This is a genomic window from Fibrella rubiginis (assembly GCF_017353185.1).
Lineage (GTDB): Bacteria > Bacteroidota > Bacteroidia > Cytophagales > Spirosomataceae > Fibrella > Fibrella rubiginis.
On sequence record NZ_JAFMYV010000013.1, the window covers coordinates 1 to 195,834 of the forward strand.

Sequence of the window (195,834 nt, forward strand, 5' to 3'; positions counted from 1 at the left end):
GATGTTGATGCTTAGTACGGAATCAACCCCCTTCTGCTGTAATGCCTGTAAAGGAATCGACGGCGAGACCAGCGATTGGGAAACCGAAATACCACTAACTGGGCGTTTGAGGTGATCGCCGTGGATGTTGTCGAGGTTCGACCAACTGAAATACAGGCCACCGACTGCCCAGAGCAGAAACTGAACGCCGATGAATAGTCCCAGGTATCGGTGGATCTTACGAATGCGAAGGTGCCAAGTACGTTTCATTTTCAGTTACTTAGCTTCATCTGAATGGTTGTGTTCGTGGCGATTGCCATCCGCAGTGCCTTCATCGTGCTGTTCGAGGTAAGCCCCGCGTGGCCCAATGCCATAGAGGTACGTCAATGCTCCGCCCTGATGCCCGGCTAGCCCTACGGCAATACCCGCCCCGACAAGTACAATTGCCGTGACGCCTTCCAGCCACTTCAGCGGTCGCCAGAGCGTTGCGCCTTTCAGCAACGTACCGGCCAGCCCCAACCAGAGGGTATAATCAGCGTAGGTCTCATGGGTTTCCAGAGCTACCTGAGCGGCATCGCTTAGCCCATCGGTATGGGGATGCACCAACGTACCGGCTATATAAGCCCCTACCGTTCCACCAAGTGCAATCAGAAGGGTTAACCAGTTCAGCGGACTGGACGGGTTGATCAGGGCAACCAATTGCAACAGCGCAGCCAATAGTAACAGGATGATGGGTGCATGAACAACCATTGGGTGATAGGTTGGGTAGTCCGCTACCGGGGCAGTCATGGGAGCCATAACCTGACTTTCGTCCCTGGTCATACTATGGTCAGCCGCACTTGCGTAAGTCATTGGCTGGGCAGAGATCATAACCGAATCGTGACGAACCGAGTCCGTCGGCGCTTTCTTCTTTTTGTGGCCACCATGCCCAAAACTGATCTGGACCGACGCAACCAGCAGGATCAGCACCCAAACGATATGTCGTTGGTTCATAATTGTTTATCTATCAGACAATTAGCCCTCACAGAAGGGGCCTTGCCATCCAACTTATTGCTTATGCGTGTGTCCAGCCTGAAAGCAGTGTAATGCACAGGCCGTCCCTTTGTAGCTGTCATGCACATTGCCAATTCTATTGCCCTTCGCGTCGAAAATGTCGCAGGTGTTGTCGGCGTTGTCTTTGACGGTATACATTAGGTCTCCGTTGACATCCATATAGGTATCGTTGTTCTTCCCGACGCGGCCCATCTTTTTGCCCGTTTGGGCATCAACTAAATTGCCCTGCCCGTCTACAAAAGCGATTTTCTTCCCTTTAGCGTCCATGATCATTTGATCTTTGGAAACCGTACCAATCGCCGTGCCGGTGGCATCGTTGATGTGTCCACTAGCGTTGATACGTATAGGGGTTTTGTAATTAGCTGACTGGGCCAATAGTAATGAGGGCGTTCCCAGCCACAAGGCGAACAGAGCAAAAAACAACAGGTTGGTTTTCATAGTGTTAATCGTTAACTCATTGGCAATTATCTCTTTTCCCACTCAGCAATAAGCTGGTTGTTCAGCGTTACGTAGTCAGTAAACTTCTCTTGTTGCGCTACTGCTGCCGAATGGCGAGCGGCTGCAATGGCCCCCTTGTAGTCGCCTGAGCGGGCCAGAAGCTTGGCTTGCAGGTGCAGGTAATTGAAGGCCGGTTTCAGGGCTACGGCCTTTGTCGCCCAGCCTAACGCTTGTTTCGTGTCCTTCTCATTGTCGAAGTAGTACAGGGCTGCCTGGTAATACAGGCCGGGTTTGTCTTCTTTTTTGCCGTTGATCCGTTCCAGGATCTCCGCCGTGATCCGCTCGTCGGCATTGCTGACGATGGGAAAATGCACCGACGTGTTAGCCCAGTTGAGGTAAATCATCCCCCGATTGCGGACCATATCCTGCACCTCAATCGTGAAGGATTCGTAGAAACGAGCTGATGAGTCGGGTTTCACCGTGAAGCGCAGGACATCATTTTTCTCGTCGTATCCATCCAATCCGTGGCCGCCCACATGCCTGTTCAGGATGATGGTCCACGCGCTTTGGGTCGGAATCGTAAAGAGAGAATAGCTGCCTGCGGAAAGCGGTTTGCCACCCAATACCACCGGGTCAGTAGTCTTGAGAATGGTTGCGTCCGAGGCTCCTGTACGCCAGAGTTTACCGAAGGGAACCAGCCCGCCAAAGACAGTACGGCCCTTTACCGCCGGGCGAGAGTAGGTGATCGTCAAGTCGGTGAACCCAATTTTCTGCTGGATGGTAGCGGGTGGGCTGGGTTCGGGCAGACTTAACTGCGCCTTAACAGGCCAGGAAAGAAGGAGTAAACCCAGTCCCAATGCCAGTCGGCCCAGTGCGTTTAGTTGCATAATCATAGTCTGATGCACTTATTGTTTGAGAACAATGCCATTTGGTTTCTTGCCCACAGCGATGTCTTTGGTCTTCGTGCGATTTTTGACATCAACGACCGATACGGTAGCTGCCCCCTGATTAGTGACGTAGGCCGTCAGGCCATCCTTGGCGAAAGCGATAGCGTGGGCATCTAAGCCCGTCTGTATTTCGCTCATCTTCATCCAGACGTTGTTCATGCGCTCGAAAATGACAACCTTATTCCCCGTGCCGGCTTGGCTGACCCATAGTTCATTGCGTACACTGTTGTACGCTGCATAGCCGGGCGTGAAACCCAGCGGCACCGTTTCCACGACCGATAGTGTCGCCACGTCAATCACGCTTATACTTTTTCCCTTCTCATTATCCACGTACATGTTGCCGTCGGAACCTGGCCACGCGCCCACCGGATCATCGCCCACCGGGATGGTCTTAACGACAGACTTGTCGCTTACCCGTATCACCGTAACCGTGTTGCTCATGCCGTTGGCGACAAAAGCGTATTGGCCGTTGGTGGCCATGGTCACCTCTGCCGGTTCCATACCGACGGCTATCGTCTTTTTCAGGGTCATTGTGCTTGCCTCATACACCAGCACTTTACCTACGTCGTCCATCTGAGAGGTCCACAACTCAGTGCCATCGGGGGAGAACACGGCATTGTGGTTCATCACCGGTGTTTGCTGATTCTGAGTCGTGGCTCCCGTTTTGGCATCCAATACGACGACCCGACCAGCCATACCCGTCGTACCGCCCGTATGCCCAGCACTTAGGTCCATACCCGGTACGCCTACGCTCAACTTGCTGCCGTCCGGTGAGAGATAGATATGATGTGGCCACATAATCATTCCCGGCATGGACATGCCACTCATGTTCATTCCCGGCATGGACGCATCACCAAACGAAATGGTCTCCTTCACTTGCTGGGTAGCCAGATCGATGACGGATACGCTGTTGCCTTCTGCATTGACGACATATGCGGCCGGATATATAATGTTAAGTGCGGGTTGCATATCATTCATGTGGTTCATGTTCATGCATCCTGACAGGAAAAAAAGGGGCAGCATAGCCGCCCAGGGCAACCGGTTTTTCATGGTCGAAGGGGGTTTGTTAACTAAAATATAGTGGGTGTCACTTGACCAGATAGGCCAGTGGGTAACAGTAGACTAAAAGGCTGTGAAACAGACAGCACGTCGTCAAGGAGATAAACGCCGATTGCCCGCTACCGGGACAATAGCATCCCAGTCAGCGAGTAAGTACGTTACCTGTCAGCCTAAATAAGCCAGATACAGTTGGCTATCAGCCGAAAACGTCCGGTTCGCGGAAGCGAGGGCTGAGAAAAGGGAAGAAGTGGCTCCGTCGAAGGGGACGGCAGCAGCGCGGCCAGCAAAAGCTGAAACTGCGGATTGGAAATAAATTCGGCAGGTTGAGGAGCTGAGACGGCATGTCCATCAACTACAAAACGGCTGACATCTAAATGCTCGTAGGTAAGATTTGTCTTGCAGCAGGGCGTCCGCTTGACCCCTGCTGCCTCTGAAACGGGCTGTGGCGTGTCGTACAACGTACACGTCTTTTTACAGCCTTCTTGAGCCATGAGGAGCGTTTTGGAATGCCCCCGCATCTGACACCAATGTTCCACCATACCCACGCCAACGCTACCCATCAGGACCCAGAGGGCCATCAGACAGCAGAATACACGGGTATAAAGTGGCGTTTTCACAATCGATTTTTTTACACCAACAAAGGTACAAGCCCTTTTGTGTTGACGAATTACAGGATTCAGCCCCTCAGTTATAAAATTTTTAGTAGTTGCTTCTAATTCTCAAGTCGAAAATTTAACCTGCTTGTTTGGTTATGCCCATCGGTGGCTCACCGCCGTTTCGGAAACGGAATTGGGGCAGCTAAACCGACGCGCTCAACCGGACTAAACCCACCTGTTTTGGTAAACTTCATGGTGTGGCTGAAATTCCGCATGGAGTCAGATGGGTCAATCGTCATCATGTTGATGCCGTCGAGCGTAGAACGGGGCATGGCAACTGACAGGATAACTTGCTTCTCGACAAAACCCGTTGCCGTGTTTAAGTTTCTGACGAGGGCGTGAACGACCACTTGGCTAACGGGTAAGTGGGCCTGTACTTCACGGCATATCCGCAGCAGGCAACTACAGACATAGTCTTGATACAATTCGTTGAATTTACTGGCCGATAAGGGTTTACGGGAAAGCTTTCCGCTGGCTAATTGGGACACGGTAAAATCAGGGACCACATCGGTAGCATTCACAAGCAGATCCACTTCAATGTGGTCACTGGTAAATGTAAACTCCAGTCGGCTCCCTAACTCGGCGATGTCCTCAAATGGTGCAAATGCCTCAATAACCTGCCCATACACGTCACTGTTCTTTGCCAGCACCTGACGGGCCAACTCCTGGCGATCCTGCCACTCTTCGTGCTGGCGGTTGTATTCGCCCTGCTTATCCCTGAACAATTGGTCGTCCTGCTGTTTAGCCTGGCCAATAGCTTCTTGCAATCGCTGACTCTTTTTGGGTCCCGACCTGAATAACTTATCCAGAAAAGAAGGCTGATATATATCAAACTTCGCCTGCGCAATACGTTCCTGTTCGTCGGTACGTACCGGCATTATGGGCGGGGCTTCCTGTTGCATAGCGGCCCAATCCACTACGTCGCTGCAATCGCAATGCACGGTTTTGAGCACGCTGACATATTCGTTGTATTCGGCAACTGCCTGAGCGGCATCGACGATGGCCTGGTGTTTCTGAAATTCTTTGTACTGTCGGGCGGCCAAGCGGGCGCGTCGCTGTTGACTACGCTCTACGCGCCGGGCCGTTGTGGTGATAACACGGACTGCTCCTCGTAAACTCATTTCGGTTCAGGTATGATTCGTTGACTGACTCTGAGTGGTATGTTACAGTTCCTGCTCCTCGACTTCCAGTTCGACGGCTTCGTTTTCTAATTGGAATTTCTCCCACTCAGCCCGGTCGAGGGTGTTATTGGCCAGTGCTTTTTCGACCGCCAGACTCTCGCGGTATTGTCGCGCTTCGGAGGCAATGGTCCACTTAGTGTCAATACCCAGTCGTTCGATCTCCGTTTTGATGTCGGCCAACTCAACCCGGAAAAACTCCTTGCGTGGGTTGACCTTGTTCACCTGATTATTCAGGAAATGCCGGTGTAGACTTCGTTCCAGCGCGGGGGCATCGTCGCTGAATAATAGCGCGTGAACGTCGAACTCGAAGGGCACGGACGCATCGCCCAGTTCGCGCACCCGGTCAAGTGGTTCAAGCCGACGGGTCATGCCAATCTTATAGACCTGTTCACCGAACGAGCCGATGTTGGAGATGATATAGACGTGACCCGATTTGGTCTGTTGAGCCATCGACAAGGCCCGCTGATTTTTCTCCTGGGCCGCCTGTAGTTTAGCGGTCAATTCCAGTAGTTGGGCTTCGAAAGCGGTACGTTGTTCCTCTGAGGCTTTCGCTGCCTGCTGCTGCACTTTGTCAATAGCTTTCTGAATGGTCTCTTCCTGTTTGGCGGCATCGCGTTGCGCTTTTTCGTACTCACGACGGGCCTTCTCTTCTTCCCGGATCTGCTCCCGGATGAGTCGTTGTTCGTCGCGCTCTTTCAGCTTCAACTCGTGGGCAACCACCGCCCAACGCAGTTCTTCCAGCCGAGCCTGCAAATATTCGGGCGTGATCCGAGCATCCTTGAAAGGTTTACCCAGGTTATTGACCAGCGCGTAGGCATCGTTGATCTGCTGCGCCAACGTACCGTAATTATCGTGTTTCACGTTCGCCAGGATCGAATCAACTTTGCCGTTGAAGGCATCGGTAACGAAGTTTTCAGCACTCGTTTTCCGTACCGCTTCTACGTAGTCGCATCGGGCAGCAGCCCGCGTTGTCATCAGCAGACGGGTACGTTCGCGAGCTTTTTTCAACTCCACGCCAGCTTCCGTAAAACCAAACGCATCGGCCAACTCGTCCAGCAGGGTAAACGACGGCACCAAGTACTGGTCTCCATAGCCGTTGATGACATTCTTCAGGGCCTGAATGGTACGTTCCAGATCAGCCGCGTTACGGGTAGCAGCCAGGGCTTCACCGGCAATCTCCTCCGCCCGCACGTTGGCATTGCTTACAATCCGATTGGCTTCTTTAGTGGCGTTGAGCAGCACGGTTTCGGCCTGTGTCTGGAGAGCACGGGCTTTGAAACCCGCCTGTTCACGGATGTCTTTTGCCTGCGAACGGGCCTGCCGCAGCTCCTCATCTGCCAGTACCCTTAACCGTTCGGCTTCCTGCTGTGCTTCCGCCAAGACGCGGTTTGCTTCGCGCTCGGCATTCTGGCGTATCTCATCGGCATACTGTTGCGCATCAACGATAGGCCGGTACTGGCTCAGTAAATCAAGTTCCTGCTGAAGCTGGGTTTCACGGCTTGCAGCGGCCTGTTTCGCCTGATCGACTTCCTGTTCTTTCGCCTTCAACTTCTTTCGTTGAGTGAATAGCAGGATCAAGGCAACAAGCAGTAGAGCGGATAGAAGTACGGACATGAAAGAGAATTATAAGTCTTGACGTATCTATTTATACAGTAGAGCAAGACTACTAAAAAGTTACGTTATCGCCTAGATCGTCGTAAAAATTTCCCGCAGTTCACCTGAAAACGCCCAGAAATACCCCCGCCCGCCAGTCCCGATGTAAGTTAGCTTACAGAGCGAAACTCATAGGTAAAGTCGGCGTGGTAAAGGAACGTCAGGTATTGCTGCTGTTCGTCGACGCTGAACCCGCCCAGATCGTCGCCTGCTTCGGTGATGATGCTTACACCACCGCCTTCGTAACACTCATACACTACGGCACGGCATCCGGCTGGACTGTCTAAGAAAGTGGCCTGGGTTTGCACTACGTCACCCACGGTGAACAGCGGCTTCCTCTGTTGCATTTGTACAGGTACGCGTGTACGTACCGTGGTTTCAGCAGCTACCGGATTCAGCAACTGTTCAGCCTCTTCGAGTAAACCCCAGCCCATTAACTCGTCCTCTTCGGCCTCGTAATCGGCGGCACGGGCTAGGTCTGCCCGATGATCGATCAGGAAATCAGCAATGTCAATCGTTCGCTCGAAGCCCTCTTTCTGCGGTTGCCACTTGGCCACAAACGCCCACTTGAAATCTTGATACAGCACTTCGGCTACGTAGCGATTCTGGAAGATGTGCAGGCAAATTGCCAGAGCCGCCTGCGCCGGTCCCGACCCACCGTATCCCCAATTAAGGCCTGATGGCGAATGGTTCCGTACTGTCAGGCTCTCGGCCAGCAATACCTCCTGCCCATCCACGAACAGGCGGCATTGCTCATCCTCACCTCGTTCAGCATCACCAGCGTGATACGTACCCCGGATATGGAAGGTCGTTTTAGTGAGTTGAAAAAGCGGCTTTGTCATACGGCTGGTCCCTCCCACTCGGTTCCTTTGTAGTATTCATCCAGGGCAAGCATTTTCATCGAGTCTCGCTCCGCGTCTGATCGCGCCCGAAACCGTTCCGGGTCGTCAATGCCTTCAGCAATCACCACGTTCACTACGTCGCCTACACTATCGCGTATCTCATAAACCGACACAGACTCCTGATCTATAAAAACTAACTGCACGTCGTCGTGCTCCCTCCCATCCACACGCTTGTTGCAAGGGTTATTAATGTGCTCTTCCATAGCTGAATAGATAAATAATTGGATAGTCAAATATACAACTATTCCGTTAGATATCTCTTCACTGAATGGAATTTACAACGTTGGTCGAGGTTGTCGTACTTTGGGGTTCTGAACGGTCTTGGTTTGGTCGGTAATCGATCGCTGTTCAGTATGCGCCTGTTCTGACCTGGCAGGATTCGTCGTTGCATCGGATTGCTTCACTGGATTATCGATGTTCATCGGAGTACCCGGCATCAAACCGTGCCGCTTTTCCATCGCCCGACAAAAACGACCGATCTCTCGATAGTTAAAGCTTGTTTTGGCCGTGTTTTTACCGTCCAGATCAACCCGGCTGGCTACGATGTGAAAATGCTCGTGGTCACAGTCCCGGTGCCGAAACGCGACCATCGGGTTGTTCTCCATGCCAAACGTTCGGGCGAACGACTGGCAGATACGGAGCATCACCTCGGCGGGCAGGCATTCGCCAATTGGAAATGAAAAACTCTGGTGCCAGACGGGTTTGCGGATGCGGTCGTTCAGGGCGGCTACCGACTTCATGCTGTCAGCCATATCCTCTATGTTTAGCCGCTGCTTCACGTCTTGTCGAAGCCGTTGGTCCGTTACAACCGATACGCCGACGTGTTGCGCGTACAGCAACTCACCGCGCAGGCGGGTCCGGTCGAGGCTCCGGTTGGTACGGGTTTCGTAATAGCAATATTGAATGGCACCCAGGAAGCTGGAGCCAAAGCGGGCTACTTTGCCAATCATAATCGTTTGTCGGTTTAGTAACCGGCCCGAATGCTCTGCAATATCTTTGTTAGATCAGGCATCTTGACCGCAGTATCATCGGCGTGTTGCAGTGCGTCGATGAGCGCATCCAACTGTTGGATCGTACCCCAATCGGTCTTGTTGTCAGCGCAGAATCGTTTCACCTCGCCAATGACTTCGCCGACACCATACATCATCTCTCGGATGTCCTGTGCGTAAAGTGCATCCGACTCGGCCCGTTGGCTGAGATACAACAGGGCGGTTGTGAGCCGGTCCAGTTTAGCCAGTTCTGCCATCACCTCAACCGGTAGCTTCCGAAAGCGGGGGAGCCGGTGCAGATTGTCCAATGCACCCGACCGTAGCAGTTGCGACACGCTGATGCCTACTTGCTGACTAATCGCTTTCAACTTCTTTTTTTCGGCTTCACTCAACCGAACGTAAACGCCCGTCGAGCGTTTTTGCGGCTCTTTTTCTGACTTCTTACCCAATTGGTCAGTAGTCGATTTTGTGGTTCCCTCCCTCATTTTGTATATACAAAAACATAGCTTGCTGCACACCAAAGAGCCGGTTGCCTGATGCAACTTAGGTTCGGCAGGTACGTCGGTAGTGCAAATTGCGCGGGTTGCCTTGGTTGCTTGAGTTGCATCAAGCAACTGTGTTGTATGAGTTGTCCATTGCTATCTATTCAACTCAGTTGCTTATGGTGCAACGGGCAATTAAGTTGTAAAACTATATTTTATTATCTATTTTTGTTTAATTAATTATCTATTATACTTATGAGTGGAAAGATCATTACTATACATACATCGAAGGGTGGCATGGGAAAATCCACGCTGACAGTGGTTATGGCCTCTTATCTGGCTTATGCAGCCGGGAAACGGGTTGTCGTATTCGATTGCGATCCACCCCAACATTCGGTCGTTGATTTGCGGGAAGACGAACAGGCGGGGCAGGCCATGCTGGCTCAGGCGTTTGATGGATTGACCGATGCTGAATTGGCCGCGAAAGGTCAGCCCTATACCAGTGTCAACGATCAAGCGGCTTTCGAGCGATACCGGTACAACCGGCAACAGGGCATCAGTGCCTATTACCCCATTCACCCCCTCCCCTTCCAGGCTCTGAGCGAACTGGATATGGACCGGGTACGTGCCGATTTCGACTACATTTTCCTCGATATGGGCGGGCAGTTCAACGCTGGTATTCTTCGCGCCCTGGCTGAAACCGACGTATTGCTGGTTCCTTTCACCACGCAGCAGGTTGACGTGGCGGCCTCCATTCAGTACGTCGGAGCCATTCTAGACCGGGTCATGCGTAGCCAGCTACCTGACTATTTGACTATCCGCTGCTTCTGGAACAAGTACAAGTTCACCTTTGCCCGCCGGGCAGACGTACTGGAGACGTATTTCGCTAACCTCTTCCGCAACGACTCACTCCCGATCAGTTTTCTGGAGACTCGCCTGAACGATGCCGATGCCGGATTCGACCGGGCGAAGATGCTAACGACGGTGTCGTCGCCGGTGGTGCTGCCTGCGGGCCGGTACGTTCGGCGCAAGGACGACGGCAGCAGCCGACCGCCCAAACCCGCTGAGTGGCGCGAGGCACAGTACTTACAGGACATCGTTAGCCTGGTCGCCGAGGTAAATGCACTTTTCCCTGAACTGACTAAATCCACTCGCTAATGGATCTCGACAAATACCGACGTACCCCGGCTACCCCCACTGATCCGGCCCCAACGCTTGGCAGTTCAGGCGAAACGTTACGGCAGAAAGCCAATCGGTATCACGACTTTGTTGCCGACAACGTACCCACTGAGTCAGTCCCGACCACTGAGACAACAGCGTCGACCTCTTCGGCTGACCAAGTATCGAAAACAGAGATTGATGCTGGTGAGTCATCAAGTACGAAAGGCAATAAATATAAGTCGAATAAACGCCCTTTGCCCGCGCCAAAACGGCTTACCAATCAAGAACCCGCTTCCCTGTCTGGCGTTAAGATTGTCTTTATCGACGAGGCCATGCGGAAGCAGTATATTCAGATAGCGGGCTATGTTATGCTAAACTACGGCGTGAAGCTGACCATGACGGCTTACTTCTGCTTCCTGCACGAACAGGCCGTCGCGCAGCAGTCCGACCAAACCTTCCTGAACGCCCTAGCTCAGTTTACCCAACCCCGTCCCTAAGTCTATGTTCCTACTGATTTCCACCGGTACGTTTCTCGCCTTGGCTACGCTCGCCCTGATCGTATGGGCGGGGTTAGTACTGGTCTTTACGGGTCGTTCCAAAGCGAAAAAACATACCCGTCCCGCGCCCGCTATCCAATCGTTTTTCCAGCCAATTGCCGGAAAGATTGCGGTGGACGTACCCTTCCCGATGGCTTCGTATGACCGCACGGAGCTAATACCGTTGCGCCCTAAAGCCTCAACCAGTACGGCTGAGCCTACTTTAGCCCCAGAAACCCCCACAGCTTCAGCCTCTTCATCAGAGTCTATACCACCGGTATTGGACGATCCGGCTTTTGCACCCGCAGACCCAGATGAAGAGACGACATCGGATGCAGCACCCGACACAGCATCGGTATTGGAAACCACGAACGTACTCACGTACTCCACCGACACGATCAACCCCTCCCCTACCGGTTTCCGGCTCTCGCTCGACCGGCAGTTGTTGAGCCGACTGCTCAGTGATGATTCGCTCTGCCAAGAGTTCGAAGCCGTTCGCGCCCTGACCCTCGACCGACAACGCGACACGGGCCGCTCTTACGCCAGCCTATTCCGCGAAGCCGTAGCCGACAAGCCCGCCGACGTGCAGGCGATGCTCCTCAATTTGCTCGACGAGGAAGAAGCCAACGACTACGATTACGCAACGTCCGATTATGCTTAAGTGCGCTTTGACCGCCCAATCTGATTTATTTATTGCCTTTCCTGCTCACCCCTTGATTCGTGCGCGAACCGGGCAGGGTCTTTTGGGGCGCAACCGGCCACGCAGTGGTGAGGGCGCGACCCGAAAGATGCTGCCCCGCGCACCCGGCGGGGCTGGCCCGAAGGGCGTTCCCCGCCGTACCCCTTGATTATTTATGAGCTATTTAGCTATTTGCATATACATCAATCACTAATTCTATTACTCATGGTCAAGGAGTATATCTACGTAACTACAAATCCTATTCATAATGTTGAGCTGGTTAAGGTTGGGCGCAGCAACTCGCCGAAAGATCGCGTAAAAACCCTCTCTAATGGTCAACCGAGTAAGCATGTGCTGGAATGGTACATGGAAGTACCAGATTCACATGCTGCTGAGAAAATCGCGCACATGGTATTAAAGCCGTATAAGTATAAAAACGAGTACTTTAAAATTGGTTTTAACGAAGCCGTAGTCATAATCAAAGAAAAAGTTTGTCATGCCCTCGACCTAAATCAACCGGCCTGCTTTGAAGGCAGGAAACTTCGCGCTGCTACTGCCGCTACGCTGCCAACAGCTTCAGCAACAACGGAAACGACTACAAATCAATCAGAAAAAAAAATAGCGAAAGATCAAAAAGCATCGTTAGTAGCCACTGATGTTTCAGCGCAGCTAACTCAGACCGAACGGCTGAGTCAGTTTGTTCATGAGGTACACACGAAGTGGCGCAAAGCAAACCGAAGTCTGGCCGGTTTATTTTCTAAACAGGTTGGTGATGAAGGTGAAACCTACATCAAGCGTACGCTTGAAAGCAAACACGGTTATTCAGTTGTGTTTACACCTGCTAGCCAAACCCCGGTTGACGTAATTGGCATAAAGTGGTGTGGCTATTTCTGGCACCTGGTAATGATTCAGGTTAAGATGTCAACGACAAAAACTGCCTATGAACTTAGTGGTAAGGAAACCCAAGCAATCCGAGATTTCGGACGTTTCTTGAAAGAAGAGTACCTAGCTTCTGAGTTATATAGAGACTACGCCGATAAACCGATTGCCTTCTCTGTCGGACTGGCAAATGTCAAAAATCATAGACCTGCACAGCCCCGGTGTACCTTGAACAGTTCCTACTTCATCAACTGGTACTGGAGCAAGCTGCCCCGCGAAAAGTTAGCCCGAATACAGGAACTGGTTGAGGAAGCTCATTCGCTAAAATGATCTTCCCCACTCATGGTCGTTAACTGGAAGCAGTGCCAAACCTACGAGGAAGCCCGGCACTTCCGAAACTGCATTTACCTGCACGAATGGGGCGGCAAACCGTTTTACTGGGGCAAAATCCACAATATCTTCTTTGGTGGGCATATGCGAACCCGTGAAGGCTTTCGGGCGAGTGGTCGATACAATGCTGGGTACAAACATTGGATAGAGGGCTGTTTGAGACACGGAGCCTCATTGTACCTTGGTCAGATCACCACTGATGATGTCTTTACAATTGATGAGGTTGAAAATCATTTGATTGCTGCCTTTCCAAGCGAGATGAATGTCAAGCACATCGTTGGCGGACGAGAAATTGTACTTGTGCATGTTGGCGACGTACCTGTCTGCATTCTTGAGAAAATGGAAGAGGCTCGGTAAGCATTGCGTGAGCTACCCCTTTGATTTTTTTCACCTGCGCCGATGCCTTCAAGCATCGGCGCAGGTGAGCGGGTCAGGCTACCAACTCGGCGACTTCGGTTTCTATGGGTTCGCCCTCCGTTTCCATTTTCCGTTTCAGGTCGGCGACTTCGGTTTCTAAGCGGTGCAACTCGGTTTCCTGCCGGAAAGGTTGAGCGAGTTTGCGGCTAAACTCCTGCTCGATGAGCCGGGCGCGTTCCAGTTCGCGGATGAGTTGGGCGGGGGCTTCACAAGCGCGGGCAACGGCGGCTTTCAGCGAGGAAAACAACCCGTTGGCCGACCCGACCACGCCCGACACTTCCCGGCCCCACTGATAGCGTACTACCGCCTGACCGGGCAAAAAGTCGCCAATCAATTCCTGTGATCGCTCCCCAGTCAGAGTCAGCGGCAAGCCATTAACTAGTATTGTTCTGGATTCCTGCGCCCGGCGTTTTGCCAATCCCTTAACCTGCTCAATCAGGTGTTGCACTGGTTCACCCCATTTTTCGGTATAAGTCGTGCCGTTTACCGTCACGTTCGTTACGGCGTAGAGCTGGCCGAAATGTGTTTGTAAGGTCGCCGTTTCCTGCTCCAACTTGGCCAACGTTGGGCCTTGCTGTCGGATGAACCGTTGGGCATTCTCGACCTGCCATTGGGCATCCATTACCCCGCGTTGCCAGTTTTTACGGGCCTGCATTACCCGCGATAGTTCAAGCTGCTTTGTCGTGTACAATAGGGCGTGTTGAGAGCCTGACAGCGTCGCCATCATTTGGTCGAACGACATAGCGGCAAAATCATCGTCCGCGCTGATGTCGGCCATTTGGTCGTCGGCAATATGACCTTTCAAGACCTGGTTGATAAACTTTTGCTTGATGGCTAACCGCCCGTAAGCCGTAGCGTCGAGCGTCCGGTCAACGCCGTAGGTCAACACCTCTACCGGCAAGTTCCAAACGGCATGTAAGTTGCCCTGCCGAATCAGCCGCCCATTCCGTTGCTCAAAATCAGTCGGTCTATTCGGCGCGTCTAGGTGGTGAACGGCCACCAAGCGTTCCTGCACGTTTACGCCCACGCCCGCCCGCTCCGACGTACCCAGCAAGATACGTACCTCGCCCGTGCGAACTTTGGCAAACAGCGGTTCGCGCTTGTCGGCCTCGGCGGGAACAATGGCAATTTCAGTTTCTGGTATACCCTGCGCGATCAGCTTGGCCCTTATATCCTCAAACAAGTTGAATCGTTGCACGGTCTGCGTGGCTCCTTCCTCGTCAAACCACCCGCGAACCGATGGACTTTGGTAGTTGTCGGCAAAGACCAACTGCGTTCCCAGGTACGTAGCGGATTTTTGATAGAGCCGCAACACTTCCGTTACCAACTGGTTACACTTCGACCCGGTTTCGTCGGGATTCTCAGCATCCAATAGCCGTAAATCAATGGTGGCTTTGCGGGCCTGCCCGAAGCACACCAACGGAATGTGTGAGTTATCACGCTTCTCGGCCCCGCTCAGGTTCTCAAACCAACGTAGCGTTTGCTTGATGCGGTCCAACTCGTCGGCTACGCCCTCGGTCTGTGGCAGAATAATGCGCGTATGCTGCCCGTCTTTCAGTACCGGTAACGTACTGTCGCGCTGAAACTCGATCACGTCTTCGTTCAGCACCACGTCAACGTGAGCGCGGTACAACTCCGATAATTGCTGCACGTTAACAAACTTCGCAAACCGCTCTACCGCCTTAAAGTTGCCCGTTGCGGTCAGTTCAAACGACTGAATCACGGTGCCGAACGCTCCGGCGAACTGGTCAAATGTGGACAGCATAGCCTTGTTCAGCCGGTCAGGGGCAATAAACCGTAAAGTCGTCCACGCTTCGGCCATTGTGTTGCTGATGGGCGTACCCGTCGCCAACACAACCCGGCCCCGCCGTGCCTGCACCGTGCGGCACTTAAACAACGCGCTTAGTGCATCCTCCGAACCCGCCGTATCAATCCCTTTGACGTTCTGTCGGGCCGTGAAAAAACCAAGCCGTTTGTAGCGGTGGGCCTCGTCCAAAAACAGCGCGTCGATGCCTAATTGGTCAAACGTCAGCATCTCGTCTTTTTTGCGGTCGGCCTGCCGGATGCGTCGGTTTGCCAGTCGTAGTTTTAATTCGTTCAACCGCTTTACACTCATAGGCCGGTCGCGTCCCTGCCGGGCTGCTGCGGCTATGGTGTAGGCCACCCGGTCAATTTCTTCCTGAATAAACGCTTCCTCACTGGCGGGGTCGTCGGGTATCAGTTTCAGGAAACTTTGCGGAATCAGCACCCCGTCAAAATTGTTCGTCGCAATTCGCTGTAAGAATCGTTTGCGGTTACTGGCTTCTAAGTCGGCGGGCTGCGGTACGTAGATGATGGCCGATGGATAGAGCGTCCGCCACGCACGGGCAAAGTCGTTGAGGGTTGAATTTTGCACCACAATCATAGGCTTGTGGGCTACGCCTAACCGCTTCAATTCCATAGCCGCCGAAATCATGGTAAACGACTTACCCGACCCGACGACGTGCGCCAACAAGGTATCCTGCTCCTTAATTCGCTCCACGCCCCGAAACTGGTGCAAGCGTAACTGAATCGCGGGCGACGCGCCGGGGTACTGTTTTAGGGCGGGTTCGCGGTACATTTTGTGTACGTAGCTGTTGTAAAGCTCATTGTACACGGGTTCGATGGCCGCGCTGTGGTGGTCCCGTACAAAGTCAATAAACAAATCGTTTAGAGCCTCCTGCGCTTGTACCGCCTGGCTGGTGGCTTCAATATCCTTTACCGTTTTTTCCTTACCCTCTGGGTCAATAATCGTTTTGGTAACGACAACGGTACGTCCCTGTAAAGCCGCTTCGATGAGTTGAATAGCCGTTCGGCGCGACGTACCCAACGAGCGATTTTGCACCGATGAAACGTTCCCCGCTCCCGTTACTTCATACTGCCCTACTCGCTGATTATACCCGACCGTTACGCTGCTGGTCTGCACGGTTTGGCCGATAAATTGTTCAATGATGTACGTAGGAATCCAGGCCGACCCCAACCGAAACTGAATAAGCGGGGCGGGTATGGTAGCCGGTACTACGGCGGCTAACGCCCTAACATTCACGGCGTACCGGGCATCTGTGTTGGCAGCTTCGGTAGCCTGCGCTAACTTTTTTCGCACGTTACCCGACAGGTACGTATCGCGGTCGTCCAACTGCCCCGAAACCGGATTTGGGTACGCTAATTCACTCGTTACCAGTTCGCTCTTGACTGCATCGACGGGTTTTTGCATCCACCGGCTGATCTGCCCCACATCGACCCGGCCCGTTAAGGCAATAGATAAGCGTAACGCATCGGTCAACGTTTCCACCCGTTCGGGGCAATGGGTGGCGGGGTGTACGCACTGCCGGAAAATATCGGCTTTGTTAATAATATGGCCCTTCTCGGTACGGCTCACCACTTCCAACGCCTGAACGGTAGCAAATTGCGGGTCGTATTCCTCCAGGAACGTAACGGCCCGGTTCCGGTTGAGCGTTCCGAAATAGCGCGTGAACAGTGAATAGGCGTGGTTTAACTCCATCCGTAACTCGTCGGTGATGGCCTCTCCCCTACCCTCCTGCTCGGCGCGTCGCAATTCCGTAAAGGCTTTCTTTACCCGCTCGTATTGAGCAACAACGAGCGTTTGGCTATAGCGTTTGCCCCGAATCGTTACCGATTCCGTAAACCGCGCTGATTGGGTGGCTGGCCGGGCTGCGGTCCGTGGGCCTTCTTCGTAAACGTTGGCTGGTAGTTCAGAAATGGCCGCGCTTAGTAACTGCGGCAACTGGTCGGGGTTTGGCTGGTGTAAGGTCGGCTGATCGGCCCGGTACAAGCCGCCTTTACCTACCTCATCGGCAAAGTGCATGGTTCCCAGCATCATAGCCGCCCGGCTATGGTAATACTCATTAACCGCCAATGTTCTTGCCGACTCTAATTCATTGCCTTTCGCGTCCGTTAATTCGGCGCGTATGGTGATTGTCCGCTCAAACGCATTGGCCGCAAAGGGTCGCGCACTGCCCGACCGCTTCCGCAAAAACAGTACGTCGGTCGTTACCTGCGTTCCGGCGTTGGCTTCAAATGCATTCGACGGTAGCCGGATGGCTCCCAATAGTTCTGCCTCGGCTTCGTTCGTCAGGAATTGGCGAAACTCTGTACCGGCTGCATCAAGCGTACCCGCCGACGTAATCAGGGCCACAATGCCGCCCGGCTTAACCAACTGCACCGACCGCCCAATGAAATAATTATGAATGGCAAATTGGTTTAGTTCGGGGTGGTTGCGGTCGTACACCGTGTAACTGCCAAAGGGTACGTTACCAATTACCAGGTCAAAGCTACCGGCTTCAAACCCGGTCTGCTCCAGACCGCAAACGTGGGTGTCAACCTCCGGGTACAGCGTTTGCAGCAACTGCCCCGATAGGCTATCTTTTTCCACCGCTACCCACGCCGACCGTACGCGCAACGTTGGGGGCATCAGTCCGATAAAATAGCCAATCCCTGCGGCTGGCTCCAAGATGCGACCGCCCGTAAACCCGAACTGCTCAACGGCCTGCCACATGGCCGTTACCACTTGGGGGGCCGTATAAAAAGCATTCAACGTGGAGGCTTCGGCGGCTGTCTGCTCGGCGGGGGTTAGCAGGTCGCTCAATCGCTGCCGGGTACGTCCGTATTGGCTCCCCCACCGGCTTACGGCATCATCGACAAAAACCGTTTTGTCCGTCTGGCCCCGCTGCCACGTCTCGAACGCATCCGCTTTCCAAATGGATGATAGACCGCCCCAACCCGTATATAAAGACAAAATTTCTTGCTCGGCTGGTGTTGCGGGTCGTTGGACTTGCTGTAGTTGTTTGAGTGTTTCCAGCGCGGCAAGATTAGTCTGTAGTTTGGCCGTGTTGCCAATTGGTATGACAAACGAATCTGCATTCAGCGTAAAGCCGGTTTGCTGCTCCGTTGCAGGTACGTCTATTGGCTCAATGGCTGGCGGCTGGCTGGTCCGTGTCGATGGGGCTGGTTTGGGGCGGGTAGGTGGTACTAAGCCGGGCTGACCAAACAGCGCGTATTGATTGGCAATTAGGACAACAGGCCGAACGGTGGCCGTGCGGGTGCGTGGCGTTGGGTAATGGGTCATAATTAGCTGACTAGTTTAACACTATAAAGATAGTCAAATATTCAGCTATTTAAATATCTATATAGCTACTACTCAGGCTTTTACAACCCGCTTGATTCAGACCACTTTTACCAATTACCCCTTGATTCTTTTTAGCTCAGCGTATTTCGATTTCGGTGCTATATACCCGAAACTCGACTTCATGATTGGTTAGCGTAACAAACCGGTACGGCGTGTCTGTTTGTGGGCTTGCTCTTGATACCTGTGAATCACTTATAGCCCAGCCCTCCTGCCCTACCGGCAGTGTTGGCCCTACTCGTTGTGTCAACTTGACCCGCTGCCAACCTTCATCTGGTGGTGTATATAGCTGTCTATCCATGTAGCAAACTAGCTGAATAGCCCACAACGGACTATTCTTTGTAAAAAGTGAAATAGCTGAATAGTTTTTTATTCAGCTATTTCACTAATCGACTATACATATACTCGATTAGGTACGACGTTGTCAACTATCGCGTTCCTGTATCTTGGCGTGCTCGCTGCCGCAGTTGCCCAAGACGAGGGCTGAAACGATGACTTCGCCAGGAGAGCCAACAACCGTTTGTATCGTTCACGTCCCTGTTCTATAAACGCATTACCCATTGCGTCGGCGGTTGGTTCAAAATAAAATACCTGAAACGGAGCCGTTTTCTGCACACCAAGCAAGACGAACCGTTTAGCATTAAGTCCGTCCAGATAGAAGGCCGTTTGCCGGTCGTATTGATACAATTCGCAGCATTCTAAAAACTGCTGGTACGTGCGGGCGCGGGTCGTTTTGATGTCTACTATCAGGCCGTGCCGTAGCCGAAGATCTGTTTGACATTTGCAGAGCAACCCGGTTTCCGGGTCGCGGAACAGGTGCGGCTGTTCTTTCTGACCCCATTGCAACGCCCACCGGCCAAAGCGGGTGGCTCGCACAGCCGTAGCCATTTTGGTTAATCGCTCCCGGTCAATGTCAGCGGGAATTGGTCGCCCGCAACGCGGTTCCAAAACCAATTGATGAAATGCCGATCCCTCAGCATAGGCAGCGACGGGGGTTTTATTAGGCGTTGCCGTAAGAAACCGCTCAAACTCGGTTAAGTCTGAATTAGAGATAGCGGGATAGGCACGATAAGTTGCGGGCTGAAATAGCATGATAGACGGATAGCTAATTAAGGAGATAAAAAATTATTTGGGTAGCCGACTATTTAAATAGTCGGCTACCCAAATAAAAAACTATACGGTTATTACCTCGGCCTCTTGTACAGCCTGTTCAGTAGACTCACCAACAGGCAGCGCGATTGAGTCTGTAGCTGGCAGGGCGAAAGTTTCGGAGAAGCTGAGGTAGTTGGCCGTTTGCTTCAACGTATCGCGCCGGTAGATCGGACAATCAGCCGCGTACTCGGCCAATGCCTGCACCGTTTGCGGATCGGCGAGGGTGTAGCTGAATCGCCCGATGAACCATGATTTCGTCGGGTCATTTTTGCTCGTCACTTTTTCCGGGCGAACCGTCAGCACCACATCACAGAGCGTTTTTGGCTCGTTACCTTCGTAAAGAAGCTTTTTAAAGATGCCACGCAACTCGGCAAGCGTGGTGCCATTGAACATGATGCTTGATACGCAGTTGAGCGCGTCGATAAAGAACAGTTCTGCCCAGGGTTCGCGGGTGCGATTGAATAGTCCGTCCTCAAACACACGGAACACAAACGGCTGAAACGAAAACTCTTTTACTGCTTTGCCATTACTATCCAGTACAACCGTGTCACCGTCGATATTGAACTGCCCGGTTTGGGAGTTGTAGCGGTACTGTTTTGGGTCGCCCTCGATGTAGCGGAAGCGGTTAGCAATGATAACTTCACCTTGCGTGTTGGTAATTTCATGCTGGTACGATTTCATAATCGGTATAGCGAAAAAAGGAGTTAACTAGTCTGGGCTTCACCGGCCAGACGTTCCGGTTTCAACACTATAAAGATAGCTGTATATTTGGCTATTTTCAAGACAACCAATTGATAATCAGTGTTTTGTGAACCCAATCTGATTCTGCTCCTTTTGAGATACCCCTTGATTCCTAGCGAACTATTCTATTATAAAAAATACTATATAGGTGAATAGTTAGCTATCTTTTTATTCAACTAATCAGTTCTTACTACGCTTGGGTGAAGCCAGTAATTCCTGTTCGCGTTGTTGCAGCAAGTAGCGTTGACGGCGGGTATCGAGTATGCCTTCGAGTCGGTTCAGTTCATGTTGAAAGGAAGGCGATTCGGCAAGCGTATCAGCCTCGGCAAGCAACTTCCGCAAAATCGGTGAACCATCCAGGGTTGCCTTGGCCGCTACGTAGCGATGTTGCCAGTAGCCAGCGGCAAACCTATCCCGCTCGTGAGCGGCCTGTAACCAACCATAGAACAGACCACCCATAGCCAGTCCGGCCAACACCACTCCAGCAGTCAGATAGCGTACCAGTCGAAGCAACGACTGCCCAGGCTGCTCGACCTTAACCAGCTTGGGGACGAGTTTCTCCAAACAAGCTTCCACGGTCGGGATGAGCTGATCCGAGAGCTGCGGAAGCCAATTGGTGAGCCGTTGCACTAATTCGGTACGTTGCTGCTCACCGGCATCTTGCAGGGCAGAAACCAGCGCGCCAATCAAGTGGGGATCGAAAAGCGGAGCATCCGGGGTGGTGGCCAATTCGGGTTGAGGGGGCACGGGTAGGAGAGGAGTTGACGGTTGGGGCGATTGCTTCCAGTAGGGATTAGTTGGGTAGGTCTGACCAGAGTTTGGCTGGGTAGGCAGCGGTCGTTGCTGACCGATCATGTCCTGTTCGGGGTGAGTAGGAGAGGGGGCTGGATTCATGGACAAAAATTTCCCTGCCGACCCGTTTCACCGGTCGGCAGGGGAGAATACAGTTAGAGTGTGGTTCGATAGGCCCGGACGGCTTCAGCAGCCGGTTCTGCCGTTGTTTGCTTCGCGGTCTGCTCTGATTTCAACTCAGTATGGGGCCGGATCGTAGGCGGTGCGCCGACTTTTAGCGGACTGGAATCCGGCAGCGGTTCACCCTGCCGATTCTGGAGTACGTCGTTAAGATCTTTCTGCTGCCGGGTGGGGCGTACCACCTGGTACAATGCCTGACCCTGCCGTTGATTGATTTCATCCGATAACATCGTCAGGGCCTTAACAAGTAAACGACCATCGTTGGGGAAGTGAATACGGGTGCGAGTCACGGCCTGATTTTGTTGTGAATCGAGCAACGTCTCGCGCTGAAACTCCTGCACCTTATTCTCTTTATCATTCGCGTCGCCATTGTAATGAAACTGCTTCGTGAAGCGGTTCATCTCGTCGAGAAATCGCCCTAAAAACGCTTCATTACGCTGTTGAGCCTCGCCGGGTCCGGTTGTGCCGGGCGTGAGGGGTTGGCGGAGTTCAAGGTCAAGCTTGTTGACACCCGAATACAGGTCTTTCTCGAGCTTGGCATCTTTGTGCAGTTGCAGTCGGTTGTCAAACTCATTCCCGGAGATCATGGCTCGCTCCCGCGCGAACCGGAATTCATTACCCACCTTGCCGGTCATGTACTCCGACTGTGCCAGCTTCGATATGTCGTTAGGCAAGGGCACACCGAAAGCTTTGGCATACGTAAAGGCCGGAATCACCGACTGCACCATCTCGACCGACACCTTCACATAATCGTTGGGCATGATTTCCTTAAAACGAGCCTGGTGGTTAATCGCCAGTTTATGACCTTCCGACAACGTACCGTCAGCAACATCGAACCGTTTCAGTACGTCGCTAAACGTTTTGACTTCCGGGTCGAAGGCAAATTTTGGCCCCAGTACGTTCGCCAGTGGGTTAGGAGGGAGGTTTGGTCCCGAATAGGCAATCTCCGGTTTAACGCGCAGGGCCGGATCAGCCGCCGGATGAGTCAGGCCGAGGTAGTTGATAGCAAACCGCAGGCCGGCATTATCCCCATCCTGCGCGATGACAAACTGGGCTTCCGGGTTGCGGTCGAGTACCTTTTGGATGAACCCCATCTGTCGGCTTCCTGGTTGGCCACCCGTTGCCATGTAGAACCGTCGTTCGCCTTCCGCTTCGGGATTCAGTTGTTTGAACGATAGCGCGTCGATGGCTGATTCGGCCACCAAAATTCGTTGCGCCTGCACTTCCTTAAAGGCGTTTCGGGCCGACTCAATTGGTAATTGAACCTGCCGGGCAACGCCTTCTTCCACGAAATCGAATGAGATCGTATCAGCGCGGGGTCGGTGAACCGTACCGATGGTCCCGACAGGTAAGTCATTGCGGCCATGCATGGCCAAGGGCATGGTTAATTCGTAAAACCGGTTCGAATGCCACATGGCCTCACCCCGCTCGCCCGATGGAAACGACTTAAATCGCTCATTACGAATATCCATCGATACCAGATGCCCGTCCTGCGCGTACATGGGGAAGGCCGTGTTGTGATAGGTCGCGCCTTTGTCGGAGGTATACGAGATGTTCTTGATGCGACCGTCAAACTCCGGCGAAAACAGTACGTCATTGTGCAGTGACCGCCCTTCGAGGTAGCGCGTATCGGTCAGGGGTGCAATGGTGTATCGACTGTGCAGGTCTTTCTCGCGGAGTTTGGTGTCGATGAGCGCGTCTTTCACTTGCTTCAGCGGGGCCGTAACGGTTTTTTGCAGCGTGTAGTCGGCTGAAGCCATAATGCGATCAACAGCTTTGAACACGTTGCGGTAGATACCGTTCTCGACCCGTTCCAGAAACTTGATCACGTCGCCCCGCCAGCCGCGCTGATCGTTCATGTCCACGAACATCTTCTGACCGTACTTGTCGCCGGTGTACACGGCCAGTCGTTCCTTCGCGTTCTTCTCGCCCCGTTCGTAGATAAGCCACTCGTCGCTCGGTTTCGATTTCTTGGTGTCGAGTTGAAACCCGTAGTCTTGCAATACTACCTCCAGATCAAGATCGCGCTTAATGGCCTCGAAATCACGCACCAGCTTTTCGGTACGTGGTTTGGTGGTGGTATCACCCTCTGTCGTTTTCGCGTCAGTGGGCTGATTGGGTTTGGTGGCTTTGGAAACCTCGGTTTCCTCCTTCATACCGGTTGACGCAGTACGTTGAGTGCCGTTGGGCGACAAGTCAATTCGCCTGTCGTCGGCGTATTTCTCCAGCGTCTGGACATTCCACGCCTTATGATAAGCCGTCGACTCGCGGACATTCTGGTAGAGGTCCGGCACGGCCAACTGACGATAGGCGACGGACCCATCCAATTTGCCCCGGTTGGTGATTAGCGCGGCCCGGTTCGTTTGGGCGCGGGTGAACAAGTCGCCAAAGTCATTGGCCTGGAAGCCATTGATGGCCGGGTACAGGCCCACCCGTTGTGGGCCATCACCGAGGGTAAGCATCTTTTTCGGTTGCGGATTGTCAGTCAGGTCAGGGTTCGTCCGGGTCAGGACGCGGGGGCCGTACATCGCCTGGATGGCTGTATCGAGTCGTTCGAAATTGGCGCGGGTCGGCTCGATCCAGAGTTGCACATTCCCAATGGCACGGGCCGGGTCGATGGCATTCATAGCGTAGTCGCCAAACGCCAGGTAACGTACCCCCGCTTTGTTGAGGTGGCGCAGAATGGCCAACTGCTCACGGGTAGCGCGGTTTTGGGCTTTCTGTTTCATACGTTGCGCTGGGTTAGTTCGGTTGGTCAGGTACGTTCAACTCGAAGCCGCCGAGGGTCGGTTCGTGTATCCGGTGGAGATCCCCGGCCAAGACGGTTAGATCATGCTGAAGTTCTGTGAAGGCCAAAAACAAGCGTTCCCGCTCGTCGGGGGTGAGTACCTGCCAGAGATCAGGGTCGTTGACGGCGGCATTGAGTACGGTTATGGGTGGGTCGCCGGGTTCTTCGCCGTCACCAATGAAAAGGGGCTGAATCGCCTGGTGAATGCGGTCGCGGCCCCATTGTTCTTCAAGGGAAGTCAGATAAAGCATACGTCAGAATTAAAGCGTTGGCTTGGGGACTACGGCCAGTTCGTCGACTGGCCTGTTGTGCTGGACAGGGTCAATCCCACGGGCTGAATGATCGGCTGCAGCGGGCAACAACGTCAGCGATAGGGTAGGAGAGTGGGTCTCCGCTGATACAGTTTGTTGAATCAAGACCGGGCTGATCGAATGCACTATCTGCTGGTGAATGTCTGTCAACATCGGGTGCCAGATCATTGCGCTGGCCTGTACAACTCCGGTAGTTTGGTTCACAGGACTTTCAAATGAAGGTCTGAATAGGTGTATAAGTCGGTTAGCCTGTGCATCACTGAGTTCAATCGGTTCTCCGTTGCTCTTATTCATTGCTTTTGTTTAATATTTTATCTAAAACTAGGTAATATTTTAAATATCCAATTGATACACGGCTTATTTTTGTCTTGTGGAAGCGAACGCATATAATGATAGTACACCCTCTATTTTGGCTAAACTGGCTGGTACTGAGCTGTTGCTTAGAAGTTACCCCCTCACTAAAGGCAAGAGATCAGAGTCAAGATTCAATAGCTCAACGATGCCCGATAGCTGGACGAACAGAGAGATTTGACGCTGTACCAATTTCGAGTGACCCATTCAGCCGGGCGTGGATAGCCACGGCATTACCAGACCAGATTACAGCTCAGTTCGTCGCGCTGTTCTGGCAATCGCCTGCATTGGCGCAAACTATCCCCTGCCTGCCACCCCTCGGCGACTGGTCGGGCAACTACATCTCATCAGGGTTTGGCTGGCGAAACCATCCGATGCTTCGCACCGTCCGACACCATGACGGTATCGACATTGCCGGTCCGCATCAGTACGTGCGTGCAGCCGCAATGGGTCAAGTGAGTACGGTCGGCTACAGCAAAACCTTGGGCCACTTCGTCTGCATCGACCACCTGAACTCGTATCGTACCGTCTATGGCCACCTTTCGCTGACGTTGGTGCGGGTAGGCCAGACATTGCAAATTGGTGAAACGCTGGGTATCACGGGTCAGTCGGGCCGGGCCACGGGCGTGCATCTCCATTACAGCATTACGAAACAGAACGTACCTGTCGATCCGGTGCCATACCTCACGCTGGCAATGGATGTGGTACGTACCTATCAGCAACAGGCCCGCCGACAGACCGGGTCTAATCCTTAACTTATTTTATTACTATGCCGGAAATGACCAGCAAAGAACGCGAGGGCCATACCCAGACCGTTGAGTTATTTATTATCGCTGCCGTAGGGATGCTATTGCTCCATTGCCTGTGGTTTTGTCATGAGCTTATTGAGCCGGCTATTTGGCTACGTAGCTATCTATATAGTTTTTTATCCACGCTTAACAATCGGCTGGGCCTGTTCCGAAATCCGTTCACTAGTAAAGCGTTTGTGCTGTTGTTGCTCTTCCTGTACGCCATCGGCTCGAAAGGCAAGATTGATCCGGGCATTGGGCGGCATCAGGTACTGCGGCACACGGGCGCAGGCCTGCTGCTGTTTCTGGGTTCGATACCGCTGTTGTATGCTAAAGCACTCGTGGCTCCACTGGCAGTCGATATACTGTATATTGGCCTAACGGTAGGCGGTACCATGCAATTAATCAAAGGAGGGCAGTACCTGTCGCGCATCCTCTTTACGCGGTCGCCGAACGATATTTTCAACGATACCAACGAAGAGTTTCCGCAGAACGAAACCTTCGTGCAGAATGAGTTCTCGATCCATTTTCAAACGCAGTATTTCTTCAAAGGCCAATGGCGGCAGGGGCTGATTAATATCGTGAATCCATTCCGCTCCAACATGGTGCTGGGTTTGCAGGGGTCGGGGAAAACCTTTGCCGTGCTGATTCAGGCACTTTGGCAAAGTCTTTACAAAGGCTATACGGCTTACGTCTATGATTTCAAATTTCCTGACCTGACGGAAGAAGCCTACAACGCCTATCGCAAGACCCTGGCCGAGAACACCTACGCCTGGACACCCGCCGATCAATTGGCCGAGCGCAAACGAAACCGACAACCGCTGATTCCAAAGTTCTACGTCCTGAATTTCGACGACATCGAGTTTTCGCACCGCTGCAACCCCATCCACGCCGACGGTATGACCGACGTGATGGATGCCTATGAAGCCGCCCAAACAGTGATGCTCAACTTGAACAAAACCTGGGCGCAGAAACAGGGGGAATTCTTCCCGGAGTCGGCGATCAATTTTCTAACATCGGTATTCTGGTACCTGCGGACGGTCAGCCTGAAGTATCGTGCGCTATTGGAAGCAGAACGGGCCAAACCCGAATCGGCGCAAGACCCGGATCGGCTGGCGGCTTACCAGAGGTTGGCCAACTGCTGCACCTTCCCGCATACGCTGGAATTCACGAACCGACGCTACGACGAAACGTTCGCCTTGATGGAACGATACCCCGAAGTAGAAATCTACGTGCGGCCCTTCATCGATGCCCGCGACGGTGGGGCGATGGAGCAGTTGGAAGGGCAAATCTCGTCGGTACGTATCCCGATGGCTCGGCTCTCCTCCCCAACGTTATACTGGGTCATGACAGGCCACGATTTCTCGCTCGACATCAACAATCCCAATGATCCTAAAATCCTGTGCACCGGTAACAACCCTGACCGGACAGCCATTTACGGGACGGCCTTCTCGCTCTACACGGCCCGGCTGATGAAATCGGTAAATCGGAAAGGCCGACTTAAATCGGCCCTGTTCTGGGACGAGCTACCAACGATGTTCCTCAAAGGTCTCGATATGCTGATCGCAACGGCCCGCTCGAATAAGGTCGCCACTTGGTTGGGTATTCAAGATTTCGAGCAGCTCACGCGGGACTACGGCGAGAAAGAAGCAAAGGTGATTATGAACCTCGGAGCCAACGTGTTTTCAGGTACGGTGGTCTATGAGACCGCCGAGAAACTGTCGCGCCGATTCGGCAAAACGAACCAGGCCAAAGAGTCGATTACCTACTCAAAGAACGACACCACAATCAACGTATCGCAGCAACTAACCGAGATGATTCCAGCGGCTAAAATCTCCCGGCTCAAACAGGGGGAGTTCGTCGGGCAATTCGTTGATAACTTCGGCGAAGAACTGGACCTGAAAACCTTTAAGTGCCTGATCAGTGTAGACAGTGAGCAGCTAAAAAAGCCTCACAAATTGCCCCCCATGCTCGACCTTGACGGCATCATTCGTGACGTATACGGTGGTAATCCAGGTACGTTAACGCCTACCGAACGACAGCACTACAAAACCCAGTTGCTTCAGGATAACTACCGGCGGGTAAAAGAAGACATTCAGCTACTGGTCGATTATGAGGTGGCTGAGTTTGGGATTGTGTTTAAGGAGAGAAAAGCAACGTAGTCTGCTCGGTAAGCTTACCTATTTAACTTATAGTTTAGTTGCAAAAGAGTGCTACAGTAACCTGAACGGGATGAGCAGCAGGAGGGGAGTTTAGTCGCTGTTCTATATGCCTTATCATGTCGTTCGTACCTTGACGGTACCCGTACTGTTGTCCCCATATAAACCCAGTCGCAGTTCATAAAGCAATCAGCACGATCATAAGTAGGAGTCGTCTACGTGCGTAGTTTGGTATCTTTTCAGGCATCATAGTTATTTTAAAAAAGTGAGCCCTTCGTAAGAAAGTCCCGACGTTGGTTCATAAACACTCTTATGTTGTATGGTCATTTCAAATAATAAATTGGTTCTTCGCACTTTGTGTAAAGCTTACAAAAATACCCCTTTGTTCCTTTCTGACTGCCTTTAAGGGCAGTCAGCTTACTTGTTACAAAACGTAGTTTGCTGCGATAGCGTGGAATGCCTTCTCATCGAGGGCGTAGCGGGCGGGTAAGTTCAGCCCGGTGTTGCCATTGAATAGGGCGTGGTTCACTCCGTTGTACAATAGCCAGGCATTTGGCCCCGTACCCAAAACGCTTTCTTCAATAGCCATGCGCTCCATTGCAGCATCAACCAGCTTTTGCGAGATACCCACTTTACGAACTAGTTTAGCGGCTTCTTGTCGGTCGGTTACGGCTGTGTCATGCATTAGTTTAAAGACCTCGTGCGTGGGGCTGGGAGCCTGCTGTGCGTACTGCATAAAATTGCGCAGGAAATTGACAAGGAACGCCTTAAACTGATTAAGGTTAATACCTCGGTGCGTAAAGATGTGCTGATAGGCCCGGAGCGTTTCCGCGCTTTCGTACACCCATTCCAGCCCCTTCACCTTAGCTTTCTCCGGTGTTTGACCCGTTACGAGCCAATCGAGGTACTGGTCAAGGCTAATAAATTCATCCGCCCAACCCATCATGCCGTTAGAGCAAATTTGCCGGTAGTAAGCAACGCGTACTTTTTGCTGTCGTACCCGCTTCATCTCTGTACCCTGGATGGTGAACTGCGACTTACCCGTGTACGAATTAGTAAACGTTAATTGCCGCTGAATGATGTCGTTGGGGCCAACGGTCGTTTCGTCGGGCAGTAGTACGTTGATAGCGTATTCGCCGTTTCGGCTATAGCGGATATGAACCGGCTGCTCTATTCCGGCCACCTCCGTTACAGCATCGCGGATAATGGTATTCGGAACGAGCGAGTACCGGGGCGACTGCGCGGCAAAAACCTGCCGTTCCTCGTTTGGCATTGTGCCGACTATGAAGTGTTGCCGGTCGGTCGGAACCATCCGGTAGGGTTCGGGCAGCACGTCGCGGGCGGGAACGGACTTAACCGGGAAACAGATGGTATCCCATGACGTAGTGGTAAGCAGTTGGTTGTTAACATTGGCCTTTTTCATGGCGATCAGCAAGTAAAGAGTTTGAAAATCCGGCCTGTCTTTCAGGCCTTTTGCTGATATAAAAATAGCTAATTCAATAGATCATAACTAATTGAAAAACAGGTATATATGTCTTTATAGCCCACTACTGTTCACTGATTTTTCCAATACCCCTTGATTATTTTCAGCGCACGAATACCCCTTTTGCAAAAGGGGTATTCGTATTAAAGGTATTTTTGCTAACTGTCGATCAGAATCGTTATGGAATCGCCCCAATCTGTGTTTTTTATCGAAGGCCAAGCGGACCCGGAGAAGCACCTGCAACAAACCGTCCAGCTCATGATCGACGCGGAAGCCTGGATCAGCATCACGCTGAAGCAACACCCTATCAAAGGGCTTGAAGTGGACGTTAAATCGGCCAACCTAAGTGGCGAGCAACTGAACCAGATACTACAATTTGCGGTCAGTGCTACCAGCGGCCCGCCGACACCTCAGAATTAGCCAATTAACTATCCTGTTTACAGCTCAGGCATACACGCGAGCCAATGAGAGCCGTAAACCCGTCATGCGCTCAATAGTGGCGTGTAGGTCACTGGCTTCGACCTGCTCCATGACGACTTCTGTGATCGTCTGCTTTGTTTCAGTCGAAAATGTTAATTGATATAGATCTTCGCCGATGTCGTAACGTACCTGAACAGAGTTGAACTTAGAATTGGCTATGCGCCATTGCAGTACGTTCGATGCGTTGTCAAACGTGATGTTTTTGGCTCCCATCATAAAGAAGGCCATTCGACCAATCTGGTCGTAGAGGGTTTGCAGATAAGGGTTCATCGTCTTTGCCATTGCGGTACTTTATATTGGGTTATACACTGTTAGTTCTGGTCATAGGTACGTTGCATACAAGCCATTCGCCGGGATAAATACAGTTGAAACAGGGTAGCTTCAATAGCCTTGCCCACGAGCCAATGGGCAACGTCGGGCGAACACATTTGAGTCGGGTTTTCCAAATCAGCTTCAGCGATGCTCTCCCATATCGGGAAATCATCGGCGGGGTTACTAAACACAAATCCGTGCTGCCGGGCAGTGGCGCCAAGGTCGCGGTTAATTCGGCTGTCGATGGCTAACCGGATGCGGGCGGGGCTGATAAAGCAATGCATAAAAGGCCGTTGAGTCAGCGTATTATCTATTGCCTCGCGCTGAACTCAATATAAATTTACAGCCTAATATTATATTTTAAAATACTGATAGTCAGTGTTTTATGCTTTCAAATCCTCTTGATTACTACGTAGCTTGCTTTTCGATTCCCCTTGATTTATACATAAAAAAACCCGCTTACGGGCGGGTGAAACAACCAATTGCAATTTGTATTATTCAGTCATAGGCTGCGGTTTGGGTTCAACATCTTTAGCGGCTTGCTGCTGTTCAATCCAAGCGCGCTTGTAAACCGCGTAACATAGACTGAATACCTGTTCTGGGGGAAGCTCAAGAAACATAGCCAGTTCGTCAACTTCGTTGATGGTGATGTTGCGAAGATTGTTTTGCCTGGTTTTGTACCAGTTGTTGTACGACATCTTCATCACCTCGGCAATTTTTGCCTGTTTTATGCCTCGGAAATCAATGAGGCCAACGATGTCTTCGTACAGTAATTTGGGTTTCTCTTCCATTTTTTGCTGAGATAATAGCGTCAAGACATATGATGAATTCGGATGTATTGACGCTGTAATTTCAGCAAAAAATGGAATATCTCCTAACAACACTGTAAATTTTATTGACTTTTTGTTTAATTTTTTATCTGACTGTTTTCGACTACTGGGAAACCGTATTTCCGTAGCAGGTCGCAGAATCCCTTTGTGTAGGACAGTTTCCCCCCATTAACCGCCTGCACCATAGTCATCAGATCGACAATGGTGTCCGCACTTGCGCAGTAACCAGCCAAGTCTGCATTGAAGGCGTGAATGACCTTGCCCAGATCTGGCTGATCGAAATAGACAATCGGAGCAAACCAGCTATGCTTTTCCCGCATGATCCGAATCTCGATCAACTCTTCGTGCGAAAGCTGACTACTATCGAAGAGAACAATCAAGCGACTTCGACATAATGTAGAACGTAACGTAGCGGCTTGTCGAAACGCTGGCCAATCGGCTGCTATTTTGATAAGACACCCTGCCCGCTTCTCGGTTAAAGTGGTGGGAGATCTCTCGATTTGACGTTGTTGGATGGAAGGCCCTACAAACCAGATTTCTTTTGATGAAATTGAAAAGAGCGTACACATACGGCGGATATGTGGCGATTTAAAGGACTTCTGGGTCCAGCCACATATCAAAAAAAGAGGTTGAAGCGGATGGCTCCAACCTCTTTTCGATCAACCTAAATCCATATTCGGCCAATCCATAAAGGGGCATTTATGTTCGGTGAACTACGTTGGCAAACGTAACATCTGACTGCTTTGCCTGGCTTGCTCAGAAGCGTACCGCCTAGCTAAAAAGTGGTACACTACACCTTCACTCAACCGCTGATCGCTGCTGAAAAACCGATTGAAATGCATATGCAACAGTGACGCGATGAAATCTACTTCAGGTAGTTGCGCGGTCGATTCTGCGGCACGTACCGCTCGTAGTTGGCCAATGAGGTGATTCATTTCCGAAGGCATGACCTGCAATCGTGTTCTGTATGCTTCTTCGCGACACAAACAGCGCGTATGCCACACCCGATACTGTTCGTTCAGTTGTTTTCTCATCGCAGGGTTGTGGCCGTGTTCGGCAAGGAACCGTTCTTGAAGGGTGTTCATCAACCTTTCTTTCTGCATGAGTGTAAAGCCAAACCCACCCAGCATCTGATCGGCCTGCTGACAGGCTACCCACCAATGCTCGTCCTCCTCCAGCTCATCTCGCCGGATGATCCAGTCAATAATCCATTGGCTATCAAGGCCAAATAGCTGTTCGCACTGTTCGATGGTTGTTGTTCCGTACCGCTCTACTTCCCGTTCATACGTATCAATCTGCACCGATTGAACCCGGTCCTGATCGATCCATCCTTGCAGACTTGCCATTAAGGTGGCCAATACTCGGGCATTCGTTTCAGGCTGGCCAAAAAACCGAAGTCGGAGGTGTGGTTCCGGGTCGTAGTAACGAACGAAAAACCATTGTTGAATATGCCCCTGCCCAATGGCTTCGTCCGTGAACGGAGCTATGACACTCGTCAATAGTTCGTCAGCCGTTTGCTCTCCCACGTACACTTTTACATACAACCACTCACTGCCTGGTAGAAACGTGCGCTGGACAGTTTGGGTAGGCTCAGTAAACGGTGATTGTCGATGGGGGAGGGGAGCAGCGGTTTGCTTGAACGGTATCACCAGCTCCCCCGTAAACCGCCCGCCTTCGCCCATCAGCCAGCATGCTTCCGGCGTGGCCAGCCACTCTACAAGACGTACCGTTTTGCGTTTTCGCAATTCCGTAAACAGAATTTGCCGGCACGGTGCTACGGTCAAGTCGAGCAATAATTCGTTGTCAGCTTCTGCCAGAGCAACGTACCGGGGTAGCGTCAACGATTGTTGTACTTGATCGACCATCGCGTTGGCAGAAACCCAGTTTGTTTGCCAGTTGAGTTGCCATTGAGCACGGGCCACAACGATGTTCTGGTACGTTAGCCGGGGTAGGGCCGGTTGATCAGCCAGCGCTCCCCACGACCAACGCAGATGCAGTGACTCATCCTGATGGCTCAGATCGCTCAGGAAACGGTAGATGTCGTCGGAACCGAGATAGTTGTGAGCCGTCGTGTTGCGGGGTAACACGCGTTTGTCGTGTTTCTTAGACCACAGTTCAACAGTTTTGCCGTCAGGCACCCGAATCCACAAATCCGACAACGATAGTATATGGTCGTCACCGACCCCGCCAGGCGTTAGATACGGGATTTCATACGCCCGCAGGCTTGGCCGACACACCACATTGCCAACCCGGCCCGTGGGCAAATGCACGATTTCCGCCAGTAAACAATCCGGGTATTGTTTGGCTTCCCAATTGGTTAGTTCCTGCACCTGTCGTGTTAGCGCATCATCCAGCGTGCTAAAACGAGTCATCAGTGAAGCGGCAGTCGGGCCGGTCGCGCTTTTCAAGACAAATTGAAACTGACCGTTGTCGATAGCTTCAGTATCCACTCCGAGCAAATCACCCAGAACGGCCCAGCTTCGTGCCGTTGTCGACCCAGGCGTTTGCTCTTTTGCTAATTGGGTTAGTTCGGCATCCGTGATCGTCTGCGCTAGTTGCCCGGTTTGGAGAAAGTCCGTCAGTTTTGCTAGTCGGAAGGCATCAAGCCGATCAGAGACGGGCCTTTTTGGGGTGCTTGCCGGGATAGTAAGTTGCTGAAGTAAGGCTGAATGCCCTGATGCACCCGCCAATCCCTTCGGACCGTATCCGATCCCAGATTCGTGGTCCAAGGCCACCAGCAACGGTTTGGGTTCACTACCGTACCGGACAAAGAAACGCCGGGCAAACGTACCTAATGCTTCCGGTACGTAGTGTGTTCGAAGCGGCATCAGCCGGGTAAGCTGCTGGTTAATTTTCTCAACTACTGGTTCATCGACGGTAACGGTTGCCGATAGACGTATCATATCCGTTTGCAGCACGTCGCCGGGCAGATCGTCTTCGCCCAACATGGCCCGCATCTGTTTGTCAAGGTTTACCAGTTCGGCTACCGACAAGTCAGGCTGACACAACCTACCCTGTAACGTGGTTAATGACTGGACAACGGAACTGGCAGCAGGAATTGACCGCAGCCGTTTCAGTACTTGCTCGAACGCAAGTGGCCCTGTTACACCCGGCTCCAGCTCAGTGATGAGTACGTGTTCGTTGATCAACGCATCGACGTACGTAGCGGCCTCCTCTTCGGTGTCATCTGTGCATTGCTGAACCATCTCGATCAATGCCCGAGCCGTTACGCCCTTGGGTATCTGCTTTACGTGGTTCAGCAGGGCCTCAAGCAGTTCGTCACGCTCAACGGAATTGATATAGAAAGAACGTTGCCCGTCGATTAGTCGATAGGCGGAGTACCGGTATTGCCCCCCCAGTTGATACAGGCTATTATTGAGACAATATCGAAGCTCACTCTGTATTGCCCGATGCTGCTCCAATGACGCTATCAGCCTAGTCAGCCAGGCCATATCGGGCCGGGTACGTAGCGTACTATTGCCTGATACAAGGACACCTGAAGTCTGGTCAGAAAGGAAAATGGAACTCACTCCAGCGAACAATCCAAATGGCGTACATCGGCTGCTCATGCGAACAACGTACCGCCACAAAGCCAACCGGGCCGCTTCAGAGGGGATACATCCTGGATTATTCCGCCAATCCTGCCATACCTGATGCAAAGCTGGCGATGCTATGTACAGGGCTTTTTCTGCCAGTGGCTGTTCCAACCACCAACGGAGAGCATCGTCGCCGAAATCAGCCAGGTGTTCCCACTGGGTGATCAGTTGATCAATCGAAAATAACGGAGAGCGCAGCAGTGCGAACCGGTAAGGCTGTGGCAAAGCGTTCATTCAGATAAAGCGCAAAGCAAAAGGCCGTCAGCTTGAGAGTTGACGGCCTTCGCAATTAGAGGGTGAAGATGATGGTTAGATCAATCGTCGTTGGGTACTTAATTGGCCGGGGGTTCGTTTGCGGCATTCGTGAGCCAATTGATTTACTCTTCAGGCGGTTTGCTTTGTTAGCAGTCATTGCATTAATGATTAATTGATGAAACAGATTTATTAAAAAAACAGGTACTCGCTTCGTTAAAGACCACTCCGAATCATACTGCCGACAACACCCCGGTACGTCGAGCCAACCCGAACGGTGTGGCCGTTTTGCATTTCAATCTGCTTACCGTTGGTTTGGCGAATTTTGGCCGTGTTGACAATGAAGGACCGATTCACCCGGACGAATAGAGGAGTGGGTAATAGTTTTTCCAATGCCGATACTCGCTGATGGCTTACCACCACCTGCTCAGGCAGTTGAATTTTTACGTAGTCGCTCATGGCTTCGATCAGGATAATGTCTTGACACGAAACATTAATGAGTTTGTTGCCGTCTTTCACCGATAATTGCCCTGTTGGGCTAACTGTTGGGTAGGCCAAAGAGGGTGCAGCCGGAAGTTCATCCGCAGCCTGCATTCGCTCCTGTACTTTCGTGATCGCTCGCACGAATCGACTGAATGTGATGGGTTTCAGGAGAAAATCCACCACATTATTTTCGAATCCTTCAAAAGCAAATTCCTGATAACCAGAGGTTACTACTACCCAAGGGGCTTTACCAGGTAAGCTTTTCAGCAACTCGTAGCCGTTCATGCGCGGCAGGTTTATGTCCAGTAATAGCAAATCGGGTTTTAGGTTTGTGTATAACTCAATAGCTTGAAGCGCGTTACCGGCAACCCCTACTACATCCAGCATAGGAAGTTGGGCCGTGTGGTCGAGGATGAGTTCCTGTGCCAGCGGTTCGTCGTCAACAAGAAGACATCGTATGGGCTTTGTCATGGTACATTGTGGTGTCTTTATTCCCCTTGAGTGGGATCGCTAACCGGACCGCAAACTGATCGGGTTGTTCAGCCAAGACGAGTTCGTAAGTATGTTGAGGGAACAGTAACGCCAGCCGCCGTTTGACATTTTGCAGACCAATCCCTCCATCTGGTGTCGTTTGCTTTGGGGTATCCGTTCGGTTGTTGACAACGGTCAGGGTTAGCCAACCCGACTCGTTAAGTTCTGTTGTCAGCGCGATCCGAACCCATCCATCACTGTAAACAGCGTTCAGGCCGTGTTTAAATGCATTCTCGATAAACGTTACCAGTAGCAGGGGAGGGATCTTCCAGTTGGCCATCTCAGGCTCTATCGCTGGTAATTGACACGTAATCACACCGGGCTTATTATGGCGGATACGTTCCATATCGATGTACCCGTAGATGAACTCCAACTCGTCAGTTAGGGGTACAAAATCTTGTCCTGTTCGGTACAAAGTGTAACGCATCAACGTCGAGAGATTTGCCAATGTATCGGCAGCTCGGTTGTCTTTTCGGTAGATGAGCGCGTAGATGTTGTTAAAGGCATTCAACAGAAAATGCGGGTTGATCTGTTGTCGTAGAAACAGCAGGTCTTTCATCACATTCTCTTTCTCTAAGGCCAGATTATCTACTTCCAGGCGACGACGTTCCTGTTCGATGGCCAGCCGGGCCTGATTTCGAGCGTATCCATCCCGCACTGCTTTGATCAATAGTGGAGAGATTACATAGGAGATAAACTGCCCGTATATGAAAAAGAGAATAACCGGGTTAAACAGATAGGCGTACCAGGGTGCGGTCATAAATAGCTCAACCCGCCGTTCGAGGTACATAGGTAATGCGGTAAAGTGTGTTTGCGCATAGCTTAACAGCACGTATGTATTGATGCACAAACACCCGTAGTACAGTAACAGCACCCCGATCAAACGCACCCCTCGCTTCCAGGTTGGTACCGACTCGTAGAGGACATAAGGCATCGCACAGTAGCCAAGTGCAGCAAACGACAGCACTGTCGTCAGAAACTGATGCGTGTTGACAATGTGTAGCAACGTGGAATTGGGCTTATCTTGAAAGGCGCGCACAAACTGACTGTACGTGACGGCGAACATGATTCCCCAATACACTATGTGGCAGACAATACGACCCCAAGTAACAGGACGTTGAAAAGGCATGACAATCCCACTGTCGTTCTGAAGCGAAGACATAGACGGTTACAGAAAATGAGATTATTGCTTAATTAGCCCTCTTTACCTTGAGGAGATCGACGAGTAATGTAGCCTTGGCTCCAATCTCCATATTTTTCCGACCAGGAGAAGCGGTAGCGCGAACCAGTACCTGCTTCACATTCTGACCCTTATCAGGCGTTGCTTGGCTGTAAATGCTCCAAATGCGGTTTGGTCCTTCAATCCAGCTTGCTGAACTTTCTGCGCCTTCTATCGGAAAGGCTTCTTGTAGGTCGAGACGATGCCCAACATACGTGTATCCGTTAGGAATTGTTACCGTCTTTTCAACAATTACGGTTGGCCGTCCGTCCTTGTTTTCAGCGTAAATCGGGACAGTAATGGTTGAATCAGGCAGTGGGTGTCCTGATGGGAATTGACCCGGATAGGTACTAAATGGATATGTACTTAAAACGGTGGAAGCATAGATACCTGCTGCCACCACCAGTTCATAAACTGACGAAAGCATAACTCAATATTACGGGTTATTAATTGTCTATTAATTAGGTAGATTCGATAGTTTAACGTCAATTGAGCGTCAAATAGTGCGAATAATATTTAATTTTTTATCTGTTTTTAGATATTTCTGACTATCAGTGTGTTAGGCTCACTGGTTTTTGTTAGTCAAACAACGTCGGCGTATTGGTAGGAATTGATGTCGTCGCCGGTGAGGCAATACCTTTTTCAAACGCTTCAAGAGAGTCCTCTGGCCTTGGTCGGGCATACAGTTGCTGCTTACCTGCCTGACTAACAATCGAAAAATTATTCAGGAAGTTTTCGATCTCCTTATGCTGATGCGGGTGTTCCCGATGAATCTCCCGAACATCAATGAAAATGATGTTGTACCGGGGTTGCGTAATGACTCCCTGCTTGTCCCGTTGCGGATTTAGTAGATGCTGCTGCCCGTTTTCATATTCTTGCTCCCCATTGGGTGATCGGTACTTATAATTCAGAGTTACGTAGTGATAATCACGTTGGTAGTTCGATACGGCTAAGTCATACTCATCAAGGTGCTCAAGTACCTGTTGCCAAGTTTGAATTTCTTGCTGCATAAATCCAACCTGTCCTTTTCCGTCCGACAATGCGGCCCCTGACAACTGATCGACTTTGTCTAACAGAATCTCTCGTTTGACGATGAGTTCATTGATGTAGTTCGTAATCCGAACGATCTTGTCCTCTCTGGGTAAATCAGCGTTTTTTAATACCCAATACCGATGCTTTTTGAAAAACGTCAATCGGACAGCCGGCTTATCAAAATTCACTAACTTGATGGTTCGGCAATCAAAGTCTGCATAGTCAGCAAAGAGTGACTGGAGCCGCCCATCAACAAAATGGATAATACCGGTTCCATTCCATTCGCCTTCAATGTCCCACTCGTTACGATCAGGATGCAACTTATCAACGGCGTTCATCAGACGAGTCAGTCCCCGCAGTTTCAGAGCGTAATCTTCAGGGGTATAGCTTTTGCGTTTGCGGGATGCCTTCTCCATTGTGAATGAATTTTAGCAAATATAATAAAAATAGTCTAAGTTTCCTTTAAAAGGAAACTTAGTACTCCCTTTGCCAATCTATCCGTTGATTTTCTACTATTTTTTGATCGCTGATTTTAGCGTAACCTCTCGATGCCGCCTTCAAAATCAAAAGTTGTTTATTTTTTATTGTTCTGAGATTGATAATAGTAGGTGTGGATAAACGATTGCTAAACGGTTGATTATCAATAATCAGCAATGTGGATAAGTACCCCTTCGGCAATAGATCAGAGTAGTTAGGCAATGGTTCAGAGTAGTTAGGCAATAAAAAAGAGTTAACATTTAGGCTTAAAGGCAAGGCATTAGAGTAGCACAGGCAATAAGTTAGAGTAAGATGGGCAATGAATTAGAGTAGTTAGGCAATAGATTAGAGTAAATCATACAGTTGTTCGCCATCTCAAGGTGGATTATGAAGTCAGGCAATAAAAAAACGGCAAAAACCTTTAAAAATTTAAATATTGTGAATTAACCTTAATATATTGATAATCAGTACATTATAAATTTAAAGGCAAGAAATTTAAGTCATAAATGGTGCTCTACAAAAGTAAATTGAGCAAACATTGTCCTGGTGGCTTTGCTTTTAACTGACGAAACTAGGTACTTTAAGTGCATGAACGATGAACTGGTGATTCGTGAACCGCTCACGCTGCTATTGGGTCGGTCTGAGTTTTCTCTGTATGAGCGACGTCTTTACTGGAATATTCTGAAGGCACTTAAGGGTGAGCAGACATTTGATGTCAAGTCATACCGGGTTGAGGATCGTCAGTTCCGCATTCACTACTCAGACGTGTTTATCGGCGAAAATTCGCACGCTCAAACCAACGTCATTCTGAAAATCTTAGACAAGGTCACTTCGCGGAAAATCAAGATATTTGACCAAGACAAGGGTAAATACACCTTCATCGTACCCATTCCCTATATTCACTACGAAGCGAACAAAGGATATTTCGATATCAATATCAACTCGGTTGTGCTCCCGTTTTTTATTGACTTGAGTAAAGGTTACTCGCAATACGAGTTGAGTGCGGCTGTATCGTTAAGTAGTGAATATTCACAAGTTCTGTTTCCACGGCTCACTCGTTTTATCGATACTGGTTTGTGGCGCGTTGATGTAACAGAGCTGCGCGAGACCATGAATGCTCAGAAGTACGTCCGTTACTCTAACTTTAAGCAGATGGTCCTGTCGAACGCTGTAGCGGAGATCAATCGGAAAACGTATCTGGATGTTCAGATCGTTGAACAGAAGGAGGGAAGGTCGGTCAAGTGGATTAACTTCATTATACGCCGTCAGGGTAACGCTAACCCTAAAGCCCGATACTACGCGTTGGTCAATAACGACTTGCAGAAAGCCAGCGAACTTTCCCTCGCCGAAAAGCAGAAGAAAGCCGCCGAGTTTTTGTACAACTATCAATTTACTGACAGCCAGAAGAAAACGATCGTACAAAACGAGCAGTACCTCAACGAGTTTTTGCGATTAGACAGCATGGTTACGCATGGGGCGGTCACGGTAGCCACGACACCCACCCGGTACATTGCGGGTATTCTTTTCAGGGATAAATCTGGCCCAAAATCTAAAAAACGGCCAAGTCAGACTGATCCAGGCATTTTTTCAAAGTAGTCGCGCTCCGTTTTTTTCTTAATGTAGAATTGGGTCGTCTCAAAGAGTTCATGACGCAGATGCCGCTGCACCCAAACCGGTTCCACACCTTTGTCGATTAACAGTTGACCCGCCGTATGGCGCAGGCTGTGCGCAGACATGCCTTTCCGCTTCAAGTCAAGGGCTTTAAAGTACTTATCAACCCGGTAGCGAATCTGGGCTGTTTCCAAATCGGGGAAAAGGGCAGCCGAGGCAGAAGCCGTCAGAGGAATGCCTTCCCCTGATTGGATATATTGCCGAAGGATAGCCGAGCAGCTATCAAAAAGCTTGATAGCTTTTTTGGTGCTCTTACCTTTCCCACGCACCTGTAGTAATCCCTTGCTAAACTCAACATCACCCAGCGTCAGGCGAGTTACTTCGACGGTACGTAGGCCCTCTATTACCAACAGGGCCACGATGGCTTTGTCAGTCAGGTCGTTAATGCTGACCAGCAAGGCATCACGCTCGGCTTCATCGAGACTGTCCTTGTAAAAACCGCGTTCGATGGTCAGTCCCCGAATTAGGGCCACGTCGCGCAGGCCGTCTGCCTGCTCATCACTTAATCCAAGTCGAGTCCGGTGTTTGATGACCCATTCGGTTAACTGCTTGATGGTCGACAAATAAAAATTGACGGTAAACGCCGAGAGACCGCGTTGCTTTAAGTCATTGACGTACTGCCCAATCGTTTGTGCGCAGTACGTGGCGTGCCGACCAGCTTCTTGCTCCTCGAAAATATAGGTAAAGAACGCATTGAGGGCTTGAGTATAGTTTTCTTTCGATTTATCACCCCGGAGGTGTGTGGCATCGGCCAGATAACCTAGGATCAACTCGTTGGCTGCCGGCGGCACTCGTCGATGTTTGGGAGGATCAGCTACGACCGTTGGACAACCCTGCGTTTGATAGAAGAGGATAAACTTCTTAACCGGCGAAACCTGATTGCCTGCTTTGCCACCTGCATAGATACGTAGGCTGCCGCCGTCGAGCGGCAGTTTGTTCTCTAAGCAATACAGTACGAACTGTCGCGCCAACCGAGGGTAGTTACCCGGTTTTTCCAACCAGGCCGTAAACTGGTTGATAAGCTGGCTCACCGTAACTCGCGCATGACCAGCCGGTCCGGCGACGATGGCCGTAGCGGGGGGATTCGTGGTTGCCGGTAGTGATCGTGCCATTGTCTGTATTAGTCCGGGATGCTCATTGCATCAACACGCTGAACTGGATAATGCCCTTTTTGGCGTGGTACAAGGTGAATGAAGCGAGATGTCGCATCCTGAATTACCTCATCCTTTCCAAACAGTAGAGCCACCTGATATCCGGTAATGTTCATCTGAACTGGCTTCCCCGGTTGTAGGGCCGTTACCAAACCCTTCTGCGTAATCGCTGGAGACAGGCTGAAATCATCTTTGTTGAGAAAAGCAGTCAGCCAATTATGTAACTCGTTCACCGACCGACACATGTCGGGGTTGATGAGCACGTCGGGCCGTTCGGTTTTGATAAAGCCAATGGTGTACATAGTGGTTTGTTTAAGAAACGGATACCTTCTGTTGCCACATTTGCGCCACGCCTACCTGGGTCTCCAAGCGGTGGCCCAAAGCGTCGACTTCAGCCACTGACGTATACTGCTGCATCTGCTGCTCACAAACTTGCCGTAACTGATCAGCCCAGGGTATGGAATGCCGTTGCAACCCATAAAACTCATTCGTCCCGTGCTGGGCCAGAATCAGGTTTAACATGGCCTTCCCAGACAAAAACCAGGCCTGCCTAATGGTGGCATCTACGCGCCAGGCGTTGTAAGGACAATCAAACGTCATCCGGCTCAACGGAAAATGGACCAATAGGTAAGGCAGGGCGTTGCGGTGAAACAGTCCAAGTTGAGCAGATTCCCGCTGCCACATCAATCGGTCGGCCTTGGCCTGCGATGAATACAGGATGATGTCCAAAAAATACGTATTTGTCAGAATCACCGGGCTGTCGGGGGCAATGCTCGGAGGTGCCGGAAAAGGTAACGGCTCGCCAACGATATAGGTGGTAATGTCGCTCAATTGAGAAGTTAGTTAGGCACGGCTGTCGCGGTTTAACAGTTGACTGATCACTGCTTCAGCCTCCGATTCTGGCAAAGAAAGAAGATAATCACCCCAGTTCGCTGTGTTACCAAATCGGAGGGCAAAGTTCTGTGGTACCGACGGCAAGGTAACATCTAACGAGGGCTGTAAACTGATACCGTGATTTTCGAAATACAGCACCAATTCGTGAAGTTGACGTACCAATAGGGGCGGTGGCCCCACTAGGGCATACCGACCATCTCGCTGGCATTCCCACAAGTAGGTAGCGTCCTCATAATGGACAATTTCCCAGTGGTGAAGCAGATAAAGTTGCCGGTAATGGGGCAAATTCAGATAGAACCGGCCAAACGCCCGTTCCTTGCTGTACCAATGCGCGCGGAAATGTTTTCGGAGTTGCTGCTCAGACGCTTCGTCAGGGTCTGTTGATACACAGGCCAACTCGGCAAAACCGTCTTCCAGCGGTAGTTGTTCAAGTTGCCGGTAACAACGGATGAAATGCAGCACGGTCTCAATTGGGATCAAGGTCGGTATGTTAGTCATGATCGTCGGAAGCTTCAGGATGCTGGTCTTTCAGAAGCTGGCTCAATCGTTCTTTCCAACCCATCGCTTGGTCGATGTTGCGATAGGCTTCCTCTCCGTACCGCTGCATGGCGTAGTCCAGCAAGAATGCCTGCGTTTCTAACTCAAACTTATCAGTCCATGTAGCCCAAAACTGTTCAATCGTCAGTCCGTCCTGATCGCCGTTCCAATAGTACGTCCAGGCATGGTCGAAGGAGCGATTCCGCCGTAAGTAAGCCACATCCTCCCGGCTGTAATTATGCACCAGCTTGTTGAGCGCATTAATCGTGGTCAGTTCCAGACGGTAGGTTCCAACTAATTTATCTGTTGCCATTGTTCGGGTTTAATAAAGCTAACCTACGTAGAATTCCAAATGATCCCAAGGGTGTATCAAAAAAAAGGTTGACAGGGGCATCATTTCGATTTATCTTGTATCAAAAAAAGGATGCATAACCCCGATGCCGGACTGTATCAAGCCTGGTTGCAGGTAGGGCTCAACCGGCAGGAGCAGTTGATTCACATCAGCGAGTCGCCACGCGGGGAGGCTTGTGCGTTGGTGTGTCCTCATTGTCATGGGCCTTTAACGGCCAAAAAAGGCCGCATCAAGGTGCATCACTACGCGCACCTGGCGAATAGTTGTCGGCCCCTGATCCCCCACTTCGATTTCTGGGCAACGAACGTCGATGAGACGAGTTGGCCGCTGGACGAGTTTGCCCAGCGTCATGCCCAGCAGCTTTTGGCTGAACAACAACGGCTGAACGAACAACTCACGAAACTCCAAACCAACTGGCAGACCATTAAAATCTTAATGACTGAGCTGCTCAATATCCTTGACGATGTATCACAGCCTTACAAAACCGGAACCCGACCCGCGAACCGGCAGGTTAATCAGGAGGTACTGACCGACGTACAGGCGTTTTTGGAAAGTTCTTCTTCTGACCGGGGACCGGTACCCGCCCTGCACAAGGTGCGCCACAGCCAGTTTAGTAGCTATTGGAATTTGGATCTGAAGCCCAAGAAATGGGGAAGTGTTTCAGAATGGGGCTATTCAGTTTCTCCGGGTCAGCTCTGGCAGGAAGAGCTATCTGGTACGGCATACCTGATCCCGTCGAAGCTGCGTAAACACTACGATGCCCTGATCAGGTATCACCGCACGTACAATGAACTAGCCGATTTGACGACAGAGCATGATGCGTTTGAGCGAACGCTGACGCGGTTCGTTACCTTCAACTTCTATTTCCTACGCATTGACCTGCCTTCAGGTACGTTGTACAAGTCCGGCGTAACGAGTCGTCCGTTACCAGAGCGAACAGCCGAGATTGAGCGCGACCTGCGCCCTTTGGGGCCGGTCACTATTGTGCCGTTGGCCCTTGTTAAGCAGGTCGGGTATCTGGAAGCCTATTTTAAGCGAAAGTATGTATCCTACCAGCATCCGTTGAACACAGCAAGCGGTCCGCTAACGGAATATTTTGACTTACCACCGGATGAGGTAGGGGCGATTGTAACTGCCTTGCAATCGTTGATGCAAGACAACGCTACTCCAGCCGAACCAACGACTCGATCCGAACGAGTACGGGCGGGCATGCGCCGGGCAAAAGCGTCGGGCAAAACGTTGGGGCGACCCAAAGCACCCGAACGTACCGGTGCCTTTTTGCAGAAAGCAAAATCGCAACTTATCGTGCAACTTTTACGGGCTGGTCATTCGCTGCGCGAGATCGAACGACAAACCAGTTTTTCGATAAACACCATTCGCAAAGTCAACGAGACACTGAAACCACCAACGTATCATTTAGCCGACTTAATACGCGCGAAGCGAGCCAAACGAGGTGTCAGTGCGGTGGCGGATGAAGTAAACAGCCATGTTCTCAACGGAGTAGCGAAACCCAGTACAATCCTTAGTGCTGAAAATGGCTACCAACCGACTCCTGATCTGCTAATGGCTTTGTGTCAATGGCTTCAGGTAGATGCATCACAGCTCAAACCATTCAGGAAACGGGTGGTGGCCAAACGATCTGTTTAAGCGAAACCTAAACTAACTGTCGAGACATGTAATTTGGTACAACTCTTGCGCAAACACCCGCATACCCGGATAATTCTGGCGGAACTCGCGAGAAGTGCAGCCGTGCTTGCTGCGGAACACACGATTGAAATACGAAATACTGTTAAACCCGCATATGTAGGCTACCTCTGTGATGGTATAGGTCATATTAATTAGCAAGCGTGAGACTTGCTCCAGACGGATTTCATCCAAGCCTTTGATATTGGTACGTAGCTGGCAGTTTATTCAATGCCATATTCTTGACCAGAAGTGAGCCGTAACCAACACTCTTAGATTGAGCGTTGTGTTGCGGCTCATCCACCGGATTGCTTATACCTTATTTGTTGGGTAAGACAACATCTTTCGCCCGCTCTGCCGGACTGACGCGCAACTGCTCAATCTTGCCCCCTACGACCCGGCCTTCAACGACTGTTTGGTAGGGGGCGTGCAGTTTGAACGTGACGTTCCAGTTGCGGGGCCAGGCGGGTAGCAGTCGGATAGTTCTGCCGTCGGTCTGCATCAGCATCTCCTGCAAGCCGATCATGCCCGACCCACCCCAGTTATGATCGGGTGTCCAGTCGAAGCCCGGCCCCCAGAAAGCAGGGAAACGCCGCCCCGAATTTTGCAGTTTGAGCGTCGTCAGCCGGGCGGCCTCGTCGGTCAGGCCGAGCCGAGCACAGAAGATGTTGTCCTGCTTCCAGCCTATATAATCCTTGACTTTGGCGGCTTCGGTATCGTACCGCCACGTATTCAAAGCCAAATCAAAGTCGGGTTTGCCCAGCCCGTAGAGGTTGTAGGGAAATAGGGGGTATAACTGCGGAATCTCCGTGTTGTTGATTCGATCCCACGTCACGGCGGGGGCAATGGTTGCGCGGCCTTGCATCACCCGCGTCGGGATGGGCGGGATACGGGTAAGCATGGCCTGAAAGCGTGTTCGCTTGTCGGCGGGCAAGTACCGGTTGGGCAATTCTAGTAGCCGGGTCAGCACCGCCCGAAGGCCCGCCACCGTCGTAACGGCGTTGTAGGCCGTTTTGTAGGTCTCGGCGGCACTGCCCGGATAAAGCACCAGGTGGCCCTGCTCATCGAGGGGTTTGGGACTACGTCGAAGCTGTTCCTGCTGGTAGTGTTCATCGAAAAACGTCAGGCTGCTTTCAATCAGAGGCATGTACGTACTGACATCCTGCCCGGTGAATCGCTCTGCGTCGAGAATCATCAGGCAAAACTCCAGCACCGTGTCCCAGGTGTAGGCCACCCAGTTATTGTATTCAACTCCTTTATCATACGTACCTGACCGTGTGGTGTTGAAAATGTGCTGATTCGCCAAGTATTCGAACGCTTGGGGCAACCCGAAGTTTTCAAGTTGCTCGGTGAAGCAGGCCCCGCCGTGTCCCCAGTAAAAGCGGCTTCGCCGTTCGGCATTGGGTAATGCCTGCCGGTAGAACTTAAACTGCGACTTCATCAGGTCCACATCCCCACTTTTCAGCAGGGGCCAGTATATCAGCCGCTGGTTCTGGGCCGTGAACGTACCACCACCCCACAGCCGAAAATCGGGCGAAAAGGCCAGATCAGGATTCACAAACACCGGGTCGTAGGTAAACAGGCCCCCGTTGAACTTGGTGGGGTACGTGCCGAAGGCGTTGCAGCCGAGCAGGTAGCGAAACAACTGGTAGTTGCGGCCCACCTGCCAGGGGGCCGCGCTGCTGTCGGGCTGGTCGGGCTGGATGTAGATGTAGCTGCGTTCCCAGAACTGCCCCCACCACTGTCGGCTACGTACCTGAGCGGTGTTGAGAGCTTCGTCGGCCTCGCTGATGGCCCCATCAAGAGCCTGCTGCCAGGCCCCAACGCTGGCCGATTGTGCCTGATGCAGCACCAGCGTAACCTGAGCGGTACGGACCGGCTTGCGGCTCTTCAGGCTCCAGGCGGTGAACGGGGTGTTCTGGTACGTACCCTGTGTTATTCCGGCGGGTTGCATACCTGTACCCCGCAGTTCACCCCCGAAGGTCAGATTACGCAGGGGGTTCCACAGGCTGTCTTTTACCGAGGCCATGCCCTGCTGACGCACTGTGTAATCAAACACGGTCGAATCCTGGTTACGGTGGTAAAAGCGAACGCTCTTATCCGTAAACGCGACCTCATCGCGTCGTTGTACCACCGGCAGATTGGGCAGCGTTTTGTAAGACGTTGTTGTCCCTTCTTTGGTCGTTAACAGGCGGTCCTGGATACGCCAGTTCTCATAACTGACCTGCGCGGTTACCGGATGAGGGCTGCTCAAATCAACACGCACGACGGGCCGGAACACGTCTACCCAAACGTTGATACGTACCTGTCGTGTCCCCCGCCCGCCCGTCACGCTCACGTATCCCTCCCGAAGGTGCAGTTCCTGCCGGAACGTGGTTGAACTACTAAACGGATTTGGGCTGAGTGTCAGCCGTAGCCGCCCCAGTTTAAGCATGGCGTTGTTTTCATCGAACGTACCGCTCCGCGACACGTATAGCAACAGATCGCCCCCTTCCACCCAGACGTTGAGGCCCACATCCCCTCCGCCACAGGGCATCGACTCCCCGGAATGGCGGCTGGGTGTCGTCCAAACAACGTTATAATCGCGTAGAGGTTGGGCCTGAGCTGTCCAGAACACGGTTAAAAACGGCATTCCTGCTAACAAAAACAGATAGCGATCAATCAGAGAATAGTTGAGCATGGCATAGCGCATAGTTTCATAAAATTATACTGATAAATCAACTCGGTTTTAGCCTTCTCGCATCCGGTCAGTCATCGGTCACACCATTCATAATCGATTTTGGACGTCGCCACGTTCCTAAATTTTAACCAGGCGGAGAGGTAGCCCCATTTTTTGTGAAATAAGCAATGAGTATTGCAATTGACGCGCTACTCTCTGTCGCCCATAATTTCCTTTACCACCCGAAACACTGTGGTAGATGACTCCTCAATAGCCGGGCTGCGGTGGTCGTACTGGTCAAACACCCGCTCGGCGCGAGTAATGGCTTGATCGATGCGTCGGCGACGGGTTTGCGGGTCAATGGCCAGCATCAGATCGAAAAAGTCGGTGCTGATACGTTTGCTTTTACGGCCCTCATACTGCACACCATACGGTGCCAGGCACTCATTGAGTCGAGCATCATACTGTTGGCGGTGCATAGCTCCGCCTTGATGGTCTAAGAAATGGAGTAGCAGCCAGTATTCAAACGATTGATTGGAATAGGCCACCCGTCCGTCACCAAACAGATGTTGAGCTAGCCGCACCGCTTCGTTAAAATCTTCAGCATCAAAGTCGTCTCTGTCGAAAACGCACCAGACTTGATCGTACTCGCTGCCCTTCAGCCGTTCTTCATCCCGCACCTGTTCGGCCCGACGTACCAGTGACAATGTGTTATATCCGGTGCCCACAGTACGTACCTGCACATTGGGCATCTGGAATTGCCGGAAGTAGCTTACTTCCGTGTTGACACCTTCCGTCACGACTAACAACCGAATGAACTCCGTAGCCGTTGGCTCCGCCCGATCAATAGCGAGGGCAGCGGCTCGTTTTGCCCGTTTAGCAGCCCGTTTTTCGTCGCGTTCCTCAGCCTCGCGGATGCTTTTCTGCCTACTCTTCATTGGCGACAGGTTGCAGCGTTTGACTCACGGTTTCGTCATAGTCGTTCAGATACGGCACCGCCCCGAAGCGGCCTTGCAGGTACTTCTCGCGGTAGTCGTCACCTTTGCGGACGGTGTCGGTTTTGAAATCCGACAGCGCATAAAGCGACGAAGCCCCGTAACGGTCTTTGCTGACAAACCAGATCTGATCACGCCGGAGCAAGGGTTGAGTCGGGCCACGTTCGGCTAGTCCACCCCCACTAAGCAGGTTGCTGTCATGAGTGTTGAAAATCAACTGGGCGTTGTGCGGGTTGGTCTCCGGCGAATGAAACAGCCCGACGATCTTACGGACCAGGTTGGGGTGTAGCTTCGATTCCAGTTCATCTACCACCAACGTATCGCCTTGTTGCAGCGTCTCCAGAATGGGGCCGGAAAGGGCGAAGTATTTCTGCGTACCCGACGACTCATCGTCCATATCGAACTCGACCGTACCCAACGGGTTGCCGTCGGAGTCGTAGCGTCGGTGCAGGGTTTTGGTACCGCCCAGAATAACCCCGTCTTTTTCCGTCAGGGCTTCGGCCAGACGTTCGCGCAGGCCCGACGGCAGGTTGCCCGGCAGGTCGCTTTCGTGCTCGATGGGCTGTACGCGCACGTCGGCGATACCCAGATCAGCCCCGGCCAGGAAATTCATGACCGCCGATTTGCCCTCAGTGTGCATGACGCGACTGACAGTAAAGCCTTCGTACCCTTCTTCCTGCAAGCCCGAAATGACGTTCAACTTGGCCAGCCAAGCAAACACGCGCCTGGCAAGCGGATCATTGAACTGAGCCGCTACCGACAGCATCAGCGCGTTGGGCCGAATCATGTCGTCTTTGGCCAGCCTCAGGCCCGTTTTGAACTGCCGGGGATTGATGACGTCGAACGTTTGCTCGTCGCGGTAGAACACTTCAATCTCTTTGGTCTTTGGGCGGTGATAGAGCCACTCCGACACCACTTTCTCGGTCGTCACCTCGAAGCCATACCGGAACAATTCATCCTCGTGCAGAAACACCAGCTCAAACTCCGACGGGGCTTGCTCCGCGTCCGGGTTGAGCCGAAACGGGACCGTCGGAATTTTGTCGTTCAACTGCGTACCGCCCGACGAGCGAAGCATGAAGTGCCGCATGAAGCTCACTGCCTCAACCAACTTGCTTTTGCCGGAGGCATTGGCCCCGTAAATCGCTACGCTTTTCAGCAGCCGGAACGGTCCGCTGTCCCGGTCGAGGGCAGGTACGTTCAGCCAATGCGTTTCCGTAGCCGGGTCTTTGTCGTAACGAGAAGCCACCAGCGACAGCTTGGCTTCATCGCGAAAGGACTTATAGTTCTTAACCGAGAATTGAACGAGCATGATAAAATACAGACGACTTTTGCACAAATAACGCAAAAACTATTTTTATTATTCCAATATAGTATTCATCACGCTGACGGTTGTGGCTAAAATTGCTACTTTTGATTTTCCGTTTTACGTATTCGTATGCCCACGCTGAACTGGATTGGCAAAGACAAAGTCATCAATCACCACCTCGACGTACCGTTTCGGACGCTCGACGCGCAGTACACTTTTCAGGCCGGGCCACGTCAGGCCAAAGAGTCTGCGGCTACGGCTCTTTCCGACAACCTAATTATTCACGGCGACAACCTCGAAGCCCTAAAAGCCCTGCTACCACGCTACGAAGGGCAGGTGAGGTGCATCTATATCGACCCGCCTTATAACACGGGCAATGAGGGCTGGGTCTACAACGACAATGTCAACGATCCCAAAATTAAACGGTGGCTGAACAGCGTCGTCGGTAAAGAAGGCGAAGACCTCAGCCGCCACGACAAATGGCTATGTATGATGTACCCCCGGCTGAAGCTATTGCACAAGTTGCTGGCTGAAGATGGGGTTATTTTCATCTCGATTGATGATAATGAAGTTCAGAATCTTCGACCTATTTTGGATGAAATCTTCGGAGGACAGAATCGTATAGAACAGTTCATTTGGAAGAAAAGCTACGGTGGAGGGGCCAAAGAACGGTATGCCGTCACTGTGCACGAGTACGTACTGATGTATGCTAAAAGCAAAGACAAAATCAGTGAATTGACTCTCCCTCCTGATCCTGACGCAGAGGCCCGGTACTACAAACTGACGCACGAAAAATTAGCAATAAGGGGACCATTCCGTATAAAGCCACTTGAAGCGACAAAAAGTATGGATCGCCGAGAGAACTTGATCTATCCAATTCCTGCTCCCGACGGAACAGAAGTATGGCCCAAGCGGCAATGGTGGTGGGCCAAAGAGCGAGCTTATTCGGCAGTTGAGAATAATGATTTGTATTTTATTAAAGCTAAAGACGGTGCGTGGTCAATATCTTATAAGCAGTATCTCCGTGATGATACTGGTGAGGAACGACGTAGTAAGCCGTTTTCAATAATTGACGGCATTTATAATCAGGTAGGCAGTGCTGCTTTGAGAGAATTGTTTGCTGACCGAGGTCAAAACGTTTTCCAGTTTCCCAAACCTGTCGAGCTGATCGAAAAGTTACTATCCATGTTACAACTTTCTGCTGACGCGATCATTCTTGACTCGTTTGCGGGTTCCGGCACTACGGCACATGCGGTCGAGAACCTAAACCGGCAGGATGGTGGAAAGCGCAAGTTTATCTTAGTGGAGATGGAAGACTACGCCGAAACGATTACGGCAGAGCGAGTAAAACGGGTGATGAAAAGTAACTTTACCCCCCCCCCCCTTACAGTTACAAATAACTGACAATCAAGCGCATAACGGTAACTTTACGTACTATACATTAGGCGAACGGCTGTTCGACGACGAGGGCAATTTGAACCCGGTGGTGAGCATCGACAAGATTCGGGAATACATCTGGTTTACCGAAACCCGGACCACGTACCCCAACGCCCAGCTCACTCCTTCGGCGGAGTCCGAAACCGGTACATACCACTTAGGTACGTATGGTGGCACGGCCTATTATTTCTGCTACGTACCCGACGAACAGACAACACTCGATTTTACCCTGCTGGGCCACGTTCAGGAGCAGGCGGAGCAGTACATCATCTACGCTGATGTCTGCACGTTGCCGGACACCTTTTTGCAGCAACACCACATCATCTTCAAAAAGATTCCGCGCGACATCGCCCGCCTGTAACCACCAACGTTATGGAACTCAAACCGTATCAACAGCAGGTTATTGCCGACCTCAGCCTGTTCCTGGACTACCTGATCCGGGTACCCGACATCCGCCATTCGTTTCAGGACTACTGGACCGACCGGGGTTTTCGACCGATGACGGGCCATACTATTGAACCCTACAAAAACAACGTTCGCGACGCGAAGGGCCTGCCCGTTCCGCACTTGTGCGTGAAGGTGCCCACGGCGGGTGGCAAAACATTTATAGCCTGCAACGCCCTGCAACCCATTTTTGGACTCATCTCGCCCAACGACGGGCCGCCCGACGTACCTAAAGCCATTGTCTGGTTGGTGCCGTCGATTTCTATTCTCGACCAGACCATCAAGAACCTGCGCGATTCGAACCACCCGTACCGGCAGAAACTAAACGCGCATTTCAACCACCGCGTCGAAGTATTCGACAAGGCCGCTTTGCTGGCCGGATCGGGGTTCAACGCGACCGCGGTGCAGGGTCAACTGAGCATCATCGTGATGAGCTTCGATTCGCTCCGGGCCAGGAATAAGGAGGACCGTAAACTGTTTCAGGAAAACGGCAACAACCTCAGTTTCGTGGCCGGTTCTGCCGCAGCAAACCGGGAGCAGCCCGACCACATACTAGAAGGCACGGACGAAACAGCGGTGATCAACGTCATCCGGTCGTTGCAGCCGGTGTTAGTGGTCGATGAAAGCCACAACGCCGAAAGCGAGTTGAGCGTGGAGATGCTGGCCAACCTGAATCCCAGTTTTATTCTGGATCTAACGGCCACCCCGCGCCGAAACAGCAACATCATCAGCTTTGTAGATGCACTCGCTCTCAAGGGCGAAAACATGGTGAAACTGCCGGTGATTGTCTATAACCAGAAAGACAAAACCGATGTCATCAACGCGGCTCTGGAACTACAGCGCAAACTGGAGCTTCAGGCACGAGCCGAGCAGAAGCAAGTGGGTGGGCGGCTAATCCGTCCCATCGTGCTGTTTCAGGCACAATCGCAAACAGCAGCAGATAATCACACCTTTCAGCGGATCAAGGACATTCTGGTCAAAGCGGGCATCCCCTCAGCTCAGATAAAAATCAAAACCGCATCTGTTGACGAATTGAAGGGGGTTGACCTGATGGCCGATGACTGCCCCGTGCGCTACATCATCACCGTCAATGCGCTTAAGGAAGGCTGGGACTGTCCCTATGCCTATATCCTGGCTTCGCTTGCCGACCGTTCCTCGGCGGTGGATGTTGAGCAGATTCTGGGGCGGGTGCTGCGTCAGCCATACGTCCGGCAGCACCAATCGCCCCTGTTAAACCTGAGCTACGTACTGACGGCCTCCTCCAAGTTTCGCGAAACGTTGCAGCACGTCGTTAACGGACTAAACAAAGCCGGCTTCAGTAGCAAAGATTACCGGGTTGTCTCCGATGAAGTAAAGCCAAGCACGGCACCTATGCCGGACGTACCTAATCCGTTGGCGGCTCTGTTCGACCCCAAGCCAAACAATCCAGCTACGGACCAGCCTGCACCAACGGCCACCGAAGACATCGACCCCGACCAAATAACGTACCCACCCCAAACCGCAACCCGTGAGGCAACAACGGATACAGCATCTGCTGATTCGGCTCACCCACTAACCGGGAGCGGTGCCGGTGATACGTCCGACATGCCGACTGGCGTAGTCGATTCACCCGTTATACAAGACATTCAACGACAGGCTGAGGAAGAAGCTAAAGCCTTTGAGCAACAGCTTGCGGATATGAGAGATAACGGGCAAAAAGCCGACGACGCGCAGCAGTCGGTGGGCCGATACGCCATGCGCGATCACTTCAGCGAACAGGCCAAAGCGATACGGCTGCCTCAGTTTTATATGCGGGTACCAACGGGTCTGTTCAGCACCGACGGCGAAGAGCGGTTAGACCGGACGCACCTGCTGGGCGGGTTTCCGCTGGGCAAACAAAGCACCGACATCAAATTCGACAACGTACAGGCCGACCTCTACAAAGTTGATCTGGAGCAAACCGAAAAAGGTCAGTACACCCCCGCCATCGCCCGGATCGACGGGAAGACCAAGGAAGCCCTGCTGAGTAACATACTGGCACAGCAAAGCCGCGACACACAACTCAACAGTATGACGGGTCGCCTGATGCGCTTACTCGGCGACTTCCGGCCCATCTCCGATGCCGACGTGCGTAAGTACGTTAAGCGTATCCTCGACGAGATGGGCGAAGAGCAGTTCCGCGACCTGATTGCTCACGAACACACCTACGCCGAACGGATCAAACGCCATATCACGACGCTAACCACTGATTTTGCTGCTGAACGGTTCCGCAAGCTACTCGACACCGACGAGGTGTTTGTAAAACCGGCCTACTCTTTGCCCGCCACCAAAGCCCCGAAAGAAACGGCCAAGGATATCACCAAGTCGCTTTACAGCAAGGAGGAGCGCATGAATGGTTTCGAGGAGCGGGTTATTCTGGAGGTGGCAAATTTAGAAAACGTCGCCTTCTGGACGCGCAACGGCGAGCGGGGCCGGGGCTTCTGGCTCAACGGCTACCTCAATCACTACCCCGACTTCATCGTCGTCACCAAACGTGGCAAGATCGTCTTGCTGGAAACCAAAGGCGACGACCGCGACAACTCCGACAGCGAAGCCAAGCGTAAGCTGGGTGATTATTGGCGGCAGAAAGCTGGCGAAACGTACCGCTACTTTATGGTCTTCGAGAAAAAAGAGTTCGAGGGTACGTACACGCTGGACGAGTTTTTAGGCGTGATGCGGGCATTGTAAACCTTTTAGGTATATTGGCGTATCATTAACAAATTAGTTTTTAATGGCAATTACCTTAAACGTTGCTCCCATCAGTTTTAACGATGCGAGTATTGATATTGAAGAATTTCGGTATTCAGAGGACAGATTTAATCAGTTGCATAATGAGTATCGCAAAACACACCTTATTCAACGTATCGAGGACCGAATACAGGCTATTCCTATTCGCAAAGATGCTAAGACCGCAGGGGGTCGCAAAGGCAGTCTAATACTTTCCGAAAATTTAAATGTTGTGGCTTCGTTAGCGAATGAGGCTTTATATCGTCGATTGCTTGAGCGTTCTTGCTGGATAACGGGAAAAAAGCCTATTACCTATTTGGTGAGTGGTCGAAATTTAATTGAAGACTGTTTACCAGAAGGAACTTCTCTTAGAAAGGGATTGAGTATGTTTGCTCGTTGGGAAATAGACTTTCGTATTCAAAATCCTACTGGTGAAAACCCATACGTTGCTTTAAGCATCAATGTTGGTACAGCCCCTCGTATTTCATATAGTTGTGATAAGCTACTCCAATTTGGCGTTCCGCTAACTGGTTATTATGTAGGTCGAGCTAATTTGGGACGCAATCCCGAATTGAAGCCTCGTTTTACAACCGTCGGAAAAGTAACAGGGATCGAAGACGGTGATTTGTTACAACTAGATGATCTTCGTCCAGGAGAAGATTCACCTTCACTAGCATCAAAACTATATCTTGAGCCGAGAGAGGATGTATTAGCTCACTGTATTAAACATATTTACGGAGAACACGCATTAGGAATTCTTGAAAGGCTTGATAAGCGTGTTTCTGCTTTTCATACAGGCCCAGAAAAACTCAAACGTCTTGCAAGTGCACTTGAGTCTTTTCAAGCATTTTCTTTAGAATTGATCGAAGGAATTCCTTTCACAATCGATCAGTTTTTAACAAATGACATTAATAATGACGATTTGACAACTATAGGCATAGCAGATAAACCTACGTTTGTATTTGCCTACGGCGGTCAAAAAGTCAGTTTGTATAATGATAATGGTTTACAAAAATATGGGCCCTATTCCCGCGAAGGATTTTCACCTTCTCGTCCCCGCATTTGCGTTATCTGCCAGGCTTCCAAAAAGGGGCAGGTGGAGCAAATAGTTAAAAAATTTCTTGACGGTATTCCTCCTGTCGAATACGCAGCAGGCAGGTCGTTTGAATATACTGGCTTAAAAGCTAAATACCATTTATTGGGTTGCCACATTGAATTTTTCACGACAACAGATGACTCTGTTGAAGCTTACAATCGAACTACCAGTGACGCTTTGAGAGTACATGGTACAGGACAAGGTGCTTGGAACTTAGCATTGATCCAGATTGATCGGTCATTCCGTGATCGGACCGATCACAACAATCCATATCTGACTACAAAAGCTCGATTGATTGGTCAGCAGGTTCCTGTACAAGAATTTACGCTTGAAGCCCTTGGATTACCAGACAAGCGAGTGGTTTGGACCTTAAACAATATGAGTTTAGCTACTTATGCTAAACTGAACGGCGTTCCTTGGCTTTTGAAAGCTGATCGCCCTATTGCTCACGAGGTTGTTTTCGGCATTGGTTCCGCTACAATAAAGGAGGGTCGATATGGTGGGGGAGAAAGGATGATTGGTGTAACAACTGTTTTCACCGGCGACGGCAATTATTTCGTCTCAAACGTTTCATCTGCTGTACCTGAAGAAGATTACTTTGAAACGCTTCTTGATAGTTTACGAACAACTATGCAGAACGTTAAACATGACTTAAACTGGCAACCACGAGACACCGTCCGGCTAATATTCCATGCTTTTAAAGTATTTAAGAATGCGGAGGCTGAAGCTGTTAAGCAGGTTATGAGTGAATTAGGTGATTATAACGTTGAATTTGCCTTCGTACATGTAGCTCAAGACCACCCATTCTTACTTTTTGATAAATCAAAAAAAGATGGAATTGGCTATTATAAAAAAGGCAGATTGTCGCCGGAACGCGGTCAGTATGTTCAACTCACAAGAAGAATCATGCTTGTTATGCTTACTGGAGGGGCTGAACTCAAGCAACCAACTGATGGTTTACCAACTCCTGTTCAACTTATTTTACACAAAGATTCCACTTTTAAAGACCTAACTTATTTGGCCAAACAAGTGGTAAATTTCGCGGCTCATTCGTGGCGAAGTTTTCAACCAGCTCCAATGCCAGTAACTGTTTTCTATTCTCAATTAGTAGCTCAAATGCTTGGACAGCTTTCGAGTGTTCCGCAGTGGAACCCTGATGCTATATTGAATCGAATCGGTACAACTCGCTGGTTTTTATGAGCCCGAATAATAACCCTTTCCTAAACGACATACGTCGAACGTTGCTTACTGAAATAACTAAAGTAGATAATAGTTGTCTAGAGGCCACTTTTATCGCTTGGGTATGTCCAACGTTAAGAAACACAGTAAACGCTCAATTACCTGCTGATTGGTCGTCCTTGGATTACCATCATGTGGCACAGCTTGGGTTTATGGCTCAAATGTACCCCGATGTCTTGTCAGATCGGTACAATGATTTAGCAGGTGGCCTCACAAGAATGTTAGGGCGTACCTCGATAGTAATGGGTGGTTCTCGCGCTCCGTTCGCTACGGACGTTATAGCTTTAATTGGTTTAGCTACTGGTGCGAAAGTAATTGGTGGTAGTGTTCTGGCTAGTATGACGGAATGGCTTATCAGTTTCATTCAAGATACTTGTAAAGACTTAGTTAGCTGGAAACGTTGTATAGCATGTGCAACTGTTCAGATGCTTTCACCAAACCATGTATGTTCAATAATTCCAATTGGAGATAACTCAGTGGTTGGTATTGCCTTAAATCAAATTGGGATGGGGCAGATTTTTGAGGAAATAGATGATCAAACTATCTATAATAACTTACTCAAAGATGTTATTGAAGAAACGGAGCAAGATCCTTGTTTGGCAGCATTACGATACAGAGCTTTATATTATATTTTAGATTCCTCTCCAACTATTTCACTAAATAAACCGTCTGTCGCCGATTTAATACATTTTCTCGAGCGTATTCCTGCTGCTTTCAGACGCTGGACATGGGAAGAAAAACCGAAGACCTCTACTAGTACAATTCAAAATTGGGACATCCAAAACGAATATCACGTTCAGAATCTCCTTTATTTATTACTATCACCAGTTTTTAGAGATTTAGAGGATGAGTTTTATTTAGAACCTATTGGACAAAAGAATGCTCGTGCCGATCTGGGCATTCCTTCCTTATCACTAATTATTGAAGTAAAGTTCTTAAGAAGTACAGTTAGGTTTGCGGATATGATAGAGGAGATTGCGGCTGATAATAGTTTGTACTTTGCATCTAATAGCGAGTACGTAAACCGCTATCAACATCTGTTAGCATTCGTGTGGGATGACTCACGTCGGGATATCGAACATGATGTTTTTAAACGTGGTGTTAGCCGCCTAAATCGTGTTGTTGGCTCAATCGTCATATCACGCCCCGGCAATATGCAACAGCGGCCTTGAATGCATTTTTCAAAATTCTTCAACATTGTACAAATTAGTCTTTGTACGAAACGTTGAAAATAATATTTTCCGCAGTCCGAATGGTATAGATGTCTTATTCGATTGATATGGGTGGAGGTCAGGAAATCAGAATCTGGTTAAACGCTACAGTTCGATAAGCTCTCCGAAGGGATGCGGTATCTGTTGTCGGCAATGGTGTGAAGACGGTAAATTTGATAGTTTTGCAACTGTATCATTCAAAACTTATGAACGAGAATCCACCGAACCATGCCACCAATGAGGAGCTTAAAAGACAGAATGCGGCATTGATGCAAAAACTTCATGTTGCTAATCAGCAGGTTACCGTTCAGCAGAACGATAGCCAGGAAAAGCTGCTTAAAATGGGGTCCGAACTGTTAGACACGTACCTCAAAAATAAAGCTAATACAGAGCGTTTCCTTGCTGAGAAACAGGCGGAGTATCAGTACAAAGAACTAGAAACGGTTGAGCGGCTCGATTTCAGAGATAAAATTTATAAAGGGCTAATGCTCGTTTTTCTGATTGCCTCTTTACTCGGCTCCACTCAGAGCCTGTTTAAAAATGTTTAAGCATGCGGTTGATATTGGACAAATAAACGAACGACTCGTGGGAACTGACCCCACACTCATAGTCTTTGCTTAATCGCCGGGACCAATTCATCCAAGCAAAAGTCCGCTCTACCTTCCACCGCATGGGCACGACTTGAAAACCAGCTAACTCGCTCACCTTAACTACCTCCAGGATTAGCCCATATGACTTTTTGAGCCAACTAGCTAACTTCTTGCCGTAGGCACTATCGGCTAAGATCTTACTCATCCGCTCATAGCCCAGGTTCGATAAGCGGGTTAGTACCGCCCTGGCCGCTGGACTATCATGCTGATTGGCGGCATGAACAACGACTACTAAAACTAAGCCTAAGGTATCGACAATGATGTGCCTCTTACGCCCGTTAACCTTTTTATACCCGTCATAGCCTTTGGCTACGACACCCCACTCACTGCACTTAATACTCTGTGAATCAATCACACCGACGCTGGGTGAAGCGGGCCGTTTTGCTTTTCGTCGCCTACGTTCGACTAATGCTTTGTTGAGCCCTTCCCAAGTCCCATCGTTGCGCCACTTCCAGAAGTAGTAGTAGCACAAGGGCCAGGGTGGCAAATCGTTAGGCATCTGTCGCCATTGGCAACCGGTTTTGGTCAAGTATAACAACGCATTGAGAATCGCACGAAGTGAATACTTGCGTTTGCGCTTGTCAGCCAGGATTTCTTCAATAACTTGCCAAGCAGAATCAGTCAGGTCTGTGGGGTACATCTTTGCCGGGCCGATTTCTATGGTTTACGCAAGTGGTGACACATAATTTTTGTCATATTTTTCGCCCCGTGCCACCACCGCGTAAACCCGATGGATGAGTTTGTTGCGAACCGCGTTGAGAACGAGCATTTTGTTCTTACCCTCCTTGACTTTGCGCTGGTAATAATCCTGCAACTCACCCTTCGCTCGGATGGCCGACATAGCACCCAGGTGAAACAACGATTTAAGCCGCTTACGAGCATGTTGACTCACACTAGGGCGGCCCCGGACGCTGCTACCCGACTGGTAGTTAAAGGGGGCTACCCCGGCATGGCAGGCCATCTTTTTAGGGTCGGTAATTGTCTTCATTTCATTGGTGGCAATAACGACCTCAGTAGCCGTAGTCGTGCCGATGCCCGGAACTGACATCACCAACTCAAAGAGTTGGCACAACCGCGGATCGGCTTCGATAAGCGCATCAATAGCTTTGTCGACTGCCTTCCGATCTTTCTCCAGAGCGGCCAGAGAGGCTTGACAACTTTTATTGAGCTGCTTGTGTAGAGTGGGATCAATGAAGCCTTGGTGTTCAGCCAATGGACCGGCGAGTTGATTATAGACGTTGATAAGTCGCTGACGAGCAGCACTTAAGAGAGCCAGTTTTTGAACCACCTGACGAGGTGGCTCCCACAGGCGAAGCTGATCACGAAAGCGGAAGCCATACTCAGCAATCCGCTGGGCATCAATCGAGTCGGTCTTGCCCCGTTGCAGGCCACCCGCTTTTTTGATTTGCAGACTGCTCTCTAACCAAATGGGGAAGTGAAGTTTATGAAGAAAATCAAGTAGATGAGCATTATAAATGCCCGTATGTTCCATGCAGAATATCGCTTGCTGGGGGTTCCAGTCAGGTAGGGTTTTCAAGAGCCGCAGGGCGGTTTTGATGCCCGCAATGGTGTTAGGTGTGCTGGTTTGGCGAACCATTTTCTTGCCGTCATAGACGGCCCAATCCAAAGTAGCCTTAGCGATGTCAATGCCAACGAAATAGCGAATGTCCATGACGAGTGTTAATTTAGGGTGTATAAAACGACTTGCCTTGCTGTTCAATACCTTGCTAACGGGCCTGGAGTCCCACATTTCTATTCGAACCTTTGCAAGTCAGAACAGAGTGGGTCCTAAATCGGCCCATAGGTCGCGAGCCTTGCCGAGCGATAGGGTAGCCCACTCTGTTTTATCATATCCGAAAGCCCCCTAATCATGGAATCTTACCGGCCCTCAAACCTAAAGGCCGGAGCGGTCGGATTAACCCACAAGATAGGCTGATTCTACTTTTTTAGGCCCATAAGCCCATTTTTAAACAGGCTCTCAATTTGGAGTATTTGACAAATTGGCTCCAATAATCAGCCTTCTGATCGGGTTATTATTCAAAAGCAGCTTAATCTCTGAATTTTTTACCGCAACTAAGAAGCGGTCGGGTGACATTGAGGAAGAATAAATTTATGTCAATGAAATTCAATGTATTGAAAAGTAAAAAGCTGTTACAAAGGGCCGTGAACTTGCCCAATCGAATTATTGATGACGAGGATTTCTCACATAGTGAAGTGATGGATCGACAGTTAGCCGAAGGGCAATATGAGCGAAAACGTGTAAGCTTGTTATACGAGGTTCAAGAGTTAATGCTTGAAACACGCAGCTTTATAAAAGCTGTCTACGGTATTGATAGTGAATACTTTAGATGGATTCACAAAATAGGATTCACTTCGGAAAACAAAGGGTTTGTGATGAATACGTTCAATGTAAATCACAATAAATACTGGCAAGAAGGGAAAAGAGAAATTATTTCATTGTTGAGTAACATCGTTTCGGAAGAAGAAGCCAAAGCAGAACAGGAAATTCATAATAAAAAGGACGTTCCATATTTTTGACTTTGCCTGTTTGCCTTGTTGTTTCTCGGTTTGGTTACCGTTGTTTGGCAACTACCATCCTCATTATACGAGCAGTTTATTTCTGCCGATAAAATCAGTCAGGCCAGAGCGGTCTTATCAATTTGCATTGGCTGTTTATCGCTGATTGTTGTGAAGCCCGATAGTTGGAAAGAGTTGTTTGCTGCCTTTGTAGCATCTGCTTTAATTTTTATATCTCTCCCGAAGTGAGTTCAATAAGTCGATCCACTTGGTCAGCACGGAGATATTGCAATAAAGTCTCTCTTGAAGCCTTCAATACAGCTTCAGTTGAAAATAAATTTGCTTCATAAAGCCGCAAGTAATCACCCCGGTTAAGACGGATAGGCAGTGACAATAAACCAAGAGCAGCTTTGGGTAGTCCCGTTTCCAGTTGTTTGAGCAAGATGTCAACATCCTGCGCCATCTCATCAGGCATCGGAATCAGCATAATATTGGCGATCTCGTAAGCTGCCCGAAGGTAGAGCCGTGTCCGGTCCGCAATACCCCGAACGTCTCCAGCTCCAATGTTGCCGGCATATGGTGTAACCGAGTAATGGCTTTCTATTTGCGCGATAGGGTGCCCGTTTATCCAAACCCACAAGATGGCCGCTCGTTTACAACGTCCGTTATAATCGGGTGCATCTTTGGCACCCCACTGAAGGGCTTGTACTACTGGACGACCGTAGCGCCTATCAACTTCGACAGCCCAAGTTCCTTCCTTTGTTGCTTTCTTCGCGATAGGCGTATAGCCCCCAACCTCTTCCAGCACTTGTAGATGTGCTATCAACGTCTCGGCTGTGAGGCCCCCCGAAATACGTTTTAGAAGCATCACCAACTTTAAAGCAGTTGAAAAGGCAAGGTTAGATCGACCGCAAGCTTTGCCTAACAAGCTCAATCGAAGCATACCCAGCTCTTCTTCAATGAACCCGTAGGCTTCCATTTGATGTAGCACAACCGACAGGCGAGTTTGTATCTCGTCCTGCCAATTCAATCGTTGCCGACCAGCCAGATAACCACCGTATGTCCTCGACAAAAGCCGAATAATTTGATCCTTAGGAATTTCTTTTACTTGTGACAGCAGACGCAGTATCCAAGTGTCGGTCTGCTCAGGTTCGAACGACGAACGAATTGGTTCGGGTTGTCCTCTGACATAGCGATTAAATAGGCGTTGCCGCTCATCAGGAGTTTCGGCCAACATAATGCTGCGACCCTGCTCGGACAATCCCAACCGACCAGCCCGACCAGCCATGTTCTTATATTCAGCGACGGTAAAAGATTGCCGCGTCTCTCCGTAAAAGAAGTTCTCAACAATTATGACCGTCGATGCCGGCGTGTTAATACCAGCAGCTACCGTCGTCGTTGCGACTAACACTCGAACCGGACTGTTAGTCGCTCTAAATGTCTGCTCAACAACGGTACGTTCCTGACGGTTGAGGTCCGAGTTGTGAAAAGCGGTGCCCCCCACCAAAGCCTTTTTTAAGTCGGAAGAGGCAGATGACGGGTCCGAGTCAACCAGTTTGGACAACGCATCGTTAGCAGGCGGTAAACCCAGGGCGTTAGCCAGATAAATAGAACAGCCTACCGTCGAGCCTTTTTGATTTCTAAAGATCAGTATCTGTTCCTGACGAGCCACCAAATCGCTGACTAATGGCACAATTACATCCTGACTCCCCGGTTTATCCTTCCGCCGAACGATTCGGTATGCAGGTAGCAATTGCTCGGCCCGTTCCTGACCGGTTAGGTCTATATACTGAAACACCCCCGACCGGTCAAGTACGCCCTCAATTAATGGGATGGGTCTTTTCTTAGTAAATAGAAGTTGACAATCGAGCCATTCATTGAAATAATTAATGCTGCCAATTACTGCGGATAGCGTTACGATTTGGCAATCAACGCCTTGCTCCCTTGCTGTCAGCAGATTCGTTAAAATCAACTCGACCGTGATACCCCGGTTCGTATCAGTGATAAATTGTGCCTCGTCTAACACAATCAATCCTATCTTACTAAGCAACGCTGGGACGCCGACGGAGAGATTGAGGAACATTTCATACGTAAGCAGGGCTATGTCATATTTGCCCTTGATGAACGAAGTGGTATCATCGGTGTAATCGCCTGTACACCGAATGACTCGTTGGTTTAGTAGGGTGCCATAGAAGTCGGAAAAGTCATCAAATTTCTCACCGACGATGGCTCGGTAGGGTAAAAGGAACACGGCTTTACGCCCTTGAGTAATGGCTTTTGCGGCTGCCATTTCGCCAACAAACGTCTTGCCGGAACTGGTAGGAGCTACAATTACGGCTGATTTACCATCCAAGATGCGTAGTTCATTGACCGCTTCTAACTGTAGCTCATTCAACCCGTTCGGAAACCGATTGGTCCATTGCTCAAGCAAGGGCAGAGACAAGCCAAAGTTAGCTAGTTGACTGATCGTCGCACTTACCTTTACGTTGTTTGTTTCGGGAAACGCCCGTAAGTAAGTCGGGCCTGGCACTAAGGGGGGAAAGTTTAACCCTCCTTCAATGAGGTTGAAATAAATAGGGGTCTGTTCCCACCCGTATTGAGATGTTACAGCGCGTACTCGTTTAGCCGAATCATCCATCAACTGCCCGATACTAATTCCTTCGGCAGAATTGATAAACGTTTGTAGAAGGGCATGAGTGAATAAACCGTGTCCTTTCCATTCATAAGCTGGCTGATCATCTTTTGATGCAGCTATGATAACGCGCCCTTTACCTTGCAGGTCAGCGACTGTCGTCAAATTGCTCCGAGGAACTGGCAGATCAGCAAGCACACGGGCGGTCGCCCCTCCGCTAAAACAACAGTCCAGAATAACAATAACAATTCGGGCTTTTGAGTCAGCCAGATGGGTTGCCAACTCATCCATTGGAATGGTTGACGTGTCGATGGTTGCGACATCGGCATCATGTGGTACCAACTGATGAGCTTCTGTTCCATGTCCAGCGAAATAGAACAGTGCAACATCGTCCATTTCCGCTGCCACCAATGTTTCGTTTAGTGCCTGACGAATATTAGCTGTAGTGGCCTCCTCGTTTATCAACAGTTTGGCCTCAAGAGCAGGCATGGAGTCGACAAAGAGCGAATACATGGCTGTTGCATCTCTTGTGGCTCCAGCAAGGTCACTTATGAATGAACTGGCGTGCTTATCAACGCCAATGAACGTAGCCCGAAAAGTCATGGTGTGGTAAATACAGGTGGATCGTTACTGTAAGTCAGCCTTTCGCTTAAAAGCTCCGATAGGCAATGATCGAGGGACTTCGGCCCGATCCTGTTCCGACATTAGTCCGCTACGATGACTTCCGTTTCTTCAGATACTGTGAGATAGCCTCCCACACAACCTCGCGTATGTCGACTTCATCGTCAAGGGCGATCTGCTTTATGGCCTTAGACATGTTCCTGGGTACTTTAACATTCAATTGGACTAATTCATCGTCTTTGTTGATTGCCCATTTGGTCGCAGGCTTGTCCACCTCAGAGACCGGATTCACTTCCTGAATGGGTGCCATTGACGGCTCGTTCTTCAATTTATCGGCCAATCGGGCTTTTCGTTCTGCAAGGGTCTCTGCCATGTTGGTGTTCGTTTACAGTTGGTCGATGATCTCTTCGGCCAGGTCAGCCATTTCTTCGTGTGCTTTGGTATCTTCTAGCTGTACGATGCCACCGGCCACCACGGACCGGATGTAGCTCACCCGTTCGTGAATTCGTGTGTTTAGGGTCGGTATAGGGTACGCATCAAGAATCTCTTTAATTTCTCGGTTCATCGACGTACGCGGTTTCACCATATTCAGCACAATCCCAGCTTTTAGATCGGCCCGTTCCTGCTGACTCTGCTTAAGCATAGCCATTGTTGCTTTCAGGGCCATTGCATCCAGGTAGCTTACTTTAGTGGGTACGAGCACGAAGTCCGAGATAGAAAACAGGTCATTCAGTCGGTTGGTCAGGTACGGGGGCGTATCAATGATGATAATATCCAGTTCCGGGTACGTTCCCTCCTGCAAAGCTTCGTAGCTCACCAGCGTAATACCGTCCAGCAACGTATCAAGGCCCTGCACACTGCCCTGCAAGTCGGTATCAACTATACCTACGCGTTTGATGTCTTTTAGATAGAAAGCCAGATTCAGCGCGAGTGTCGTTTTACCGACACCCCCTTTCTGGTGAGCCACAGTAATAATCTTCATGATCGGCGGTCAGCTTACAGGTTTTGCTTAGGCAAGTAGCAAAATTTATCTATCTAAAAAAATAGTCAACTATTTATAAACTAATTAACTATAAAACTATTTAAATAACCAATTGATTATTAATGAAGTTTTCAAGCTTTACCCGTACACACCGACTACGAATAATTCAGTTTGTCAGCGAGACAGTACGTTCAAATGTGAAGATGCCGACAATCTGTTGCGTGGTCGAAAAAATGTCTGAGGCTTTAACCACTGTTATCTGACCACTACGCGGAGTGCCATTCACAAACTGATATAACGTAATGGGAAAGGTGTATGTCACCTGGCGCGCACCACTGGTTCCGGCAATTGTCCTGTTGACTACCGTGACGGCATTGTAATCAGTAAGGATGTCTTTTTTAATGGTGAAATACCCGCCGTTCGTCGTGCCGGTCGCGGTATAATTAACGGCGTAGGTACCCAAATCGAGAGCGGTATACGTACCCGCCGTACCCTGTCCCGACAGCACGAAGCAGACAGAATCTTCTTTCGCCACCGTCTCTACTTTGTACCCCTGTCCTTTTATCTGCCCGCGCTCCTCAGTGTAGCCATTTGCTAGGGCAAGCTTAATGCAGATGTACGTACCACTGAGCCGAACTGACGATTTGCTCGATTGCTCGTTCTGTTGCTCAAGGGATAAAGGCACTTCCTGTTGGCTACCCGAACAACCAATTAAAACGTAAAAACTAATGACACCGATAAGAAAGACGAGTACGGTTTTCTCAACTATAGTAAACATAGCGATCAAAAAGGATAAAACGTATAGCAAAGATATGGGTACCTAATCACTCAGAAAAGCAACGCCTATATGGTCACCTGCACGTTCTAAAATGTAGTCAATGAGTTGATAAACCAACTCATTGGTTATCAGTATACATCTAACTTCATCAAAATAATTCAATAATTTTTTACCTATTAATATTTAATATTTTAAACATTTGTGGCATCTTTGCATTGTCATCTGGCCGGAGACGTAACGCTTTATTCCAACTTTTCTATGAAACGAGTGTACACCGTCGGGCGAGGGCTGTTGCTGCTTGCGCTGACAAATGGCATGGCGGTTGCCCAAAATGTCGATCAAACTAAAGGCATAGGTGCCGGAGTACAGGTACTTACCCAAACAACCAAAGATTTACAAGATTACTTCCGGCCCATGACGACAGTGATGTACGTCATAGCCGCTATCGTCGGCATCTTCGGGGCGTTCCGCATCTACTCGAAGATGCAGGCGGGCGATCAAGACGTGCAGAAATCGGCGGTTAACTGGGGCGGTTCAGTGCTCTTCTTGCTGGCTTTTGCAGCCATTCTGGAAGCCGTCTTTTTCCAGACACCTTAACCAGCACCCACTAATGTTCCCGGTGAAAACTTTGCTCATTATGGGCTGTCTGTTAGTCGCGCTAACAGCAACCGCGCAGAACGTTGACCTGAGTGGCAACCCCGCTGCTTCAGTCGGCATTGATGGTCAGTTTACGAATCCGATCTTGAGTCGGTTGCCGACCTTTTTAAAGTTTGTCTGGGCAGTATGTGGCCTCAGTGCCTTAATCGGCGGGCTACGTATCTATGCCCGCGTACAGGCCGGAACGGGTGAATTTGCTGTGGAAACCTGGCGATTAGCCTCAGCCGTCATCGGTTTGGCGATCATTGCCTCGTTCCTGCAAGGCTGGGTGAGCTACCGAATGCCCGCCGTAACAGCGGCCCGGTTTGGATCAGACAGGCTCATCTACCGGGGCAGTGAGGATGAATCCGAAATCGCTGACTCGTCGCCCGGCGATGTGGCCGCTACGCCGTATCGACCCGGCACGGATGCCCGCGTCGATTCAATTCGGAACTACTACCGCACGGCATCTGACTCTCTGCGTCAACACACCCGACTGACTCGATGATTCTGCTCTATGACGAATTTCAGGCTTACGGGCAGGTCAAATCAATTGGGTTGTGGCTGTGCGCGTTCGGGGCTATCGTGGCTGGTTTCCGCATCTATCAGCAGTGGAACCGGGGTGAAGAGGTAGAAGGGCCAGTTGTGCTATGGCTCACAGGCATTGCGTTCTGCGGGGGCATGGTGTTTCTGGTTGATCGCTTCATTCTGAGCGGGGCCTTTTCCTCTTCGTTCGGGGGCAGCGACTACCTCGCCCAAACCTACACGCAGTCGATGGCAGTCGAGAGTAGCCGGGCTGCGCTGCTACTGGGCATCGTAATGGCCATTATCGGGTTGATTCGGGTTTTTCAGAAGTTCCGCCGGGGTGACGACGATCTCTACGACTTTCTCTTCAAGTGGTTTGGCTCGCTGGCCTTCCTGTTTTTGATGAGTACAATAATTTCCGCGATGCTATGAAATCCTTTCCCATCCACCGGGGAGCCGACAACGAAATCGAATTTCGGGGCCTCCGGGGCCAATACTTCTACTACGCAGCCGGTGGGCTGATTGCGTCGGTCTTTGCTACGTTGCTGGGGTACGTACTGGGCGCGCCCATCCTACTGGCTATTCTGCTACTGGTCGTTGGTGCCGGTGGTACGTTGGGCTGGTGCTACACCCGCAACACCCGGTACGGACGCTGGGGGTCTGTCAAGCAGCAGGTACGTCAGCTAAAACCCTCGTTCGTGTGTCAGTACCAGTCGTTTAACCGGCTATTGCCTGTTCGGGCAGTCGCTAATCGCAAAGTCCGATGAAAAAGTCTAAAACGCTGGCTGATTTGTTTCCAATTCTCTGCATTGATGAGACCACGCATTGTGTCGTCTCTAAAAACGCCGATATCACGGCTGCGTTCGAGGTGCAGGCCCCTGAGATTTTTGCGGTGTCCGACGGGGAGTACGATACGTTGCATGACATCCTGATCCGGGCGACTAAGGTGTTGCCGACGGGCTACATGGTGCATAAACAAGACTTCTTTATCGAAGACGTATATACACCCCAGTTCGGTAGTGAATTTCTGAGAACCTCAAATTATGTAGCGTGGGAAAACGAGCGGCATTTTGCTGACCGCCCCTACCTGCGGCACCGGTGCTATCTGTACGTAACGCGCCCGGCATCGCCCCCGCTTAAACGGACAAGCAGTCAGTCGTCACTGCTGAAACGGCATCTGGTGCCCAAAGAGTTATTAGACTCACGTACCTGGGCGGAGTTTGTTGATGTGGTTAATCAGTTTGCGGCCATTTACAAGGATTCAGGAAAAATCAAACTGCACCGGCTGGGGCCGGACGAGCTGCTCGACAATGGCGAGCAAACGGGGCTGTATCAACGGTACTTCTCGCTTTCGCTCGACGATCTAACGCTGCATGACGTGGAGTTAACCGATAGTCTGAAAGTGGCCGGTCAGCAGACCTATACCTATGCCATTTCAGAACTGGGTGATTTTCCGAACGAGGTCTATAACTCAGCCCGGCTGGAGCAGTTCTCCACCGACAGCAGTCACTTCCCCATTTCGACGGGGTCGGCCCTGGGTATGTTGTTGCCCTTCAATCACATCTACAATCAGGTGTTGTTGATCGACGATGGCGATGCGCTGACGAATCAGTTGGTGCGGGAAGTGAAACGACATCATTCGTTCGCGGCCTGGTCGAAGGAGAACGAGGTCAGTATCCGCTCCAAAGACGCGTTCATGGAAGAGGTCAAAGACCGAAACCGGCGGGTGGTGCGGGCGCATTACAACGTACTGGTTTTTCACCGCGACCCCGACGTTGCCGATACGTACCGGTCGCAAGCAGCAGCAGCCATTTCCAAGCTGGGCTTCAAGCCGAAGTTGGCCAGTCACGATGCCGAAACGTTGTTCTGGTCGTGCATACCGGGTAACATCGCCGAAATTGGGGCCGATAACCTGGCCACCTGTTTTCTGGAAGAAGCCACCGCCCTTTGGAATACGGAGACCAATTACCGAGACGGTTTTTTCTGCAAAAATGGCCTGCTGTTAACCGACCGCTTTGGTCGGCCCTGCATGGTGGACCCCTTCTTCGAGCCGATGCAGCGCGGTATTATCGCTAACCGGAATTTCATGGTTGTGGGACCATCGGGGTCGGGTAAGTCGTTCACCATGAACAACATGGTTTACTACCTACTCAGTCACGGTATTCACGTGAGCTTGGTTGATGTAGGAGGCTCCTACAAACGGTTGTGCTCGCTGATGGGGGGCCGCTACATTACCTACGAGCCGGACAACCCGATTGAATTTAACCCGTTTTACAGTGCCGACCTCGACCCCGACGAAGAAACTAAAGATGCCCTGGCGAACCTGCTGATGGCCCTCTGGAAAAAAGATGGGGAGCCAACGTCCAAAGCCGAGGAGGTGACGGTGGCCAACATCGTACACGAGTACTACGGGGCCATGCGCCGGGCGCGTCAGACCGGGGACGAGTCATTCCCCTGTTTCGACAGCTTCTATGAGTTCACCCGTGATACGTACCCCGCTATTTTCGAGCGGAACATGGGGTCGGAGAAGGAGTTCAACCTGAATAACTTCCTGTACGTACTGCGTCCCTTTCATGCCGACAATCAGTACGGGTATCTGCTCAATTCGCGCCGGAACATCGATCTGATGGAGTTGCCGTTCGTGATCTACGAATTGGATAATATCAAGGACCACCCGGTGCTGTTTCCGATCACGACGATCATGATTATGAATACGTACGTGCGGAAGCTGTTCAGCGTGAAGGGTGTATTGAAGATGCTTATTATCGAAGAAGCCTGGAAGGCACTGGCGAAGGAGAACTTTGCTCAGTTTCTGAAATGGTGTTCCAAAACGGTGCGAAAACACTGGGGATCGTTGGGCGTAGTGACGCAGGAGGTGGACGATCTGGTGGGTAACGCGATTGTGAAAGACGCGATCATCAACAACTCGCCCATCAAATTTCTGCTTGATCAGCACAACTACGAAAAGCGATTTGCCGAAGTGATGCAGACGTTGTCGCTGTCGGAAAAGCAGGCCAACATCATCCTGAGTATAAACAAAGGCAAAGACCCTAACCGGCCACCCTACAATGACCTCGCGTTGCTCTTGGGCGATTATTGCAAGGTCTACGGTGTGGAGGTGAGCCGCACGGCCTATGGTACGTTTACAACCGAACGGCAGGAAGTGGAAGCCATTAACGACCTCGCTAAAGCACATTACGGCAATGAATTAGAGTCGGCGGTGAAAGGCTGGGCGCGGGGCGAACGGGCCGGGGGCTACCTACCAGTCAACTCGGCAGGCGTACCGCTGCTTCATCCAAACGGTCAGCCGCCAAAAGCATTGAATGGCAGCAGCCAAACGTAACGCCAATCAGACAATCCATTTCGTTTATGAAAACCATACGTTTACTCTGGGTGGTCTGGCTACTGCTGTGCCTGTTGCTGGTCACCCCCACCCTGCAAGCTCAGTTTGTGGTCTCCGACCCGATCCACACGGCGGTATCGAACCTGATGCAGTTGATTCAAAAACCGTCGTTCAAAACGATGGTCGATGCCGTCGAAAAGCTCAAAAAAGTGAAGGGAGCTGTGCAGAGCTATCACCGGGGGCAGCAGTTGATTCAGACCGTGCAGCAGACCACGCGCACGCTGCAAAGCATCTCGACGGTCATCAGCAAAGACGGCCACATTTACCCAGCGGAATATTCGCTCATCGCCGACGATCTGAGCGCGATGGGCACTCACGCCAACGACATCCTGAAAGATATGCGGCAGGGTACGTCGCAGAACCTCTTCGAGATAAACGATCAGGGCCGGATCGAGTGGATTTTCCGGGCCTACGAGAGTGCGAAGAAGTTTCAAGGGCTGGTCAACAACTACTACTACAAAGTGCGGGCTATGTCGTTGCGCCGGGTACGGTCGCAAAAAGACTGGATGATGACCAGCCGCCTGTACGCCATCGCCGAGCCGACGCTGAACAAAACCGGTAGCTACCAAGAAGTGCAGTTCATGCTGGGCGAAAAAGGCTACGACGATGATTACACCGACCGCACGAAGTCGGCCCTCGACGAAGAAACCATTGCCCGGCAACAACGGGAAAAGCAGGCCGAAATCGACCGGAAAACCGCCCTGATGCAGGAATGCCAGGACCGGCTACAGATTGCCGATTTGCAGGGGGAGCAACAGGCATACGCCGAGATGAAGTTCATCTACCCGCCTTACTTCGACCCGGAGAAAAAGGGCAAGCCCAACGGGTACGTAGACCCCTACGACGGCCATATCATTTCGGACGAAGAGTTTGGCATCTTGGTACGCATCCGGGGCCGACAGATTGCCACCGAAAAGCGGTCAGCTATTCAGCGTGAATGCCAGGAGAAGATGAGCAGTAGTGGAGGCTAAACGTCTGATACAGAACCGTAATACGTACCAATCCGCTTACATCTTATGCTTTTCGACGCTTACAAAACCTTGCTGGGCCTCTACGCCGACATGACGGCCTCCACGATGGACATCACCGCCCTGATCGAGTCGAAGATTCGGGCCGTTGCCGGCATTGGGGCATTGGTGTACATCTTCTCCCGGCTGATTCCCGACGTGATGCAGAACGGCACGATTAACTTTTTCCCGTACCTGCGTCCATTCATGCTGATGGTGCTGATCGGCCTGTCACCCCGCATTTGCAACGGCATCGACAAGCTGGGGGAAAGCATCCGCACGGCGGTCGAGCGGCAGAACGGTACGTTGTACGAGAAGATTGCCGAACAGACCAAGCTGCTCCAACAAACAGTCGATGCCAAGTGGCAGGAGATTGGTGAGCACCCCGAATTGTTCCGGCAGGTTGACCCCAACTTTGACCCGGATGCGTTCGGCTCCAGCCTGAAACTGAGCTTCGCCGAATATTCCGAGAAGTTCAAGTACGAATTGCTCTCCTACACGCAGGACATTTTGCTGGCTCTGATGCAACTGGCCGAGTGTATTCTGTTTCTGATCTCATTCACGTACCGCCTGATACTGCGGATGGGTGCGCCGATTGCCATTGCGTTGGCCGTGTTCCCCGGCATGACGGGCAACATTGCCGAGTGGTTTGGCAAGTACATCAACTACACGCTACTGCCTGCGGTCGCGGCTGTGTACTCGTCTATCGCTTTCAAGGTCACGCTCAAATACCTCAGCTACTACGACCCCAAGACGATTGTGCTTGGCAATGCGGGCGGGGCCGAAGCCCACACGCCTGAATACATGGGACTGGCCTTTATCGGCATCTTGGTCATGTGCCTGATTGGCTACTGCCAGGTGCCGTCGATGACCAACATGCTGGTGACGGTTGGGGGCGTGGGGGCAATGGTACAGGGAGCGACCCGAATGGCCCGGTCGGGGGCAGGTACGGTAGCGGCTCCCGTTACCAAACCGCTTAGAGCTGCCGGGCATTCGGTGGCGGCACGGGTTGGCGGAGGTATCACCAACGTAGCCCGATTAGGCGGCAATGTAGCCGGTGGGGTGGCGAAAGCACCCTTCACGATGGCTGCTCATGTGGCAGGCGGGGCGGCACGGGGTGCACGGGCCGGGGCCTCGTCGGGTGGCAACGTCCTAAGCCGGGGCGTAAAGGGGGTAGCCGGGGGGATTGTCGGGGCTGTCATTGGTAGCGGAGCGGGGGCCGTCGCTGCTGCCGAAGGAGCTACGCGCGGGGCGTACCGAAAGACTTTTCCCAACAAGAAAAATCAACTCTAATCTATTGCCTTTACGACTCTGATCTATTGCTTTTCACGTCATGAACTCGATTAATTATCATCATAACCACTTGTTAAACAGCCATAAACAACTTGTGTGGCTAACCGTCAGCGGTATGACCCTTTGTGCGTTGACCGTACTGACCTGCATTGTCTGGAGCTTTGGTCGGTATCGGCAGGCTACGCGAAACACCTTCGTCTTTCATGACAAAGGAGCGGCTATTTCTATCTATGACCAGCGAAGTAATCCGCTGTTAGTCAAATCAGTAGCGAGTAACCCTTACCAACGTACCCGATGAAACAGCTTTTGCAACTGGAAAAAGACTTTCAGCGGGGCCGCTGGCTGCTGGTGGCCGCGTTTGGCTTCAGCCTGATTATCTCGCTTACGGCGGTGGTGCTGGCTTTCAAATACAGCAATGAGTTCAGCAAGCGCATTTACCTCGTGAATCGGGGCGAAGCCATTCAGGTAACGTGCGGCAATGTAACGGACAACCGCCCGGCAGAACTGCGGCATCACGTTGGTCGTTTCCACGAGTTATTCTTCACCGTGTCGCCCGACCCGAAATCCATCGACGACAACATCCGACGGGCGATGTTCCTCTGTGACGAATCGGCTAAACGACTCTACAACAACCTGTCGGAGCAGAATTTTTACCGCGATATGGTGCAGGGTAACGTCACGCAACGGGTGCAGATCGACTCAGTCGTAGCCGACCTACGGCACTACCCCTACCGGGCAGTCACCTACGCCCGGCTCGTACAAGAACGGGCAACGGCTATCGTCCACCGTAACCTGGTCACGGAAACCACTCTGGTCGACGTGAACCGTTCGGATAATTCGCCCAATGGTCTGCTGATGCGGAATTTTCATATTCTATCATCCCGCGTTACGCAGGAATACAGCAAATAAGATGTTTCGCTTCCATTCCCGTCGATCAACAGACACGAACAACGACGAGCCGATAGTCGAAGGGCATCCGGCCTTCCGGCTGGGTACGATCCTTGGCGGTTGGCTAACGGCTCGTGAACAACGCCTGGCTAACTGGCTCAATCAGGCGCAACACCGGATCAGCTTTCAGTTACGAAATGCCCTCTTAGGACTGATTGGCCTGTTTTTTTTACTCTATTTCATTGCCTTACTAACCTAATCATGGAGTACAATCAACCCGAACAAGACCCTTTATTTGATACAACGTCGGACCAAACACCTGCGCCGGGCAACGAAACCCTGCAAAAAGGCAAGCTGGGCCGCAAACAGATTTTCCTGCTGTTGGGTGGCTTTGTGTTTCTCCTGGGGGTTGCCATCTTCGGTTTTCTGGGCGGGTTCATCCAATCCGATTCGCCTACTGAATCGAGTATTCCCAACGATGCCGGAGCCTCGTCGCTGGCTCCGCCCGAAGCCCGCCCGCATGGCCTTGACTACCGCGAAAAGTACGATAAGTACGGCTTTGACGGAGCTTCGCTTAGTCCCACTACATCGGGGGCGATGGACCGGCAGGCCGCAGCAGGTACTCAACTGCTCACGGGGAAAGACCCTTCGGCCTTGCGCGGATCAAATGAGTCCCTGAGCGAGTCGGACTTACAGGTAATGAGTCGGAAAAACGGCCCAACTACCGCGCCCTATCAAACGGCCACTGAGCGTAAAACACTGCGACAGCGGCAATTAAACCGACAATTTGGTCATCAGCAAGCCGAGCGGGAGGCTATTTACCGAACCATGCACCGTTCGCCTAAAGGAAAAGAACAGGTAGCCGAAGAACGGATTGCCCGGCGCGAACGCGATCTTGATCGGCAGACTGCCGACGCGCTGCTTAAGCAAATGGAAACGGCTAATCAGCGGTTTGCCGGTACGTCGGCAGGCGGTCAGGGAGCCGCATCAGGTACGTCGCTCAACATGAATGAGTACCAGCAGTTGAAGCAACTGCATAACGGCGAGTTGCCCCCCTCCTACCGAGCCTACTTCAAACGGGAAATTGAAGCCGAAAATGGGGCAAAAACAGGCGAACGTGATGCTTCTGTTGCCAACCCCCTAAGCGACGAAGCTGACTTACCAGCGCGAAAGGCAATAAATTTAAGTAACGTTGGCTTTTACGGACTGAGTAGCCAAACCCGTACAGATCCCGTTCCTAAAGCTGGCTCTGGTCAATCCATTCCGGCAGTCATCCACGGTGACGGTGAGGCCATAACAGTACAACAGGGCAGTTCTGTCAAGATCCGGCTCCTCAACGAAACGCCCCTGCGGATGGCTGGCAAGTGGGTAACACTACCCGCTCATACGCTCTTGACGGGTACGTGTTCCATTGGGCAGGACCGGCTCAATATCACCGTTACGAGTCTACGAATAGGGTCGGAGATTTATCCGATTGGCCTCAACGTCTTCGATTTAGACGGTCGAGCCGGGTTGTCGGTACCTAACCTGTCTCAAAAGAATCAACTCGCACAGGGCGCGGCCCGTTCGGCGGGTCAGGCGGTATCGTCACCGTATTATTTCGTGCCACAGGGGTCATTCGGGCAGCAGGTGGGTAGCCAGATGGCCATGCAGGTCACGAACACGGCCTTCCAGGGTATCCGCTCACTGCTACAGACTAAACTGAACGCGGTTAAAGTGACCGTCAAGCCCAACTACCGGGTTTTCCTCCGCCCCGAAGGAGCCAATTCAATGGCAACTGAATAACAAGTTTTCTTTCAACTTACATGACACGCTTTATCCTACTCTATTTTCTTGCCTTTAGCGCGTGGACGGCCCACGCCCAGTCCGTGAAAGCCACGAAGGCGACGCGGGCATTCTCATCTTTGGGTAAACCGGTACGTACTAAAACGCCCCTGTATGCGGCTATTCAGCCGTTGGCCGTGAAGGGAATTTCCTCGTCCGTTCCCAGCATCCCTTCGGCAGTGACTACGCCAATGGTGGTTCAGACATCGTCAAAACAACGCGATGAGAAAACGCTTAATCCAGCCAATCCAACCGTCAACGTTGCGAATCCGGCACTGGTGGGGTCCATCCGTACTAAACCGTACCTACTCCCCATTGATCGGGCTGCGGTCAAAGGGTCGTATCCGTTGGGCATTTCGGATCGAAAGACAACCCACATCATCTTTCCGGCCCGAATTCAGGAGTTTGATGCTGGTACGGATTACGTATTAGCTCAGATCCCCGAAACAGTAAGGAACGTACTACGCATCAAAGCCAATCCGAAGGCAACCGCTTTTTGCCGGGCCGATTCAGGCCGCGAAACAAACATGACGGTGATGACGGAGGATGGTGGTTTTTATTCGTTTCTGGTTCGCTATCAGGACGAGCCGGAGGTGCTGAACATCAACATGGCCAACAACCTGTCGGCGGACGAATATACCAGCCGGACGCTGGGCATCAATCGGGCCACCACCATTACTCTGACCGCTTCGGCAACAGCGACCAACGGAACTCCACCGGTGAGCGACTTACTCTACCAGTGTCAGCGTATCGCGGATCGCAAGGCATTCATTCGCAACATTGGTGCCTCGACCATGCGAATCAGCAACCTACTGACGGGCATCTATGTAGCTGACAAGGTGATGTATATGCAGTTCACCATTCGCAACGACAGTCAGATTGACTACGAGGTCGATTTCGTTAAGTTTTACGTCCGTGACAAGGACGTACTCAAGCGTATGGCTGCGCAGGAGGTCGAGCTAAAACCTCACGCCCACTATCCCGAATCGTTTACGCTGCTTCGCGCCAAAGCGGAACGTACCGTCGTGTACGCACTGCCGCTAACAACGATTACCGAAGACAAAATCATCGACGTGGAGCTGTACGAGAAAAACGGCGGGCGGCACATGCGCTATCAGATTGAAGCGGACGTAGTACTGTTAGCCAAACCCCTGTAAATCATGCGCCGTATTTTGTTTTTTCTATTAGTGAGTTTTCCATCGCTATTGCCCGCGCTCGCTCAGGTACATTTAAAAGGGCAACGGTTTGTCGAGGTACAAGCGGGCCTGACGGATGATTTCCACCTGACCAAAAACCAACTGGGCATCAACGCCCTAATCAGTACGGGTCGGTACAACCGACAGTACAACGCCTGGAAACTGACCGTAAGCTACGTACACAAACAAGACGCCCTTGCTGATACGGGCGGTAACCAAACGCTACGTCAATTCAGCGTTGGTTGGGGTTATGAGTTTAACCTGTGGCGAAATGCAACACGCACCCGATTTATCCGGGGGGTAGTGCAGCCGGCAGTTTTCTACGAGACGGTCAGCAATCCGCAGAAGACCCTTTCTGATACACTTCAATCGACTACAGGCACGTCCCGATTCCTGTTGGGGGGCGACGTTGGCTTAGAGTTGGAGTGGTCGCCAATCGTATTCAGCGTTCGGCAACGCTGGCAACCCAAGTCAACCGTTCAGCCGTTTCATACCCTGTTCTCGGTTGGGTGGCGGTTTCATCAATGACAAGCTGGTCTATTCACCAGTACACAAACCTGCTTTTGACTACCTGTTGCATAAAGGTTTGCCGTACCTTTGCGTTCGTGAAGTGGATGACGATCATTTTAGCCCTCTACGTACTTGGCCTTTCTGTGTGGCCCTGTGCGGATGCAGCCCTGCCGGCAAATCGGCAAGAGCAGGGAGCTGTCCTGATCGCAGCATCAGCCCCTGTGCATGACAACCATGATGCCTGCACACCCTTCTGCACCTGTGCCTGTTGTACGGCTACGATTAGTATCACTCCGCACTTTAGTTACAGCGTAATGCCAATGGTTGAGCTTGTACCGATAGCGACAGCCATTTTCCAGTATGTCCCCCTCCACTGGGCATCTCCGCTCTCTGCCATCTGGCAACCCCCTCAACTTCGGGCCTGAACACCCTCGCCGGTCGCGTTGGCTGCTAGTGCTACGTCCTCTCGGACGGTAGTAAGGCTGTCTATACGCGTCCGGCATTTTCTCATTGTCCATTTGTTCAGACCCGATCATGCTGGATCGTATCATTCATTTTTCAATTCAGAACAAGCTCATCATTGGTCTCTTTACGCTGGCCCTGGTGATCTGGGGCAGCTACTCACTGAGTCGGCTACCCATCGATGCTCTGCCCGACATCACTAACAATCAGGTGCAGGTCATTACCCAAAGCCCGGCCCTGTCGGCCCCCGACGTGGAACGGCTTATTAGCTTTCCCATCGAGCAGACGATGGCCACTCTGCCGGACTTAGTCGAGGTACGTTCCATATCCCGCTTTGGCCTGTCAGTCGTCACCATCGTCCTTCAGGATAACGTTGACATCTATTTGGCCCGTCAGCAGGTTTTCGAACGGCTTCAACAGGCTCGATCTCAAATTCCTGCTGATGCGGGCAATCCCGAACTTGCCCCGGTCACGACGGGTCTTGGCGAAATATATCAATACGTTTTAAGGGCCAAACCCGGCTACGAAAAACGCTACCCGGCGATGGAGCTGCGCTCGATTCAGGACTGGATTGTTCGGCGGCAACTGCTGGGCACCAAGGGCGTGGCCGATGTGAACAGCTTCGGCGGTTTTCTCAAGCAGTATGAAGTAGCCGTCGATCCTCAACGGCTACGGGCCTCTGGGGTAACGATGGACGATCTGTTCACGGCACTTCAAAAGAACAATCGGAATACCGGCGGAGCCTACATCGACCGTCGGCCCAATGCCTATTTTATTCGCTCGGAAGGGCTGATTAGTACCATGGCGGACATTGGCAAAATCATGGTGCGTCGGAACCCCAACGGCACACCCGTACTAGTACGTGATGTTGCTCAGGTGGGGCTGGGGTCGGCGGTTCGCTACGGGGCGATGACCCGCAACGGCGAGGGCGAAGTGGTTGGGGCCATTGTATTGATGCTCAAAGGTGCCAATTCCTCCCAGGTAATCGGTAACGTCAAGCAGCGCATCGAGCAAATCAAGAAGTCGCTGCCCGAAGGCGTAGAAATTCACGCTTTCCTTGACCGCACCAAACTTGTTAACCGCGCCATTGGCACGGTGCAAAAGAACCTCATCGAGGGGGCACTTATCGTCATTTTCGTACTGGTGCTGCTATTGGGTAACTGGCGGGCGGGCTTGGTGGTGGCCTCGGTGATTCCGCTGGCCATGCTTTTTGCCGTATCGCTGATGAATCTGTTCGGCGTGTCGGGCAACCTGATGAGCCTGGGGGCCATCGACTTCGGGTTGATCGTCGACGGGGCGGTCATTATCGTGGAAGCAACCCTGCACCACATAGCCCTGAAGAACTACCGACATAGTCTTTCCCAGGCCCAAATGGACGAGGAGGTGTACGAGTCGGCCAGTCGCATCCGTTCGTCGGCGGCTTTCGGCGAAATCATCATCCTGATCGTGTATCTGCCCATTCTGGCCTTAGAAGGTGTGGAAGGCAAGATGTTTCGACCGATGGCCCAAACGGTCGCGTTTGCCATTCTGGGGGCGTTCATCCTCTCGCTGACCTACGTACCGATGGCCTCGGCCCTGCTGCTGAGCAAGAAACCGGTCAAGGAGGGAACGCGTACCATCTCCGACCGCATCATGGGGGTTTTCCACCGACTTTATGACCCGGCTATCCGCTGGACACTGGGCCATAGAGGGCTGGTGGTTGGTTTATCCGTTGGCCTGTTTGCCGTCGCGCTGTTCATCTTCAGTCGATTGGGCGGAGAGTTCATCCCGCAGTTGGACGAGGGAGATTTTGCCGTCGAAACCCGGCTGATGACCGGGGCCTCATTAGGTCAGACTATTGATGCTTCGCTTCAGGCAGGAAACATACTGAAAGAAAACTTCCCTGAAGTGGTTGAGGTCATTGGCAAGGTCGGCGCAGGAGAAATTCCAACTGACCCTATGCCAATAGAAGCCATTGACGTCATGGTGATCCTCAAAGACCGAAGTGAGTGGACCTCAGCTAGCAGCCGAGAGGAACTGGCGGAGAAGATGCAGGAGAAGTTGAACCAGATTCCGGGGGTAAGTTTTGGTTTTCTGCAACCGATCCAGATGCGCTTCAGCGAGTTGATATCCGGCGTGAAGCAGGACATTGCCATCAAGCTCTATGGCGAAGACCTCAATGTCTTAGCCGATTACGCGGCCCGCATTGGTCGAGTAGTTAGTGCGGTGCCTGGAGCCGAAGACCTCTACGTGGAGCAGGTGTCTGGACTATCCCAGATCGTTGTCAACTACGACCGCGATGCACTGGCCCGATTTGGTCTTTCCATCGAGGATGCCAACCGATATCTACAGGCCGCGTTTGCTGGCTCGTCGGCGGGGTTAGTGTATGAGGGCGAACGGCGGTATGATTTGGTGGTGCGCCTACAGCAGCAGAGCCGTCAACGGCTCGAAGACGTACAGAATCTGTTGGTGACGACGGTAGACGGTCAAGCTGTCCCGTTGGGTCAACTTGCGTATGTCTCGTTTCAGAATAGCGTCAACCAGATTCAACGCGAAGATGCCAAACGGCGCATCATCGTGGCCTTCAATGTCAGGGGCCGCGACGTGGAGAGCGTCGTCAACGAACTGCAACGCAAGCTGGATGCTCAGATTAAGCTGCCAGTCGGGTATTACGTTACTTACGGGGGGCAGTTTCAGAATCTTCAGGAAGCTAAAGACCGGCTCAGTATCGCCGTGCCGGTGGCGTTGGGGCTGATTTTCCTCCTGCTCTTCTTCACGTTCGGTTCGGTGCGGCAAAGCCTGCTCATCTTCTCCGCCATTCCGCTATCGGCTATCGGGGGCGTGATCGCGCTCTGGCTCCGCGATATGCCGTTTAGTATCTCGGCGGGGGTAGGCTTTATCGCCCTCTTTGGGGTGGCGGTGTTGAACGGCATCGTACTGATTGGTGAGTTTAACCACCTCAAGGCTGAGTCGGAGTTGGACCTGCGTGACCGAATTTTGCAGGGCACGGCCACCCGGCTACGCCCCGTGATGATGACCGCCCTGGTGGCCTCACTCGGCTTTTTGCCGATGGCTTTGGCAACCACCGCCGGTGCGGAGGTGCAACGTCCTTTAGCAACTGTCGTGATCGGCGGGTTGGTATCAGCTACGCTCCTAACCTTGCTGGTATTGCCGTGTCTGTACTGGTGGGAGCAAACTGGTTTCGGGAAACGCAAAGTTGGCAGGACACCCGCTATGGCGAGTAAACTAGTTAGTTTACTGTTGATCGGAACGCTGATTGTGGTGGAAATAAATACGGCGAAAGCGCAGATACCCCAATTAGCTACAAGCCCTCTAACGCTCGACGCGGCTTTACAACAGGCTATCGCCAACAACGGTACAAGTCGCATCAGTACGCTGGGCGTTGCGCAGCAGCAAACCGGTCGCCGGGCGGCCCGCGAAATCGGGGCTACCAGTTTCGGATGGACCGGTGGGCAGTACAACAGCATCAACTTCGACAACAACTTTACCGTTACTCAAACCCTGCCGAATCCAAAACTGGTGCGCCAACTAGGCCGACTCGCCGATGCGAACGTCACGGGCGCGGAAGCACAGGGGCGGCTCACGCAGAACGGCTTACGAGCGCAGGTGAAAGCGGCCTACTTCGATTTATTGTACCTGGCCGAACGACGGCGGTTGCTGTGGGCGCAGGACAGCCTGCTGGTAGCATTTCGGTCGGCTACGGAGCTGCGGCAACGTACCGGTGAAGGCACGGCGGTGGAAGTTGCCACGGCGACCAACCAGCTGGGCGAGATTCGTAATGCACTGGCGCAAACCGAAGCCGACCGACAAATTGCCCTGAGTCGGCTACAAACGTTGCTCAACACCGACGGCCCCGTCAGTTTATCCGACTCAACGCTCACGCGCCGGACGTTACCCGCCCTGACCGACTCGGCTACGCTGGCTCAAACGCCCGAACTGACTTTGTTGCGGCAGCAGATCGACATAGCGGCCCGCCAAACCGATGTCGAGCAGGCCCGGCTGCTTCCCTCCTTCTCAGTGGGTTATTTCAATCAGTCGCTCATCGGTACGTACCTGGTTGGTCAGCAGGAGGTGTACTATGGAGGAGGTCGGCGATTCCAAGGGTTGACGGCGGGCGTAGCTATTCCAATCTTCCGAAAACCGCAGCAGGCTCGCGTGGAAGCCGCCCGGCTGGGGCAGCAGGTCGGCGAAGCCACACTGGCTCTGACCCAACGCAATTTGCAGGGTGAGCTAAGGGCCACCATCCAGGAAATTTGGAAGCTGCAAAGTTCGCTCACGTACTATGAACAAACGGGATTGCCAACCGCCCGGCTGCTGGCCGACAAAGCCGGTGTGGCCTTTCGGGCGGGTGAAATTGGCTACCTCCAGTATTCGCAGGCCATCACGCAGGCTTATCAAACGCGCGCCAGTTACGTCGACGTACTGGGGGCGTACAATCAAACTGTCATTCGCTTAGAACAACTGCTGGGCTTACCCTAAGACAACCGCTTCGGCGTTCCAATCATGAAACGAATTTTGTATAGTATCAGCCTGTTGTGGCTGCTTACCGGGTGCGGTGATACCGCCCAAAAAGAAAGTGAGACAACGGCGGAGGCAAAATCGGCGGCTGAAAAAGCCCATGAAGAAGCCCCAACAGACATCGTGGAACTGACCGATGATCAGATCCGCATCGGGGCTATCAGCACAGGCCAGATCGAGTACCGCAACCTGGGTCAGCTTCTACAAGTCAATGGCCGATTGGCCGCTCCCGCCCAGAGCCAGGTAGCCATTACCGCCCTGCAAGGAGGTTTTGTGCGGAGCCTACCGCTATTACCCGGTCAACCGGTTCGCAAAGGGCAGGTGCTGGCTCGCATCGAGAACCCAGACCTAGTGCAGTTTCAGCAGGACTACGCTGAAAACCATAGCCGCCTGACGTACCTGGATGCCGAGTACGCCCGCCAAAAAGAACTGAGTGAGCAAAACGTGAGTGCGCTGAAAGTGTTTCAGCAAACAGCCTCGGAGCGCAATCAGGTACGTTCCCGCCTGGGTGGCCTGGCGCAGCGGTTGCGGCTGGTAGGGTTATCGCCCCAAGCCGCGTTGGATGGTAAATTTAGTGCTACCTACGTCGTCATAGCACCGGTATCGGGCATCGTGACCGACGTACCTGCCACAGTAGGCCAGTATGTGCAGCCCGCCGATATCATGGCCCGGCTTACCAGTAGTCAGGGTCTGTACGCTGAATTAACGGTATTTGAAAAAGACTTGCCCCAGCTACGGGAGGGCCAGCGGGTTAGCCTCCGGCTCAACAACGAAGGTGGTCGGGAGCGGAGTGGGCGCATCACTTACATCAACCGAACCATCGAAGCCGACCGGTCAGTCCGGGTCGTGGCCCGGCTCGATCAGCCGGATACTCGTTTGGCTCCTAATACCTTTTTGAAAGCTACCTTGGATCTAGGCGACAGCCGGGTAACGGCCCTGCCCGAAGGGGCCATTGTATCGGCAGAAGGCAAGGATTACATTTTCATTGCCACCGACAAACGGGCATCCGAACGCCACGACGGTTCGGCGACTCAGCACAAGGAAGGTCAAATGGAGCAGCACGGTACAACATTTAAGCAAATTCCGGTGCGCCGGGGCGTGACAGAAGGCGGCTATTCGCAGGTGACACTACCCGGCACGCTCGATTTGAGCAAGGTAAAGGTGGTGGTGAAAGGCGCGTTTGCTGTCCTCTCGCAACTCCAGGCCGCCGGTGGCGAAGAGGAAGGTCACGGCCATTAAGTGCTTTTATTTAATCAATATGAATTAGACATGACCCCCTTATTCCAGCAAATCATCACCTATGCGCTGCTACCGACCGTTGCCCTGACCGGTGGGGGGGTGGTTGCTCTGTTCATTCGCTTTAGCGCGCAGGTACGTTCGGCTATCCTGCACTTTGCGGCAGGTGTCGTTTTTTCAGTGGTGGCGGTCGAAATCCTGCCCGATGTGGTGCGGTTGCATGACCCTCTACTGACGGCCGTTGGCTTTGGCGCAGGTATTGGTCTCATGCTACTGATTCGGCGATTGGCCCAATCGCCGAAAGAAGCCCCAACTAAGTTGGAAGCGGCAACGGGGCATACAAATTCAACAGATAAGCAGTCAGGCGAAGCCACGCCGGATATGGTATCGCCGGGTGCTTTCTCAATAGCGTTTCTGCTGGCAATTGGCATAGATATCCTCATTGACGGACTACTGCTCGGTATTGGCTTCGCAGCCGGGGCCAAAGAAGGTATTTTGTTGGCATTTGCACTGGCGGTCGAGGTGCTTTCGCTGGGACTAGCCACGGCTACTTCCTTATCCGGGGACGGCGTACCACGTTCCCGAATCGTTTGGCTGTTGTTGGGTTTGTCACTTTTATTCTTCATTAGCACGGTAGTTGGAGCGACGTTACTTTACAACCTGCCTGAAACGGGCTTAGATGTGGTGCTGTCGTTCGGGCTAGCTGCCCTCTTGTTTTTAGTCACGGAAGAACTGCTGGTTGAGGCCCATGAAACGGACGAAAAACCGTGGATGACCGCTACGTTTTTCGCTGGATTTCTTTTGTTTCTAATTCTGGGCATGGTAGCCTAATCCCAGTTTCTAACGCGACATCTAATGAGCCACAAAAAAGCTTATAAACCCAGATTAACCGCCTTATCCCGGTCGCTGATTGCCCTTGCCGTTGGTGGTTCAGTGTGGCTACTGACAGCAGGTCGGTTGGGTTGGCAAACACGATTGCTGTTGGGATGGGTAGCCTACGCGGTGACCGTGCTGGTATTGATCTGGCTGATTATTATGCGGGCTGATGCCAAAGAGACGGCTCAGCGGGAAGACGAAAGCCGACCGGCTATTTTTCTTTTCACGGTTGGTGGGGCTTTGGTAAGCCTGGTGGCCGTAATCATTCTATTGGGCACAGTCAAGGGCTTGTCGTCCTCCGAAGCCACGCGACACGTAATCCTGTCGGGAATAACCGTGGTTAGTTCGTGGGTATTGACGCACAGCATCTTTACGCTGCACTATGCCCGTTTATACTATGATCCTGACAAGACGGAACGAGTTGGTGGTCTGGACTTTCCGGGAGATGAACCACCCGATTACCTTGATTTTGCCTACTACTCGTTTGTGATCGGCATGACGTTTCAGGTATCGGACGTAGCCATTACGGCCAAACCAATTCGGCGGCTGACCCTGTTGCATAGCGTTCTGTCTTTTGCCTTCAACACGCTCATTATCGCGTTGACAATCAATACGCTGTCCGGTCTGTTATGACGTACAACCCAACTAAACGATGGATGCGATCTTTATCGGAAGCCTGACACTAAGCCTGTTGCACGCCCTAATACCCAGCCATTGGCTGCCCTTCGTAACTATCGGGCAAACCGAGCGGTGGAGTCTGCGGCAGACGCTCACCGTCACGGCTATTGCGGGACTGGCTCATACCGTCAGTACCACCCTGCTGGGCGTACTGGTGAGTCTGGCGGGGTGGCAACTGGCCGAGAATTATCACGACCTGTCGGAGCGGGCTATTCCACTGCTTCTGTTGGCGTTAGGTATCTGGTATTTGATGCAACACCTGCGGCACCGGCATGTTCACGATCACATTGATGCTGGGTCGGTCCGTAAGCACCGTTCCTTCTCAGCCCTGCTGTTGTCGCTGGTACTGGCGATGTTTCTGTCACCCTGTCTGGAGATCGAAACCTACTTCCTCAGCGCAGGTGCGAAGGGCTGGGCAGCGGTGTGGCTGGTGGCCCTCATCTATAACACCATCACGCTATCGGGAATGCTCCTGATGGTCATGCTCGGACGACGGGGTTTGCAGCAAGTCAACGCGCACTGGCCTGGCGCGGCCCGGTTCGAGCACAACGAGAACCTGATTACCGGCCTGACCCTAGTCGGGCTGGCACTAGTCAATTTTTTCATCGAATTCTGACCAATAACATGGCACAAAATCATAACGATCCGGCGTTTCGGCGCGACCACGATGCCGATGGGCATGACCACGATCACGACCACGACGATGTGGAGCTGATCGAGGAGGGCACTACCCCGGCTGCGGATGCTGCTCCGGCAAAAAAAGGCCCAGAACAAACCTGGCGCACCTATGCCCCGGCTATTAGTAGTTTGGTGTTGCTGCTGAGCGGTATCGCCCTGGATAAGTACGCTACCGGTTGGTTCAAAGACCCTGTACGGCTTATCTGGTACATTGTAGCGTATCTGCCCGTTGGCTGGCCGGTGCTACGTAGGGCGTGGAGCAGCAGTATCCGGGGTGATGTCTTCACCGAATTTTTCCTGATGAGCGTAGCCACCCTCGGCGCGTTTGCCATTCGCGAATACCCAGAAGGGGTAGCCGTAATGCTGTTTTACACCATCGGCGAGTTGTTTCAGGATGCCGCCGTGCTGCGGGCGCGTCGGTCGATCAAGGCCCTGCTCGACGTGCGGCCCGATGAAGTGACGGTGCTCAAAGAGGGGAAAGCGCAGGTAGTGAAGGCTGCGACCGTAGCGGTGGGGGATGTCGTACAGATCAAGCCGGGCGAGAAGGTCGGGCTGGACGGAACCATGCGTTCCAGTGCCGGTACGTTCGATACGGCAGCCCTAACGGGTGAAAGCGTTCCGCGCACTATCGAAAAAGGAGAAGCCGTTTTGGCCGGCATGATTAACCGCCAATCGCTGATCGAGATGGACGTAACGACTCCTTATCAAGACTCCAAGCTGTCCCGTATTCTAAAGTTAGTGCAGCAGGCAACGGGTCGCAAAGCCCAGACGCAGGAATTCATTGCCCGCTTCGCTAAAGTTTACACGCCCATTATCTGTTTACTAGCGGTATTAATCACCGTCGTACCCTATTTCTTCGTGGCCGATTACCGCTTTGCCGACTGGCTCTACCGGGGTTTGGTGTTTTTGGTCATTGGTTGCCCCTGTGCATTGGTTATCTCTATACCGCTCGGCTACTTCGGCGGTATCGGAGCCGGGTCGCGGCAAGGTATACTATTCAAAGGCTCGGTATTTTTAGACCTGATGACCCAGCTTAAAACGGTCGTTATGGATAAAACGGGTACGTTGACCAAAGGAGTGTTCAAGGTACAGGAAGTGAAGGCAGTGGGCATAGAGTCAGTCCAATTGGCTCGGCTGACGGCGGCTTTGGAAAGTAAATCGACCCACCCGGTAGCCACCGCAATTTTAGACTATGTAGAAACTGGATACGATGCGGTGTCAGTTGATGAGGTTGAAGAAATAGCCGGTCATGGGCTGAAAGGCCGGGTTGACGGTAAAGAGATGTTGGCCGGTAACGCCAAGCTGCTTCGGAAGTTCAACGTAGCGTTCGACGAGGCCCTAACCAAGATTCCCTACACCATCGTGATGACGGCCATCGATGGCCAATTTGCGGGCTACTTCACCATTGCCGACGAAGCCAAGCCCGATGCCATAAAGGCAGTAGCTCGCCTGAAAGCCGAAGGCATCCGCACCGTGATGCTGTCGGGTGATAAAAGCGCAGTAGTCGAAGCGGTCGCTAAACAAGTGGGGGTAGACGAATGGCACGGCGATCTGTTGCCCGAAGATAAAGTAACGCAGGTCGAGCGGCTCAAAGCCGAATTGGCCGGTAATACAAAGGCAAAGCTGGCGTTCGTGGGTGACGGCGTGAACGACGCACCGGTGGTGGCCTTGGCCGACGTAGGCATGGCGATGGGGGGCTTAGGCTCCGATGCGACCATCGAAACCGCCGATGTAATTATTCAAAACGACGAGCCGTCCAAGATTGCCACCGCTATTGAGATTGGCCGGGCCACACGGCGAATTGTGTGGCAAAACATTACCCTCTCGCTGGTAGTAAAAGGCATCGTACTGGTATTGGGGGCTGGTGGCCTGGCCACGATGTGGGAAGCAGTCTTCGCCGATGTGGGTGTGGCAATGCTGGCTATTTTGAACGCCGTGCGGGTGCAAAATCTCAAGTTCAATTGATAAACGTGTCGCGTTCCATCGTCACTACTAAGAAAGGCTGATGACGATGGAACGCGGCAGGATACAGATGCCTCCGCGTTTTGCTTACTCAACTCAGCCGGTGTTCTTTTCGCTGAAACGATGTGAATGCGACAAGAACAATCAACAAACCAAACAGAATCAGCGATGATCCTTGGGTACCAAAACCAAGACCCCCTTTGTCAGTCGATTTAGTGAGCAGGTCACCAAAGGTGGCCCCAAACGGACGAGTCAGCACGAAGGCAATCCAGAACAGTACAACTGAAGAAATTCGGCTGAAATAGTGCGCCAGAATAACCAAACCGATTAACGAGCCAATCAGCAGCGCACCACCGCCGAAGCCCAATCCCGAATCATCAGCCAGGTAATCACCCAAGGCTGTTCCCAGCGTATTGGAAACGAGAATAGCGGTCCAGTAAAAACTTTCGGGTCGGGCTGTTTTGATGTCTGTCACCGACAAACTTTTCTCCGACCGATACCACACCGCCAGAACAACTCCCAGCAGTACCACCAAAATGGCCGAGCCGGTTGCATAGCCAAGCCCAAGCGTTCGGTCCATATAGTCCGACATCGTTGTCCCGGCGGTGCTAGTCGCTAAAATAACCGACCAGTAAAGGGCAGGTACGTAGCGTTTGGCGCGGAGTTGTAGCAGTAGAACAACCACAAAAAAACCAATCAGTATTAGCGAACTAAGGCCGTAGCCTACGTTCAGCGTCTGCGCCAATAGGTCACCTGCCGTTTCACCCAGCGTAGTGGCGCAGATTTTCATGACCCAGAACAGCAGGGTGATTTCAGGTACTTTTTTCATGATGGATGGATTACGCGCCTATGGAACAAAGCCCGAAGCGCAGTGGGAAGAACTAACAGCAGCAGGGGTAATCCGGCAACGAAGCCGCCAATTACCGCGACTGCCAGCGGCTGTTGCATTTGCGCCCCCAGCCCAAAACCCAGTGCCAGGGGCATCAGGGCAAGAATGGCCCCGATGGCCGTCATTAGTTTGGGGCGTAGCCGCAGGGCAATGGCATAGTTGACCGACTCGTCCACATCACCGGTTCGGGCCAGCGTGTGTTCAAACTGATTGACCGTGAAAATGGCGTTCTCAGCGATGATACCCACAATCATGATGATACCCGTATAGCTGCTCACGTTCAGCGGGATGCCGGTTAGGTACAGTGCAGTAATACAACCGGTGATGCCCAGCAGCGAGAGCAGTAACTCCAGCACCGATAGCCACCAGTCTTTGAATAGGAACATCAGCACGGCCAATACCAATAACGAGGCCAGTGTCAGAATGAGCAGTAATTCACCAAACGACTGTTGTTGCTGCGCGTACGCTCCGCCGTAGCCAACCGTGTAGCCCTGGGGTAGAGGCAACTTTTGAGCAAACTGCGTTTGTATATCGCGGATTGTGCTGCCTAAGTCCCGCCCGTTCAGCCGGGCAGTCAGCACCACGGAGGATTTAAGATCTTCACGTCGTTGCTCAATCTCTCCGCCCAGCACCGTTACCCGGCAGAAGAAGGATAGCGGTCGGGTGGTGCCGTCAGGTAGGAAGATCAGTACGTTCCTTAGCTTATCTAAATCGTTTTGGTCAAAGTTGGCAAAGCGCAACACCATCCGGCGCATCTGCTCGCCATCCTGAAACGAGCCGACTTGAATCCCCGCCGTGAGGGCCGCCTGCGCGGGCGAGGGTACGGGCTGTGCCGCGTTGGGGCCGAGGGATACGCCCCCCGTGTAGGCCGTAAGTTGAGTCTGAAAGTCGATCAAGCCAATCTTGTACTGACTCAACTTAGCCTGATCCGGCTCGAAAACCAGCGACGGCCCCGCTTCAACCAACCCGTCGTTTACGTCGACCACCCCCGGTATCGTCTCCAGAATGCCCGATGCCTGTTTGGAAAGCGTTTGTAACAGGATGTAATTATCACCGAACAGCTTGATCTCGATTGGCTGGGGGGTACTCATGAGATCACCTAACAGATCGGCGATACGCTGACCGAACGAAATACTCAGCACCGGTTGAGCGGCATTGATACGTGTCCGCAGATCGTCAATGACTTCGACGGTCGTTTTGGTTCGGTTTGTTTTTAGCTGAATCGAATAGTCGCCGAAATTGGGCGGCACCCCCCGGAACCCCATGCTGATGCCCGTTCGTCGGGAATAGGTCGCCACGTTGGAATCGGCCACAATAATCTTTTCCGCTTGGCGCAGAATCCGATCCGTTTCCTGGATAGACGTACCCGGTGGCGTGAAGTAATCCAGCACGATAGTCCCCTCGTCGAGGTCGGGCAGAAAGCCAGTTTCTAAACGACCGTATGAGAACCATGCTCCAAAACCCAGCAGCCCCACTAAAAGTAATGACACAACCGGCTTGGTGAAGAGCTGCGTTAACCAGTGCAGCCGACGTACCTGAGCGAATTCATCGACAGCATGAGCGTTCTTGGAAGCTTTGAAACCAATTAATAGGTGCAGTACCGGCAGTAACAGCCACGTTACTAAAAAAGAACAGACCATCGTGATCTGCATGGTATCGGATAGCTCCCGAAAGAAGCTACCAGCCAGCCCGCTCATCAGTCGAAATGGAAAGTGAATGACGATGGTAGAAAGCGAGGAGCCAACCATCGCCGGAAACAGGTTATGAATGGCCTCCTGCACCACGGCAAACCGGTTTTTCTCCGGTTCCTCTTCATGGACGCGGTAGATCTGTTCGATGATAACGATGGCATCGTCGATGATCAGCCCGATAGAAGCAGCAATTGCCCCCAACGACATAATATTAATGCTAATGCCCACCACGTAAAGCACTAAAATCGTAAAGGCCAGCGTAACGGGAATCGTCAGCAACACCACCGTGGAAGCCCGCCACGACCGTAGAAAGACGATTATGACCAAGATAGCCAGCAGCAACCCTTCGTAAATGGTCTTGATGACACTGTGAACGCTATCGCCCACGAACGCCGACTGGTCATAGTAGGGTTTGAGCCGCATACCACGGGGCAGGATCTTACGAACCTCAACCGCTTTGGCCTCAGCGTTTTTAGCAAAGTCAATCAGGTTCACGCCCGGCTGTTTGACCAAATCGATTTGCACCGCTTGGTGACCATTGGCGTTGATCACTAAAAATTCCTGTTGCTGTTCCTGCACCTCAACACGGGCAACTTCGCCGAGCGTTACCATCCGGGTACCGTCGTTTTTGACAATCAACGCATTCAGTGCGTCCACGTCGAGCACTCGTGTGTCGGTCAGCGTCAGATAAAGCCGTCGGTAGTTGGCTACGTAGCCGTTGGACAGTACGTTGTTGTTGGCATTGATAGAGGCTATCAGAGCCGAGATGGGCAAGTTCACCGAAGCCAGTTTCACCGCATCGGGTATGACCACAATCTCTTTGGCCTTTCCACCCCGCACCACGACGTTAGCGATACCAGGCACCTGCGAAAACAGAGGACGTACCAGCAAGTTGGCACGATCTCGCAACGCAACTAATCCGTGCTGGTCGCTTTCCAACGTATAGCCATAGACCGGAAACAGCGACTGGTTCATGGCCTCAATGGAGAGGTTCACGCCCGGCGGCAGGAAGTTGCGAATCTCATTGATCCGGCTCTCGACCTGCGTCTTCTGGGTGTAAATATCCTGCCCCCACTTGAAAAACACGTCGATGGTGCAGCTACCCCGGCTAGTGCTGGACTTAACAATCGTTACGCCATTGACTTTCTTAACCGCGCTCTCCAGCGGCTTGGTGACGGTAATCATCATCCGGTCGATGGGCTGCTGGCCGTTGTCGACAATGATAGATACACGCGGGAACAACACTTCGGGAAACAGATTAGTCTGCATCCGGGTATAGGCGTAAATACCGGCGATCAGCAGCAACACACCCGTGAACAGAATGGGGCGACTAAACACCTCAAAATAAGAACGACGAACCGGTTCATCCATCGGCGTAGTCGTATCGGTAGCTGGTGTCTGGTTGTTCATCGCTTTGCCGGAGTTACCAGTACACGGGCTGTGTCGGGCAGGCCGTAATTGCCTTCGGTGACGATGCGGTCACCAATTCCGAAGAGGGGGGAACGTACCTCAACCGCCGTGGTCGTTCGTTCACCAAGCTGGACGGGTACTTTGATCGCCGTGCTATCATTCAGCAGCCGCATAACCCAGAAGTGTTGGAGCATCTCGTCGCTGAGTATGGCAGCTTTGGGCAGCAACTGGGCCTGAGCGTTGGCCTGGCTGGTCACGTCAACCTGTACGGTTAGGTTTTCGGGGAGTGGAATGGGGCGAGTAATGCGCGCTAATACACTCTGAGTTTGAGCCAGCGCGTTGACCGTCGTTAAGGGGGTGGTGAACGTAGCAGTCAGGGCGCGGCCATCGGGCAAACGTACCCGGCAGGTTCGACCGGGCCGGGCCAGAGCCTCATATTCGTAAGGCACGTTGACCTGCACGGCCAAGGCACTATTTTCTGCGATGGTGCAAAGCTGGGTGCCCTCCAGCACGTAGTCGCCCGTTTGCTGCTTATCGAACGTACTGATCACGCCCCCCGACGAGGCCCGCACCGTGACTAAGCCAATAATGGCTGTATCGCCCGAAATAGCCAATTTTCCTAGGGCGCGTCGCTCCTTAGTTTCTAATTGGTAGAGCGGCTGGCCGGCACGTACCTGTGCGCCCAGGCTAACGTACACTTTTGTGACGAAGGCGGCCACGGGTGCCGTAATGGCATTTCGGCGCAGATACAGCGTCGTCCCGAACAGCGTCAGGCTATTGCTGATGCCGCCCCGACCAACGGCCTGCACGGTAACGGGCGTTCGGGCGGTGCGGGTTTGCTGCTGGGACGCATCGGTAGCCTGCGGCTTGTTGCAGGCAAACAAGCCCATCAGCAGCAGCACGCCTGTAGATAGCTGAAGACTAAGCCGTTCACTACCAGTTATAATAATTGTACGCATTGACAAGCAGTTGACGATTCGATTGAATCAGTAAGGCATCGCGCCGAACGGCGACCATGTTTTTCAGAACGGTGATGTAATTGATAATGGAAAGCTGACCCTGTAGCAGTTCGCGCCGGTAAGAAGCCAGCACGGCTTCGTAGCCCGCTATCTGCTGCCGGAACACGGCGAGTCGTTCGTCAAGTCCTCTCAACTCACCCCGTATCCGCTCCCGACGCACCGCATTCTGCGTGTCGATGAACCGGCGGTAGTTGCCCAGGCTCTGTTGTAGGATACTGGTGCGTTGCGCGTTGATACGCTTCTGGTGCCCGTCGAAGAGTGTCCAGACCAGGGAAACGCCCGCACTAAACCCAAAGCGACGGGGGATGTCGGGGATGTAGGACGTATTTAGCCCGGCGTTACCGAACGCAATCCATTGAGGTCGGTAACGCAAATCGAAAATGGTTTGCTGGGCAGTTAGGGCTACGCTATCCAAAGCGTATCGTTGCGTGAATCCAGAGGGTACTGAGCCGATGTCGGGAGCTATGACCAAGTACAGTGGAGCCAAATTGACTAACGTGGTATCGGCGATGCCGCTTAACGCATTCAACTCGAGTACATCCCGTCGGTAGGCCGTTTGGTAGCCAACGCGCAGATTCTGCTGGGTTTGGGCTTCGATGTCAACCAGCGTTAGGTCCGATTGCTTGAGCAGCGAAGACTCGACAAACTTCTGGACAATCTGCCGCTGTTCGCGTAGCACCCGCAACAGGCTATCGGTATACTGCACCTGCAAGCGGTCCTGCAAACACAGAATGTACTGATCGGTAACAATCTTTTCAACGTCGTGCTGACCCAGCCGGATCACCGTCTGACCAACCTGAGAAGCCAGCACAAACGGCGCGGCAAATGCTTTTGCCCGAAATAAATTAGAAATGGGTTGCGTGGCTGAAACCAGTCCCTGATACAAGCCACCGTTGGACACCGCCAAATCGTACCCGAAGTAGTTGGTTGCTCCCGACGAATTAAGTTCTGGATGAAAGCCGCCTTTATCGGTTGAGAAGATCGGAGAGAACTGTGCGTTGCCCGTCACCTGCACCAGCGGTTTTGTGTAGAATGCCTGAAGACGCTGAGCCTCCAGCGCATTAGCCTGCAGCTGGTTTTGGTTATCACGAACAAGTGGACTGGTTTGACGGGCATTTTCCAGATAATAGTCTAATGTCCGTTGGGGCTGGCCGGATTGAGCCAATACGCCGACTGCCGAAACCAGATACAGTCCAGTCAACAACAGCACTACCCTCAGCTTGCTGTCCTCTGGTTGTTTCGTTTGCATACGCTGTCCATCAGTGATTCTCTTGATGCCCTGATAAAAAAGCACCACGCCCAAATCCAATTCGGTTTGGGTAATGCAAACGTCGTGGTCAATCTTGAAGTAAATCTGTACCTGGTACTGATGCTGTTTATGAAGCGTTAGCGCAAACGAATCAGCTTCTGATAGACCGATTGATCCTTACTGCACGGAATCTATTGCTTCAGATTTGCCTCAGAATCTCCCTGTACGTTTGATGTAATTTTCAGCCGCACTCGCTTCGCTTTTGGAAAAATTCGATTCGATCAGGCAACGGCGGATATCAAAATCTCCGTATGGCTTTTTGTATACCTCTGATCCGTCAGCACGAATACACAGTCAGCAAAACCGCCCAGCCGGGGGCAGAAGTAGAGCGGTTAATTGAATTAACAGTCAACGTTTTAAAACAAAATCGTTATGAAAAACACAATGCTGGCAGCAATCATGGTTGCTGCTCTTTTCGCCGGAAATGCCCAGGCCCAGAGTGGCAAAGCACACAAAAAAGAGGCTGTCACTGAAGCCAAAGCCACCGTAGCCAGTGATAAGGCTACGCTGAAGGAGTTAAAGTCGGATCGCAAGGATGACAAACTGCGTGGAGACCGACAGGCGTTGAAAGCAGATCGGAAACGCACGTTCAAGGCCGACAAAAAGCTGCTGAAAGACGAGGTTAAAAAAGACGCGGCTGTCGTCAAAAAGAAGCTGTAGTTATCTATTCCCGAACGGGCCGGCATAGAAACCGGCCCGTTTTTCATTCACCTACATGCATCGGCAATTCACACCTGTTGGTAGCCCAATACCAGACAAGATTCGTATTCTATGCGCCTTTTATTCATCGTGCAGGGCGAAGGTCGAGGTCATTTGACACAGGCTATTTCGCTGGCGCAATTGCTTCAGGAAGCTGGTCATGAGGTTATAGGTGCCTGGGTCAACGTGGCAACAGGACGGCCCGTGCCACCCTTTTTCGTCGAGCAGTTCACCGCCCCGATCATCTCCCTGCCCGGACCGGCACTTGTTTATGATCCGCAAACCAACGCCCTCGATCTGAAAACGACCATACGGGGTATTATTCGACAACTGCCAACGTTCCGTCAAAGTGTTCGTCAACTCAGAATGGCTATCCTGACCGAGAAGCCGGATATTGTCGTCAACTTTTTTGAACTACTTGGTGGCCTCACTTATGGGCTGTACCGGCCCTCCACGCCAATGGTCTGCGTAGGGCATCAATGCCTGGCGTTTCACGATTCGTTCACGTTTCCAAAAGGCAGTTGGTTCGACAAACTGTTATTCAAAGCATTGGTCCGTCTGAACAGTTGGGGCGCAACCGAGCTTTTCGGCCTGTCGTTCGACCAGCAAACCGACGTACCCAGACGTCGGTTGCGTGTAATGCCTCTCCTGCTGCGACGAGAGCTTACCGCCTGCCGTATCCAAGATGACAGAACGGACTGCTGCCCCTACGTACTGGCTTACACCACGCAACCCGGCTTGGTGAGCGAGGTGCTGGAAGCACACCGACAATGCCCGGAGATGGTTGTCCATTACTTCAACGCCACGACGCAGGAAACCCAAGAGCAGGTGGACAACCACCTCTTTTTTCACCGCATCGACGGCATTCGCTACCTGAAGTACATGCAGCACTGCGAAGCAGTAGTAACTACAGCCGGATTTGAATCCGTTTGTGAAGCCCTTTACTTAGGCAAGCCCGTGCTGATGATGCCGCAACCTAATCACTACGAACAGGCTTGCAACGCACTCGACGGGCAGCGGGTAGGCGCGGGGTTGGCGGCAAATCGCTTTGACCTGCGTCGACTGCTGACGTACCTGCCCACGCATGACCACTCGGTGAGCAATCGGTTTAAGAACTGGTATGCCAGTGGCGAATGGCGTTTCGTGATTGCCCTACAACGTCTTATTCCGCCGACCAACTCGGCCACCTGAGCCAACAGGTGCTAGAACCGACACAACTCAACTGATCTATGAAAACATCCCTCCTGTCGTGGTTATGTCTGCTCGGTGCTGCTTTTTGTGAGATGGCCTGGACGTACTCGCTGAAATACATTGATCTGCCTGCTCTTAAAACACTCCGGTGGGCAACCCTGTACCGCTCCGACGGCGGCATGGCAGTGCTATGGCCCTGGATTGCCTACGTCGTGTTTGGTGTCGTTAACTCGGTATTGCTGGCTATTGCCATGCGAACCATCCCAACGGCGACGGCTTTTGCCGTATGGATGGCTACGTCGCTCATCATCCTCAAAGCAACGGATGTGCTGTGGCTAAAGGCAGACTGGTCATTTACCGAATTGTTTTTCGGGTTGGTTATCATCGTTGGTATTGTTGGCCTGAAATGGGCCGGGTCAACTCAATGAGCTAACCCCTATGAACAATACCTGATCTAGAAACCTACCTAACTCACTAAAAATCAAACTTTTCTAATTTTCCCCCACGAAAGACATAAGCCTCATAACTGTGTCGATCAATGCCATATACTTCTTCGAGGAACACTTTATCTATCCCTCGACTAAGTGCATTCACGTGAGCCTGCTTATCGGGCGGCAGTTCGGAGAGTTTAATGCTACGCTCAAACTCGAATCCCTCATCGTATTCAAACTCCAGAGCGAATAATTGTTTACGCCATTGAAGTTGAGTTTCAAGACCATCAGAGAAAGGCGCGTAATCAATGTCAACACCGTTCTTGTTGACAACCTGCGCCGATGCTTCGGTAAACAAACTGAGTCCCGACACGACCATAGCGGCATAGCCGACCCGACGGAAGAGACTCTCACTCAGCCGGGGGAGCAGCCACTTCATGCCCCAGGAAGACACAAAAGCGGCTACGGCAATCACGGCACCAAACGTCAACGCTTTGCCCGTCAACAGGCCAAACGAAGCGTACAACGCTAATTTTACTATGTGCAGTAAGACTTCGTTCGCGGCCCGTGTGGCGACAATCTCTTCCTTCTGTAACCCGTAGCGCAGGTAAAACCGATTGAATAATAGACCAACGGCTCCCGTTAACCCGGAAACGAAACCCGCAGCAGTCCCGATGATTGCCAGGTACCCTTTGGGAAGCGGATGCGTAGTCTCCAGTTCGGCGGTTGAGCGAAATATCAAGGGTAGGTTAGCCATCAGGAACAAACCCATCAGCAGTTCGAGGTACAAGGGATTGATATAGCTAAGTAGCCGGGCACCCAACCACACGGCGGGTAGGGCCGGTGGCACAAACCAGATCACGACATCCCACCGGATACGCGGCCAAAAAGCGACAATCCGGGAGGCCGAGCTGGAAACTGTGCCGATTGACAGGGCAGCCGGTACCTGTGCACCCGGTACGATAGAGCCTAAAACGGGTAATAGTAAAAGACCGGCCCCTCCGCCACAAACAGCACTAAGCGAGAAGGCCAACAGGGCGCAGCCAAATAATAATAGACCGGATATAACCATGCATGTTTGTTTAAAGGGGTCCTTTATCGGTCAGGCTGGATGAGTGGACCGTTGCCATTCGGTTAACACGATGCCGACAATCAGCCAGCAAACGCCCAGTAAGTAACCGCCCATCACGTCACTCAAAAAATGAACCCCTAAGTATATCCGACTAAACCCGACCATTAGAATTAAACTAACGGCTGTTACTCCTGTTCCAGTCTTCCATCTAACGGATCGTTGCCCACGAATCAGCCAGTACGCCAGCAAACCATACAAGATCATTGCCGTTGCGGAATGACCACTGGGGAATGAATAACCCGTCTCAGGGTAGTAAGCCACCTGTAAGGGGCGTTCCCGTACGAAAGTACGTTTACCGACCTGCACAAAAGTGGCTACCCCACCGATTAGTGCCCAGAGAATAAAAACATTCCGTCGTTTGTGCTGACGGAGTAACAGAATCGATCCTAACACAGCAAACCCAATCGTTGCCGGTAAAGAACCGAGCCAGGTGACTCCGTAAAAAAAAGTACTCAAATTCGTGGCACGGGCCTGGAAAAGCGTTTTAGTAAACCATAAATCTATCTGAACCATTGGCTCGGTATTAACAATATTCTCGGCCACTTCGGATAAGATCATCACGTTGACCAATAGCAAACCAGCCAGGACTGTAAGGGGTAAACCACTAAACTGATCAGTCGTCAGTCGGGCAGCCAGCCAGCGGACAGCAGCAGGATACCGACTGGCTAACCGGCCAAACCGGTCGTGCAACCGTTGGATAATTTGATAGGTCGTCATCACTGTTTCAAATACTGCTTTGCTTCGCTACTCAGAATTGGGTATTCAGCCAAGTCAAGGACTTTTTTATAAAATACCCGTGCCTGCTTGGGTTGATTCGTCTGAGCCGCTACCCGCGCCCGCACGGCGTAGGCCCATGCCTGATAAGCCTCATCTTTAGGTGGTCTCTGTAATACAGTCTGAGCCAGTGCATCCGCTTCTTTTAGGGAACCCTGCGCCAGTTTGAGCCGTGCAGTCAACAACTGGCCTAACTGCTGGTAAAAGGCGAATCGACTGGTCAACAAGCTATCGATTAGGGGAGCCGCTTGCGCCAACCGCCCGGCATGAAGTAGTACCTCGGCGTAACGACCGGCAAAAAAGAGATTATCCGGGTACTGTTTAACTAACTGCGCCAGGTAAGGCAAGGCTTCGGGGGCGCGGTTTTCATAATCAGCCAGAATGTGGGTCAGATAGAGCGTGGCTTCTACCTGTGAAAACAATGATTGGCGCGATGCTACGCCCAATTGGGCCAATCCGTTCTTCTTGTCACCAGATTGCATGAACCAAACCATAGGCTTATAGACGGGATGTAGCTCCGGATATTCTTCGCGGTAATAATCATATAGTCCCGACGACAAGCTGAAGTCAGGGTACTGCTGCCGGTAAGCCCGTCCTTTCTGAAGATAGCTATACGCTTTTTTAGCGTATCCTACTGATTTGAGCGTTTGGTGATCAAAATACGCCATACGCGTTAACATGGCCTCCGTAGTGAAATAAGTGAATATCAATTCAGGGTCGTTAGGATGCCTGTCGAGTTGCGTTTGCGTTTCGTCAGCCGTTTTTTCGAGCAGGTTCACCAACTGCCCCCGTAACCGGTCGTCGGTGCGGGCGGGGAACCATTGCCAGTGCAGCCGAACGGCCCGAAGCAAATCCACGGCGGGATGATGGGCCGTTTGCCGATCCAACTGATTGATTAGCCCGTCTGCCTTACCCGTATTGTTATTATAAATTGCCTGTAGAGTTTGCCGAACCAGCGTTTGTTGGTCCGCCATAGTACCGGTACTTACTGAGCGTATAAACTACCCGTCCATAGCAAACATCCCCCTAAAATGGCAAGTCGACATTTATCAATTACCGCAAATAGCGTCATAACGTTGGTAGAAAAAAACCGGTGCTAACCGGTCAGCACTTAATTGGTCAAGGCATGTCTATTTCGACGCCGGGTCAGTTTTCGTTTGACCCAGGGATACACGTGGTAGGCAGCTTCGGCAGATAATAAGCCAATACCGGCTCCAACCAGTACATCCGAAATCCAATGTTTATCATTCACCATGCGGAGGTACCCCGTCGAACCGGCCATTGCGTACCCGGCTATCGGAATGAGCACGTTGGTCTGTCCAAACTCATGGTCGAGTATGCCCGCCCCGGCAAACGCAAACGACGTATGGCCCGAAGGGAACGACTGGTTGTTGGAGCCGTCGGGCCGAACGTAGCCGGTGGTGCGTTTTAGCCCGAATGTTACAGCCCCCGCAATGGCATTAGCCGTTAACCACAAACCCGCCCGGTCGAACGGGGTAGAGCGGCCTTTGACACCCGCAGCCGTCAGCCCGGCCAGTAACGCGCTGGGACCATACGCCAGATAATCGTCGAGGTGGGTACGATAGCCATTAATATGGTCCTGAATTTCGCCCCGTACCCGAAACCGATTGAACGGGTGGTTATCCGAAAGCGTATACAGGCCCGTGCCGATGAAAACCGAGGGAACAACTAAGCGGGTAACGGACAGCCGGGGCGGGTGATCCGGCAACCTGTTTGGCAGTGAATCGGACTGAGCTGAACTCTGGAGTGTCCAGCCGGTGAAAACGAGTAACCACAGTAATAGTGGGTACCAGCGTTGCCCTGACTTATCCCTTAGCGAAAAATTCATAGCGTTGAACAGATAGAAAAGCAGGCAAGGATAGGCCGTGATTCTGTAGGAAAGTTGAACCGGTGGGCTTATTCATGGTACACAAACCGCACAGAGTCCGAAATGGCATACGCGCCAAAGACACCAATTGCCCCCGCCCCAAACTGGCCGGGCTTGCTTATATACACAGGTTCAACAAAGGGGTTAAACTGCGCCAGTTTCTGGCGGTCAAGATTGTCGTAAAACTGGAAGGTGTTGCGATCAACAGTCAGGAGCTTAATGTAGGCCTCCTGTCCCCGCTTGTGTTTGAAGGCTGGTTCTACCGCAATTTGCTGCCGGGTGCCATCCGTATTGCGGTCCTCATATACCGAACGGCCTACTTCCTGCACGTACGTAGTTTTACCAATCGAGCAAGGACTAATCACCGTTTCGGCCCGGATGACGGTGTCAGGAATGACTCGGTTCATTTGATACCGGTAATAGTCGCCCACGCCGACTGGATCGGTAAAAGTGACCAGTACGCCCTCATGTTCGCCATACACATCGCGGTATGAGGATGTATAGCCAATACTGTCGATAGTTGCTTTACGTTGATTCGTCGAAGCTGATGCAGTAAATGTCTGCCCATTGACTTGTACCGTCAGCGTATAAGCCTGTCCCGGCCGCACGAGCCGCTGTCCTTTAAAATAATAGTCATATTCACAACGAACCGCGTTGAAGGTAGAATCTAAACGGAGAGTTTCGCGGTTTTCTCCATCAATGAGGATAACGGTAGCGGTGCGAATCACCAATTGATTGCTTGATACACTCGCATCGAAATAAGGAACTGTCCGAAAGACGTAAGCCGTAGCAATCTGTCCCGGTGTAATCAGACTCTGGATGCTAACTACACCATCGTAAGCCACCGGAGCCACCGTGATAACGCGGTCACAGCCGGCCAGCAGGGCCAGACAGGTAAGCAATAAGGAAAGTTGGATCGATTTCATCTCAGAATTTAAAATTATAGCTAACGCCGGGGATGATAGGCAGCAACGACACCTGCCGCGCCTGCGGCTGTTTGGTGGTTGGGTCGGTGGTCAGATAGATGAAATATGGATTGAGCCGACTGTACACATTGTAGATACTAAATACCCACTCCGACTCATACGCCCTTTTCCATAAATGGCGTTTTTTGCGGTAAATCGCGCTTACGTCGAGCCGGTTGTAGGCCCGGAAGCGGGTATTATTGCGGCTTGTATAATCGTAGTATGTACCATCGTATAGACTTCCATCGCTATATACCGGCACCCGCCCTGCAGGCAGCGTATAAGCCCCACCGCTATTAAAGACAAAGTTGGCCGACAAGACCCAGCGGGGACTCAGTTCATACGTACCGACTACCGACAATACATGCCGACGGTCGTAGGTGAACGGAAATAGTTGCCCGTAGTTGAGGTCAGCAAATGTCTGCGTGGTCTTCGAGAGGGTGTAGGCCAACCAGCCGGTTAGCCGTCCTGTGTTCTTGCGGACAAACGCTTCCAGGCCATATGATTCGCCCCGGCCAAAGGTAAGTTGCGTATCAATGTTTGTATCGAAAAGCAGTTGCGTCCCCTGTTTGAAAAGTACCTGATTCTGCATGGTTTTGTAGTAGGCTTCCAGACTTAGTTCATAGCGGTTACCTTCAACGCTACGAAACAAACCCAGAGCTACCTGTCGGCTAAATTGGGGCTTCACGACGGGGCTGCTGCTCACCCAAATGTCGGTGGGCAGCGAAGCCGTGCTATTAGGTACCAGATGCAGAAACTGGTTCATCTCCGTATAGGCAGCCTTCATCGATAGTTGGGGTGAGAAAGCATATTTAGCGGTCAGGCGAGGTTCGAGCCGGGCATAAGTGGTGCCACCTGCCGAATAAACCGGTACGCGCAAACCAACGCTTACGGCTACCTTGTCGGACAGCCGCCACTCATCATTGACGAAAAAAGCCGATTCCTGTGCGTAGTTGTAGCGTAGGCTGTCGGGTTGTAACGTCAGTGAATTACCCTTCCTGGGCACTTTGGCTGAATACGATGAGGGAGCAAACCGGTGTTCGGTCCACTGAAGGCCCGCTTTAATCTGATGAGTGGGTGAAGGATACCATTCCAGTGTCGACTTGGCCGACCAATCTCGAATACCCGTGTAAAGCAGTGCGTAATAGTTACCCTGCGTGGTGGATAACGACAGGTGGTAGTCGTTGTAGAGCAGAGACGTATTGATGAATATCTTCTGACCCAGCAGGTGATTCCAGCGGAAGGTGGCTGTGCGGTTGCCGAAGCCGATACCATAATTGAGACTACTGGCCCCGGTGAAGGCAGCCCGGTCTTGTCCGTTGAACAGGCTGACGAATAGATGATCGCGCTTACTAAGCTCGTAATTAAGTTTGGCGTTTAGATCGGAAAGAGAATAGTTGGTACTATTGCCCCCGCTTTGAAACGGTTTGAGCAGCAGATCTAAATAACTGCGCCGGGCGGACACGATAAACGAGGATTTACCCCGTTGCAGCGGACCTTCGAGGGTCAGGTTAGATGAAATTAAGCCGATTCCTCCTTCCCCGCTGAATTTATAGCGGTTTCCTTCGCGCATGGTGATATCGAGCACCGACGAAAGCCGCCCTCCGTACTGAGCCGGGAAACCACCCTTAATGAGGTTGACACTGTTGAGCGCGTTGACGTTGAACGTACTGAACAGGCCGAATAAGTGGTTGGGGTTGTAAACGGTGGCCTCGTCAAGCAGCACTAAATTCTGGTCGATGTTGCCCCCGCGCACGAAGAAACCCGTTGTTCCTTCGTTCCCCGACTGAACCCCCGGCAGAAACTGGATGACCTTCAGCACATCGCGTTCCCCGGCAATCATGGGCAGGGTACGAATCTGCTTCATGGATACGTTGATGGCCGACAGTTGAGGGCGTTGCACATGATCGTCACTGGCCGTCGCCTGCACCATCACTTCATTCAACTGTTGGTTCTCGGCTGTTAACGCAAGGGTAAGGTTCTGAGTCGTCTGAGCGGTTAGCTTCTCGACGCGGGTTGTGTAGCCGATAAAGCTGGCCTGAACCCGAATGGTGTCGGCAGTCTGGGGTAAGCTGAGCGAATAGTACCCATAAGCGTTGGCCTGTACGCCGACCTTTTGCAGCGGGGCATACACAGTAGCACCAATCAGCGCTTCGCCGGTTCGGGCATCGCGAACGTACCCGCTTACAGTAATACGCGACTGGGCCAACAGCAGCGAAGGCAGCAGCCAGAGGCTTAAAAATAGACAACGCATGAGCGATTAGTTCAAGTGGACAGCACCAAAAACAATGAGCGTTGGGGCGTAGTTGGTCGGTGGCAACTTCTCGGCTAACTGGGTGGGGAGTGGACCATAATAGGCCTCATTGTCGTAAACTTCCGGCAACCGAAGTATGACGTGAATGAGCAGGTCAAATACATCGGTCAGATGCTGAGTAGTATCAGGAGGAAACGACAGGCCTGTAATCAGAGAAATATCGACCAGCACTAATTCAATCTGCCAATCGGTTAGGCCAAGATCCCGACGAAAGTCGCTGAAGATGTTGACTTGCCAGGGCGCAAGTCCTGTTTTTTTGTGCAGGATGCGCCGTAAGGTTTGGATGCTGAATGTCATGGCCGATCTACACGTAGCGTGAGGAAAATAGCAGGAACCAATCCGTCGAGAGCGAATCGGTTCCTGAATCTGGTTAGAACGTCAATACGGCTCCAAGCCCAACACCCCGGCGGCTGGGTACGAACCGTAAGGTTGTAGCGGCCCGACCGTTATAGCGATCAGCCGCCCGGCGGAACTGTACCCCTGCCCGGTGGTTTAGCCAAAGTGACGTAGCACCCAGTAATACCCCGCTCCCCGTTAGGACAGCACCGACCAGGACCGCATCATCATGTCCATCACTGCTATTCTCGCCCGAGGTGTTTGTATCGGTCGGGTCATTATCCCGGCCTTGGTACGCGTTGCCCATGCCGTCATGACCACCTCCGCCTTCACCGGCAATCAGTAGCCCCACACCCGTTCCAATCAAAGCCACAGCAGGAATAGCCGTGACGACTGACCAGGTACGTAGTGAACAACCTTTTTCAAAGCTTGTGATCGCGTCAGGCTGGTTGTACAGTAAAGACTTGACCTCTGAGTTACCCAGTCGCTGTCCGTTAGCCGCGTAAAAGTGGCTAAACAAACCACTCTTATACCGCAATCCCTCAGTGCCTATAGGTATCGGCTCAGTTGCCATCGAAGCCGCATCTGGCTTGAACATGTGTGACGGTTTGGTCAACAATAGCCCACTGTTAGTGCCAAATGAATCTTTACTGCCATTGGCATACTTGATAAGCAGTACGTCGCGGAGCGGAGCCGTATAAACAGGGCCTTCGGGATTAGAAGACTTACGGTATTTTAAATCCGTTTGATTAACTTCCATCACTTTGGCTGAAATTTCCTCGCCATTTCGGAGAACGATATTGTCTTGGGCGTAAACAAATGTGGCCGTCAGGAAGGTGGCCACCAGGGTGGTAAGTACACGCATGGATTTATTAATTAAATGCTCGTAATTGATTAACAGAATGGCATACGGCATTGTGGACCTACGCCGTTGCCTGAGCGGGATCTCAAAAATTTATTTTTTTTGGAGGCAACGGCGACTGACAATAGTTCCGTAGGATACTACGGTACGTAATCCCTGTGATGCCTGTGATTTTTCGACGAAGTAAAAACCTCGCTTTGCCCGACATTCTTGACGGTTGTCGTCGCGAAAAACCGGCGGCTCAAAAGCAGTTGTTTGAGGCCTACTACAGCTTCGGCGTAAGTATTTGTCTTCGTTACGCCAGCAGTCGGGAAGAGGCCGAGGAGATGTTTGACGATGGCTTTCTGCGAGTGCTCAACAAGATATTATATTACGACCCGGAGCAGCCGTTTGATGCCTGGTTTCGGACAGTCATGGTGCATTCGGCTATTGACCACTACCGGCGCAACAAATCCCCACTAACCTATACGGACATCGACGAAGCTTATGACGTGGGGGAAGCTGACAACTTACTCGAACAGTTGGCCGCCGACGAAATTATGGCTGTGGTTCAGCAGTTACCGCCAGCTTACCGTACCGTTTTTTCATTGCACGTAGTGGATGGGTATTCCCATCCCGAAATCGCCCAGATGCTGGGTATCCACGAAGGTACATCGCGCTCAAATCTGGCTAAAGCGCGCCAGAAACTACAGGAATTGCTTATGGATTGGACCACTACACGCTCAGTAAACCGACGAAACTATGTCTAACGAACGTTTCGACCGACTGATAAAACAAAACCTGGAATCGGTCAGGCCAGGCTATCAACCGAGTGCCTGGACTCGTTTTCGGAAACGCCTGCCTTTGGGCTTTTGGGCTAGCCTGTTACCCTACGGGGGCTGGCTACTCAGTGCTCTGATGCTGACAGGCTGGATGACTACGTTGTACACACTGCATACGAATCAGCAGGTGATTAAACGGCTGACCAAAACGCTGACTGTACGAACAGACCCGGTTAAAATGAACCCGGCTCCTCCAGTACCGACCGTATCAACCCATCGGATTGATACGGTGTACGTTGTACAGCGCACGGTGGTCGAGCATCGATACATACATGAACGGGAAGCTAACATACGGACTAGCAGTAACCAGCTAATCAGTCAGGCACGTCCCACCAACGAACCGGCAAATCGTCGCTTAAGTCGGTCTGAACGGCAAGGTGATAGCACACGGTTAGGCGGAACTCCAGGAGAGTCAAAATCTCTGGTAGCTCCACGTCCAACGGCCAGCAATACGCACAAACCGGATCAACTAAGCCGGAATAATACCAGCGGGCACAGGCCAGATAAGCCAAGCCCAAGCGACGTAGTCACGAGTAATCAGATGCGTCAAATTACACCATCGCCCACAAAGGGGACCGTAGCTGATTCGGTGAACCGAGTTAGTACCGAAGCCACAGCGGCCATTCCGATTGATTCAAACCAGGTCCTAAAAGACAGGCCCACGTTGACCAAAGTCGATTCGGCAACGCAGAAACCGGCCAAACCCGAAGTCATCCCTTTGGCAGCACAACCGGCCAAGCAAAGCCGTCCTCCGTTCCGGCTGTCGTCGTTACAGCCGCGTGTTGGCGTTGAGACGGGAGCCACCTTAGACGGCGTGGGCGTTGGGCCAGCCATTGAGTTCTTCCCGACGGAAAACCTTGGCATATCTATAGGTGTGCAGGCTTCGCAGTTACAGCTCGAAGAGCACAAAGAATTAAGGGATTTCAATGCGGCAACGGGGGCAGAGTTTGTTGAGAAGTACCGCGCCTTCTTGCCCGCCCAGTATGATCAGATAAAGGATATATCAGTACGTACCTCATTGGTTAGTCTGCCCGTGAGTTTGAAATACTACGTACCCCTGCGTCGAAACTGGTCGCTGCTTTTTCAGACTGGAACCAGTTTCGACGTAGCCGCTTATCAGCAGGTGCGGTACGAAAGTTATTATCAGGGAAACGAGCAGTTCCATTCGTTTGAGATGGATGCCCAGCCACGCTTCTTCCACAACTTCATGTTTGGGGCTGGGGTGCAGTATCGTCGTCCGCGCATCTCGGCTCAATTAAGCCCCTATTACCTCTACGATTTCAGAAGCATCGCTAACACACCGGCGGGCAACAACGTAGGCATCAAAGCATCGGTCTGGCTGGATTTGTTTAAGTGAACGGTTTAAGACTAATCTGTATGCGTGGTCGGAGTAGCATTTTTGGCTGGCTGATACTGGTTGGTTTGGTAACCACTACCTGCCGATCTCCATCTGCTGAACTGGCAACACCTGCCTTACCTATACGGGTGCTGCCCAACAGTGTAACTTTTTTCGCACTTGCCGACTGGGGCGTGGGTGGCTTGTTTCACCAACAGGCCGTCGCTGACCAATTGAACCAGTACGCGGGTAGTTTGTCGCCTTCATTTCTTGTCTTAGCCGGGGACAATTTCTATACGAATGGAGTACAGAGCGTTAATGATCCTAAATGGCAATTGAGCTTTGAGCAGGTCTATTCTGGTAGCCGTCTGCCCCAAGCGTTCGAGATTGCCTTGGGTAATCATGACTATCAGGGTAACGTTCAGGCTCAGCTTGATTATGCATTGAAACATCCGCGCTGGCAGTTGCCGGCACGTTATTACACAAAGGTTTTTGTTAGCAACGGCGTAACTGTCCGCCTACTAATTCTCGACACCAGCCCTTTTATCAACGCGTATCGTCAGACTCCGACGGCTTATCCAGATATTCTACAAAATACAGATCGTCAACTACAGTGGGCCGACAGCGTGCTAACCCATTCCACCGAAATGTGTACCATTGTGGTTGGTCACCATCCTATTTATTCAGCAGGTGCCGACCATGGCGATCAGCCCGAGCTGATCAACCAGCTTTTACCTTTGCTTCAGAAACATAAAGTGCCCCTTTACCTGAGTGGTCACTCTCATACATTGCAACATTTATCGAATGGCGGAGTGACTGACTTCGTAATTTCGGGGGGCGGAGGTGCGCCATTGGGAAGTATAGCAGATTCATCACGTTGTGCTTTCAGCCGGGCCAGCGGTGGGTTTGCCGTTATTTCTGCTAATACCGATAGTCTGCAAGTATCTTTTGTCAATCAAGGTGGTCACCTGTTGTATCAGTTTAGAAAATCTTTACCTCACTGATACAGTTTTTCAAAGCAATAAGCACTGGCATTCATTCCAAGAAACAGTCGGTTCGACGGGTGAAAGAAGGCATTCGGCCTGGTTGATTTAATCATTCAACCTATAGCCTGTTACGTTTGTGCATAGATGCCAGATTTGCTTCAGATTTCGACAGAACCTTTGTGGCATCTTGGTGGTCAACCTGTTTGATCTCGCCTGCCCATATGCTATTTTGATGAATACTCGTTTTTTACTTCTACTCAACGTATTTGTTGTATCGCTCTGTCCGGCCTGGGCGCAGCTAACCGGACAAGTGCTTGATGCCAGCACACAGCAACCCATGCCCTTTGCTTCTGTTGCGGTCTGGCAAAAAACCGGCCGGGATAGTACGCTGCTGGGTGGTAGTCAGACCGATACGTCGGGCCGTTTCGTAGTGACCAACCTGCCCGCTTCGCCCGTATGGGCCAACATTTCATTCGTAGGCTACCAGGCCATTCACCAGCGGGTAGTACTATCGGGTACACCGGGTCGGGCCGATTTGGGTATGGTTACTCTTCGCGCTGATGCTCATCTGTTGAATGAGGTGAAAGTGATGGGCGAGAAAGCCGGCCTGACCATGAACGCCGAAAAGCGGGTGTTCAACGTTGGCAAGAACCTCACCAGCTTAGGCGGAACCGCCGAGTCGCTGCTACGTAACGTTCCCTCAATCAATCTGGATGAGGGCGGCAATCCCAGCCTGCGCGGCCTGGCCACAACCATCTACGTCAACGGCAAACCTACTCAATTAACTCTTGCCCAGATTCCGGCCAATCAGATTGAGTCGGTGGAGTTGATTACGAATCCTTCCGCCCGGTACGATGCCTCTACGTCGGGCGGGATCGTCAACCTTATTTTGAAGAAAAACCGTGAGCCGGGGTACAACGGAATGGTCAGTGTCGGGATTGGCAACAACCACCGGTACGATGCTACGGCTAACATCGACTGGCACGAAGGCAAGTGGAACGTGACGGCCCTTTACAGTCTGAACGCTACGCAGAATCCCCTGACCGGCTATGTGAACCGCGTCAATCGGCTGGCTGGTTCGGGAGTACCAACCAGTCATTTCGACCAGAATACGCTGATCAACCTGAACAACCAGTTCCAGAACAGCCGCGTGGCGATAGACTATGCCGCCGACAAACGGAACGTTTTTTCGCTGGCTGGTACGTTGGCGGGCGGGGCATTCAACACCGTCTCGGCCCAGCAGTACACCTACCGGGATGCGGCTGGCAACCGCACCGGCTACGGGAGTCGTGACCTTGACCCACAGAACAATTTTACGAACCTGGGGGCCGAGTTTGACTGGAAGCACAGCTTTGCCCGCAAAGGACAAGAGCTTACCCTCATGACCTCGTTGACTCGAAACCGGGTATCGAACGCGGCCAATTGGCTGACGACTTCCTACAACGCGGATGGCACGAGTCAGCCTACGTACCCTGAACGAGACCGCATCGACGGACGTACCATCGGGAATCAATACCTGGTTCAGTTGGATTACGTCCATCCAGTGAGCGACTCGGCCAAGTGGGAGTTTGGGGTACGTAGCTTCACCTACAATCGTGATACCCAGTACTTTTTCAATCAGTTGCTTGATGGCAACAGTACGTATGCCCTCTTGCCTACCTACTCCCAGAACGCCGATATCCGTGAGATTGTCAATGCCGCCTATGCTCTCTATACCCGAACGCTTCGGAGTGGCATCAACATTCAGGCGGGTCTGCGGCTGGAACATTCGAGTCTGCACGGCCTTTCGCGTTTTGATGGTACTCGCTTTGGTTACGATTACCCATCCCGAACGGGGCAAAATTTCTTTCAGTCATTTTTTCCTTCCTTCTCAGCGACCAAAAAACTCAATGAGACTTCCGAATTGGGCCTGAGTCTCAGTCGTAAGGTAGGTCGTCCCAACTTCCGACACGTATTCATTGGTATCCAGGCTAATGATCGGCAGAACATTACCATTGGTAATCCAGCCGTGCGGCCTGAGTTTGTCAATACCGCCGAACTGACCTACACGCACACGAAGGGGCCACTGCAATGGCTGGCCACGGCTTACTACATCTACGAAGATCACACCATTAAGCCATTTACGCAGCCCTCAGCGACTGATTCAACGATCCTGGTTACGACGTTCATCAACGTAAAAGCCGATATTCAATACGGTCTTGACCAAACGCTCAAGCTCGATCTGGGTCGTCGGTTGAGCCTGATTGGTAACGTGAATCTGCGCAACTTCACTATTCAGTCGGAGACACTCCAGAATCAATTGTGGGTCTATAATGCCAAGCTGAATCTGACGTACCGGTTCCCCGCCAACATCACGGCGCAGGTAGGTGCTTTTCGCGACAGCCGGGGTGTGTCGCTACAGGGCTATCGGCAGGCGGTCAACTCGATGGACGCGGCCCTGCGCAAGAGCTTTATGCAAAACCGGGCCAGCGTAGTCTTCACCGTCAACGACGTGTTTAATTCACGCCGGTTTATTACTACCTACGAACAGCCGACCATCTTCCAATCGTCGATGAACCGACGCGAAGTGCGGTTCTACAAAGTGACGCTCCAGATGCCGTTGGGCCGACCGGGCGCAACCTCCCGGCGCAATGGGCGCAAACTCGAACGCCCCGACGTTGATTTTAGCAACTAAACGGCACCCCATTGCTCAAGCGGGGCTGTCTTCACCATCCGGCAAATGCCGGATGGTGAAGACAGCCCCCGTTTTTTTGGTGTCAGTTTTATCCTTGATGAAGGCAGCGGTTGAGGGCATTTTGCCCGTATGCAATTGGGAAGGCAAACACGCTTGAGGCCCTGGCTCAAGTTCAGATTGCCCACAGAAACGCCTTCCACCTTTGCGGAGGCCAAGCCCCAATTCAATGCAATCGCTGATCCGCTATTTTGCCAACGTACCTGATGTACACCGAGTGCTGTTGCTGACTGTATCCATCGCCTTCTTCTGGTGGTTAGAACATGCCAAATCGCTCGTAGCGACTGGCCGTTCCTGGCACCATGCCCTAACCAACGCTACGTTTGTTTTCACCGGGGCTGTCGTCCAGCTTTTCTTTGGCTATGCGCTGCTAAATACGCTTAACTGGACAGCCCATCACCATTGGGGCCTGGTACGTCTCCTACCGGTAGACCAACACCCTGTGTTGGATTTCGCGCTGTCATTTCTGCTGCTTGATCTGCTGGAATACGTCTACCACGTATTCATGCACCGGTACAGCTACCTATGGCGGTTTCACGCCGTTCACCACGCCGACCCGGCAATAGACGTATCGACGGTCCTGCGGGAGCACCCCGGTGAAACGGCCATCCGGCTTGCCTTCCTGACGGTTTGGGTGTTCATCAGTGGCATTACGTTTTGGGCACTTATGGCTCGGCAGTTTATTCAAATCGTCTCGAACGTAGCGGCTCATGCACACCTTCGCTTGCCCGAACAGCTCGACCGAGTACTAAGCTGGGTGCTGGTGACGCCCAACATGCATCACGTGCATCATCACGAAAAGCAGCCCTACACCGATAGCAACTACGGCGATGTACTGAGCATCTGGGACCGATTGTTCGGCACCTTCCGCCGGATGCGGGCCGAACAGATTGTGTTTGGGCTGGATACCGTCAACGAGCCAGTGGAGGGCGTATCCTTCGGTCACCTGCTCATGCAGCCTTTTCAAGGACGACCTACGCCAAAGTTACCCGCCAACATACCCATTTCACAGCCTGCTTCGGCACATTCGATGGCCGGTACAACCAACATTGACGCATGAAAAACATCCTTTGGTGCTGCCTGATAAGCTGGATCTTCTGGCCGGGTTTTACCTGGGCGCAGACAACTGCACCCAGCGCGCCTACCCTGTCGGTACGCATCACTGAAGCCGGAACGGGCAAGCCGGTCTCCTTCGTCAGCGGCTATCTGAAACGCGGACGCAACGGCAATACCGCCGACGAAAACGGGCTACTATCTCTGTCTATCAAGCAACTACCCGACACGTTGCTGCTTTCTGAAGTAGGGTATGAACCGGTTACGGTACCAATTGCTACCCAGCCTACTGATACCCTGATTATCAACATGCGGACAGTAACGGGTCAGTTAGATGAGGTGGTGGTAACGGGTTACCGCGATCCGGGTAAAGCTTTGATGAAGAAGGTTATTGCTAACAAGCGAACCAACGACCCACAACGGCTGACCCGCTGGACGCGCAACAATTACCTCCGCACGGAGGTGGATATAGAAAACCTGTCGGCGAATCAGAAGCGTAAGCTGCTCACCACCATGCTGAAGGTGTATCAGCAGTTTCAAAATGATTCGTCGGCACGTACCTCGCTTCCCATCTTTTTCCGCGAACAGTACCGGAAAGAATACCACATCCGCTCTCCCCAAAGCGATGCAGCCTATCTGGTTTCTGAGCAAAATCTGGGGCTGCAAACGGATGAGATAGGGCAACGACTTGACCGATTCAATGAACCGCTTAATCCATACGACGGTATTATTCCGATCCAGAAAACGTCCTTTGTTGGACCCGCGTCGGATATTGGTCTCGCCGTGTATCAGTTCGATAAACCCGACACGCTGATTGATGCCGGGAAATATAGCTACCGATTAACCTTTCGGCCCCGCAGCACCACCGAGAATGGATTCGTAGGCAGCTTGCTAATTGACGATGGATCTTATGCCATCCGGGAGGTGAACATTCGCACCAATGCGGGGGCGAACCTCAATTTTATTCGTTCCCTCTCTATTCAACAGACGTACCTGCCCATTGACGATTCAGAGCGCGGAACCGTCTGGGTGTTGACTAAAAATGCGCTTCGCTACGGATTTGAAAACGGGCTTGGGCTATTGGGATTGCCTACCCGCATTGACTCGACAAGCCGCACGGTTACCATCCAGAGCACAAGCGTGTATGGAAATTACAAGATTAATCCGGAAGGCGTTACGGCCACCAACTTCGCGCTCGCCGAACAAACCACGCCCTCAGTCGCTACGTTCACGGATGCCTACCGGCTCAGTCCGTTGACCACCCGGGAGCGGGCCATCTATCAGGCGGTTGATTCGCTTAAGAACAACCGGCAGTTTCGCAACACAACCCGGATGGCGGCTTTTATTACCACTGGCTACTGGGATGTTCGTAACAAGGTTCGGTTCGGTCCTTACAGTTCCCTATTCAGCTCTAACCTGACCGAAGGGTTACGGATTCGGACGGGACTCTGGACGATGGAAGGTTTTGATCCGCGCTGGTGCTTGTGGGGGTACGTAGCCTATGGCACCCGCGACCGACGGTTCAAAGAAACGGTTGGTATCAAGTACGTAGCCAATCGAAGCCCCTATCAGAAGTATGAACTGACGCTAAAGAATGACTACGATGCCCTGACAGCTAATGATGACATGTTGGACAACGACAACCTGTTCACGCTGGCCCTCCGCAAACCGATCCCGGTATACCAGAATTTTCTGCGTCAGGTACGTTTCGCGCACGAACGGGACCTTAGTCCGTTGTGGTCGGTAAAGACTTATTACAGCTACGGGTCTATGACCCCTACGTTTAAATTCAGTTACGCCCCGTCTGACGAGATCGTCAACGTGGCTGACTCATCGGTGTCGTTGCTGAATACCCTCTATAATTCAGAAGTAGGTGTTACGTTTCGCTATGCCCGTAACGAGCGAACCGCCATCGTGAACTATGATAAGTTGCGGCTGTACACCCGCTTCCCGGTCTGGCAGTTTCACGCAGCGGCAGGCGTGCCCCTTTACCGGAACACCTATTTCGATTACTGGAAACTGAGCACCAGCCTGTCGCAGGAAATGCCTGCTCCGCTTAAAGGTTCATTTTACTACAACCTGACGGGTGGCGTTGTTCTGGGCACGGTTCCATTACTGCTATTGCACATCCCGCGCGGCAACCCAAACTACGTGGCTGACAAGTACGCATTCTACAGCATGAGTCCCTACGAATTTGCCGCCGACCGTTACGTAAGCCTGCTCACGCGCTATTCCCTCGGCGGGTTGATCTTAGACCGCATTCCGCTTATTAACAAACTCGGCCTTCGGGAGCGGGTAACGGCGAATCTGTTCTGGGGTAGTCTAAGCGGAGCTAACCGCGATTTCAATAAGATAAACACCTTCCGTACTACCGGCTCCGTGCCCTATGCGGAAGCGGGCGTAGGCATTGAAAACATCCTGAACCTTTTTTCCATTGATGCCATCTGGCGACTCAACTACCTCAATGGCGCAGACGCGGCCCGTAGCACCCGATTTGGCATTTATACTGGTCTTAAACTTCAATTTTAATGAAACTATGCGTAGGCAACGTATCGTAATGATAGCCCTCTTGTTGAGCGGATTATCAATTCTTACCAGCTTTACGAGTACTGCGGTCGAAAACCGCATAGTGGGTATCTGGCAGTCGGTGGATAATGACCTACGCGTTGAGATGTACGCTCATAATGGGCAATACAACGGTCGCTTAGCCTGGTTTCTGTGTGCGGATGACGACCCGCCGATGGCCGCGCAACTCGATACGGAAAACCCGAACCCTGCCCTCCGTAGTCGCCCTTGGCTGGGGATGAACATTGTTGAACAGCTAACCTACACAGGGCATGATGAATGGAGCGGTGGCAAAGTCTATGATCCCAACTCCGGCCACACGTTTGAAGCCACCGTCAGGCTGACAAACCCCGACCGACTTATTGTTAGAGGGTTCTGGAAAACGCCCCTGTTTGGGCGAAATATGCAGTTTCATCGGATAGCACCTGGGGAGAAGCAACCAGGCGAACTTTCGGCGAAAAAATAACAACGCTCAGGCAACGGTCACGGATTCATTGTCCGTAATATGTCTTGAAGGTGATCTCCTTTATTACTGCTGACTGCCTGTTTGCGTCGGGCAGTGAAGTTTAAACGTCGCTGTGTGCTTCGCGAACATACAGGGGTTGACTCGCATCGAACGAGTCGCCCACCGTAACCTTTTTTTAACAACCATCAGTTTTGTACAATCAAATGAGAAACACACTCTTCGCCATTCTTGGCGGACTCTTGTTGCTGGCTTCCTGCTCTCAACAAAATGCGTCGATTACCCCCACGACCGGTACAACGGTGGTAGCCAGTTCGGTGCCTTCTTTAGTGTTGGCATCGTTGCAGCAAAATTTTCCGACGGCCACTTTGGTGAGCTGGTCGAAAGTATCGTTGCAAACATACCAGGCCAGTTTTACGGCGAACAATAAGGCTCGCCTGGCCAACATAAGCGCAACGGGTACGTTCATAGCTGCTTACGGAGTTGTCGATCCGGCAACCCTTCCTAAAACAATTATCGACTACATCACGGCCAACTACGCCGGGGCAACGTTGGTACGAGCCGGTACTCAAACAGATAGTGCCGGGGCCATCACGCAGTACGAAGTGATTATTCTCATTAATAATGTGCAGTACGAACTGGAGTTTGATGCGACTGGTAAGTTCCTCAAACAGGAAACCGAAGATGGGCATCAGCAGGGCACTGCCGTTGCTCAATCGGCCTTGCCCGCTACTATCAGGACGTATCTAAGCACGACCTATCCCGGCTATGCATTTGTGCAGGCCAGCAGCCGCAGTACCAATGGGGCCGTGACATCCTACATGGTGGACATTACGTATAATGGCGCAAACTACGACGTACTTTTCGACGGAACCGGGGCATTCACGAGCGCCCACGCTGAAGGGCAGGGCGGTGGTGACAAGGGCAAAGGATCGGGTGGCGACGGACATGACGGCAGCGAAACGACCATCGCGCAGGCCGACCTGCCCGCGACCGTCACGACATACCTAACCACCAATTACGCGGGCTATACGTTTGGGGCAGCTACGGTCGATAAAGACAGTGCTGGAACCGTGACTAAGTATGAGGTGAAATTCACCCTCAATGGTAAGACCTACGAAGCGGAGTTCGATTCTACCGGCAAGTTTTTGAAACTTGATTAAGACTCATTTATTGATTAACCCAGACAGCGGGGTGCCGTTCCCAAAATGGAACGGCACCTATTTTATTTAGCCTATGAAATATGCACTTATTCTCTTAGCCACGCTCTTGCTGGCTGCCTGTGCTAAAAAGCAGGACGTAACGCCTGATCCGGCAAGTACCGTCGCGGGCACGTATCCGCTCACCTATGTCCGAAGCGATTCGGCGGGCGTTAAATTGTATGAGTATACCCTGCCCTACACGGCTGGCTCGAACACCCTGTCGGGTACCATGACCGCCCGGCGCGACTCAGCCGCCGTGATCTTCCTGACGCAGACGATCAAAGTGACGGGTTACAGCGATCAAACCTCGGTTATTGGGTCGGCACGCTTGCAGGCCAATGGCAGTGGCTACGATATGTATTTGAGCAACCAGAAGATTGGTACTGCCGATGGCACCACGCTCAACATTGATGAACAGCAAACAGACCCTGCAACCAGTACGGTGTATCATAATTGGATCACGGGCCGTAAGGCTCAGTAGTTTTTACTTCTTTACAGAGATTCGTTTACCCAATTTCAACTACGTGCATGAACCGAATCCTTATTCTGCTCATCGTCGGGGGGCTGTTGTCGCTAGGCGGCTGCCATAAAGCGGCTCTTGACGCAGTAACACCTGTAACCACAGTCGCTACGACGACCCCCGATATTCGCGACTCGTTATACCTGTACATGAAGGACATGTATCTGTGGTACGACAAGTTGCCCGCTACGTTCAATACACGGGCTTTCACAGACCCAACCATTGAAATGGATACCTTACGGACCGTGCAGCCGCTCGACCGCTGGTCATTCGTCGAGAAAGCGGCTACCTTCAACAGTTATTTTGCCAACGGGCAAACCGGTGACTATGGCTTCTGGATTAAGTATGACGCAAACAACGACCTGCGGGTACGTTACGTGTACGCCCAATCACCAGCGGGTTTAGCGGGCGTTAAACGCGGTTGGAAACTAACGACCATTAACGGTCAGGATGTGAAGACGATGACGAGCACCGCCATTGTTGATGCTTTCTACGGTACGGCAACCTCTACAACATTTGGTTTTGACAAGCCAGACGGAATCACCGTGACAAGCATGCCGCTGACGGTGACCAACTACACCCTCAACACGGTGCTGTATAGCAATACCTACTCTGTTAACGGCAAGACGGTTGGGTACTTAGTCTTCAATAGCTTTACGGGAACGCCCTCCCAGCAGGAGTTAGCTACGGCCCTGAACCGATTTGAGTCAGCAGGCGTCAGCGACCTGATTGTTGACTTGCGGTACAATGGCGGAGGTGACGTTAGCACACAGGAGTACCTGGCAAACCGGTTGGCTCCCGTGTCGGTTGGTTCCTCACCCATGTATTCGACCTTTCATAACGCTAAACTGAGCGGTTGGAACAAAACGGTGAACTTTGCTAAAACAGGTAGCCTTAATTTATCCCGCGTTTTTTTTATTACTACCTCGGGGACGGCCTCGGCCAGCGAGTTGCTGATTAATAACCTGAAGCCGTATTTAGATGTGAAAACCATCGGGTCTGTTACCCACGGCAAGCCGGTTGGCATGTACGGCTTTAATGTCATGGACTATGTACTGGCCCCTATTGCTTTCCGAACAGTTAATGCGAAAAATGTGGGCGATTATTTTAACGGCCTTCCGGTAGATGTGAGTGTTGTTGATGGTCCGAGCAGCGACTGGGGCGATCCCAACGAAGCATGTCTGGCTACGGCCCTGCACTACATCACTAACGGCTCTTTTGCCAATGTAAAAAACCCATCTGCCAATGCTCGGGAGTCCGCATCATCGGCTGATGCCAACCGTTTGTTCGACGGATCGACTATTCGGCCTATGCTGGGCCACTTGCCTGTTATGGCTACCATAAGCCGGTGAATGCCATGCGAATTGTCGAAACACAGATTCGTTACTACGTCACCCAGTACTATCATCCGCCGTTGAGTTCAATTATAACCACCCTACCGGAAGTGGCAACCAGTTCATTCGATCTCAGTAGTGTTATTACCCGACATTGACCATACGAGCACATTCTTATTATAATGACACATGATCAGCTTAGTCGTACCGGCGTTTAACGAAGCGGAGACGCTGCCCGTTGTGATCCACCGTCTTATGGCCATAATGGAACCGCACGGGACTTACGAGATTCTGATCATTGACGATGGCAGTACCGATCAGTCTCGGGTCGTATTGCGGCAACTAACTGCGGCCTATCCGGTCGTCCGGTTCCTGTCGTTCTCGCGCAACTTCGGTCACCAGATGGCTCTGCGAGCTGGGTATGAACACGCTCGTGGCGAGGCTGTTATCTGTCTCGACGCTGATCTGCAACACCCGCCCGAATTGATCCCGGCCCTGATTGCAAAATGGCTCGAAGGAGCTGAGATTGTCTACACCGTTCGGCAGTCTGACCCGTCGCTTTCGTGGTTCAAGCGCACCACCTCAAAAACGTTCTATAGCCTATTGCGTTGGGTTTCAAACCTGCAACTTGAAGATGGAGTAGCAGATTTCCGGCTGCTCGACCGTAAAATAGTCGATACCATCAATCAGTTTAAGGAGAACGATCTGTTCCTGCGCGGGGCTATCTCGTGGGTTGGTTTCCGACAGTGCCGCATCCTTTATCAGCCAGCTACCCGCTACGCCGGTCGCTCTGAATACTCGTTCGGCAAGATGTTGAAATTAGCCGCTATGGGCATCACCTCGTTTTCCACCAGGCCGCTCTACCTGTCCGTCCTGCTCGGCTTTAGCATGTCGGGGTTTGCTGCGTTATTTGGCATGGAGGTGCTGTACGAATACTTTTTTACCAATGCCACCGTCTCCGGCTGGACAACGCTGGTCGTGCTGGTATCGCTCATCGGCGGGGCTCAGTTCATTATGATCGGTATCATCGGGGTCTATTTAGGCAAAACGTTCGTTGAGGTGAAGGGCCGACCAGCCTACATCATAGACGACATGAGTGAGATTGAGGAGGTCGTAGCGAAAACGGCGATTACGGAGCGGATTTAAAATAAGATGGTAAGTCAATGTCGGTGGTACTTGACGCGAACGGTATGGCAACGGAAACAGAAACAAGTATCGCCTTAAGATGCGGCTATAAATTTTGAAGCAGCAGGCAACGGTACGAGAGAGAAATGGCGTATTCCGCTTAAACGCTATCTGTATGTCACAAGTAAGCAAGACCGACGCACTGAGCCGTCATGATTTTCTTCGCCAATTAGGTTTTCAGGGGGCAGCCCTGATGGCTGTTTACTGCGCCGGACAGTCACTCACTTCGTGTAGTGCGGGTGCCAACGTAACCCCCACACCGCTAAACAGTCCGGTGACTGTTGATCTAACCAGTGCGTCCAATGCCGCCCTTAAGAACGTCGGCGGGTATGTTATCACCAACAACATTGTGGTAGCTAACACGACGCAGGGGTACGTAGCGGCTACGGTCGTGTGCAGCCATGAGGGTCAGCGGCAGGTTCAATTGCAAAATAATGAATTCTACTGCACAGCTCATGGTGCCCGCTTCGACCTATCGGGCAAAGGTCTCAACGCCAATGGGAGCCGGGGCCTGACGGTCTATAAAGTTACTCAATCCGGTAACGTTCTAACAATTTCCTGATGAATGGCATCGCCCGTCTGTGGTCGGGCGATGCGTTTTGCGCTTTTACCTATCCAATTGATTTATGCGCATCTTTTTCACATTACTACTGATCGGGTGTTTTGCACTGATCCGAAGCTACGCCCAAACTGCACCGGTGGCTATTCCAGCCGACACGGCTGCGCCCGTCACGGCGACGAACAATCTGCTCGCTGACTTGGTCGATAGCACCGAACAACAGCCATTGCTACCGCATAAAATGATTTTTACGCAACGGGTGTTTTGGGGGCCAAAAGGGTTACTACGTGTTACTGATCTGGCTCCACTCACGGCAGAAGGCCGGGCTAAAGAGTTGAAAATCCGGCGTACCATGTTGGTCGGTCATCAGGTGATGGGCTTCGTGACGCTGGCCGGTTTTGTGGCACAGGGCATTGTTGGGGCCAAGCTGTACAATGCGACCGGCGATCAATACAGCCGATTGCTCAACGTACATAGTGCCTTGGCAACGGGAGTTAACGTTACATATACGACTACTGCCCTTCTGTCTCTAACCGCTCCTCCCAAAATGCTTGATGAACGGCGGGGGTTAAGTTCGATCAAGTTACATAAATACCTGGCAATGGTTCACATCGCCGGTATGATAGCGACGAATGTACTGGCCGGTTCGCTCCAACAGCATCCTGAACTGAAGCCCTATCATCGGGCAGCGGCCTACACGACGTTCGGGGCTTTCGCGCTGTCAATCATCGCCATTAAAATCTGACGCTCACGTATGAATCGCTCAAGTTTTGCTCCCTTGCTTGGTGTCGGAATACTGTTTCTGCTGGCCTTTACTGCACCAATGACGTCGCGCAAACTCATTGCTGACAAAGCCAAATCCGTCATGACCTACACGATGCGCCATCCCATGCATACCTGGGATGGCGTAAGCCACGACGTGCAAAGTGCAGTGGTTTATAACGACGCGACAGACCGCATCGAGGCCGTAGCTGTCGCGGCAAAGATTGCCTCCTTCGACAGCCAAAATGCGAACCGGGATTCGCACACCATTGAGATTGTAGAAGGCATCAAGTACCCCCGTGTTACGTTTACCAGTACGCGTATCGATCAGGCGGGCGATAAGCTCAGTATCCGGGGTAATCTTTTCTTTCACGGCGTGACTAAGCTAATCATAATAGACGGCATCCGGGCTGACAAAGGCGATTGGTTAGTGGTTACCGGCGAGTTTTCGATTAAGATGAGCGATAATAACGTAGAAAGACCGTCGCTGATGATGGTGCTAACGGAGGAATCGTTCATGATCAAATTCTCGTTAGCTTACAACAAGGCGGCCCTGCAAAATCAATAATTATGTATCAGTAATGCAACTGATAGTTAGTGCGTTATAACGAACAGTTTTAGTATAGCATTAGATTATTTCTAAATTAGAGAAATACGAGACAGATGGGAAACTTTGTCTCTCTAGGATCGTTAGTCCTGTAACATAGTAGAGAATCATGAAATCGATTGTTGCATTTGTGTTGGCGTGCTGGATGCTGGGAGGCAGTTTACTACCCGGCTTTGGCATTGACCAGTCGGCCCACTGGGGCGATCTGGTGCAACACTACCAGCAACACCGAAAAGCCGACGCTACCCTGTCGTTCGCTAATTTTCTGAAGATGCATTACGGGGCCGATTCTGAACACCAGAAACACCCCAGCCACAGTCACCACAATCTACCGTCAAGCGGTCATTCGGTGCCTGTTTACGCGCCAACTACGCTGCGTCTGGCTGCCCCCAATCTGATGCAGGTTCTGATGCCCTCCACTGCGGTGTTCTTCCGTAAGGCAGACCTGTACTCGTTCCTCGCGGTTTTCGCGTTGATTAATCCCCCCCGACGGTAGTCTCCTGCCGCCCCTGGCCTACGTGCGTCCTCACGATTTTAACGTGAGCACACATCCTCGTAGGCCCCACTTTCAATCGGTGTACTGGTTTGCCATTAAAACAGCGATTTAGCTGAGGATTCATCCTGCGCTTTGTTCCGTCGTGCTACGTTCGTTAGCACCCAATGGGCTATACCAGTCTGTATCGTTGCGGCTTTTGCCCCGGCAACGAAACGCACCCACGTAGGCTTTTGAGCCTACCCCCTGCTGTACAACCAATTCAATCCTACAATTATTTATGACAATCAATGGAGCACACTGGCACCTGCTGGTGAATCATTTACCCATTATTGGTGGCCTGATGGCTACCCTCGTGCTGGGCTACGGGCTGTTTCGACGTAACGAAATGGTGATCAAGCTCGGATTTGGCCTCTTCGTGTTGATGAGCATTGCTACGGCCATCACGAACCAAACCGGTGAAAGTGCCGAGCATTATCTGGAGTCCATCAACGCGCTCGACAAACAGCGTTTGCATGCTCATGAACAGGCGGCTGACTGGGCCAACATTGGCATGTACCTGACGGGTGGACTGTCACTACTGGCTTTAGTCTGGCAACGGGCCAAACAACTGGCCTGGTTACCAGCCCTCATCTTCCTGACGTCGCTTGTCACCTTCGGCCTGATGGCTAATGTAGGCCGTTTAGGTGGGCTGATTATGCACCAGGAACTACGTACCGAACAATCGGTCACCCCGGCTACGCGGTAGCCCCATCCTTGCGAGTACCGAGTACCTTTTTATAAACAGTTCAAGTTCAGTTTCATTTTTCAACACTCAATTTTATGAAAATTCAGTCAAGCGTTGAGACGCGTAAAACACTGAAAATGTGTGTCGCCGGTGGCCTGTGTGCTCTGGCTCTGATGGCCCAGCCCGTGCTGGCTCAAAACCGCCGGGCGGGCGATACCAATCAACCCCGCGCCGGGGCGACAACCGAGCCGGGTACACCGTCAGGCTCACAGTTGGGCAACTACCGCAATGAGCGGGCCGATGCCTGGATTCCGCTGGAGCAGGAAAAGCGACAGGCCATCAACGCCGATTTGCAGGCAACGGTAGTAGAGTTGTTGGAGCTTTTTCACGATGCCAAGCAGTCGCATTGGAACCTGCGCGGGCCGCTGTATTTGCCCCTGCACGAACAGCTACAGGAGTACGCCGACACGTACCGCAAGTACGCCGACCTGCTTGCTGAACGCCAATTGCAGATTGGCATCCCCACAGATGGCCGCACGAGTACCATTGTTGAAACGGCCAACTTGCCCAAGTTTCCGGCTGGTTTCCTATCGGACCGACAGGTGCTCGACATCATGACCGAGCGCATTTTCACCATTGCCAAACGGGTACGTTCACGCGTGGAGAGCACGGCTAAAAATGGCGACGAAGTAACGTCGAACAAGTTTCAGGACTTGAGTTACGAGTTGGACAAGCAGGTCTGGCAGTTCCGTGTCCACATGCAGTAGCAGGGATTGGTGGGTCGAGTTGGTTTGCACTAACTCGCCCTGCTTAAACAATTCATTTTCACAGAACTACACGCAAAATAAATCATGGAAAACCAACAGAAAACGCTGGCGCAACAGGCCCCGGCTCAACTCGGGAATTACCGCAATGAGAAAGCGGACAAGTGGGTACCTTTCGAGGCTGATAAAGCCGAGCGAAAAGAGATGGTCACCGGCCTGCTTCAGGCGACGGTAGTAGAACTGCTTGAACTCTACCACAGCACGAAACAAAGTCACTGGAATCTGCGGGGGCCGCTCTACTTCCCCTTGCACGAAAATTTGGACGAGTACGCAACGATTCAACTCGAATTTACTGATCGGATTGCTGAACGGGCCTTGCACATCGGAGCGCCCATCGACGGACGTACCGGCGTGATAGCTCAAACCGCAAACTTGGGCGAATTCCCAGCCGGTTACCTGGCCGACCATCACGTACTTGAGCTAATGACGGAGCGGATTTATAAGGTGGCAACGCGGGTCCGTCAACGAATCGAGCAGCTTAGTCAGGTCGATGAAACGACTTCAAACCTGCTTCAGGAACTCAGCTACGCCCTCGATAAGCAGGTGTGGCAGTTACGAGTACACATGCAATAAATTTCGGTGGGTGGAGGCACATGCCCCCACCCAACCAATTTCCTTTTCAATCAACGATTCATCATGGAAACGACCCAACAATCAGAGCATCAGCTTCATTCCGCAACAAATGGTCAGTCAACTCCTGAGCCAGCGGTTACCATACCAGCGGAACACCCGCTAAAAACGTCGAATCACGAACCGCTGACTACTAACGTAGGCCAGCCCATTGCCACCGACCAAAATTCGCTTCGGGCTGGCGAACGCGGTCCGACCCTGCTCGAAGACTACGTATTGCGCGAGAAACTTCAGCACTTCGACCACGAGCGGATACCCGAACGGATCGTTCATGCGCGCGGGGCGGCTGCCCACGGTTTCTTCCAGCTTTACGATTCGCTGGAAGACCTGACTACGGCCAAAGTGCTGACCGATACATCCGCACAGACACCGGTATTTGTCCGATTTTCGACCGTTGCCGGATCAAGGGGATCAGCAGACACTGCCCGCGACGTGCGTGGTTTCGCCGTAAAAATGTACACGACAGAAGGAAACTGGGACATTGTGGGTAACAACATACCAGTGTTCTTTATTCAGGACGCCATTAAATTTCCTGACCTGATTCACGCGGCCAAACCAGAACCGGATCGCGAGATTCCGCAAGCGGCAACGGCGCATGATACATTCTGGGATTTCATCTCGCTAACGCCCGAATCCATGCACATGGTGATGTGGATCATGAGCGACCGGACGCTTCCCCGTAGCTTCGGGATGATGGAAGGGTTCGGCGTTCACACGTTCCGCTTAGTTAACGCCAAGGGGGAATCCACGTTTGTCAAATTTCACTGGAAACCGCTGCTGGGTGTGCATTCGCTGGTCTGGGATGAAGCGCAACAAATTGCGGGTAAAGATGCCGACTTTCACCGGCGAAGCATGTGGGACTCCATCAAAGCGGGCAATTTCCTGGAATGGGAACTGGGCATTCAAACCCTGCCCGAAGCCGACGAGCAGAAATACGATTTCGACATTCTGGATGCCACCAAGCTGTGGCCCGAAGAGTTATTGCCGGTTCGGCGGGTGGGCAAAATGACGCTCAACCGCAATCCGGATAACTACTTTGCCGAAACCGAGCAGGTCGCCTTCAATACCACCAACGTGGTGCCGGGCATCGACTTCAGCAATGACCCATTGCTACAGGGCCGTAACTTCTCCTATCTGGATACGCAACTGAGTCGGCTCGGTAGCCCCAATTTTACCGAGTTGCCCATCAACCGCCCAAGATGCCCGGTCTCCAATAATCAGCGTGATGCCCAGATGCGGCATACAATTGATAAAGGCCGCGTCTCCTACGCCCCGGCCTCGCTCGACGGGCATTCGCCCGATGAAGTTACCCCAGCGCGGGGCGGGTTTGTTAGTTATCCCGCGTCGGTCAATGGCCCCAAAGTGCGGGCGCGCAGTCAATCGTTTGATGACCATTACGGGCAGGCAAAGTTGTTTTGGAACAGCATGAGCGGTTCCGAAAAGGAACACATCGTCAAGGCTCTACAATTTGAGCTGAGTATGGTTGAAACCCGCACGGTCCGGCAACGAATGCTGAAACACCTGCTCCAGATCAATCACGTGCTGGCGGAACAAGTCGCATCAGCCCTAGGTGAACTGGTTGCGGATGGACACAATCCGGCTCAATCACGGGGTACCGCTGACTCAATAGCTGGGGTGCATCTGCTAGCGGGTGCAACATCAGAAACAACGGCATCGGGTGGCGTTCAACAATCGAAAGCACTGAGTATGCAAGATCAGCCGACCAGTGCCAAAGGGCGTAAGGTAGCCATTTTGGTAGCGAACGATGTCGATAGCTGGCAGGTAGCCACGCTACAGGAAGCGCTACAACGGGCTGGGTCGAAAAGTGATCTGGTAGGTCTGCACATAGGCAGAATTCAGGGACACGGGGGTACACTGGAGGTTACCAAAACCTTGGCTAATAGTAGTTCTGTCCTCTACGACGCGGTGTTTGTTGTGGGCGGTCCGGGCGCAGCAGCTCTACAGCACAAGGGTGATGCCCACGTTTTTGTGGCGCAGGCTTACAAGCATGGTAAACCCGTCGCTGCTACAGGTGAGGGGGTAGACCTGCTAACGGCTGCGCTGCCAACGGAAGCCTTTCATCACAAGCTGGGGGTCATCGCTGAGCAACACGCGGCCCATCAGCAGCAGGCCATAAAACAGTTTGTGGATATCGTAGGCACTCGGCACTGGAATCGCCCTGACTTAGAACACGTAGCTGCCTAATAAACTATTTGGCGGGGCAAATTCGCAAATCCCACATTTAGGGACTTTGCCCCGCCTTTTTCAACGCCAGTTGTACATAGCCATTTTGCTTTTTATACCTGATGCTAAACGCCATTATCAATTTTTCCATCCGCAATAAGCTAATTATTGGCTTGTTCACGCTGGCCCTAATCGGTTGGGGCGTTTGGTCAGTAACGCAGTTACCGATTGACGCTGTGCCGGACATCACCAACAATCAGGTGCAGGTCATCACCCAAAGTCCCTCACTGGCTGCCGAAGACATCGAGCGGTTAGTCACGTTTCCTATTGAAGTTGGGTTATCTAACATTCCTGGCCTGAACGAAATTCGGTCTTTCTCTCGCTTTGGCCTGTCCATCGTTACGGTCGTTTTCACCGATGCGACGGATGTATACTGGGCCAGACAGCAAATCGCCGAACGGCTACAAAACCTGGCGGGTCAGATTCCGCCTGGCGTGGGTACGCCCACAATGGCCCCGGTGACGACGGGCTTGGGCGAAATCTTCCAATACACAGTCGTACCCAAAAAAGGATATGAAGCCAAGTATTCGCTCACTGATCTACGAACGATCCAGGATTGGACGATTCGCCGGGGACTCCTGGGTACGCCCGGCGTGGCCGATGTCAGCGGCTTTGGGGGGTTACTAAAGCAATACGAGATTGCCGTTGACCCCGACCGGTTACGGAGCGTGGGGGTGACGATTACAGACATTTTCACGGCGCTGCAACAGAATAATCAAAATACGGGAGGGGCCTATATTGATAAAAAGCCAAATGCCTATTTCATCCGCTCAAACGGCCTGATTACGTCCACAAATGACATTGCTGATATTGTCGTCAAGCTAAACAACCAGGGGCTTCCCGTGCGGGTACGCGACGTGGCGCAGGTAGGCATCGGATCGGCGGTTCGTTACGGGGCCGTTACTCGTAACGGACAGGGTGAAACGGTAGGCGCGTTGGTGATGATGATTAAAGGCGAGAATTCGTCGGCGGTCATCAAGCGGGTCAAAGACAAGATCGCCGAAATTCAGAAGACGCTGCCAGAGGGTGTACAAATCGTGCCATTTCTGGACCGCACCAAAATGGTCAACAGTGCCATCGGTACGGTTGAGCACAACCTATTGGAAGGGGCCATCATTGTCATTTTCGTACTGGTGTTGCTACTGGGCAACTTCCGGGCGGGGTTTGTGGTGGCTTCGGTGATTCCGCTGGCCCTGCTATTCGCCATTTCCATGATGAACCTCTTCGGCGTATCGGGCAACCTGATGAGTCTGGGAGCTATCGACTTTGGGTTGATCGTGGACGGGGCCGTCATTATCGTAGAGGCCACCCTGCACCATATTACACTCCGAAATAAAGACAAGACGCTGACGCAGGACGAGATGGATGAAGAGGTCTTTCAGTCGGCCAGCCGCATCCGTTCTTCGGCGGCTTTCGGCGAGATTATCATTCTCATCGTGTATCTGCCCATTCTGGCTTTGTCGGGCATTGAGGGCAAGATGTTTCGGCCAATGGCCCTGACGGTAGCCTTTGCCATTCTGGGCGCGTTTATTCTCTCACTGACCTACGTACCGATGGTGTCGGCCCTGTTCCTTAGTAAAAAGATTGTCCACAAAGAGACGTTCTCCGACAAAATCATGAAGCGCATTCAACGGGTTTATGAACCCCTGTTGTTGGGCGCACTCAAGCATAGGCTGGTTATATTAGTAAGTGCTGTAGCTCTGCTGGTAGTAGCCGTATTTCTATTCTCCCGTATGGGGGGGGAGTTCATCCCACAATTAGATGAAGGTGATTTTGCCGTCGACACCCGCACCCTAACGGGCAGCTCGCTGTCGGAAACCGTAGATGCAACGACTAAAGCCCAGCAAATTTTGCTTCGACAGTTTCCCGAAGTTGAGCAGGTAGTGGGTAAGATTGGCTCTGGCGAAATCCCCACGGATCCTATGCCGATTGAGGCCTCCGACCTGATGGTCATTCTTAAACCGAGAGACCAATGGACATCGGCCGCAAACCGCGACGAACTGGCTGGTAAGATGGCAAAAGCTCTGTCAGTGATTCCGGGGGTGACGTTTGGTTTCCAGCAACCCGTTCAGATGCGCTTTAATGAATTGATGACCGGTGCCCGGCAGGACGTGGCCCTCAAGATATACGGTGATGACCTGAAGCAACTCCAGAAATTGGCATCCGAGGTCGGCAATACCGTGCGAAGTATTCAAGGTGCTCAGGATCTGTATACCGAGCAGGTAGGTGGGCTATCACAGATATTGATTAACCTCAATCGGGCGCAGATTGCTAAATACGGCCTGAACATTGCCGACGTAAATCGGGTCATTAACACAGCATTTGCCGGGCAGTCTGCCGGACAGGTGTTTGAAGGTGAAAAACGCTACGACTTAGTCGTTCGATTAGCCGCCGACAAGCGACAAAGTGTGGACGATATCGGTAATGTGTACATAGCTACGCCTACAGGTCAGCAGATCCCCTTAAGCCAGATTGCTCAAATTTCGGTCGAACAAGCCCCGAACCAGATTCAGCGCGATAACACCCATCGCCGGATCACGCTGGGCTTCAACGTGAGGGGTCGCGACGTAGAAAGCATCGTGGCGGAGTTGCAGCAGAAGATTGGACAACGTCTCAAATTTCCATCGGGTTACTACATCACCTACGGCGGTACGTTTGAGAATTTGGTGGATGCCAAGAAGCGTCTGAGTATTGCTGTGCCCATTGCCTTGGCATTGATCTTCGCCCTGTTGTTTTTCACCTTTGGCTCGGTACGTCAGAGTCTGCTCATTTTCATGGCAATACCAATGGCTGCCATCGGGGGCGTGTTTGCCTTGCTCCTGCGCGGAATGCCGTTCAGTATCTCAGCCGGGGTCGGGTTCATTGCGCTGTTCGGGGTAGCCGTTCTTAACGGAATCGTGCTGATTGCCGAATTTAACCGCCTGCGACACGAAGAGGGCCTAACCGACATGACCGAGATCATCCGGCAAGGGGCTGAGGTCCGGCTGCGGCCCGTTGTGATGACGGCTTTGGTGGCTTCATTCGGCTTTATCCCGATGGCCATTTCCAACTCAGCCGGTGCCGAGGTTCAGAAACCACTAGCTACAGTCGTCATTGGTGGTTTGCTGACGGCCACCCTGCTAACCCTGATCGTGCTTCCTATCCTGTATTCGCTGATGGAGAAAAAAGCATTGGCAAAAGAAGCACAGGCCGCTGCGTCGACTTCCAAGCCTATCAGCACGGTCGTCTCCACTGTTTTATTCCTGCTGATCGCAAACAGTAGCTGGGCGCAGGTGGCTCCGATGCAATCCATTACATTGGATCAGGCCCTTCAGCAGGCTTCCAGTCGAAATGCGCAGGTACAGATAGCCGGGTTGGGTGTCACCCAGCAGCAGGCACTCCGGCGAACGGCCTACGATGCCGGGCGGCTGTCGGCAGTAGCGATGCTGGGGCAGTACAACACCCGTCGGTTCGACAATAACCTGACGGTCACCCAAACAATACCTAACCCCACGTTGATGCGACGATTGGGCGATCTCAACGACCGGGCCGTTAGTGCGCGGGAAGTGGGGGTAATAGTAACACGCAACGACGTGCAGTATCAGGTAAAATCAGCCTACTACGAGTTGAATTACCTGTACCAGAAGAGCATCCTATTCCAACAGCAGGACACGGTATTAACCGAGTTTGTTAAAGCCGCCAACCTGCGCTATAAAGTGGGCGAAACGGGAAGTTTAGAGAAAGCTACTGCCGAAAGCCAGTTAGCGGATCAACGCGTTCGACTGGCACAGAATGAAGCCAACGTAACGGCCAGCCGCACCCGCTTACAAACACTGCTATACAGTCCTCAACCTGTTGAAGCCGTCTCGCAGCCGCTACCCAAATTGACCCTAACGATGGCAACCGATAGCGCGTCGCTAGCGCGCAACCCGCTGTTGAGCCAGTTAGCGCAACAAATTCGAGTAGCCGAGCAAAATCGGCTGGTCGAGCAGGCGCGGCTCAAGCCTGATTTTATCGTCGGCTTGTTTAGTCAGACGCTAATTGGTAGCCAGCTTATCAACGGCAACGAACTCTACTTTGGTCCGGGTTACCGTTTCAACGGGGGGCAGGTGGGTGTCACGTTGCCTTTGCTGGGTAAAGCACAGAAAGCCCGCATCAACGCAGCCCGCGTGGGCGAACAGATCGCACAGGCTGATTTACAGAATCAACAATTTGCGCTGGAGCAGCAACTACAGCAGGCTATTCGCCAATACGAGCAATATCGTGATGCGCTCACGTACTACGAAACCAACGGACTGCCTCAGGCAACGCTGATCCAAACCAACGCCCGGCGGGCATTCAGCAGTGGCGACATCGGGTATGTGGAGTTTTCGCTGGCGATCCAACAGGCATTGACCATCCGGTCGAACTACTTGGATCTGCTCAATCAGTTCAATCAATCTATCCTTTACATCAATTACCTGCTGGGTAATCCATAACCATGTTCCTACACGTGATTAATAAGAAGCAACAACTTACCCGAGGCTTGTACCTAATGATGGGTCTTTCAGGTGTCATGGGCTGGACATCGGGTTGTAATTCCGATAAGACCAACAGTCCTACCGAAGAGGCCAAATCGTCAGCAAGCGCGGATTCAAGCGGATCGAAACGGGACTCAGCGACTGGCCCGGTGCGGGTATCCCTGACCCAGGCGCAGTATGACGTAGCGGCCATAAAGATGGGCCAACCTACGCCCCGGACACTCAGCACCACGCTTAAAGTCAACGGCGTAGTTGACGTACCGGCGCAAAACATGGTATCCGTATCGGTGCCGTTCGGTGGGTACATTCGACAGATTCGGTTAGAGCCAGGGATGCGGGTACGCAAAGGTCAAACGCTGGTCGTGCTCGAAAACCCCGACTACATCCAGCTACAGCAGGACTACTTAGACACAAAAGCCAAGCTTGACTACGCTGACCTCGAATTTGCCCGCCAACAGGAGTTGAGCCGCGACAACGTCAACGCGCTGAAGGTGTTCCAGCAAACCCGCTCGAACCGGCAAAGCCTACAGGCGCAACTGGCTGGTACGGCGCAACGGCTGGCGATCCTACGCATTAACCCGGCCAAACTAACGGCGGGGCAACTGACGCGAACCATCAGCATTCCCTCACCGGTGTCGGGCTTCATTACCAACGTACCCGTCAACAATGGACGGTTCGTGAACCCGGCTGACGTGCTGGCTGAGATCACCGACGTGAGCCATTTGCACGTTCGATTAAGCATCTTTGAGAAAGACGTCAGCCGCATTCGCACGGGGCAAACTATTCGCTTCGGGATGGGTGGCGACGCAACGCTGGCTCATCGGGGCCAAATCTTTCTGATTGGCAAGTCCATTGCCGCTGACCGGACCATCCCGGTTCTGGCGCATCCCAAGGGGCACGCTGAAGATTTCATTCCGGGTGGGTACGTATCGGCTCAGGTTGACGTGAAGACACAACCTCTACCTGCTCTCCCAGAGTCAGCAGTAGTCAACTACGGGGGGCAGTCGCTGATTTACGTACTGGAGGGAAAGCGGGGAAGCCCAGCCACCTATCAGTTTCGGCAGGTATCAATAAAAACGGGAGTCCGCGAGAACGGCTATGTGGCTGTTACGCTCCCCTCCGATGTGAACCCGCAGCAGACACCTATCGTGATGAATGGGGCATACAGCTTGCTCTCAAAGTTGAATAACAGTGAGGAGGAATAAGGTTAATTTTAACCATTCAGAATGCAGACAGTATCAACTCCTTTTTCAAGTTTAAGGAACAAGCCGTTTGCCCGGCTATACACTGCTGAGACAATTAGTCTGCTGGGCGATGCATTTACGTGGGTCGGTATCGCCCTGTTAGCCTATGACTTAGCCAAACAACAGGCGGCTTCTATACTGGCTATAGCGTTAACATTGCGCGTATCAGCATTTATCGTGTTTGCCCCGCTGGCAGGCGTGTGGGCAGATCGCTACCCCCGCCGGACCATTCTCATTGTTACTCACCTGGGCCGAATGGTCGTGGTTAGCTTGTTTCCGTTCGTTACGGAGACGTGGCATGTGTATGGATTGATTATCGGGCTGAACATCTTCAACGCATTCTTCACGCCAGCCTATAAAGCGACCATTCCTCAGTTCGTGACCGGCGGAACTGATTCTAAGCAGGCTATTGCTTTGTCAAATGCAACGTACCAATTATTGGGCGTTTTGGGGCCAGGTTTGGCCGGGGCACTGGCAGGACTACTTGGGGTTCAACAAATTTTCTGGTTGGATGCCATTTCATTTTTGCTGGCGGGTATCTTAATCGCTACCCTACCCCGGTCAGCCTGGACCCGGTTACCGCTACTGACAGGGTCAGCCCAAACAACAACCTGGCAGGGTATTCGCAACGGTACGCAATGGCTTTTCAGGCAACCGGCCATACGGTTCTCGCTACTGATGGAATTCATAGCCGCGCTGGCGGGTGCCCAGATTTTGGTTAATACGGTGGGGTTGGTAAAAGGGACTATGGGCCAGGATGATCAGCACTATGGATGGGTTATGTCTGGCTTTGGCGTTGGAGCGACCCTGGCCGCCTTTGGCGTTTCGCGGCTAACGCAACGGTTTCGCTTGCCAATGATTGCTCTGTTTGGTGCGCTCATAGCATCTTTGGCTATTTTACCCGCTCAGGAAGTATCATTAACAGGCTTACTAATCCTTTGGGCCGTAGCCGGTATGGGGCAGAGTTTGGCCGAGATGCCTAACCAATTCCTTATTGCCGAGCGGATACCACCTGCTGAACAGGGTCGCGTGTACGGTGCCCATTTCGCCTGGTCACACACCTGGTGGGCCATTGGCTACCCGCTGGCAGGCTGGTTAGGTAGTCGCTTTACCCCACAAACGTTCTGGATCGGGGGACTCATCGCGATGACCTGTTGGTTAGTAGCAACTGTAGCACTCAGACGCACTACATGACTTACACTTTTAATACATTCTCTTTTTACGAAGATGGCTGACGTTGGGTATTTACACCGGGAGGAACACCTCCGTAGTTCAGATTTTATTTCTGACATTGTCATTGGTATGTCGGATGGATTAACGGTACCATTTGCGCTGGCAGCAGGCCTGAGCGGAGCCGTTGCCAGTTCGTCGCTCGTCGTGACGGCTGGTATTGCTGAGGTTGTAGCGGGGTCTATCGCCATGGGACTCGGCGGCTATTTAGCGGGCCGCACCGAGGCTGATCACTACGATTCCGAACGTCGGCGTGAGGCTGCCGAGGTTGAAGCCGTGCCGGAGCGCGAGAAAGAAGAAGTCCGTGAAGTGTTTGCCGACATGGGTCTGAGTCCAGCGTTGCAAACCACCATTGCCGACGAGCTAGCCAAAGACAAGACCAAATGGGTAGACTTTATGATGAAGTACGAGCTGGGACTTGACGAACCAGATCCAAATCGCGCGACAAAGAGCGCACTGACGATTGGCTTGGCCTACGTAGTGGGTGGGTTAGTGCCGTTAACGCCCTATTTTCTGGTCGGCAACCCGCATCAGGCCCTCCTCTATTCCAGCGGAATCACCCTCATTTGCTTGTTTATCTTCGGTTATTTCAAAGCAAAAGTCACTGGGCAACCGCCCGTTAGCGGAGCTGTTAAAGTTATGCTGATTGGTGCAGCAGCGGCTACAGCTGCCTTTGGTGTGGCCCGGCTATTCGGCGGGTAATTTGACAGCGACGAATAACCGCTTTGCCCTATCGTAGCAAACAATCTGATCTAGCTAAAAAAATAGTCAACATCATGAAAAACAGATTTATTGTGTGTGGCGTTTCTGGAAATCAAATTCCGATTAAGTACGCCGTACCCGTGTCTACAATTGATAAACGGTTTCGAACATACGTTCATGGAAGATATCCAAATTTATCGGCCGATGGCTATATTGGGCAAGAACAATTGATCGCGCTTCAAAGCGGCTACGTACAGTGGTTGTTGTCCGACGAAGCTGGCAAACTTAATGAGTTAGAGCGTGAGATTCTGGACACTGTCAATAACAACGAAATTCTCAATACTGACATTGAGGATGTAATTGAGCACGAACTCACTCTTGGAGAACACATCGCTGACCGTGTGGCTGCGTTTGGTGGGAGCTGGATATTCATCGGAATATTCTTTACGTTTTTGGTGGTGTGGATGGCGACCAATGCCTTTACTTTTCGTGAGCGAGGTTTCGATCCCTATCCCTTTATACTGCTCAACCTCATCCTGTCGTGTTTGGCTGCTATTCAGGCTCCTATTATCATGATGAGTCAAAACCGGCAAGCTGACAAAGACAGACAACGCAGCGAACATGAGTATAAGATTAATCTCAAGGCAGAATTAGAAATTACGTTATTACACAAGAAAATAGACCACGTATTAATTTATCAAAACAGACGCCTGTTAGAACTGCAACAAATTCAAACACAGATGATTGAGCTTTTAACAAAACGTCAATCGTCAACCGAATCATAGTGAATCGTTTGTAGAGATGGCTGTTTATATATGAAAACTCGCTATAACTACTTGGTCAACTTAGGCTTTTTATGCGCGTCAACGAAGAGATCATTCTGTTTTTCACAGTCCTGAAATGGCTGTTACTCTCCACTCTGACCGGCTGTGCAGTTGGTTTGGCTGCGTCAAGCTTTATCAAATTTATCCACTACGTTATTGAGGAAGGTAATCGCTACGAGCACGTCTTTTATTTATTACCACTAAGTTTTTTTCTGGCCAACGTGCTGAGTCAATTCGTGTTGAAACAGCATCTGGGCACAGATACATTAATTGCCGCTATTAATAAAAATTACGGTCGGGTTGAAGGTAGTCTTATACCGACCAAGATCGTAAACGTTGTGCTCATTTTGGCGACGGGCGGCTCGGCGGGTAAAGAGAGTCCCTGCGCGCAAATTGGAGCAGGCATCGGTAGTATGTTCGCAAACCTGTTTAGGGTAGACGACGTTGACCGCCGGAAGATGGTACTTTGTGGTTTCTGCGCCGGATTCTCCTGCGTTTTCGGCGCACCCATCGCTGGAGCACTGTTCGGCATTGAGGTGCTGGCTGCTGGCATTATTCTCTACGACGTACTATTGCCTGCATTTGTAGCCTCCATCACTGCCTATCAAGTTTCTTCGGCCCTGGGAATCACGTTTTTCTACTATCCACTGCAATTCGTACCCGCCTTTGAGCAAGGCTTTTTCATTCGGCTGCTGCTGAGTGGTATTTTCTTTGGGCTGTGCGCTTATGCTTTCATTCGGGCTGTACGGGCCAGTACCGCCTTCACAACCGGCATCCCAATCTGGCGACCCCTTAAAGGGTTAATCGGCGGTTTGATCCTGGTGGGGCTGACCCTGCTTTTTGGCCGGGACTACCTCGGTCTGGGCCTGAACCTGATGGAGTCCTGTATTAAGGGGATTCCGGTGCTTGGGTACGCTTTTTTGCTAAAGGCCCTGTTTACCATTATTACCTTGAGCATTAGTCGCAGCGGCAGTGTAATCACGCCCATTCTATTCATTGGGGCTACAGCGGGTAGCGTTTACGCCGAGGTAATGGGAGCAGATAGGGCCACATTTGCCGCCATTGGGTTTGTGAGCGTACTGGCCGGGGCCACTAACACCCCAATTGCCACGAGCATACTGGCGATTGAATTGTTCGGCGCCACGGTTGCGCCCTACGCAGCTGTTTCATGCGTCATCAGCTTCCTGATGTCGGGCCACCAGAGCTTATACACCGCTCAGGTGCTGGCTGTGCAGAAGTCACGGGGATTGCCTGACCAAGTCGGGCAGGAAATCGGAGCGTTGCCCAATGTACGTGGTACCGAAGTGAATAATCCGCTTGAATCCATATGGAAGTGGCTGCGGTATTACTTCAAAGCCAATTAGTACAGAATTGCTTCAGCATTAGGCAGTACGTTTAGTTAAATCCTATGTCTATGAAGATCCTGTTGGTGGAAGATGAACCAAGCCTGCTGCAAGCAATAAGGCAATACCTTGAAGTGGACGGCTATGTCGTGACAACGGCTGCTACGTTCGCCAAGGCATCAATGGCCCTCAATGATTACGACTATGATTGTGTCGTTGTGGACATTGGCCTGCCTGACGGAAACGGCCTGAACCTAATCCGCCAACTGAAAGCCGCTGAGAAAGGCAGCGGGCTGATTATTATTTCCGCCAAAGATTCGCTCGACGATAAGTTAATAGGCCTGGAACTGGGGTCTGACGATTACATCACCAAACCCTTTCACCTGCCCGAACTCAATGCGCGCATCAAGTCCGTACTACGGCGACGTTTTTTTGGGGGCAATAACTTGATCTGTTACGGAGAAATTGTCGCTGACCCACTCTCGCATCAGGTAACAGTTACCGATCAACCGCTTGACCTGACCGAAAAAGAGTATCATTTGCTGCTGTTTTTCTTGGCCAACGTTAACAGGCTACTGACCAAATCAGCTATAGCCGAGTATGTCTGGGGCGATCACATGGACATGGCCGATTCCCATGATTTTCTGTATACGCACATCAAAAACCTCCGGCGCAAACTCATTGATGCGGGTTGTCCGGATTATATCAAAACCCGTTACGGGGCCGGATACTTATTTACAACGCCATGAGCCTGCTCCGCAAAACGTTGCTGTACCTGTTGTTAGCGGCTATCCCTGTCGCGCTGACTGGCGTATGGGTCTTTGATGCGCTCGTTAACCGCGTCATTCGCTATGAAGTCGACGAACAACTCAGCAGTGATTTGGGGTATATTCAGCAGCAACTTCAAACGGCCCGAACGCCCCTGAACCGGGGGCAATACCTGTTGAACAACCCGCATATCTCGTTGCTGCCATCGGGGCGCACCGTACCCCCTACCTTTTCGGACTCTACTGAGTTTGACCGGCGCGAAAATGAACCCGTACCTGTTCGTCGGCTGACGACCACAGTTCAGGTTGGTAAGCAGACGTACCTAATCGTTGTAAAACAGGCGATGGGCGAGTTTGAGGAAGTCGCACAGATGCTTTCGATGAGTGTAATCGTAGCCTTTCTGGCATTGGTTATTTTTCTGACCGTACTCAATGGCTGGGTGTCGCGCCGGTTATGGCAACCCTTTTACCAACTCATCGACCAGTTACGGGCGTACCGACTTGATGAACATACTCCGACCACATTTGATAAAAGCAGCATCGCGGAGTTCGACCAGTTAAGCGTTGCACTGAACGACATGAGCCTGACCCTGCATCATCAGTACATTGTGCAGAAAGAGTTTACCGACCACGCTGCCCACGAGATGCAGACACCGCTGGCTGTTATGACGACTCAGTTAGACCGATTGCTCACCACTGAACCCCTTACTGAAGAGCAGGTCAATTTGATGGAACAGGCGCAGGCCTCCATTCGGCGGTTAACGCAGCTCAACAAGAGTCTGCTATTGTTGACCAAGATTGAAAACAACCAGTTTGCTGACCAACAACGCGTGAATCTGAGCGAATTGCTGGACCGGCTGCACCGCAACTTTACCGCCTACGCCGAACACCGGGGGCTGAGCTGGGCTATTCATATTGACCCTGACGTTGTTCGGTTGATGAACCCCCATTTGGCGGAGGTACTGTTTAGCAACCTCATAATAAACGCACTGACCCACGCGTTACCCCACACGTTTGCCAAGATGAGTCTGACGAAAGCAAAATTCGTTTCGCTGAACGTTGGCCCGCCCCTCCCCTTCCCGGCGGGGCAACTCTTCGACCGTTTTGTGAAAAACCCCGCCCGCCCGGAGTCAACTGGTTTGGGGTTGGCCTTGGTTCAGCAGATCGCCCAACGCTACGGCATGACTGTCGAGTACAAGTACGACGAACGGGGAAGGCTGCACACCTTTACTGTTTCATTTCCAACCTGACAGACACATGCCAACGTGGGTACTCTACAGCCTGATTTCTATGCTCTTCGCCGGGCTAACTTCGGTAATCGCCAAGCTGGGCCTAAAAGACATTAGTGCTAATCTGGGGCTGGCCGTGCGGACGACGGTCGTCTTCGGGCTGGTGCTGCTCAACTTCGTCGTTTTCCAGAACGTCCGGGAGGTAGGTCAGCTAAACGCTCGCACGGTGGGTTTTTTGGCCGTATCGGGCCTGACGACCTCCCTCTCGTGGATCTTCTACTACAAGGCGATCCAGATTGGCCGTGTATCCGATGTTGCCCTAATCGATAAAGGGAGCATCATTATCACCATCCTGTTATCTATCACGCTGCTGCGCGAGCCAGTAACGCCAAAATTATTCGTCGGCGGAGGGCTTATACTGCTGGGGTTACTGGTGTTGGTGTGGCGATAGATTGCAATAAGTCTACTTTGCCCAACTTTCATGTTTTAGAAAATAGAACCATCGAGGCTGAATTTGTCTCGCGCGTAATCGCCGTAAAGTCCAGTAAAATCGTCTAACAATTTGCTCACAGATGGTCTTTCAGTGGGATTATATTTTAGCATGCCTTCTAATATTCTAACAATCCTGGCCCCGAACTTGCCGTTAATTTTCCCTATTGGATTCAGCACAACCGGATCCTTAATATTATTTGCCCTTTGTAGGGGGTTTTTACCGCAAAACATTTCAGCAATTACTAATCCTAATTGAAAGATATCGGACGCCGTTGTCAAATTTGTTTCTCTATTTGCGTAGGCAACTAATTCTGGGGTACGGTAAAAGAAAGGCATAGCAACGTAACCTTGTAATTCACTACCACCTATTGCTGAACTTTCATTCATATAATCCACGTCATCTTGAACGATGCCCTCATCCCCCACATGCTTTATCAAACCAAAGTCACCAAGTATTGCACGTGTGTTATTGATGAATATATTCTGCGGTTTTATATCTCTATGAACCACCTGCTTCTGATGTAGAAAATTCAGTGCGGAGAGTAGTTGGGTAGTATATAGGAGCGCATTACCCAATGTAATTCCCTTTTTTAACTCATCAGCTAACGTATTTGGCAGGTAACTTGTTATCATGAATGGTCTACCAGCGAAGGTTCCCTTATCAAAAAATCTCATAATAGATGGATTACTTTGATCTTCCAAGAAGGCGACCTCATCCCAAAACCGCTGAATCCTTTCAGCAGATGATATTTTATAGAGAACCTTCAAAACGAATATTTGTCCTCGTAAAGCACCACTTGTACAAAGTACTACATAGGCAACTCCGTTTCCACCTTTACCAATAAAACCTATATTTTTGTAATATTCCCCAGAGTCTGATTTAACAGACTTAAGTTGCTCCAAAAAGAACTTGTCGTTAGTTTGACCGTTCGTTGTCATGATGTCGGTAAGATAGATTTAAAAACGAGTGCGTATAAATATTCTGAATAATTCACGATTTACCACGTATCACCACCCAATACTTAGTTAGTGTGGTATCCGCGAAGATGTTTTTTACTACATTCTGGAATTGGCTGTCAACCCAGCCCACTACCAAACGCAGCACTAAGTTATAGTTAATGAGCAGTAACCTCAAAATCTCTTCAGAATCGTGTGGTAGGTTTGAGTCGGTTAAGCAATCAACTAACCAACCAAGCATATGAAAACCATCCTGTTTGCGGGCCTGCTGAGTGGGTTCGCGCTCTCGGTCGCTCTACCGACTAATGCCCGTCCTGCTCTCACCACCGCACGTGTTGTTGGCTTGGCCGACGAAACGCCAGCCGCTGTGAAAGCGACCATCGCCCGGCTGTACCCGACCGTGAAGAACGTGAAGTTTGATAAAGAGAACGGCGATTATGAAGCGGGCTTCAAACACAACGGCAAGTCAATGTCGGTGGTGCTTGATGCTAAAGGAATGGTGAAGGAAACCGAAACCGAAATTCCAGTTAGCACATTGCCTGCTTCCGTTCGCGACTACGTAGCCAAGAAGATGCCAGGAAAGAAGATTAAGGAGGCCGCCGAGATCGTGGATGCCAACGGTAACAAGAAATACGAAGCCGAGGTGGACGGTAAGGACCTGATGTTTGATATGTCAGGTAAGCCCTTGAGGTAGATGACAAAGTCTGAGCAGCCCGGTAAAGGTACCTGGGCTGCTCAGACTTTTACTGATTTGTCATCCAATACATCCTGTACGTACAGCATCTTCACCAGTATGAGCACAACTGCCATGACTGGGGTAGCCAAAATAAGGCCAATGCCTCCCACAAAAACCCCCATAATTAGCTGCGAAATCAGCACTAACGCGGGCGGCATCGAAATCATTTTGTTCTGCACCAGCGGAGTCAGCAGATTGCTCTCTATTAACTGAATACCAGTATACAGCAATACCACATAAAGCACCTGCTGCGGCCCGTCAGAGAAGGCAAACAAAACCGCTGGAACCAGGGCCAGAATGGGACCAAAATTTGGAATAAACGTAATCAGACCGGCAAAGAGAGCCAGTGCTGCGGCCAGTTTTACACCCAGCAGCCACAGCCCCAGAAAACTTAGTACGCCGACCACTATCATCGAGAAGAGCTTACCAATCAACCAGTTCAACAGGGTCTCCCCTACTTTATCGAGTGTTTCCTTACCCGCTCCCGTCCTGATTTGGGTATGAGCAAAAGTATTCCTTCCCAGTACAGATTAGGTTGAGCCGCCAGAAAAGCCGCCAGAAAAAAGATCACGTACACGTCGGCCAGTATGCCAACGGTGGAAGATACGGCACCGAATACCCGGCTCAGCGACCGACTACGTCCCTCAACTAATTTAGCCATCGAGGGTACAGCGTCAACAAGCCGCTGCCCCCACTCCGAACCGGTAAGCCTGTCGCGGGCTTGTTTGATTGCGCCGGGTAGCTGCTCTGTCAGGCCATTCATTTGGCCACTAATGGATGAAGACAACGCCCAGATCAGGCTTGCCAGCAAAGCCAGCGTGAACAGCGACACCACCGTTAAGCAAATGCCTTCTTTCCAGTTAGTCTTCCGGCTTAGCCAACGCGCTCCCGCCCGCAGGGGCAACGCAATCAATACGGCAGCTAAGACCAGCATCAGGATATCGATAACCGCGCCCAGTAGCCCAAGTATTAGTAAAAAAGCCAGCGTGATGCCTACGACGACGCACACACGCCGGACGAAATCCGAATAAATTATTGACTCATCAGTCTGTGCATTGTTCATAATCTAATAGCTAAATGAATATGGAGCGTTATCGCCTGACCGTGTCTTGGCAGTGGCAAAATGAATAGGCGTTAGCTAAGCCATAAGACCCCCTACTGTCCATATGAAGCAGTTGCTGGTTACGCATTTGGGTTAACAGCTGTTGCATACGCTCGTCGTCCCTAAAAAATCTCCATAGTGGTCCGCCAACTCAGGTCGTAGATGTCACCGTTTGGAGTTAGGCTGAAATAGTAGCTCATCCAACGTGAGTCACCGGTCCATTTGTCAATTCAATAGATAATCTTCGGTCCAATACGCAATACTTCATGAAACTTATCTCGGTAAAGCTGATATAGCTCGTTGTGATTGGTATGATATATACTACTCCCTAAATACTGGACAGGTTTTAGGCTAAATTAAGCTTGCTGGTAGCGGGGGTAGAAGTTGTACTTTTCCGCTTTCCTTCCCCCTTTCGTACCACTCCGCAGGCGTCTGGTAGCCTAACGATTGATGTTTGCGTTCCTGGTTGTAGAACTGAAAATACGTACCCAACCCCTGATGCAAACTACGACCATCCGCGTAAGCCGTCAAGTAAAGATGTTCGTGTTTGATCGTGCGCCAAAACCGCTCAATGAAAATATTATCTAAAGCTCGGCCTTTAGAATCCATGCTTATCCTTATTTCATTGCCTATCAGTGGCTTAAGAAAATCGTGGCTGGTGAATTGGCTTCCCTGGTCAGTGTTAAAGATTTCGGGTTTGCCCCACTTGCTCAACGACTCTTCCAGCGCATCGACACAAAAATCCGCTAACAGCGTATTACTCAACCGCCAACTCAAAATGAAGCGGCTGAACCAGTCAATAATTGCACACAGATACAAGAACCCATTGGCCATCGGCACGTAAGTAATGTCCGTGGACCAAACCTGATTGGGCCGTTCAATCACCACCCCGCGCAGCAGATAGGGGTAGATCGTGTGGCCGGGGTGGGGCTTGGAGAGGTTGGGTTTAGGGCCAACGGCCTCCAGACCCATCAACCGCATCAGTCGGCGTACCCGCTTGACATTGACGGGCTGCTCAGAATTGGTCAGTTCCTGACACATTCTCTCCACACCCAACTCGGGCCGAGCCATAAAGAGCTTATCAATCCGCTCCATCAGAGCCAGATTTTGAGCGGATTCACCCACCGGCTGATAGTAGTATGTCGAGCGGGCCAGCCCCAGTAAACCACACTGTTGGTTGACCGACAGATGGGTATAGGTTGGGTCGATCAGCAAACGCAGATCGGCACTTAACTCGTCCGTAATTTTTTTTTGAGGTAGTCGTTTTCGACTTTTAGCTGTCCAATCTGTTGAAACAAAGGAGATTCGATTTGCTCGCGTTGCTCGACTGATAGTGTTTGCTTGCTGGGTGTCGTCTCGAAAAGGGAGGGTAGACCATCCAGCGCCTGTCGTTTCCAATCGGTAATCATCTGGGCGTGAATGCCAAATTCGCTGCTGAGTTGGGCGAGCGTCTTTTGTCCTTTTAAAGCTTCGAGAACGACCTTGGTTTTGAAGTGGGCATCGTGAATGCGCCGAACGGGGTTGGCCATTGTTGGACATTTTGTAGGAATGAAGTTAATTGTTTCAAGTTATCCTACCTGTCCAGTTTTTGGGGAGTATTATAATACCCCTATACCAGCGAAGCCGCTACCGCTTGTTTATGCCCGACTCGGCTGACTACCACCACCTGGTGCAAGCATGGCTTTCCCCAAACTGTACGTACCCAACTTGCCCCACTTGATCGGGCAACTCATCGGCTGAATGTATGAGTTGCACTGACCGTTGTGAGCACCCCAAAACAAGAAATGTATTTAGGACGATGAACATATGGGTTAGCCATCTTATTTATTTAAATGCTGTTTCAAGCGTTTTCATAACGTTGACAAATAGTATAGTTCCTGTAAAGAATCTGCTCTTTGACCATTAACATTGCATAATCGACATTAACGAGCTATTTCTTTCGTGTACGACATCAAATGAATAGCGGCCACATACAGGTCACGCTCCGTTCGCATCTGAGCGTCGATCAATCGATACCGGTTTACTAACTGAGACATGAATTCGCCGGTTGTGTACTGACCGTTTTTGAATTCCCGGTACAGTACCCGAAAAGATTTTGTTCTTTCAATAGCAGTTGAGTCGACATCCATCAGTTGTCGTAGTAGCACAAATCGACTCCACCAACCACCATATTCAGCATCGAAGCGGCCCAAATGCTTTGCGTGCTTTAACCGCATTTTCTTGCTGAGAATGGGTGGATAAATCGTATCCGTAAAAGCGACATTCTGATTGCCCGTAAGCATGACTAACATACTTCGGTGCTGATCGATTAAGGCCTGCTTCTGCAAAAGCTTAACGGCTGTTTCCCGGACAAAACTGCTCAACGCTGCCGAGTACAAATCCTCATTTTTAGTCAAGCTCCGTAATACTAAATCATGAGCAAGCTGACGGGTTTGACCTTGCCGACACATTAATTCCCGCTCCCGCTTTCTTTGGTAAATCAAGTCGATACACGTTAGACTAACTTGCCGGTGAATCTTCTGACGTAGCACAGTAAACTCCTGTTCGAGTAGTCGGCGGTTTTGTCTAATCAACAAAGTCGATGGTGCCTGTTGAATGCCTACCTTCACCGTCCGGCAGGAATCTAAGCAGCGACGCCCAGCTTTGATGTAGACGTTGTTTAGATCGACGGCTGCCAGCAATGCTTTCAACGTCGATTGTCCAAATCCACATGAGCTAGTAGCCAACCAACCGCCAAGCCAAAGGGCTGTTGTACACAGAGAACGAAGGGACTGTCGCATAGATAAAAATCCTGATGCTCAACACACTTCTATTCCAAAAAGCAGTCTGATCCCCCTTTAGGAGGGTACGAGTATTAGTGGACAGGGCAATGTATCGATTAAATGCTCGGCGATCCGACTTGTTAGTCGGTGAACAAACCCCTCGTGCCTATGCGCGCCAATGACCACATAGCTGGGTTGCTGCTGCTCACAGATACGTCCCAAGGTTTGAACAGGATCACCTGGCAGCAGTATGGTCTGACATTCGACATCACTCGCTTCGTCTTGTATTTTCAGCAGAGTTTTTTCAGCACTTTCAAACATCGACTGTCGGACTTCCTGCGTGGTGTAAGGGCCCTCACCGATTACGCCTGCGTCGTCCACAACGCAGAATAAGCAGACGATATCTTCCAGTTCCCGTGCAAGCGCAAAGCCCTGTCGGGCAACCTGGGACGCATACGGGCTATCAGCAACGGCAATCAGTATTTGGGTCGCATGGGCGTTTGTTGATTACTATTTCGGATTATGTTAACTGAATTTCGCGACACTTGACGGGCATCTATCGAGCAACCACCTTCTCAGTGGGTTTAATCGTTGTCGTTCGAATAGCTATATTATCCCGAATATCGTCGGAGGCACTGGCCAGCACCAGATCATTGGGTTTAAGTTTTCCAATCACCTCCACACGGTCGTCGGATTCGTTACCCGTCTGTACTGGTATATAGTGTGTTTTGCCGCCCTGCACGGCAATGACATAGGTGCCTTCCATCGATGTCACTACGGCGGTCTTGGGTACGTAAAGACTTTTGTCGCGCCGTTGCACCGGAAAGCCAACACTGGCGTACATGCCCGGCATCAGTTTCATGCTGCCGTTGTTTACTTCTATCTCAATCAGTTCAGCCCGCACCGCCCGTTCGACGTTGTACGAAATACGATTCACCTGCCCCCGGAACGTCTCCCCCGGAAAGGCGTTAACCGAAAACGTGACGGGCGTGTGCTGCCGCAGTTGCCCGGCGTAGACTTCGGGGACCGTCACCTGCAACCGTAACCAGCCCACTTGTTTGAGCTTAAGCACCGGCTGAGGGTCTTTCTGACCCGGCCCCACAAAAGCCCCCGGACTCAAGATCCGATCCGTGACCACCCCGTCGAAGGGGGCCGTCAGGACTAAATACTGCTTCATCTGGCGAGCGGCCGATACGAGCTGGCTTTTGCTGATCAAGGCTGAACTATCAGCCATCATTTTGCCTTTTGCCAAATCAATTTCCTGCGGAGCAACGGCCCCCGCCGTTTTAGAAGTTTGCACGATCCGATGGTACGTGATCTTGCTAACGGCCATTTGCCCCTGAGCGGCCTGTTGGTCAGCTAAGGCCCGGTTCAAGTCGGCATCCAGTTCCGGAGCTTCCATGACAGCCAGCACTTGTCCGCGCCGAACCCGGTCACCCACATCCACGCCGAGTGTTTTGATGAACCCATTCACCTTAGCATACAGCGCCACATCGTAGCGGGGCAGGAACTCACCCGGCAGTTGGAGTGACTTGCTCCGCTGCTCCGCAACGACGGGTACCGTCTCATAGGACGCATCCCGTACCTCGGCAGTAGCCGGTTCTTTCTTGTTGTGCTTCTCTGACGAACAAGCGGGTAATAGCAGACCCCCGCTACCCAAAATCAGGAGACTATACAGCAGAATTTTCATGATAGGGAGAAAGTTGGTGCCCGCCCGACTCCTGGGTGTACTGCCGTCGGGGACCGGTTTGGCGGCAGTGGCAGGAGCCGGGCGTTGGGCAGGTTATTAGTTCGGGTTGGTTGTTAACAGTTCCTTTTTAAGCGGATTTACGCCGTCATAGTATTCACTTTCGGGGTCTTCGGGGTTAAGCGAGGGCGACTTGATGGTCGTTTTAGACTGCACCGTGGCGAAGATGACTGGTAAGACCAACAGGGCCGCAATGGCCGAGAAGAACAGGCCGCCGATGACCGCCCGGCCCAGTGGTGCCGACTGATCGCCCGCTTCGCCGATACCCAGGGCCATCGGAATCATGCCCACGATCATGGCAATGGTCGTCATCAGAATAGGCCGGAGTCGCATCCCTCCTGCCGTCAGGGCGGCTTTGCCCGCGTCGTCGTATTCCAGCCGCAACTGTTCGGCGTTGGTGATTAGCAGAATCGCGTTGGCGACCGATACTCCCACCGACATGATGATGCCCATGTAGGATTGCAGGTTGAGTGTACTGCCCGTCAGAACAAGCAGCCCCAACGACCCGGCCAGTACGGCTGGCACTGTCGAAAGCACCACGAAGGCCACCTTGAACGACTGGAAGTTGGCCGTCAGTACCAGCAGAATAACCACGACGGCCAGCCCCAGCCCTGTCTGCAAACTTCCCAGCGTTTCGGTAAGCAATTGGGCCATGCCCAGCAGTTCAACCGTCGTGCCTTTGGGGGGCGTACCCAGTCCAGCAATGACCTGCTGTACATCGCGGGAAGCAGTACCCAGGTCATTGCGAAAAATGTTGGCCGATACCGTCACCAGCCGACGCGGGCCTGAGCGGTCGAACTCGCCTGGTACTGTTGTGCGCCGGATGGTCGCTACGTCGCCGAGCGTTGGTCGGAGTTGCCCCTTCACCAGCGGAATGGCTTCCATGTCTTCGGGCGACCCCATTTCGTATTCGGGCAGTTGTACCTGCACCTGATATGCATAGCCGCTTTTCTGGTCGAGCCAGAGATTTTTGGCCGTGAAGCGGCTCGATGAGGTAGCCGCCACGAGACTTTTGGCCACATCGTCAGCGGTCAGGCCAAACTGCGCGGCCCGCTCGCGGTTGATCTGGATATCGAGCGTGGGGTAGTTCAGGGGTTGCTTGATGCGAATATCGCGCAGATAAGGGATTTCTTTCAGTCCGTTCACCAATCGTTTGGCGTACGCCTGTCCATCCTCCAGATTTTTGCCCCCGACCTGCACCTCGATGGGCGTACTGGCTCCCTGGCTCATAATTTTATCTGTTAACTCAATGGGTTCGTAAGATATGCTCACGCCTGGCACTTTATCGTGTACCTCTTGCCGCAACTTGTCGCGAAACGCATCCATATTTCCCTCAAAACCCTCGCCCAATGCGACTTGCAGGGTCGCTTCGTGCGGCCCGGCATTGAAGACGTACAGATTGCTGGTGCCGTATGTGGATGGCGTCATGCCAACGAAAGCAGAACTGATTTCCACATTGTCTTTTCCAGCCAGATTTCCAATGATAGCTAGCACTTGCCGGACGCGGTCTTCGGTCCGCTCAATGCGCAATCCCTGAGGCCCAATGACGCGTACCTGAAACTGTCGGGCATTGCTTTTGGGTAGCATGTCCTGTCCGATAGTCATAAATAGCAAAGCGGCCAGACCGAACGTCAGCAGGACGTAGCTCCCCATGACCAGCGTTCGATGCTTCATCAGTCGACGTACCGTGTTGACATACCCGGCTCTTATACGATCAAAACCCGTCAGTTTCTTTTTATGCGCTAAACTGCGTTTGTCGTGCTCCACCTGCTCTAATTCCTGATCATTCAGGGCTTGCACGGCGGGGGCATGTTCTATACTGTGGGGGTGCACCTTCATCCACCAGTTACTCAACACCGGCACCAGCGTCAGGGCCAGTAAAAAGGCCACGATCATGGCGAAGCCAATACTGAGTGACAGAGGCAAAAACATAGCTCTAGGGATACCCGTCATCAGAAACGAAGGGGCAAATACGGCTAGGATACAGATCAGAATCAAAAATTCAGGGAAAGCAATCTCCAGACAGGCATCATAGATGGCACGGGCCTTGGCCTTGCCCATCTCGAGGTGCTGGTGGATGTTCTCAATCGTCACCGTGGCCATATCGACCAGAATCCCGATGGCCAGGGCCAGCCCCGACAGGGTCATGATGTTGATGGTCTGACCTGCCGCGTTCAGGAGCATGACGGCTGCCAGCACCGCTACCGGGATGGTAAGCACCACAATGAGCGAAGACCGCCAGTCGCGCAGGAACAGCAGCACAACCAGCCCCGTTAGAATGGCACCCGTGATACCTTCGCTCATCAGTCCTTTCACGGCATTCGATACGTACACCGACTGATCGAACTCGTAGCTCAGCCGTACGTCGTCGGGCAGCAGGCTCTGCATCTCGGCCAGCCTGCCTTTCAGGGCGTTCACCACCGACATGGTCGACGCGTCGCCCGTTTTGGTGACGGGGATATACACCGCCCGTTTGCCATTGACCAGGGCGTAGCCCACCGTCTGGTCGGCCGCGTCGGATACGGTGGCTACGTCGCCTAGGAAAACGGTTGGGCCGCTTCCCAGCTTCAGAGGAATTTTAGCAAATTCATCTACCTTCTCAATGGTCGCGTTAGAGGGGGTTAAGTACGTATAATCTTTCAGACGCACCGTCCCAGCAGGCGAAATCTGATTAGCCTTAATGACTGACTGCACTACCTGATCGGGTGTCAAAGCGTAGGACTGCATCTTCTGCGGGTCCACCTTGATGACGATGGTTCGCTCGTTGCCCCCAAACGGCGGGGGAGACGATGCGCCTGGAATCTTGGCCAGCAGCGGACGGATCTTGGTCGAAGCCAAATCCTGTATCTGCGACAGCGACCGGGTTTTGGAGTTGAACACCAACTGCCCTACCGGTAGCGTGGAGGCATCGAAACGTACTACGACGGGTGGTTGCGAGCCAGGGGGCAGGTAGGCCATTACCCGACTGACCTGGTTGGCTACCTCGCCAGCCGCCTGCGCCATGTTAGTATTTTCGTAGAAAGAACACTTCACCAGCGTCAGCCCCTGTACGTTCTTGACGTCTACGTCTTTGACGCCCGATACGTAGAGCATCTGGTTCTGGTAGCGTGTGGCCATAAATCCTTCCATTTGGGAGGGCATCATGCCACCATACGACTGGGCTATGTAGATGGTAGGTGCGTTCAGTTTGGGAAAAATGTCGACCGGGATATTTAGCACGGCCATCACCGAGAAAACCAGCAGGCCCAGTACGACTACCATGATAGTGACGGGCCTGGAGAGGGCAGACGCAATGAGTTTGTTCATCCGAATCTGGGGTTATTTGGTGATCAGTCTAGTAAAATCGGCTAAGTCGCCTTCTGCTGCAGACTTCAGTAAAAGTGCCCGCCAGACATTATTAACTGCCACAGCCTGATCGATTTCCGCTCGGTTTAGCAGTGTGTAAGCCTGGGTGAATTCATAAATGTTGGCAAGGCCAGTTCCGTAACGAGCCTGAGCTTGCCCATAAGCCGCCTGAGCCGCACCCAATTGAATAGGCGACTGCCGGGCTGCTTCAATTGCATTCCGAATTTGAAGATCAGCCGTCTGCTGCTGCCCGCGCAGTGTCAGGAGTTGTTCGTCATAGCGGGCCTGATCGGCCAGCGTACGGAGCGACTGTGCCCGCGTTTCCCGTTGGATACGGACCAGGTCGGTAAACCGCCAGACAGTGCTCACTCCAACAAAGTAGTTGGCAACCCGAAACGGCAGTCCGGCCCCCAACGAGGGGCTATAAATAAAATTACCTTCCGGTGATAAATTGTCGCTGATGCCCGACCCCCGGGCCCAGAATGAACCATTGAGGGAAATGGCGGGTAACATCGATTTTCGAATGGCCTGCGTCTGCGCCTGATCCAGATCAATTTGACGTTGGTAGTAGGTCAGCACGGGATGAGTCGCCAGTTTCGCTTCAGAAAAGGCGAAATCGGGCGGTATAGCCTGCTGAAACGTGGTCGTATCCAATCGAATCGCCACGGTCGGCAAACCGGTAAGCTGTCCCAACTGCACCCGCTGTTGCTGTGCCATCCGGCGGCTATCGAGCAACAGCAATTGAGCTTTGGCCAGCTCGGCATCCGCCAACGAGCTATCCACTCCCGGACGCAGCCCAGAGCGGGCATTAGCCTGCATGACCCGTCGAAACGCCCGCACCCGGTTCAGATTAGCCTCCTGCACCCGTACCGCCTGATCCATGATGAGGGCCATCAGGTAAGCGTCCGCTACGCGTACCTGTTGCACGAACAGTTCCTGCCGGTAATCGGCCTCGGCCCGTCCGGTGGCAGACTGGAACAGGGCTAATTCTGCTTTGTTTCGCCCAAAGGTGATAGCTCGCCAATTAACATTGAGTGAACTCAGACTGGTCCAGACGGCATCAGTAGTTGGACCATTATTCTTGATGCCACTCGATACGGAGTTAGTCGTTCCTTCGTTCGGAAAGTAAGCACCTCGTACATTGTTGGAAGTGCCATATAGCGCTTGTGCCTGTATGGCTCCGGCGGGCAGAAAGCTAGCTTTACGAGCACTATAATCCGCCCTGGTTGCTTCGGTTTCGATGCGCTTACTTTTGATAGATGGGTAGAATTGGGCGGTTATGTCTAGCGCGTGCGCTAAGGTCAATACCGAGTCCTGGTCCTGACGTGCAGGCTGCGCAACCAACAAGCCGTTTGGAATAAAAAACCAGCATAGGAGCCAGTGTAAGAGACGCTGATTTTTTCGTTTAGCACGTCCTGATTCGTTGGCTGAATTATAGTCTCCTGTCAATCGCCGTGAGTGGCATAAATTAACTTGAGGAGTTGTGCTCATAGCGATGCGTTTGATGCGTTAAGTACATCAAATGTCGCTTAGCAGTATTAGAGCATTAGAGCCAAATTTGTTACAGATTAGAAAATTCTAATCTGGAGTGACACACACTATCGCATTTATAGGCAAATTTCCGATGAATTGACGAAGGTGTAATTTAATTACCCTGACCCTCAGGCGCTTTGGACTACGGCATCTCTATACGACGTTATATATTGCCTGTTTTTAACGCTTGCAATCATTTACCAATGGACAACTGATTTTGGTAAGCAGTCAATTAATTATCGTTAAAATAAAGTACTCAGGTGTAACAATAAAACCAGCATTAACGTTAGAACCTGACAACGTAGCAAGTAGCATGATGTTGAATAGGGCAATCGCAAAACTAGTATTTATCGCTTTCTGGGGGATGTTCTTCCAGTGTCAGGCGGTGAGTGCGGTCTCTGCTCAACGCACGCAATCGTCACAGTCGCAGGAGCCTAAAAAAGGATTCTGCAAGAAAAAGCTGATTGACGATCAACAGAAAGTGAGTGCGGCTACGGCGGGTAAGACCGACCAGAAACGCCCCCCTCAGCCCCTCGGCTCAGGTTACTTGGGCCAATTCGTTTGCTACCTGATTGCTTCGCTGCAACCCGCGTCACTGACTGCCGGGCTGTACGCTTGCCCGTCGAACCACTGGTCGGCGGCTCTTCATCGGGCTAACCCGAACAAAGCTCCCCCACGCGCAGTACTGGCCTAGCAGGACTCCTTCGCTGATCGCAGCGACAGGCAGGGTCCACTCCATCGGCACGCGCCGACCGATTCACGCTATGCCTTTCCCGAAGCCGATTGCCTGTCGGTAGTAATTCTATCTATCGTATTTTCTTGATTATGACCGCTCAACCTATTCGTTGGCGGTTGGGAGAGGCTTCGTTTCAGCGAGTCCTGCTATGGCTGTGTGGTTGCTTATTAAGCACGGCAGCTATGGCCCAACCCAACCCGCTGACCCTACAGGAAGCTCTGCGCCTAGCCCGCCAGAATTACCCCGCTCTGAAAGCGAAAGAAAAAGCCGTCGATGTTGCCCGTGAAGGCGTTGCCCAGACACGTACACAGCGGCTCCCCTCCCTAAAAGTGAGTGAACAGCTTAACTACGGCACCACCAACGCTACGGCGGGCATTTTGCTTCCATTCGGTACCGTGATTCCGACAACCGGTACGTTCGCCAACGAGGCCAGCTACCGGGGTACGTTCGGCAGCATCACTACGCTGTACAGCGAATGGGCACCCATTACGTTCGGGCAGTACCAGGCCCGGCTCGACGAAGCGCAACAGGCCGTCAACGTAGCGGTGGCCGATCTGGCTAATGATGCCTTCACCCAACAGGTGCGGGTGACGCAGACGTACCTCGAACTGCTGGCTATCGAACGCTACCGGCAGGTGCAACGGCAGGATGTCGACCGGGTTACGACGCTTGGGCAAATCGTTGGTCGGCTCACCAAAAATGGCCTGCGCCCCGGCGTAGACACCGAATTTGCCAACGCCGAAGTGGCTAAAGCCAAATTGGCCCTGTTTGCCGCACAGGATCGGGAGGCCCGGCTACGTACCCAATTGGCTACCCTCTTGGGTACGTCGGCGCAGAACTGGCAACTCGACTCGGCATACATCACCCGGCTACCCAGCTCTGTTTATCTCGACTCAAGCGCGACGCTGCACCCGCAACTTGGTCTGTTGCAACAGGCTATCCGGCTAACTGACGCCCGCACCAGTACGCTCCGCAAAAGTTACCGCCCTCAGGTCGCGCTGCTGGGCGGCACCTGGGCCAGAGGGTCGGGGATTGGGGCCAACGGCGACATCAACTGGGGCGTGGGCGGGTTGCCACCCAACCGGCTCAACTACGCCCTGGGCATCGGGTTGACGTTCAACATCCTCGACTATGCCCGCATCCGCTCGCAGGTTCGGCAGGAGTCGATACGCTCTCAACAGCAGCAGGACGATTTTCGGCAGGCGAGGCTGGAACTTGACAACCAGGTCAGTCTGGCCGATCAGCGGCTGCAACTGGCGCAGCAACAGGCCGAACAGGCCCCCGTTCAGTTGCGGGCGGCTGCACGCGCCTACCGCCAGCAAACGCTGCTCTACGACGGTGGCCTCGGCGACCTGACGGCCCTGACGCAGGCCCTGTATAACCTGCGTAAAGCCGAAACCGATCAACTGCTCATCACAAATCAGGCGTGGCAAACGCTGCTTAGTAAGACAGCCGCCACGGGTGATTTCGCCCCATTTTTCAACGCACTGCGCCCCTGATATGTATTCACTCATTCGCTCGGCCCTTACCCGGCCCATCACGGTCGTCGTCGGTATTCTGGCTATTCTGTTTTTCTCGGTCGTCGCCGTCCGCAACATCGCCGTCGATATTTTTCCAGCTATCGACACGCCCGCGATCTACGTAGCCGAACCCTACGGCGGCCTTTCGCCCGATCAGCTCGACGGGTTCATCGCCAATCAGTTTCAGAATAATTTCCTGTTCGTATCGGGGGTTCGCAAAATCGAAACCAAGAGCATTCAGGGCCTGACCCTAATCAAGCTGTCGTTCTATCCCGGCACCAACATGGCCCAGGCGGCTGCGGAAGTAGCCACGCAGGTCTCCCGCGCCACGGCGTTTATGCCCCAGGGAACGCTGCCGCCCCAGGTGGTCCGGTTCGATGCCAGTTCGCTGCCCGTGGGTCAATTGGTGCTGGAAAGCGACAAAAGCAGCCTGACCGAGCTACAAGATTTTGCCTCGGCCCGGCTCCGCCCCCTGTTCACCAGCATCCCCGGCGTTACCTCTACCGCCCCGTTCGGTGGCAACATCCGCTCCATCGTCGTCAACGCCGACCCCCAGCGGATGCGGAGCTACAACCTCACACCCGACGATATCGTGACCGCCATCGTCAACAACAACCAGCCCTCGGCAGCGGGCAACATCAAGATGGGGCAGCTCTCCTACATGGCTCCGGTGAATTCGCTGCTGAAAACGCCCGCCGATTTTCTGGACGTACCTATCCGCACCGGCGCGGGGCCGAACGTGTACGTGCGCGACATCGGTACGGTGCAGGACGGGGCCGACATCACGACGGGCTACGCGGTCATCAACGGCAAGCGGGCGGTCTATATGCCGGTCATTAAAAAAACCAGTGCCTCCACGCTCGACGTGGTCAACAGCGTCAAGGCGAAACTGCCGGAACTACGTGCGTTACTGCCCGACGACGTGAAGCTCACCTACGCCTTCGATCAGTCGGTATACGTGACCAATTCGTTAACCAACCTGACCACCGAGGGCATCCTAGGCGCGTTGCTGACGGGCCTGATGGTGCTGCTGTTCCTGCGCGACTGGCGGAGTGTAATCATCGTGGTGCTGACCATCCCCCTCTCCATCCTGACGGCGGTGATTCTGCTCAATCTGGTTGGGCAAACCATCAACATCATGACCCTGTCGGGGCTGGCCTTAGCCATCGGTGTGCTGGTAGACGAAGCGACGGTAACCATCGAAAACATTCACCAGCACCTGGAAATGGGCAAGCCTAAGTCGTTGGCGATCTGGGATGCCTGCCGCGAGATCGCCCTGCCTAAGCTGCTGATTCTGTTGAGTATTCTGGCCGTATTTGCCCCGGCTCTGGTGATGGAAGGGGTGCCGAAGGCCATGTTTTTACCCTTGTCGCTGTCGGTCGGCTTCGCGATGGTGGCTTCGTTTCTGCTGTCGCAAACGTTTGTGCCGGTGCTGGCGAACTGGCTCCTCAAGGCCCACCCGGTCGTTCACGGGGCCAATGGGCACGACGACCAGGTTGACCCCACCGAAACGAAAGGGTTTGAGCGGTTCAAGCACCGGCATCAGCAGTGGCTGGGCCAGCTCGTTAGTCGTCCGAAACGGGTCATTGGGGTCTACTTCGTGGGTACGGTCGGGCTGTCGATGCTTGGCTTCATGCTGATCGGAACCGACATTTTTCCGCTCTCCAACTCGCCCCAGTTTCAGCTTCGCATCCGGGAAACAACGGGCACCCGCTTCGAGCAGACCGAAAAAACGCTGGCCGAGGTAACGGACATCATCAACCAGCAGGTTGGTCCCAAAAACATCGAAATCACGTCGGCGTTTGTGGGGACGCAACCGGCCAGCTACGCCGTCAACTCCATTTTCGTTTTCACCAGCGGCCCCCACGAAGCCCTGTTGCAGGTGGCGATGACGGAGCATTTTTTGGGCAACGTGCTGGCACTTAAAGACTCGCTGCGCCGGGCTATCGCCCAAAAACGGCCTGATCTGGCGATTTCGTTTGAACCCATCGAACTTGTTGAGAAAGTAATGAGCGACGGAGCTTCCACGCCGATTCAGATCAATGTGGGTGCCCGGAACCTCCAGCAGGCCAACGGGTTTGCCCAAAAGCTCATGGATTCGCTGCGGCAGGTGTCCTACCTGCGCGACATCCAGATTGCCCAGCCCCTGCGCTACCCGGTCATGCAACTCGACATTGACCGGGAGCGGGCGGCTCAGTTTGGCGTTACCAGCCAGGACATTACGCGGTCGATGGTTGCCACGACCTCGTCGAGCCGGTTCACCAACAAAAACCTGTGGCTCGATCCGGTATCGGGCTTAGGCTATCAGGTACAGGTGCAGGTACCCGAAAACCAGTTGACCCAGGTGCAGGACATGGAGAACATCCCCGTGAAACCCGGCCAGAGTCGCCCCACGATCATGGACGTGGCAACGGTGTCGCCCAGCTACGTACCCGGCGAAATTGACCGACTGGGGCCGTACCGCCTGGTCAGCATCACGGCCAACATCCAGAACAAAGACCTGGGTACGGCCACCAACGCCGTTCGGCGGATTATCCAAGAAGCCGGTACACCCCCCAAAGGGGTTGTCGTCAATCTGGTTGGTCAGAGTCAGCTTCTGGGCGAGACCCTGAGCAGTCTGCAAACGGGGTTGGGGGTTGCCATCGTGGTTATTTTCCTGCTGCTGGCGGCCAACTTTCAGTCGTTCAAACTGGCGGCTGTCATTTTGGGCATCACCCCCGCCGTGCTGGCGGGGGCGTTGGGGATGCTGCTGCTCAGTGGCGCGACGCTCAACCTGCAATCGTATATGGGAATCATCATGTCGGTAGGTGTGTCGGTGTCCAACGCCATTTTGCTCATTACCAGTGCCGAAGGGCTTCGCCTGTCGCACCACAACGCCCGACGTGCTGCTATCGAAGCGGCAGGCTCCCGCATCCGGCCCATCCTGATGACGAGCATCGCCATGATCGCGGGTATGGTCCCGATGGCCCTCGGCCTGGGGGAGGGCGGTGAGCAGGTGGCTCCGCTGGGGCAGGCCGTCATTGGGGGGCTGCTGGCCTCGACCGTTACCTCACTGCTGATTCTGCCCGCGCTGTTTGCCTGGACGCAGAAAAAAGCCGCTTACCAATCCGTTTCACTCTTTCCCGAACTGGCCGCCGACGTACCTGCCGCCGTTCATTAATTGCCTATGAAAACGATTCTGAAAACCTATGGGGCGGTTGCGCTGGGTGGGTTGCTGCTGACGGGCTGCGGGTCAAAGCCAACCGAAACGCAGCAACAACCCACCCCGCCGACAGTGCCAACGGTCAACACGTTCCCCGTTGACTTTAGCCGCCGGGTAACGACGGTGAGCCTGCCCGGCGATCTGAAGCCCTACGACGAGGCTCAGCTTTTTGCCAAAGTGAATGCCTACGTCAAGGCCCTCTACGCCGACCGGGGGACGGTGGTCCGAAAAGGGCAGCGGCTGGCCCTGCTGGAAGCCCCCGAACTGGCCGCGCAACTGGCCCGCGCCCGCTCGCAGGGGCAGGTAGCCCGCGCCAACTACGTAACGGCCAAAACAAACTTCGAGCGGCTGGAGCGTACCAGTCAGGCCGATGCCGGTACCATCTCGCTCAACGACCTGGACCGGGCGCGGGGGGCTATGCAGGCGGCTGAGGCCACCTTGCAGGCCACTCAATCCGAGATTCAGGCCGCCCAGCAACTCAATCAGTACTTGGTCGTGACGGCTCCGTTCGATGGGGTCATCAGCACCCGCAACGTATCGGTGGGCGCACTGGTCGGAGCCGGGGGCGGCACGGGCGGCAAACCCCTGTTCGAGTTGGAGAACGGTCGGCGGCTGCGGTTGGTCGTAGCAATCCCGGAGAAGTATACGGGGCAGTTGATTGCCCCCCGCACCCGCGTTCCGTTCACGGTGCAGGCGTATCCGGGCGAAACGTTCACGGCCATTTTCAAGCGAAAAGCCGGGGCCATGCAGAACGATACGCGGGCCGAACTGATCGAGATGGATGTCGATAACGCCGACAATCGCCTTCAATCGGGCATGTATGCTAACATTGCGTTTGCCATGCAGCCCCGGCAGGCCACCGCTGCCGTACCCGTAACCGGCGTAGTAAACCGGGCGAGTCAGGCATTTGTAGTCCGGGTGGCCGGGGGGCGCGCGGAGTGGGTGGCCGTTAGCCGGGGGCGGCTGCTGACCAACGATTCTGTGGAGATTTTTGGCCCCATTCAGGCAGGCGACCGGCTGGTGGCCCGGCCTACGGAGCAACTTAAAGATGGGCAACCGGTGCGGGTAGTGGCAACAGACGGCGCACCGAAAGGCAAACAGGTAGCCGCCGTTCGACCCTGATTCAGTCTTTTAAACAAACGATATCATGAACGCAACAACCAAAAAACAAACCAACTGGGTTGGGTACGTCGGCTTCGCAGCCCTGATCCTGGTCTTATTTTTCACCGACCTGGGTACGTCCATTCGCGGGGGTATCCAGCAATTACTGCTGAAAACCGGCCTCAAGGATGCCCCGACCACCGCTACGTCGGCACCCGTGGGCGCGCAGCAACCGAACGCTGATTACCCGCATCAACTGACGCTGAACACGCTCGATGGCAAGCCGGTGGCATTGAGTTCGCTGAAGGGGAAGGTCGTCTTTCTGAACCAGTGGGCGACCTGGTGCCCGCCCTGCCGGGCCGAAATGCCCGCCATTGAGAAACTGTATGGGTCGGTCGATAAAAATAAGGTGGCTTTCGTGATGCTGTCGCTCGATGACGCCCCCCAAAAGGCCGTGCGGTTTGTTCAGGAGAAAGGCTTTACGTTTCCGGTGTACGTACCGGCAGGCCCCATGCCCGACGCGTTTGCCTCGCAGGCGATCCCGACGACGCTGATTTTAGGCCCCGACGGGCAGATTGCCCAGCGCATCGAAGGCATGGCGAATTACGACACGGACGAGTTCCGGCAGTACCTGACCTCGCTCTACACGGCCACCAAATGACACCGCTAAACCACACGACGAGATGACCAATTCACCCAAAAAACAAAGCCAACTGCTGCTGATGCAGCTCAACGACGTGCATGGGTACGTGGACCTGCACACCGACTGGTTCTGGGAACAGGGCCGGACGGTCTATCGCCCGGCGGGTGGGTACGCCCGATTGGCGACGTTGATCGAGGCCCGTCGACGGCAGTATCCCGATGCTACAGTGCTGCTCGACGGGGGCGACACGTTCCACGGCACGTACCCGGTTATTCAGACGAAGGGCGAGTTGCTGGTGCCGATCCTGAACCAGTTGGGCTTCGATGCGATGACCGTCCATTGGGATTTTGCCTACGGCCCCAAACGCCTGATCGAGTTAGCCGACGCGCTAACGTACCCCGTGTTAGCCACCAATGTATTCCACAAGGACTCAAACGAGCCGGTTTTCCCAGCCTACCGGGTGCTCGACCGGGGCGGGGTCCGAATTGGCGTGATTGGCATCGCCTGCAACATTGTCGATACGATGATGCCGCCCCATTTCAGCGAGGGCATCCGGTTCACGCTGGGGCGCGACGAACTGGCCCCGGTGATCGAGACGCTCCGCCACGATGAACAGGTCGATCTGGTCGTTCTGCTGTCCCACCTCGGCCTGCCGCAGACCCACAAACTGCTCACGGAAGTACCGGGTGTCGACGTATGTCTGTGCGCCCATACCCACGACCGCATCACCCAGCCCCTGCATCCCAACGGCACGATCCTGATCGAGTCGGGCTGTCACGGCGTGTTCCTGGGGGAACTGCTGCTGACGCTCGAAAACGGGCGCATCGTGGACTACCAACACCAGTTGACCGAGGTGGCAGAGTCGGTAGAACCCAACCCGGCCATGCAGTTGCAGATCGACCGGGCCATGACGCCCTACCGCGACGAACTGGCGCGGGTCGTTGGGGAAACTACCCTGCCGCTCGACCGGAGCACCTGCCTGGAATCGACGATGGACAACCTGCTGCTCGCGTCTATTCAGGAGGCAACCGGGGCGGAGGTGGTCTTTTCCAACGGCTGGCGGTACGGTGCCCCCATCCCCGCCGGGCCAATCACGCTGGGCCACCTCTACAACATCATCCCGATGAACCCGCCCATCTCTACCGTCGATCTGACGGGACGCGAGATCAACGACATGCTGGAGATGAACCTGGAGCGGACGTTTTCGGGCGATGCCTACGAGCAGGCGGGCGGCTACGTGAAGCGCGTGGCTGGGCTAACTGCTTTTGTGAAGATGGAAAACCCGAAAGGGGCGCGCATCCTGGGGCTTTTCGTGGGGGATCAACCCGTTGAACCCGACCGTAGCTACCGAGCGGCTTTCGTGACCGTGCAGGGCGTTCCTCCCAAACTGGGTACGAACCGGCAGGACACCGACACCCACGCTGTGGCTGCGATGGTAGCCTATCTGAAACACCATTCGCCGATCAGCCTGTCTCCGACGGGTACGTTTATTCCTGTTTAACGCATTAACTATCAACGGTATGGCACTCGTATTGGAACAAATCGTCAGCGAAGGGCTGGCGCAACTAAGTTATATGGTCGGCGACGACAAAGCCGGTCTGGTGGCCGTAATCGACCCGCGCCGGGATGTGGAGACGTACCTGACCCGCGCCCGCGAACTGGGGGTACGTATCTCGGCCATCATCGAAACCCACATCCACGCCGATTTCGTGTCGGGGGCGCACGAGCTACAGGCCCGCACCGGGGCCACGATCTACGGGGGCATCAGCGAAGCCTACCAGTTCGAGCTAACCCAGATGCCTGACAGCGAGGCCATTGCGCTGGGTAACGTCACGATCCGCGCGCTGCACACGCCGGGCCACACCCCCGAACACATCTCGCTACTGCTTTTCGACAAAAAGCAGGGCGATGATCCCATTGCCGTTTTTACGGGCGACACGCTCTTCAATCAGGATGCCGGTCGGCCCGATCTGCTGGGCGAGGCCGAAACCCGGCAACTGGCCGACGCGCTCTACCACTCCCTCTACGAAACGCTGTTGCCGCTGGGCGACCACGTCGAGGTGTATCCGGGTCACGGGGCGGGGTCGGCCTGTGGCAAATCCATCGGCGACCGGCGACAAAGTACCATCGGTAACGAGCGGCTCCACAGTCCCGTTTTTCAGCACCCCGACAAAGCCGATTTTGTACGCTGGCTGCTCGACGCGATGCCCGAACCACCCCGGCATTACCCGATTTTGAAGAAACTGAATGCGGTGGGTGCTCCCCTGATCGGTCAGCCGCCCGTTATCCCGCCCCTGCCGCCCAAAGCGTTCAATGAGCAGAGGCAGCAGGTTGACGGCGTGGTGGTGCTGGATGCGCGGTCGATTCTGGCGTTTGGGGGCGGACACATCCCCGGCGCGCTCAACGTCGCCCTGCTGGCCGAATTCCCGACCTGGGTCGGCTGGATGATCGACCGGGAAGCCCCGATGCTGCTCGTGGTGGAAAGCGAACGGGATATTACCCTGGCGAGCGAGCACCTGTTCCGGGTCGGCTGCGACCAAGTGGTGGGTTACCTGCATCAGGGCATGACAAGCTGGCAAAATGCGGCCCTGCCCCTACAGGCAATCGGCGAATGGACGGTGCAAACACTGCACGAACACCTGAACGATTCCGACCTGACGATTCTCGACGTGCGGAGCGACCAAGAACGAAGCGAGGGCTACGTACCCCACTCGCAACACCGGTACGTGGCGCACCTGCGGGAGAACCTGACCGGCCTGGACCCCACCCGGCCCACGGTGGTGTATTGCGGGTCGGGCTACCGGGCTTCCATCGCGGCCAGTATCCTGCAACAGAACGGTTTCACCAGCGTCACCAACGTACCCGGCTCCTGGACGGCTTGGCAGGCAGCCAAACTACCCGTGGAAAAACCAGCCTCATTGAACCAATAAACCAACCAGTTAGTGGCACTAACTAACTCAAATACATGCAAACGAAACACGTTTTAATTGCCCTGTTCCTACTTGGCTCGATGCCAATGGCACAGGCTCAAACCCCAACCAACCCTGCCGATTTTCGCGGGGCCAACACCACCAAGTCGGCGTATCAGGTTGTCTACCAACTGAACAATGATGAGGATGGCAAGATCAAAGCCACACTGAAAAACATCCAGAACGCGCTTGATGATCCCCGCCTGAAGGGCAAGCTCACCGTTGAGCTGGTGGTTCACGGCGCGGGGGTAGCCCTGTTCCAGAAAGACAAACCCTACGAAGAGCTGGTGAAAAACCTGCAAAACCGAGGGGTGATTCTGGCGATGTGCGAAAACACCCTGCGCGAACGAAAAATCAGCAGGGATGCACTCTTTCCGTTCATCAGCTACGTACCCAGCGGCAACGGTGAACTGATTATCCGGCAGCAACAGGGCTGGGCCTATATGCATCCTTAATCACTCGACACCGTATGAAATCGACACTTCTTTTTTTCACCCTGATGAGCCTATCAACCCAACTGACACACGCCCAAGCCACATCCCGCTCGTATCGCTACGACCCACCGTGGAATGCTCCGATCAGCGGGGGCGTGGCTTTCACCGTACCCGGCATCGACAACGTACCTGATCTGTACGGCGACATCAACGACCCCCAATTGATCGTGTTTATGGGCGGTAATCAGTTTATGGTGGTTGATGAATTGCTGGCAGCTTTTCGGAAACAACACCCCCAATACGAACGCATTTTCGTGGAAACGCTGCCCCCCGGCATTCTGGCCGAACAAATTAAAACGGGTTCGGTCGTGATCGGCAACATGCGAATCACACTCCGCCCAGACGTGTATCTGGCAGGGAAAGGCCGAATGGAAGAAAGCAGCGAGTGGTTTACCAAAACGAGTTTATACGCCCGCAACAAGCTGGCAATCATGGTTCAGAAAGGTAACCCCAAAGGCATCAGGTCGCTGGCCGACCTGGGGCGGGCCGACGTGCGGGTGAGTATGCCGGACCCTAAAACGGAAGGCATCGGTCGGCAGATCGAGCAGGCGTATGAACTGGCCGGGGGTAAGGCTCTGCGGGATACAATTATGACCCAAAAGGTGAAAGACGGCAGTACGTTCCTGACTCAGATTCACCACCGGCAAACGCCGTTTCGGGTGCTGTACGACGAATCGGATGCCGGGCCGGTCTGGGTTACCGAGGTGCTCTACCAACAACGCCTGAAACACCCGGTGGACTTGATTGAAATTCCCGAATCCACCAACCGATACGGCGAATATTGGATTGGGCAGATGAAAAACGCCCCCCACCCGAAGGCCGGGGCCGACTTTGCCAATTTTCTGAACAGTGCACCCGCCCAGGCGATTTATAAAAAATATGATTTTTTAGCTCCCTAACTAAGCACGTCAATTAAGAATGAAAAATGTCAATGTTTCATATCGATTTACGATCTGGAGGTGTCTTCTGGCAGTTATTGAGTTATAGTTTCACTACTCAATACGGCACCTAAATTCCCCTGCAATGATTACGCAGTCTGAAGGGTTTTCTAAAATCAACTGTTGCAAAGCAGCGTTTTGGGCATCATCCGCTTCATAAATTTGATTAGTCGCCAGTGCTCGTAGCGGATTAGTCTGATCGTCCGACCCTTTGAAATGCAGATAGGCAAGGTATGTAGGCGAAATCGGGAAATAGAATTCACTTTCCTTGGCAAAGATTTCCATGCCTTCGATTTTGTTGTGAGCAACAACCGGGTTGGTTGATGTCCACCACTCCTTGCCGTCTTGCGAGCGGATAATAACGATCTCGTAATTCCAAAGCCGTAACATCAAATGATCCATGAAGTACAGCATTGCCCGGTTCAGCGCATCGCCTGGGCTGCTTTCATTAAGAACTCTATAAAATGACTGTTGATCAATGGTATTGTACTCGGCTTCATTTTGGCAATGATGCCCGGTAATGAATTGTAAAAAACGAGCCTTACCGGGGCTATTCAATAACGACAAGGTGAGGTCTCGCCAATAATCAGAGCGGGTAATTAGATTAGCAACTAATTGAAGCAGAAACGCATACGACTTGTCTGTCAACTCACCTGTGGTATCCAAGTCGTTGATAATGTCATGATAACCAGTCTCTAAGTCGCAATTCAGTTTTTCAAAAATTCGACGAATTATCGGATCGTAGCTCTCAATATCAAAAACGTTGGTCACGGCCGTAAAACTCTTAATACTTTTCTGGCGAGTGAACGCTTCTCCCCGCCTACTGACGGTAACTTTCCATTGCATATTGGTATCTACATAACCGAATTTCTTCAAATAGACTTGAGGTATTTTATGTTGATCTTGTTTGGGATGATTCATGGTCTATCAAATTTCATAGATTGAAAACCATCCTTACAAAATCAATAGTTCACAGCACCATCGTTTGATGGTTTGGTAGCCAAAACGTAAATGTCGTCCCTTCCCCCAACGCGGATTCAACGCTAACTTTTCCGCCGTGCAGATGAGCTATACGCTGCACCAACGCCAAACCGACTCCGTTACCTTTCTGGGCCTGCCGGGCGTTCTCGGCGCGATAAAGTGGCGCAAATACCTGTGGCAAAGCCTCGGAAGGTATACCGATTCCCTGATCCTGAATCGAATATTCTGCCCCATCGGGCAGGGCGCGCAAAGCGACGCGAACCGGCTGATCGACGTTGGAATATTTGCAGGCATTGTCGAGCAGGTTACTGAGCGCGATAGTCAGCAGATCGGCGTGGCCGCTTGCTTGGCAACAGTCCATGTCGTCGGGCAGATCAATAGCAACAGAATGAAGCGGATGCTTCTTACCAATAGCCTGTACGGCATCCAGCAAGGGTTCGGTCAGCAACACATCCTCGAAGGCCAGTGTCAACGATTGGTTTTCGATCCCTAATTCAGCCAGCAGCAGCAAGCTGTTAGCCAAACTGATGATCGACTGAACTTCCTCGATGGCTGATTGCAAGGTCGCCCGTAGTTTGTCGGGCCGCTGATCGTAGGTTAGCGATACTTGCAACGTACCCAACAGGTTCGCCAGGGGGGTACGTAATTCGTGAGACGCGTTGGTCACGAAGGCTCGGTTCTGTCGAACGGTTTTTTCCAGTCGGCTTAGTAAGTGGTTAAACTGAATGCTCAGTTTAGCCATTTCATCCTGTCCGTTGCCGACCGGCAGTCGTTCGTTTAACCGGTCGGTGGAGAGTTGACCGATGTCGTCGATGAGGTGCTGCGCCGGCTGGAGTGCCCGTCCCGAAAACAGCCACGCCAGCGCGATCACCAACCCAAGCCCAATGATGTTGACTAACAGTAAATTGTTTTTGAGCGTATCTAGCCGCTCTTTGCCGAACGTGTCTTCCGCCGTAACAATAATAATGAATCGGTCAGGCCCCTTCTGAAAGAACATACTGACCCCCTGTTTCTCGCCAAACGCGAATTCTACCTTTTTTTCTAAGCGAATCTGGTTTAAAAAACGAGCAGTAACCGGATAGTACGCGTAACTGCCGCCTGAATAAACCAACAAGTTCGCTTCGTCGTAAATCGCTTCGTGCTGCTTTTCCTGGGTCAACAACAAGATGGCATCGGTTTCTTCCAACTGCCGGTGCTTACGGGCATACACCTCGGCGGTCGCTTCGGCTTTTCGCTGTAGCCGCCGGTAGAACAGATTTCGTTCGCTTTGCAAATCAAACACATACACACCCACCGACACCAACAGCAGCAGGCCCAGCATCAGACCAGCAAAAAATAAAGTCAGGCGAGTACGGATCAGCATGTCAGTTCGTGTCCGGGTCTTTCATAACATAGCCCATACCCACGACAGTATGAATGAGTTTCACGCCAAAGGCTTTATCCACTTTCCGACGTAAGTAATTGATATACACGTCGATGACATTCGTGTTGGTATCAAAATTGAGCTCCCATACTTTCTCGGCAATGTCTACGCGCGAAACAATCCGGCTCTTATTGAGCATGAGGTATTCCAGCAGGGCGTATTCGCGCGCAGTTAGGTCGAGCGTTTTGCCATCCCGTTGTACTTGCTTGGTGCCCACGTTTAGTTCAAGGTCGGCCACACGTAGTATTCGGTTGGTGCCTACTTCCCGGTAGCGTTTGTAAAGAGCCTGCACCCGTAGCAGCAGTTCATCGAATTCAAAGGGCTTCACCAGATAATCGTCGGCTCCCGCTCCAAACCCTTCTTTTTTGTGAGCTATGCCACCCAAAGCCGTAAGCATGATAACCGGTACGTGTGGTTTCTCGGCCCGCAGTCGCTGACAAACGTCAAATCCATTCAATAAGGGCAAGCTCACGTCCAGAATGACGATGTCGTAGTCATCGTTCAGGGCCATCGACAGACCAAGCCGCCCATCAAAAGCGGTGTCGGCGCGGTACCCTTCTTCAGTCAGACCCTTCTGTATGAAGGAACTTAGCTTCGGTTCATCTTCAATTACTAATAATTTCATAACGCATACGTAACACAAGATTATCTAGCCTGTAATTGCTTTGTATAGGCCATTAACAATTAAACCGTCCTGGCGATCTTCTCAAGTACCCTGTGATCGTCGCCGAATCGACATAATGCGTCGCAGTGGGTACGTAGCTCGGACATCAATACATAGCGGATTGGCGTATTGGTTTGCCGGATGGAAGGACGAGTTAATTGCATCTCAACCTCTTTGCGTCGGCTGTCTGGAACGACTAGATAAAGTGTTGTTGCATGGTCTGGCAGCGAGCAGGTTAGATCGGTTAGGCGCAGGATGCCCGAGTAAATTGACGTACTTTTTTCCACTTCAAAAGCGCACACAAGGCGACCAGTGCCCTTCTCCAGCCAAACCACATCAATCAGCGCAATCGTTTGGGCGGTTTCGGGCGCAACGGGTAATGCGGGTAAGCTAGGCAAGCTCACAAACGAAAACGCGTGACCATTGTACTGGCGGGACAGGTCATTTCGCGCTACGGCGACATCATAGCCCAACGCCCGGCCAATCGTCAACAAATGGTGTTGCATCTCCGAATGCGTTTGCTCTTCCTGCTGATCACTGATGACTTCCTTGTGCCGTTTCGATAGTTGCTTTTGTACTTTCTCGCGTTCGCCCTCCGGCTGCTCCCCAATGCCCGGAACCAGTAGATTGCCAGCCCCAATCTCAAACAATAATCCGGCGAATGCACCTAAATCGTTGGATAGCAATTGCCGGTATTCATTGTTGACGGTTATCAGTTTCTCCCGGATTGCCAGATACTCCGACCACGAGCCGAGCTTTCTGCGCTCGTTGAACAATCGATTATACCCGTTTATGATCGCGGTATTGAATGGAGGCATCCAAGTTGGGTGCAAAAAATAGAGAATGCTGGCTACGGCAGGGCCAAGCCCTTTAATTTGATAGCTGTCCAATCGTCTAATCTCGGCTATTACTGTCTCTGGTTTAGTGGCTTTTAGACAGGACTCCAAAAACTGCCCGAAGTATCGCTTGTGGTCCTGATTTTCGTAAATGTCAGGGATGCGCAGCTTGGGTTTCCAATAAAACGGGTGGGATGCCCCCTCGAATACCTGTTTCTGCTCTGTAATGCAGGTGAGCACAAATTCCAGTGAGCTTCCCTTAAAATCATTCGGAAACGATCCGTCTTTGATATCACTAATCACCTGCAACACGCCCCGCCGTATGGAGCGAAACGCCTTCAGCCGATCTTCATTGTGCAAAAACCAGGAGTGATACGTGAGGTCACTACTTTGCTTGTATTCGTTAATCAAATTAGTTAGACTATCAGTAGGCATAGCATATTGGGTAAGCAGTCAATTTAACAACTAAGTTGGCTATCGCAACGGGTAGTGCCAACTGGATGTCTCTAAAATTCTGTAACTCCACCTGTGAATCTTGTAACAACCAGGCTATGCGGTAAGCAGTTGATAACGTGTACAAACAGTTCTCAACAAAATGAAAAACAAACTAGCTGGCCGAATGGCATTAGTCGCTTCACTAGCATGGACCATTACAGCCTGTACTAAAAGCAACGACGGGATCAAACCCCAGGCGCATGATGCGAACGTCTATCAGCAAATCATGCACACGAACATGACCCAGATGAACGCCATGAAAATGACAGGCGACGCGGATCATGATTTTGCGATGATGATGTCGATGCACCACCAGGGGGCTATCGACATGGCGAATCAAGAGCTAAAAAATGGTACCGATCAGACCATTAAGACAATGGCGCAAACCATTGTTACGTCCCAAACGAAGGAAAAAGCACAATTTGCTCAATTCCTAAGCAGTCATCAGGCCGCTGCATCGACTATCGGACAGTCATTTGACATGATAGCGATGCAGGTAATGGACAAAATGATGAAAGCGCAGGATACCCGCTTCCTCACGGGTACGTCCGACGTTGATTTTTCATCCTTGATGATCGACCATCACCAAAGTGCCTTGGAAATGGCTCAGCATGAATTGACATATGGCAAGGTGGATTCGATGCGTCAAATGGCTCAGATGATTATTGATGAGCAAAAGACTGAGATCAGCCAGTTTCAGGATTGGCTGATTAAAAACAAGCCCTACTGATCTAACCCATATGGGTTAGTCAGGCCACACGAATTCATAATCAGACAACCAGTAAACCAGTACAACCAATGAAAACCAGTTTGTTATCAGTAGCCAGCCTAAGTGCAACTCTGCTCCTCTCGCAACCAACAATAGCGCAGCAATCAACCAGCAATGCCATGATGAAGTCCATGCAATCGGGTATGACCCAGATGATGAGCATGAAGTTGACCGGTGACCCCGATCGTGACTTTGCCATGATGCTCAAGATGCATCACCAATCGGCAGTCGAGATGGCCGACATGGAGGTAAAACAAGGCAAAAACGCACAGGTAAAGGCATTGGCCAGTAAGATCAAAGCCAGCAACCAAAAGGAGATACGCGAACTCGACCAGTTTATGAGTAGCCATAAGCCTCAGTCATCCTCGTCCAAATTGGGCCAAAAGGGCATGGAAATTATGCACGGTGGCAACCATTCGATGAACGGCAATGTGGACCACGATTTCGCCAGCATGATGGCCCAGCATCATCAGCAGGGTGTAGAGATGGCCCGTGCGTATCTGAAGGAAGGTAAGATATCAACGATGAAGAAGATGGCTAACAACGTCATTAAGATGCAGACGAAAGAAATGGCCGAACTCAAGAAGCTTGAGAGCAGCCTCAAAAGCTAACCTTTAACTAGTAAAAAGGGCTGCTACGTAGAGTAGCGGCCCTTTTTTTGTGGTCTTACTATAGTCAAAAGTTATACCCCAATCCGCCGGCAACCGTTTTGTATCGGGTGTCATAATCCGTATGAAGAAACAGATTTTTCGTGACGGTATATTGCAGTTCTACATGTGCTCGCACGTAGCCCCCTACCAACCATTGCGTCTGATACTGAAAGTCTAAGCGTGGAAATAGCATTTGTTGGCCACTCAGTTGAAAGCGGACATTACCCCGTGTGTCGAGCTTAACTTCCGATTGAATCAAAAACGGCAACATATACCGAATACCCGCTACTGGCCGGATAATACGCCGACCCCCAACAGGCGTTCCACCGTCTTCGGAACGTACCCGGCGCAGGAACTCTTCGTTTCCTCCATCAATGCCGGCAAACACCCGAAACCAGTCGCCGAGGTAGCGTTCATAATCGAGGTCAAACTCGAAGCGATTCGTGCGCCAGTCGTGGTCTCCACCCGCAACAATGGCGTTTTTGTTGTTGGACACATTTAAGGCGAAGTAATTAAGCGGGTAGCCTGGTTGCAGATACCCCCAGACAAACGGTTGGTTGTCGCGCATGTCGCGCAGGTGCAGCTTCTGAATATTGGCGATGGACGAATCAGGTTTGTCGCCATAACTGACTACGCGCGCCATGCCACTGAGCATATGGTAGAGCAGGTGGCAATGAAAAAACCAGTCCTTGTCATCGTCGGCCATAAACTCAATCGTGACGTTTTCCATCGGCGATACATTCACCGTATGCTTGAGCGGTGAATACTGCCCCTGTCCGTTGAGGACCCGGAAGTAATGACCATGCAGGTGGATGGGGTGCATCATCATGGTGTTGTTCATGAGCCGCATCCGCACGATCTCACCCCGTCGAATCTGAATCATGTCCGCCCGTGACAAAGGCTGCCCGTTGAAACCCCAAATGTAGCGAAACATATTACCCGTCAAGGTCAGCGGTATCTCGCGGATAGGGTGATTGGCCGGAAAAACAATCGGTTCAGGCGATTTAAGAATACTGTAATCGATAGTATTCTGCTCATCCATCATGCTCATGCCTCGGTCCGACATTTCGGCCATCCCTCCACTGTTCATGCCCTTCATTCCAACCATGTCACCCGGCTTGTTGCCCATGTTCATCTGGCCGTGATCCATACCGGCCATGGATGAGTGATCCATTTGCCCGTGGTTCATGCTCGACGTATCCATCTTACCATCTTTGGTCGTGTTCATACCCCCCATGTTCATACCACTATGGTCCATGCCACCCATTGATCCAGCCGGTTTTGTTGGTTTAGCGGCTTTTTTTGCCGGGGCGGGCTTATTTGCCGTCGGCTTTCCGCTCATATCCATCTGGGTATGATCCATTCCGGCCATGTCGTCCTGCTTTTTCGGTTTGGCAGGTGTAGCTTGGGTTGGCTTGGATTGCCCCATCGGCATCTGACTATGGTCCATATTGCCCATAGCCGATTCTTTCGGGCTCGGCTTCGTCGGATTTGTTGGCTTGGGACTAGCATCATGATTCATTCCTGCCATATTGTGCATCATAGGGCCGTTCATATCCATGTTGGCCTGGGCCGTCGTGTCGGTTTTGCCCATGTTCATCGTACCCATGCCCATGCCGCCCATCCGGCTCATGTTAGCGGTAAGCTTGTATAGATCAGGACGGGGAATAGTTGGCGCATAACGGGCCGGACCAGTGCCCAGCAGGGCTGTTGCATAACCCGATCCGTCCTGCGCGGAGGCTCGCACTTCGAAGGCACCCCCTTGAGGTACAGTAATAACAAAGTCGTAGGTCTCGGCAATGGCGATCAACCGCCGGTTAACGTCTACTGGCTGTACATCCAGGCCGTCAGCAGCGATGAGTTTCATGGGACCACCTGCGTAATTAAGGTGAAAATAGGTGGACGCACTGGCATTGATCACGCGCAGCCGAACCGTTTGACCAGCCTTGATGTCCGGGTAGCGTATGGTGTCTTTGCCGTTAATCAGAAACCGATCATAATAGACATCCGAAATATCCATTGGAGCCATCTTCATCATCGACTGCCGCAGGTACGCCCCTACCGCCTTATGTTGAATAATACGATTGAGCGACTGGACATTGCCTTTCTTGATCGAATACCATTCGTTGCGCCGTTTCAGATTTTTAAGGATGTAGGCCGGATTCTCATCTGTCCAGTCGGAGAGCAACAAGACCAAATCATGGTCAACCTTGTACACAGATTTCTGGGGCTGAATAGCGATGGAACCGTACACACCAACCTGCTCCTGATAACGCGTGTGCGAGTGGAACCAGTACGTACCTGACTGTACCAGTGGGTACTCAAATGTGTAGGTGTCGCCCGCATGAATGGGTGGTGTGTTTAGATAAGAAACACCATCTTGTTTGTTGGGTAGCAAAATGCCGTGCCAGTGCAATGAGGTTTCCGTCTTCAACTTATTATGAACCCGTATGACGGCGACATCACCTTCCTTGAACCGCATTGTCGGGCCTGGAATACCCCCGTTAATCGTCATGGCCCGCTTCGGCTTGCCCGTAATTGTGACGGTCTGCTCATCGATAACCAGATCATACGTCACCCGCTTGCCGGTCGGTTTCACCTTCGCCAAAGCCTGTGGGCGCGACACGGGTAGCGAGGTAGGAACCACTGGAAAGTTCGACTTGTCGGGGCTGTAATGCCGAGCATCGGTCTGGTTCGCCATGGGGGATTGGTGGTGCTCATGCTGAGCATACCCGGTGCTCCATAGCAGCAGGCAAACGGCTGTAAAAAACGTGTTTCTCATCGTTGGATAGGATGCATATATCTGGTTAAAACAAAAGCGGTCTTACCAAACGGAAGAACCGCCTACTAGGCTGGTGGGATTGGTTCAGAGCGGCTGGGCGAATCGGCTACTCACTATCTAGCTGGGCCAGTTTCGCTTTCATCTGTGCTATTTCTTTTTCCTGAGCGGTGATGATGTCGTCTTTTAACTTGACCAGTTCAGGGTCATTCAGTTTGGCTTCTTTCGCCATCAAAATGGCCGCAGCGTGGTGAGGAATCATCGACTTGACGAACTGCCGATCCGACACTGCCGTTTGCTGCCGGATGAACCAGAAAAAGCCCACGAGGGCCAACGTACTCACCGCGATGATAAGGCCATTGCGCCGTTTGTCGGGGTACATCGCCGACATCAACAGGACTTCAATAATGAGCATAGGCATGGTCATCAGACCCGCCATATAAAACTGATTGACGTTGGGTACTACGTTGGCGAACCGATCAACCATCGAATACATCAGTACGTACATCGACGCGAATGACAGGATAGCCATTAGGGCCAGTTTGCCGTAGTGCCCTTCGTGCGTAGCTCCCGAATGGGGCATGGTATGGCCCGATTCGTTAAGTCGAGATTTGTCCGTGTGCTGCTTGTGTGTTTCCATAACTTGAGTTGTTGTCTAGTAATCAAACAAATAAGCTGCCTGACCGGGTGGCCAGGCAGCTTACAAGATTCAGGGGATTCCGTTGCAAAACTTTTGGTAACCAGCTCGAACCGCCATTACGGGCGGGGTATTGGTTCGGCTCTATAGCCCGCCTGCTCGACTGCCTTGCGCACGGCCTCGCCGACGCGGTTATCCGTCGTTTGCACGGTCAAAATTTTGTCGGGATTGCCTGTATCGACGTTCCAGCCGTCCACTTGTTCAATGGCGTTGAGAAAGGGCGTTACAGCCGCTACGCAGCCGCCACACTTGATGTTGGTTTTGAAATTCAGCGTTTCCATAGGAGCCTTATTTGATACTCGGTTAAACAATCAGATGGAGCCAACTACAGCTTCGTGCTGCGTAGCCGCAAGCTATTGCTCACAACCGACACGGAACTGAGAGCCATCGCGGCCCCGGCGATCATCGGATTCAGCAGAAATCCGTTGATGGGATACAGTACCCCGGCAGCTATCGGGATACCGATGAGGTTATAAATGAAGGCCCAAAACAGGTTTTGGCGGATCGTTTGCACCGTTCGCCGGGACAGGTAGAGGGCTTTAGGTACGCTATTCAGATCAGACGTGATGAGCGTCATCTTGGCCACGTCCATCGCAATATCGGACCCTCGACCCATCGCGATGCTGACATCCGCCTGCGCCAGGGCCTGCGAGTCGTTGATGCCATCGCCGACCATCGCGACCACCTTTCCTTTTGCCTGTAATTCCTGCACCAAAGCGGCCTTGTCGGCGGGTAATGCCTCCGCCCGAAAATCGCTGATGCCAACGGCTTTCGCCACGGCTTCGGCAGTTTGGCGGTTATCACCCGTCATCATGTACACGGTGATGCCTCTCGTTTTCAAGGTGTGAATGGCCTCCCGCGAGGTTTGTTTGACCGGGTCAGCAATCGCGATGGTCGCCAGAATCTGCTGCTCGTCGGCAAAATACACGACGGTTTTAGCTTCGTCCTGCCAGCGGCTCACCAAACCGTGCAGCTTCGCCTGTTGATTGGCAAGACCCCGTTCGGCCAGCAGTCGGCGGTTGCCGATCAGGTAGGTTTGTCCGTCGTAGCATCCCGTCACCCCCCGGCCCGTCAAACTCTCGAAGCCATCAAGCCGAAGGCCCGAAACACCTTCCGTCCTTAACCGCGCTACCACGGCTTCGGCCAGAGGATGTTCCGACTGGCTTTCGAGCGCGAATAGTACCTGTGGGAGAGTGGATTCGTTGACCGGTTTAGTAACCCAGGTCAAATCCGTCACCGTGGGCTTTCCTTCCGTAATCGTGCCGGTCTTGTCCAGGATGATCGCATTGACCTTGTAGCCTAATTCCAAGCTCTCGGCATCTTTGATGAGGATGTTGTTGTCGGCCCCCTTGCCCACGCCGACCATAATGGCCGTGGGTGTAGCGAGTCCCAGCGCACAGGGGCAGGCAATGACCAACACGGTTACGGAAGTCAGTAGGGCGTGGGTAAAGCCGTTGTCGCCACCTACGAGCATCCAGATCGCAAACGTCAGGATGGCGATGCCAATGACGACGGGTACGAAGATCCCTGCGATCTTGTCGACTAATTTTTGAACGGGTGCTTTACTGCCCTGGGCTTCCTGCACCATCCGAATGATCTGCGCCAGTATGGTGTCACCGCCCACTTTCTGCGCGGTGAAGCGAAACGCCCCTTTCTGGTTGATAGTGCCGGCAAAGACCGACTCCCCAACCCGTTTCTCGACGGGTACCGGCTCCCCCGAAATCATGCTTTCATCGACGAAGGAGGTGCCCGATTCGACTACCCCATCGACGGGAATCTTCTCGCCTGGACGAACCGCGATTACCTGCCCGACCCGTACCTGCGCGATAGGAATGTCCTGCTCCTCGTTACCATTTATGATGCGAACGGTTTTGGGTTGTAGCCCCATCAGCTTCTTGAGAGCCGACGACGTATTCGACTTGGCTTTCTCTTCGAGCAGCTTGCCGAGCGAGATGAAGGCGATCACCACCGCAGCGGCCTCGAAGTAAACGTGTGGGTGCAGCCCCCGGCGATGCCAAAAATCAGGATTCAGGGTGTTAAACGTACTAAATAGAAAGGCAATACCCGTACTGAGGGCCACCAGCGTATCCATGTTGGCCTTGACATGCCGCGCTTGTTTCCAGGCGTTGACGAAGTAGGACCGGCCCAGCCAAAAAACAACCGGAGCCGACAGGGCCATCATGACGTAATTGGCGTAAGGAGCGTCCATGAAAAACATCCCCAATATGACAACGGGTACGGATAAGAGGCCCGCCCAGAGCGTACGCTTTTTGAGTGATGCGTACTGTCGTTGCTGGGCTTCGGCCTGCACCGCCTGGGGGTCTACCGTATCGAGTATAAAATCATAGCCAATCGAGCGGATCGCCTGTTGCAGACCCTGCTGGTCGATGACTTTGGGATCGTATTCGACGGTTGCCGATTGGTTGGCGTAGTTGACGGCTGCGCCAAGCACCCCCGGCGTATTGGTTAGCATGGATTCGACGCTGACGGCACAAGCTGCGCAGGTCATCTCCAATACGGGAAACGTCTGCTTTGTCATCAGCCCATCGTTACCGTTGGTTCGGCGGGCTTGTTGGGTGATTTGCGCTTCCATAAGTGGATAAATAAGTTGATACCACAAAGGTCGGCAGGCGGGTCTGGGGGTACGTTACACAATTCTCTTCCGTCGTTTGTAAGATTCAAGCGGCTAATGAATCCCCTTCAATCAATGGGCAGGTTCCACTATGCTGCGTTGCAATTGCTGCTTGTCGCGCCTGATGTCACGGAAGTGACTGGGCGAAAAACCAGTCAGCTTTTTGAATTGATTGGACAAGTGCGGCACACTGCTAAAACCCGTGCAATAGGCAATGTCAGCCAACGTAAGATCGGTATAGACGAGGAGTTCTTTGATCTTATCCAACCGCCGACTGATTACGTATTTTTCAAGGGTAATGCCTTCCTGAGCAGAAAATAGCGCACTCAGCGTGTCATAACTCATACCAAGCCTCTTAGAAATCTGTTCAGAATACCGAGTCGTTTGTTCACCAAGGTCATCACGACTTAGTACATCCTCTACGGCCTCTTTAATACGTTGCACTAACGCTGTTTTCGGGTCGGTCAACACAGTAAAGCCCTGTACTTCTAATGCCGAGCGCAGTAACGTTTCCTGTTCGGGCGAGACAATTCCTTGTACCACGACATGCCCCAACGAAACCGACAAAACGGGTAATTTAAATTGCTCAAATACAGTCTGCACGGCCTCTACGCAACGGGCACAGACCATCCCCCGGATGCGAAAGGTGGTGGTTTGATCGGTTAGAACGTCGGGATTCATTGAAGCAGTGTACACAGGGAAAGCCGGTTACGATAGCCCACTACCTGATGATAACAAAAGGCATAGACAAAGCTATCCCTCGGAACAGCGTCAACGCTTGCAAAATTTCCCCACGAGTCTTACAGAATTTCTAAAACGTATCCTTTTTCAACGCGCTACGTGTTACTACTAAACGAACCTTTACCCCCAGTGAAAAGGATCGCCAACTCAACCGATAGTTCCCGTGCGTTATGAAGAAGCATCAACATCAATACATTCTCCACGGCCTTCAAACTCAAGAACAGGCGCAGGCGGTGCAGCAGGCTTTACTTCTGCAACCGGGTGTTCAGGATGCCCACGTGTCGGTGCAGCCGCCCGAAGTGCATCTGACCGTCGATTCGCATCCGTCGATGGACACCTTGCAACAGGCGGTAGCCCAAGTCGGTGCGTTTCACCTGATGGAGAAACAAGTTAACGTGAACCACCATCACGGCTATCACTCGATGCCTGCTGAACAAAACGTACCCGTGGCTCACACGCATCATCAATCTGATGCAGCGTTACCAGCCGAACAACAGCGAAGCGTCGACTGGGCACAACATATCGGTCATGACAAGCATAGCGGTCCTGATCGTGGACATCATCGCCATGCCGAGATGGACCATGCGGGGATGGATCACGGGGCGATGGGTCATTCCAATCACGGGACAGGACACGACCACGGGGCAATGATTGCCGATTTCCTGCGCCGGTTCTGGGTGTGCCTGGTGCTATCGGTACCGGTGGTAGCCCTGTCGATGATGTTTCAGGAGTTGGCTGGCTACACCCTTGACTTTCCCTTCCGGGAACCCCTCGTCATTGCCCTGGCTACGCTGATCTATTTCTACGGGGGATGGCCCTTTTTGTCAGGCATGATCGGCGAGTTACGTACCCGAAAGCCTGGTATGATGACGCTTGTCGCCGTAGCGATCACGGCAGCCTACGTATACAGTGTAGCCGTTTCGGTAGGCTGGCTTAGGGGTACCGAACGCGGCCCGATGGATTTCTTCTGGGAACTGGCTACCCTGATCGACATCATGCTGTTGGGGCACTACCTCGAAATGAAGTCAGTGGCCGGTGCGTCGCGTTCCCTGGAGCTAATCGTACAAATGCTGCCCGACGAAGCCCACAAAGTGGAAGCTCATAGCGGGGGTGGTATCACGCTTTCCGATGTCAAGGTGAACACGTTGGCAACAGGTGATCTGGTTCAGGTACGTCCCGGCGAACGGATACCTACTGACGGGGAAGTTGTCGAAGGCAAGAGCAGCGTGAACGAAAGCATGCTAACCGGCGAGAGTGTACCCGCACAGAAAGCGAAAGGGGATACCGTTATAGCCGGTGCGGTAAATGGAGAAGGCGCGTTGCAGGTCCGGGTCACGCACCGGGGCGAAGACAGCTACCTCAACAAAGTGGTTAAGATGGTCCAGGAAGCCCAAAACGCCAAGTCGCAGACGCAGACCCTGGCCGACCGGGCAGCTGGTTGGCTGACCCTCATCTCCTTATCTGTAGGGTTGCTCACGCTTGTTGCCTGGTTGTGGGCGGGTAAGGATGTGGCTTTTGCCGTCGAGCGGATGGTGACAGTCATGGTGACGGCCTGCCCGCACGCGCTGGGTGTCGCCATTCCGCTGGTCGTCGCCATCTCGACCGCGATTTCGGCGCAGCGAGGGTTGTTGATCCGCAACCGCACGGCGTTCGAGGAAGCGCGAAAAATTACAGCGATGGTCTTCGACAAGACGGGTACGTTGACGGAGGGTGAATTTGGCGTTACCCGTGTGCAAATCGTATCTCCCACGCTCGATGAAACGGGTCTGCTACGCATCGTAGCGGCTCTTGAGCAACAATCGCAACACCCTATCGCGCAGGGAATCGTTCGGGAAGCCAAGAACCGACAACTTGATTTACCCGGCATCACCAATTTTCAGTCCATCACCGGCAAAGGCATATCCGCGACTGTTGACGGACAAAACGTGCTGGTCGTCAGTCCCGGTTATCTGAAGGAGAAAGGCATCCCGCAACCCGCAGATGACAAAAGTAACGGAGCCGAAACCGTCGTTTTCGTCCTGATCGACGACGCGCTGGCCGGGTACGTTGCGTTGGCCGATAAGATACGCGCTGACTCGAAAGAAGCGGTCCAACGATTGCAGCAGGCGGGCATCGACGTGTACATGGCGACCGGGGATAACCAACAAGTGGCTGATGCGGTCGCCAAAGAGTTAGGCTTGAATGGCGTGTATGCCGAAGTGCTACCTGATCAGAAGGTATCTATCGTGAAAGACTTGCAGCAACAGGGTAAGTTTGTGGCCATGACCGGCGACGGAGTCAATGATGCCCCGGCTCTGGCGCAGGCGAACGTCGGTATCGCCGTGGGGTCTGGCACCGACGTAGCTGCTGAGACCGCCGACATCATCTTGGTCAATAGTAAGCCCACCGACATCACGAATCTGGTAGAGTTTGGACGAGCAACGTACCGGAAAATGATTCAGAATCTGTTTTGGGCCACGGGCTATAACGTCATCGCCATTCCCTTAGCCGCCGGGGTTCTCTATCCCAATTTCGTACTCAGCCCGGCTATCGGTGCCGTACTCATGAGCGCAAGTACGGTAATCGTAGCCCTTAACGCGCAACTGCTGAAACGAAGTTTAGGTCCTGGTATCTTGACAGACGAGACAGGTGCCTAAAAACTCCATTTCAACCGCGTGAAGACAAAACTCCCAATACCAGAAAATAAACTCCCCGTCCGGCCCGACAGAACCTGCGCTGTGACAAGCAGTTCGGTGTTGTCTTTCAGGTTGATAGTAACTGAAGGATTCAGATAGTAAGACCTATCGTCAATATTCCAGATGCTGTTGAGGTTAGCGACGACCAAGGGGGTAATCTCATAGCCGACCGCGCCAAATACTGAAACTGAGTTATTAATCAGGGTTCGGGCCGTAACGGGCTGGGTTAGAAACGCCAGCGCATCAGCGCGGAGCGGATGGCTGTTGACTAATCCTTCGAGCCGAAACGTCAGCGTGTTGGGCATCGTGTAATCTACTGAGACATCGCCCACAAACGTTCCGGGACTATTGCCAGACGGACCGAAGTAGCTTACCTCCCCCTTGAGACCGGCATCCCGAAGTTGCCCGGCCCACCCCGCGCCCACCACCCAGCTACTGTCCATTTTTCCGATCAACACTTGCCCGTCAGTCCCCTGCCGGTTGAACTTATACAATGCAGCCACCGTACCGCGCCCGCCCCGCTTGCCCAAACTGCCCACCACTTCAATAGACGATTGCGTACCGAGGTAGCGACGGATTAGCCCGGCATCAGTGCCGGGGCGTTCTTCGTAGTCGAAGTCAAAGAACGAGTAGGCGTTGAAAATGTCGTTTGGGTTCCAGACGTAGCTTTTGCCCCAGTTGACTCGCTGTTTTCCCACCGTGACTTGCCAGTGGCCGTGCTGAAAATCTACATTGGCCCGGTCGAAAACGCTGTGTAACAGCACCGATTGTTCACGAAAGAGTACCCCACCGAGGTTGACATAATCCAGCGTTCGAGTCGTCTGAGCCACGAACAGGGGGTTCCGGCTAACGCTCTGGCCAAAAAATAGCCGGTTCCGCATCGCTATCGAGACTGTAAGTCCGGCGATCGGCTGATAGCGTAGCTTGAGTCGGTTATGCACCTGATTGTCAAACGTCCACTCGTCTGATAAGCCCGGTATCGAAATAGTGTTCAGGTACTTGACGTAGCCTGATACGGCGAACACCGGAGTTTTGGCTTTGGGCGGTGTCCGGGCCGTTGTATCCATTGCCAGGCTATCGGTTTGTGCCTGAACCGTGAGGCTTATCAGGCTTGCCATTACCCATACTGACCACAGAACCCGGTTCATTGATCAGTATCGGATTGGATCATACCGTCGTTGAAGACGATTACCCGCCGGGCCTTTTCCATCACCCGGCTATCGTGGGTCGAAAACAGAAAGGTAATGCCTTCCTGCCGGTTCAACTGCTCCATTAATGTCAGGAGGTCGGCGGTAGATTTGGAGTCTAAGTTGGCAGTAGGTTCGTCGGCGATGACGAACTGAGGGCGGTGCGCCAACGCCCGTGCCACGGCTACCCGCTGTTGCTGCCCGCCCGACAGTTTGCCGGGTCGCACGTTTAGTTTATCACCCAAACCGATCTGCCGCAGTAATGTCTCGGCTCGGTTTCTCCGGTCGGTAACCGGCTGGCCCTGTAGTTCCATCACGAACTCGACGTTCTCTAAGGCCGTCAGCACCGGCAGCAGGTTATAATTCTGGAACACGAAGCCGATGTGGTCGCGCCGGAAGGCGGTGCGTTCGGTTTCGCTCATCCGGCCAATCGAGCGGCCCCCGATCAACACCTCGCCCCCGGAAGGCGTGTCGATCCCCCCAATTAGGTTGAGTAAGGTCGTTTTACCTGATCCCGACGCACCCACAATGGCCGTGAACTCGCCCGCTCCGATTTGTAGATTCACCCCGTTGACGGCGTTGACCGACAGACCATCGGCGGCATGTACTTTGGATAGGTTTTGAATATCAATAACAGGCATTGTCGTAACGATCATTGTTTGAGGGCTTGCGCCAGATTTAAGCGGAGGATACGGGACGCGGGAACCAGGGAAATTAGTAGGGTCAGCAGGGTAGCCAACCCCAGAATGACAAACAGTAAGGCTGGGTCGAGCGTGGGATACATGACGGGCCGGATGCCCAGCATTCCCAGCCCTTCGCTGATGCGAATGCCATACCGGGCAGCCAGCCCAATAAAAACCGTACCCAGTAACACCCCACCGATGGCCCCGATCAACATCATCAGCACGCATTCGGCAATCAGCATCCGAAACACACTCCAGCGGCTTTGGCCGATGGCCCGCAACATCCCCAGTTCGCGGGTACGTTCGGCCACGATCATATTCATGGTATTCATCAAGCTGAATCCCAGCCCTAAGCTGATAATGAGGGTGAAAAGAATTCCTACCATGTTGATAAATCCGTCAAAGGCAAAGAGTTCGGGCAGCAGGACTTTCCAGTCATCGAGCTGTGTGCCTGCGGGCATACCCGCGTTGATGGCGGCTTTTACCTCGGCAAGCTGACTTGGGTTGGTTAGCTTAACCGCCAATTCGTGGGGAGCCGTTACGCCGGTCAACGCAGCCAAATCGTTATAGCGTACCAGCACCGTGTTCTCATCGAAGGGCGTAGAGGGCGTGGCAAAAATGCCAACAACCCGAAACACTCCACCAGCCAGATCGCCGTTGGCCGCTTTGACCGTGATAACCAGTTTCGATTTAAGCCGAACATGGAGTTTGTCCGCCGTTCGGCGGCTGATTAGTATTGGGCTTCGCCCGTCGTCGGTGAGCGGCCCGCCTTCTACCAGAAAATCACCCAGCACGCTAAGCCGGTTTTCATCGCGGGGAACCACACCTTTTATCTCACCAACCAAGTTATTATCGGGGGCGGTGACAACTCCGTTTACGACTAACCGTTTAGCAACGACTGCTACCCCCGATGTTTGGCGTAGCCGGGTAATCAGCGCGTCGGCCTGGGGCAGGGTGTAGGTCAGTTCGTGGTCATCGACGAACCCTTTCCGATGCACCTGCACGTCGCTTGTCTGCACGTTGATGGCATCGCGCAGTCGCTGGGCGGCAATGGCCTTCATGGTGTTGAGCGTGAAGAGGGCCACCGCAAATCCCAGCAGGGCCGCCCCCATGAACACAAGGCTCCGGGTTTTGTTGCGCCAGATATTGCGCCAGGCCATTTGGTTGAGTGTCCGGTTCATCATTTAATCGCTTCGCTAGTTTTTAATCGGCTGACAATCCCCATCGGCACCAGGGTAGCCAGTCCCATAATGGCCAGTACGATGCTTCCCATCAGGGCAAAGAGGTGGGGTTTCAGGCCGAGTTGCAGCACGGGTTCTACTCCCATCGCTTCAAAGGATTTGCCGCTTTCGCCAGTCAGCGGAATTGGGTGAGCGTTCATGTACAAGACGAACGGCAGTGCAAGGGCCAGGCCCACAACTACCCCAACGAAGCCCAGTAGCAGGCTTTCCAGTATGATTAACAACCGAATCTGGCTTTTTTGAAGTCCGATGGCTTGTAGGATGCCAAACTCCCGTCGTCGTTCGAGCGTCATCATCAGTACGGTACCGATGAGACCCATGCCGATAATCAGATATAGACACGACGAAAGCAGGGTAAAGATCGTCGTGTCGATGCGCTGGGAGTTTTTGATTTCGGGCAGCAGTTCGTTCCAGGTCATCACCTCAAACCCATTGCCCAACGTAGCCTGTATTCGATTTTTGACCGGGTCTGTTTGATTTGCATCGACCAGTGTCAGCAGATAAGCTGAAGCTAGTCCATCGGCGGAAAAGAACGCTTGTGCCAACGGCAGGGGCATATACACCTGGCTAAGATTCAATTGCGGATTCCCCAACCGAACCATCCCCTGAATTGGATATTTTCCAGCAGCGATGTTGGCCTGATAACCCTGCCCGATTAGCACCACCGTATCGCCCACGCCCAGTTTAAGGTAGCGAGCCAGTCCTTCGGCCATTACCACCCCGGTTGACTGATTTTTAATGAAGCTACCCTTGCTGAGTCGCCCGCTCAGGTTGGTGAATCCGTCTTCTATATCAGGGTCAATGCCATTCACCTGTACGGCTTTCGTCGTCTTCTCGCCTGAAGCTAATGCGCCGTTTTGCAACCGGGCTAGGACGTGCGTTATTCCTACGGCCTGTGCCAGTTGTTGCCGTCGGGCTGGGCTATCGGTCATCAACTCGTTGATGGATTTACCAGTCCAGTAACCCGCTGAATGGATTTGCAGATGGCCTACGTTTTTGGTACCCGCTTCGATCATTTTGTCGTAGTTGCCCAGCATTAGCGACCGCAGGCTGATAGACACCAGTAGGGCAAAGGCCACGCTGGAGATGGCGATGAGCGACCGGCGACGCTTTCGCCCGATGTTGCGCCAGGCTAACCTAAGAAGTTGGTTCATGTTTTTGACTGACGCGCAGGGTTTGCTGGGAGAAAAAGCTATCCGGTTGCCGCGCCGAAAAATCGGCTGAGTGGATAGTCACCACTGATTTTTGCCCAGTTTTCCGGGCCGGGACCATCTCCCAGGTCGTCGGGATGGTGCGTCCGCCCAGGGGCCGGACGTTGCGGTAAAACAGCGTATTGACCAGTGCTCCGTCTTCGTCGCGGTACTCGGCTTTGCGCTGAATGATGTCGGCCTTTCCGATCCAGAGCAGCACCTTTCCCCAAACCACTGGGGCGTTGGGTTTAGGAATGGCTTCAATCCTGTAGCAGACGACTCCATCAACGGGTTCTTCGCCCAGCAAGGTGTGGGTGTAGTCATTGATAATTGACGCTTCCTTGAGTACGTCTTCATTGGTAAAGTCAGACCCCATCCACGACTGAGCCATTTGAGCGGGCGAAATCTTCACGACCCGTTCGATGGTTGGTAGCCAGTTCCAGCCTTCGGATTTGATTTTGAGAAAGGCCACGCCTTTGTCTTTGGCCGGTGCCGTAATTCGCATCAGGCCTAGATCCCGGTTTTTGCTCCAAGACGTAAAGCTCATGGCTCGCGTCCAGGTTGGACGAATCACCTGCATCGACACGGTGGTCATGGATGCGGCTCCGTTTTGGTTGTCATAGGCTCTGGCGACGAGTTGAGACGGGGAAAGGGATTGGGCAGGAAGGGTCACGGGGAACAGGCTTCCGACCAGCCAGACGGTCAGCAATGTATAGCGCATAAGCGGGCGGTTTTTATTGAACACATTGTCTGTTATTGAACAGTGTGTATCTTCACTGCAAAAGTGCAACTGCCCGCCCAAACGTACCAGTTACAAAAACCAGCGACTGTTCAGTATGAAACAAAACGCCCAAAAAGTACAGGAACATGACCTCCAGTAAGCCCCTTGACCGCCGAATTCAACGCACCCGCAAACTGTTGTTAGACAGCCTGATTGAGTTAGTTCTGGAAAAAGGTTACGAAGCCGTAGCGGTGCAGGACATCATTGACCGCGCCAATGTAGGCCGCTCCACCTTCTACGCCCATTTTGAGAATAAGGAGCAACTCCTATTCAGTGGTCACGGCTGGCTGACCGAATCATTATTTGGCAACCGCAACGAGCCAAGTGCTGACCTCACACTTGGCATCAACTTGGGAATATTGTTTCAACACGCTGCTGATAATCATCGGCTGGCAAAGGCCATGCTGGGCAAGAAAGGTGGAGAACTGATCATTAATCATCTGCACGAGTTGGTTTATACCAGCATCAATCAGACCCTCCAGGCCAACCAGTCTAATCAGGATACTTCAGCGAAACGGTTGGTGAGTCAGGCAATAGCGTCGATGCTAGTGGGGCTGCTTCGTAGCTGGTTAGAAGCGGATTTACCCCTGTCACCCGGTAAGGCGTCCACTTTGGCAAGAGCGTTATTGCTGGGTAGTTTGGCCGAGTTACCAACAGTATTAGCCCCGCCATCAGTGCCGTACTGACAAGCGCGGGCACAGTAATCGCAGCCCTGAATGCACAGTTGTTGAAGCAGAGTTTACGAATTTGATGCCGTTCTAATTTGCCTAATTGTTAGTTAGACAGTGGACCTTCAGCCGTTCGCAGTACACATCTAATTTCCTACTGAGCTGTTGCCACGCTTTATCCTCAACTGAAAAATCTTCTGTTTCTAATAACTTTCTAATCGTAGCATCAAATTCTGTATCCGGTACAGATATCAACTCGACTAATGGTCGCATACGGTTGAGATTTTGCAATCTCCAAAATTAGAGACTACTCAAAATCAACGTGTTGTAAGATTATCAGTAGAAGATTGTAAAATTTGTACAGCTTTAATGACAAGGTACAGATGCTACCTATCTCATAAGATCGTCGGCTTTATTGTCAATGCCAACTTTAGTCAAATAGTCAATTACTTGCTCTTTCACATAGTCTTGAAAAGGGCTTTCCTCAAAAAAACGGATCACCCCGACCACAACCATCCGCAGGAAATTAAAGTAGTGAGCCGCTACGTCCAGATGATTATAAGCTTTCCACAAGTTTGCCGCTGGTACAAGCATCGACGAATAGAAGTCATTTTGCAGTAACTGATCGACATACCACTGCGAATCGTTCGGATCTTCAGGAAAAAATATTGGCTCTTCTGAAGCCAGATAATGGATTGCCGTCCAATTAATTTCGTATGCCCCCTTTACCTGATCAGAAGCGTAGGCGATTCGTTTGGTTCGATTATCAAGTTGATCGTAGAAATTCTGCCCGCACAACAATCGCGGCCCCTTTACCCCGGCTTGTTCAAGCTTTACGGCTTCCACTACTGAGTGACCAAATACGACAGGTGCCCGACTTTTTTTACCATCGTAGACGGCATTCAGTTCGATGACTTTAACAGTACCAAAACCAATACCGCCCCTGAAAAACAACGGGTGCCAATTCTCAATGTATTTCTTGGTAACAGGTTTGCCATCTTCTATCTCGACAGCCGTCACCGTAACGCGATGAGGATGATTGGCATCCTCCGGCTCACAATATTGATTAGACGTAAATGAGAAGCAGCTATGTAAAAAGTTAGACAGTTGCTCCGCAAAAGTTTTTGGACTTTCTGAGTAAATAAAAACGGAGTCACTGAACGGAATGAAATAGTTGAAGCTGTCCTGATGGTAGGGAATTAACGATTCATGAGTAGGCAAATCCGATGATGCCATCGTCAAAATCGCCTGATAATTCTGCAAAAGCTGCAAGGCGGCTTCTGGGTCATTTTTGACATGATTGGAAAATCCCAAAAGATCAATGTATGCGCAAACACCCGTTTGTAAGCCGGTCTCCATAAATTGACAGTTAGTTTGGAACTACGTCCAAAAATCAGTTTTCTAAAGGTAAAGTATTTACAAACACCTTCCTCAGACACTGCTCCAGCTCATCGACTGAGACATAGATATCATCCTCCAATCCTTTGGCCCAGTCGCCGGTGCCTGCCGGACCATAAAAATAGGCGGAGTACTGTAATCCAAGCTGCTCGGCCATGTTGCGGTAAAAATCGGGGTAGTATGTTGGTGCGAACAACTCGAACAGGTGCGTACCAGGCTGACACCAGATAATATTGACGAAGGAAGCCCCGTGTGGGCCGATGATGAATTCTGCGTTTTGATAGATGGCGATCTGCTCGGCAACCGTGCGCGGCTTATCTTCGATAATCTCGATGTCATAGCTGCGTAGCAACTCAATCAAGGCCGACTCATTTATAACCCGGCGACGACCTACCCGGCTGATATACACCCGATTGCGCTTGCCAACGGGTGCGGGTAGCTTGGGCATAATCTGCCGACGAAGGGCATCGATGTCGGCTTTGTTGGGATAAAACCAGTGTCCCGTATTGGCCAGCACACACTGCTCGAACTGTACGTGTGTTTTTCGGCTATCGACCACCCGATCCACGCTGATCCCCAACAGCCATAAGAACTCCCGCTCGTAGGGCGTGTCGAACAGCGGGTAGGCTACGAGTGCGTCGTTGAATTCAGCCGCCGACAGTACTTCCTTCATCCGGCACAGTTTCCCCAGCACTAACAGCACAAAGTCGAAATAGCCGCCCCAAACGACCCCATCGAGGTAATGACTCCAGGGTGCCAGCAGAGTCTTGGTATTTCGTTGCTTGCGCGACGTTCGGTGCAGCACGTTTCGGTAAAAATCATCCGTATTGATGTCGGTGCAAAGTACGTGTCGGCTGTCCCGAACACTCCCGTAGGGTAGTTGCCAGAACGCTCCATCGGCGTTACCGACTACCCAAACCGATACCGGCTCGCTCTCATCCTGCGTGGGTTTAAAATAGATCTTCGACGGGTTAGCTAAGTCGGCAACCTGCGATAGCGAAAACCGGTTGGCCGGGTACGTACTCCGCTCATTGGGGGCCAGCAAAGCGGCTGTTTGGGGCTTATCCAGAAACTGAACGCCCAGCCGCCGATACAACCAACGGGAGCCTTTACCGACCAGCAAATAGCCCATCTTGGCGGGAAAGCGTCGAATTTTTCGGCTGATGGCCTGGAGCCAGGTTGGACGGACGGGTACAGGTAAATTCATAGACGCTGATCGGTTGAATAGGTGTTAATGGTCAGTTAATTTCTTCTTTCGTTTCCCCGCAGGTCAGCATCTGATTGCCGAAGTAGGGGTTGCGGATGGGCTTTTTGTCGCTGAGCCAGTAAGCCCCCTTGTTGCCTTGCGCCATCGGGCAGTATTGCCGATAAACGGGTTTGTCGCCCACCCCAAACGCCTTGACACTACGGTACAGCGCGTCCTCGAATTGGGCGTAGGCGGTGCGCTGCCGGACTACGTCGGTCGTGGTTGTCATCACGTTCAGAGCCTGGCTCATGGGCGTTAACTGGTTCATCCAGTCCTTATGCGCGGTGCCAGAGAGAAGGGTCATGTCTACCCCCGTCAGGGCTTTTTGCACGTCGCCCGCTGAGGCTTTGGTGCGGCTCCCATCGGAAGCCACGAGTGCTTCCGTCAGTTTGAGCGAGGCTTCATACACCTTAGTCAATTGCTGGCGGAAGGCGGGGGGTACGTTGGTCGAGGACATACCTGACGATGCCTGATTGCTCGTAGCCCCTGACGCAGCCACCGGCGTTGGGTTGGCCTCCGTGTTGGGCGTCGATTTTACCCCTTCCTCATCCGGCTTCGCCGTGAAGGGATTGATGCCTTTTTTCAGGATCAGTTCACTGTAGAGCAAATAGGCTCCCGACATGGCGATCTGCTCGGTGCCGTCTAAGCCGCCCGTAATGGCCACTTGCTGATCTGTTTCAGTGCCGGTTTGTACGCGCCGGGGTCGGAAAAAACCCGGCTTGGTCTGCACGAAAACGACCGCCCCGGCCCCACCCCGAACGACGGCATCGACGGGTAGCGTCAGGCCGCGCCGTACCCCCTGACGGATACGTACCCGCGCCTGTTGCCCCGGCTGAAAACGCCCTCCCTGGTTAGCCATGACCGCCCGCATGACCAGCACCTGACTACCAGCCCGATACTCCGGGTTGATAAGAGCCACGCGGGCCGTCAGCGGGCGACCGCCTTCGTAGCCGACGACTTCAACGGGCACCTGATCGCCGACCTTCACCAGCCTCGTTTCCCCCGCATACAACTCAGCCTCGACCCATAGCTGAGTAAAATCAGCCAAGCGGTACAACAAGGCCCCTTCAGCGATGTATTGCCCCTCGCTGGCGACGATCTCCGTCACCGTACCCGACGCGGGGGCCACAAACGGAATCCGGGGCAGCACCTGCCGAGTACGGGCCAACTGGTCGATTTGCGCCGGGGTCATCCCGTACAGCCGTAGCTTTTGTTCCGCTCCCTGCCTGAACTGTCGGTAGCGCGGTTCGGAACTACCCAGTTCCTGTTCCTGCCGGAGGGCAATCAGAAATTCTTGCTGCTGGGTGAGCAGCGGTTCGCTGTAGATTTCATACAGCACCTGCCCTTTGCGAACGGGTTGACCCGTTTCTTTGACCAATAATCGCTCGATCCGACCGGCAACCCGGCTGCTGATCACGTCGGTCCGGTTGGGATCAGCCGCTAAACGGGCGTTCAAGACAGTAGCGTTGCCGATGGCTCCGCTGCCGACGGGCCGCACGGCCACATTGGCTAACTGGAGCTGGCTTGTACTCAGTTGCAGTTCCGTGGCCTGTTCGCCCTTTTTCGACACCGGCACCAGGTCCATGCCGCAAATCGGGCAGCTTCCGGGGCCATCCTGTACGATCTGCGGGTGCATCGGGCAGGTGTAGGTCTTCTGTCCCTCCTTTCCTCCAGCGTGGTCATGACCGTCGTGTTCCGAGCGAGCAGCAACCTGCGTCGAGTCGGTCGAGCGGGTGTCCGAGTCAACGGACTGGCAGGCGGTCAGCAGGAGTCCTACACCCAGCAACAGGGTTTGGCAAGTGGCGTTCATGGCGTGGTTGGCGTAACGTTGACAAAGCTTTCGGAGTCGATCAGAAACTGCGCGTTTCGGGCGATGGCCTGCCCTTCGGTCAGCCCCCGCGTGACGGCGACCAACGTACCTGATTGCGCTCCCGTTTGCACCCGCACGGGACGGAAGGCTCCCCCTTCCTTCACGAAGGCAACGCGCTCCGTGCCTAACTCCAGTACGGCGGTGGCGGGTATCCACAGGGCGTTTGGCACCGGTTGGCGCAGGGTAGCCTTCGCTAATTGCCCAACGCGCGGTCCGTTCGCCCCCGACAAGTACGCCCGAATGGTGACGAATTGCGACGCGGCATCCGTACTCCCAGACGCAAAGAAGGGCAACACAAAATCGACCCTGGACCGTTGGGTGGGGGTGCCGCTACCGGTAAAGGAAATGGTCAGGGGCGTACCTGGCTTGAGCCGGGCGGCATCCTGGGCATAGAGTCGAAACTCGGCCCAAAGCCGCGTCGGGTTGACGACCTGGAATAGGGTCTGCCCCGTCTGTACATACTGCCCTTCCCGAATTGGCAAGGCCCCGTCCGCCACCGCCGACGAAGCCGGGGCCGATGGCGCGGCTGAAAACACGACCTCGTCGGTACCGCTGCCCCCCATACCGCCCCCCGTCATGCCGCCTGCCGACGTACCCCCACCGCTCGGCGCGGGCATGGCCGGGGCGGGTGCCGACGACGAACCCTCGACCACGTACCCGTCGTAGGGACTAAAGACGGCCAGCGAATAGCTCGACTGACGACGCTTGATTGTCTCCTCGATTTGCCCATCGGTAAGCCCCAACAGCCGAAGTTTCTGTCTGGCTGCGGTAATCAGCGGGGTGTTTGTCCCATCGGCTTCCAGCAGGTAAAGTAGTTCGCGTTGCGCCGTAACGAGGTCGGGACTGTAGAGTTCGAGCAATTTCTGCCCCTTGCGAATCGGCTGGTAGGCGTACCGAACGTACAGCTTCTCGATCCGCCCGCCATAGCGGGCTGGAATCGTGTAGAGTCGCCGGGTATCGTAGGTAACGATGCCGTTGGCCGTCAGCGTTACCGATTCGCTCCGTCGTTCGGGTTGGACGGTAGCCACATTGGCGACCACCAGGGCATTCGTCGGTTTCAGCAATGCATTCAGATCGGCATCTACCACAACGCTGTCACCCGCGCCCGGCTGCGCTTTTTTGACCAGGTCCATGCCGCAAATGGGGCAACTGCCCGGCTCGCTTTGCACGATCTGCGGGTGCATCGGGCAGGTGTATTCGGTGGCCTGACCGTCCTTACCGACAGCCGCGTGGTCGTGACCCGCGTGGTCGTTGGGATTGGCCGGGCCTTGCTTTTGCTGTTTGCCGTCGGATGAGCAACCGACCAGCCAAATGAGCGTCAGCAGCCCGGCCCAAATCCCCTTATTTTTCCAGTTCTTTCTCATAGCTTACCAGCATTCGGTAGTAGTCACCCAGCCGGGTCAGGTAGTCCATCTGGGTCATGTTGAGGGTTTCCCAGGCATCGATCACGACGGGCAGCTCGCCCTTGTTCTGCTCGTAGGCGATCAACTGCGCGTCGTAGTTCCGGCGCAACGTGGGCAGCACGCGCGTTTCGTAGTTGGCGAGTTGTTGCCGGAGGCTCCGTAGGTCGGTGAGCATCTGAGCCACCATGCCCTGCGCTTCGTTAAGCATCCCTTCCCGTTGGTAGCGCATCGCCTGGATGTCGGCTTCCATGCCCTTGATTTCGGCTTTGTACATCCGCGAGGCCCACGGCACAATCGGTATCGACACCATGCCCATTAGCGTAAACTGAGTCGGCATCATGCCGCTTGGCCCCGAAAAGGGCTGCATGTGGTCGAAGCGTACCCGGAAGTCGGGTCGCCGTTGGGTCCGTTGCGCTTCGATACCCGCCTGCATGCTCAGAATCTGCCGATCCATCTGGAGCACGTCGGAGCGACGGGTAGCCAGCTCATCCGTTGAAGGGATCGTCGGTACGGGTTCGGTGGGTCGGTACGTCGTGTCGATGCCGAAGACATCGGTCTTGGGCCGGTTCATCAGGGTGTTGAGGCCGATCCGCCGACGAGCGATCTCGGCATCGGTCATGGTCAGCATGTTTTCCAGTTCGGCTAACCGTCCGTCGGCCTTGTAGATGTTGCCTAAGCTGCCTTGATTGTAGGGGTAGCGGATGTCGGCCAGCTTTTTCATGGTTTGCAGGATGCGCCGGTTTTCCAGCACCACCCCCCGCCGTTTGGTCAGCACCAGCCAGTCGAAGAACAACCCTTTGGCATCGGCCCGCAACTGGTTGAGGGTGATGCCCCGCCCGGCTTCCTCCACGGCAGCTTTCGACTGTTGATAGACCTGGTTAGCCCGTTGTTTGACCGGGTTGGGAATGTCCTGCTCAACCGACACCATCCCGTAGCCTTTATCCCGATCTTCCATAATCATCTGACCCGGATACGGAGCCATGAACGTACCCACGCCCACCATCGGGGCCATCCAGCTTCGGGCACCCTCGGCGTAAGCACGGGCGGCTGCGGCCCGGCTACCGAAGGGGCGCAACAGGGGGTTCCGCTCGTCGATGCGCAGCAAGATGGTATCCAATGACAGCACCGGTAGTACCGTGCGCAGGGTGTCGGGCCGGGATGCCTGTTGGGCGACGACCGGCCTTCCCGTTAGGAAGCCGACCAGCAGGGTGCTTGTCAGGAAACCGGTATACAGACCTTGATTAATGCGAAGCATTGAGTACGTCGAGTTTGCCGAACTTGCGGAGTTCGTATTCTTTCGTCAGGAAGAAAATCAGGGGCGTGACCAGCAGAATGTGCGTCGAGGAGGTCAGCACGCCCCCGATCATGGGCAACACGATGGGCAGCATGACATCGCTCCCCACGCCGTTGGCCCAGAGTACGGGAACCAGCCCGAACAAGGCCACCGATACGGTCATGATCTTGGGCCGAAGCCGCTTGGCGGCTCCGTTGATAACGTATTCGCGCAGTTCGTCCCGATTGATGGTTTCGCGGGAGTTGCCCCGTTTGGCCACCAACTGCCGCATCGCATCGTTGAGGTAAATGACCATGACCACGCCCGTTTCGACGGCAATGCCGAAGAGGGCAATGAAGCCCACCGCCACCGCCACCGACAGGTTCACCCCGTAGAAATACACCATGTACGCCCCGCCGATGAGCGCGAAGGGAATAGTGATCAGGCTTAGAAAGGCTTCCCGCGCCGAGCCGAAGGCCAGGTAGAGTGAGAGGAAAATAACGATCAGCACGACCGGCGCGATGAGGAGCAACGTTTGCTTGCCCCGGATCAGGTTTTCGTACTGCCCGCTCCATTCCAGAAAATAACCGTTGGGTAGCCGCAGGTCCTTGTTCACCTTGGCAATGGCGGCTTCGACGGTGCTGCCCAGATCCCGGTCGCGCACGTTAAACATGACCGCTCCGCGCAGCAGCGCATTGTCGGAGGTAATCATGGGTGGTCCATCCTCGAATTTAATGGTGGCCACCGTCGAGAGGGGGATGGTGCCGAAGGCGGGCGTAGCAATAGGAATGCGCCGAATACGCTCCACGCTGTTGCGGTAATCCTGGGCCAGCCGCACGTTGATCGAAAACCGCCTGCGCCCTTCGATGGTCTGCCCGATGGGGGCACCCCCGATGGCCGATTCGACTACCTCGTTCACATTATCGACGCTTAACCCGTAGCGGCCCAGGGCCTCGCGGTTTACGTCGACGGTCAGGTATTTGCCCCCGGTAACGGGTTCGACGTAGAGGTCTTTCACGCCCGGTATGCCTTCGAGCGCGGCCTTCACCTGCTCGGAAACCGTATAGATGCTGTCGAGCGATTGCCCGTGTACCTTGATGCCCACGTCGGTACGGATGCCGGTGGAGAGCATGTTGATGCGGTTGATGATCGGCTGCGTCCACCCGTTGACGACCCCCGGAATCTGAAGCTTGGCATCCAGTTCGTTGATAAGGTCTTTTTTGGTGAGGCCCGCCCGCCATTGTGCCTTGGGTTTGAGCATGATGATGGTCTCGATCATGCTGATGGGTGAATTGTCGGTGGCCGTCGAGGCCCGGCCTGACTTTCCCAGCACCTTGTCTACTTCCGGCACGGACTTGATGAGCTTGTCCTGCACCTGCAAGATCCGCTTGGCCTCGGCGTTCGACACGTCGGGCAGGGTGACGGGCATGAACAGGATACTTTGCTCATCGAGGGGGGGCATAAATTCTGACCCCAGACTCAGCAGCATAGGTACGCTGATGGCTAAGGCCAGCAGATTGATGCCGAGGGTTGTCTTCGGCCAACGCATTACCCAGCGGATTAGGGGTTCGTAGATCCGCTCGAGAAACCGGTTGATGGGGTTGGCGTGGTCATCCTTGAAGCGGCCTTTCATGAACAGCGAGAGCATCACCGGAGCCAGCGTAATGACCAGCACGGCATCGACCAGCAGAATAAACGTCTTGGTCCAGGCCAGGGGGTGAAACAGCTTGCCTTCCTGCCCCGTCAGCAGAAACACGGGCAAAAACGAAGTAATGATGATGACGGTCGAATAGAACACGCCCCGCGACACCTGCACGCTGGATTTTTCGATGATCGCCAGCCGTTCTTCGTCCGGTATCTCGACCGGGCGACGCTTCGCGTAGTTCTTAGGGCCGAAGCCCAACGCTTGCTTTATCGTTTTCCACATGGTTTCTATGTCAGTTTAGCCCTGATCGCTGAAACGAGCAGAACAAAAAGTTCTGGCTAGTCTGGAAGGGCGTAATGTGATCTTCGGTGATGCAGTGGATTTTTCGAAACCCTCGGAGCAGTTCCTTTGTCAAGGTTTCTTCGCTGTAGCGTCGTACAGGTAACCCGCTGCATTTTTCTGGACCGGATTCGGAAAAAGTGCCGATGGTTACGTACCCATTCGGAACTACGCCCAGGCGGGCCGTTGCCAGATACCGACTGATTTGGTCGGCGGTGTTCATGAAGTGGAAAGCCGCCCGGTCATGCCAAAAGTCGAAAAGGCTTTCCGGCCTGTATTCCGTGATGTCGCTGACAATCCACTCAACCCGATCTGCCCAGTTGCCCAATCGCTTTTTAGCCCGGCTCAAGGCCGCTTCGCTAATGTCCAGCACACTAATGTGCTCGTAGCCTTCGTCTAACAGGAAGTCCACCAGATGGCTATCACCCCCACCTATGTCGATGATGCGAGCTGACTTGGGTAGTTGAGCCTGCTGTATAAATGCCAGCGAGGTAGCCGGAATAGCCTGCGTCCAGCTAACCTGATCGGCTTGCTTGGTTTGGTAGATAGTCTCCCAGTGCTTTTTAGGTACGTTCGTTTCCATACGATCCGGTAGATTGGGGGGTGACAGGTTGGCGGACTTGCCCATTTGGTTTGGGTTGACTTGCATGCGTTGCCTGATCTGTCAGTGATTGGCTATCCCGTTGGGCGGTCAGTTCGGCCTGCCGGATCGCCAGGTTTTTATAGGCGTTTTCGGCCATGATGATGCCGTTATCAACGATTACCCCGATGGCCAGCGCAATCCCGGTCAACGACATGATGTTGGATGAGATGTCGAAGGCGTTCAGCAGGATAAAGCTGGTGGCGATGGTGATCGGTATCTGAATGACGATGCTGATAGCCGACCGCCAGTGCAACAGAAACAGGATAACGACCAGCGAGACGACGAGCATCTCTTCCACCAGCGTGTGGCTGATGGAAGCCACCGACTCCTGAATCAATCCGCTCCGATCATAGACGATGTTGAACTTGACCCCTTCGGGCAGCCCACGAGCGACCTCTTCCATCTTTTTCTTGACGTTAGTGATGACCTCGTCTGCGTTTTCACCATAGCGCATGACGACGATGCCGCCAACGGCTTCCCCCGCCCCGTTTAGATCGAAAATGCCCAGCCGCGTTTCCCCCGTCATCTGCACGGTAGCCACGTCGGCTACCCGCACGGGAACGCTACTCAGGGTTTTGAGCGGAATGTTCCCAATCTGCTCGATAGATTGCAGGTAGCCCGTTGTCTTGATAATGTAGCCGATGCCACTTAGCTCGAACTTGCGACCACCGGCTTCGTTGTTGTTGGCCCGAATCGCGCCGATGACCTGGGGTACCGATAGCCCATAGTACATCAGCTTGTTGGGGTCGAGCGTGACCTGATATTGCTTCTGGAAACCGCCGAACGAGGCAATCTCCGCCACGCCGGGTACGTTCTGAAGGCCAAATTTTACGTACCAGTCCTGCACCGCCCGTTGCTCACCCAGGTCCATGCCCGGCGCGTCGAGCGTGTACCAGAGAATGTGGCCTACCCCTGTGCCATCAGGGCCGAGCGTGGGCGATACGCCACTGGGTAGCAGCCGGGCCGCGTAGTTCAATCGCTCCAGCACCCGTTCTCTGGCCCAGTATACGTCCGTATCGTCGTTGAAGATGACGTAGACGAAGCTCATCCCAAACATCGACGTACCCCGGACGTACTTCACCTGCGGCAGGCCCTGAAGATTGGTCACAAGCGGGTACGTGATCTGGTCCTCGATGATCTGGGGAGATCGCCCCATCCATTCGGTGAAAACGATGACCTGATTCTCTGACAGGTCGGGAATAGCATCGATCTTGCTGGTCCGCACCGAATAGATGCCCCACACGAACAGCCCCCCCGCCATTAGCAAAACCAGAAACCGGTTTTGAAGCGAGAATTTTATTAGCCTCTCAATCATGATTAGATCCAGTCTAAGGGGTTCCGGTCCGAGCTACTCTGGTTTCGGTAGGCGGCTGGTGTCAACCCCGTGATCTGTTTAAACTGGTTGGTCAAGTAAGCAGTGCTACTGTAACCCAGCGCCTGTGCGATGTCACTGATTGACAGTTCGTTATAACTCAGTAGCTCTTTGGCCCGTTCAACGCGCTGAAGAATCCAGAACTTTTCAATCGTCAGGTGCTCCGTCGTCGAAAACAAATGGCTTAGGTGCGGATAGTCCATCCCGATTTCATCGGCCAAGTAATCCGACAAGGTGGTCCGTAACTGGGCGGCTTCGCCACTTTGAATGAGCGATCTAATCAACGTCTTGACCTGATTGACCAAGCGGGCATTCCGCTCGGAGAGTAGTTCGAATCCCTGCGTGGTCAGCCCAGCGGCAATAGTCACTAGGTCGATAACCGCGCCTTCAACCTGTGCCCGGCCCAGTTCAATGTGATGTACCTGGTAGCCTTGCCGCTGAAGCTCCTGCTGCACGGCCCAGATGCAGCGGCTACACACCATGTTTTTGATTGCTAATTCCTGAACTGCCATTGCTTACCGCGTTAAGTGCCTTATCCAGGTGGCCGGTATCTGACCACCTGTACCCCTCAGCTACAGGATCTCTTTCTTCTCCGAACCGCACGTAAGCATCTTATTACCATAATAAGGGTTGCGAACCTCCTTCTTGTCGCTGAGCCACGAGGCCCCCTTCCCCTCAGCAGCCATCGGACAGAACTGTACGTACGCTGGAGCGGCCTCCCCCTTGGCAGGCTTGGTGGCTTTTGCCAAGGCGATCATACTTGTCGACAAACCATCAAACTGTTCGCGTTGCACAGCAATATCGGTCGTTTTGGTAATAGCCGTTGCCCTCAGTTTAGCTGTAGAAAGGGCCTTTTTGTCGGCCGTAGACAGTTTACCCGCGTTTACTTTAGTCAGGGCCGCCACCAGCGTAGCCGCACGCTGCTTGGCTTTGGGTGCGTCTGTACCGACCAAGGCGTCCTTTACCTGGTAGTAGGCAATGAGTACTGGAGCCGTAGTCTGTGCCGAAGCGACGAGTGAGCAAAGCGACAGGCTCAGGGCAGCGATAGTTACTTGAAGCGTTTTCATTGGTTGTACAGAATTGTTTAGGTGAAATTGGAACCGCACTGGTCCCAGACAGGCTGGTACTGGCCGAAGCGCGTGAATTAGGTAGTTGGAACAGGATTTCGTTACCCTTGACTGGGTTTAGAGCGGGTGCGAGGTGAGGACACGAAATAGAGGGCAAATCCAGACGAAATGGTGAGTAATCCCAGCACCGAAAAGGCTCGCAACAACCCATTATTGATGTCATCCCGGCCTTCGTAATCCATTGTGTGTAGCATCCAGAGCAGATCAAACAAACGCCAGGGATCAGTGCGGATACTTTGTACGGTGCCCAATTGGGATGCCACGTAAACCGTCGCATGGGCTGGTTGTTGAAACGTCACCGCGTAGGCAGGCAGAGGCTTTTCGCGGTACTCGTGGTGGCCGTTGGTTGTCGTCAGATACTCGACCCGTTCAACAGCCGATGATCCGGCAAAGCATTGCTGAGCTAACGCAGTTGCCTCCGCCCGTGTGAGTTCGCTCCGTAGTTGTCCCGTCTTTGCATCGGCCAACTGGGTATGCTTCATGGCGTGACCTTTCACGTGCTGCATTCGGTAATTCAGTTGGTATACCGGCTGATTCAACACCTTGAT

At 52.6% G+C, this 195,834-nt stretch carries 169 protein-coding genes and 3 pseudogenes; 83 read left to right on the forward strand and 89 right to left on the reverse strand.

Features of this window, described 5'->3' with window-relative positions:
* The 12 genes and pseudogenes from J2I47_RS21725 to J2I47_RS21780 all read right to left on the reverse strand — a co-directional run.
* A pseudogene (locus J2I47_RS21725) lies at window positions 1-249 on the reverse strand (hypothetical protein); the annotation flags it as partial.
* Between the two features lie 6 nt (window positions 250-255).
* Window positions 256-972 carry a DUF2231 domain-containing protein gene (locus J2I47_RS21730; RefSeq protein ID WP_207366727.1) on the reverse strand — a complete coding sequence of 239 codons (717 nt, stop codon included), beginning with the start codon at window positions 970-972 and terminating at the stop codon, window positions 256-258.
* A 54-nt stretch (window positions 973-1,026) separates the two neighbouring features.
* Complete coding sequence (locus J2I47_RS21735; protein WP_207366728.1) at window positions 1,027-1,470, reverse strand: DUF3659 domain-containing protein; 444 nt, start codon at window positions 1,468-1,470, stop codon at window positions 1,027-1,029.
* Window positions 1,471-1,496: 26 nt separating this feature from the next.
* Window positions 1,497-2,363, reverse strand: coding sequence for a DUF2911 domain-containing protein (locus J2I47_RS21740; protein WP_207366729.1), 867 nt, complete (start codon window positions 2,361-2,363; stop codon window positions 1,497-1,499).
* A gap of 12 nt (window positions 2,364-2,375) precedes the next feature.
* On the reverse strand, window positions 2,376-3,467 hold the full coding sequence (locus J2I47_RS21745) for a YncE family protein (RefSeq protein ID WP_207366730.1): 1,092 nt from the start codon (window positions 3,465-3,467) through the stop codon (window positions 2,376-2,378).
* 179 nt (window positions 3,468-3,646) lie between these two features.
* Window positions 3,647-4,093: a hypothetical protein gene (locus tag J2I47_RS21750; protein WP_207366731.1), complete on the reverse strand. Its 447-nt coding sequence runs from the start codon at window positions 4,091-4,093 to the stop codon at window positions 3,647-3,649.
* 149 nt (window positions 4,094-4,242) lie between these two features.
* The gene (locus J2I47_RS21755) at window positions 4,243-5,253 is read right to left on the reverse strand and encodes a hypothetical protein (protein ID WP_207366732.1); all 1,011 of its coding nucleotides are present in this window, start codon (window positions 5,251-5,253) and stop codon (window positions 4,243-4,245) included.
* 42 nt (window positions 5,254-5,295) lie between these two features.
* Window positions 5,296-6,927, reverse strand: coding sequence for an SNIPE associated domain-containing protein (locus J2I47_RS21760; RefSeq protein ID WP_207366733.1), 1,632 nt, complete (start codon window positions 6,925-6,927; stop codon window positions 5,296-5,298).
* Window positions 6,928-7,076: 149 nt separating this feature from the next.
* Window positions 7,077-7,808, reverse strand: a complete 732-nt coding sequence (locus J2I47_RS21765) for a DUF6166 domain-containing protein (RefSeq protein WP_207366734.1) — start codon at window positions 7,806-7,808, stop codon at window positions 7,077-7,079.
* Entirely contained in the window at window positions 7,805-8,071 is a 267-nt protein-coding gene (locus J2I47_RS21770; protein ID WP_207366735.1) for a hypothetical protein, read from the reverse strand. Before J2I47_RS21770 ends, J2I47_RS21765 begins: the two co-directional genes overlap by 4 nt.
* A gap of 72 nt (window positions 8,072-8,143) precedes the next feature.
* Entirely contained in the window at window positions 8,144-8,818 is a 675-nt protein-coding gene (locus J2I47_RS21775) for a relaxase/mobilization nuclease domain-containing protein (RefSeq protein WP_207366736.1), read from the reverse strand.
* Between the two features lie 14 nt (window positions 8,819-8,832).
* The gene (locus J2I47_RS21780; protein ID WP_207366737.1) at window positions 8,833-9,342 is read right to left on the reverse strand and encodes a plasmid mobilization protein; all 510 of its coding nucleotides are present in this window, start codon (window positions 9,340-9,342) and stop codon (window positions 8,833-8,835) included.
* A gap of 252 nt (window positions 9,343-9,594) precedes the next feature.
* Here J2I47_RS21780 and J2I47_RS21785 point away from each other — a divergent pair, with 252 nt between their 5' ends.
* The 6 genes from J2I47_RS21785 to J2I47_RS21810 are packed head-to-tail and all read left to right on the forward strand — an operon-like array spanning window position 9,595 to window position 13,341.
* Window positions 9,595-10,497: a ParA family protein gene (locus J2I47_RS21785; protein WP_207366738.1), complete on the forward strand. Its 903-nt coding sequence runs from the start codon at window positions 9,595-9,597 to the stop codon at window positions 10,495-10,497.
* Window positions 10,497-10,997: a hypothetical protein gene (locus J2I47_RS21790; protein WP_207366739.1), complete on the forward strand. Its 501-nt coding sequence runs from the start codon at window positions 10,497-10,499 to the stop codon at window positions 10,995-10,997. Before J2I47_RS21785 ends, J2I47_RS21790 begins: the two co-directional genes overlap by 1 nt.
* Window positions 10,998-11,001: 4 nt before the next feature.
* The gene (locus tag J2I47_RS21795; protein WP_207366740.1) at window positions 11,002-11,697 is read left to right on the forward strand and encodes an RAD23 family protein; all 696 of its coding nucleotides are present in this window, start codon (window positions 11,002-11,004) and stop codon (window positions 11,695-11,697) included.
* Entirely contained in the window at window positions 11,690-11,884 is a 195-nt protein-coding gene (locus J2I47_RS21800; RefSeq protein WP_207366741.1) for a hypothetical protein, read from the forward strand. Before J2I47_RS21795 ends, J2I47_RS21800 begins: the two co-directional genes overlap by 8 nt.
* Before the next feature lie 56 nt (window positions 11,885-11,940).
* Window positions 11,941-12,924, forward strand: a complete 984-nt coding sequence (locus J2I47_RS21805; protein WP_207366742.1) for a GIY-YIG nuclease family protein — start codon at window positions 11,941-11,943, stop codon at window positions 12,922-12,924.
* A gap of 12 nt (window positions 12,925-12,936) precedes the next feature.
* Window positions 12,937-13,341: a hypothetical protein gene (locus tag J2I47_RS21810; protein ID WP_207366743.1), complete on the forward strand. Its 405-nt coding sequence runs from the start codon at window positions 12,937-12,939 to the stop codon at window positions 13,339-13,341.
* Between the two features lie 73 nt (window positions 13,342-13,414).
* Here J2I47_RS21810 and J2I47_RS21815 read toward each other — a convergent pair whose 3' ends face one another.
* From J2I47_RS21815 to J2I47_RS21840, 6 genes are all read right to left on the reverse strand, one after another.
* A complete protein-coding gene (locus J2I47_RS21815) occupies window positions 13,415-18,505 on the reverse strand; it encodes a helicase-like domain-containing protein (RefSeq protein WP_207366744.1) in 5,091 nt (1,696 codons plus the stop codon).
* Between the two features lie 450 nt (window positions 18,506-18,955).
* Complete coding sequence (locus J2I47_RS21820) at window positions 18,956-19,654, reverse strand: PD-(D/E)XK nuclease-like domain-containing protein (protein ID WP_207366745.1); 699 nt, start codon at window positions 19,652-19,654, stop codon at window positions 18,956-18,958.
* Between the two features lie 81 nt (window positions 19,655-19,735).
* Window positions 19,736-20,395: a hypothetical protein gene (locus tag J2I47_RS21825; RefSeq protein WP_229374862.1), complete on the reverse strand. Its 660-nt coding sequence runs from the start codon at window positions 20,393-20,395 to the stop codon at window positions 19,736-19,738.
* Window positions 20,396-20,635: 240 nt separating this feature from the next.
* Complete coding sequence (locus J2I47_RS21830) at window positions 20,636-21,349, reverse strand: hypothetical protein (RefSeq protein ID WP_207366746.1); 714 nt, start codon at window positions 21,347-21,349, stop codon at window positions 20,636-20,638.
* 53 nt (window positions 21,350-21,402) lie between these two features.
* On the reverse strand, window positions 21,403-24,156 hold the full coding sequence (locus tag J2I47_RS21835; RefSeq protein ID WP_207366747.1) for a toprim domain-containing protein: 2,754 nt from the start codon (window positions 24,154-24,156) through the stop codon (window positions 21,403-21,405).
* 13 nt (window positions 24,157-24,169) lie between these two features.
* Entirely contained in the window at window positions 24,170-24,466 is a 297-nt protein-coding gene (locus J2I47_RS21840; protein WP_207366748.1) for a hypothetical protein, read from the reverse strand.
* A 698-nt stretch (window positions 24,467-25,164) separates the two neighbouring features.
* Here J2I47_RS21840 and J2I47_RS21845 point away from each other — a divergent pair.
* Both J2I47_RS21845 and J2I47_RS21850 read left to right on the forward strand, forming a co-directional pair.
* A complete protein-coding gene (locus J2I47_RS21845) occupies window positions 25,165-25,632 on the forward strand; it encodes a M23 family metallopeptidase (RefSeq protein WP_229374863.1) in 468 nt (155 codons plus the stop codon).
* Between the two features lie 23 nt (window positions 25,633-25,655).
* Entirely contained in the window at window positions 25,656-27,827 is a 2,172-nt protein-coding gene (locus tag J2I47_RS21850) for a YWFCY domain-containing protein (protein ID WP_229374864.1), read from the forward strand.
* Window positions 27,828-28,248: 421 nt separating this feature from the next.
* Here J2I47_RS21850 and J2I47_RS21855 read toward each other — a convergent pair whose 3' ends face one another.
* Window positions 28,249-29,247 (reverse strand): DUF932 domain-containing protein, encoded by a 999-nt coding sequence (locus tag J2I47_RS21855; protein WP_207366751.1) that lies wholly within the window; start codon window positions 29,245-29,247, stop codon window positions 28,249-28,251.
* A 240-nt stretch (window positions 29,248-29,487) separates the two neighbouring features.
* On the opposite strand from J2I47_RS21855, the gene J2I47_RS21860 reads away from it, so the two are divergent.
* A complete protein-coding gene (locus J2I47_RS21860) occupies window positions 29,488-29,727 on the forward strand; it encodes a hypothetical protein (RefSeq protein WP_207366752.1) in 240 nt (79 codons plus the stop codon).
* A 24-nt stretch (window positions 29,728-29,751) separates the two neighbouring features.
* Here J2I47_RS21860 and J2I47_RS21865 read toward each other — a convergent pair whose 3' ends face one another.
* The 9 genes from J2I47_RS21865 to J2I47_RS21905 all read right to left on the reverse strand — a co-directional run bounded on the left by J2I47_RS21865 (window position 29,752) and on the right by J2I47_RS21905 (window position 38,458).
* Window positions 29,752-30,069 (reverse strand): hypothetical protein, encoded by a 318-nt coding sequence (locus J2I47_RS21865; protein ID WP_129606049.1) that lies wholly within the window; start codon window positions 30,067-30,069, stop codon window positions 29,752-29,754.
* Window positions 30,070-30,098: 29 nt separating this feature from the next.
* Window positions 30,099-30,383 (reverse strand): hypothetical protein, encoded by a 285-nt coding sequence (locus J2I47_RS21870; RefSeq protein WP_207366753.1) that lies wholly within the window; start codon window positions 30,381-30,383, stop codon window positions 30,099-30,101.
* A 210-nt stretch (window positions 30,384-30,593) separates the two neighbouring features.
* Entirely contained in the window at window positions 30,594-30,890 is a 297-nt protein-coding gene (locus tag J2I47_RS21875; RefSeq protein WP_129606053.1) for a helix-turn-helix domain-containing protein, read from the reverse strand.
* 116 nt (window positions 30,891-31,006) lie between these two features.
* Window positions 31,007-31,498, reverse strand: coding sequence for a hypothetical protein (locus J2I47_RS21880; RefSeq protein WP_207366754.1), 492 nt, complete (start codon window positions 31,496-31,498; stop codon window positions 31,007-31,009).
* A gap of 144 nt (window positions 31,499-31,642) precedes the next feature.
* Window positions 31,643-34,759 carry a lantibiotic dehydratase gene (locus J2I47_RS21885; protein WP_207366755.1) on the reverse strand — a complete coding sequence of 1,039 codons (3,117 nt, stop codon included), beginning with the start codon at window positions 34,757-34,759 and terminating at the stop codon, window positions 31,643-31,645.
* Between the two features lie 234 nt (window positions 34,760-34,993).
* A complete protein-coding gene (locus J2I47_RS21890) occupies window positions 34,994-35,731 on the reverse strand; it encodes a LytR/AlgR family response regulator transcription factor (RefSeq protein ID WP_207366756.1) in 738 nt (245 codons plus the stop codon).
* Complete coding sequence (locus tag J2I47_RS21895) at window positions 35,700-36,953, reverse strand: sensor histidine kinase (protein ID WP_229374865.1); 1,254 nt, start codon at window positions 36,951-36,953, stop codon at window positions 35,700-35,702. Before J2I47_RS21895 ends, J2I47_RS21890 begins: the two co-directional genes overlap by 32 nt.
* 28 nt (window positions 36,954-36,981) lie before the next feature.
* Window positions 36,982-37,437 carry a hypothetical protein gene (locus J2I47_RS21900; RefSeq protein WP_207366757.1) on the reverse strand — a complete coding sequence of 152 codons (456 nt, stop codon included), beginning with the start codon at window positions 37,435-37,437 and terminating at the stop codon, window positions 36,982-36,984.
* 151 nt (window positions 37,438-37,588) lie between these two features.
* On the reverse strand, window positions 37,589-38,458 hold the full coding sequence (locus J2I47_RS21905; protein ID WP_229374866.1) for a hypothetical protein: 870 nt from the start codon (window positions 38,456-38,458) through the stop codon (window positions 37,589-37,591).
* 649 nt (window positions 38,459-39,107) lie between these two features.
* Here J2I47_RS21905 and J2I47_RS21910 point away from each other — a divergent pair.
* A complete protein-coding gene (locus tag J2I47_RS21910; protein ID WP_207366758.1) occupies window positions 39,108-40,115 on the forward strand; it encodes a replication initiation protein in 1,008 nt (335 codons plus the stop codon).
* Here J2I47_RS21910 and J2I47_RS21915 read toward each other — a convergent pair.
* Genes J2I47_RS21915 through J2I47_RS21935 form a run of 5 tightly spaced genes read right to left on the reverse strand, consistent with a single transcriptional unit; the run spans window position 40,085 to window position 43,085 of the window.
* Window positions 40,085-41,302 (reverse strand): tyrosine-type recombinase/integrase, encoded by a 1,218-nt coding sequence (locus J2I47_RS21915; RefSeq protein ID WP_207366759.1) that lies wholly within the window; start codon window positions 41,300-41,302, stop codon window positions 40,085-40,087. The genes J2I47_RS21910 and J2I47_RS21915 overlap by 31 nt on opposite strands.
* A gap of 8 nt (window positions 41,303-41,310) precedes the next feature.
* Window positions 41,311-41,643 carry a hypothetical protein gene (locus J2I47_RS21920; RefSeq protein ID WP_207366760.1) on the reverse strand — a complete coding sequence of 111 codons (333 nt, stop codon included), beginning with the start codon at window positions 41,641-41,643 and terminating at the stop codon, window positions 41,311-41,313.
* 10 nt (window positions 41,644-41,653) lie between these two features.
* Window positions 41,654-42,172: a hypothetical protein gene (locus tag J2I47_RS21925; RefSeq protein ID WP_207366761.1), complete on the reverse strand. Its 519-nt coding sequence runs from the start codon at window positions 42,170-42,172 to the stop codon at window positions 41,654-41,656.
* 12 nt (window positions 42,173-42,184) lie between these two features.
* Window positions 42,185-42,715, reverse strand: a complete 531-nt coding sequence (locus J2I47_RS21930; protein ID WP_229374867.1) for a hypothetical protein — start codon at window positions 42,713-42,715, stop codon at window positions 42,185-42,187.
* A 10-nt stretch (window positions 42,716-42,725) separates the two neighbouring features.
* Window positions 42,726-43,085: a hypothetical protein gene (locus J2I47_RS21935; protein WP_207366763.1), complete on the reverse strand. Its 360-nt coding sequence runs from the start codon at window positions 43,083-43,085 to the stop codon at window positions 42,726-42,728.
* A gap of 111 nt (window positions 43,086-43,196) precedes the next feature.
* Between J2I47_RS21935 and J2I47_RS21940 the strand changes: the two genes are divergently transcribed.
* The gene (locus J2I47_RS21940) at window positions 43,197-44,771 is read left to right on the forward strand and encodes a competence protein CoiA family protein (RefSeq protein ID WP_207366764.1); all 1,575 of its coding nucleotides are present in this window, start codon (window positions 43,197-43,199) and stop codon (window positions 44,769-44,771) included.
* A 12-nt stretch (window positions 44,772-44,783) separates the two neighbouring features.
* Here the strand turns inward: J2I47_RS21940 and J2I47_RS21945 are convergent, their stop codons facing one another.
* The 4 genes from J2I47_RS21945 to J2I47_RS21960 form a co-directional block, all read right to left on the reverse strand.
* Window positions 44,784-45,002, reverse strand: coding sequence for a helix-turn-helix domain-containing protein (locus tag J2I47_RS21945; protein ID WP_262899038.1), 219 nt, complete (start codon window positions 45,000-45,002; stop codon window positions 44,784-44,786).
* A 124-nt stretch (window positions 45,003-45,126) separates the two neighbouring features.
* Window positions 45,127-47,487 (reverse strand): DUF5703 domain-containing protein, encoded by a 2,361-nt coding sequence (locus J2I47_RS21950; RefSeq protein ID WP_229374868.1) that lies wholly within the window; start codon window positions 47,485-47,487, stop codon window positions 45,127-45,129.
* A gap of 188 nt (window positions 47,488-47,675) precedes the next feature.
* Window positions 47,676-48,404: an RloB family protein gene (locus J2I47_RS21955; RefSeq protein ID WP_207366766.1), complete on the reverse strand. Its 729-nt coding sequence runs from the start codon at window positions 48,402-48,404 to the stop codon at window positions 47,676-47,678.
* Entirely contained in the window at window positions 48,394-49,770 is a 1,377-nt protein-coding gene (locus tag J2I47_RS21960) for an AAA family ATPase (RefSeq protein ID WP_207366767.1), read from the reverse strand. The genes J2I47_RS21955 and J2I47_RS21960 overlap by 11 nt, the downstream gene beginning before the upstream one ends.
* A gap of 126 nt (window positions 49,771-49,896) precedes the next feature.
* On the opposite strand from J2I47_RS21960, the gene J2I47_RS21965 reads away from it, so the two are divergent.
* The 6 genes from J2I47_RS21965 to J2I47_RS21985 all read left to right on the forward strand — a co-directional run bounded on the left by J2I47_RS21965 (window position 49,897) and on the right by J2I47_RS21985 (window position 58,487).
* Window positions 49,897-51,171, forward strand: a complete 1,275-nt coding sequence (locus J2I47_RS21965; protein ID WP_229374869.1) for a site-specific DNA-methyltransferase — start codon at window positions 49,897-49,899, stop codon at window positions 51,169-51,171.
* Between the two features lie 70 nt (window positions 51,172-51,241).
* The gene (locus J2I47_RS26655) at window positions 51,242-51,565 is read left to right on the forward strand and encodes a hypothetical protein (protein WP_229374870.1); all 324 of its coding nucleotides are present in this window, start codon (window positions 51,242-51,244) and stop codon (window positions 51,563-51,565) included.
* 11 nt (window positions 51,566-51,576) lie between these two features.
* Entirely contained in the window at window positions 51,577-54,354 is a 2,778-nt protein-coding gene (locus J2I47_RS21970) for a DEAD/DEAH box helicase (protein WP_207366768.1), read from the forward strand.
* Between the two features lie 43 nt (window positions 54,355-54,397).
* Window positions 54,398-56,689, forward strand: a complete 2,292-nt coding sequence (locus J2I47_RS21975) for an argonaute/piwi family protein (RefSeq protein ID WP_207366769.1) — start codon at window positions 54,398-54,400, stop codon at window positions 56,687-56,689.
* Window positions 56,686-57,900: a PD-(D/E)XK nuclease domain-containing protein gene (locus J2I47_RS21980; RefSeq protein WP_207366770.1), complete on the forward strand. Its 1,215-nt coding sequence runs from the start codon at window positions 56,686-56,688 to the stop codon at window positions 57,898-57,900. The genes J2I47_RS21975 and J2I47_RS21980 overlap by 4 nt, the downstream gene beginning before the upstream one ends.
* A 245-nt stretch (window positions 57,901-58,145) precedes the next feature.
* A complete protein-coding gene (locus J2I47_RS21985) occupies window positions 58,146-58,487 on the forward strand; it encodes a hypothetical protein (protein ID WP_207366771.1) in 342 nt (113 codons plus the stop codon).
* Here J2I47_RS21985 and J2I47_RS21990 read toward each other — a convergent pair.
* The gene (locus J2I47_RS21990; RefSeq protein ID WP_207366772.1) at window positions 58,474-59,229 is read right to left on the reverse strand and encodes an IS5 family transposase; all 756 of its coding nucleotides are present in this window, start codon (window positions 59,227-59,229) and stop codon (window positions 58,474-58,476) included. The two genes, J2I47_RS21985 and J2I47_RS21990, sit on opposite strands and share 14 nt — an antisense overlap.
* Before the next feature lie 24 nt (window positions 59,230-59,253).
* On the reverse strand, window positions 59,254-60,261 hold the full coding sequence (locus J2I47_RS21995; protein WP_207366773.1) for an IS110 family RNA-guided transposase: 1,008 nt from the start codon (window positions 60,259-60,261) through the stop codon (window positions 59,254-59,256).
* A 446-nt stretch (window positions 60,262-60,707) separates the two neighbouring features.
* On the opposite strand from J2I47_RS21995, the gene J2I47_RS22000 reads away from it, so the two are divergent.
* Window positions 60,708-61,127: a hypothetical protein gene (locus J2I47_RS22000; RefSeq protein ID WP_207366774.1), complete on the forward strand. Its 420-nt coding sequence runs from the start codon at window positions 60,708-60,710 to the stop codon at window positions 61,125-61,127.
* Between the two features lie 208 nt (window positions 61,128-61,335).
* On the opposite strand, the gene J2I47_RS22005 is transcribed toward J2I47_RS22000, so the two are convergent.
* The 4 genes from J2I47_RS22005 to J2I47_RS22020 all read right to left on the reverse strand — a co-directional run bounded on the left by J2I47_RS22005 (window position 61,336) and on the right by J2I47_RS22020 (window position 66,119).
* Complete coding sequence (locus J2I47_RS22005) at window positions 61,336-64,341, reverse strand: DEAD/DEAH box helicase (RefSeq protein ID WP_207366775.1); 3,006 nt, start codon at window positions 64,339-64,341, stop codon at window positions 61,336-61,338.
* Between the two features lie 109 nt (window positions 64,342-64,450).
* Complete coding sequence (locus J2I47_RS22010; protein WP_207366776.1) at window positions 64,451-64,732, reverse strand: hypothetical protein; 282 nt, start codon at window positions 64,730-64,732, stop codon at window positions 64,451-64,453.
* Window positions 64,733-64,744: 12 nt separating this feature from the next.
* The gene (locus tag J2I47_RS22015; RefSeq protein WP_207366777.1) at window positions 64,745-65,341 is read right to left on the reverse strand and encodes a nucleotide-binding protein; all 597 of its coding nucleotides are present in this window, start codon (window positions 65,339-65,341) and stop codon (window positions 64,745-64,747) included.
* Window positions 65,342-65,507: 166 nt separating this feature from the next.
* On the reverse strand, window positions 65,508-66,119 hold the full coding sequence (locus tag J2I47_RS22020) for a hypothetical protein (protein WP_229374871.1): 612 nt from the start codon (window positions 66,117-66,119) through the stop codon (window positions 65,508-65,510).
* A gap of 258 nt (window positions 66,120-66,377) precedes the next feature.
* Between J2I47_RS22020 and J2I47_RS22025 the strand changes: the two genes are divergently transcribed.
* The 20 genes from J2I47_RS22025 (at window position 66,378) to J2I47_RS22115 (ending at window position 87,814) form a co-directional block, all read left to right on the forward strand.
* On the forward strand, window positions 66,378-66,716 hold the full coding sequence (locus J2I47_RS22025; protein ID WP_207366778.1) for a DUF4134 domain-containing protein: 339 nt from the start codon (window positions 66,378-66,380) through the stop codon (window positions 66,714-66,716).
* A gap of 13 nt (window positions 66,717-66,729) precedes the next feature.
* Complete coding sequence (locus J2I47_RS22030) at window positions 66,730-67,263, forward strand: DUF4134 family protein (RefSeq protein ID WP_207366779.1); 534 nt, start codon at window positions 66,730-66,732, stop codon at window positions 67,261-67,263.
* The gene (locus J2I47_RS22035; RefSeq protein ID WP_207366780.1) at window positions 67,260-67,712 is read left to right on the forward strand and encodes a DUF4134 family protein; all 453 of its coding nucleotides are present in this window, start codon (window positions 67,260-67,262) and stop codon (window positions 67,710-67,712) included. Before J2I47_RS22030 ends, J2I47_RS22035 begins: the two co-directional genes overlap by 4 nt.
* Entirely contained in the window at window positions 67,709-68,047 is a 339-nt protein-coding gene (locus tag J2I47_RS22040) for a DUF4133 domain-containing protein (RefSeq protein ID WP_207366781.1), read from the forward strand. Before J2I47_RS22035 ends, J2I47_RS22040 begins: the two co-directional genes overlap by 4 nt.
* A complete protein-coding gene (locus tag J2I47_RS22045) occupies window positions 68,044-70,623 on the forward strand; it encodes a TraG family conjugative transposon ATPase (protein ID WP_207366782.1) in 2,580 nt (859 codons plus the stop codon). The genes J2I47_RS22040 and J2I47_RS22045 overlap by 4 nt, the downstream gene beginning before the upstream one ends.
* Before the next feature lie 26 nt (window positions 70,624-70,649).
* Window positions 70,650-71,654 carry a hypothetical protein gene (locus J2I47_RS22050; RefSeq protein WP_207366783.1) on the forward strand — a complete coding sequence of 335 codons (1,005 nt, stop codon included), beginning with the start codon at window positions 70,650-70,652 and terminating at the stop codon, window positions 71,652-71,654.
* 45 nt (window positions 71,655-71,699) lie between these two features.
* Window positions 71,700-72,983: a TraJ family protein gene (locus J2I47_RS22055; RefSeq protein WP_207366784.1), complete on the forward strand. Its 1,284-nt coding sequence runs from the start codon at window positions 71,700-71,702 to the stop codon at window positions 72,981-72,983.
* A 40-nt stretch (window positions 72,984-73,023) separates the two neighbouring features.
* Window positions 73,024-73,281, forward strand: a complete 258-nt coding sequence (locus tag J2I47_RS22060) for a hypothetical protein (RefSeq protein ID WP_229374872.1) — start codon at window positions 73,024-73,026, stop codon at window positions 73,279-73,281.
* On the forward strand, window positions 73,278-73,892 hold the full coding sequence (gene traK / locus J2I47_RS22065; protein ID WP_207366785.1) for a conjugative transposon protein TraK: 615 nt from the start codon (window positions 73,278-73,280) through the stop codon (window positions 73,890-73,892). The genes J2I47_RS22060 and traK overlap by 4 nt, the downstream gene beginning before the upstream one ends.
* A gap of 1 nt (window position 73,893) precedes the next feature.
* A complete protein-coding gene (locus J2I47_RS22070) occupies window positions 73,894-74,130 on the forward strand; it encodes a hypothetical protein (RefSeq protein ID WP_207366786.1) in 237 nt (78 codons plus the stop codon).
* 2 nt (window positions 74,131-74,132) lie between these two features.
* Entirely contained in the window at window positions 74,133-75,656 is a 1,524-nt protein-coding gene (gene traM, locus J2I47_RS22075; protein WP_207366787.1) for a conjugative transposon protein TraM, read from the forward strand.
* Window positions 75,657-75,676: 20 nt separating this feature from the next.
* Window positions 75,677-76,852: a conjugative transposon protein TraN gene (gene traN / locus J2I47_RS22080; RefSeq protein ID WP_207366788.1), complete on the forward strand. Its 1,176-nt coding sequence runs from the start codon at window positions 75,677-75,679 to the stop codon at window positions 76,850-76,852.
* 3 nt (window positions 76,853-76,855) lie between these two features.
* Window positions 76,856-77,419: a conjugal transfer protein TraO gene (locus J2I47_RS22085; RefSeq protein ID WP_207366789.1), complete on the forward strand. Its 564-nt coding sequence runs from the start codon at window positions 76,856-76,858 to the stop codon at window positions 77,417-77,419.
* A gap of 86 nt (window positions 77,420-77,505) precedes the next feature.
* Window positions 77,506-77,826: a DUF6660 family protein gene (locus tag J2I47_RS26895; RefSeq protein WP_310587713.1), complete on the forward strand. Its 321-nt coding sequence runs from the start codon at window positions 77,506-77,508 to the stop codon at window positions 77,824-77,826.
* A gap of 109 nt (window positions 77,827-77,935) precedes the next feature.
* The gene (locus J2I47_RS22090) at window positions 77,936-82,342 is read left to right on the forward strand and encodes a CusA/CzcA family heavy metal efflux RND transporter (protein WP_207366790.1); all 4,407 of its coding nucleotides are present in this window, start codon (window positions 77,936-77,938) and stop codon (window positions 82,340-82,342) included.
* Window positions 82,343-82,366: 24 nt separating this feature from the next.
* The gene (locus tag J2I47_RS22095) at window positions 82,367-83,620 is read left to right on the forward strand and encodes an efflux RND transporter periplasmic adaptor subunit (protein ID WP_207366791.1); all 1,254 of its coding nucleotides are present in this window, start codon (window positions 82,367-82,369) and stop codon (window positions 83,618-83,620) included.
* 30 nt (window positions 83,621-83,650) lie between these two features.
* Window positions 83,651-84,448, forward strand: coding sequence for a ZIP family metal transporter (locus J2I47_RS22100; protein WP_207366792.1), 798 nt, complete (start codon window positions 83,651-83,653; stop codon window positions 84,446-84,448).
* Between the two features lie 24 nt (window positions 84,449-84,472).
* The gene (locus tag J2I47_RS22105; RefSeq protein ID WP_207366793.1) at window positions 84,473-85,126 is read left to right on the forward strand and encodes a DUF1345 domain-containing protein; all 654 of its coding nucleotides are present in this window, start codon (window positions 84,473-84,475) and stop codon (window positions 85,124-85,126) included.
* A gap of 19 nt (window positions 85,127-85,145) precedes the next feature.
* Window positions 85,146-85,787: a hypothetical protein gene (locus J2I47_RS22110; protein WP_207366794.1), complete on the forward strand. Its 642-nt coding sequence runs from the start codon at window positions 85,146-85,148 to the stop codon at window positions 85,785-85,787.
* Window positions 85,788-85,795: 8 nt separating this feature from the next.
* The gene (locus J2I47_RS22115) at window positions 85,796-87,814 is read left to right on the forward strand and encodes a heavy metal translocating P-type ATPase (protein ID WP_207366795.1); all 2,019 of its coding nucleotides are present in this window, start codon (window positions 85,796-85,798) and stop codon (window positions 87,812-87,814) included.
* 88 nt (window positions 87,815-87,902) lie between these two features.
* Here J2I47_RS22115 and J2I47_RS22120 read toward each other — a convergent pair whose 3' ends face one another.
* Genes J2I47_RS22120 through J2I47_RS22135 form a run of 4 tightly spaced genes read right to left on the reverse strand, consistent with a single transcriptional unit; the run spans window position 87,903 to window position 94,069 of the window.
* Window positions 87,903-88,640, reverse strand: a complete 738-nt coding sequence (locus tag J2I47_RS22120; RefSeq protein ID WP_207366796.1) for a COG4705 family protein — start codon at window positions 88,638-88,640, stop codon at window positions 87,903-87,905.
* A complete protein-coding gene (locus J2I47_RS22125) occupies window positions 88,637-91,801 on the reverse strand; it encodes an efflux RND transporter permease subunit (protein ID WP_207366797.1) in 3,165 nt (1,054 codons plus the stop codon). The genes J2I47_RS22120 and J2I47_RS22125 overlap by 4 nt, the downstream gene beginning before the upstream one ends.
* Complete coding sequence (locus J2I47_RS22130; protein ID WP_207366798.1) at window positions 91,798-92,760, reverse strand: efflux RND transporter periplasmic adaptor subunit; 963 nt, start codon at window positions 92,758-92,760, stop codon at window positions 91,798-91,800. Before J2I47_RS22130 ends, J2I47_RS22125 begins: the two co-directional genes overlap by 4 nt.
* On the reverse strand, window positions 92,735-94,069 hold the full coding sequence (locus tag J2I47_RS22135) for a TolC family protein (protein WP_207366799.1): 1,335 nt from the start codon (window positions 94,067-94,069) through the stop codon (window positions 92,735-92,737). Before J2I47_RS22135 ends, J2I47_RS22130 begins: the two co-directional genes overlap by 26 nt.
* 432 nt (window positions 94,070-94,501) lie before the next feature.
* Here J2I47_RS22135 and J2I47_RS22140 point away from each other — a divergent pair, with 432 nt between their 5' ends.
* The 3 genes from J2I47_RS22140 to J2I47_RS22150 all read left to right on the forward strand — a co-directional run bounded on the left by J2I47_RS22140 (window position 94,502) and on the right by J2I47_RS22150 (window position 96,447).
* Window positions 94,502-94,789: a hypothetical protein gene (locus tag J2I47_RS22140; protein WP_207366800.1), complete on the forward strand. Its 288-nt coding sequence runs from the start codon at window positions 94,502-94,504 to the stop codon at window positions 94,787-94,789.
* A 111-nt stretch (window positions 94,790-94,900) separates the two neighbouring features.
* Entirely contained in the window at window positions 94,901-96,019 is a 1,119-nt protein-coding gene (locus tag J2I47_RS22145; protein WP_207366801.1) for a glycosyltransferase family protein, read from the forward strand.
* Window positions 96,020-96,057: 38 nt separating this feature from the next.
* Window positions 96,058-96,447: a DMT family transporter gene (locus J2I47_RS22150; RefSeq protein WP_207366802.1), complete on the forward strand. Its 390-nt coding sequence runs from the start codon at window positions 96,058-96,060 to the stop codon at window positions 96,445-96,447.
* 46 nt (window positions 96,448-96,493) lie between these two features.
* Here the strand turns inward: J2I47_RS22150 and J2I47_RS22155 are convergent, their stop codons facing one another.
* From J2I47_RS22155 to J2I47_RS22190, 8 genes are all read right to left on the reverse strand, one after another.
* A complete protein-coding gene (locus J2I47_RS22155; protein WP_207366803.1) occupies window positions 96,494-97,522 on the reverse strand; it encodes a sulfite exporter TauE/SafE family protein in 1,029 nt (342 codons plus the stop codon).
* A 30-nt stretch (window positions 97,523-97,552) separates the two neighbouring features.
* Complete coding sequence (locus J2I47_RS22160) at window positions 97,553-98,299, reverse strand: phosphatase PAP2 family protein (protein ID WP_207366804.1); 747 nt, start codon at window positions 98,297-98,299, stop codon at window positions 97,553-97,555.
* Entirely contained in the window at window positions 98,299-99,330 is a 1,032-nt protein-coding gene (locus J2I47_RS22165) for a tetratricopeptide repeat protein (RefSeq protein WP_207366805.1), read from the reverse strand. Before J2I47_RS22165 ends, J2I47_RS22160 begins: the two co-directional genes overlap by 1 nt.
* Window positions 99,331-99,467: 137 nt before the next feature.
* On the reverse strand, window positions 99,468-100,205 hold the full coding sequence (locus J2I47_RS22170; RefSeq protein ID WP_207366806.1) for a phosphatase PAP2 family protein: 738 nt from the start codon (window positions 100,203-100,205) through the stop codon (window positions 99,468-99,470).
* 68 nt (window positions 100,206-100,273) lie between these two features.
* Window positions 100,274-101,170, reverse strand: coding sequence for a DUF4249 family protein (locus J2I47_RS22175; RefSeq protein WP_229374873.1), 897 nt, complete (start codon window positions 101,168-101,170; stop codon window positions 100,274-100,276).
* A gap of 1 nt (window position 101,171) precedes the next feature.
* Entirely contained in the window at window positions 101,172-103,463 is a 2,292-nt protein-coding gene (locus tag J2I47_RS22180; RefSeq protein WP_207366807.1) for a TonB-dependent receptor, read from the reverse strand.
* A 6-nt stretch (window positions 103,464-103,469) separates the two neighbouring features.
* Window positions 103,470-103,820: a hypothetical protein gene (locus tag J2I47_RS22185; protein WP_229374874.1), complete on the reverse strand. Its 351-nt coding sequence runs from the start codon at window positions 103,818-103,820 to the stop codon at window positions 103,470-103,472.
* 73 nt (window positions 103,821-103,893) lie between these two features.
* A complete protein-coding gene (locus J2I47_RS22190; RefSeq protein WP_207366808.1) occupies window positions 103,894-104,724 on the reverse strand; it encodes a hypothetical protein in 831 nt (276 codons plus the stop codon).
* A gap of 194 nt (window positions 104,725-104,918) precedes the next feature.
* Between J2I47_RS22190 and J2I47_RS22195 the strand changes: the two genes are divergently transcribed.
* From J2I47_RS22195 to J2I47_RS22330, 28 genes are all read left to right on the forward strand, one after another.
* Entirely contained in the window at window positions 104,919-105,470 is a 552-nt protein-coding gene (locus J2I47_RS22195; protein ID WP_229374875.1) for an RNA polymerase sigma factor, read from the forward strand.
* Window positions 105,463-106,899: a hypothetical protein gene (locus J2I47_RS22200; RefSeq protein WP_207366809.1), complete on the forward strand. Its 1,437-nt coding sequence runs from the start codon at window positions 105,463-105,465 to the stop codon at window positions 106,897-106,899. The genes J2I47_RS22195 and J2I47_RS22200 overlap by 8 nt, the downstream gene beginning before the upstream one ends.
* A gap of 20 nt (window positions 106,900-106,919) precedes the next feature.
* A complete protein-coding gene (locus tag J2I47_RS22205) occupies window positions 106,920-107,882 on the forward strand; it encodes a metallophosphoesterase (protein WP_207366810.1) in 963 nt (320 codons plus the stop codon).
* A 214-nt stretch (window positions 107,883-108,096) separates the two neighbouring features.
* A complete protein-coding gene (locus J2I47_RS22210) occupies window positions 108,097-110,538 on the forward strand; it encodes a TonB-dependent receptor (RefSeq protein WP_207366811.1) in 2,442 nt (813 codons plus the stop codon).
* A gap of 226 nt (window positions 110,539-110,764) precedes the next feature.
* A complete protein-coding gene (locus J2I47_RS22215) occupies window positions 110,765-111,655 on the forward strand; it encodes a sterol desaturase family protein (protein WP_207366812.1) in 891 nt (296 codons plus the stop codon).
* Entirely contained in the window at window positions 111,652-114,177 is a 2,526-nt protein-coding gene (locus J2I47_RS22220; RefSeq protein WP_207366813.1) for a DUF5686 family protein, read from the forward strand. Before J2I47_RS22215 ends, J2I47_RS22220 begins: the two co-directional genes overlap by 4 nt.
* Before the next feature lie 28 nt (window positions 114,178-114,205).
* Window positions 114,206-114,679: a DUF2147 domain-containing protein gene (locus J2I47_RS22225; RefSeq protein WP_207366814.1), complete on the forward strand. Its 474-nt coding sequence runs from the start codon at window positions 114,206-114,208 to the stop codon at window positions 114,677-114,679.
* Window positions 114,680-114,882: 203 nt separating this feature from the next.
* Window positions 114,883-115,839 (forward strand): PepSY-like domain-containing protein, encoded by a 957-nt coding sequence (locus tag J2I47_RS22230; protein WP_207366815.1) that lies wholly within the window; start codon window positions 114,883-114,885, stop codon window positions 115,837-115,839.
* Between the two features lie 73 nt (window positions 115,840-115,912).
* Window positions 115,913-116,359, forward strand: coding sequence for a hypothetical protein (locus J2I47_RS22235; protein ID WP_207366816.1), 447 nt, complete (start codon window positions 115,913-115,915; stop codon window positions 116,357-116,359).
* Window positions 116,360-116,406: 47 nt separating this feature from the next.
* A complete protein-coding gene (locus J2I47_RS22240; RefSeq protein ID WP_207366817.1) occupies window positions 116,407-117,750 on the forward strand; it encodes a S41 family peptidase in 1,344 nt (447 codons plus the stop codon).
* Window positions 117,751-117,921: 171 nt separating this feature from the next.
* On the forward strand, window positions 117,922-118,878 hold the full coding sequence (locus tag J2I47_RS22245; protein WP_207366818.1) for a glycosyltransferase family 2 protein: 957 nt from the start codon (window positions 117,922-117,924) through the stop codon (window positions 118,876-118,878).
* Window positions 118,879-119,032: 154 nt separating this feature from the next.
* Entirely contained in the window at window positions 119,033-119,479 is a 447-nt protein-coding gene (locus J2I47_RS22250) for a Rieske (2Fe-2S) protein (RefSeq protein WP_207366819.1), read from the forward strand.
* Window positions 119,480-119,543: 64 nt separating this feature from the next.
* Window positions 119,544-120,221 (forward strand): hypothetical protein, encoded by a 678-nt coding sequence (locus J2I47_RS22255; protein ID WP_207366820.1) that lies wholly within the window; start codon window positions 119,544-119,546, stop codon window positions 120,219-120,221.
* Between the two features lie 9 nt (window positions 120,222-120,230).
* Window positions 120,231-120,806, forward strand: a complete 576-nt coding sequence (locus J2I47_RS22260) for a YceI family protein (protein ID WP_207366821.1) — start codon at window positions 120,231-120,233, stop codon at window positions 120,804-120,806.
* 148 nt (window positions 120,807-120,954) lie between these two features.
* Window positions 120,955-121,341 (forward strand): hypothetical protein, encoded by a 387-nt coding sequence (locus J2I47_RS22265; protein WP_207366822.1) that lies wholly within the window; start codon window positions 120,955-120,957, stop codon window positions 121,339-121,341.
* A 277-nt stretch (window positions 121,342-121,618) separates the two neighbouring features.
* Complete coding sequence (locus J2I47_RS22270) at window positions 121,619-122,086, forward strand: hypothetical protein (protein ID WP_207366823.1); 468 nt, start codon at window positions 121,619-121,621, stop codon at window positions 122,084-122,086.
* A 74-nt stretch (window positions 122,087-122,160) separates the two neighbouring features.
* Window positions 122,161-122,832: a Dps family protein gene (locus J2I47_RS22275; protein WP_229374876.1), complete on the forward strand. Its 672-nt coding sequence runs from the start codon at window positions 122,161-122,163 to the stop codon at window positions 122,830-122,832.
* Between the two features lie 84 nt (window positions 122,833-122,916).
* Window positions 122,917-123,462 (forward strand): Dps family protein, encoded by a 546-nt coding sequence (locus tag J2I47_RS22280; protein WP_207366824.1) that lies wholly within the window; start codon window positions 122,917-122,919, stop codon window positions 123,460-123,462.
* 63 nt (window positions 123,463-123,525) lie between these two features.
* Window positions 123,526-125,724: a catalase gene (locus tag J2I47_RS22285; protein WP_207366825.1), complete on the forward strand. Its 2,199-nt coding sequence runs from the start codon at window positions 123,526-123,528 to the stop codon at window positions 125,722-125,724.
* Window positions 125,725-125,825: 101 nt separating this feature from the next.
* Window positions 125,826-130,220, forward strand: a complete 4,395-nt coding sequence (locus tag J2I47_RS22290; RefSeq protein ID WP_207366826.1) for a CusA/CzcA family heavy metal efflux RND transporter — start codon at window positions 125,826-125,828, stop codon at window positions 130,218-130,220.
* 56 nt (window positions 130,221-130,276) lie between these two features.
* Entirely contained in the window at window positions 130,277-131,467 is a 1,191-nt protein-coding gene (locus tag J2I47_RS22295) for an efflux RND transporter periplasmic adaptor subunit (protein ID WP_207366827.1), read from the forward strand.
* Between the two features lie 21 nt (window positions 131,468-131,488).
* Entirely contained in the window at window positions 131,489-132,700 is a 1,212-nt protein-coding gene (locus J2I47_RS22300) for an MFS transporter (RefSeq protein ID WP_207366828.1), read from the forward strand.
* Between the two features lie 33 nt (window positions 132,701-132,733).
* Window positions 132,734-133,438, forward strand: a complete 705-nt coding sequence (locus J2I47_RS22305) for a VIT1/CCC1 transporter family protein (protein WP_207366829.1) — start codon at window positions 132,734-132,736, stop codon at window positions 133,436-133,438.
* A 74-nt stretch (window positions 133,439-133,512) separates the two neighbouring features.
* Window positions 133,513-134,223, forward strand: coding sequence for a DUF1003 domain-containing protein (locus J2I47_RS22310; protein ID WP_207366830.1), 711 nt, complete (start codon window positions 133,513-133,515; stop codon window positions 134,221-134,223).
* Window positions 134,224-134,294: 71 nt separating this feature from the next.
* Window positions 134,295-135,626: a chloride channel protein gene (locus tag J2I47_RS22315; protein WP_207366831.1), complete on the forward strand. Its 1,332-nt coding sequence runs from the start codon at window positions 134,295-134,297 to the stop codon at window positions 135,624-135,626.
* 50 nt (window positions 135,627-135,676) lie between these two features.
* The gene (locus J2I47_RS22320; RefSeq protein ID WP_207366832.1) at window positions 135,677-136,354 is read left to right on the forward strand and encodes a response regulator transcription factor; all 678 of its coding nucleotides are present in this window, start codon (window positions 135,677-135,679) and stop codon (window positions 136,352-136,354) included.
* Window positions 136,351-137,622, forward strand: a complete 1,272-nt coding sequence (locus J2I47_RS22325; protein ID WP_207366833.1) for a sensor histidine kinase — start codon at window positions 136,351-136,353, stop codon at window positions 137,620-137,622. The genes J2I47_RS22320 and J2I47_RS22325 overlap by 4 nt, the downstream gene beginning before the upstream one ends.
* Before the next feature lie 7 nt (window positions 137,623-137,629).
* Window positions 137,630-138,052, forward strand: coding sequence for an EamA family transporter (locus tag J2I47_RS22330; RefSeq protein WP_207366834.1), 423 nt, complete (start codon window positions 137,630-137,632; stop codon window positions 138,050-138,052).
* Window positions 138,053-138,087: 35 nt separating this feature from the next.
* Here the strand turns inward: J2I47_RS22330 and J2I47_RS22335 are convergent, their stop codons facing one another.
* Complete coding sequence (locus tag J2I47_RS22335; RefSeq protein ID WP_207366835.1) at window positions 138,088-139,032, reverse strand: protein kinase domain-containing protein; 945 nt, start codon at window positions 139,030-139,032, stop codon at window positions 138,088-138,090.
* Window positions 139,033-139,291: 259 nt separating this feature from the next.
* Between J2I47_RS22335 and J2I47_RS22340 the strand changes: the two genes are divergently transcribed.
* Complete coding sequence (locus tag J2I47_RS22340) at window positions 139,292-139,744, forward strand: PepSY-like domain-containing protein (protein WP_207366836.1); 453 nt, start codon at window positions 139,292-139,294, stop codon at window positions 139,742-139,744.
* Between the two features lie 41 nt (window positions 139,745-139,785).
* Here the strand turns inward: J2I47_RS22340 and J2I47_RS27050 are convergent.
* The 8 genes and pseudogenes from J2I47_RS27050 to J2I47_RS22375 form a co-directional block, all read right to left on the reverse strand.
* A pseudogene (locus tag J2I47_RS27050) lies at window positions 139,786-140,849 on the reverse strand (AI-2E family transporter).
* Between the two features lie 390 nt (window positions 140,850-141,239).
* Complete coding sequence (locus J2I47_RS22350; protein WP_310587714.1) at window positions 141,240-142,220, reverse strand: IS3 family transposase; 981 nt, start codon at window positions 142,218-142,220, stop codon at window positions 141,240-141,242.
* Window positions 142,118-142,417, reverse strand: coding sequence for a transposase (locus J2I47_RS26900; RefSeq protein ID WP_310587715.1), 300 nt, complete (start codon window positions 142,415-142,417; stop codon window positions 142,118-142,120). Before J2I47_RS26900 ends, J2I47_RS22350 begins: the two co-directional genes overlap by 103 nt.
* A 393-nt stretch (window positions 142,418-142,810) precedes the next feature.
* Window positions 142,811-143,578, reverse strand: a complete 768-nt coding sequence (locus J2I47_RS22355; protein ID WP_207366838.1) for a hypothetical protein — start codon at window positions 143,576-143,578, stop codon at window positions 142,811-142,813.
* Between the two features lie 147 nt (window positions 143,579-143,725).
* A complete protein-coding gene (locus J2I47_RS27055; RefSeq protein ID WP_207366884.1) occupies window positions 143,726-144,133 on the reverse strand; it encodes a universal stress protein in 408 nt (135 codons plus the stop codon).
* 73 nt (window positions 144,134-144,206) lie between these two features.
* Window positions 144,207-145,340, reverse strand: coding sequence for an efflux RND transporter periplasmic adaptor subunit (locus J2I47_RS22365; protein ID WP_207366839.1), 1,134 nt, complete (start codon window positions 145,338-145,340; stop codon window positions 144,207-144,209).
* A 96-nt stretch (window positions 145,341-145,436) separates the two neighbouring features.
* The gene (locus J2I47_RS22370; RefSeq protein WP_207366840.1) at window positions 145,437-148,703 is read right to left on the reverse strand and encodes an efflux RND transporter permease subunit; all 3,267 of its coding nucleotides are present in this window, start codon (window positions 148,701-148,703) and stop codon (window positions 145,437-145,439) included.
* A 12-nt stretch (window positions 148,704-148,715) separates the two neighbouring features.
* The gene (locus J2I47_RS22375) at window positions 148,716-150,089 is read right to left on the reverse strand and encodes a TolC family protein (protein ID WP_229374881.1); all 1,374 of its coding nucleotides are present in this window, start codon (window positions 150,087-150,089) and stop codon (window positions 148,716-148,718) included.
* Between the two features lie 550 nt (window positions 150,090-150,639).
* Between J2I47_RS22375 and J2I47_RS22380 the strand changes: the two genes are divergently transcribed.
* From J2I47_RS22380 to J2I47_RS22420, 9 genes are all read left to right on the forward strand, one after another.
* Window positions 150,640-150,969 (forward strand): hypothetical protein, encoded by a 330-nt coding sequence (locus J2I47_RS22380; RefSeq protein WP_207366842.1) that lies wholly within the window; start codon window positions 150,640-150,642, stop codon window positions 150,967-150,969.
* 131 nt (window positions 150,970-151,100) lie between these two features.
* The gene (locus J2I47_RS22385; protein WP_207366843.1) at window positions 151,101-152,510 is read left to right on the forward strand and encodes a TolC family protein; all 1,410 of its coding nucleotides are present in this window, start codon (window positions 151,101-151,103) and stop codon (window positions 152,508-152,510) included.
* A 1-nt stretch (window position 152,511) separates the two neighbouring features.
* On the forward strand, window positions 152,512-155,691 hold the full coding sequence (locus tag J2I47_RS22390) for an efflux RND transporter permease subunit (protein WP_207366844.1): 3,180 nt from the start codon (window positions 152,512-152,514) through the stop codon (window positions 155,689-155,691).
* Window positions 155,692-155,697: 6 nt separating this feature from the next.
* Window positions 155,698-156,855 carry an efflux RND transporter periplasmic adaptor subunit gene (locus J2I47_RS22395; RefSeq protein WP_207366845.1) on the forward strand — a complete coding sequence of 386 codons (1,158 nt, stop codon included), beginning with the start codon at window positions 155,698-155,700 and terminating at the stop codon, window positions 156,853-156,855.
* Between the two features lie 25 nt (window positions 156,856-156,880).
* Window positions 156,881-157,495, forward strand: a complete 615-nt coding sequence (locus J2I47_RS22400; protein WP_207366846.1) for a TlpA family protein disulfide reductase — start codon at window positions 156,881-156,883, stop codon at window positions 157,493-157,495.
* Window positions 157,496-157,517: 22 nt separating this feature from the next.
* Window positions 157,518-158,978 carry a bifunctional metallophosphatase/5'-nucleotidase gene (locus J2I47_RS22405; protein WP_229374882.1) on the forward strand — a complete coding sequence of 487 codons (1,461 nt, stop codon included), beginning with the start codon at window positions 157,518-157,520 and terminating at the stop codon, window positions 158,976-158,978.
* A 19-nt stretch (window positions 158,979-158,997) separates the two neighbouring features.
* The gene (locus J2I47_RS22410; RefSeq protein WP_207366847.1) at window positions 158,998-160,407 is read left to right on the forward strand and encodes an MBL fold metallo-hydrolase; all 1,410 of its coding nucleotides are present in this window, start codon (window positions 158,998-159,000) and stop codon (window positions 160,405-160,407) included.
* Between the two features lie 35 nt (window positions 160,408-160,442).
* The gene (locus J2I47_RS22415) at window positions 160,443-160,901 is read left to right on the forward strand and encodes a DsrE family protein (RefSeq protein WP_207366848.1); all 459 of its coding nucleotides are present in this window, start codon (window positions 160,443-160,445) and stop codon (window positions 160,899-160,901) included.
* Between the two features lie 14 nt (window positions 160,902-160,915).
* Window positions 160,916-161,839, forward strand: a complete 924-nt coding sequence (locus tag J2I47_RS22420) for a molybdate ABC transporter substrate-binding protein (protein ID WP_207366849.1) — start codon at window positions 160,916-160,918, stop codon at window positions 161,837-161,839.
* A 93-nt stretch (window positions 161,840-161,932) separates the two neighbouring features.
* Here J2I47_RS22420 and J2I47_RS22425 read toward each other — a convergent pair whose 3' ends face one another.
* From J2I47_RS22425 to J2I47_RS22440, 4 genes are read right to left on the reverse strand one after another with little or no spacing between them, the layout of a single operon-like run.
* Window positions 161,933-162,799: a DUF4238 domain-containing protein gene (locus tag J2I47_RS22425; protein WP_207366850.1), complete on the reverse strand. Its 867-nt coding sequence runs from the start codon at window positions 162,797-162,799 to the stop codon at window positions 161,933-161,935.
* A gap of 49 nt (window positions 162,800-162,848) precedes the next feature.
* Window positions 162,849-164,222: a sensor histidine kinase gene (locus tag J2I47_RS22430; RefSeq protein WP_207366851.1), complete on the reverse strand. Its 1,374-nt coding sequence runs from the start codon at window positions 164,220-164,222 to the stop codon at window positions 162,849-162,851.
* A 1-nt stretch (window position 164,223) separates the two neighbouring features.
* Window positions 164,224-164,907 carry a response regulator gene (locus J2I47_RS22435; RefSeq protein WP_207366852.1) on the reverse strand — a complete coding sequence of 228 codons (684 nt, stop codon included), beginning with the start codon at window positions 164,905-164,907 and terminating at the stop codon, window positions 164,224-164,226.
* A 59-nt stretch (window positions 164,908-164,966) separates the two neighbouring features.
* Window positions 164,967-166,217 (reverse strand): type II restriction enzyme NmeDI-related protein, encoded by a 1,251-nt coding sequence (locus J2I47_RS22440; RefSeq protein WP_207366853.1) that lies wholly within the window; start codon window positions 166,215-166,217, stop codon window positions 164,967-164,969.
* 160 nt (window positions 166,218-166,377) lie between these two features.
* Between J2I47_RS22440 and J2I47_RS22445 the strand changes: the two genes are divergently transcribed.
* Both J2I47_RS22445 and J2I47_RS22450 read left to right on the forward strand, forming a co-directional pair.
* Window positions 166,378-167,007 (forward strand): DUF305 domain-containing protein, encoded by a 630-nt coding sequence (locus J2I47_RS22445; protein ID WP_207366854.1) that lies wholly within the window; start codon window positions 166,378-166,380, stop codon window positions 167,005-167,007.
* Window positions 167,008-167,075: 68 nt separating this feature from the next.
* Window positions 167,076-167,657 (forward strand): DUF305 domain-containing protein, encoded by a 582-nt coding sequence (locus J2I47_RS22450; protein ID WP_207366855.1) that lies wholly within the window; start codon window positions 167,076-167,078, stop codon window positions 167,655-167,657.
* Between the two features lie 64 nt (window positions 167,658-167,721).
* Here the strand turns inward: J2I47_RS22450 and J2I47_RS22455 are convergent, their stop codons facing one another.
* The 5 genes from J2I47_RS22455 to J2I47_RS22475 all read right to left on the reverse strand — a co-directional run bounded on the left by J2I47_RS22455 (window position 167,722) and on the right by J2I47_RS22475 (window position 174,485).
* Window positions 167,722-170,478 (reverse strand): multicopper oxidase domain-containing protein, encoded by a 2,757-nt coding sequence (locus J2I47_RS22455; RefSeq protein WP_207366856.1) that lies wholly within the window; start codon window positions 170,476-170,478, stop codon window positions 167,722-167,724.
* A gap of 106 nt (window positions 170,479-170,584) precedes the next feature.
* The gene (locus tag J2I47_RS22460; RefSeq protein WP_207366857.1) at window positions 170,585-171,115 is read right to left on the reverse strand and encodes a DUF305 domain-containing protein; all 531 of its coding nucleotides are present in this window, start codon (window positions 171,113-171,115) and stop codon (window positions 170,585-170,587) included.
* Window positions 171,116-171,231: 116 nt separating this feature from the next.
* Complete coding sequence (locus tag J2I47_RS22465; protein ID WP_207366858.1) at window positions 171,232-171,453, reverse strand: heavy-metal-associated domain-containing protein; 222 nt, start codon at window positions 171,451-171,453, stop codon at window positions 171,232-171,234.
* A gap of 44 nt (window positions 171,454-171,497) precedes the next feature.
* Entirely contained in the window at window positions 171,498-173,765 is a 2,268-nt protein-coding gene (locus tag J2I47_RS22470) for a heavy metal translocating P-type ATPase (protein ID WP_207366859.1), read from the reverse strand.
* A 111-nt stretch (window positions 173,766-173,876) separates the two neighbouring features.
* Complete coding sequence (locus J2I47_RS22475) at window positions 173,877-174,485, reverse strand: AraC family transcriptional regulator (RefSeq protein ID WP_207366860.1); 609 nt, start codon at window positions 174,483-174,485, stop codon at window positions 173,877-173,879.
* Window positions 174,486-174,967: 482 nt separating this feature from the next.
* Here J2I47_RS22475 and J2I47_RS22480 point away from each other — a divergent pair, with 482 nt between their 5' ends.
* Window positions 174,968-177,181 carry a heavy metal translocating P-type ATPase gene (locus J2I47_RS22480; RefSeq protein WP_374759922.1) on the forward strand — a complete coding sequence of 738 codons (2,214 nt, stop codon included), beginning with the start codon at window positions 174,968-174,970 and terminating at the stop codon, window positions 177,179-177,181.
* Here the strand turns inward: J2I47_RS22480 and J2I47_RS22485 are convergent.
* From J2I47_RS22485 to J2I47_RS22505, 5 genes are read right to left on the reverse strand one after another with little or no spacing between them, the layout of a single operon-like run.
* Window positions 177,178-178,368, reverse strand: coding sequence for a hypothetical protein (locus tag J2I47_RS22485; protein ID WP_207366861.1), 1,191 nt, complete (start codon window positions 178,366-178,368; stop codon window positions 177,178-177,180). The genes J2I47_RS22480 and J2I47_RS22485 overlap by 4 nt on opposite strands.
* Window positions 178,365-179,063: an ABC transporter ATP-binding protein gene (locus J2I47_RS22490; protein ID WP_229374883.1), complete on the reverse strand. Its 699-nt coding sequence runs from the start codon at window positions 179,061-179,063 to the stop codon at window positions 178,365-178,367. The genes J2I47_RS22485 and J2I47_RS22490 overlap by 4 nt, the downstream gene beginning before the upstream one ends.
* Window positions 179,060-180,274, reverse strand: coding sequence for an ABC transporter permease (locus J2I47_RS22495; RefSeq protein ID WP_207366862.1), 1,215 nt, complete (start codon window positions 180,272-180,274; stop codon window positions 179,060-179,062). The genes J2I47_RS22490 and J2I47_RS22495 overlap by 4 nt, the downstream gene beginning before the upstream one ends.
* The gene (locus J2I47_RS22500; protein ID WP_207366863.1) at window positions 180,271-181,485 is read right to left on the reverse strand and encodes an ABC transporter permease; all 1,215 of its coding nucleotides are present in this window, start codon (window positions 181,483-181,485) and stop codon (window positions 180,271-180,273) included. The genes J2I47_RS22495 and J2I47_RS22500 overlap by 4 nt, the downstream gene beginning before the upstream one ends.
* Window positions 181,469-182,242, reverse strand: coding sequence for an outer membrane lipoprotein-sorting protein (locus tag J2I47_RS22505; RefSeq protein WP_207366864.1), 774 nt, complete (start codon window positions 182,240-182,242; stop codon window positions 181,469-181,471). The genes J2I47_RS22500 and J2I47_RS22505 overlap by 17 nt, the downstream gene beginning before the upstream one ends.
* 146 nt (window positions 182,243-182,388) lie before the next feature.
* On the opposite strand from J2I47_RS22505, the gene J2I47_RS26905 reads away from it, so the two are divergent.
* Window positions 182,389-182,988 (forward strand): TetR/AcrR family transcriptional regulator, encoded by a 600-nt coding sequence (locus J2I47_RS26905; protein WP_207366865.1) that lies wholly within the window; start codon window positions 182,389-182,391, stop codon window positions 182,986-182,988.
* 372 nt (window positions 182,989-183,360) lie between these two features.
* Here J2I47_RS26905 and J2I47_RS22515 read toward each other — a convergent pair whose 3' ends face one another.
* The 11 genes and pseudogenes from J2I47_RS22515 to J2I47_RS22565 all read right to left on the reverse strand — a co-directional run.
* Window positions 183,361-184,329 (reverse strand): hypothetical protein, encoded by a 969-nt coding sequence (locus tag J2I47_RS22515; RefSeq protein ID WP_207366866.1) that lies wholly within the window; start codon window positions 184,327-184,329, stop codon window positions 183,361-183,363.
* A gap of 34 nt (window positions 184,330-184,363) precedes the next feature.
* Window positions 184,364-185,575: a glycosyltransferase family 61 protein gene (locus tag J2I47_RS22520; protein WP_207366867.1), complete on the reverse strand. Its 1,212-nt coding sequence runs from the start codon at window positions 185,573-185,575 to the stop codon at window positions 184,364-184,366.
* Window positions 185,576-185,606: 31 nt separating this feature from the next.
* Entirely contained in the window at window positions 185,607-187,424 is a 1,818-nt protein-coding gene (locus tag J2I47_RS22525) for an efflux RND transporter periplasmic adaptor subunit (RefSeq protein ID WP_207366868.1), read from the reverse strand.
* Window positions 187,421-188,848 (reverse strand): heavy metal-binding domain-containing protein, encoded by a 1,428-nt coding sequence (locus tag J2I47_RS22530; protein WP_207366869.1) that lies wholly within the window; start codon window positions 188,846-188,848, stop codon window positions 187,421-187,423. The genes J2I47_RS22525 and J2I47_RS22530 overlap by 4 nt, the downstream gene beginning before the upstream one ends.
* The gene (locus tag J2I47_RS22535) at window positions 188,826-190,142 is read right to left on the reverse strand and encodes a TolC family protein (RefSeq protein WP_207366870.1); all 1,317 of its coding nucleotides are present in this window, start codon (window positions 190,140-190,142) and stop codon (window positions 188,826-188,828) included. The genes J2I47_RS22530 and J2I47_RS22535 overlap by 23 nt, the downstream gene beginning before the upstream one ends.
* Window positions 190,129-192,087, reverse strand: coding sequence for an efflux RND transporter permease subunit (locus J2I47_RS22540; RefSeq protein WP_207366871.1), 1,959 nt, complete (start codon window positions 192,085-192,087; stop codon window positions 190,129-190,131). Before J2I47_RS22540 ends, J2I47_RS22535 begins: the two co-directional genes overlap by 14 nt.
* Window positions 192,088-192,097: 10 nt before the next feature.
* Window positions 192,098-192,727 (reverse strand): class I SAM-dependent methyltransferase, encoded by a 630-nt coding sequence (locus tag J2I47_RS22545; protein WP_207366872.1) that lies wholly within the window; start codon window positions 192,725-192,727, stop codon window positions 192,098-192,100.
* Window positions 192,708-194,102, reverse strand: a complete 1,395-nt coding sequence (locus tag J2I47_RS22550; protein ID WP_207366873.1) for an efflux RND transporter permease subunit — start codon at window positions 194,100-194,102, stop codon at window positions 192,708-192,710. The genes J2I47_RS22545 and J2I47_RS22550 overlap by 20 nt, the downstream gene beginning before the upstream one ends.
* Window positions 194,103-194,104: 2 nt before the next feature.
* The gene (locus J2I47_RS22555) at window positions 194,105-194,671 is read right to left on the reverse strand and encodes a helix-turn-helix domain-containing protein (protein ID WP_207366874.1); all 567 of its coding nucleotides are present in this window, start codon (window positions 194,669-194,671) and stop codon (window positions 194,105-194,107) included.
* Between the two features lie 60 nt (window positions 194,672-194,731).
* Complete coding sequence (locus J2I47_RS22560) at window positions 194,732-195,226, reverse strand: DUF3347 domain-containing protein (RefSeq protein ID WP_207366875.1); 495 nt, start codon at window positions 195,224-195,226, stop codon at window positions 194,732-194,734.
* Window positions 195,227-195,327: 101 nt separating this feature from the next.
* A pseudogene (locus J2I47_RS22565) lies at window positions 195,328-195,834 on the reverse strand (hypothetical protein); the annotation flags it as partial.

Bases quoted from the DNA above. Each gene is read 5' to 3' on its own strand.
- J2I47_RS22085 (WP_207366789.1), top strand. From the start codon at position 76,856: ATGCGCCGTATTTTGTTTTTTCTATTAGTGAGTTTTCCATCGCTATTG.
- J2I47_RS21965 (WP_229374869.1), top strand. From the start codon at position 49,897: ATGCCCACGCTGAACTGGATTGGCAAAGACAAAGTCATCAATCACCAC.
- J2I47_RS22245 (WP_207366818.1), top strand. From the start codon at position 117,922: ATGATCAGCTTAGTCGTACCGGCGTTTAACGAAGCGGAGACGCTGCCC.
- J2I47_RS22095 (WP_207366791.1), top strand. From the start codon at position 82,367: ATGAAACGAATTTTGTATAGTATCAGCCTGTTGTGGCTGCTTACCGGG.
- J2I47_RS22270 (WP_207366823.1), top strand. From the start codon at position 121,619: ATGACAATCAATGGAGCACACTGGCACCTGCTGGTGAATCATTTACCC.
- J2I47_RS22545 (WP_207366872.1), bottom strand. From the start codon at position 192,727: ATGGAAACGAACGTACCTAAAAAGCACTGGGAGACTATCTACCAAACC.
- J2I47_RS21905 (WP_229374866.1), bottom strand. From the start codon at position 38,458: ATGGAGAAGGCATCCCGCAAACGCAAAAGCTATACCCCTGAAGATTAC.
- J2I47_RS21935 (WP_207366763.1), bottom strand. From the start codon at position 43,085: ATGGCAACAGATAAATTAGTTGGAACCTACCGTCTGGAACTGACCACG.
- J2I47_RS21745 (WP_207366730.1), bottom strand. From the start codon at position 3,467: ATGAAAAACCGGTTGCCCTGGGCGGCTATGCTGCCCCTTTTTTTCCTG.
- J2I47_RS22020 (WP_229374871.1), bottom strand. From the start codon at position 66,119: ATGTTTACTATAGTTGAGAAAACCGTACTCGTCTTTCTTATCGGTGTC.
- J2I47_RS22420 (WP_207366849.1), top strand. From the start codon at position 160,916: ATGAAATCGACACTTCTTTTTTTCACCCTGATGAGCCTATCAACCCAA.
- J2I47_RS21880 (WP_207366754.1), bottom strand. From the start codon at position 31,498: ATGTGTACGCTCTTTTCAATTTCATCAAAAGAAATCTGGTTTGTAGGG.
- J2I47_RS26900 (WP_310587715.1), bottom strand. From the start codon at position 142,417: ATGGCCAACCCCGTTCGGCGCATTCACGATGCCCACTTCAAAACCAAG.
- J2I47_RS22150 (WP_207366802.1), top strand. From the start codon at position 96,058: ATGAAAACATCCCTCCTGTCGTGGTTATGTCTGCTCGGTGCTGCTTTT.
- J2I47_RS21990 (WP_207366772.1), bottom strand. From the start codon at position 59,229: ATGTACCCCACAGACCTGACTGATTCTGCTTGGCAAGTTATTGAAGAA.
- J2I47_RS21950 (WP_229374868.1), bottom strand. From the start codon at position 47,487: ATGCTCAACTATTCTCTGATTGATCGCTATCTGTTTTTGTTAGCAGGA.
- J2I47_RS21730 (WP_207366727.1), bottom strand. From the start codon at position 972: ATGAACCAACGACATATCGTTTGGGTGCTGATCCTGCTGGTTGCGTCG.
- J2I47_RS22000 (WP_207366774.1), top strand. From the start codon at position 60,708: ATGAAATTCAATGTATTGAAAAGTAAAAAGCTGTTACAAAGGGCCGTG.
- J2I47_RS22450 (WP_207366855.1), top strand. From the start codon at position 167,076: ATGAAAACCAGTTTGTTATCAGTAGCCAGCCTAAGTGCAACTCTGCTC.
- J2I47_RS22505 (WP_207366864.1), bottom strand. From the start codon at position 182,242: ATGCGCTATACATTGCTGACCGTCTGGCTGGTCGGAAGCCTGTTCCCC.
- J2I47_RS22540 (WP_207366871.1), bottom strand. From the start codon at position 192,087: ATGTGGAAAACGATAAAGCAAGCGTTGGGCTTCGGCCCTAAGAACTAC.
- traM (WP_207366787.1), top strand. From the start codon at position 74,133: ATGGAGTACAATCAACCCGAACAAGACCCTTTATTTGATACAACGTCG.
- traK (WP_207366785.1), top strand. From the start codon at position 73,278: ATGAAACAGCTTTTGCAACTGGAAAAAGACTTTCAGCGGGGCCGCTGG.
- J2I47_RS22415 (WP_207366848.1), top strand. From the start codon at position 160,443: ATGCAAACGAAACACGTTTTAATTGCCCTGTTCCTACTTGGCTCGATG.
- J2I47_RS22300 (WP_207366828.1), top strand. From the start codon at position 131,489: ATGCAGACAGTATCAACTCCTTTTTCAAGTTTAAGGAACAAGCCGTTT.
- J2I47_RS22470 (WP_207366859.1), bottom strand. From the start codon at position 173,765: ATGGAAGCGCAAATCACCCAACAAGCCCGCCGAACCAACGGTAACGAT.
- J2I47_RS21740 (WP_207366729.1), bottom strand. From the start codon at position 2,363: ATGATTATGCAACTAAACGCACTGGGCCGACTGGCATTGGGACTGGGT.
- J2I47_RS21825 (WP_229374862.1), bottom strand. From the start codon at position 20,395: ATGAAATCGTACCAGCATGAAATTACCAACACGCAAGGTGAAGTTATC.
- J2I47_RS22040 (WP_207366781.1), top strand. From the start codon at position 67,709: ATGAAATCCTTTCCCATCCACCGGGGAGCCGACAACGAAATCGAATTT.
- J2I47_RS22445 (WP_207366854.1), top strand. From the start codon at position 166,378: ATGAAAAACAAACTAGCTGGCCGAATGGCATTAGTCGCTTCACTAGCA.
- J2I47_RS22455 (WP_207366856.1), bottom strand. From the start codon at position 170,478: ATGAGAAACACGTTTTTTACAGCCGTTTGCCTGCTGCTATGGAGCACC.
- J2I47_RS22185 (WP_229374874.1), bottom strand. From the start codon at position 103,820: ATGACATTCAGCATCCAAACCTTACGGCGCATCCTGCACAAAAAAACA.
- J2I47_RS22535 (WP_207366870.1), bottom strand. From the start codon at position 190,142: ATGCTTCGCATTAATCAAGGTCTGTATACCGGTTTCCTGACAAGCACC.
- J2I47_RS22280 (WP_207366824.1), top strand. From the start codon at position 122,917: ATGGAAAACCAACAGAAAACGCTGGCGCAACAGGCCCCGGCTCAACTC.
- J2I47_RS22325 (WP_207366833.1), top strand. From the start codon at position 136,351: ATGAGCCTGCTCCGCAAAACGTTGCTGTACCTGTTGTTAGCGGCTATC.
- J2I47_RS22435 (WP_207366852.1), bottom strand. From the start codon at position 164,907: ATGAAATTATTAGTAATTGAAGATGAACCGAAGCTAAGTTCCTTCATA.
- J2I47_RS21900 (WP_207366757.1), bottom strand. From the start codon at position 37,437: ATGCTTTCGTCAGTTTATGAACTGGTGGTGGCAGCAGGTATCTATGCT.
- J2I47_RS22475 (WP_207366860.1), bottom strand. From the start codon at position 174,485: ATGAATCCCGACGTTCTAACCGATCAAACCACCACCTTTCGCATCCGG.
- J2I47_RS22340 (WP_207366836.1), top strand. From the start codon at position 139,292: ATGAAAACCATCCTGTTTGCGGGCCTGCTGAGTGGGTTCGCGCTCTCG.
- J2I47_RS22310 (WP_207366830.1), top strand. From the start codon at position 133,513: ATGAAAAACAGATTTATTGTGTGTGGCGTTTCTGGAAATCAAATTCCG.
- J2I47_RS22225 (WP_207366814.1), top strand. From the start codon at position 114,206: ATGATAGCCCTCTTGTTGAGCGGATTATCAATTCTTACCAGCTTTACG.
- J2I47_RS22530 (WP_207366869.1), bottom strand. From the start codon at position 188,848: ATGAGAAAGAACTGGAAAAATAAGGGGATTTGGGCCGGGCTGCTGACG.
- J2I47_RS22255 (WP_207366820.1), top strand. From the start codon at position 119,544: ATGCGCATCTTTTTCACATTACTACTGATCGGGTGTTTTGCACTGATC.
- J2I47_RS21785 (WP_207366738.1), top strand. From the start codon at position 9,595: ATGAGTGGAAAGATCATTACTATACATACATCGAAGGGTGGCATGGGA.
- J2I47_RS22140 (WP_207366800.1), top strand. From the start codon at position 94,502: ATGAAAAACACAATGCTGGCAGCAATCATGGTTGCTGCTCTTTTCGCC.
- J2I47_RS21885 (WP_207366755.1), bottom strand. From the start codon at position 34,759: ATGAACGCTTTGCCACAGCCTTACCGGTTCGCACTGCTGCGCTCTCCG.
- J2I47_RS22110 (WP_207366794.1), top strand. From the start codon at position 85,146: ATGGATGCGATCTTTATCGGAAGCCTGACACTAAGCCTGTTGCACGCC.
- J2I47_RS22120 (WP_207366796.1), bottom strand. From the start codon at position 88,640: ATGAAAAAAGTACCTGAAATCACCCTGCTGTTCTGGGTCATGAAAATC.
- J2I47_RS22070 (WP_207366786.1), top strand. From the start codon at position 73,894: ATGTTTCGCTTCCATTCCCGTCGATCAACAGACACGAACAACGACGAG.
- J2I47_RS22105 (WP_207366793.1), top strand. From the start codon at position 84,473: ATGAGCCACAAAAAAGCTTATAAACCCAGATTAACCGCCTTATCCCGG.
- J2I47_RS21915 (WP_207366759.1), bottom strand. From the start codon at position 41,302: ATGGCACGATCACTACCGGCAACCACGAATCCCCCCGCTACGGCCATC.
- J2I47_RS21850 (WP_229374864.1), top strand. From the start codon at position 25,656: ATGACCAGCAAAGAACGCGAGGGCCATACCCAGACCGTTGAGTTATTT.
- J2I47_RS21980 (WP_207366770.1), top strand. From the start codon at position 56,686: ATGAGCCCGAATAATAACCCTTTCCTAAACGACATACGTCGAACGTTG.
- J2I47_RS22030 (WP_207366779.1), top strand. From the start codon at position 66,730: ATGTTCCCGGTGAAAACTTTGCTCATTATGGGCTGTCTGTTAGTCGCG.
- J2I47_RS22025 (WP_207366778.1), top strand. From the start codon at position 66,378: ATGAAACGAGTGTACACCGTCGGGCGAGGGCTGTTGCTGCTTGCGCTG.
- J2I47_RS22115 (WP_207366795.1), top strand. From the start codon at position 85,796: ATGGCACAAAATCATAACGATCCGGCGTTTCGGCGCGACCACGATGCC.
- J2I47_RS21805 (WP_207366742.1), top strand. From the start codon at position 11,941: ATGGTCAAGGAGTATATCTACGTAACTACAAATCCTATTCATAATGTT.
- J2I47_RS22275 (WP_229374876.1), top strand. From the start codon at position 122,161: ATGAAAATTCAGTCAAGCGTTGAGACGCGTAAAACACTGAAAATGTGT.
- J2I47_RS22385 (WP_207366843.1), top strand. From the start codon at position 151,101: ATGACCGCTCAACCTATTCGTTGGCGGTTGGGAGAGGCTTCGTTTCAG.
- J2I47_RS22015 (WP_207366777.1), bottom strand. From the start codon at position 65,341: ATGAAGATTATTACTGTGGCTCACCAGAAAGGGGGTGTCGGTAAAACG.
- J2I47_RS21760 (WP_207366733.1), bottom strand. From the start codon at position 6,927: ATGTCCGTACTTCTATCCGCTCTACTGCTTGTTGCCTTGATCCTGCTA.
- J2I47_RS21975 (WP_207366769.1), top strand. From the start codon at position 54,398: ATGGCAATTACCTTAAACGTTGCTCCCATCAGTTTTAACGATGCGAGT.
- J2I47_RS22335 (WP_207366835.1), bottom strand. From the start codon at position 139,032: ATGACAACGAACGGTCAAACTAACGACAAGTTCTTTTTGGAGCAACTT.
- J2I47_RS21870 (WP_207366753.1), bottom strand. From the start codon at position 30,383: ATGCATTGCTTTATCAGCCCCGCCCGCATCCGGTTAGCCATCGACAGC.
- J2I47_RS22210 (WP_207366811.1), top strand. From the start codon at position 108,097: ATGAATACTCGTTTTTTACTTCTACTCAACGTATTTGTTGTATCGCTC.
- J2I47_RS22405 (WP_229374882.1), top strand. From the start codon at position 157,518: ATGACCAATTCACCCAAAAAACAAAGCCAACTGCTGCTGATGCAGCTC.
- J2I47_RS22525 (WP_207366868.1), bottom strand. From the start codon at position 187,424: ATGAACGCCACTTGCCAAACCCTGTTGCTGGGTGTAGGACTCCTGCTG.
- J2I47_RS22130 (WP_207366798.1), bottom strand. From the start codon at position 92,760: ATGCGTACAATTATTATAACTGGTAGTGAACGGCTTAGTCTTCAGCTA.
- J2I47_RS21735 (WP_207366728.1), bottom strand. From the start codon at position 1,470: ATGAAAACCAACCTGTTGTTTTTTGCTCTGTTCGCCTTGTGGCTGGGA.
- J2I47_RS22010 (WP_207366776.1), bottom strand. From the start codon at position 64,732: ATGGCAGAGACCCTTGCAGAACGAAAAGCCCGATTGGCCGATAAATTG.
- J2I47_RS21755 (WP_207366732.1), bottom strand. From the start codon at position 5,253: ATGAGTTTACGAGGAGCAGTCCGTGTTATCACCACAACGGCCCGGCGC.
- J2I47_RS21775 (WP_207366736.1), bottom strand. From the start codon at position 8,818: ATGATTGGCAAAGTAGCCCGCTTTGGCTCCAGCTTCCTGGGTGCCATT.
- J2I47_RS21830 (WP_207366746.1), bottom strand. From the start codon at position 21,349: ATGAATCCAGCCCCCTCTCCTACTCACCCCGAACAGGACATGATCGGT.
- J2I47_RS21970 (WP_207366768.1), top strand. From the start codon at position 51,577: ATGGAACTCAAACCGTATCAACAGCAGGTTATTGCCGACCTCAGCCTG.
- J2I47_RS22295 (WP_207366827.1), top strand. From the start codon at position 130,277: ATGATGGGTCTTTCAGGTGTCATGGGCTGGACATCGGGTTGTAATTCC.
- J2I47_RS22370 (WP_207366840.1), bottom strand. From the start codon at position 148,703: ATGAACAAACTCATTGCGTCTGCCCTCTCCAGGCCCGTCACTATCATG.
- J2I47_RS22250 (WP_207366819.1), top strand. From the start codon at position 119,033: ATGTCACAAGTAAGCAAGACCGACGCACTGAGCCGTCATGATTTTCTT.
- J2I47_RS22090 (WP_207366790.1), top strand. From the start codon at position 77,936: ATGCTGGATCGTATCATTCATTTTTCAATTCAGAACAAGCTCATCATT.
- J2I47_RS22495 (WP_207366862.1), bottom strand. From the start codon at position 180,274: ATGATGAACCGGACACTCAACCAAATGGCCTGGCGCAATATCTGGCGC.
- J2I47_RS22285 (WP_207366825.1), top strand. From the start codon at position 123,526: ATGGAAACGACCCAACAATCAGAGCATCAGCTTCATTCCGCAACAAAT.
- J2I47_RS22045 (WP_207366782.1), top strand. From the start codon at position 68,044: ATGAAAAAGTCTAAAACGCTGGCTGATTTGTTTCCAATTCTCTGCATT.
- J2I47_RS22440 (WP_207366853.1), bottom strand. From the start codon at position 166,217: ATGCCTACTGATAGTCTAACTAATTTGATTAACGAATACAAGCAAAGT.
- J2I47_RS21995 (WP_207366773.1), bottom strand. From the start codon at position 60,261: ATGGACATTCGCTATTTCGTTGGCATTGACATCGCTAAGGCTACTTTG.
- J2I47_RS22460 (WP_207366857.1), bottom strand. From the start codon at position 171,115: ATGGAAACACACAAGCAGCACACGGACAAATCTCGACTTAACGAATCG.
- J2I47_RS21955 (WP_207366766.1), bottom strand. From the start codon at position 48,404: ATGAAGAGTAGGCAGAAAAGCATCCGCGAGGCTGAGGAACGCGACGAA.
- J2I47_RS21815 (WP_207366744.1), bottom strand. From the start codon at position 18,505: ATGACCCATTACCCAACGCCACGCACCCGCACGGCCACCGTTCGGCCT.
- J2I47_RS22165 (WP_207366805.1), bottom strand. From the start codon at position 99,330: ATGGCGGACCAACAAACGCTGGTTCGGCAAACTCTACAGGCAATTTAT.
- J2I47_RS22220 (WP_207366813.1), top strand. From the start codon at position 111,652: ATGAAAAACATCCTTTGGTGCTGCCTGATAAGCTGGATCTTCTGGCCG.
- J2I47_RS21910 (WP_207366758.1), top strand. From the start codon at position 39,108: ATGAACGATGAACTGGTGATTCGTGAACCGCTCACGCTGCTATTGGGT.
- J2I47_RS22290 (WP_207366826.1), top strand. From the start codon at position 125,826: ATGCTAAACGCCATTATCAATTTTTCCATCCGCAATAAGCTAATTATT.
- J2I47_RS22100 (WP_207366792.1), top strand. From the start codon at position 83,651: ATGACCCCCTTATTCCAGCAAATCATCACCTATGCGCTGCTACCGACC.
- J2I47_RS22235 (WP_207366816.1), top strand. From the start codon at position 115,913: ATGAAATATGCACTTATTCTCTTAGCCACGCTCTTGCTGGCTGCCTGT.
- J2I47_RS22205 (WP_207366810.1), top strand. From the start codon at position 106,920: ATGCGTGGTCGGAGTAGCATTTTTGGCTGGCTGATACTGGTTGGTTTG.
- J2I47_RS22180 (WP_207366807.1), bottom strand. From the start codon at position 103,463: ATGCGTTGTCTATTTTTAAGCCTCTGGCTGCTGCCTTCGCTGCTGTTG.
- J2I47_RS21985 (WP_207366771.1), top strand. From the start codon at position 58,146: ATGAACGAGAATCCACCGAACCATGCCACCAATGAGGAGCTTAAAAGA.
- J2I47_RS22555 (WP_207366874.1), bottom strand. From the start codon at position 194,671: ATGGCAGTTCAGGAATTAGCAATCAAAAACATGGTGTGTAGCCGCTGC.
- J2I47_RS22425 (WP_207366850.1), bottom strand. From the start codon at position 162,799: ATGAATCATCCCAAACAAGATCAACATAAAATACCTCAAGTCTATTTG.
- J2I47_RS21840 (WP_207366748.1), bottom strand. From the start codon at position 24,466: ATGCTTTATCTGACTTCCCTTGAAGAACAATGGGGCCGCGACCGCATT.
- J2I47_RS21810 (WP_207366743.1), top strand. From the start codon at position 12,937: ATGGTCGTTAACTGGAAGCAGTGCCAAACCTACGAGGAAGCCCGGCAC.
- J2I47_RS22170 (WP_207366806.1), bottom strand. From the start codon at position 100,205: ATGAATTTTTCGCTAAGGGATAAGTCAGGGCAACGCTGGTACCCACTA.
- J2I47_RS22365 (WP_207366839.1), bottom strand. From the start codon at position 145,340: ATGAAAATTCTGCTGTATAGTCTCCTGATTTTGGGTAGCGGGGGTCTG.
- J2I47_RS21875 (WP_129606053.1), bottom strand. From the start codon at position 30,890: ATGGAAGAGAAACCCAAATTACTGTACGAAGACATCGTTGGCCTCATT.
- J2I47_RS22125 (WP_207366797.1), bottom strand. From the start codon at position 91,801: ATGAACAACCAGACACCAGCTACCGATACGACTACGCCGATGGATGAA.
- J2I47_RS21920 (WP_207366760.1), bottom strand. From the start codon at position 41,643: ATGTACACCATTGGCTTTATCAAAACCGAACGGCCCGACGTGCTCATC.
- J2I47_RS21800 (WP_207366741.1), top strand. From the start codon at position 11,690: ATGCTTAAGTGCGCTTTGACCGCCCAATCTGATTTATTTATTGCCTTT.
- J2I47_RS22330 (WP_207366834.1), top strand. From the start codon at position 137,630: ATGCCAACGTGGGTACTCTACAGCCTGATTTCTATGCTCTTCGCCGGG.
- J2I47_RS22200 (WP_207366809.1), top strand. From the start codon at position 105,463: ATGTCTAACGAACGTTTCGACCGACTGATAAAACAAAACCTGGAATCG.
- J2I47_RS21820 (WP_207366745.1), bottom strand. From the start codon at position 19,654: ATGCTATTTCAGCCCGCAACTTATCGTGCCTATCCCGCTATCTCTAAT.
- J2I47_RS22550 (WP_207366873.1), bottom strand. From the start codon at position 194,102: ATGATTGAGAGGCTAATAAAATTCTCGCTTCAAAACCGGTTTCTGGTT.
- J2I47_RS22480 (WP_374759922.1), top strand. From the start codon at position 174,968: ATGCCTGCTGAACAAAACGTACCCGTGGCTCACACGCATCATCAATCT.
- J2I47_RS22560 (WP_207366875.1), bottom strand. From the start codon at position 195,226: ATGAAAACGCTTCAAGTAACTATCGCTGCCCTGAGCCTGTCGCTTTGC.
- J2I47_RS22215 (WP_207366812.1), top strand. From the start codon at position 110,765: ATGCAATCGCTGATCCGCTATTTTGCCAACGTACCTGATGTACACCGA.
- J2I47_RS22395 (WP_207366845.1), top strand. From the start codon at position 155,698: ATGAAAACGATTCTGAAAACCTATGGGGCGGTTGCGCTGGGTGGGTTG.
- J2I47_RS22520 (WP_207366867.1), bottom strand. From the start codon at position 185,575: ATGAATTTACCTGTACCCGTCCGTCCAACCTGGCTCCAGGCCATCAGC.
- J2I47_RS22240 (WP_207366817.1), top strand. From the start codon at position 116,407: ATGAACCGAATCCTTATTCTGCTCATCGTCGGGGGGCTGTTGTCGCTA.
- J2I47_RS22005 (WP_207366775.1), bottom strand. From the start codon at position 64,341: ATGACTTTTCGGGCTACGTTCATTGGCGTTGATAAGCACGCCAGTTCA.
- J2I47_RS21765 (WP_207366734.1), bottom strand. From the start codon at position 7,808: ATGACAAAGCCGCTTTTTCAACTCACTAAAACGACCTTCCATATCCGG.
- J2I47_RS21835 (WP_207366747.1), bottom strand. From the start codon at position 24,156: ATGAAACAGAAAGCCCAAAACCGCGCTACCCGTGAGCAGTTGGCCATT.
- J2I47_RS22410 (WP_207366847.1), top strand. From the start codon at position 158,998: ATGGCACTCGTATTGGAACAAATCGTCAGCGAAGGGCTGGCGCAACTA.
- J2I47_RS22260 (WP_207366821.1), top strand. From the start codon at position 120,231: ATGAATCGCTCAAGTTTTGCTCCCTTGCTTGGTGTCGGAATACTGTTT.
- J2I47_RS22320 (WP_207366832.1), top strand. From the start codon at position 135,677: ATGAAGATCCTGTTGGTGGAAGATGAACCAAGCCTGCTGCAAGCAATA.
- J2I47_RS21960 (WP_207366767.1), bottom strand. From the start codon at position 49,770: ATGCTCGTTCAATTCTCGGTTAAGAACTATAAGTCCTTTCGCGATGAA.
- J2I47_RS22145 (WP_207366801.1), top strand. From the start codon at position 94,901: ATGCGCCTTTTATTCATCGTGCAGGGCGAAGGTCGAGGTCATTTGACA.
- J2I47_RS22430 (WP_207366851.1), bottom strand. From the start codon at position 164,222: ATGCTGATCCGTACTCGCCTGACTTTATTTTTTGCTGGTCTGATGCTG.
- J2I47_RS22055 (WP_207366784.1), top strand. From the start codon at position 71,700: ATGCTTTTCGACGCTTACAAAACCTTGCTGGGCCTCTACGCCGACATG.
- J2I47_RS22490 (WP_229374883.1), bottom strand. From the start codon at position 179,063: ATGATCGTTACGACAATGCCTGTTATTGATATTCAAAACCTATCCAAA.
- J2I47_RS21780 (WP_207366737.1), bottom strand. From the start codon at position 9,342: ATGAGGGAGGGAACCACAAAATCGACTACTGACCAATTGGGTAAGAAG.
- J2I47_RS22035 (WP_207366780.1), top strand. From the start codon at position 67,260: ATGATTCTGCTCTATGACGAATTTCAGGCTTACGGGCAGGTCAAATCA.
- J2I47_RS21790 (WP_207366739.1), top strand. From the start codon at position 10,497: ATGGATCTCGACAAATACCGACGTACCCCGGCTACCCCCACTGATCCG.
- J2I47_RS21895 (WP_229374865.1), bottom strand. From the start codon at position 36,953: ATGTCTTCGCTTCAGAACGACAGTGGGATTGTCATGCCTTTTCAACGT.
- J2I47_RS21855 (WP_207366751.1), bottom strand. From the start codon at position 29,247: ATGAAAAAGGCCAATGTTAACAACCAACTGCTTACCACTACGTCATGG.
- J2I47_RS22485 (WP_207366861.1), bottom strand. From the start codon at position 178,368: ATGAACCGGGTTCTGTGGTCAGTATGGGTAATGGCAAGCCTGATAAGC.
- J2I47_RS22390 (WP_207366844.1), top strand. From the start codon at position 152,512: ATGTATTCACTCATTCGCTCGGCCCTTACCCGGCCCATCACGGTCGTC.
- J2I47_RS22500 (WP_207366863.1), bottom strand. From the start codon at position 181,485: ATGAACCAACTTCTTAGGTTAGCCTGGCGCAACATCGGGCGAAAGCGT.
- J2I47_RS22315 (WP_207366831.1), top strand. From the start codon at position 134,295: ATGCGCGTCAACGAAGAGATCATTCTGTTTTTCACAGTCCTGAAATGG.
- J2I47_RS22135 (WP_207366799.1), bottom strand. From the start codon at position 94,069: ATGCAAACGAAACAACCAGAGGACAGCAAGCTGAGGGTAGTGCTGTTG.
- J2I47_RS21770 (WP_207366735.1), bottom strand. From the start codon at position 8,071: ATGGAAGAGCACATTAATAACCCTTGCAACAAGCGTGTGGATGGGAGG.
- J2I47_RS22465 (WP_207366858.1), bottom strand. From the start codon at position 171,453: ATGGAAACGCTGAATTTCAAAACCAACATCAAGTGTGGCGGCTGCGTA.
- J2I47_RS21940 (WP_207366764.1), top strand. From the start codon at position 43,197: ATGCATAACCCCGATGCCGGACTGTATCAAGCCTGGTTGCAGGTAGGG.
- J2I47_RS22305 (WP_207366829.1), top strand. From the start codon at position 132,734: ATGGCTGACGTTGGGTATTTACACCGGGAGGAACACCTCCGTAGTTCA.
- J2I47_RS22155 (WP_207366803.1), bottom strand. From the start codon at position 97,522: ATGGTTATATCCGGTCTATTATTATTTGGCTGCGCCCTGTTGGCCTTC.
- J2I47_RS22060 (WP_229374872.1), top strand. From the start codon at position 73,024: ATGAACTCGATTAATTATCATCATAACCACTTGTTAAACAGCCATAAA.
- J2I47_RS21865 (WP_129606049.1), bottom strand. From the start codon at position 30,069: ATGGCAAAGACGATGAACCCTTATCTGCAAACCCTCTACGACCAGATT.
- J2I47_RS26905 (WP_207366865.1), top strand. From the start codon at position 182,389: ATGACCTCCAGTAAGCCCCTTGACCGCCGAATTCAACGCACCCGCAAA.
- J2I47_RS26895 (WP_310587713.1), top strand. From the start codon at position 77,506: ATGACGATCATTTTAGCCCTCTACGTACTTGGCCTTTCTGTGTGGCCC.
- J2I47_RS22400 (WP_207366846.1), top strand. From the start codon at position 156,881: ATGAACGCAACAACCAAAAAACAAACCAACTGGGTTGGGTACGTCGGC.
- J2I47_RS22265 (WP_207366822.1), top strand. From the start codon at position 120,955: ATGAAATCGATTGTTGCATTTGTGTTGGCGTGCTGGATGCTGGGAGGC.
- J2I47_RS22230 (WP_207366815.1), top strand. From the start codon at position 114,883: ATGAGAAACACACTCTTCGCCATTCTTGGCGGACTCTTGTTGCTGGCT.
- J2I47_RS22190 (WP_207366808.1), bottom strand. From the start codon at position 104,724: ATGCGTGTACTTACCACCCTGGTGGCCACCTTCCTGACGGCCACATTT.
- traN (WP_207366788.1), top strand. From the start codon at position 75,677: ATGACACGCTTTATCCTACTCTATTTTCTTGCCTTTAGCGCGTGGACG.
- J2I47_RS22515 (WP_207366866.1), bottom strand. From the start codon at position 184,329: ATGGAGACCGGCTTACAAACGGGTGTTTGCGCATACATTGATCTTTTG.
- J2I47_RS22175 (WP_229374873.1), bottom strand. From the start codon at position 101,170: ATGAAATCGATCCAACTTTCCTTATTGCTTACCTGTCTGGCCCTGCTG.
- J2I47_RS22050 (WP_207366783.1), top strand. From the start codon at position 70,650: ATGAAAACCATACGTTTACTCTGGGTGGTCTGGCTACTGCTGTGCCTG.
- J2I47_RS21860 (WP_207366752.1), top strand. From the start codon at position 29,488: ATGGAATCGCCCCAATCTGTGTTTTTTATCGAAGGCCAAGCGGACCCG.
- J2I47_RS22160 (WP_207366804.1), bottom strand. From the start codon at position 98,299: ATGACGACCTATCAAATTATCCAACGGTTGCACGACCGGTTTGGCCGG.
- J2I47_RS21795 (WP_207366740.1), top strand. From the start codon at position 11,002: ATGTTCCTACTGATTTCCACCGGTACGTTTCTCGCCTTGGCTACGCTC.
- J2I47_RS21890 (WP_207366756.1), bottom strand. From the start codon at position 35,731: ATGACAAAGCCCATACGATGTCTTCTTGTTGACGACGAACCGCTGGCA.
- J2I47_RS22380 (WP_207366842.1), top strand. From the start codon at position 150,640: ATGTTCTTCCAGTGTCAGGCGGTGAGTGCGGTCTCTGCTCAACGCACG.